Origin of the sequence: Aequorivita sinensis (assembly GCF_006346335.1) — a bacterium.
Classification (GTDB): Bacteria; Bacteroidota; Bacteroidia; order Flavobacteriales; family Flavobacteriaceae; genus Aequorivita; species Aequorivita sinensis.
In genome coordinates this window covers 115,343-346,028 of the sequence record NZ_VDMC01000001.1, presented here as the reverse complement: position 1 = coordinate 346,028, position 230,686 = coordinate 115,343, and the positions used below count along the sequence as shown (strand labels likewise).

The window sequence follows — 230,686 nt, the reverse complement described above, 5'->3', positions numbered from 1 at the left end:
GGGTGGGTGGCATAAACCAATTCAAAAATTTCGTCTTGCTTCTTTACTTTAACCAAAAACTCACCTTTTTTATCGTAAGTTTCAAGTTCTTCGGGCTTTCTAATGTCACGTTCACAATATGGTGAATGCTCCAATAATTGACCGAACCAGTTTCTATATCGTTTTGGAGTGTAAATAGGGTGTTTAGACTCTACAATAAACAAACGATTATCTTCAGTATCAAATTCAATTTGATAAATTATACCACGAGGTACTAATAGATAATCTCCATACTTAAAATCAAGATTTCCTAAAAAAGTACGCAATTTACCTGAGCCTCTGTGAATAAAAATTAATTCATCAGAATCTGTGTTTTTATAGAAATAATCTTTCAGAGATTTTTTTGTAGCGGCAAGAACAATACTGCAGTCGCTATTGGTGAGTACAGTTTTTCTACTCTCTAAATAATCATTTTCTGGTTCAACATTAAACCCTTTTAATCGAAGTGACTCTATATTATTAGCTCTTGCAATTTTAGGTGAAACATTGTATTGTTTTTTTATCTCTTTTACTTGCGTAGGCCTGTGCTCGTGGTAGATATTACTATACATTCCATCGAAACCAATTGTGCCAAAAAGTTCTTCGTAGTAAAGACTTCCGTCTGGCTTTCTAAATTGGGTATGTCGTTTAGGCGGTATTTTGCCAAGTTTATGGTAGAAAGGCATATATGATGTTAAATATTAAATCAATAAATTTTGAGGTTAAAAATTTCAACGTCAACATTTTAATGTTTCAAATTGAAAAGCTTAACCTCACAAATATCGTAAAAATATACTAGTTACTGAACTAAGGAAACATTAAAACCTATAGCCCAATGCCACATACCATATCCCTTCATCGTGTTCCGGTGAGAAAGAATATTTTATTTCCATAGGTCCTAAAACTGTTTCTAAGCCGTAACCTAAAGAAAACCCTGAGTAGTCGATGCCATCAGCCCATTCTCCATTTTCTAAAAGATCATTACCTACGTTAGCAATGTTTGCTGAAACATTTATGTGGTTTTTTTTGAAAATTTCATAGTCAATAGAAAGGACGCTTTTAAGATATGTATTTCCTCGAAGTGAAATAGCACTATAGCCTAAAAACGGTATAATGTTGTTCATCTCTTTAAATCCGTATCCACCAAGTGCGAAGTCTAATGTCGTGGTTTCAGGGCCTCCTAATTTAAAACCACCTTCAGCGGTTATGTGAGCCGAAAATTTATCAGAAATTTTATGAGCGTAACCCATTTTTGCTTTTGCAAGTGAGAAAGGTCTAAAGTTTTTGTTTCGACCGTGAGCAAATAAATACCAGTGAAAATCTCCAGAAAAATAGGCTCCACTTTTCGGAAAGAAGCTGTTGTCGTAAGTATCGTACTTTAAAAGCCCAAAAGCACTATAGTAATTGGTACTTTCAAAAACAGTACGAGGAATATTGTTATTATCTGTACCAATGGTTTCCGATAGGTATCTAAGGTATTTATGCTCTGCGCCTATACTAAATACAAAAGATCTTTTAAAAAGTGTTTCGAAGTAAATTTGATTTGTAAAATCACTATAGTTAATGGAAAGTTTATTAATTGGAAGAGAGAGTTCATTATTTATATCTGGATCTATAAATGATATGGGTACTTCTGTGTCAAAAAAGTGATATTTTGAATTAATACCTACACTCCAATAAAACCCTTTGTCGATATAATACTGAAAATTATACCGAAGATTATCTCCTGCAATTAAATCTAATGAAGCGATATCATTATTGGTTAAAAGTCTCTTTTTAGTGATGTTTACTAATGCTGCAGTGTGGAATAAATCGTCGTAATGTGCTGAAAAACGAAGTAACATTGACGATTTGCTCTCCCGTAATTGCAATAACAAAGTGTTTTCTTGGTTGTCGTCTTCTATGAACCTATAGTTAATATCTTGAAAATTACCTGTAGCTGATAGGTTGTTGATTCCTTCATTAAAAGCTTTGAAGGTTACTTTATCTGGAGTTCGGAGTTTTAATTTTCCTAATACATAGCTTCGAGTATAATTGTCAAGACCTTCAATTTTCACTTCTTTTATATAGATAGAGTCTCGGTTCACAATATTTACTTTCTCTTTTTCCGAAGGTTTTTGTTTTGAAGCTACCTCAAGTAGTTCTTCTCGAAATTTATTTGCTTCATCAATACCAGATTGTACTATTTTTTTTCCTTCGTCGAATGAAACAACCGAGAAATCTTGAATATTTGGATGTATATAAATATCGGTTTTTCCACGTTTTTCAATCATATCATTAATGGTGCGATAGTTATTTATTTGTACTAAAACATCAATAGCAGATTTAAGTCTAGTTCTGTCTTTTAGACTGTCCTGAACATCAATCCCAATTATTAAGTCCATCCCCTTAGCTTTAACTTCATTAATAGGATAGTTATTAACCACACCCCCGTCAATAAGAACGCGATCGTTAATTATTACAGGGCTAAAAAGCGAAGGTAAGGCTCCACTTGCAGTAATAGCTCTAGGGAGGTAGCCGCGCTCTAGTATAACTTCTTTTCCCGTTTCAACATCGGTAGCAATACAGAAAAATGGAATTGGTAGTTTACTAAAATCGGAAGTGGTGCTAACGTGACTGGTTAATTTTGAAATTAAGTTATATACATTCTGACCTTTAGAAATTCCTGAAGGAAACCCAATTTTAAAATTATCGAAAGGTAGTATCAAGGAGTATTTTTCCGATTCTTCTTTCTCGTAAAATGTCTTCGCACTTCTCGGGATATTGTCGCGAATTAAAGTATTAAAGTCTGTTTTTTGAAAAATACTGTCAAGCTGGTTTGCCGAATATCCCGCTGCGTATAGAGCTCCAATAATTGCCCCCATACTTGTACCGCCAATATAATCTATACGAACCCCAGACTCTTCAATAACTTTAAGAGCTCCAATATGCGCAAGTCCTTTTGCACCTCCACCACTTAAAACAACGCCTACTTTTAAATCTTCCTTATCTTTTGTTTGTGACAATGAAAGCGTAGAAACTAGTATAAATAATATAAAAAGTGCTTTTTTCATTTATTAAATTTCGATTTTATTAATTAAATATATTAATCCGACTTAGTCTTTTGAAAATGGGTAACTATTTTCTTAGCTCTACTAGCCCCTACTACTTTTGAAAGCTCTTCGAAATTAGCTGAAGCAACACGTTTAGTGCTTTTGAAATGCTTCAATAATTCAACAATTGTTTTTTCTCCAATTCCCGGAATAGTTTCCAATTCTGTATTTAGCGCTTGCTTACTGCGTTTGCTTCGGTGGAAGGTGATTCCAAATCGGTGAGCTTCATTTCGTAATTGTTGTATAATTTTTAAGGTCTCACTTTTTTTATCTAAATATAAAGGAATAGGATCGTCTGGATAAAAAAGTTCTTCTAAACGCTTGGCGATTCCTATTATTGCTATTTTTCCACGTAAACCTAATCTGTCTAAGCTTTTTAACGATGATGAAAGTTGTCCTTTTCCTCCATCTATAATGATAAGTTGAGGTAAAGGTTGTTCTTCCTCCAACAATCTTTTATACCTGCGGTAAACAACTTCTTCCATTGAGGCGAAATCATCTGGTCCTACTACCGTTTTTATATTGAATTTTCGATAATCCTTTTTGCTTGGTTTTCCATTTTTAAAAACCACACAAGCAGCTACAGGATTGGTGCCTTGTATGTTACTATTGTCGAAACATTCAATATGGCGTGGTTCTACCGAAAGACGAAGGTCTTTTTTCATCTGCGCCATAATTCGCTTTTCGTGACGATCTGGGTCTACAATTTTAGCTTGTTTAAACTTCTCCATTCGAAAGTACTTTGCATTCCTTTCCGATAAGTCTAATATCGCTTTTTTGTCGCCTAATTTGGGTACGTGAACCTTTACCTCTTCTCCCAATTCCAATGCAAAAGGTACATAAATTTCTCTTGAAAGTGAATTGAATCGTTGGCGGAGTTCTATAATAGCTAGTTGAAGTAACTCCTCGTCGGTTTCATCCAACTTCTTCTTTATTTCTAGTGTATGCGACCGTATAATTGCTCCATGTGAAAGCTGTAAAAAATTAACGTAAGCATAGCCTTCATCAGAAATAATACTGAAAACATCAACATTGTTTATTTTAGGATTTACAACAGTAGATTTAGATTGATAGTTTTCTAAAATATCTATCTTCTCCTTTATGCGTTGAGCTTCTTCAAATCGTAATTCATCTGCATATTGCTTCATTAGCTTTTTGAACTTGTGCAAGGATTCTTTAAAATTTCCTTTTACAATATCTCTAATAGCTTCAATATTTTCGTGATATTCTTTTTCAGAATACAATCCTTCACAAGGCCCTAAGCAATTTCCGAGATGGTATTCTAGACAAACTTTGTATTTTCCGTCTTTAATTTTTTCTTCAGATAAATCGTAATTACAAGTACGTAGTGGATATAACCCTTTAATTAAATCTAGGAGGGTGTGTACGGTTTTCATACTTGTGTAAGGTCCGAAATACTCCGACCCATCTTTAATCATTCGTCTCGTTGGGAAAACTCTTGGGAAACGTTCGTTCTTTATACAAATCCACGGATAGCTTTTGTCGTCTTTCAGCAACACATTGTATCGTGGCTGATATTTCTTAATTAAGTTGTTTTCTAACAAAAGAGCATCCGTCTCTGTTTGAACAACAATATGTTTAATGTTGGCAATCTTTTTTACAAGAATTCGTGTTTTGCCGTTATCTTGTTGTTTGTTGAAATAAGAAGAAACTCTTTTTTTTAAATTTTTTGCCTTCCCAACGTAAAGTAACTTCCCGTCCCTATCGTAGTATTGATATACTCCAGGCGAATCGGGGAGTGTTGAAATTTGTAGTGTTAACGAAGCATTAGACATAACTCCAAAGATAATAGTTTGTAAATTTTAAATGATGCGTTTTCAGCTTCTAAATGTTAATAATAAATTATTTTTTTGGACCATTAAATCTCGTTACCTTTTTGGTTAAATTGCACCGCTAACTGTTATCTATGAATATCGCCATTTTATCGCGTGGAGAGACGCTTTATTCTACTAAAAGTCTACTGCATGCTGCTTCAGCCAGAAATCATAATGTAGAAGTTTTGGACCCTACTTATTGCAATCTCGAAATAGAAAACGGCAAGGCAGTGCTCTATTACGAAGGTGATCTTATTGATGACCTCGATGCAATTATTCCAAGAATTGGAGCTTCAAATACTTTTTATGGTACTAGTGTTGTCCGTCATTTTGAAGCCATGGGAGTTTTTACAGTGGTTTCTTCTTTGGGTATCACAAACAGCCGTGATAAATGGACGTGTTTTCAAGTATTAGCAAAACATCAAATTCCCATGCCGAGGACTATATTTGCGTCTTTCTATGATTTTGAAGAACAGTTAAAAACATTTAGGGGAAAACCAATCATCATAAAACTTTTAGAAGGCACTCACGGGGAAGGGGTTATTCTTACTGAAAGTCCACAAAATGCATTGGCAACTGTAGAAACTTTAAATGCCGCTGGAGTTAAGTTTTTATTGCAAGAATATATCGAAGAGGTAAAAGGCTCTGATGTACGTGCAATAGTGGTTGATGGAGTAGTGGTTGCTGCTATGAAACGAAAAAGTAAAGCCGGCGATTTCAGAAGTAATTTGCATCGCGGAGGTTCTTCAGAAATCATTGAGCTTTCTACAGCCGAAGAAAAACTAGCTATTAAAGCAGCAAAAGCAATGGGTCTTGGTTTTTGTGGGGTTGATATCTTACAATCCAAAAACGGACCGTTAGTTTTAGAAATAAATAGCACCCCAGGTTTAGAAGGTATTGAAAATACTTCTGGAAAAAATGTTTCTAAAAGTGTAATTGGTTATATTGAACGCAATATTAAATAGTTAATACCTTGAGGCGAATAGAAACTCGTCTCATATAATCAAAAAACATAAAACAATTAAAATATATCATCTGCTGTTGAGGTTTGGTTTCGATTTTAATTTCAAATTCGTTTTCATACCTTGCATTTGTAAAAACCTAAAATACATTGAAAAGAAACATTGGTAGAATAGACAAAGCTGATTTTCCTTTACTCAATCTGTTTGATGTTGAAGTGAAAATTGACACAGGTGCATACACTTCATCCATTCATTGCAAAAATGTAAAGGTTGAAGATAATTACCTAAAATGCTTGTTTTTAGACGAAGAACATCCAAGCTATCACGAAAAGGAAATTATCTTTGACGAGTACGACGTAAAAGTTGTAAAAAGTAGTAACGGACAATCTGAAGCCAGATATAGAATAAAAACGGAAATCCTTCTTTTCGGAAAAACTCAAGAAATTTATTTAACTCTAAGTGATCGTGAGGAAATGCGTTTTCCTGTGCTTTTAGGCAGAAGTTTTTTGAGCAATAAATATGTTGTAGACATCAACAAAACCAATCTTTCGTATAAATTAAAAACTAAAAAATGAAAATCAGAATACTATCCGCAAATGCAAACCTATATTCTACTAGGCGACTTGTGGAAGCCGCTAAAGCTAGAAATCACGAGGTTGAGGTTATCAATCATGCAAAGTGCGATATAGTTATTGAAAAGAAAAACCCTGTAATAATGTACAAGGGTCAAAAGCTGGATCATACCGATGCCATTATTCCTCGTATTGGTGCTTCAGTTACATTTTACGGAACTGCGGTGGTTCGTCAATTTGAAATGCAACGCGTTTTCACAACTACCGAGTCGCAAGCATTAGTGCGTTCGCGTGATAAATTAAGAAGTTTACAAATTTTATCTCGTGCAGGATTAGGACTTCCAAAAACCGTTTTTACAAACTATTCAAAAAACGTAAAGGAAATTGTTGATCAGGCAGGAGGTGCTCCCGTAATTATTAAGTTATTAGAGGGTACTCAAGGAATTGGCGTTATTCTAGTTGAAACTAGAAAAGCTGCTGAATCTGTAATTGAAGCCTTCAATAATTTACAAGCTCGTGTAATTGTGCAAGAATTTATTAAAGAAGCTGGAGGAGCCGATATTCGTGCATTTATTGTAGATGGTCAGATTGTCGGTGCGATGAAAAGACAAGGGAAAGAAGGTGAGTTTAGAAGTAATTTACACCGAGGTGGTTCGGCATCGGTTATAAAACTAACAGATGAAGAAGAAACTGCAGCTTTAAAAGCAGCAAAGGCTATGGGACTTGGTATTGCTGGAGTTGATATGCTTCAATCTGCACGCGGGCCACTTATTTTGGAAGTTAACTCCTCTCCTGGTTTAGAAGGAATTGAAACGGCTACTGGAAAAGATATTGCTAACTCAATTATAAAGTATATAGAGCGTAACGTGTAATTATGGCCAAAAAAGAAGAACGCGATATAGTTATTTTAAACGAACGCATTGCCCTAGGTGAAAGCCGTACAGTAGATTTTAGTATTGCAAAGCTTTACACATCTACGAAAGTAGAAATTCCAATAATCGTTGAACGATCGAAAATCCCAGGGCCAACGGTATTAATAACAGCAGCTCTTCACGGCGATGAAATTAACGGTGTAGAAATAGTAAGGCAGGTTATTGCTAAAAAGATAAACAAGCCAAAACGAGGTACAATAATTTGTATTCCAATTCTAAATGTTTTTGGATTCCTTAATGGCGATCGAAATTTTCCTGATGGACGTGACTTAAATCGTGTGTTTCCAGGAACTAAAACAGGTTCGTTAGCAAGTAGGGTAGCCTATCACTTTACTAAGAAGGTTTTGCCACACGCAGATTACTGTTTAGATTTTCATACAGGAGGGGCTAGTAGGTTTAATGCTCCACAAATACGCATAAAACCAGATGACGAAAAGTTATTAGAACTAGCCAAAGTTTTTAATGCGCCATTCACAGTTTATTCCAATACATTAGAGAAATCATATAGAAAAACTTGCCACAAAATGGGAATACCTTCATTGCTTTTTGAAGGTGGTAAAAGTTTGGATAGCAATAAAGATATAGCAAGAGAAGGTGTTGAAGGTATTATGCGGTTTTTAAAACATTTAGATATGTTAGGGCCTAGACATAGTGTTGCAGGTGCTGAATCTGAAACGGTAATTGTCGAAAAAAGTAAGTGGATTCGTGCCGTTAGAAGTGGCCTTTTACACGTAAAAATTGACTGTAATAAACACGTAAAAAAAGGAGAGTTTTTAGCTACCATTACAGATCCATATGGTAAAATGCGTTTCAAAGTTTTGTCTCCTAACGAAGGGTATATTATAAATGTTAATCAATCGCCCATTGTAAATCAAGGGGATGCAATATTTCATATCTCTACAGCAATTACGCCAAGTACTTTAGAATCTGAAGAAGAAAATCTCGAAATAATTTAATAACAAGCAAATTTTTTATACTCAAATGGTTTCGTAATAAGCTATGATCCAGTCTTATGAATCATAAAATACTACTAAAATTAAGTTAATAAAGTGATTTTTATTGGCAGAATTTAATGATGCAGTTAGCTTTGAAGTTTTCGGAATTGACAATTGACATTGATTTCTCATTTAGACCTATCTTATTATTGAGTCAATTCTTCTAATCATTTTATCTTTAAATAACAATTATGTTAAAATCAGTAAAACTTAAAAGTGTATTTTTATTTGTAACAATGTTGGGGACTTTTGGTCTTTTTGCCCAAGATAACCAAGTTAGTGAGGCAGAGTTAACAAAATTTGCCAATGCTTACATCGAATTACAAGTTCAAAATCAAACGGCACAACAAAAGATGGTTCAAATTATTGAAGCAGAAGGAATAGATGTACAACGCTTTAGTGCAATTCAGCAAGCTAGTATGAATCCAGAGCTAAAGGTTGAAGCCACAGACGAAGAAATAAAAATGCATCAAAGTGCAATTGAAAAAATACAAAAATTGCAACCAGAATTAGAAAAGGAGGCAAGTCAGAGAATTATTGCTACTGGCTTAACGATGGAACGTTTTGAAGCACTTGCGGGATTAATTCAAAATGATAAAAGCTTGCAGCAACGTGTGGAAGCTATTTTAATGAAAAGTCAGGAATAATATAATATTCTATATTTATATAATGAGAGAGGTTTTAACCTCTCTTTTTTTATTCCCTAATTTCTATCTAAATATGAATAGAATAGAGAGACTCCAATCCTTATATTTGTGTAATGATGAATAATTACAGTAAATCTTAGAAATATGATTTCTAACTGAAGTTACTTTTATTATACAGCCTGAATTATGCTCGATAAACCCACATTGCGAAAAAAATACAAAGAATTACGACAAAGCCTTTCTGATGAAGCTATTGATGAAATGAGCTTGCAGATAGCAAACCAAGCCTTAAAACTGCCAATTTGGGATAAAACCAACTATCATATTTTTCTTACTATCACAGGGAAACAAGAGGTTAATACGGAGTACCTTTTGCATATATTACAAGGAAAGGATAAAAGCATTATCGTTCCCAAAGCTGAGTTTTCTTCAGGTGAAATGAAAAATATATTGTTACAGGAAAATACTGCTTTAAAAACTTCAGAATATGGGATTCCGGAACCTGTTTCAGGAATAGAAGTGCCGGCAGAATTAATAGATGTGGTATTTGTTCCTTTATTAGCTTACGATAAAAAAGGAAATAGGATAGGTTACGGAAAAGGTTTTTACGATAAGTTTTTGAATAAATGTAAGTCTACATCAGTATTTATTGGACTTTCATTTTTTGATGCTGAATCTGAAATTCCTTACGAAAACACAGATATTCCACTAGATTATTGTGTAACTCCTAAGGGTACTCAATCATTTATATAAATGTTACTTATAGTCGCTTGCGTAATGTAATAAGATGTATTATTATTCAGTAATCTGCTACTTTTTCGGAAACGCGGTTTTATTAAAAAGAAGTAATAAAATAACCCCAACGCTAATAGCAGAATCAGCAATATTGAATACAGGGTCGAAGAATGTAAAATACGTTCCTCCGAAAAAAGGAATCCACTCTGGTAGTGTTCCTCCGTATAATGGGAAATATAGCATATCCACTACTTTTCCGTGAAAAAGTGTTCCATATCCACCCTCTTCCGGGAATAAAGTTGCTACTTGTCCATAGCTGTCGTTAAAAATAATACCGTAAAATACCGAGTCTATTATATTACCTAATGCTCCAGCAAAAACCAAGGAGATGCATAAAATTAAAATCTTAGGAGCGTTTTTTCTAACAGAGTCCCACAGCCAATACCCAATTCCGCCAATAGCTACAATCCTAAATAGCGTTAAAAAAAGTTTGCCGTATTCTCCAGGAATTTTAGCGCCCCAAGCCATACCTTCATTTTCTACAAAAAGTATTCGGAACCAATCGAAAACACGAATTTCTTCGCCTAACATAAAGTTAGTCTTGATGTAATATTTTGAAATTTGATCTATTAATAAGATCAAAATAATAATGAGAGAGGCTTTTTTAATACTCATAATTTTTTCGGCAATTGCTTTTCAGCTATACAGTTTTAGAGAACCATTGTTTCAAAATTTTTACTTTAAAAAACAGGGTTTTCCAATAGCATTTCTTTTGAGAATGACGGCAAAAATAGTAATATTTATCTATACTTAGTACTGAAACACTTTGGTTATTTCTTTCAGTTTCAATAGGAAGTGATTTAAATGAACAATTGGCAATTATACTTTCTTCAATTGTTGATTTCTGAAACTGTATTCCATAAAAAAGCCCCGAATTTCTCGGGGCAATTGATGATTTTAAAATAAGTCAGCGGTCTAAATTACTTTTGTAAGTTTTTAGCCTCAATACTCAATGTAGCGTGTGGAACAAGTTTTAAACGCTCTTTATTTATCAACTTACCTGTAACACGGCAAATTCCATAAGTTTTGTTTTCAATACGCACTAATGCATTTTTAAGGTCACGGATAAACTTTTCTTGGCGAATAGCCAACTGTGAAGAAGTTTCCTTGCTCATAACCTCACTTCCTTCATCAAAAGCTTTGAATGTAGGTGAAGTATCGTCTGTACCGTTATTGCTATCGTTTTTATAAGCACTTTGGATAAGTTCTAGTTGTTCAGTTGCATTGGCAATTTTTTCATTTAAAAGTGCTCTAAACTCTTCTAGCTCAGCATCTGAATATCTGGTTTTTTCTGTGTCAGTCATAATCTAATGTTTTATAATACTAATAAGTGTTTCAATTTCATCAAATGCAATTTCCGTTCCGTCCTGTAAATTTGGTTGAAACTGCATAACCTCTGTTAGTGTTTCTTCTTTAATATACTGCATGTATTGTGTCACAGCAGTTTCTAATATTTCGTTGTTTTGAAGTGTAACTTTTATTTTGTCTGTAACTTCAAACCCGCTATCTTTTCTTAGATTTTGAATTCTGTTTACGAGCTCACGAGCTATACCTTCATTTTTTAAATCTGGTGTTATTGTAACGTCTAATGCTACTGTGATACCATTAGCATTTGCTACTAACCAGCCTTCTATATCTTGAGAGCTAATAATTACATCTTCAAGTGCCAATTTAGTATTTATTTCATTAATAAGTACAGTTATTTCCCCCTCTTTTTCAATTTCTGCAATCTGTTGTTGGTCAAATTTTGAAATTGCTGCTGCTACAGCTTTCATATCTTTCCCAAAACGTGGTCCTAGCACCTTAAAATCTGGTTTTATTTGTTTTACTAATATACCAGATCCTTCGTCAATAAGCTCTATCTCTTTTACATTTACTTCACTCTTTATTAAATCGGAAACAGCTAGTATTTCTTCTTTATCAGAATCATCCAATACAGGAATCATTATCTTCTGAAGTGGTTGACGTACCTTAATCTTCTCTCTTTGGCGCAACGATAATACCAATGATGATATTGTTTGCGCTTTTTGCATTTTGTGTTCTAGTTTCTTGTCAACGAACGCAGCATCGGCCTTTGGAAAATCGGTCAAATGTACTGAGGCTTTTATATCTTTAGATGTCCCCTCTGTTAAGTCTTTGTAAAGCCTATCCATAAAAAACGGAGCTACAGGCGCACCTAATTTAGCAACGGTTTCAAGACAAGTGTAAAGCGTTTGGTAAGCCGAAAGTTTATCGATGTTACTAGTGCTTCCTCCATTTTGATTTGGTCGAGCTGTTTTCCAATATCTTCTTCTACTTAATCGCACAAACCAGTTGCTCAAGTTCTCTTGTACAAACTCTGAAATTGCACGTGTAGCCTTTGTAGGCTCATAATCTGAATAATATTCATCCACTTTTTGAATAAGTGTATGTAATTCAGAAAGTATCCAACGGTCAATTTCAGGTCTTTCCTCTAAGGCAACGTCTTCTTCAAGATACTTAAAATTATCGAGATTAGCATATAAACTAAAAAAACTGTACGTATTGTATAGTGTTCCGAAGAATTTATTTCGTATTTCTGAAATGCCGTCTTGGTCAAATTTTAAATTATCCCAAGGGTTGGCATTGCTTATCATATACCAGCGTGTAGCGTCTGGACCGTAAGTATCTAAAGTCTCGAATGGGTCTACAGCATTTCCTAAACGCTTACTCATTTTCTGACCGTTTTTATCCAATACAAGTCCGTTTGAAACTACGTTTTTATATGCTACATCATCAAAAATCATTGTAGCAATTGCGTGAAGTGTGTAGAACCAACCACGAGTTTGGTCAACTCCTTCCGCAATAAAATCTGCTTGGCGCCAAGTTTTTTCAACTTTTTCTTTGTTTTCGAAAGGATAGTGCCACTGTGAGTAAGGCATACTTCCACTATCAAACCAAACATCAATTAAATCTGATTCGCGCTTCATTGGCTTTCCACTTGGAGATATAAGTGTAATTCCATCAACTATGTTTTTATGAAGGTCAACCTTATCATAGTTTTCTTTTGAGAAATCTCCAACTTTGAAATTTTCAAAAATGTCCTTCTCCATCAATCCTGCAGAAACCGCTTTTTGCATTTCGGCCTTCAGTTCTTCAATTGACCCAATTATGATTTCCTCTTTTCCGTCTTCGGTTCTCCAAATTGGCAAAGGAATTCCCCAATAGCGTGATCGTGAAAGGTTCCAATCGTTAGCATTTGCAAGCCAATTACCAAAACGGCCTTCACCTGTGGCTTTTGGTTTCCAATTTATTTCTTTGTTTAATTCGTGCATTCTATCGCGGAACTCGGTTACTTTAATAAACCAAGAATCTAATGGATAGTATAAAATAGGTTTGTCTGTTCTCCAGCAGTTAGGATAGCTGTGAAGGTATTTCTCTACTTTAAATGCCTTGTTTTCAATTTTTAATTTAATGGCGATTTCAACGTCAACAGACTTTTCTGGCACATCAGCATCGTCATAATATTCATTTTTTACATATTTACCAGCAAACTCTTTCATTTCTGGACGGAATTTTCCTTGAAGGTCAACTAGTGGTACAAGGTTTCCGTTTTCGTCTTGCACCAGCATTGGTGGTACTTCGGGAACTGCTTCTTTTGCAACTTTCGCATCATCCGCACCAAAAGTTGGAGCTGTATGTACTATCCCTGTCCCGTCTTCTGTGGTAACGAAATCTCCTGAAATTATTCTAAAAGCATTTTCGGGATTGTCGTGAGGTTGAGCATAATCTAATAACTGCTCATATTTAATACCCACTAATTCCGATCCTTTAAATTCCTTTACAACAAAATATGGAATGTTTTTATCTTCTTTATTGTATGCGTCTAACGCTTCTGCATTTGTTACTTTCTCGTATTTATTAGAGAATTGGTTAGCAACTAGATTTTTAGCCAAGATTACGTTTATAGGCTCAAACGTGTATTGGTTAAATGTTTTTACTAATACATAATCAATTTTTGGACCTACAGTTAGCGCTGTGTTACTTGGCAGTGTCCAAGGAGTTGTAGTCCAAGCTATAAACCAAATATCTTTTGACTCTTCCGATAGAAAGCTTGGTAGGGTTTCAGAGATTGCTTTAAACTGAGCAACAACGGTTGTATCTGTAACGTCTTGGTAAGTTCCAGGTTGGTTAAGCTCGTGTGAACTTAATCCTGTTCCCGCTTTCGGTGAATACGGCTGAATTGTATAGCCTTTATAAATTAAGTTTTTGTTGTAGATTTCCTTTAAAAGCCACCAAACAGTTTCCATGTATTTTGGTTCATAGGTAATGTATGGATCTTCCATATCTACCCAATAACCTGCGCGTTCGGTAAGGTTGTTCCAAACATCTGTATATCGCATCACGGCTTTTTTACAAGCAGCGTTGTATTCTTCAACAGAAATCTTTTTGCCGATATCTTCTTTGGTAATTCCTAATTCTTTTTCTACTCCCAACTCAATAGGTAAACCATGAGTATCCCACCCAGCTTTTCTATCTACTTTATATCCTTTTTGGGTTTTATAACGACAGAAGATGTCTTTTATAGCTCGCGCCATAACGTGGTGTATTCCTGGAAGACCATTGGCAGATGGTGGTCCTTCAAAAAATACAAATGGTTTTGCTCCTTCACGAATGGAAATACTCTGTTCAAAAATGTTATCATCTTTCCAGAAATCGAGTACTTCTTCCGCCAGTTTAGGGAGGTCTAGCCCTTTGTATTCTTTAAATTTTGTGCTCATAAGTTGGGTGTTGTAATAGTTTTTATGCCCTTTTTGTAGACAGGGTGCAAAAATAAGCAATTTTACAGAATTGAGTAGCAGAGACTAAAGGCAAAATTTGAAGTAGAAGCGTTACTAATTCAATTAGTGTTTGTAAAGAGGTGTCTTTAAAAATTATTCAATAAAAAAAGTCGTCTAAAACTTAATTTTAGACGACTTTTTAATAAGGTCAATCAATTCTTAGATGCGCTCATAGTTTACTTTGAAAGTACCTACAGTAGGAACATCATTAATTGTTTCGTTAATTTCTCTTTTTAAGTTCAATTTTGTTTCATTGAAAAGAGAAGCATCAAAAGTTTCAGCATCCCCATCAATTGTAATAGTCAATCTCTTTTTATCTGGACTAATAGAATACGTACCTTCATCTTCCACAACGATAATTTCAGAATCGGTAGTAGTATTCCCAGCTGTTGTGACTGTGGTTTCAATACGGTATTGCCCTGAAGCGCTATAAGAACCATTAGCTCCAAATACTGTAGTCATTTGAAAATTATCACCAACAATTTTAGTAACAGATTTTACTTCTGTTCCATTTACAGTGTAAGTCTGCTCAATATCGCCTGTTAATAATGTTGTTTTGTAGTTACCTGAAAGGTTATCATTGTTTAATGTATAGGGAGTAAGCATATTATCTGTGACTACAAGCATAAAATCTGACTTATTTGGTGATGTTTTTTGTTCGATCCAATGATTATCAATAATAGGATTCATGTTAAATGCTGTTGTTAAATCACCATTAAAATCTTTTAATAGTATTATTGAATCCAATCCAGTGGAAGGTTTGGGTGGGTCAATAAAACTTACACCTCCAATAGATCCAATTTTTTTTAATTCTGATATAGGGATTTCTATACTCTCCTCAGATAAATATATTAGATTATAAGAGGTCTGATTCAGTATAAAATAATTTGAATAAGCACCTGATTTGGTTGATTCGTCGTCATTTTTATTACAACTTAAAGCAGATAGTATTAATGCGAGAAGGATTAAGAATTTAGAAGATTTCATAAATAAATATACACTTAATTTTAAAAGAGGTTTAATGTCGTTTTAAACTTTCTTATATTTAAGAGAATATTTAAAACGAATATAGAATATGAAATTCAAATATAAAAAAAGTTGCCTTAAACACTTAAGGCAACTTTAAAAGGTTGTATGCAAAATATTTATTGTTTAGAAAACTTAAGTTCTTCTGTATAAACAGAGTTGTTTCCATTTGGTTCAGTGGTTGTTTCAGCCAAATTAAGGGTAAACCCATTAATATTGAAATTGCTCACCTTATATGTATCTCCATCTATTGTTAATTCACTAGTAGTTTCATTTACTGAATAACCACTTGATTCGTTGTTAAGAACAACTATATAAGTTTCGGTATTTGTTTGCTCACCTTGCTTTACAGTCTTATTAATTCTATAAGTTCCGTCAAGAGTAACAATGTTATTTTGATCAAAAACAACATTTACTCCAAATGTATCACCTACTAAAGTAGTTGTTGTAACAACATTAAAGCCATTTAAATTTTCAGTTTTAACATCTTTACTTTTAAAAGAAGTAAGACTATATGTGCCTGTAAGATTTTCTTTTTTATATTTATATGAAGGCCCATCATCATCACTACTACAGCTAATTGTTGCAAGAGCAAGTGTAAAAAGAAAAATTAATTTTTTAAAATTCATAATCGTGGTTTTAAATTAAATTGTTTTATAAATAAAGTTGAGATATAATACTTTCATCAAAACTTAGATTTATATATTTTATTGTAAAGGCCGCGAAAGTAATGCGTATAATCCAAATAGTAAAGTGATTAACAGATTTTTTGCAGATCTAGTATTTATGAAATTTGACCCTGAACAAAATCAAAATCCTCATTTCAAATTTGAGATTAAATATTGTTCAGTTAATGTGCTAATGTTAATACTGTAGAATATTTAAATTTTAGTAATTGAAAACGGAAGTTATCAATATATTTGTGGATTACCTTTTTAGGGTTTAAAATTTTATTGACTTGTAAAAAAACTCCCCAATAAAAATACGTAGTTCATTGGCTATCGGTTTTTTGGGAAAAATTCAAAAATTTAAAATGAACAAATTTTTTCTCTACCTCCTCTTAACTATTGTTTCGCTTTCTACAGTTCAATCTCAAATATTAGACCCAATAAAATGGTCTACTAGCGTAAAAAAAATATCAGAAACTGAATACGATTTAATTTCAAAAGCTACTATTGACGGTGGTTGGCATCTTTATTCACAAGTAGTTCCAGAGGGAGGTCCGCTACCAACTGTTTTTACTTTTGAAGAAAATAATGCTTACAAAACTATAGGAAAAGTAAAAGAAGGGAAGGGAGTTACAGAACTTGACCCTGTGTTTGATATGATAATTACTTTCTTCTCAAACACTGCTACATTTACCCAACGCGTACAGTTAACAGGGGATAAAGGAACGACTGTAAAAGGTGAAGTTGAATTTATGGTGTGTGATGATACTCGTTGTTTGCCACCAAACTATGTAGATCTTATTTTTAAAATTCCAGACCCTAAAAAAGATTCAGATTCAGTAATAACAGCTGTGGATACAGATGATTCTAAATCTGATGACGTAAAAGAGGAAGAAAAAAATGTTGAAGAAATTGTTCCTTCCACTACAGACTTTCTAGAAAATGTAACTACTACAGATACAATTCAAGGAGCGGCAAAAACATCAGACTCGTCTAAGGCTGCGGTTGAGCAAACTAAAAAACAAGAGAGTAAAGGACTTTGGACAATATTTGTTGTTGCTTTCCTTTTTGGGTTTACTGCATTGCTTACACCTTGTGTATTCCCAATGATCCCGATGACTGTTAGCTTTTTTACAAAACAAAGTAAATCTAGAGCAGCGGGAATTAAGAATGCTATTATTTACGGTATTGCAATTATTGTAATATATGTATTCTTAGGTGCAATTGTTACTTGGTTTTTTGGCGCTGATGCGCTTAATGCTTTGTCAACAAACGTATGGTTTAACTTCTTTTTCTTCATATTACTAGTAATATTCGCACTTTCATTTTTAGGTGCTTTTGAAATAATGCTTCCTAACTCTTGGGCAAATAAAGTAGACAGACAAGCAGATAGAGGAGGTATAATCGGGATTTTCTTTATGGCACTGGCATTAGCCATTGTTTCTTTTTCATGTACAGGTCCTATTATTGGAACATTGCTAGTAGAAGCTGCCTCTAAAGGTGGAATTGCTCCTTTTGTTGGGATGTTCGGATTCTCATTAGCGTTAGCCATGCCATTTGCATTGTTCGCAGCTTTCCCAGGGTGGATGAATTCACTTCCAAAATCTGGTGGATGGTTAAACACAGTAAAAGTGTTTTTAGGATTCTTAGAATTGGCATTAGCATTTAAATTCCTTTCAAACGCAGACTTAGTTCTTCAACTACATTGGTTAGAAAGAGAGGTATTCTTAGCAATTTGGATTGCTGTTTTTGGAGCTTTAACGCTTTACTTATTCGGAAAATTCCAATTACCACACGATTCGCCTATCGACAAATTATCCGTAGGGCGTCTAAGCATAGGATTAATTGTCGCAGCATTTACTATTTATCTAATACCAGGATTGTGGGGTGCTCCTCTAAAATTAATTAGTGGTTTCCCACCTCCAATGCAGTACAGCGAATCTCCTTATGGTGTAGGTTACACAAAATTAGGTAGCGGTGGAAGCGCTACTACAGCTGAATTCCCTGAAGGAGCTCACCTTGGACCACACGATATTTTGGCATTCCACGATTATGAAACTGGATTGGCATATGCCAAAAAAGTTGGAAAACCTGTATTGGTAGATTTCACGGGGCACGCTTGTGTAAACTGTCGTAAAATGGAAGAACGCGTTTGGAGTGAACCCAAAATATTAAAGTTATTGAATAATGACGTAGTTCTTATTTCGCTATATGTTGATGATAAAAGACCATTGCCGGAAGGCGAAAAGTACATTTCGGAAATATCTGGAAAGGAGTTGAAGTATATCGGTCAAAAATGGAGTGAATTCCAAATTTTAAGATATAAAGCAAATGCTCAGCCATTCTATGTTTTAATGGATCACAACGAAGAAAATTTGATAGATCCAGTAGGTTATACTCCAGATATTGAGGAGTATTACGATTGGCTTCAAAATGGTGTAGGTGCCTTCGATAAATAATAACATTTAAATTTTAGACAGTGATAACTTCTGAAAAAAATATAGAGGCTAGCGCGCTTGAAAAGTATTTTGAGACTTTCAGAAATTATATTGTTGGTATCAATCAAAGCTTTACTTCGCCATTCGGAAGCAAAAAGATAATTTATACCGACTGGACGGCAAGTGGTCGTTTGTACGGGCCCATTGAAGAAAAACTTCTAAACGACTTTGGACCTTTTGTGGCTAATACGCATACCGAAACATCCGTAACGGGAACGGCGATGACTAGAGCTTACCACGAGGCTAGAAACATTATTAAAAGGCACGTTAATGCCAACCAAAATGATGTGTTAATTACCTCTGGTAGCGGAATGACGGGAGCTGTAAATAAGTTTCAACGTATTCTTGGACTGAAAATTCCTGAGAATATTAAAAAGTACACTAAGATTCCTGATGAAATAAGACCTGTGGTTTTTGTCACCCATATGGAGCACCACAGCAATCAGACTTCATGGTTAGAAACTATAGCAGATGTTGTTGTAATTCCACCAAATGATGATGTTTTAGTTTGTCTAGAAACTTTTGAAGAAATTCTAAAAAAACACGCAGATCGACCTATAAAGATTGCTGCAGTTACCGCTTGCTCTAATGTAACAGGAATTCAGACGCCATACCACGAAATTGCAAAATTGATGCACGCGCAAGGAGGCCTTTGTTTTGTAGATTTTGCTTGTTCTGCGCCGTATATTTCAATTGATATGCACCCAGAAGAAGAAGGTGCTCACCTGGATGCGATATTCTTTTCGCCGCATAAATTTTTGGGAGGTCCTGGAAGTAGTGGTGTGCTAATTTTTAATAATAATCTTTATAAAAATACTATTCCTGATAACCCAGGAGGAGGAACTGTATCGTGGACAAACCCTTGGGGGAATCATAAATATATTGACGATATCGAAACTCGTGAAGATGGCGGTACCCCAGGATTTTTACAAACTATTCGCACGGCGCTTTCAATTCGTTTGAAAGAAAAAATGGGAGTTGAAAATATTCTAAAACGCGAACACGAAATTTTAGATTTAGTTTTTGAAAAACTCAATAAAATTCCAAACCTAAACATACTCGCGCCAAATATTCAAGATAGATTGGCGGTAATCAGCTTTTATATAGATGATTTACACTTCAATCTTGGTGTGAAAATTTTAAATGATTATTTCGGAATTCAAACTCGTGGAGGTTGTTCTTGCGCAGGCACTTATGGTCATTATTTGCTTCACGTAGATCAAGAAACTTCAAATAGTATTACTTGCGAAATAGACTCTGGCGATTTATCGCATAAACCAGGGTGGATAAGGATGTCTTTTAGTCCTACAACAACTAATGCTGAAGTTTTATACGTTTGTGAGGCATTAAAACAATTAGCAGAAAACTTTCCAACTTGGAGTAAAGACTATAAGTATAATTCAAATAGCAACGAATATATTCATATCAATGAAGTTGTAGACAATAAAATGGAGGACTGGTTTACGTTCTAGTAAAAATTTATTTTATCTTTAAAACGATAAACTTGCTTACCATTTTATTCTACATATATTGAAAAAACTATTACTTCTCGTTTTTCTGTTTCCGCTTTCAATTTCTGCACAAGAATATGTGGATCTATTCCGAATAGGATATGGGCAAACTTTAAATAATAATTTTAAAGATTCCGACAGTGATACAAATGTTGAATTTTTTGATGTTGGCTTCACATTTCCTTTAGTTTTAAACGAAAACCACGCATTAATTACAGGAGCAGATTTCAGCTTTAATAAGGTTCAATTATTTCCCAAATCAGAATTTTCAAATCTTTACAGTACGAATTTGAAATTAGGAATGGCCTCTACATGGTCGGAAAAATGGAGTACAACAATAGTTTTGTTGCCTAAAATTGCTTCAGATTACCATGATATTTCTAGTGATGACTTTTTTCTTGGAGCCTTTGCTTTGTTAAAATTAAAAAAGAACGAAAACTTTACTTATCGCTTCGGGTTTTATGGATCTCAAGAAGCTTTTGGGTTGTTCACTACTCCTATATTAGGATGGTATTATCTAAGCCCAAACACACGATTTGAAATGGATATGAGTCTGCCAATTGCAGCCGATGTTAGTTACAAGCTAGGTGCCACAACCGTTGGAATTGATTACTTTGGAATTGGACGCAGTTATAATGTTCATTATGAAAACATCAAAACACTTTACGCCGATTTAAGTTCATTAGAATTTGCGAGTTATTTACAATTTAATGCTTTACAAGAAAGTGTTTTGCTACGTGCCAAGATTGGATATTCTACCAATAAATATGAAATGTATGCAGATGGCGAAAAGATTGATTTAGGTCTTTCTGCCTTTAGTTTTGGCGATAATAGAACACAATTAAACCCTACTTTAAGTGGCGGAGTATTTTTGAAATTGGAAGCTATTTATAGGTTTCATATTAAGTGATGATTAATCACAATTAAAACCTATAGATTGAGAAATAAATTTTTAAAATAACTGACTTTCAGATTTTTAAATTGGAAATTGATCCTTGAATTTTTTATATTTAGACTATGGAGCGAAAATGTCCAGAATGCGGGGGTAAAATTATAGGACGCGCAGATAAGAAATTCTGCAGCGACGCTTGTCGTAATTCCTATAATAACTCTCTTAATAAGGACAGTAAAAACTTAGTTAGAAATATAAATAACCGACTCCGTAAAAACTATCGTATTCTCGAAGAATTAAATAAGGAAGATAAAACCAAAACCACAAAAAGTACACTTCAAAGAAATGGGTTTAGTTTTGAATACTTCACAAGCACCTATACCACAAAATCAGGTTCTACCTATTATTATTTATACGACCAAGGATATCTTCCATTAGACAATGACTTTTATCTTTTAGTAAAAAAAGATCTCAAATAATTATTGCTGCCCCTTCCTTTTTAATAGCCTATTGGCATATAATTATATTTAATCTAACACTCTTTTAACCTATCCTTTTTTGTGAAAGAAGTAATTTTAGACTTAAATAATAAAAATTAAGATTATGAAAACTAAAAACATATTAATGGTAATGATGCTATTTTTTAGTGTATCATTATTTGCGCAAGCCGTCGATGATAAAAGGGTGGTTGCAGATGCTGAAAATGCGAAAGCTGCTTTTCTAGAAGTCAACCCAAAACTTCAACGCTATTTTGATGATGCAAAAGCCTATGTGATTTTTCCAAATGTAGGTAAAGGAGCTGTGATTATTGGCGCCGCATCTGGTAATGGAGCAGTTTATGAACAAGGTCAACTTGTAGGTATGGCCAGTATGAAACAACTTGATGTGGGAGCACAAATTGGAGGAAAAGCCTTTAGCGAAATTATTTTCTTAAAAACAGACAAAGCTGTTGAAGACTTCATGAGTAATAAATTTCGTTTTGGATCAAATTTATCGGCCATTGCTGTAAACCAAAGTCCACCTTCATTTGATGTAACATATACTGATGGTGTAGCCGTATTTACACTTCCGAAAGAAGGATTAATGGCAGAGGTTTCCGTTGGAGGACAAAAATTTGAATTTAGACCTTTCGATTAATCTATTTTCATAATAGATATAAAGCTTAAGGCATTTTATAAAAACTGTTTAAGACGTATTTGAGGTCTTAAACAGTTTTTTTATTCGGTTTTTTCAAGTGAAACTACTACTAAAACCCTACGAAGCTTTTATTTTGATACCTTTGAAAAAGATCTATTATCTTTTATGACACCAGAAGAAAATCTTACCGAGCGTCTCAAAGAACTCACCTGTTTGTATGAGGTTTCATCTATAATTGTAAACAACGATTATAACGAATTAGATAAAACTCTATACTCGATTGTATTGAGTCTTAGGAAGTCTTTTCAATTTAATAAGCACACTACTGTTGAAATAAACTCGCATCCATTTCATCTTATTTCAAATGCGCTGCCTAAAACCAGTGTTACAATTGAAAGCAATATTAAAGTTTTTAACGAGCCGAATGGGTATATTAAAGTGCACTATCCGTCGAATAAATATTCTAAAGAAGATTTTTTAAAAGAAGAAAAACAGTTGTTGGATACTGTGGCAATTCATGTTGGTGATTTGTTAGAGCGCGTATCAATTCGAGAAAATGAAACGGTTCTAAAGCGAAAAATGGAACACGCAGACCGATTGAGTATTTTGGGTGAAATTACTGCGGGAATTGCTCACGAACTCAATACCCCTCTTGCTAATATTCTTGGTTTTGCAGAATTACTAAAAAGTAAAGAGACTGAAAACACTCAAACGAGCAAAGACCTCGATAAAATAATTAATAGCGCAATTTTCTCAAGAGAAGTGGTTAAAAAACTAATGTTTTTTGCTTGTGAAATGCCACAAAATCTGGATCAAACAGATATTGTTCCTGTAATTAGAGATGCCGTAAACTTACTTGATCCTACTTTTAAAAAGAACGAAGTTAGGTGTAAGGTGATACTTCCTGATGAGGCAGTTATGCTTAAAGCCGATACTATTCAGTTTACTCAAGTAATTTTTAATTTAACTTTAAATGCCATTTACTTTTCTCCTCAAGATGGGTTGATTACAATTTCATTGGAACAGGAAAATAAAAGTATAATCTTAAAAATTTCTGATGAAGGACCTGGTGTTCCAGATGAGAATGTCGATAAAATTTTTCAACCATTTTACACGACAAAATCTGTTGGAGATGGTTCAGGACTTGGGTTGAGTGTTGTACACGGGATTATAAGAAGTCATCGTGCTACCATAGACTATCAGGATAATAATCCTAGAGGTGCTATTTTTGTAATTACATTTCAAAAACATTAAAAAAACAGATGCTGCAAAAGGAAAACATATTGATAGTTGATGATGATATAAATATCCTTGAGCTTATTCAGCGGCATCTACATTCGTTAGGATATCATACGTATAAAGCAGTTTCGGTAAAAGAAGCAGTAGCTATCTTGCGCGACACGGAAATAGACTTACTTATTACCGATTTAAAAATGCCTGAAGTTGATGGATTCCAACTTATTCAATTTGTTTCAGAACACTATCCTAATATGCCCAAATTGGTGGTTACAGGCTACCCTTCCATTCAAGATGCCCTTTCAGCTATTAAGTCTGGTGCGGTGGATTATTTGGTAAAACCTTTTACCAAAGAAGAATTAAAACAAGGGGTTCTAAAATCCCTTTCAACCAAGTCTAAACGAAAGAAAACTCCAGAATCAGTTGACACAAAAAGGTATAATGAAATTATCGGGGAGAGTCAGTTAATAAAGAACGTACTTCAGATAATTGATAGGGTAAAAGACAACAAGGCCACAATATTTATAAGTGGTGAAAGTGGAACAGGAAAGGAGTTGGTAGCTCGTTCTATTCACTATAATGGTAAATTTTCTCGTGCGCCGTTTATTGCCGTGAACTGTGGAGGAATCCCTGAAAACCTGTTAGAATCAGAACTTTTTGGATATGTAAAAGGAGCCTTTACAGGAGCTAATGAAGACCGCGATGGTTTTTTTCAAGCTGCAGAAGGTGGTACTATTTTTTTAGATGAAATTGGAAATGCGCCGTTATCTGTTCAAACCCGACTTTTAAGAGTTTTACAAGAGAAGGAGGTGATGAAAGTAGGTGAAAGAAAATCAGAAAAAATTGATGTACGTGTAATTGCAGCAACAAATAGCGATTTAAAAGAAATGATTGGGAAGGAGACTTTTAGAGAAGATCTTTTTTATCGATTAACAGTTGTAGAAATAAATGTACCACCACTTCGCGAGCGAAAAGAGGACATTCCATTATTAGCAGATAAGTTTTTGTTTAAATATGGAAATGAATACAAAGATCGTTACGTTACACTAGATTCTGATGCGCAAGCCTTATTGCAACGGTATGATTGGCCAGGAAATATTCGTGAATTGGAAAATGTAATCCAGCGTGCGGTAATTATGTGCGATCGAACAATTGGCGTAAAAGACTTACCTGAAACACTTAAATATCAGATAGACTTTCCAGACAGCGATTTACTTTCTTTAAAAGAAATGGAGAAGATTTATATCCAAAAAGTGCTAGAGGCCACAAATAATAATCAAACCAAAGCTGCCGAAATTCTCAATATCGACCGAAAGACACTTCGTGGTAAAATTAAAGAATAGTAGTTAGAGTCTTTTAAAAAACTTCAGACCTTTCTTATTCATCCTTTATTTTAGGATGGGGAATTTCTCCCCACCTGAGAAAATTTTCCCCAGAGTATAGCCTAACTTTTTTAATGTAAAAAATCGTCTAAAGGCCTGTTGTTTCAAATGTTTGTGTAAATTTATGACTATAAAATAATAGATGGCACGCGCCTTGCCGATAAAATGTTTAAGTAATATATAAGCAGGAGAAAGCATAAAAAATTTGTGTTATCAAACGTTCATACGTTACTTGTTTTGTGTTTACGCATAATCCAAGCTTGGTGTTTATCTGTGGCGATTTTGAGAAATTTCAGCAAAACGCACCGAAGCCTTTATTAAAAAGGAAGCCAGAAATGGCAGCTAATTAAAATTATTTAAAATGATAAACGAACAAACAGTGGAAAAACCAAAGCCATTAAAAAGAGGGATGTTGGACAATGTGTTGGAGCAATTCAACCACGCAGCAGATATAATAAATCTGAATCCAAATGTTCGCAAAATCCTCAGTATTACTAACACCGAAATTATTATAAATTTTCCAGTTCGTATGGATAATGGCGACGTGGAAATATTTACAGGGTATCGAGTTCAGCATAATAATGCACTTGGGCCATACAAAGGAGGTCTTCGTTACCATCCTACTGTAGATATTGATGCTGCACGTGCATTAGCGATGTGGATGACTTGGAAAACTTCGTTGGCAGGTTTGCCTTATGGAGGTGCAAAAGGAGGGATTCAAATAGATCCTTCAAAGTATTCTAAGAATGAATTAGAGCGTATTACCCGTAGATTTACTTATGCTTTAGGTGAAAACATAGGACCTGAGCACGATATTCCTGCTCCAGATGTAAATACTAACGCTCAAACAATGGCGTGGATTGCCGATACTTATATGAGTACTAAAAGTACTAGTGAGCGTTCAAAAAACCAGCACGTTGTTACAGGAAAGCCAACAGGAAGTGGTGGTTTAGAAGGTCGTGACCGAGCTACAGGTTATGGTGTTTTCTTAACTATTAAATTCTGGGCAGAAAAGAATAATATTAGTTTAGCAGGTAAAAAGTACATCGTTCAAGGCTTCGGTAATGTGGGCTATTGGGCTTCACATTTCCTAGAAATAGAAGGCGCCAAATTGGTAGGTGTACAAGATGCTTTTGGAAGTGTTCAAAATCAAGAAGGTATTTCTACAGAAGATCTTTTTAACTATAGTATTTCAAACAATGGAAGCATTTTAGGTTTCCCAGAGGCCAAACCGTTTGAAAGTAAAGATTTTTTCAGTATAGATTGCGATATCTGTATTCCGGCGGCATTAGGAAATCAAATTACTAAGCATAACGCACATACCGTAAAAGCAACTTTAATTGCTGAAGGAGCAAATGGTCCTACAGATGTTGAAGGAGAAAAAATATTAATGGAACGTGGAATAACTATTATTCCAGACATTCTATGTAATTCAGGAGGTGTAATAGGAAGTTATTTTGAATGGCTTCAAAACCGTAACGGAGAGCTTTGGCAAATGGATGAGATTCTAGAAAAGCTTGAGAAGAAACTTCGTACTTCATTTGAAAAAGTCGTTAAATACACAGAAGAAAATAAAACAGATATGAGAACAGCAGCTTTTAGTATAGCCATTGAGCGTATTGAAAAAGCTTATATACTTAGAGGTATATTTCCATAATCTTTTACCAACTTGTAAAAGATAGTTCATCCTCCTCACATATTGTTTTTTATAAAGCACTGTGATGAACTATCTTTTTTTAAAACAGACAAAGGAACCATGAAATATGGAAATTTGATATTAGAAAAAAAGGAATACGTCTTTTTAAAGCGTCTATTAAATGTTTCCGGCTATTATAAAGACGAAAACACAAAAGAATCGTTGAAAAAATTGAGCACAGAAATGACTGTTGCTCGTATTTGCGATAACGATGAAATGCCTGATGATGTAATTCGCTTTAACAGTGTAGTTACGGTTAAATCTGGTACTTGGGAAAATCAATTTCAGTTGGTAATTCCTACCGAACGTGATATAGCAGCAAATAAAATTTCGATTTTGGCTCCAATGGGTGCAGCTGTAATGGGCTATGCGCAAGGCGATTCTGTAATTTGGAAATTTCCTAATGGTTCAAAAGAATTGCTAATTACAAGTGTTAAACAAGCAGAAAAACCAATAGATATAGACGTATTGTTATAATAAAAGGCAAGACCTTTAAATAATTTAAGAGTGGTTAGTTGCAAATGAGTTTTTGTAATTAAGTGCTTTAATAAACTTAAAAAAAGAGTATCATGCAGATTTACAATCACGATTCCCCTGAATCAATAGCTTATAAAAACAATTATGTTGAGCTTGAAAACTGGTTAGATCATTTAAATTACATTGGGAAAGAAATTACTAATCTAGTAGATCTAGGTAAAGCGCAACTTACAACCAAAGAAGAATCACAAGCTGTGCTAGAGAAATTCTTAAAGGAAAAAGAAGTAAACAATTTAAAAATAATAGAGTTTCAAAAGTACCAAGATGGTTTACCTAGAGCTGCTGAGTGTGAAGATGTTGAATGTGATATGTTTTTTGTGTCTGAACACGAAAAATTTAGAAAAAACTATATGCAACATTTAGAAAACTATAGAAAAGTAAAAGAAGAGTATTTTAGCGTTTTATTAAAGTAATTTTTTTAAAACCGAAAACTCAATTCACATATGAGCGAAAACACTCAAGCCAAAACTATAGGTATTTTAAAAACCCCTAATGATATTCGGGTTTGTTTATTGCCTAAAGAAGTAAAACGCCTAACGGCAGAGTTAAAATATAATATTCTTTTTGAGTCAGGACTTGGCGACTCGCTTCAGATTAAAGATGAAGAATACGAACAAGCTGGAGCAACTTGTGCGAAGCGAGAAAGTATTTTCGAAAAGTCGGATACCATTGTATCTATCAACCATACTTTTAGTGAAGTTGAAATAAAGGAAAATACTTGTTTTATCGGTATTTTTAATCCATTATTTTACGATACTAAATTTGAAAATTATAAAAATAACCAAGCAACCGTCTATAGTTTGGATTTATTGCCTCGTACCACTTTGGCGCAATCTATGGACGTTCTTTCGTCTATGGCTTCATTGGCCGGCTACAGAGCGGTTATAAAATCATCTGAAATTTACAATGGAGTTTTTCCAATGTTTACTACAGCAGCGGGAACACTTACTCCTGCTAAAGTATTAATTTTGGGTGCTGGAGTTGCAGGACTACAGGCTATTGCAACAGCGCGTCGTTTAGGTGCGGTAGTAGAAGCTTTTGATGTCCGCAAATCTGCAGGAGAAGAAGTGCGAAGTCTTGGTGCAACTTTTATAGAAGTTGAAGGTTATACTGAATCCTCTAGTGCTGGTGGTTATGCTGTAGAACAGAGTGAAGAATATCAGAAAAAGCAAAAAGAGCTTATCCACAATCATATTCGTACTGCAAATATTGTAATTAGTACTGCAAATATTCCTGGGAGAAAAGCACCTTTACTAATTGAAACTCGTTCAGTAGATGCAATGATGCCTGGAAGTGTAATAGTAGATCTTGCAGCAGAGCAAGGAGGTAACTGCGAACTTTCTAGGAACAAGGAAACAATTCAGCATAACGGTGTTACAATTATAGGGAATTCAAATCTATCTGCCGATATACCTGCAGCAGCGTCTAGGTTACTATCCAACAACTTTTTCTCTTTCTTAAAATATAAACAAAAAGCTGAAAATTCAGTAGATGATCCATTGTTATCAGGTTCTAAGATATTGGACAATGGAGAATGGACACACCCACATTTCATCAATAAATTCCAACCAGCCTAAATTATGGATTTCATCAACCAACACATTCAAGAAATTTATTTTGTTATTTTTTGTGTCTTTATTGGCATTGAAGTAATTTCAAACGTTCCTGCTATTTTACACACCCCACTTATGTCTGGTGCAAATGCTATTAGTGGGGTTATTTTAGTAGGAGCTATTATAGTAATGCTAAACGTGCCAGAAGACGATTACCTCAATCTCACTTTAGGAGGTATTGCAGTCTTTCTTGGAACACTAAATATTTCTGGGGGCTTCTTTGTAACCGGACGTATGCTTAAAATGTTTAGTCCTAAAAAAGAAAATAATAAATAGAAGGATTACTCTTAATCCTTAAATCCGATTTCTTTCCAACTAATTTCCAAATCTTAATAAAACCAATGCAAGCAATCATTGAAATAGGTTATTTATTAGCAACTCTTTCCTTCTTAGGTGGATTAAAATTTATGAGTTCTCCTAAAAATGCAAAAACCGGTAACCTTATAGCTGCCTCGGGGATGACCCTAGCCGTGGTAATAACATTTATTTCGGCTGTTACAGAAACTGTTCCATATACTAACCTAATAATATTGTTTTTAGCTATTGCTGTCGGAACTGTAGTAGGTAAAAGACTTTCAGATAAAGTTGAAATGACAGGTATGCCGCAATTAGTATCGCTGTTTAATGCTACTGGGGGTGGGTGTGCTATGTTACTAGGTTTAGTGGAAGCCAACCAAATGGATGCTGCAACAGCTATATTAGGAAATAAAATCCTTCTTATTTCAGGGTTAATTACAGGGGCTGTGGCTCTTACTGGTAGTATTATTGCCGAGCGTAAACTGGCAGGTAAAGTAAAAGACAGACGTACTAAGTTGGTAATATTTTCAGCAAGATTTCTTTTACTATTAATGTTCTTGCTTCCAGTGCTTTATTTTATCGGATTTATCCCTGTTGAATTTACTGTGTTTATGTACATCTTAGCTGTTATTGCAATGGTTTATGGTGTGCTTTTCGTTTTGCCAATTGGCGGTGCAGATATGCCGGTAGTTATATCACTTTTAAATAGTATTACGGGTATTGCAACAGCTTTCGCCGGATTTGTTTACGGCAATAAAGTGATGATTGCAGGTGGTATTTTTGTTGGAGCTGCAGGGATTTTACTTACATTGTTAATGTGTAAGGCGATGAACCGCTCTTTAATGAAAGTGCTTGCTGGGACTTTTAAAAAGAGCAAAGGAGGAGCTGCAGAAGAAGAGCAGGAATTTAAAGATATAAGTGTTTCAGAAACGGCATTGGCACTTTCGTTTGCTCAAAGAGTAGCAATCGTTCCGGGTTATGGTTTGGCTGTTGCTCAAGCTCAACACACCTGCGGGCAACTGCAACAGATGTTAGAAAAAAGAAATTGTGAAGTAGATTATATTATTCACCCAGTAGCAGGTAGAATGCCAGGGCATATGAATGTTTTACTAGCAGAAGCAAATGTTGAGTATTCTCGTTTAAAAGAAATGGATGAGGGTAACGAAAATATGTCGCAATACGATATGGTTTTAGTTATTGGAGCTAACGATGTTGTAAACCCAGCTGCCGAAAATAATCCAGATAGCCCCGTTTACGGAATGCCAATTATACGAGCTCATGAAAGTAAGCAAGTTGTGGTTATGAAACGAAGCATGGGGAAAGGTTATGCAGGAGTTCAAAACGATTTATTTGGACTTGACAATTGTAGTATTCTCTTTGGCGATGCGAAGGTTTCTTTACAAGAGATAATAAATCAGCTTAAGTTAATTTAATACTACATATTAATTAAACATAATTCTCTGCGTCTTTGCGATTTAATTAATTGCAAAGGCGCAGAGTCTATTTATAAAACTTTTTGATGTTGAGGTTACAAACTAAGGATTGCTAATAAAGCACTAACCGAAATAAAAACCCATAAGGTAAAGCCTAGTATCATGGGCTTCCATCCAGCAGACTTGATTTTATCTATAGAAAGTCCAGCCCCAATTAAGAACAAGGTAAGTACTAATAGTGATTTAGAAATACTTGTGATGCTAGTAGTAATTGTTTCCGGTATTGGTAAATAACTATTCAAGATAATAGCCAAGACGAATAAGAAGATAAAATAAGGAATTTTTACGCTCTTCCCTTTTCCTTTGAACAAATAAACCGATAGTAATGCCAGCGGAATAATCCAAAGGGCTCTAGCAAGTTTTACTGTTGTAGCCACTTTTAAGGCTTCATCCCCAAAAGCATAAGCAGCTCCTACAACAGAGCTTGTATCGTGTATAGCAATAGCGCACCAAAGTCCGAATTGATGCTGGCTAAGGCCAAGCAAATGTCCTAAAGGAGGAAAAACGATTAAAGCAATAGAGTTTAATAAGAAAATCACTCCCAATGAAATAGAGATGTCTTTTTCTGAAGCATTTATTACAGGTGAAACCGCAGCAATTGCACTTCCACCACATATTGCCGTACCTGAACTAATTAAGTGACTAGTTTTACGATTCATTTTTAAGAGTTTCCCCACTAAATAGCCTGCAAATAAAGTGGCGATGATAGAGAAAACAGTCAATAAAAAACCGTCCTTTCCGGCAGCTAAAGTTTCCTTAAGATTCATTCCAAACCCTAATCCGACTACGGCAATTTTTAAAAGCCAGTTAACTGCTTTGCTGTTTAATGTTAAAAATGGATGGCCTAAAAAGTAAGAGAATAGAAATCCTCCAACCAAAGCTAATGGACTGCTTACATATCCTGAAATACACAGCACCATGATAATTATAAAAGCAACTTTTACAATAGTCTTTGATTCGTTATTATCTTTTTCCATTACAGGTAAAATGAAATTTACATTTAAGTTTCTGAAGTATGAAAATTGAAGTATTAGCTCTCCGGTTTTTTGTTTTTAAACAATTCTTCATCTTTAAAAACAACGGTGGTATGTGGATAGGCTAGGTCTATCCCTTCAACATCGAAACGTTTTTTTACTTGTTCTAGAATGTCACATCTTAAATTAAAGGAGTCACTATAATTTCTAGCCCAGCACCAAGCTCGAACAGACAAGGTAGAAGCGTTAATAGAAACTAATGCAGTACGTACAATAGGTTTTCCGTCCAAAACATCTATTTCCGACCTGTTGTCTAGAATTAATGGATGTGATTCACATACCTCTTGCATAATCTTCTTAGCTAAATCTAGGTCGCTTTCATAGGATATTTCAAACTCTATACGTTCACAGATTTTAAGATCGCCGATATCATAATTGATAATTTTTTCTTTATTTATGATTGCATTCGGAATAACAATCATTTTGTTTTCGAAGTTTCGAAGTACAGTGTGCCTTAATGTAATATCGGTAACGGTACCAACCATAGAATCGGTGATTTTTATTATATCGCCAATTCTAAACGGTTTAAACGAAATAATAAAAACTCCACCTACAAGGTTTGCCAAAGCTTCTTGCGAGGCTACACCTGCAATTAAAGCAATAACACCAGCACCACCCAGAGCAGTTTGTGCAACACCTTTTAAGGAAGGAAACGCTAATAAAGCAATTAATAAACCAAGTATATAAACGGAAAAAACTACCACATAACGTAGGAACTTGAATGCCGTCGGGTCTTCATTTTCGATAGTTTTTCGTTCTATAGCTCGTCTAAACCATAGGTTTACAGATGAGGCAGCAACAATGGTAATAACGGCTACAATTCCTATGTAAATAACTATTCTAAAATCGTCTTGAAGTTTTTTGTAAGCTTCCCCAAAAAACAAGAAAATTAAAGCCATAAAACCCAATACCAACCAAAGTGAATTTAAAATCCTTTTAATTAGATTTATAGCATTAGACTTCATTCCTGGAAATCTTTTCTGCTCGGCGATGATTACTCGTTTATGAAGAATTCCTGTTAAGAAACGCAATATAAAAACACCGATAATAACTATAACCGCGTAGATAAGTTGGATTTTATTGGCTTCAAAAAATTCAGTCATAACAATTCTATATTTTCAATTTATTACAAATACGTTGTGTGAAATATGCAGATAACAAATTTATGCCTTTTATTGTTAGGGTTTGAATTCAATAAGACAATAAGTAACTACTTAATTTAAATATAACTGCATAACAATGTTGAATAGTAACATAACAATTGCCTTTCACAAAGTATATTTATTATTTTTACGAGATACCTTAGGAGCGAATAATGCTGATTTAGAAAATTAGAGATTGCTTTTAGGAAAACAAAACCAACACCCTATGGATGCTATTCTCAACGAGCTTACTGAACATTTTCAGCTGCCTCTTCACAATCCGGTATTGATATTTTCATTGGTGCTTTTTATTATTTTATTAGCACCTGTTGTATTAAACAGAATTAGAATCCCTGGAATTATCGGCTTGATTGTATCTGGGATTATTATTGGCCCTGAAGGTCTAAATCTATTAGAAGATAGTCTGTTTGTAGATGTATTTTCAACTATTGGGCTTTTATATATTATGTTTATTGCTGGATTGGAATTGGATTTAAACGAGTTTAAAGCCACCAAGAATAAAAGTATAATTTTTGGGTTCCTCACCTTTTCAATTCCACTTGCGCTTGGCTTTCCAGTATGTCATTACCTTTTAGGTTTCGATGTAAATGCTAGTCTGCTTACGGCAAGTATGTTTGCTACTCATACTTTAGTGACTTATCCAATTGTTAGTAAACTTGGAGTTTCTAAAAATATCGCAGTTGCCATTACCGTAGGCGGAACAATTTTAACAGATACTGCTGTGCTTATTTTACTAGCGGTAATTTTAGGTTCGCACACAGGCGGACTTACTCAAGAGTTCTGGATTAGATTGGGAGTCTCTCTTATTTTGTTTTCAGCTTTTATGTTTCTTGTTATTCCAAGGATTGCAAAATGGTTTTTTAAAACCTTAGAAAGCGAAAAGCATTCGCATTATATCTTCGTGCTTTCAGTTGTTTTCTTTTCTGCCTTCTTAGCAGAACTTGCAGGGCTCGAATCTATTATTGGTGCCTTCGTAGCGGGATTAGCTCTTAACAAACTTATTCCGAATTCCTCCGCTTTGATGAACCGCATTGAGTTTATTGGTAACTCTCTTTTTATCCCTTTTTTCCTAATTAGCGTGGGAATGGTAGTAGATGTTAGTGTGATTTTAAGCGGACCTATGGCGCTTATTATTGCTGCAACCTTAACTGTAGTTGCTATTACTGGAAAGTGGATTGCAGCTTTTTTCACACAGCTTATTTTTAAATTTTCAAAAGGACAACGAAAACTGATTTTCGGATTAAGTAGTGCTCATGCTGCCGCTACTCTAGCTGTGATTTTAGTTGGGTATAATGCCGGAATTCTTGATTCAAATATTCTTAACGGCACCGTACTCCTAATATTAATAACATGTATAGTTGCTTCCTTCGCAACTGAAAGCGCTGCAAAAATGATTATTCGCGATGGAGATGATGAAGTCTCTGCTATTTCTGCAACAAATAGTGAACAGATTCTAATACCTATCGCCAATATGACTAATATTGATAAGATTTTAGAGTTTGCTGTTTTAATAAAGGATAAAAAATCTACGCATCCACTCTCATTGTTAACTGTAGTTCCAAATACTACAGAAGCCGAAATTAAAATAGTAAAAGCTAAACAAGGACTTGAAAAGTTTATCGCAGAAACTACCGCTTCAGAAACAAATGTTACAATTAATGCTACTATCGATCACAATGCTGCTAGTGGAATATCGAGAACCGCTAAAGAAATTACCGCCGATCTTATTTTATTAGGTTGGCCTCAGAAAACAGGGTTTTTAGATATTTTGATTGGAGATAAAGTTGAAAGTATATTAGAAAACACTGAAAAGACGCTATTTATATGTCAGTTTGCTGTGCCTATGGTGGATCACAAAAGATTATTTGTGGTAGTGCCTCCAAATGCTGAATTTGAAGAAGGTTTTGAATCTTGGGTTAACAAATTAATTAAACTTTCGGTTGAACTCTCTATTCCAATTAATCTAAATTGTACTGAAGATACACATCAAGAGATTTTAAACTTCGCAAAACGCAATAAGATTAACTTAGCTTTAAATTTTCATCCATTTAGTAAATGGGAAGATTTCCGTAAGTTGTTAGAACAGGTTAATTCTACAGATTTTATAATCTTAGTCTCTGCTAGAAGAGGATACGTTTCACACTTTGGGCAATTAGATAGATTACCTGCTAAGTTAGAAAGACATTTCCCAGATTTAAGTAAAGTAGTAATTTATCCACGATAGAAAGCCAATTTTCAGTTGTTGCTTAGTGATTTATATCATTTCAAAGCAAAGTGATAAGTGGTAACTTTGAGTTTGTTGAATATTTAATTTTAGATATATGGAAGCTATAAATAAGAAAAAAACAATAGTAATTACTGGTGGTGCAGGAGGGATTGGAACTGCTTGTGCGAAAGTATTGAAAGACCATAAATTAGTAATTACCGATTATTCCAATGATGCTGTTGATGAAGCAGTAAAGAGCCTCACAAAAGAAGGTTATGATGCGGTGGGGATAGCTTGTGATATTACTAAAAAAGATGATGTTGTAAAGTTGATGAAGTTCTCTCTTAATCAGGGAGATTTTGGTGGAATAATCCATACAGCAGGAGTTAGCGGTAGCGGACAAAAGCCTAAAAATGTATTCAATATAGATTTAGTGGGAACAGATATTGTTATAGACGAATTCTATAAAATAGCGACTAAAAATTCAGTGTTAGTATTGTTTTCATCTATTATGGGGCATACTATTCCGCCAAATGAGGAGTATGATGCTGCTTTATTAAACCCTCAAAAGGAAGATTCATTTTCTACAATAGCAAAATTCGTAAATGACGATGCCGATATGATGTATAATTTCGCCAAGCGAGGGGTATTGCTACTTCTTAAAGAGAATGCTTTTAGAATAGGTCAAAAAGGTGCGCGAATTGTCTCAGTATCGCCAGGAGTGATTATGACTCCTATGGGACTTAAAGCAGCGGAAGAACATGCAGACAGAATTAATAAAATGATAGAGCTAACACCACTTGGAAAAACAGGAACTCCAAAGGATATTGCTGAGGTTGTAAAATTCCTTATCAGTGACAAAGCAAACTTTATAACTGGTAGCGATATTTTAATAGATGGTGGAATTCTAACTTCTTTATTGAAGGAAGGGAAGGAATAACCTTCAGTATTCAAAATATCTGTCTAGTCCTAAATAACTGATACAGATTATTAAAGGATTAAATTTATTAATTAAAGCTGAACAATGACGTCATTGTTCAGCTTTTTTGATTTGTACCGTTTTCTTTTCAATTCATTTTGTCCGTGCATTTGTATAGGGGTTCCCCATTTATTATTTCCTTCTAAATTGAATATTTCTTTTGGGTTCATATGTTTTACTCTATCTCAATTTTATATCTCCACCATCTGCCATCAAAGTTTGGCCGGTCATATATTGACTATCTTCACTCAATAAAAATGCAATAATTGGAGCTACATCTTTTTGGGGATCTCCAAAACGATGCATTGGGTTTTTACTGATAATCTCTTCGTATTGATCTGGGAATGCTTCTTTCCACTGTTTAACTCCATCTGTAAACGCAAGCGGGCAAACTACATTTACTCTAATCCCATCTTCTGCCCATTCATTAGCAGCAACTCGAGATAAGCCTCTAATAGCTTCCTTTGCAGCAGCATAACTTCCTTGATTTTTTTGCCCTAACAATCCTGCGCCAGAACCAAAGTTTACAATAGAACCTTTGTGTTTTTTAAGTTCAGGGTATGCGGCTTTCATAAAGTTTAAAGTGCCTTTTAAACCTGTATTCATAGATAAAGCCCAATCCTCTTCGGTAAGTTCTAAAAGTGGTTTTTGGCGAGAGGCATGAGCGTTATTTACCAAACTCGTAAGTTTTCCAAATTTAGAAACAGCTAATTCAACAGCTTCCTTTGCAATAGACTCTTTAGAGATATCTCCTTTTAAAAAGGCTATTTTCTCAGGGTTAGATGCTACTTTTTCTCTTCCTGCCTCTTCATTTAAATCTACAGCAACTACACTGGCACCTCTTTCTGTTAGTTCTGTGGTCATGGCACCACCAATTCCTGCTGCGCCACCTGTTATAATTATTACTTTTCCTTCTAAATTTTTCATATTTTATAATTATGGTTTTGAGAATTCGAGTTTTTCTAATTCACTCAAATATAACGAATAGAAGGTCGAAAATTTCTCTAACCGGAGAAACTTAAATATTATTTAACAGAGTGTTTTCTTTATTCAAATGAGTTAAAAGCATTTCAGAAATAAAAATTTTTATAGTAGAAAACACCTCATTTATAATTAATGAATTTTGAGAAAGGGTGGGAATTTCTTGGGTAGACTTCTCTTTATCATTAAATTGCAAAATTCAACAATTTAAATCCAAAAAAGCCCAAAAATTGATGATTAGAGCACTGTGTATTCTATTTCTTTCATTTATTCTAATGTCGAGCAGTTATGCCCAAAGTCAAATTGATGCCAATGGTGATTTGGAAATCAGTCTTGACCTAAACAACCCTTCCTCCGAAATAAATAACGGAACCGCTCAAATAAAAGTTAAAGGTGGTACACCTCCTTATCAGTATAAATGGAGTAATAAAAACACTTCATTAATCTCGAAACGATCAAAAGGTTTAATTGAAGGAATGGATCATTCGGTAACGGTAACCGACTCTGAGGGAAATACAGCTTCGAAATCCTTTAAAATTCCAGCAGAATCAATCACCGAAATCTTTAACAGTAAAGTTCAGCCCGCAGTTGATTTTCTAGGGGCTATCCTATTTTGGGATCCATTTGCGACCTTAGGCGTATATGACCCTACAGTTTATATTTCTCACGAAAATATATCGCCACCAGATACAGATATTGAGCAAAATAACTATTTAGTAAAAAAATGGTTGGTTGAAGATGGTGATGAAGTAAAGAAAAAACAACAGCTTGCTATACTTGATATTGATGGTGAGGAAACTATATTACAAGCAAATTATAACGGAACCCTACATCAAATAATAAAGGAAGGTACACTTATAACGCCGACTTCTTTAGCCTCTTCTGCGGAGGAGCTTACCGTGGGTAGAATAGATTTTAAAAGTGAACAACATCTATTACATCCTAATGGCGACATAGTGACCAACACTATCCCATTTATTGTAATTTGGTTAATCTTTGGAAGTATCTTTTTTACACTTCGTTTAAAGTTTATAAACATCCGAGGGTTTAAACATTCTATTGATTTAGCACGAGGAAAGTATAACGATCCTAGTGCTCCAGGAAGTATTACGCATTTTCAGGCTATGGCTACTGCGGTTTCTGCAACTGTTGGTTTAGGGAATATCGCAGGAGTTGCTGTTGCTATTTCATTGGGAGGAGCTGGTGCTACCTTTTGGATGTTTATGGCTGGGTTCTTCGGGATGTCTATGAAGTTTGCCGAATGTGCTATGGGGGTGAAATATCGTGTTATCGACTCTGATGGACGTGTTTTTGGTGGGCCGATGAATTATTTGCGATATGGTCTTGAAAAGCGCAACCTTAAAGGTTTAGGGAAATTTCTAGCTGCGTTTTTTGCAATTTTGGGAGTGGGAGCTTCTTTTGGTGGTGGAAATATGCTACAATCAAACCAAGCTTTTAAAATTGTTTCGGAGCAGATTCCAATATTACAAGGTCAAGGTTTTTGGTTTGGCGTTGGATTCGCAATTCTTGTTGGAATTGTAATTATTGGAGGAATAAAAAGTATAGCCAAGGTTACAGAAAAAGTAGTGCCATTTATGGCTCTGCTTTATATAGTGGGTTGTTTAGTAGTAATTGGATCTAATATTGAAGGTCTAGGAGGAGCGTTTTTAGCGATTTTCGACGGTGCTTTTTCAGCCGATGCACTTAAAGGTGGATTTATAGGTGTGCTTATAGTAGGATTACAGCGTGCAGCATTTTCTAGTGAGGCAGGAGTTGGTTCTGCTGCCATTGCTCATAGCCCTGCAAAGACGAATCACCCTATCGCTGATGGTTTTACTTCTATTGTTGAACCATTTATCGACACTATGGTAGTTTGTACAATGACCGCCTTAGTATTAATCTTTACAGGGAAACACGAAGGAAATAGTGGAATGGGAGGTGTTGAACTTACAGCCGATGCTTTTGGAAGTGTGGTGTCTTGGTTCCCAGTTGTATTAGCAATTGCAGTTTTTCTATTTGCTTTCTCTACCATGGTTTCGTGGTCTTATTACGGAATGCGTTCTTGGACTTACTTATTCGGAAGAAGTAAAAAGGGAGAGTTGCTTTACAAGTTTATGTATCTAGGTTTTGTTGTTCTTGGAGCTTCGGTAAGTCTTGGAGCGGTATTAAGTTTTGCCGATATGATGATTTTAGCAATGTCATTTCCAAACATAGCAGGTTTGTATATTCTAGCTCCAGAGATCTATGCGGATATGAATAATTACCTAGACAAGTTGAAAAAAGGGAAATTGTACCTCAATCCTAAGTTTGTTAAAAGTTCTTCTTAGGCTTAAGAGAGCAGTTTTAAGTTAGGAGTGAGCAGGTTTTCAAAGAAAATTGAAAACATCAAGATTGTTTTTTATTCAAAAAGTAAAGAGAATTAGTATTTTATTGGGCAATGCTAAACTGTATGAAGGTTTTTATACCTTTTGAGCTTTGCCTGCTTGTAGTCCCGCAATTAGCTTGTAAATAGCGACTAATACTAATAGTCCTAAAGAGTACATCCATTCCTTTGTAAAATCTTGAATTACTCCAATAAGAAAAGGTCCTATGGCAGCTAGAAAATACCCTATAGATTGCACAAGCCCAGAAAGTTCTGCCGCTGTTTCGGAGTCTGGAGCGCGTAGAACAATTAGAAGAAGTGCCAGACTGAAAGCACCCCCAAGAACAAACCCAAGGATAGAAACCCAAATGTAAATTGGGATAAAAGCAGGTAACATTAATCCTATGAAGCTTATAATTTCGAATAAAATTAAAAATGCAACTACTGCACGTTGATCTTTTCGTGAGGCTGCCCATATTGGAATGATAAGTGCTCCGAGAATTCCAGTAGCTTGAGATAAGGAAAGCATCCAACCCCCAAATTCTGCATTGTAGCCGTAATCTATTAAAATACTAGGTAGCCAAGCTAACATCACGTAGAATGCAAAAGACTGTAATCCCATATAAATTGCAATCTGCCATACTAGTCTAGAACTGCTGAGTTTTTTCATAGCCTCTTTAAGACCTCTAGTCGGGGTGGTATTCTTTATTTTTTTAATCTGAGGAATCCATATAAAAAATGCCATAACAGCAAGTGCTGCCCATACCGAAAGTGAGCCCCGCCATCCAAGATTTAAATTTTTTGCTAGTGGGACACTCAATCCTGCAGCCAATCCTGCGCCTAAAGACATTGAAGCTGAATGTAAACTTGTTACTAATCCTGCCTTATTCGGGAAATTGCTTTTTGTTATCGCTGGAATTAAAACGTTACCAAAGGCAATAGCAATTCCTAAAAGCATAGTTCCAAAATACAACGCAAAAACACCACCACTTGAGCGGATGAGTATCCCTAGTGTAAGAAGGACCATGGATGCTAGTAAGGTTCTTCCTAGACCGAATTTTTTAGTAAAAAAAGGCGTAATTGTAGATATAAAACCAAAAGCCAAAAGTGGCAAAGTAGTTAATAAGCCTAATAAACTTTCTGATAGGTTTAAGTCGCGGCCAATATCATCTATTAAGGGTCCAATACTAGAAAGTGCTGGACGAAGGTTAATTGCTAGGAAAAGTATTCCGAACAATAACCAAATACGGGCGGTTTTAGACAATATGGCTTTAGTGTTATTAGACATTGAAAAATGTGCAAAATTAGGCTATTCCTATGAATATAAACGTCGAAAAATGGCCTAAAATAATTTCAGAAATACATCTAAAACCTCCCGAGAAGTTCTTGATATTAACTATCCCATTCTTTGCGAATATCTTCCATTAGGATTGCATAACGATTTTTTAAATCGTCGGAAATTTCCTTAGTTGCCTTATGTATCTTTCTTAATTGGAGTGCTAATAGAATGCTGAAAATTCCAGCAAATAGAAAACTTAAAGCAACTAATACAACTACGCTTAATCCTGCAACAAGTGGATTCCAAATTAATAAGAAGGAAACAATTGCTCCTAAAATTCCAAAAACAAGTAATCCTCCCCAATTTTTACTGCCATATTTTTTGAGGTCTAAAGCAAAACTTATAGATGAAATAGAGCGGAAAAGAAGTAAAAAACCAATGTAAAATGCCAGTACTGTTATTGAAAGTGCTGGATGACTTAATAATGAAATTCCCACAATAAATGTGATAATTCCAAAAGCTAAGGACCATCCCCAGTTGTCTAATCGGTCTCTATTGGCAATAGAGAAAATAATTTCGGACAGACCACTAAATAAAAATGATAGCGCAAAAAATATCGACAGTGTTAACATTGATCCTAAAGGAGATGAAAACACTACTATACTTAGTATTACAAACAATACCCCAACAAATAATGGGATGTACCAATGCTTAATAGTATCCTTAATAGATTGTAAAAATGAAGTTTGCATGATTTTAAATTTTGGTTAATTATTGATATTTTGATACATTTTTCTTGAGTGATAAGATGCATCCATCTAACGACAAAACAAAATTACGATTAGTTCGGTGTTTTGCGAACTAAAATAAATTAATCTATTGTTAAATATTCATTGACAACCTTTTCTACAAAAAAACTACCCATTAAAATGCTTTAATGGGTAGTTCTGTTTATGAAATAAGAAAACTTTAAATGTTTTCTGGAATTGCCTCTTCCTCTTCAGGTTCGAATAAATAGCGTTCCTTACTGTCGTCAAGTTCATCCATCCAGTCAGTATGATGTTCTGCAGCCATTGTTCCAGTAACCACACTTTTATATGTTTTATCACGATAGGTTAAGATGTTTTCTTCTTTGTCTTTCAACCAAGATTTAAACATTTCACCTACAGTATCTACATTAAAATCTGGATAGTCCGAAAGGGCTAATAAGTCTTTTATATAATCAGATTGGAAATCTACGTGATCGAAAGATGTTTCTAATTTGTCATTTCTTTCCAACCATTTATCCATATCTAATCTTCTTTCATTTTCCTCAGGAAGCTTATAAGTCCCCATCATAAAGTCGCGTGCAACCCATGCTTGAGCATCAAACATATTGAAAGTATAATACTGATCTTGCATACCCAAGTAAATTAATTGAGGAAGCTTGTTAAAGAAAATTCCCTTGTAGAGGTGATCAGGATAAAGATTGTTTTTTGTTTTTAATCTAAGTTCATCTGGTAAAAAAGGGAATTTGTGTTGGTATCCAGTACACATAATTACAGCGTCAAACTTTTCGGTAGTCCCATCTTTAAAGTAAGCAGTATCATCTTCGAAGTGCGTTACGAGTGGAAGTTCTTTTATCCCTTCTGGCCATGCAACCCCAATAGGGTTACTTCTATAGCTAAGTGTAACCGATTTTGCCCCGTGTTTATGGCATTGTACTCCAATATCTTCAGCGGAATAACTACTTCCTATCAATAGTAAGTTTTGATCCTTAAACTGATCTGCACCTCTAAAATCGTGAGCGTGTATTACTGTTCCAGGGAAGTTTTCTATTCCTTTAAAGTAAGGCATATTAGGAGTAGAGAAATGCCCAGATGCAACAATTAGATAATCAAATTCTTCTGAATAAGTTTTATCAATTTTTAAGTCGTCGAGAACAAGGGTAAACTTTTTTGTTTTTTCGTCATAACTTACCCAACGCGCTGTAGTGTCAAATCGAATGTATTCGCGGGCTTTACTTTTTTTAATTCTTCCTTGAATATAATCGAATAAAACGGGTCTTGGTGGATATGATGAAATAGGCTTTTTGAAATGCTCATCAAACGAATAATCAGAAAACTCTAAGCATTCTTTAGGTCCATTAGACCATAAGTATTTATACATACTACCGTGAATCGGCTCCCCGTATTTACCAACACCAGTTCTCCATGTGTAATTCCACATTCCTCCCCAGTTGCTCTGCTTTTCAAAACATACTATCTCTGGAACTTCTTCGCCTTTGTTTTGCAATGCTTCAAAAGCTCTAAGTTGCGCTAAACCACTAGGTCCAGCACCAATAATACCAACTCTTTTCTTGTTCGTGCGTTTCTTATTCATAAAATAATATAATTATTCAAGCACATTACTTTAAGTAACTGCTTAATGTTAATAATCGATTGTGAAAACGTTGCGATGGGCAACTAGAAAGTCTAATTACTAGACTTAAAATAAGTGGTGGTTAGCTAAAGAATATGCTAAAAATAACCTCTTAATATGATAATTTTAAAACACAATGGCGCGAATATACCATTTTATTGTGTAATTAGCAATTCTTGGTATGTAGGGTATTGGTTTTAAGAGAGTTGTGGTTGTAAAATACTACTCCCTAATTTAACAGAGATATTCTAACCGATTTATCCGAATTCAATTCAAATTGACAATCTTCAAAAGTAGGAGCAGAAAACTTCGGTCTTATGTTGTTAGAGAAGGCATAAGGTTCTTTAGGAATACCAAAAAAGTTTTGGTTACAAATTTTATCATCATTAAGATCTTGAAACAGTGAAATTGCATATGTCCCTTTTGGAATATTTTCTATAGTAATAGTTTCCGAGCTATTATTTACAGCAATTGAAATACTTTTATAAGCTTGACCTTTTTCTAGGAATCGATCGCCATTGTTAAAAAGGCCTATTTCAATAGTACCATTTACTTCTTTAATATTATCAACGGTTAAAGTAAGCGTAAAAGTATCGGTTTGTGGTTGAGAAATGAAAAAGTAAAAAAATAGAAGTAAGTAATTCATATTGGTGTTTTAATTGAAATCACACACTAAGTTGTTGATTATCAAATTCAAATACTAAATATAATAAATAGTATGAAATAGAAGAAATTAAAAATATTGATGGAAAACCACAATTTTAAAAATCGTTAGTTTTCCATCATTTTGATTTATTTTCTGTAATGATTATATTAAAAAAGCGTCAATTAAAATCACTTTTGTAATTCGGCATAACGGGCAGACGATAAAAATTAGTTGAAATAAACAGCCTCAAAAACGGCTAGAGGAGCTCTTCTTCCAACATTTAATGTAAGCGTATCTCCATCGATTGTGTAATTATCTGCTATTTGAAAGATTTTCAGAAAATCAGCCTCATTAAAATCAACATCTGGACACGCCATCATTGTAGATCCCATATTTGAAAAACGAATTCTATTTCCTTCTTCTAGCTTGTAAGACCCTAAGATTGTGTTACAACCTGCAAAACCAGTTACTCGGTTGTCATCAGTTTTTAACATAAAGTATATTTCTTTTTCTTGATTTTTAACCATCTTGATATCCTTACCATCAAGCTTTTTCAGTTTCCAATATTTCTCTACAATAGGTTCTGCAGAAGTTTTAGCTTTTTTAAATACAGCTAAAGGTGCTCTTTTACCTACATTTAATTCCAATTTATCTCCATTAATTGTATAATTATCGGCTAGGTTAAAAATCTCTAAAAAATCATTTTCATTAATAGCGCCTTCAGGACAAGCCATTCTTGTTGCACCTAAAGCCGAAAATCTAATTCTATTTCCTTCTTCTAGATTATAAATCCCAAAAAAGCTGTTACAACCTGAGAAACCATTAATGCGGTTTTCTTCAGTGTCTAATGTAAAACTTATCTCTTTTCCGTTTTGAAAAGCATCAACCTTTTGTCCTTCCAGTGTTTCAAGAACCCATTTGGTATTTGTGATTTCTACTTGGTCGCTATTAGCTGACATACTTTTGTTTTGATTTACACCACAACTGAATAATGTTAGTGCGGCAAATGCAATGGTAAATAATTGAAATTTCATAATTTATAAATTTTTTGGAAAACTACCTTTTAAATTGCACATTGGTACTTATTAAAATCCTAAACTAATGTGAAGATTATGGTAATCTGTGGACGTGCATTTCATAAAGCGAGCCATAAATTTGAAATGCCGCAAAAACTGAAGATTTTATGATAAGTTTCACTTTTTACAGTTAACATGAAATATTGCTATAAAAAGAGGTATTTAGTTATTCCACTCTCTTTTATTATAAACTAATTGAATAATTTTCTTAAAACTATCTTCGTGAATTTTGTAATCGTGAGGGTTTAAAAGTTCTTTCATTTCCTTGTTTAATTTCACTACGAGTTCATCAAATTTAATTTTTCTTTCAGAATCGGTATAATTGTATTTGGATGAGCCAAGGCTAGACATTTTGTATGTATAGTAGTTTAGCAATGAAAGATAACCGTCTCGTTCATCTTCAGTTAGGTCCATTTGCAAAATTTGCTCGTAATGCCAATACTGCAAATAATCCTTATCTTTTGATGAAAAAATTTCTTCATTTTTATCGTTTTCATTCGCAACTTCAGCATTTTGAGCCAAACTTGTGAAATTGATTAATAATGAAATGCCAATTATTAGAAGTGATTTCATATTTTAAATTTTGGTTAGAGTTTTAAATATATTCACCTTAAAAATAATGTTTTAATAGATATAGATGCGCTATAAGTCTTTAATTATCAAATATTATTCTTAAAATATTTTTGATTTCGTTTTTAATTTTTAGAAACCCATATGCAATTTTAATACTCTTACGTAGCAATTTACTAGGGTTCGACTTAGAAAATGGCGGAGAAATTAAGGAAAGATTACCTACTTTTAAGCTTTAATTTCAAAATATCATTTTATATGAATCCAATTGCCATTAAGACTTCTCTTCTTTTTATTTTCTTATTGTCTTTTAATCTTTCTGTAACCTCACAGGAATTGAGTAGTTCCCAAATTGATAGTTTGGTAAATAAAACCATGAAAACTTTTGACGTTCCAGGTATGGCTGTAGCGGTATTAAAAGATGGAAAAATCTATCATAAAAACACTTATGGGGTTCGTTCACTAAAAACCAACGAAAAGGTTAATGAAAACACACTTTTTGGAGTTGCTTCAAATACTAAAGCATTTACAACTGCTGCGCTTGCTCAATTAATAGATCAAGGGAAATTGGAGTGGGATACAAAAGTAACTGATATTATTCCAGAGTTTAAATTACACGACTCTTACGTAACGGCTGAATTTACTGTACGCGATTTGGTGACGCACAGAAGTGGTCTGGGTTTAGGCGCGGGTGATTTAATGGTTTTTCCAGCAAAAAACACCACCACTATGGAAGAAATGATTCATAACCTGAGGTATTTAAAACCAGTATCTTCTTTCCGTTCAAAATATGATTATGACAACCTTCTATACATTGTGGCGGGGGAGATTGTAGCACGTGTTTCTAACAAAGATTTCGACACTTATATAGAAGATAACTTCTTTAAGCCATTGGAGATGAATCGCTCCTTACTTTCAATTCCTGAAATTGATGCCGATAATAACCGTATAGATGGACATGCTCCAGTAGATGGAAAATTAGAAATAACAGGTTATACATTTACACAAATAGCTACGCCTGCAGCAGGAATCTACGCTTCTATTAACGATATGAGCAAATGGGTTCAAGCGCAAATAAACGAAGGGAAATACGGCGAAAAACTTCAAGACAGCCTATTTAGCAAAAAGATGCATCGTGAAATGTGGACGCCACAAACTTTAGTTAGAAGAGGGAGAGGACATTATAATACTCATTTTTCAGCTTATGGTTTAGGTTGGTTTTTAAGTGATGTAAATGGCTATTTTCAAGCTACACACACAGGTGGTTTATTAGGAATCGTTAGTCAAGTTACCATAATTCCAGAATTAGAATTAGGGATTATTGTACTTACCAATCAACAAAGTGGCGCTGCTTTTTCAGCAATTACTAATTCTATTAAAGACGGATATTTTGGAATAAAAGGCGAAGACAGAATTAAGGACTACAACGAACGCCGATTAAAAGGAGAGCGAGCTGAGGATAGCATTAATGCTCAAATAGCATCAGATTTAAAAATTCAATTAAAAAGTAAAGCACCAAAACCAGACCCTTCTAATATATTAGGGACATATAAAGACCCGTGGTTTGGGAAAGTGGAAATCAGCAATCAAAACGGAAAAATTCGATTTAAAGCTGAAAAGGCAATAGACCTAGTTGGTTCTTTGACTTTTTATAAGGGAACTACTTATATAGTACGTTGGGATGACACCTCACTTAAAGCAGATGCCTTTGTGAATTTTAACCTTGATACCGAAGGAAATGCCAATGGTTTTAAAATGAGTCCAATTTCACCATTAACCGATTTTAGCTATAACTATCAAGATTTGGATTTTCACAGAGTAAAAAAATAAAACTGCTGTAACCTGTAAAAAAGAACCAATATTTTTGAAGGTTTTTTTTAAATTGCTTAATTTCATAGTGTTGTAAACTAGGTAATTATGAAATTAACCAAAAGATTGGATGATGCTTTAGATAAGCTATATACTGCTTTTCATAATGGCACTTTAAACGCTGAGTGTTGCAAGAGTTGTGCTGTTGGCACTATTTGTAACAATACTGATAGTTGGAAGCATTTAAGCGATTATCACGGTTCGTTGCAATTAAACTATGTAGGCTTGGTGAATCAAAGGCTAGGAAGAAGATTCTTTGGATATACGCCATTAGAGCTTTTAAAAATAGAGACAGAATTTCTTAAAGGCTGTGGTTATGTATTACCATTGCATCACAAAAACGCTAAACCTGAATTTGCTACTTCTAAAGAAACACTTTTTAAAGGACTATGTGCTGCGGTAAATTTTTTATGCCGTCTTGATAATGTAGAAAACGTTATGGAATTCTATCCAGTTTTTGAGAATGTAATGGAATGTCAAAAGCTTGAAGTTGTAAAATAAACTCCCTCTGTTTTTGAGAATTCTGAAATAGAGCGGATATTATTACTTAAAAATCATACCATCAGATTTCCCTAAGTGAGAAAAATAATTTTATTACTGCCGTTTGCATATATAAGAGAAATAAATTTTCCATGTCTGTTACAGAACAATTGAGTGTATTATGTCGATATCAAAAGAGTATTCGATAGATTTTTCCTTGTTTATAACAGGATGCTATCGGTTTCATTTTATTGCTTCTTACTGCCTCTAACAAATCAACACTTAACTCGTTACAATCTTCGCCAATTGCACGGTCTAAATTTGATATACTGGGAAAAATATATAAATCTTATTTTAGTGTTTTTGCTAAAGTAAACCATATCTATGGCTTATCTCCTCATAATGCTAAAGATTAAGATTTATTGTTTATTAAAAATGTGAGCTTTTATGAAATCTTATAACAGCGTTAGCTTTATTTATTCTTTAATTTCATTACTGCTTTATGATTTACGAATTCCATCATTCCGAAGCCTCCGTGTTCACGGCCATAACCAGAGTTTTTTACACCGCCAAATGGCATATTGGGCTGTGCAAGTCCGAATCCGTTAATGAAAACCATGCCGGTATCGAAATGTTTTCTCGCAAGTTCAATAGCGTTCTTTTCGTTTTTAGAAAAAATTCCACCACCAAGACCGAATTCACTATCATTGGCTATTCGCATAGCGTCATCTTGATCTTTTGCTCGTATTAGAGAAGCAACCGGGCCAAATAACTCATCATCATAAGCAGGTTGTCCAGGTTTTACATTATCAAGCACTGTAGCTGGATAGTAAAAACCTTCACCTTCAGGTATTTCACCACCACACAATAGTTTCGCTCCGTTCTTAACACTTTCTTCAACTTGTTCGTGTAGCGTTTTGCGTAGGTCTTCCCTTGCCATTGGTCCAATTTTAGAATCTTTGTCTGTTGGATCCCCGTGTTTTATTCTCTTCATTTGCTCAACAAATGCATCACGAAATTCATCATAAAGCTTATCTACTACAATAAAGCGTTTGGCGGCTACGCAAGTTTCTCCATTATTGTAAATACGGCCTTGAACACAAGTTTTAACTGCCAGTTCTAGATCTGAATCTTCCAAAACAATGTAAGCATCATTACTTCCTAATTCCATAACCGTTTTCTTTAATGCTGCTCCAGCTTTTTTAGCAATTACTCTTCCTGCAGCAGGACTACCAGTAAGTGTTACTCCTCTAATAAGCTCGTGCTCTATAATACTATCGCTTTGGTCGTGAGAAATTTTTAGTACAGTAAATAGATTTTTTGGCAACCCTGCATCTTCATAAATTTTCTGAAGCATTATTCCTGTACCAGTAACATTTTCGGCGTGTTTTAGTAATATCGCATTTCCTGCCATTAGATTGGCAATAGAATATCGTATCACTTGATAAACTGGAAAATTCCACGGTTGAATTCCGTAAATTATCCCTAGAGGTGAATGAGTAATTATTCCCTTTCCGCCATTTGGTAATTCTCGTTCTTCATCTTTAAATTTGTCGGGACCATTGGTAGCTGTCCAATCGCATATGCTCGCACAAAGTTCTATTTCTTGTTTGCTTTGTTTTAGCAACTTCCCCATTTCCTGGGTCATCAATTTAGATAACTCTTCTGAATTTTCTTTTAAACCCTCACCGATAGCACTTATTATTTTTCCTCTCTCTAAATGTGAAACTAGACGCCAATCTAGAAATGCTTCTTGACATTTAGTAAGTGCATTTTCAACTTCTCCATCACTCATTAAAGGGTATCTCTTAATTTCTTTACCTGTGGTCGGGTTTATTGTAACTAATTCCTTCTTATCTTCTTTTTTCATAACTTATGTTTTCGTTGAATATATTATTTTAAGTAGGAATTCTATCTTAAGAAATTGTTATTCTTTTGAGAACCGTAAAGAGTTTGACTTACTTTGACGGTTGAAAATTTGTTTTTGATATGAAAAATGTGGAAACTTTAAATATTCGAACAGCCAAACCTCAAGATTGTAACGACGTTGTACCCTTAATGGTTCAAGCAATGGAAGAATTAGCTTGTGCGTTCGCTAATACTAATAAGGTTGAAGATACTTACGAATTGTTTGCACATTTCTTTCAGAAAAAAGAAAATCAATACAGTTTCGATCATACTCTTGTTTATGAAGAAGACGGTGTGGTAATGGGTTCTATTACCACTTATGCCGGGAATTTACTGCCAATATATAGAAAACCATTTATGGAATATATTGCAGAAAAGTATGGAGTGAATGACTTAGTGATAGAGGATGAAACTGCCCCTGGGGAAATATATATCGATACAGTAAGTGTTTCTCCAAATTACCAAGGAAAAGGAATTGGTAAAAAACTAATTGCTGCTGCAATGAATAAAGCAAGAGTAGAAGGTCATGAAAAAATAGGACTTCTAGTAGATTTCAATAATCCAAATGCAAAGAAGCTGTATTTAAAATTAGGCTTTCAAAGTGTTGGAAGAAAACAACTTGGCGATGGCGATTACGAACATCTTCAGCTTAAACTATAAGCAATAACAAGCTTTAATTAAATAACTGGTTTAATATAGCCAGGGATTTTGGTTTGTGATAACCTTGCACGTGGAAGCTATAGTAAGTTAAGATTAATTCTAACACTAGTTTTCTATCGTCTTTGGTGAGTTTAATGTCATTTAAATTTTTAGCATTTACACTGAAAAACTTTTTAAAGTCTTCAACTTGTGGCCCCTCAAAACAAATGTTTTCAAAATCTGTTGATTGGAAAACGCCTGCTTCAATGTTGAAATATTTTCCTTCAATGCTAGAGGTGTCAGGATAAAAACCTAAATACATACTTAATTTTAGTAGGAAGTAAATATGAAAGTTGGCAACATCATCATTCTGATCGAGCCATATAAACGAGTTTTCTAGAAAAGAATAAAGTTCCTCGTTTACTTCCTCTTCGTGAATACAGTTTTTAAGCATTTCAGATAAAAACATCACAAGACTAGACTTCACTATATCTGTGTGTAATGTTTGATATGGATAAAATACTTTGGCATCCTTGATATATTCTAAGGTGCCTTTATTTTTGTGGTCGGCTATTATTTCCAATTGAGTAAGAGGCTGAAAGAATGAAGTTCTTAAATTCCCTTTTTTCGACTTAAGAATGTTGCGTAACAGATAGGTTTTAATGCCTGCTGCTTCAGTATAACAAACAGCAATTAAATCGGCTTCAGAATATTTTATAGCTGAAAATACAATGGCTTTTGTTGCAACAACCATTATCGAATTATCATTATTTTAGAAACTTTAGTTTCGGCATAATCGTCTGTGGTCACAAGCACAAAGTAAACTCCAGACCTCACCTTATATTTTCCGAATGCAGTAGTGTCCCAAAGAATGCTTCCCCCTTCAGAAGTTTGTTCGAATACAAGGCTTCCGTTAATATCTGTGATTTTAACATTAGCTCCAGCAGTAAGTCCATCTATAGTAACATTTCCATTGAACCCTGGGCGTACTGGATTAGGAAAGGCCCGCAGCTTATCTAAGTTTTCACTTGGCGCAGTTGCACTTCCTTTGTAGGCTAATAAGCCTTGAGAAGTTGCGAAGTAAACAACTCCGCTATTTGGATCGATGGCTATATCTTGAACGTTATTTGTTGGTAATGGTGAATTATCCTTGTTAAATCGCAACAAGGTTTCTTGTCCATTTGGAGAAAGATAAAACACTCCTGAAGTGGCAGTTGAAATCCATTTATTATTTGATCCATCAACTTCAATATCTGTTATGGATTGTTCGTAAAGCAATTCTTGTGGAACTCCGTTTTCTAAAATAATTATAGCTTGAGACTGTGGAATTGATCCTTCATCAAAAAAACTTCCTGGACTGTATAGCACTCTAAGTCCTTTTAATGTGCCAATCCATAGTCTGTTTTGGCTATCTAAAGCTAATGCTCTAACGCTTAAGTTGGGTAAGTTTCCAGAGCCTGTACCCTCGCCAATTTTGTTGAATTTATTTGTTGATGGATTGTAACCTACCATCCCACTGCTATAAGTTCCGAAGAAAATGTTGTTAGCTCGATCAACAACTAATTTTGTCATTGCAAAATCAGATACAGGATCAATAATACTTGAAATATCTATTTTTTGAAATTGTCCTCCAGAAGATAGCTTTACAAGCGCATCATCTGTTCTACTTTGCACAAACCAAAGATTACCTTGACGATCATAATCTGACCCATATATTCTAATCCCTGCGTCACTTCCATTTAGTATGGCTTTGTCTAGAGGGCTGTTGTTTTCGTTGTATAATATTGAGGGTGCGCCTTCAATCATTTTAAGCAAACCGAATTGAAAACTACTCATAAATACCTCGTTGGGGTCTTGTGGATTTATAGTTACGTTTATTAAATCTGTAGGTTCGCCATTTACAGCAGTGCTTAATTCTTCATAAGAAGTATTAATCCAAACGGAATCTTTAAGTTGACTAACACCATATCTAGATAATGGGTATGGGTTAAAGTGTACCGTAACATCTCCAAAAGTAACCCAAAGTTGATTTTCACTTGCATCTAATGCAAAAGGCCTATTTCTTATAGGGCCATTTGGTAATACTTGAGTAGCTTGATTACTTCCTATTGGCACTATAAGTAAGCCGTCTTCTGTGGTTCCTAAGTAAACGTTGTTTCCAAAAACGAGACCGGATTGAAGTTTTAAATCAAAATCAATAACGTTGTTTACCATTGCTTCTTCAATAAAACCATCGGAGAACGCTTGAACAGAATTACTTGTTGTTATGGTAAGCAAGTTATCTGCTTTTCGAAAACTTTGAATAGAAGTACTGAAATTACGTACTGTCGTAGTCCCGCCTTGAGGAGTAACCTTTAAAACAGCATTTGAAGCGTTGGCGGCATAAATGCTTGAACCTAAAGTTTCTATTGCTTTAAATCCACCGCCAACAATAGTAGTCCACTGTCTGTAATCTATTAAATCGTCGTTATCAACTAATGCTCTTTTTATACCATCGGTAGATGAAGCAGCATAAATATAAGGCTCTTGAATAGTGGTTTGTACAATATCAATTTGGGTGCCCAAATCTCCAATAAAATAAGTATCTCCAAATTCTAAACGCGAAAGGTCATACACTGAAACTCCATATTGAGTAGATAAATAGAGCTGACCATTGTGTTCTCGAATGTTATTAATTCGTTTTTTATTAGGAGGAATGGATTGTTTTTCAACTATATCTACCACTTTTAATACATTCTGATCATCTTTTTTTACGATTTCAATAAGTCCATTTTCGTATCCAATAACCAACAAGTCGAAATCATCGCTGTAGTGAATTGTTGATATAGAGTTTCCTGAAAGACCATTTATTGAAGAAATAGTTTTTAATTCTTGTGTATTAAGATTGTAGGTAAATACAGCATTTTCAGCACCGACAAAAATAGTATTATCGCCTTGGGAAATATCTTTTACTGAAACATAAGAAAAATGACCAGTCCATTGATCTTCATAGTTCTGAGCAGTTGCCAGAATAGGAATTAACAATAGGAAAGCAATAGCCCACCACTTCATAAAATAGGTTTTGTATATTAACTTGCTAAAATACCATTTATTGCAGTATCAAAATAAATACATGTATAAAGTTTTCTCAAACTTTTAAAATTCGGCATTCAGAAAATATAGACAAATTGGCCATTCTTTAAATTTTGTAACAATCAAAAAACACAGCTAAAAAACTTTATTTTTATTCATTTAAATAAAAACATATCACTTGAATAATTATTAATTAACTAATTAGTAGAATAAAATTCAGACCTTTAACAAGTTTTTATATATTTGTTATAGTACAATTTAATCCCATATACATAATGCATATAAGAACTTGGCTTTTGGTAATTTCCTTTTTGGGGCTATTCCAACAAGCAGTATATGGTCAATTTGGCTTTTCTAATGAAGTAGGAATTATTGCTGGTCCGGTAGCGTTTTACTCAGATTTCGGTCAACGTCACGATTTTGAAACAAACTCAGGTAATATTGGTTTTGGAGTAGGTATCGTTCATTATCTAAATTTCGCCTATAGGGGTGATTTTAATATCTACACAAGATATACTTATTTTAACGATCACTTCAAAGTAAGGTCTGAGCTTGATTACCACGTAACAAAACTCGAACATTATGGCGAGTGGGTAGCTCCAGATAAAACATCATTATTTGCTGATCAGCTCCGCGCTATGTCTGGTGAAGTTACAGTTATAGATATTGGGTCTCGATTAGAATATTACCCATTAAGCATTAGGGCTTTTCAGGCAAAAGGTTATAAACTTATGCCGTATATAGGATTAGGAATTCACTGGGTGCATTACAAACCAGAAGTTCGATCTTCATTGGGAGATTTAAATAGCCCGATAACAACTCCTGTTAAATACTTTAATGCATTTCAGCAGCAAGCTGGTTCAACTTTTTCGGTAGTTGGAAGTGTGGGTGTTAGATATAAAATTGGTCAATTTAGCGACATTATGTTGGATAGCCGTTGGCAACAATACTTTACAGATTGGGCGGATGGATTAAATCCTTCTTTAGAAAATAATGGAGAACGGCCAGTTCCGGAAAACAAATCGAATGATTGGATTTATTGGTTAAATGTGGGATACATTTATTATATAAATTAATTGACATCACATTTCAAAACCTTAACCAATAGCTTGTTTTAAATCTGCAATTAAATCTTCTACATCTTCAATTCCCACAGAAAGACGTATTAACGAATCCACAACACCTAATTTTTCTCGCTCCTCTTTTGGAATACTAGCGTGTGTCATGCTTGCAGGATGTCCCGCCAGACTTTCTACACCACCCAAACTTTCAGCTAATGTGAAAATTTTTAGGTTTTCAACAATTCTAATTGCCTCATTATAATTGTTGCCCTTGGTTACAAATGAAATCATTCCTCCAAAATCTTTCATTTGCCCTTTTGCTATTGCATGATTTGGGTGCGTTTCAAATCCTGGCCAATAAACTTTTTCAATTTTTGGGTGTTGCGCTAGAAATTCAGCGATAGCTTTTCCATTTTCACAATGGCGTTGCATACGAACATGGAGTGTTTTTAAACCACGTAAAACCAAAAAGCTATCTTGTGGGCCACATATTGCACCACTAGCGTTTTGTATAAAATACAATTTGTCTGCTAATTTCTTGTCTTTTACAATTAAACCACCCATTACCACATCGCTATGACCTCCTAAGTATTTAGTAGCGCTGTGCATAACGATATCTGCTCCTAATTCTAATGGTTGCTGAAGATAAGGTGATGCAAAAGTATTATCAACGGCTAAAAGCAATTTGTATTTTTTAGCAATTGATGCAACTTTTTTAATATCTACAATATTTAAAAGTGGGTTTGTTGGGGTTTCTACCCAAATAAGTTTGGTTTTATTGTTTATGAATTTTTCAATAGTGTCTGCATTGTTCATTCCAACAAAATGAAAGGTAATACCAAATCCTTCAAAAATCTTTGTAAATAGTCGATAAGTGCCACCGTAAAGATCGTTTGTTGTGATTACTTCATCTCCAGGTTTAAAAAGCTTCATCACGGCATCTATTGCAGCAAGTCCACTTCCAAAGGCTAGACCAAATTTTCCATTTTCAATACTCGCAAATGCAGCTTCCAAAGCAGCGCGCGTAGGATTTGCACTACGCGAATACTCGAAACCTTTATGTCCACCAGGTGTAGTTTGCGAATATGTTGAGGTTTGATAAATTGGAGGCATTACAGACCCGTAAGCTGGGTCGATATTTTCTTGTCCGCCGTGAATGGTTTTTGTGTTAAATTTCATAGTATATTTTAAAACTTGAAAACGTAATTTAATATTCTGAAATAATTATATATCATTTAATAAAAATTTCACAATAGCTGATTTTAAAGTTATTACTTTTGAAAGAATAAATCTACCCCATTGGGGAAACAAATTAACCAATTCTTAATATAGTATGTATAAAAAATACGCGGTAGTAATTTTAGTTTTAATTGCTCTAACAAGTTGTACCCAAGATAGAAGTATAGAGTTCTCGTCTCAAAGTTTAACCGAAAAAGAACTATCGTATTGTAAGGACAAAGACTGTCCTGAAGTTACAATAAACTATGTTGAGGTTTTTGGAAATGAAAGTATTGCAGGAAAGATTAACAACAAAATAAAATCATTCATCTATCAGTCGCTTTTATTAGGTGAAGATACAACTCCAACAGCCAAAACCATTGAGGAGGCAGCAACTGGATTTATAGAGGTGTACTATGCCGACAAAGAACAATTTCCTGATATGGCTGGTGAATATTTTGCTGAGATTTCGGTAAATGAAATATACAACACTGAAAACCATATTTGTTTTGAACTGCGCCAATATCTTTATACTGGTGGTGCTCACGGATATGGAACTACAACATTCTTAAATATCGACCCAAGAACTGGAGAAGAGCTTTCTGCAAATGAGCTTTTTAAAAACAAGAATGAATTTGTCGATTTCGCGGAAGAAAAGTTTCGTGCACAGCAAGAAATTGATAAAAATGAATCAATAAATGCTACGGGATTTACCTTTGAAAATGATAAGTTTAGTCTTCCTGAAAGTTTTGGTTTTATACAAGACAGTTTAATTTTTGTTTACAATCAGTACGAAATTGCAAGTTACGCCGATGGTCCAATCGAGCTAAAAATTGCTTTAAAGGAAGCAAAACCATTTTTAAAGATTGATTAAATTTGAATTATGCAGAAAGTATATTATTTATCCACTTGTGACACGTGTAAGCGTGTAATGAATGAAATTGAAATTCCTTCGTCGTTTATAAAGCAAGACATAAAAGTTCAGGGGATTTCAGAAGAAGAATTAACAGAGCTTTTTAACCTTACCAACAGCTACGAAGATCTTTTTAGTAGAAGAGCAAAACTCTATCAAGAGCGTAACTTGAAAAACGAAGAACTTCTAGAGGAGGATTTTAAAAACTTAATTCTAGAGCATTATACGTTTTTAAAGCGACCTGTAATTGTTAATAACGACAAGATATTTATTGGCAGTAGTAAAAAAACTGTTGCAGCAGCTAAAGAGTCTATTCACTCTAATAAATAAACACTTTACATTATACCCTAATATAATAGGTGCATTTACTTTTTTAAATATTGTAGATATTATAATATAATTTATTTAATCAGATAAATGCACCTATGTTTATATAGCTTAATGAATACTTTTTTAAAAGTAATTCAACAAGTAAAATCAAAGGGGTTTAATTTTAAGCTTGTAATTCTAAGTCTCTTGGACGTATGTTGTTTTTACGTGTATCTTCTTTAGTAATTACTTCGAAGTCATCTGTTTTTTCAAAAGCGTTGAATTTCTCCAAAATTTCTTCTGGAAGTCCTGTGAGTTTACGAGCATTTAGGTCTATCCAACCGCCCATCATTTCACAGCTTGCAAAGTTTTTACCGTTTTCATCATAAAAGTTGTGAAGGAATTTAAAATACATTCCATCTTCTGAAAGTCCTTTTAGTTGAAGAGAAACCGAAACAGGTTTCCCAGGAAAAACTTCTCTGAAATAATACATATGTTCATAAAATGCCACTGGACCTAGATTGTACTTCACTAAATGCTTTTGGTCTAAGCCGTTTTCAATCATAAAAGCCATTCGAGTGTGGCTCATGTAATCTATATAAGCACTGTTACGTAAGTGACGATTAGCGTCCACATCACTCCAACGTATTTCAAATTGTTTTATATACATCTGTAATTTTTTCTGCAAATTTAAAGTACTTTTACTATGCAAGCATAATAAATTTGTTTAGATTGTGTTAAATCTTCATTAGCAAATGCCTATTCTAAAAAGTTCATATAACCCTAAATTTCCTTTTAAAAACGGACATTTTTCGACTATTTACTCTTCGAAGTTTCGCCCCATACCTCAATTGTTGCAGCATCGTGAAAGGTTAGTGTTACCCGATGCCGATTTTTTAGATATTGATTGGTCTTATTCAAAAGGTAATTCTAGTAAAGTAGCAATTCTACTACACGGATTAGAGGGAAACGCACAACGCACTTACATAGTAGCACAAGCAAAACACTTAGTTGATGATGGGTGGGATGTGGCGGCTGTAAATTTTCGAGGTTGTAGCGGGGAGCCAAACCTTTCATTTCAATCTTATAACGCTGGAAAAACAGACGACTTGGAAGCTGTTTTAGAATTAGTTTTAGACAAGAATAAATACAATGAAATAGCCTTAATCGGATTTAGTCTTGGAGGTAATTTACTTTTGAAATATTTAGGGGAGCGCGATACTTTTCCGAAAGAAATTAAAAAAGCAGTTTCAATTTCAACTCCTATTAGTTTAAGAGGATCATTAGAGTCGTTAAATAAGCTTTCCAACTGGATGTATAGAAAATCTTTCTTGATAAAACTTCGAGAAAAGTATAAAGTGAAAATGAATGATTTCCCTGAAAAAATGAGTTATTTAGAATACAAGAAAATCACAACTTTATTAGAGTTCGACAATGTTTATACCGCTCCAGCACATGGGTTTAAGGATGCTTACGACTATTATGAAAAAAACAGTAGTCTTCAATTTCTGCCGAATATTACTATTCCAGTATTTCTTTTAAACGCCCAAAATGATAGTTTTCTCTCTTCAGAATGTTACCCGATTCAGTTAGCAACAGAAATGAAAAACCTTTATTTAGAAATTCCCAAATATGGGGGTCACGTGGGTTTTCATCAATCTAATTTACGCTATTACAGTGAAGAGAGATCTTTAAAATTTTTAAATGAAGATTTTTAAAAACAGCTGCACTTTAACGACTATCCGCTAAAGACTATTTTATTACCTTTGCCGTCAATAAATTAAGTATATGATTCAATCAATGACGGGCTATGGCAAGGAAGTTGTCCAATTGCCTTCAAAAACTATTACTATAGAAATCAAGTCGCTTAACAGCAAAGGTCTAGATCTTAACACACGTGTGCCTTCAGCATACCGCGAAAAAGAATTAGAAATACGCGATATTCTTGCAAAATCTTTACAAAGAGGAAAAGTAGATTTTTCTCTTTACATTGAAGTTACTGGACAAGAAGTTGCTACTCAAATTAATGAGGATGCTGTAAAACAATACATCAAGCAATTAGCAAACGTAGTAAATGGCGATCCAGTTGAGCTATTAAAAATGGCAGTTCGCATGCCAGATGCTTTAAAAACTGAACGTGAAGAGATTGACGAGAAGGAATATGAAGAAATTTTAATAGGTATTAATAAATCTTTAGAAGCAATCAATAAATATAGATCGGATGAAGGGTTAGTACTTGAAAACGATTTTATTGAGCGTTCAAAAAATATATCGAAGTTACTCGATGACGTTGTGGCAATAGACCCAGAACGAATAGATGGAGTTAAAGAAAGATTGCGAAAAGCAGTAGCAGATATCAAAGAGAAAGTGGATGAAAATCGTTTTGAACAAGAACTTATCTACTATTTAGAAAAATACGATATCACTGAAGAAAAGGTTCGACTTAAAAACCACTTAGATTATTTCAATGAAACTCTAAAATCAAGCGATTCTAATGGTAAAAAACTTGGCTTTATTACTCAGGAGCTAGGTAGAGAGATTAATACTATTGGAAGTAAGGCAAACTACGCACCTATGCAGCAGATTGTTGTACAGATGAAAGATGAGTTAGAGAAAATTAAAGAACAAGCATTAAACGTACTTTAATACTTAGAGTTTAAAAAATAACTACAAAGCGTTCTACGCAAATAAGTTTTAAGTCAATACAGTTTTATGAATTCAGAAAAAGGGGGTAAATTAATAGTGTTTTCGGCACCTTCAGGAAGTGGAAAAACCACTATAGTTCAACATTTGTTAAAGCAAGAAGATCTCAACTTAAAATTTTCGGTTTCTTGTACTTCACGAGATCCAAGAGGTGATGAAAAGCACGGTGAAAACTACTATTTCATTTCGTTGAAAGAATTCAAACAACACATAAAAAACGATGATTTTCTTGAATGGGAGGAAGTTTACCGAGATAACTTTTACGGAACTTTAAAATCTGAAGTAGAACGTATTTGGGGAGAAGGAAAAAATGTGATTTTCGATATTGATGTTGCAGGAGGGCTTCGTATTAAAAAGAAATTTCCAGACCGTACCCTTGCTGTTTTTGTAAAACCACCAAGTATAGACGAATTAAAAATTCGTTTAAAAAAGCGAAAAACTGAGAGCGATGACCGTATCAATATGCGAATTGCAAAAGCCTCTGTAGAGCTTGCAACGGCCCCTCAGTTTGATAAAATTATAAAAAATCACGATTTGGAAACTGCTTTAAATGAAGCTCACGATTTAGTAAAAAACTTTATCGTTTCCAACAAATAACATACGTAAGAGCATTGCCTAGCAAGGTCTCAGCAATATGAAAAAACAAAAAAAAATAGGACTCTACTTCGGAACTTTCAACCCCATACATATGGGTCATCTGATTATTGCCAACCACATGGTAGAGTTTAGTGATTTAGATGAAGTTTGGTTTGTAATTACACCTCATAATCCGCACAAAAAGAAGAAGAATCTTTTGGAAGATTACCACCGTATGGCAATGGTGGAATTAGCGATTGATAATTATGATAAATTGCAAGCTAGTAATATTGAGTTTGGTTTACCGCAACCCAATTATACCGTTAATACATTAGCTCATTTAGAAGAAAAATATCCTTCAAGAGATTTTTGTTTGATAATGGGAGAAGACAACTTAAAGAGTCTTCATAAATGGAAAAACTATGAAGTAATATTAGAACGTTATTCTATCTATGTTTACCCACGTATTTCTGAAGGAGTAGTAGAAACACAATTTAACAATCACGAAAAAATTATTAAAGTTGATGCACCTATCATCGAATTATCTTCAACATTCATTAGAAAAGGTGTAAAAGACAATAAAAATATTCGTCCAATGCTTTCACCAGAAGTTTGGAAATATTTAGACGAGATGAATTTTTATAGATAAAAAAAACCGCCCCATTTAATTAAGATGGGACGGTTCTCAACTAAATAACCAACCAATAATTTTTCAAACTATCTCCATTATTTGGAGCTCTCATTTTAAAAATCACAACTATAACGCAGGACCTTCATTAAAGATTGCAATGGCTTTATTAAGGTAGTGTTAAAAGTTTCGATTGTAATTATGTACTTTTGACTTAAGAGTATCGATAGAAGATAAAATCTCTTAAGGTTGTAAAACCAAATCAATTTCTAAAACAAGAAAATGTCAGATAAACCAAAATTTGCAGTCTTTGGTGGCGGAAGTTGGGCCACAGCAATTGTAAAAATGCTAAGCGAAAACCTTGATGAAATCGGTTGGTATATGCGAAGCGAACAGGCTATCGAACACATAAAAGAACACGGTCATAACCCAAACTACTTGAGTTCAGTTGAGTTCCGTTTGGAGCAACTTAAACTCACCAATGACATAAACCAGGCTGTTGAAGATGCAGACTACTTAGTTTTTGTAATACCCTCTGCTTTTCTTCAACAGGAATTACAGAAACTAACGGCTTCATTAGAAGATAAAGTAGTGTTTTCAGCAATTAAAGGTATTGTTCCTGAAACAAGCTTGATTGTTGGCGATCATTTTAATACACATTATAAAGTTCCTTTTAATAATATAGGTGTTATTTCCGGTCCATGTCACGCTGAAGAAGTTGCTTTAGAAAGATTGAGTTACCTAACCATAGCTAGTGCAGACGACGAAAAAGCACAGATTGTTGCCAATATGTTGAGCAGTGATTACATAAAATGCACAACTAGTGATGATGTTTTAGGAACAGAATATGCCGCTGTTTTAAAGAATATTTATGCTGTAGCAGCGGGAATAGCACACGGATTAGGTTATGGAGATAACTTCCAAAGTGTTTTGATGAGTAACGCTATTCGCGAAATGAAAAAGTATGTAAAGAAGGTTCATAAAATGAAACGTGATATAAATGATTCGGCATATCTAGGAGATCTTCTAGTTACTGGTTACTCTATTTTTAGTCGAAATCGTTTGTTTGGCACAATGATAGGGAAAGGATACACTGTAAAAAGTGCTCAATTAGAAATGAGCATGATTGCCGAAGGATATTATGCCTCAAAAAGCGCATATCTGCTTAACCAGCAAAGAGGTAAAAAAAAAGCTAAAACCCCCATTATTGATGCTGTTTATGGAATTCTTTACGAGAATAAAGATCCTAAGAAAACGTTTAAAAAACTTACAGATAAGTTAGATTAAAAAAAAAGCCTCGCAATTTGCGAGGCTTTTCTTAGTTGTATGGTTTCGATTTAATTATTTCGATAGGCTTTTATAACCCATGTTGTATAAGGTAAATCCAAAGATATCGGCGTATTGCTCGATGGTTTTACTTACAGGAGTTCCTGCACCGTGACCGGCGTCCGTTTCAATTCTAATTAATACTGGATTATTGCCAGTTTGCTTAGCTTGAAGTTCCGCAGCAAATTTAAAACTATGTGCTGGAACAACTCTATCGTCGTGATCACCAGTTGTGATTAAAGTAGCAGGATATTCTACTCCTTCTTTAACATTGTGTAATGGTGAATAACCTTTTAAGTATTCAAACATTTCTTTGCTATCCTCAGCAGTACCATAGTCGTATGCCCAACCTGCACCAGCAGTAAAGGTGTGGTAACGTAACATATCTAGAACACCTACAGCAGGAAGTGCTACTTTCATTAAGTCTGGTCTTTGAGTCATTGTAGCTCCAACAAGTAATCCTCCGTTAGAACCTCCGCGAATTGCTAGGTAGTCACTAGAAGTGTAGTTGTTTGCAATTAAATACTCAGCAGCAGTGATAAAATCGTCGAATACGTTTTGTTTCTTCATCTGAGTTCCCGCATCATGCCATTTCTTACCATATTCACCACCACCTCTTAGGTTTGGTACAGCATAAACTCCGCCTTGCTCCATCCAGACTGCATTTGCAATGCTAAAGCTAGGAGTAAGACTAATGTTGAATCCACCGTAACCATAAAGGATTGTTGGATTTTTGCCGTCTAATTTTAATCCTTTTTTATGCGTAATAATCATCGGGATTTTTGTTCCGTCCTTGGAGGTATAGAAAACTTGGTTGCTTTCAAAATTGTCAGGATTAAAATCAATTTCTGGTTTAATAAATGATTCTGATTCTCCAGTTTCAATATTAAACTTGTAAATGCTTCCTGGAGTAACATAGTTTGTGAAAGAATAGTAAAGTTCTTTTTCTTCTTTTTTTGTTCCAAAACCACCTGCAGTACCTACGCCTGGAAGTTCAATTTCACGGATTAATTTTCCGTCATAGTCATATTGTTTCACCTTTGAAACAGCATCAATCATATAGTTAGCAAAAATGCTTCCCCCACCTGTGCTTGGAGTAAGAACATTTTCTGTTTCAGGAATTAAATCTTTCCAATTTTCTGGAGCTGGATTGGCTGCATCAACAGTTACAATTTTCTTATTTGGTGCGTTTTTATTTGTTACTATGTAAAGCTTAGAGCCTACGTTTTCTAGTACATAAGAATCTGAATCCGTATCGTTCAAAATTGTAACAAATTTTGCATTTGGATTTTTAAGGTCCTTTATAAATAGTTTATTTCCTGAAGTTGATGTGCTAGCGCTAATTAATAGATAGTTATTGTCTTCAGTAACTGATGCACCAATGTATCGATGCTTTTCTTCTGGAGTTGCACCAAAAATTACTTTGTCATCACTTTGTGGAGTTCCCAATTTGTGATAGTAAACTTTATGCTGGTCTGTTTTAGCAGATAATTCACTTCCTTTTGGCTTATCGTAGCTAGAATAGTAGAAACCATCTTCACCTTTCCAAGATAGTCCACTAAACTTTACATCCTTAAGAGTATCGCCTACTATTTCTTTAGTTTCAGTATTCATTACGATTACTTTTCTCCAATCGCTTCCACCTTCAGAAATAGCGTAAGCTAGCTTACTACCATCTTTTGAAAAGCTCGCTTGCCCTAATGAAATAGTACCATCTTCTTTAAACGTGTTTGGGTCTAAGAAAACTTCAGCTGTGCTTGGGTCTTCTCCAGTTTTATATCTGTAAATTACATATTGATTTTGTAATCCATCGTTTTTATAGAAATAAGTGTAGTTTCCTTCTTTAAAAGGTGCTCCTACTTTTTCATAGTTCCAAATATCAGAAAGGCGTTTTTTTAACTCCTCTCTAAATGGAATTTTATTTAAATAATCGAAAGTTACTTCGTTCACAACTTTAACCCATTCTGCGGTTTCAGCGCTGCGGTCATCTTCTAACCAGCGATATGGATCTTTTACCTCAACACCAAAATAAGTGTCTACTGTATCTACTGTTTTAATCTGTGGATATGTCACTGTTGTTACTTCTTTTTTAGGCTCTTCTTTACAGCCAACCAGAGCGAGTAATAAAACTGCTGGAACGATTGATAACTTCATATTTGTTGATTTTTTATAAGAAGTGTAAATGTACAATTTTTTAAGATTGCAGGAAACTATATAAAAAGTGAAAAGCTTCCATAATTGAAAGCTTTTCATTTTAAAATTTTTAAAGGTGATTAAGTAAATAGCGGCCTATATACACTCCAATATTTGTAAATTAAAACTACATTCAGAAGGATGACAATAATTGCAATTAAAAGTCCGGGAGTGTCTAAGAATAAATGAAATAAAAGGATATTAACGGAAATTGGAGCTAACAATAATAGCGCAAATGGAACCCATTTTCCTATTACAAGCATAAGTCCAATAGCAACTTCGAACACTCCAACTACATACATAATATAGCCAGAGTCGCTGAGTGAGTCTATGAAACGTGCGGCGTCATCAGTATAAATGTGAGTGGGTAAAAAACTAAAGTGGAATAATTTGCTCAGTCCAAAAAAGAGCAAACCTAAACCCAAAATGGTGCGGATTATTTTTGTAAACGAGGAATTCATAACTTATTGGTTTTAAGGTTGGTTCCTTAAAGATAATAAAAATAATCTCGTTAATTGATATTGATATGTTTAAAAATTAATAGAGATATTATAAATTTAATATTTAAGGCTTAAAGCTTTGAAAGTAACTTTTGAGCTTTTTGATATTCGGGGTCACTTGAAGTAATAGAATTAGCGACTTTCTTAGCCTCCTTATAGCGTTTTTGCTTAAGATAACTTAACGCCTTAATCCATTTGGCTTTTGATGCGTAAACAGAATTACTTTCAGATATTTTTTTCAATAAACTATCTGCTTCATCATACTCACTCAATTCAACTAAGGCAACCGACTTATAATACTGAAGTTGTAAATTATTGGGTTCTACTTTTAAAAGTTCGTTAAAGTATATTAGTGCTTTTGAGTAGTCTGCTGAATTAAATGCTACTTCAGCATTTTTTGTAGTTTCATCTACATCGCTTCTTACAGTTAATGAAATGGTTTCCCGGGCTGCGAAGTCAGAATATGTAGGTTTACTGAAATTATTAAAAATGAAAATTCCGATTGCCAGTAATATAGATGCGGCAATTCCGTATTTCCAAGGCTTAAATTTAATTACTTTTTTCTCTGTTGTAACCTTTGATGGCTTGTAATTAAAATTTGAATTAGCCTGTTTGATGGTTTCTAAAACCGTAGCTCGCTCCGGCGATAGTCTATTTTCTAAAATGATATAAATATTTTTAAACTCTAAAAATTCTGCTTCAAACTTCGAATCTTCATTCAATTTTCTTTCAAAGGTTTCGCGTTCGGAACTTGATAGTTCTTTTTCTAGATATGCAACAAATAATTCATGGGCTTCACTTTCCATATCACTAATAGTCATTTTGAAGCTTTCTATACAGAGAGCTTTCTTTAATTAATTGGGTTAATTTGCTAATGCAAAGTGACTTTTTTTTGCGGGCGTAAGCATAAGTTACTCCTAATTGCTCTGCCACTTCTTGCATAGACATTGCTGAAAAACCTAAGGTAATTATTCGTTTACAGGTTTCTCCCATTTTTGAAAGCACAGACATATATAAATTCTGTTGCTCTTCAAATTGCTGAGTTTTTTCTGCATTTTCATCAGCATCGTCTTTAATAGATAAACGTTCCTCCTCAATTGTTACCTCTTTACTACCACTTTTTTTAAGTGTATTAAGCCATTTCCGTTTACAGATCAGAAAAAAATAGGCGTCAAAAGGGCAAGTAAGCTTTAATCCTTTTGTTTTTGCCTGATCATAAATTGTAATTAAAGTTTCTTGAATTATATCTCTTGCCGCTGTTTCATCTCCACTGTTTTTACAAACATAAGCAATCACTTTGGGCGCAAATTTTTCATAGATCTCATTTATAAGAGTACTGTCGTTAGCAAGAAGCGCTTCAACATATCGCTGGTCTGAATGTATCTTTTTTGTTTCCAAAGTTTGGTTTTAAAAACTTAAAAATAATGAAAACTAACAACTGAGGGGTAACAATATTTAAAACTATTGATATAAGGGTATAATCTTAAAAAATTAGAACTCATGAAAAATGTAATGAACAAACAAATGAAAACACCCTTTTCAAAACTTTTACTAGTTGGCTTACTAGCTTTATTAGCTATAGGGTGTAGTAAAGAGGAAGAGGTAGATACAATAACAGATGTAGCATTCGTGCCTCCTTCTTCAGCTCAGTTTCAAGGTTTAAGAGAAATTGCTCTAACCGATCACACAGAAACTGTAAGTTTTAATGCTGAAAATGGCCTTTCTTTTACTTCAAATGATGGAACTGTTTTAAATATTCCTGCAAACTGTTTAACGCTAAATGGCAATTTAGTAACTGGTGAAGTAGAGCTAAGTTTTGTCGATATTTTTGAAAGTGGAGATATGTTATCTACCAATAAGCCAACTATGGGACTAAATTCAAATGGAGATAAAGCAATGCTAATTACCGGTGGAGAGTTTTATATAGAAGTGACAAAAGATGGCGTTCCTCTAGATTCTGGATGCGTGTTGCAGCTTTTAGTACCTGGAGAAAATACGGGAGGGGCAGATCCAGAAATGATTTTGTGGAAAGGAATTATTGATGAGAAAGGAGATCTTACTTGGGATGAAGTTGAGCCAGGTACACACAATGAGCTATTTACTGAAGGTGAAACTTATATTGTGTTTTTAGACGAATTTGGATGGACAAATATTGATAAGTTTTACAGTGATCCTAGACCTAAAACTACATTAAAAGTAAAAGCTCCTGAAGGTTTTGATTATGAAAATAGCGCGGTATATCTGTCTTATGATGGAGAACCTAATGCCTTGGCTCAACTAGATACCTTTGATGAGCAGGCAGGATTGTTTTCTGAACATTATGGACAAATTCCTATAGGGTTGAAAGTGCATATAATTTTTGCAACCGCAGAAGGAGACAATTGGAGATACGCCATTCAAGGAGTTACAATTGCTGAAAATGATATTTATGTGTTTGACCTTGAAGATACCCAAGTGAATACGCACGAGAATATGGTGGCGGCTATTAATAATTTACCATAGTAAGTTGGTGTGTTGATTAGTTGTTTAATTTAATAGCCAGAGAAGGTCACTATAAAAGTGACCTTCTTTTTTTATAAAATATCACTTTCAATTAAGTCTCACAGAGGTTTAGACGCTCTTCCTTTTTATTTTTTTTCTCAAAACAGGGGTAACATTTTTAAAAGCTATTGATATAAGTATGAAGCAGCAAAAGGTTGCTGAATTATAAATATTAATTAAAGACATTTATTATGAAGACAAAATTATTTTCACTCGCATTAATCGGATTATTTTGCTTGAAAATACAAGCGCAGCCTTTTCAAAGAGAGGTACAGCATAATTCAGATATCTATCACGATCTTAACATCGAGGTTATCGATGACGGCAGCACAGACTTTATAGTTGCCAGCAATATATTTGATTCTACAATGACTAGTTCTGTGGTTAGTCTAAAAAGAATGGATGAAAACGGAATGATTATTTGGGCAAAAGAATATTCAGACAGCTCTTTACAAAACGCAAGAGTTTTTGATGTTGCAAATATATTAGGTGTTGTAGCCATTACAGGTTCTATAGATGTAGGTAGTACAAAGCGAACTTTTATCGCAAAAATTGATGCTGCTTCAGGAAATGTGATAAATGTAAACTACTACGATATTGTTGGGTCTAGCTTCAATTCAACTGGGCTTAATATTGCATATACAGATACAGATGCCGATAACGACGGAACTACAGATCCAGGTTTTGTAGTTGGAGGATTTGTTAGTAGTTGCTATAATTTAGACAACCAGTGTTCATTTAATATGGGGTATGTACTTAGAGTTGATGAATTCTTAAATGTAATTTGGACTACAGAGGTAGATAGTTTAGGAACATCTGGAGCAAATAACGACTACGATTTTATCAATAATATCACCGAAACTAACAATGGGTTTTTCCTAACTGGAAGTGCTACAGGTATTACTCAACAAGGTTTTGAAAGACAAGGTGTATTGGCCTTGCTTATAGACCATCAAGGTAATTCACTTTGGGATAAAAGTTATATATACGGAAACTTTAGAGATGTAAGTGTTGATGCATATTACGAAGCTAGTACTGGAAATATTTACATGCTATCTAATTACTCGTCAATGCATAATTTCGGAATTACCGTTTTTGATACTTCTGGAAATATAATAAACAGCCTTTCTTGGGTAATTAACTCAGGATATTTAGATCGATACGGATTTACCTTAAAAGAATCTGTTCTTAGCCCAGATAACTTAGTGGTCTTTGGATATAATCGAGAAGAGTATTGGACAAATGGAGCTGGAGATGTAAAATATGGACAAAGCAATGTGTTTACCTACGAATTTGAAAAAGCAACTGGTAATCAGGTTTCTATTGCTTACCAATTTTTGAATACTCATGTTGAAGCACCTGGAGATGAATATAATTTTTGGAACGGGCAAATGCCTTTAATTTACTATCCAGATATGGCCACAGTGCTGAATTTAAATTCTGGATCTCAAGACGACTATATCACTGCAGGATATCAAACCCCAGACGGAATGCCATATACTTTTGCCGAAATCACTAGAACTTCAGATAAAAGAAATATGTGTGATAATATGAACCTTACTTTATCACATACATCCATTAGTGTTTATGAAATCCCAGTTAGTTCTGGCCTTGTAACTACTACTGAAGGCCCGATGAATTTTAATGATACTGCATATTCATATACACTTACTAACTGTGATGGTACAATGGGAGTAGAGAATAACTCTATCAACACAGGTGGTTTGTTTCCTAATCCTACAAACGGAGAGCTTACAGTTTTCCTAAATAATAACACCATAAAATCTCTAGCTATTTATTCAGTTTTAGGACAAAAAATGAAAGAGATTAATCTTAACGGAACAGGAAGTACTACAACTTTAAATGTTTCAGACTTACAGAAAGGAGTTTATTTTATTAATATAGAAGACAACTTGTCTAAAAACCAAGTGCTTAAATTTATTAAAAACTAACAAAAACCTTCAATTCAATTAAGCTCCCATTTCAGTTAACTCTAAAGTGGGAAGCTTTTTTATAAAAGTTGTATCTTGTGTACTGTAATAGCTTAAATATGAAGAAATTATTTAATTGTATTTGTTTAGGTGTTTTCTTAATCATGTCTGGCTGCAGTTCCGATTCTGAAGACTGTGAAGTTGGAGCTGTTGAAAACCCAAATCAACAAGGACCAATTGATGGGGCAATCTATAAACAAAGCGCATTAGACTGCCGAGTTCCAAAGCTACAAGTTTTTCAGTTCAACAATTATACAAGCACTGAGATTAAGGCTAACCAAAATACAATTTTATATATTTCTGAGGGGACCTTTCAAAAATTAGATGGGACCATAATAGATGGTGAAATAACATTTTCCATACTTGAAATGTATAACGCTGGGGAAATTATTGCTTGTCAACTTTCTACAAATGGCATTAATAGTAACCAAACAGTAGAGCCTTTACTAAGCGAAAGTATATTCTACATAAATGCTGAACACAATGGAAACCCAGTATTGATGAATGGGGAAATACAAGTGTTTATCCCTTCTGATAATGAAAGCTTAGATTTATCTTTATATGTATCACCTTCTTGTAATGAAATTGAATGCTCAGTGCTATGGGAGGTCGTGCCTCAATACAGTGTTTTTGAAGAACCTTATCAAGATGCATCAGGGAATATAATTTCAGGATATCGCGCTGTAATAGGTGAGTTAGGCTGGTATAGTTTTGCACGATACAACCCTAGTACTGAAGAAAGGGGTGTTTTATATAACAAAGCCCACTCGCCATATTCACTTGCAAATAGCAATGTTTTTCTTAAGTACGATTCCAATAGCATCGGAGTTGGTATGTTTTCAGAATATGATACAGAAAACGAGGTTTTTAGTGAAAAGTTTAGCCAGATCCCAAAAAACATAACTGCGAATGTGATATTTGTAAGTAAACCTGAATCAGAGTTTTTATTCGATTCTTCTCCAGTAGTTACTAAAGATGGTAAAATAACAGTCACTCGAAACACCAAAAACGGTTCGGAGAGAAATCTAGTTGACTACATTAACAATTTATAAACTATGGTGAACCTTTTACGCACTTTTTTGTCTGCACTAGCTGTTTTTTTACTTTCAATAAGTATGGTAGGGCAAAGTCCAGTTCAAGATACACTTACGCGAACTGCTCCAATTTTTTATGATGTAATGGGAAACAAAGTTGACTTTTCTCCAGAAATGCCTCCGTTAAATCAAATAGCAGGTGCGCCGAAAGCTTTTTATACTTACCACTGGGAGTTTGGTGATGGGAACTATAGCAATAAAAAAAATCCGAAACACACTTACAAAAATAAGGGTGAATATACTGCTAGGCTTTGGAGTACTAATAATTACGACAATGGGAAACCGCCAAAAAGCCGACCTGAAAAAATTAGAATTACCTCAACAGATATAGGTGGTGCAAGTGCTTCTCTAGATTCTTCAGAAGCTATTCCCTCAATCTTTCCTGAAGATGAACACTTAATTATACGCTCCAATCGCGATCCACTTCCCGACGAAGAAATGGTGCTAATTACTAGTTACAAAAACACAAAAGATTATGTAACAAGTGGAAGTTTATATCTTTTTTATAACGACAAAAAGTTTAAAGACGACAATTTTATTCTTGAAGATACTCGTTTACATCACGGTGAAAAAATAGCTCCAATAGATCCGATGTTTGCTGCTCAATTTGAAGCTGATGAATCCGATTATTATATGGCTGGAACAGAAGTTATTCCTCGTATTCGTACAAAAATAGTTCAGGATTCTACTAAGAGATTGGTGCTGCCAGTAACGCTGGAAGAATCAAGAAAACTATACAGGAATCACCAACTAATAGAATTCGAAAACATGCAGCCAGGGGAGGAACGCCACATTTTTAGAACCTTAAAAACCACCCCTGAAATGCTAAAAGATACTAGCGCTTTAGTAACGCTTAGAACTATTTATGTGCCTGATAATAACTACGGAAACCATACCGTAAAAGATACCGAATTGGAGATTGTAACATCGCACGACCCTAATAAAATGTCGACTAACGGTTTCTTATTAAACTATCGCTTGGTTCGATATAAAAAAGTTAAGTTTAAAGTAAAATTTCAAAATGACGGTGAAGGCCCAGCAAACACAATCCGTTTAGAAGTTGACACTCCAGAGATGTTTGATAAAAGTACGTTAGAAGTAATCGATATGTATCCCGAATGTCCCATTTGTCCTAAAGAAAAAGAGGTTAATTATTCATGTTTAGACACTATAGCAGGAAAGGATAAACTTATATTCACTTTCAAAAACATTTATCTTCCTGGTACAGCACAAAAAAATGTTATGGAACGCGATTCTACTAAGGGTTTTGTGAAATATGCTATGAAATTTGGCGATGACTTTCACAAAAAGAAGACTAAGAGTCGAACCGCAATATATTTTGATAAAAATGAACCTATAATCACAAATTATAGTACAACCCGATTTATGCCTGGAATTTCTATAGGTGCAAAAGCTGGATATATTTATACGCCTTCGGTAGATAAAAGTCGGGAGGTATTTGCCGGAGTAACAGTTTCTCCTTTTAAATCGTATCGCGGGTATTGGCAAAGTGAATTTTTTGTTTCTGCAGCATCCTTCGAGGAGTTAAAGAGGTTTGAGTCCTCCGACCTCAATGATGTGGGGATTGAAAGTCTTCAACGCTTTTCAGAAAAAAATAAAGAAAATAATATTACAGCCTATCTCGTGCCTATTTCCTATCGCTATAACTTAAATAACTTCTTGGCGGTTGGTGCTGGAGTTCAACTTAAGCTCGATTTTCAAAGTAAAATTTCTACCCAAACAACTGGTGAGGCTTATTTGAATATTCCAGATGAAGGAATAATTAGGGATGAAACGAATGATACATTTCAAAAAACCGAATGTACCGAAAGTTTTACCAATTTTAATAGTGGGGTTTTTATAGGTGTGAATGCAGGTGGTGTTAGAATCGGTCCGAGTTTGGGAGTTCGATATGTGTTTAACTTTAACCAACCCACTTCTCAACTTCAAGCCTATGCAATTTGGAAATTTTAAAAAAGCACATAATTAGAACTTTGTTTTTCCTGATTTGTATTGGAAGTTCCGTTGCGCAAACACAGGATGTTGATGCTATTTATTCACGCTTAGATTCCTATATAGAACAACCAAACTCCGAGAACCAATTCGAACTCTTGAATGTAGTGGATGCTACGCTCTCAAGAGATAAAGAAGTGCTGTTGGCGAAAACCATTGCTTATTGCAATATTGGTTATATAGAAACTCAAAACAAAGCACTTCAAAAAGCTATCGAAGTTTACGAAAAAGCAAAGCAATTATACTTTTCTGAAAGCCTTAGTAACTACGATATTATAGAATATTGTCTAAAGCCTCTAGGTAATCTTTATATAAAAACCCAAGCCTTATCAGAAGCAGAAAATACTATAAAACATTACATAATTTATGCTAGGGAAACTGGGCAAGCTAATCAACATGTTAGTGGTATCTTAAATCTTTCTGTATTATATCACAATCGAGGAGAATTTCATAAAGCGAAAAATATCTTGCTACAAGCCCTAAAAGATTCGCCCACCAATCATGATTTAAAAATTAATTTAGCAAGTGCATATTTTGCTCTACATCAGATAAAAGAAACTAAAAATCTTTTAAATGAAGTTTTAAAATCAAATTCTAATGACCCAAAAGCCTATCAACTTTTAGCGCAAGTTGAGCTTTCAAAAAAAGAAAATGATAAAGCAATTCTCAATTTAAAAAAGGCTATTAAAATCCTTCATAACGCCTCTAACATAAATTTTCGAGAAGCCGCGAAAATGCAATTATCATTGGCAGAAACTTATTTTGTTTCAGGACAGATGGAAAATTCTCTATCTCAAATTCAGCAAATTTATAAGTTGTTAATTCCTTCGTATAATATAGAACAGTCTATACCTAGAAATGATCAAGTATATGCGGAAACGATTTTAATGGATGCCTTGGACTTACAAGGAAATGTACTCAACAATCAAAGTAATTTAAATGAAGCGTTAGAAGCTTTTAATCTCGCTTCTGAAGTTAGTGATTATCTTTTTGCAGAACTGTATGTTCAAGGTAGCAAATTGTTAGCCCAACAAGACGTAAAACGTAGAAGTGAGATGATGATGGAAGTGTTTTATAAGCAATATCAGTCAACTAAAAACAAAGAATGGATTGCTAAAGCCGTACAACTCGATAACAAGGTGAAAGGGAGAATTGTAAGTGAGGCGGTGTTTTTAAAAGCCAAACTGAACTCGTCAGAAAATAAAAAGTTTTCAGAATTTCAAAAGCTTCAAAAGGAGTTCGCTGTAATAAGTGATCAAATTCAAAAACAGGTTTTAAATAATAACCTTGATTATGATAAGTTGGTACATCTTCAAAAAGAATACAGTGCACTACTTACCAAGCAAAGAATACAATATACTAATATTCAATCTGAAATAGCGAATTCACTAATGTCAAATTCCTTTGTTGACCTAGATGAAGTTATACATAAAGCTACAATTTCAAATCAGACTTTGGTGAGTTATTTTGTTGGTTCCGAGGTTGTTTATCAGTTTGGTATTTCAAAAGAAAAACTAATATTTAAGAAAATTGTTGGTTCAAAGACAGAGCATCATCAATTTATAGAAACAATTCGTTCTTATAATCGTTTTTTTGATAACCCAGCAACTATTAACAATGATATACCGCTCTTTACTGATTCTTCTTTAAAGCTTTTCAGAAAACTGCAGTTACCAAGAGCAGAAAACTTGATTATTATTCCCGATGGAATTTTATCATTTATTCCTTTTCAAACATTATTAACTTCAGAATCATCGATTTTTAAATACGCTGAAATGCCTTTTTTAATTTTTGAAAGTACAGTTTCCTACACAGTTTCATTTACTGAATACTTAAGAAATACTACCCCTTTAGATGAAAGGCAATCCGTTTTAGGGGTGTTTCCTGTGTTTAAAAATTCAGCTCAGGAATTAGAATATTCGGTTAATGAAGCAAAAGCAATAGCCGAAGTATTTAAGTCTGATATGTTAATGGAGACTAAGGCCACAGTTAAAAACTTTGTTGCAAGTGCCGATTCTCATACAATTTTACATCTGTCTACTCACGCAACTGGAGGTAGTTTTAGCAGCGGACCATCAATAAGTTTTTTTGATCGAACATTTTCGGTAGAAGAACTTTATGGGCTTGAATTTTCTAATCAATTAGTGATTTTAAGTGCTTGTGACACCGGAGTTGGAAAAGTAGTTAAAGGTGAAGGTGCTTTGAGTTTAGCGCGTGGGTTTCAGTATGCGGGTGCTTCTAATGTGTTGTTTTCTTTGTGGCAGGTAAATGATAAAAGTACAGCCGAATTAATGGAGTATTATTATCAAAACCTAAGTAAAACCCATTCTCGAAATCTTTCACTTCATGGAGCTAGTTTAGATTATCTCCAAAACAAAACTATAGACAACACCCGTAAATCACCTTATTATTGGGGTGCATTTGTTTATTATGGTACCACAGATGCTCCTCAAGAAAAAAGGAATATAAGTTCAGTTTACTTTTTACTTCTTTTAATTCCTTTAATAGGAATAGGAATTTGGTATTATAAAAAGAGAAAGAAAACCTCAGTAAATTCAAAAGAATTATATTAAAGAATTAGCAACCAAGTATTCCGCAATTTGAATTGTATTTGTAGCTGCGCCTTTTCGTAGGTTGTCACTCACAATCCACATATTTACTGTGTTTTCCTGTGTTTCATCTCTACGAATTCTCCCAACAAAAACCTCGTCTTTATCGTGTGCGTAAATTGGCATCGGATAAATGTTTGTGTCTATATTATCTTGCAACGTAACGCCAGGAGTTTCGTGAAGCATTTTGCGAATATCCCCTAATTCAAATTCGTTTTCAAATTCAACGTTAACCGATTCACTATGTCCACCAGAGGTTGGAATGCGTACTGCTGTGGCTGTAATTGAAAAAGTGCGATCGTCTAATATTTTTTGAGGTTCTCGAGCAAGCTTCATTTCTTCTTTGGTATAACCATTTTCTTCAAACACATCACAGTGTGGAAGTGCATTTTTATGAATAGGGTAAGGGTAAGCCATTTCACCTTTTATTCCGGCCATTTCATTTTCCATTTGTTGCACCGCCTTCAATCCAGTTCCAGAAACCGATTGGTAGGTAGAAACAACAACGCGTTTCATTTTGTACTTTTTATGAAGTGGTGCTAATGCCATCACCAATTGAATGGTTGAGCAGTTTGGATTAGCTATTATTTTATCCTCTTTAGTTAAAATATGAGCATTAATTTCAGGAACAATTAACTTCTTGTCGCGATCCATTCGCCAAGCAGAAGAATTGTCGATAACCGTTGTTCCAACTTCAGCAAACTTTGGAGCCCATTCTAATGATGTACTTCCGCCTGCAGAAAATAAAGCAATATCCGGTTTGGCTGCAACAGCTTCTTCTAGACCTATTACTTTATAGGTTTTGCCTTTAAAAGTCATCTCTTTTCCAATAGATCTTTCTGAAGCTACTAAAAGCAGTTCATCTATAGGGAAGTTGCGTTCTGCTAACACTTTAAGCATTACTTCACCAACCATACCAGTTGCGCCAACTACAGCTAATTTCATATTCTGAAAATTATTATTCGTTATTTTAATTCTGTAAATACACTAATCTAGCGTGCTCGAATTATTAATTACTTATCTACAAAGGTCGGAAAGATTTTTACAAAGCAAGCAATGAGTTTGAAGTTAAATTTCACTTAAGAGGAAAGCCTTAACACAAAGGAGAATTAACCAAATATAGACGCTACTTTGTGCTATTTTAATGATTTGAAATTTTATTTCGTCTATTAACAGTTTTGTCAATTTAAAACAAAGAAAAACCCTCTATCTTTTTATTGATAGAGGGTTAAGGTTAGAATATATAGTGTAGCGGTACTTCGATAAATTTTCAATAAAATCCTTAGATAATTTATCAGAACTACTCAGTAACCTTTATTGATAAAGTCACTTAAGTAAGAAAATTATTTTTTTCTAAGCTCGTCACGAATTTCTAATAAAATATCCTTTTCAGATGGTCCTGGGTCTGGAGCAGGAGCTTCTTCTTTTTTCTTACGTACGTTTCCGTAAGCTTTTACTATCATAAATAAAACAAATCCTACAATTATCAGGTTAATAATGGAATTTACCCATTTACCCCACATAACTGCGTTTTCTGGTTCTACAATTTCGCCATCAGGACCAATTACAGCTGGATCTAATACATACTTAAGGTCGGCAAAATCCATTCCGCCTGCAAAATGCCCAACGATTGGCATAATCATGTCGTTAGTAAATCCTGTAACAACAAGGCCAACGGCACCTGCTAAAATTACAGCAACGGCAAGATCTACGACATTGCCCGTCATAATAAAATCTCTAAATTCTTTTAACATGTTGATTAGTTTAATGTGTTAGTATTTCCAAATTTAGCGAAATATTTATACAATATATCACAATAAATTCAGCATTTGTTTATTTACGGCAAATCACTCTTATAATACGTTGTGAAATTGCAGTTAGTAATTCATAAGGAATAGAGTTTATAGCTGCAGATAAATCTTCCGCAGTATTTGTGGAACCAAAAACAATAGCTTCATCGCCTTCCTCACACTCAATATCTGTTACATCAACCATAATCATGTCCATACACACATTTCCGTGGATAGGAGCTTTTTTACCATTAATAACTACCCAACCTTTGCCTTTGCCATAAGAGCGTGGAATTCCATCGGCATGACCCAGCGGTAAAGTGGCAGATTGAGTGGTCTTCTCAACAATTATACCTCTGTTATATCCAATACTTTCACCTTTATTAACTGTGTGAATTTGTGAAATAACCGTTTTTAAAGTTGCTATTGGTTTAAAGTTTTTATTTTCTTCTTTATCGTTACCAAAGCCATAAAGTCCTATGCCCGAACGGACCATATCAAAATGTGCTTCAGGGTAATTAATAATCCCAGATGTGTTTGCACAGTGCAGTAATGGCTTATATCCAAGTTCCGCAGTTAATTTTTCTGAAATGCTTTTAAAAGTATTAATCTGCTTAAGTGAAAACTCTTTTTCTGATAAATCTTCAGAAGCTCCTAAATGTGAAAAGGCCGATTTTACTTTTACACTTTTTGTAGCTGCTAATTTTTTAGAAATTAATGAAATTTCGTCTTCTGTAAATCCTAGCCGGTTTAATCCAGTGTTGAATTTTAAGTGAATTGGATAGTTATTTTGATTAGTTTTTTCGGCGTATGCTATGAATTCATCTAATATTTTAAAAGAATAAATACTAGGCTCTAAACATCGATTTACTATAACATCAAAGTTTACAGGAAGTGGGTGTAATACTAAAATTGGTGTTTGTATTGCTGCATCTCTAAGAGTAACTCCTTCAATTGGATAGGCTACAGCAAAATAATCTGCACCTAAATCCACAAGTTCTTTGGCAATAGCAACTGAGTCGCTTCCGTAAGCATAGGCTTTTACAACAGCCATAAACTTGGTGTTGTTTTTTAATTTTGAAGTAAGGTATTTGTAATTATTGCTTAAGGCGTTTAAGTCTATTTCTAATATTGTTTCTGTTGCTTTGGGCATAGTTATGCTTTTTTTCCTGTATTTTCAGGAGGAATTTTATCGTTTAATTCTTCAACATCTTTCACTTCTAGTTTTACGACTTTGTCACGTAACTGTGCTTTATAAAATGCAGCTCGACTTAAGGGTTCATATTCTTCTGTTTCTCCTAGTAAAACTAGTGATTCACTTTTAGCTTTACGATAGCTATAGTGCGCAAGATTTCCTGTTCGGGTACAAACAGCGTGTACTTTAGTTACATATTCAGCAGTTGCCATTAATGCAGGCATCGGCCCAAAGGGATTTCCTTTGTAGTCCATATCCAGTCCTGCAACAATCACTCTTACACCTCTATTGGCTAGGTCGTTACATATTTTTACAATTTCATCGTCAAAAAATTGAGCTTCATCAATCCCAACTACATCGCAATTATCTGCCAAAATTGGAATATTTGCAGCGGCAGGCACTGGTGTAGATCTAATTTGGTTGCTATCGTGACTGGTTACTGCATCTTCAGCATAACGAGTATCTATGGAAGGTGTAAAAATCTCTACTTTCTGACGTGCAAACTGAGCTCGTTTAAGCCTTCGGATAAGTTCTTCGGTTTTTCCTGAAAACATGGAACCGCAGATTACTTCAATCCAGCCAAATTGTTCTTTCTGATTTACGGTATTTTCAAGAAACATAGTTTAAATTTACACGCAACATTCAACTTTAATAATTTTACCAAAAGGATATTCAACTTGCGGTTTGGTTGAAGCCTTTGGAAATCAACGTATTTACATAAGTATATAAAAATAGTTGATGATTACACAAAGGATGCGTAAATTTATAAAAACAAAATAGAAATACGGTTTAATTTAATAAGATATGAAGAAGAAACTGCGAGAGCAATTATCGACAGTCGCAAAGAAAATAATAGCTAATGAAAGTACTTTTGAAACCACATCTGTTAAAGGGTTAGTCAGAGAGCTTTACGATAAATTGATAGTGCTTGAGTATCTAGAAAACCAACTTGAAGGTGATTACGAAACAGAGCCAGAAAAAGAGATGGAACAAGAAGAATCGTTAGACTCTAAAAGTTTTCGTGAAGAAAATTGGTTTACTGAGCCTGAGCCTGTGCCGCAACCAGAACACAAGGAAGATCTTATTGAACCTTTAATGGAGAAAATTAAGGATATAGTAGCTCAAATGCCTGAAGAAAGCGATAAGATAGATGAAATGCTAGACGAATTGCTTCCTAAAGTTGAGGAACCAAAAATTCCTGAGGAATCGAAAACACCTGAGGAACCTGCTCCAGATACAGCGCCTTCAAATCATATAAAAAATGAATTGGAAGAATTTGCTTCTACCTATCAAAGAATGCCTGAATTTGAAAGAAAGCAAACAAATTTGTTTTCAAACCCAGTTGAAGTTTCAGAACCAGTAGAAGTGAAAGATGTTGAAGAAAAGAGAAAACCTGCGTCTGAAACAAAAGTGAAATCTTTAAACGATGTTGTAAATAAAGGATTGAATGTAGGTTTGAATGATAGATTGGCATTTATAAAGCATTTATTTGATGGGCAAATTGAAGATTACACTCGTGTGTTATCACAAATAAATACTTTAGAAAGTTATGAGGAGGCACAATCCTTTTTAAACGCTCAAGTAAAACCAGACTATAATCATTGGGAAAATAAAGAAGTTTATGCCGAAAGGTTTATGAATATAATTGAAAAGCGATTTAACTAACACTTAATTTATGAGAGCCCAAAAATCAGTTTATTGGATTGCAACTGGGCTACTAAGCGCTTTATTTTTGTATTCTGCATTTATGTACCTAACTGATACAGCGGTTATTGAAGGTGATTATCAAGATTATCAATACCCTACTTATTTAGTTATACCTATGGCAATTGCTAAAATAATTGCCATATTTTTTATTTTATACCGAAAACCAAAATGGGTGATGGAATGGGCTTATGCAGGTCTGTTTTTTGATATGGCATTGGCTTCTTTTGCTCATTATTCTATTAATGATCCGGGAATAACACTTCCACTTATTGGAATTGTATTATTACTAATTTCTTATTTCTTCGGAAAAACTGTACGCCCATAAACTATGAAGGGAAAACTCTACCTAGTGCCTACACCAATAGGTAATTTAAAAGACATGACTTATCGCGCTGTTGAGGTGCTTAAAGATGTAGATTTAATATATGCAGAAGACACGCGAACTAGTGGAAAATTACTGAAGCATTTTGAAATAAATACTCAAATGTATTCTCACCATATGCACAATGAGCACAAAACTGTGGATGGAATTGTAAAGCGTATTGAAAACGGTGAGAACATAGCGTTAATTAGTGATGCAGGAACACCAGCTATAAGCGATCCAGGGTTTTTACTAACGCGCGCTTGTGTTGAAGCCGGTATAGAAGTGGATTGTTTGCCTGGAGCTACAGCCTTTGTTCCTGCTTTGGTAAACAGTGGGTTTCCAAATGACAAATTTGTATTTGAAGGCTTCCTTCCTGTTAAAAAGGGAAGACAAACTCGTCTTCAATTTCTAGCTGAAGAAACTCGAACTATCATATTTTATGAATCACCTCATAAATTGCTGAAAACACTTGCACAATTTATTGAATATTTTGGCGCTGATAGACAAATATCGGTTTCACGCGAACTCACAAAACTACACGAAGAAACCGTCCGCGGTACCGCTGAAGAAGTTTTAAAACACTTCGAAAACAAACCACCAAAAGGAGAAATTGTAGTTGTTGTTTCGGGCAAGAAATAACGAAAATCTAAAATTATAGATCGTCAATTTTACATTAGATGTGTTTCCCTTTATTCCATCCGTGTTTGCCGAGATATTGCTCACCGCTTTCAATGGCTCCTTCTTCAATAGTAGTACTCATTGAGTCATTCCAACGATTTAAATATCCAAAAAGAGAAATAACACCTAGCATTTCCACTATTTCACCTTCATTCCAATATTTGTAGAGTTGTTGTTTTATTTCATCATTCACTGCATTCGGCACCTGACTTGCCGCTAATGAAAAGTCTAATGCGGCTCGCTCAGCCTCTGAAAAAGAAGGGTGAGTTCTGTATTCCCATATGTTATCGAGTTGCTCCTGCTCGGCTCCATAGCGTTCTGCAGCTCGAATGGCATGGGCTTGACAATAGCGACAGCCTGTGGCATTGCTACTTACCCAAGCAATCATTCTTTTTAAAGCGGATGTAACCCGTCCTTCATTCGCCATTACGGCTTTGTTCAGGTTTATAAACGCTTTGCTAATCGCAGGGCGGTGTTGCATAGTGAGCACACTATTTGGACAAAAGCCTAATGTTTCATTAAAAAATTCGGCCAATTGTTTTGTTTCGGTATCGTGGTTTGGGGAAAGGGGTGTAACTAATGGCATAGCTTAAATTCGTTTGAAATCCGAAAATACAAAATGCATTCGCAAATTCTAAATCACAAGCTCCAAAAACTGAATAAATTTTAAAAAACTAATTCTTCAATAACCGATAACCGCTGTTTGAAGTTTTTAGGAAATAAACACCGCTTTGAGCAGAGGAAAGATCCAGCTGTGTCTGCTTCTCATTTAACTGGCCGGTTGCAATTATTTTTCCTGTAATGTCTGTTATTTGGAAAGGTGTTTTTTCAGAAAGCAGTCCGCGATCAATTGTGAAAATCCCATTTGATGGGTTTGGATATATGGCTATTGTATTGGTGTCAAACTCCGGTATAGACAACGGATTGTTCATATGGCGCTCCATAACAATATCTTCTTGCCCATTATACCATATTGTACTAGCTAAACAAGTGATTTTGCCATCTTGTTGAATTACCATATCTGCAACAGCATTGTCAGAAGAATATGTAACGAAGTTAAAGCTCGAATCTGCAGTTCCATCAATATGATAACGCCTCATATAAAACTTGCCCCCGCCTTCAACAGGATTATTCAGTCCTCCAAAAATTAATAATCGTTGATTTTGTTGAACTTCAATTTTATTAATTCCTAATTGGGGATTGTTCGGGTTTATAAAACCACCGCTACCAAATGAGGTGTCAGTACCCCCGTCTGCTAAGTATCTAGATATTAGATTATGCTGTATTTCATTTTGCCAATTAAAATAAGAACTTTGTACTACAATTTTCCCATCTTCGTATACAGCAATGTTTTTTGAAGAATATTCAGAGTCAATTGTAATAATCAATACACCATTGTCTCCAAAAGAACTATCTAATGAGCCATTAGGCAAATAACGTAATAACACATCCAAGGACTCTCCATCGTGATTACAATTTGCAAGCACAATTATTTTATAATCAGGAGTTAGTACTAATTTTTTAGCGATATTTGATTGATTTCCAACCGCTGTTATTGCCACCCCATTATTACCAAATGAAGTGTCTAAAGTTCCGTTTGGCAAATATTTTTTTAAACCTATTTTAGAAATTCCATTTTCAAATAAACTACCTGCTGCCAAAATAGAATTATCATTTAATAGTGCAAAATCGCCGTAACCAGTGTTTTCAGAAAAAATTATTAATTCGCCATTGTTCCCGAAGTCTATATCAAACGAACCATCGGCTAAAAACTTATTGACTACTAATTGATCGCTAGAAGTCAAACTAAAAATACCACCTGCAACAATTTTACCGTCACTTTGGCTTAATACCTTATTGTAGTATTCATCTTCATAATTTTGGCGATTAAATAATACCACTCCATTACTGCCAAAAGAATTGTCTAAATAACCATCTAAGTTAAATCTAGCGATGGAAGGAAAGACTTCACCTTGTATTTTAAACTGTCCTGCTACTAATATCTTTTCATCTGCTTGTTGTGTAATTGATATGGCAAAATCTGAGTCGCCATTAATATCTGTTTGAATGGTTCCATCGTCACCAAAAGAAGTGTCTAAAGCTCCATCTTGAGCTCCCATAAGTGCATACGTTAATAGCACTAAAAAAAGTAGAATTTTTTTCATAATCTAGGGTTTTATGTTGGGAGGAGAGCAATACCTTTAAAGATACGAAATAATGAAAAAACAAAAATCTCGTTATCCTCTTTCAAATTTTGTAATTTTGCAAGTCCCTCTTTTTAATTTCACCCTACTTAAAGTTTATACTTTTCATAGCATATGCGCTGGACATTAAAACCTATACCTGATTCTCAAAAAGTTAATGCACTTTCAAAAGATTTGAATGTAGAACCATTAGTTGCCTATCTTCTGGTACAACGCGGAATAGAAACCTTTGAAGAAGCTAAAAGTTTTTTCCGACCAAGTTTAGAGGAACTTCACGATCCGTTTTTAATGAAAGATATGGACAAAGCTGTTGAAAGAATTCAAAAAGCTATTGAAAATGGAGAAAATATTCTGGTTTATGGCGATTATGATGTTGATGGTACTACTAGTGTTGCTTTAATGTCTTCCTATTTAAAAACTTACTACCCAAATGTTTCCACTTATATTCCAGATAGATATGATGAAGGGTATGGCGTGTCTTACAAAGGGATAGATTTTGCATTCGACAATGATTTCACTTTAATAATTGCATTGGATTGCGGCATTAAGGCAATCGATAAAGTAGCATATGCTTCTGAAAAAGGTATAGATTTTATTATTTGTGACCACCACAGGCCAGGTGATGAAATTCCAAAGGCCGTTGCTGTTCTCGATCCAAAAAGAGAAGATTGTGAATATCCGTTTAAAGAACTTTGTGGTTGTGGAGTTGGGTTTAAATTAATTCAGGCACTTTCAGAAAAAAGAGGGCTAGGCCTAGATAATATTCTACTTTATTTAGATTTGGTTGCTACTGCAATTGGAGCCGATATTGTACCTGTTACTGGTGAAAACAGAATCCTAGCCTATTATGGATTAAAGGTAATAAACAGCAATCCCCGTACTGGATTTAAAGCAATTCTTAAAGAGGTAAAAAAGGAAACACTTACCATTACCGATGTAGTTTTCATAATCGCACCGCGAATCAATGCAGCAGGTAGAATGAAGCACGGTAATCATGCTGTAACCTTACTCACTGAAGAAAATCAAGAGGATGCCGAGAAATATGCTGCAGAAATTGAAGCGTTTAATAGTGATAGGAGGGAAGCCGATAAAAAAATTACAGAAGAAGCACTTCAACAAATAATTGAAAATGATGAGGAAGATCGAAATACAACTGTAGTTTATCACGAAAGCTGGCATAAAGGTGTTATCGGGATTGTTGCCTCTCGATTAACCGAAACATATTATCGCCCAACCTTAGTGTTTACAAAAAGTGGCGAAAAGTTAGCTGCCTCAGCTCGTTCTGTAAAAGGTTTTGATGTTTACAATGCTTTAGAAAGTTGTGCAGAGCATATTGAACAATTCGGAGGACATAAATACGCTGCGGGTCTTACGTTACTGGAGGAAGATTTCGAAAACTTTAAAAATGAATTTGAAAAGGTTGTTTCTAAAACCATTACACCACAGCAATTAATCCCTGAGATTAGTGTAGATGCTATGATAGACTTAAACGAAATAACTCCGAAGTTTTATAGAATCTTAAAGCAATTTGCTCCTTTTGGTCCGGGGAATATGACTCCTGTATTTATGACTGAAAATTTAACCGATGTAGGTGTGGGTAAATGTGTTGGTAAGGATAAATCTCACTTACGACTTGTGGTAAAACAGGAAAAATCCAATCAATTTACTGGAATAGGTTTTGGTTTGGCCGATAAGGAAGATATTGCTTGTAATGGCAAGCCTTTTAAAGCAGTGTATTGTATCGATGAAAACGAGTGGCAGGGGAACGTTAGCTTACAACTCCGTCTTAAAGATATAAGAGAATAGTTTATCAGATAAAGCGCTTTAGATATCCCTAAGGCAAGATTTATTTTTTGGAAGTATTAAAATTCTGCAACTCGAACTTTTCTCCGTCAAAAACACCGTAAGAGTAATAATTTATCCAATCACCTAGGTTAAAGTAAGTTGAGTTTTCTCCAATATTAATTTCCATAGGCAAATGACGGTGCCCAAAAATGAAGTAGTCGTAATGTTTACTTTCTAGTTTTCGCTTAGAATATTGGGCTAGCCATTCCTTGTCTTCTCCAAGAAATTCTTTATCCTCATCCCCAGATATCAATTTATTTTTAACAGAAAGATGTTGTGCTAAGCGCACTCCTAAATCGGGATGTAACCATCGAAAAAGCCATTTAGAGAACGGATTTGTAAATACTTTTTTCATGCGTTTATACCCTTTATCTCCTGGGCCAAGTCCATCACCGTGACCTATTAAAAAATGTTTGTTGTTAAACACAAACTCCTTAGGTTTATGGTAAACAGGAATATTTAATTCCTTTTCAAAATAATCGTGCATCCACAAATCGTGATTCCCCACAAAAAAGTGAATTTGAATACCGCTATCGCGAAGTTCGGCCAATTTTCCGAGGGTTCGTACAAATCCTTTAGGTACTACAGTTTTATATTCAAACCAAAAATCGAAAAGGTCACCTAGTAAAAATATTACTTCAGCATCGTGCTTAATACTGTCTAGCCATTTCACAAAAATCTTTTCACGCGGCAAGCTTTCTGCATGAGTGGGCGCGCCAAGGTGATTGTCGCTAGAAAAATATATTTTTTTGCCTTGTGGAATTTGCATATTCAAAGATATAGAAAAGACATTTTGACTAAACTCGGGTTACATTCAAAATTTAATTATCTGTTGCAAACCATTCAGCATAGCTGCTATCAGTTTCTTGAAGCCTTAATGAATGAAGCTTGATGTTATCAGGCAGACGATTCTTAATCTTGTTTGAAAAGTCGATTACCATCATTTCACTTGTAGGCTGATAGTCTACTAAAAGTACACTGTGCCCACGATCACTCAATTCTTTCGCTAATTCGACGTGAGGTGTGTTCTTATTGAATACCGTAGCGTGATCAAAAACATCGACAATTTCTTCTTTTACAATTTTCTTGAGATCGCTAAAATCTATTACCATTCCAAATTTCACGTTACTGTTGTCCTGGATTGGACTACCAATAACAGTAACAGAAAGTTTGTAGCTATGCCCGTGAACATTACGGCATTTACCGTCGTAGCCGTATAAAGCATGGCCAGTTTCAAAGGAAAATATCTTAGTGATTCTAATTGTCTGCATTGTCTTAATTTAAGGAATCAAAGATACAGTTTTTGAAAGGAAAAATATTTTTGAAAATCATAATCATTTGTAACCTATATTTGCCAACTTTTTTTAAATTACATAAATGACCGAAGAAATATTTGAACAACTGGAATTCGTTGAAAACCCATTGTTTGAAACCATTATTTCTGACTTAATAAATCAGAAATACAGTGTTGTAAACGACTTTTTTTCTTCAGAAGAAGTTGTGTTACTCCGAGAATCATTGCTTGCAAAATATGAAGCAGATAAGTTTAAAAAATCTGCCATAGGGAACCGTGTTAATGAAGAAATTGATAAAACAGTTCGTGGTGATTTTATTCTTTGGATGGATGAAAAAAACGCCAATGAAACAGAAAATATATTTTTTAATAAGATAAACGAACTTGTTGGTTACTTAAACAAAACGTGTTTCTTAGGAATTTTATATAAAGAGTTTCATTACGCTGTTTATCCTAAAGGGACATTCTACAAGAGGCATTTAGACACCTTTCAAAACGACGACCGTCGTAAACTTTCAATTGTTTGTTATCTGAATGAAGATAATTGGTTAGTTGAAAATGGAGGTGAACTTACTATTTACACCGAAAACAACGAACTAGATATTTTACCACTTCCAGGTAGAGTAGTGATTTTTGAAAGTCAGATTCTAGAGCACGAGGTAAAGGTGGTAAAAGAATCAGAGCGCTTGAGTATTACGGGTTGGCTTAAAACTCGTTAATTACTTATTTTTTATTTTGTTGTAAATAACAACAGCAACCACCAAGAGTGCTAATATTAAAAATAGGCCTGGGCCACCTAAAAACTTTAAAATATCCATAGTTTAGAATTTTGTTGGTAGTAAATGTATTAATTTCCTATCAATGGAATGTATTTTCTTCGGAATTTGATAAGTAATGCCACTCCTCTATATGCTACCCATACATTCATCGCAATCCAGATTCCTAATAACCCCCAACCCATATATTTCGAAAAGTACAATACGGGAATAAACCCTAAAAATGTGGCACCTAATAGTACATTTCGCAAATACTTCATTTCTCCTAATCCTTTGAAAATAGAATCCAAAGTAAATGCAAGCGCATTCAAAGGAAGGCTTATTAAGACCATAAAGAACATCCCGTATAATATCGTTAATACCGTTTCATCTTTATTAAAAATAAGCCCTAGAGGTTCATAAAGCAATATTCCGATAATCACTAGAAACGTCGAGACTAATAAGTTGTAGAAACTCACTCTTTTAGTCAATTTCCATAAAGATTTGTAGTTGCGTTCTCCCAAAAGTTTTCCAGATAAAATATTGCCTGCCGCGCCATAACCATCCAAGAAGAATGCAGTAAAAATCCATATATTAAAAGCAATTGTATGTGCTGCAACATATTCTTTTCCTAAATCGGCAGCTTCTCGAGTTGCTAGAATTAGTGCTACATTTAGCGATACAGAGCGCAGAAATAAATTCAGGCTCATAGATACTAATCGGTTAATTTCGTGGTGAAGAGGCATTTTTAGCTTAAGAGAAACATTGGTTTTTTTCATCAGAAAGGCAAAAGCTAAGATTGCCATTATTATTTGTGAGATTAAACTAGCCCAGGCTGCTCCTTTAATTCCCATCGGCTGTATTAAGCCTTCAATCCCGTAAACTAGGGCAAAGTCTAAACCTATGTTTAATCCAGCTCCAAGTGAAGCAATTATCATTGGCCAAAAAGTGTTTTGTAGGCCACGAAAGATTCCAAAAACTGCAAATGTGAATAGCGTTAGTGGAAAGCCCCAAACCCGAATATTGTAGTAGTCGATACTGAAATCGAGAACAATGCCTTCTGCATTCATCATCGAGAATATTTCCTCAACGAAGAAATAAGTAGAAAAAAGTACAATTATACTTAAGCCAATATTAAAATATATGGCCTGTGCTGGAAAATTTTCTAATTCGCTAATTTTTCCTGCCCCTAGATTTTGTGCTACTATAGTTGAAATTGCACTTCGTGTTTGTCCTAAAATCCAAATAAGGGCCGATAGGAAGGAACCTACAATTCCGACAGCTGCGAGAGATTCTATGCCAAACTCTTTAATATTTCCAACCACTGCTGCATCTGTAGCAGAAAGTACAGGTTCGGCAATTCCAGAAATTATAGCTGGAATTGCTAGTTGTTGAATACGTTTAAAAGAAATATCTGTTGTACGCATATAACGTGCAAAGCTACAAAATAGGATTTGTTAAGCTCCGTTATTTCTTCAAAGGAAGTTCATAACAGTAAAATGGAAACTCACTTTGGTTTGGGAAATAAATGTTTTCTAACTGTTTATATCCACGCGCCTTATAGAATTTTTGATTTCGAATGTTTTTGCTGAAAGTGTCTAGTCTTACTGAAACGATGTTTTTCTGAACGGCTAATTCTTCAGCAAAATCCATCAAATTTCTTGCAATTCCCTTTCCTTGATGCTTCGGATGAACTGCTAACCGATGTATGTAGTAGTTATTTATATTCGGTGTGAGCCATTTCACACTTTTATACTCTTCATCCATTACCGTTGAAATAACGATACATCCTAAAACAATATTTTCAGATATATAAACATACAATTCACCTCTTTCGATATCTTTTTGAAAAGCTTCAACATTCGGATAGATTTCATTCCATTGAAATATACCATCAGCTTTCATCTTTTCACCACACGCTTTGGTAATTGCGAGAACTTGGTCTATTTCAGAAATATTTGCTTTTCGAATCATTAAATTTTATTACCGTTTTACAAAACTTATTTAGATTATAAAATTATTGAAAGTTTTCAGTGTTGTGCTCACAGTCTTTATAAAAAAATAGATGTATATTAAAAAAAGTAGTACTTTCGCAATCTAATTAATCCTATGGGGGATTAGCTCAGCTGGCTAGAGCGCTTGCCTGGCAGGCAAGAGGTCACCGGTTCGACTCCGGTATTCTCCACGAAAAACCACTGCTTTTCAGTGGTTTTTTTATTTAAGAAACTCGGTAGTAATTGCTATTGTTTGTGCTAAAGCTTCAGGCAATCTATTTTCATCCCAAGGATGTTTTGCATCAAAAACGTGATCAGCTCCTTCTATAATACACAGTTTGCTATTTTGATTCCAAGAATGAATTGCTTCACCCTCTTTTAATGAAACTGTAGGGTCTTCACTACCGTGTATTATAAGAAGTGGTTTTTTTAATTCTCGTACTGCTCGATGGATTGTAAACCTTTCTTCGTTTTCTTTAAAATTCTCGTAAAACTGAAAGTTATGAGGTAGTTGTTGTTTGGTGCGGCTATTTTCGACGTGTATAACGCCTGTTTCTTGCCATTTGTAAAATTCTGGACTTCCTACTTGAAATCTTGCTTTAAAATCGCTAACACTAGCCCAAGTAACAACTTTATCAATTCTCGAGTCTTCCTCAGCTTTTATTAAAACAATGCCACCTCCACGACTGTGTCCGATTAAGGAAATCTTAGAAATATGCTTTGGAAGATTTTCGTTCCCATTTTCAATCTCGTTTAGAACTCTATCTAAATCATTCATTTCTTTACTGAAGTTATTTTCAGCGAAAGCATCCAAATCTGGAAAATCGATAGGTTGATTTACCGTTCCACCATTATGAGAAAAATTGAATTTTAAGAAACAAAATCCTGCATCGGCAAATTTTTCAGCGACTAAATGCCAAGCTCCCCAATCTTTAAAACCTTTATACCCATGGCAGAATATCACGATAGGTTGAGGTTTTTCTGTTTGCTTGTAATAAACGTCGTAAAGGATTGGTTTCTTGCCTTCTGAAGTAAGTATTTGATTTTTTCTAACTATCATTATTCTATCTCTTTTTCTGTAAATGGAATGTTTGGATCACAAATCTCTAAAATTAGCTTCTTTAATTCAATTGTAAAATTATCTAAGGTTTCTTCGGTGATTAATTGTGTTTTATTTCGGCTTCTAGGTTTGTCTTTTTTCCCAAACTTAAGAAATCCACTACCTAGATTTTTAAAAGAAATTATCCCAGCCTCTGCATTGTTTACAGGTATTCCTTTATTCATCATTAGAGCATAAGTAAGTACCTGAAATGCCTTGCTGTATTTGTAATCTTCATTAATATCTTCCCATTCGGTAATCTCAACATCGCCTTGACTTACTTGTCCTGATTTATAGTCAATGATTCTTAAATGTCCGTTGTACTCATCAACACGATCAACTTTTCCGTGAATATTTACCGGAAACTCAAGTTCAGGTATTGGCACTTCTAATGTTAAATCTGTTTCAATTTTTAAAATTTTAATAGTGTTTCCAGCTTCAACATCGGCTATTTCTTTGTCTAAGAAGTTTGATATATATCTTTTAGCCACTTCAAAAATAATGAGGTTTTTTCCTTTTGAGAATGTACCCCCTTTAAAGGTTCTTTTGAATTGAGAAGTAACTTCTTCATCAATTTTCGACTTCATTTCAATAATATGTTGGGAAGTTAGAACTTCTTCTTCTAGAGGTTTATAGAATTTTTCTAAGGTGTCGTGTACAATAGTTCCTAAGGTATTAGCAGCAACGGTTTCTTCAACTTCTTCAAACTCGTTTAACCTTAAAATTCTCTGAAAATAAAAGTCTAACGGATTTCTAATATACGCTGTTAAAGCCGAGGGAGAGAAGCCTTTTGAAGCAATTTCTTTAAGTCGCGTCATTACTGCTGCGGTCTTTGCAATTTCTTTCAGGGAATGTGGCTTAATCTGTATTTTTGGAGACAGTATTTTTTTTTCAATACTGTGGTTTTCACATTTATCTATCGTTAATTGTCGTATAAAACGACTTTTCTCACCTGTATTAAGCCCTTCTGAATTATTGTTGTAGAGTAACGTTACATTGCTTGCGCGTTGTAATAATCTATAAAAGTGATAGGTGTATATCGCATCCTTTTCGGAATAGCGAGGAAGATTAAATTGCTCTTTTAAATCGTACGTAATAAAAGAGGCATTTGATTTTCCTGAAGGAAAAACGCCTTCGTTCACTGATGTGATTATTACATTCTCAAAATCCAAAACACGGGTTTCTAACACTCCCATTAGTTGAAGTCCGTCATATGCATCACCTTTAAAATCTAGTGAAGCTGTGCTTGTCAATTCTGCAAATAGAGTTTGAACGCTTTTAATAGTGTTTAAATAAGGATATTTTTCGTTTAAAGTTGCAATTTTATTAAATACCAATTTCAACTCTTGAAGAACAAGGTGTTCAACACTATTGACCTTGTTTTTATCCTGAATTGTTTTAATAATTGTTAAAGCTGAATTAACAGCTGTTGAAACGTCGTTACTCCAATTTTCGAATAAAAGTTTTAATAGGTCTTTGCCTTCATTTTCTGTTAAACCTAATATTGTTTCACTTGAAAGATGTGTAATATTTTCTTTTACTAGTTTTTCAGAAATACTTTGTGCATTAGGTAAAAACTTAGATGCTAATGGATGATTTAATATTGAAAGAATGTCTTTGTAATACAGATTATCTGTATCTCGAAGATGAATTGAAAACAGCAATTCAAAGAATACTACTGCAGGAAAATTTTTCAATGCAACCCCCATAGTCACATTAATGTTTTTTACATTTTCCGGTAGGGAGTATAGAAGGGGGACGAGTAAGTTTTCATCGCCTAAAACAATTGCGGTTTTTTTAATTTCTTCATCTGATAGTTCGGAAAGTAATTCTCCCACATATTTAGCTTGCCCAATATTTTTTTGTACTTCTACTAATTGAATGTGTTTGGGTTGTTTAAAATTATCAGAATGTATACTTGGCGGATTGTTCTGGAAATATTTCCATTCCTTAGTGTATTTTCTGATAAAATATGAGGCGCTGTGTTTTGGATCTTCGTAAAATGATAGATCTGTATCCCAATAAACTTTAGTGTTACCGGTTTCTAGTAGTTCTTGAAAAATATATTGTTCAGCGGTATTTAACGCATTAAACCCTACAAATAGATGTGTTATATTTCCATGGCTATTTATATAATGCTCAATATTTGCAGCAGCTTCCCTATATACCATTCCTTGGTAGCCGATGTTTTCTTTTAATAGCAATTCTTGGATATTATTATACAACAACGGCAGGTTTTCCCAAAACTTAAGGTAGTTTTCGATTAATTCAGTTTTTTCATCTGAAACTCCCCAGCGTTCTAAAGTTTTAATACTTGCCAAATACCCGAAAAAAGGAGCTGTTTCAACTAAATAACGATCAATCTCATTGAAGTCGTTTAGCAGTGTAGTCGCCCAGGTAGCGTAAGTTTCAAAATCATCTTTTTGTTTTATCGCAGCTGTATTTTGGTATGCCTGATAACTTTTAAAAAGTAATTCTGTATTATCTATTATAGAAAGGTTGGATAGTTGTTCTATAAACTCTTCTATACTTAATATTTTGGGAGCGAATTGTGTGTGTGAAGCTTGTTTCTTTAATTCGTTCATAAGAAAGCCACCAGCTCTCTTACTTGGTAGGATAATGGTTACTTCGGATATATCCGAGTAAGTATTTTTTATCTCTGCTAGGGTTTCTTGAATGAATGTTACCATAGCCTAAAAATAAGAAACGCCCCCGAAATTCGGAGGCGTTTCAAAAATATTTATTTAAAACTTATCGGCTGTTAATTATTTCTTTAAAGAAATTTCAACACGACGGTTTTGCTGTCTTCCAGCTTTAGTTTTATTAGTAGCGATTGGTCTAGATGGACCGTATCCTTCAGAAGTTAATCTGCTAGCGTCCATACCAATTGTAGTTAAGTAATCTTTAACTGAAGCAGCTCTTTCTTTAGAAAGTCTTTCGTTCAATTTTAAACTACCAGTACTATCAGTGTGACCTTCAATCTCGAACTTCGCGTTTGGATATTCTTTCATGATATCAGCGATGTTCTGAAGAACAGCGTAAGATTCTTTACGGATAGATGCTTTTCCAAGATCGAATAAGATAGTTTTAGAGTAATCGTTCAATTGCTTGATGATTTCTACAGAAACTTCTGGACAACCTTTGTTAGCTACAGTACCAGCAACATCTGGACACTGATCGTCTTTGTCAAGAACACCGTCACCATCTCTATCTGGCCAAGGGCATCCGTTGTTTTCTTTAGGACCAGCTTCGTTTGGACAAGCGTCGTCTTTATCAGCGATACCATCACCGTCAGCGTCTGGACAACCGTTAAGTTCCTTAAGACCAGCTACAGTTGGGCACTCATCTTTATGATCTGGCACACCGTCACCGTCAGTATCAGGACAACCGTTGAATTCAGCTAAACCTGGAGTTTCTGGGCACTCATCAAGTCTATCTTCAATACCGTCACCGTCAGTATCAGGACATCCGTTAAACTCAGCTAAACCTGGAGTTTCTGGACACTCATCATCTTTATCGTAGATTCCGTCACCGTCTGTATCTTTTCCACCAAATTGGAAAACAATACCAGCAGAGTGCTGGAAGTGAGAGATACCGTAAGCTTCTTCGAAAGCATGCTTATAAGTAGACTGTAGGTTAAGACCTAAGTTTTCAGTAAACCATACTTTAATACCAGCAGTTGCGTTAGCAGTTCCAAAACCGATATCGTCAACCCAAGTATAACCACCACCAATACCAAGAGATGGGTCAAACCAACCACCTGGAGCGATAGCGTTTCTGAAGCTGTACTTAATAGCACCATCAGCACCGTAGTAGCTAAGGTCATTTGCAGCAACGTCACCTAGTCTGTCAATTCTGTTGATAGAACCAGCAGCAGTAAATACAAATCCACTACCTACATATCTACTGATAGCAAGTCTTGAAACAGATGGTAAAATGTTCCAGTGGTCGTTTGCATTAAAATACTCGTCAAAGATCTCCCCTCTCATTCCAGGAGCTTGTAAACGTAATTGATCCTCATTTTGACCGGCAGGGTAAACGTCAACAGCGTTTACACCAACTTCAACAGCCCAAGGATTGTTCTCGTCTTGTGCATTTGCTACTCCAATTCCTAAGAAAAGAATAGCAGCAACTAAAAATCTGTTAAGATGTTTCATATTCGATTGTTTAATTTTTAAGTGTTAATTAAGAGCAAAAGTAAGTTGTTAAATATTATAAACAAAAGCAAATCTAATAAAATTTTCCTAAAATGCTTGCTATTAAAGAAGAAAGCGGGCTTTTAGGACGGGATTACCTCTAATTCTTTTCCAATCTTAATAAAGGCATTTATTGCTTTATCTAAATGCTCCTTTGTGTGTGCTGCTGATAGTTGCACGCGTATACGAGCCTTACCTTTAGGTACAACAGGGAAAAAGAATCCAATTACATAAATACCCTCTTCTAAGAGTCTGTCTGCCATTTTTTGCGATAATTTCGCGTCGTACAACATAACAGGTACAATTGCAGAGTCTCCATCGATTATATCAAAACCTGCTTCTTTCATTCCTTTTTTGAAATATAAAGTATTTTCAGCAAGCTTATCACGTAAAGACGTATCTCTAGAAAGCATTTCAAATACTTTAAGCGATGCACCTACAATAGCAGGAGCCAAAGAGTTGGAGAATAAATATGGACGAGAACGTTGTCTCAACATATCTATAATTTCTTTTTTACCAGTAGTGTAACCACCCATAGCACCACCTAAAGCTTTTCCTAATGTACCGGTAATAATATCTATCCGGCCCATTGCTCCTTTTTCTTCTAAAGTACCTATTCCTTGTTCTCCAATGAAACCTGTTGCGTGGCATTCATCGATCATAACCAAAGCATCATATTTATCGGCTAAATCACAAATTTTATCAAGTGGCGCTAATAAACCATCCATTGAAAATACTCCATCGGTTACAATTAATTTAAACCTTGCTCCTTTTTCATTTGCGGCAATCAATTGCTTTTCAAGATCCTCCATATCATTGTTTTGATATCTGTATCGAGCAGCTTTACAAAGTCGAACACCATCTATAATAGAAGCGTGGTTTAGTGAGTCTGAAATAATAGCATCCTCTTCACCTAATAAAGGTTCAAAAACTCCTCCATTTGCATCGAAACATGCAGCGTATAATATAGTGTCTTCAGTTCCGTAGAAATCGGCAATTGTTTGCTCTAGTTGTTTGTGTATGTCTTGAGTACCACATATAAAACGAACTGATGACATTCCAAATCCGTGTGTATCCATTGTGTCTTTAGCAGCTTGAATTACCTCTTTATTAGCAGAAAGACCTAAATAGTTGTTTGCACAAAAATTTAAAACTGTTTCTCCAGTAGAAACAGTGATTTCGGCATCTTGAGGAGAAGTGATAATTCTTTCCCTTTTATATAAACCGTTTTCTTTGATTTCTTCTAATTCTTTCTGTAAGTGTTCTTTTATTTTTCCGTACATATTTTAGTTTTTAAGACGTTTGTGCATTCTGATATTTAACCCTAAAAAGTTTAAAGGGTCTATTAAAGCAAGGTCAAAATGCTTAACCAGCTTTTAGAACTTTCAAAATTAAACTTTATTTATAACTATTTCACCTTCGTTGCTATAGATAAGTATTTTTTGTAATACCTCAATATCCATTTGCTGTAACGCATTAGCATATTCTGTTAACTGATCGGCATGCCAAATATTTTGAGAACCTGTTTTGTAATCTATTATTACAGCAGTGTTATCTGAGCTGATATTGATTCTATCCGGACGCAATACTAATCCCGTTCTTGTAATTACACTGCGCTCATTGTAAACTTTGTCATCGCCTTCGAATAAATTTTTTAAGTCCGAATGATTAATAATTTGATTTACAATATTACTTAATACTTCAAATTCTTCTTTCGGAATAATTGCACGTTCTTTTAAGTTGGCTAGCACTGTTTCGGCATCTTGTTTCGTATAAATCCTTGCCATTGTTTCGTGTAAAAGATTCCCGGCAGTAATTGCAGCTTGTATTTCTTCATCCTGAATTAAATTTTCTGATGAAACTATATTTAATCCGTGTTTTTTAGGACTACTAGATAAATATATAGGTAACTGCTGCGAAACTATTTCTTTATCTTTTGAAAGTTTAGGTAAGTTTTTTCCAAATTCATAAATCATTTGATCGGAATTCCACATTCCTTTATTCTTTAAGAACTCCATAAAAAGTTGGTTGTAACTATTAGGTGTTCCATCTTTAGTCTCAGTTGGCGTTTCAGCAAAAACATATAGTTTCTCTACTGCACGAGTTAAAGTTACATAAAGTAAGTTCAGGTTGTCTAATTCTAATTGACTTCTATGTTCATTGTACATTTCTTTTCCGATTTCTCCATAATTTTCAATTTCCGACTTAAAATTAATTTGTGCTTGATTAAAACTGAATTCATCATTTAAGGGGTACCAAAGTTTATCGTATTTGGCATCGTAAAATTGAATGTCTGCAAATGGAAAAATTACCACTGGAAACTCTAAACCTTTAGATTTATGAATGGTCATTAATTGTACTGCATTTGCTCCTTCGCTAGAAGGGATTGAAGCATTGTCTTTCTTGGTTTCCCAATAGTCTAAAAATGAAATTTTATCGGCTTGAGGTTGTTGTTCAAACTCATAAACTAAATCCATAAACCCGAATAAATAAGCATCGGCAACTTGTTGCATTTTGAATTTATCGATACAGTACTCGAATGCCTCGTATAAAGAAACAGATCGCATTTCTTTAAATTTAAAGTCTATACCGTATTCCGATAGGTTTTCCGAGAATTTTGCTTCTGAAATATTTAGGAATTTCGTAAAAAAACTGTGCTTCTCCTCTTTAAGGTTTAAATGGTCGTGTAATAAGTCTAACAGATTAACTTTTGCTTCGTCATTCTTAGGATACAAACAAAGTTGTAATGTGAAAACTAAAGTTTGCACTAATGAAGAAGACTGAAGTAATAGTGTTTCAGATGATATAACAGACACTTCTTTTTCCATTAAAAAAGTACTTAAAGCAATTCCATCTGCTTTTCTGCGAGTTAGTATGCATATATCACTTTCTGAAAAGCCCTTTTCTTTTAAATCAAGTATAGTATTATATACAAGCTCACCGTAATCTTCTTGTTTCTCTTCCTTTTTCTGTTTCTCAATAAATTCAAATTTTATATAACCTTCTTTCTTGTTGTTTAACTTTTGCTTGTTGCCTAATTCATAAAGTTTTGCGTGAGTTTTGTTAGAAAAATATGAAGCGGCAAAAGTAAAAAACTGATTGTTAAAGTCTATAATTTCGGCACAACTTCTATAATTTGTGCCGAGTGAAAGCACTTCTTTTTCACGTTGAAAAGGATTGTTGTTGCCATACAGGCCCATAAATTGCTCGGGAAGTCCACCACGCCAGCGATAGATAGATTGTTTAGCATCACCTACCAATAAAAGGCTTCCCGAATTCGGGTCTATCTCTTGCGAAAGCGCATTGTCTATTAAAGGAATTAAATTATCCCACTGCAGTTTTGAGGTGTCCTGAAACTCATCAATAAAAAAGTGTCGATACTTTTCGCCCATACGTTCATATATGAAAGGAGCGGGTTGATTTTTAATTTCTTTATTTATAATCGAGTTAAATTCTGAAATAGGAAGTATAGTTTTTTCTTCCTTAATCTTTTCAATTTCTTGGTTGACAAGATTTATTACAGAAAGAGGAGTGATATTTTTTAAAATTGAATCGTATAAATTAAACTTATTTACCATTTCCTTTATTTTCAAGTAATTTGAAAGAAAGGTTGGAGTTAAACTATCAATAATAGAGGTTATCGAAGGATCTTCTTTTGCTTTATAAAGACTTTTTCCTGTTTCTAAATTTTCCTGAAGTTTGTTGGCGTACACATTATATTCTCCAGATTTCAGTTTTAAAAAATGATTTGGTAATGTAGTTCTGGTGAAATCGGAGTGTTCTAAACCACTTTCATCTATAAGTTGAAGCGTCTCGCTGGCAATTTTTTCAATTTCTTCGGAAAGGTGTTTTCTTTTTAGAATTAGTTGCTTCTTAAATTCAAGAAAATCTTCAAGTGATTTTTGTTTTAACACCGAAACCTGATCGGCATCATTTTCATTAAAAAGTAATTTTGCAGCATTCGCTATATCACGTGATATATCCCAAGATTTATCGTCGTCGGTTTTTTCTAGTGCGAATTCGAGTAAAACTTTAGTGATTTCCTTGTTTTCTCCTGCTTTGCTTAACAACAAATCTACAGCTTCAGCTAAAAGCTCGGGAGTATCTAGAGAAACTTCAAAATTATTGGCAAGCTTTAAATCTCTTGCAAAAGTTCGAATAAGTCTGTGGTTAAAACTATCAATTGTTTCAACACTAAATGCGGCATAATTATGAAGTAAATTTTTTAGAATTCGTTTCGAGCGTTTTTGTATTTCTTCAATAGACATTCCAGTTTCCTCTGCAATAATAACTTGCATAGGTAAGGGGCTTGAAAGGCATTTTTCATCACTGAAAGCAACAAGAGTCTCTACAATGCGTTGTTTCATTTCGGCCACCGCTTTGTTTGTGAAAGTTATTGCTAGCAGATGTTTGAAGTAGTCATCTTTTGCTGCAGAAAGAATTTGCTTTAAGTACTCTTTTACAAGCGTAAAAGTTTTTCCGCTTCCTGCAGCGGCGTCATATATAGAAAAGGAGGTTTGTTTTGTCAAGATTTTCACATTTTGCACTAAATTACTGTTTTTATCTCTTCTGAATCAAATTAATCTATAGCAGTATAGAAATCTTATAAAACCTATAACACTTTTTGATAGAGATAATGATTAAATTTGAGTCAATTTAGTAATAACCAATAAAAAAACGATATAATTATGTCTTTTGAATTACCAAAATTACCGTATGCACACGATGCATTAGAGCCTAATATTGACGCTCAAACTATGGAAATACACCACGGAAAACACCATCAAGGTTACACCAACAATCTAAATGCTGCGATTGAAGGTACAGATATGGAAGGAAAGTCTATTGAAGATATCTTAAAGAATTTAGATATGAACAACAAAGCTGTTCGTAACAACGGCGGTGGGTTTTACAACCATAGTCTTTTCTGGAAAGTAATGTCTCCAAATGGAGGTGGTAAGCCTTCAGGTGACTTGGCTAAAGCTATTGATGATGCTTTTGGAAGTTTTGATGCTTTTAAAGAGAAGTTTTCTGATGCAGCTAAAACTCAATTCGGTTCTGGATGGGCTTGGCTATGTGTACATAAAGGTGGAAAAGTAGAAGTTTGCTCAACTCCAAACCAAGATAACCCATTAATGCCAAATACTGGATGTGGTGGAACTCCAATCTTAGGACTAGATGTTTGGGAGCACGCTTATTATTTAAAGTACCAAAACAAGCGTCCTGATTATGTAGGAGCATTTTGGAACGTAGTAAACTGGGACGAAGTTTCAGCTAATTACTCAAAAAACAAATAATAGCAAGTTTTTAAATAACAGCTATAAATAAGAAATCCGCAATCAATTTGATTGCGGATTTTTTTTATGGTGCTAAGTTTAATTAACTTAAATAGTTTTTAGCATTAATAGGCGCGACCTAAATTACCTTCATAGAAGTTTATGTAAGCGCGATTTACCACTCTATTTCCTCCTGCAGTAGGATAATCGCCAGTAAAATACCAATCTCCTAAGTTTTTAGGACAAGCTTTGTGCAAGTTGTCTACAGTTTGGAAGATTAATTTTACCGGAGATTTAATAGTTTCTGAACTAATTATTTCAGCAATTTTATCTGAAATCTCCTCATCGGTAAATGGTTCGTATAGTTTCTTTACTTGGTTTACTACCTCTGCATCTTTCAGCGTTGACTGTTCAATACACTTGTTGTAAATTTCTTCGACTACCGAATAGGTGCCGCGATCTTTGTGTAATTCTAAAGCTGCTTGGAATGCCACTAAGTCTTCAAGTCTCGCCATGTCTATTCCATAACAGTCTGGGTAGCGTATTTGTGGAGCAGATGAAACGACTACAATTTGTTTTGGATGCAACCTATCGAGCATTGTTAAAATACTTTTTTTCAGAGTTGTACCACGTACGATACTATCGTCGATAATCACTAAGCTATCTTCAGGTTTTACAACTCCATAAGTTACATCGTAAACGTGAGCAACTAAATCATCTCGACTGCTATCGTCGGTAATGAAAGTTCGAAGCTTAACATCTTTAATTGCGATTTTTTCAGTTCTTACTTTATGTGCTTGTATCTGCTGAAGTCTTTCTGCGGTAAGATTGTCTTTTTCACGAAGAATTACTTCGTTCTTTTGTTTGTTTAATTCGTCTTGTGCAGCATCCAACATTCCGTAGAATGAAGTTTCGGCAGTGTTTGGAATAAATGAAAATACTGAATTTTCTGTATCGTAGTTGATGGCTTCTAAGACCTTAGGCATAACTAGTTTTCCTAGCATTTTACGCTCTTGGTAAATTTCCGCGTCACTTCCTCGTGAAAAGTATATGCGTTCAAATGAACAAGATTTTCTTTCTAATGGAGCAAGAATTTCGGGTGTACTTAACTTCCCGTTTTTCTTGATAATTAAGGCGTGACCTGGTTCAAGCTCTTTAACCGATTCAAAAGGAACGTTGAAAGTAGTTTGAATAGCTGGTCTTTCTGAAGCTACTACAATAACCTCATCATCTTGATAATAATACGCTGGCCTTATCCCTGCTGGATCTCTTAATACAAAGGCATCTCCATGGCCTAATAATCCTGCCATTGCGTAACCACCATCCCAATTGGATGCAGATTTACGAAGGATTTTAGCAACTTTTAAATTTTCTGCGATATAAGGAGAAGCTTGTTGCTTGTTAAGACCTTGTGTTTTTGCTTTTTTATAAAGCTTGCTTACTTCACTGTCAAGAAAATGTCCGATACGTTCCATAACAGTAACAGTATCAGCTTTTTCTTTTGGATGCATTCCTAACTTAATAAGATTGTCAAAAAGATCGTTTGTATTGGTCATATTGAAATTCCCCGCAATAATAAGGTTGCGATGCATCCAATTATTCTGACGAAGAAAAGGATGAACATTTTCAATACTATTTAAACCGAAAGTTCCATAACGAACGTGTCCTAAAAACAATTCGCCTATATAAGGAATGTGTTTCTTTTGTTCTTCAACACTGTCCTTTAATTTAGGGTTGTTTTTAAATTCTAGGTTTATTCTTTCGTTAATTTGCGAAAATATATCCTGAATAGGTTGTGCTTGATTAGAACGCACTCTACTGATATAGCGTTCTCCTGGCGATACATCCAACTTAATACTTGCAAATCCAGCACCATCTTGACCTCGATTGTGCTGTTTTTCCATCATAAGGTACATTTTGTTTACCCCGTAAAAGGCAGTGCCGTATTTTTCCTTGTAATATTCTAAAGGTTTTAGCAATCTAACCATTGCTATTCCGCATTCGTGTTTTAAGGCGTCGCTCATTTTTTGAAGATACTCGTTAAAGGTTAAGAGTTATTAAGTTGTGTTATTTTAAATATTTAAAGTATAAAAAACGCCCTGAAATTTCAGGGCGCGTATTTATGTTAGTTTTATATCAAACTGCGTTAGGCTTTTAAATTGTTGGATTCGTTCGTACACTTCTTTATTGGATAAATTCAATAATCTTTCTGGTCCAAACTTTTCTACACAAAATGAAGCTAATGCCGAGCCGTTAATAACAGCGTTTTTCATATTTGAATAGCTATAATCTCCTGTTTTTGCTAAATATCCTGTAAACCCTCCTGCAAATGTATCACCAGCTCCGGTTGGATCAAATACTTCTCGCAATGGCATAGCGGGTGCAAAGAAAACATCGTCATCGCCAAATAATAATGCGCCGTGTTCTCCTTTTTTAATTACTACGTAATCAGGCCCCATTTCCATTATCTTATGAGCTGCCTTTACTAGCGAATATTCTCCTGAAAGTTGTCTTGCCTCTTCATCATTAATTGTAATTACATCAACCTTCGCAATTACTTTCATTAAATCCTCTAGTGCACTGTCCATCCAGAAGTTCATTGTGTCTAACACTATCAATTTAGGGTCGTTCATTTGTTCAATAACACCTAATTGGACGAGAGGATGAAGATTTCCTAACATAACTACTTCAGCATCTCTATAATCTTGCGGAACTTTAGGTTCAAAATCAGCTAAAACATTAAGATCTGTAATCAATGTATCGCGAGTGTTCATATCGTTGTGATATTTTCCACTCCAAAAGAACGTTTTTCCTTCCTTTACAATTTCAAGCCCAGAAAGGTTCATTCCTTTTTCTTTCAGCATCTCTAAGTTTTCTTCAGGAAAATCACCTCCCACTATAGAAACGATTGCACCATCAGTTTTAAACTGCGAAGCTGCTAATCCGATATAAGTGGCAGCGCCTCCGAGAATTTTTCCGGTTTTCCCAAAGGGAGTTTCAATGGCGTCAAAGGCTACAGTACCTACAATTACAAGTTTACTCATAGTTTTATGCTGAACAGTTTAAGTTTATTTAATCATTTCTTAACCTGAAAACCATAACTTGAAGGCTTCAAATTAAGAAGGTGCAAATTTAGTAATAAAATGCTGTATTATACACGTTTTTCAAATCAAACATATTCACAAGATAACTTCAGGTTTTAATATCTTTGAGATAACCCATAATAAAGCTTTGCTATTTTTAAATTTCCTAGTTGACTGATAACGAGATTGAACAATGATTAACAAACGACTTCTTATTAAAAACTTACTCGCACATAACGATGAGAGTAGCTTCTATGATAAGAAACGAAAAATTGATCTTAGCAGTAAAGAAGGTAAAGCAAAATTCTTGAAACACATCTGTGCTTTAAGCAATAGTAATCCTGCAAATAATTCATTTATCGTTATAGGTGTAGAGGATGAAACCAACGAAATAAGAGGTGTCGACTTTTTTGATGATAGTAAAATTCAAAATCTTGTAAATGCGTATCTCACCAACCCGCCTTTAATTATTTACGAAAACGTGGCTTTTCCAAATTTAACCGACAAAGTTGTTGGGTTGGTTACCATTAGACCTCACGGAAAAATCACTTCGCTGCGAAAAAATATTTGGAAGTATTGGGGCGGAAGCATTTTTATGCGTGATGGCAGTATTTCAATGCCAAAAGATTTCGATATTGAGATTAAAGATGTGAACTCTGAAATCGTGAGATCTATAGAAAACGCAGCTAAAAACAATATTAAATTAACGCTTGACGGTGTTATCGATTTTATTAATAATCGACACAAAGACTTAGAAAGTCACTACAAAGTTTTTAAAGAACAATTTGTAGTTTGCTGGGCAGGAACACCAAAGAAACTAAAAGATAAAACCTACTATTCTAGAGTTGATATTGAATTAATCAACGAGCAAGTACGACTTTTTTATTCTGCCTTAGATGAAATAAGCATCGGCTTTACTGAGGATTATTTCAAGATTGTAGAATATGTACATTTAGGGTTGAATGAACAGTTCAAATATTATCCATTGGAAGAAGTTACCATTCATTTTTACGAAAATGGATCGTATAATATTGATACAGAGTTGATTTTCGAGCCGCCTCAATTTAATAAGAAAACACTTTATCATATTTTTAATGCAAACAATGCGGTTTTGGCAAAAATAAAACACAACATTCCGCTAAACGATTCAGAGAAAAAAGACTTGCCTCTTCTTCCTTCAACATATCTCATTTGTTATTTAAACAATTTTGAAGATGCCAAACAAAAATTACAAGAAGCCAAGGAGGTTTTAAGAGATTATAATGTAAAAGCTTATCAGCTTTCTAAAGAATCGTTGCGAATTTTAAGGAAGGTGAGTTATAATTAAAAACACTTTTCGCCTAATTTTTATATCTTTAAACCACACTAATAAATTTTAATCCTATGGGCATATTCGATACTATCAAAGAAAAATTAAGCAATGAATTTATTGACATCATTGAGTGGTTGGATTATACAGATGATACTATATGTCATAGGTTTGAACGCTACCAAAATGAAATAAAAAACAACGCTAAACTCATCGTTCGAGAAGGGCAGACAGCTGTTTTTATCAATGAAGGCCAACTTGCAGATGTTTTTGAACCTGGTACATATACTTTAAACACTCAAAACCTACCAATTTTAACTACTTTAAAAGGATGGAAATACGGTTTCGACAGTCCGTTTAAGGCTGAAGTTTACTTCGTAAATACGCATCTTTTTACCGATGAAAAATGGGGAACCAAAAACCCGATTACACTAAGTGATGAGCGTTTTGGTTTGGTTGAAATTCGTGCCTTCGGAACTTATGCATTCAAGATTAACGATCCTGGGAAATTTATAATTGATATTGTTGGAACAGATAATAATTTTACCAATTTTGAAATTAACGAACACCTTAAAAGCTTAATCGCTACAAGATTTACAGATACTGTTGGGAAGGCTAATCTTCCTATTGAACTTTACGCAGCAAATACTACCGAACTTTCTGAAACTTGTAAAGAGGTTATGCAGCCTGAATTTAATAGTGTAGGTATTGCTTTAGAAAAATTCTACATCGAGAATGTTTCTATGCCGGAAGACCTGAAAAAGGAAATTTTTGAATACAGCCGAATCGATAAATTAGATCTTGATAAATTAACAAAATTCAAAACTGCAAAAGCTATTGAAGCAGCTGCTGCAAATGAAGGTGGAACAGCTGGTGCTGGTATGGGAATGGGAATGGGCTTTGTACTTGCGCAACAAATGGGCGGAATGATGAACCCACAAATGGGACAACAGCAAGTTCAACAACAGCAAGGTGGAGTAATGCCACCGCCAATGCCTACAGCAGTTCAATATTTCTATGCTTTAAATGGCGCACAAGCTGGCCCCGTGAGTATAGAGCAGCTAAAAGGCTTGTTTGCTAATAGAACAATAAATAAAGACACTTTAATTTGGAAAGCAGGTTTGTCTGAATGGACAAAACTTCAAGAAGTGGAAGAGCTGAAATCCTTCTTAGGTGGAAATACACCTCCGCCTTTACCACCACAATAGGTTTCGATAATATTTTAAAAATGTTGCTTTATAACTTTTTTAAAATGGTTCCGAACCACAGCGTAATTTATGGAAGAAATTTCACCTAAAAAATCTGAACTTAAAAAGTCCTGTGTCAATTGTGGTGCAGAACTTATTTATGCCCCTGGTACAACAGAACTTAAATGTGATTACTGCGGTTATACAGAAGAGATTAGACCTTCACAAAGTGAAATCGAAGAGTTAGAGCTTAAATCTTATTTAGAAAAGATGGGCTCTTTAAGTCACAGTGAAGAAATTTCTATGCTTCATTGTAAGAACTGTGGGGCAAATCAACACATTGAAGAAAATTACAAATCTCTTGCCTGTGTATATTGTGGTTCACCCTTAATTATAGAAGATGCTTATACTGAAGAATGGATATTGCCGGGAGCAGTTCTGCCATTTCAAATAAACCAACAAAAGGCGCATCAAATTTTTAAAAACTGGGTAAACTCTCTCTGGTTTGCGCCGAATAATCTTAAAAAAGCAGCAATAGACCCGCAAAATACTAAAGGTTTATATGCTCCATTTTGGACATTCGATGCACAACTTTATGCAAATTATTCAGGGCAAAGAGGCGAATATTATTACGTGAGTAAAACTGTAGGAAGCGGTAAAAACAAACGTACAGTTCAAGAAAGAAGAACGCGATGGTATCCTGCTTCTGGAAGCGTTTCAGGCTTTGTAGATGACACATTAATAAAAGCTTCAAATCAAAAGAATGGAGTGATCCCAGCTAAAATAGCACGATGGAATTTACAGCTTTTAAAACCTTTTGACAGTAGTTACTTATCAGGATTTATAACTGAAAAATATACTATTCCTTTGTTAGAGGGACATAAAGCGAGTAATGAAGTTGCTGAAAGTATAGCTCTAACATGGGCGAAAAGAGATATAGGAGGGGATACTCAGCGAGTTTCATCAATTGATGTAAAGCTAAGTGATGAAACCTTTAAACATATTTTATTGCCAGTTTATATCAGCACTTATAGATTCAAAGGGAAGCGATATAATTTTTATGTAAACGGACAAAGTGGAATTATATCTGGAGATCGCCCATATTCATTCTGGAAAATATTCTTCTTGGTATTATTTTTAATTTTTGCAATAGCAATTATTATTTTAATTTCATCCTAATGAGAACAGTTGTAATAGGAGATATTCACGGAGGTTTAAAAGCTTTAAAACAATTGATTGAAAAAGCAAACCTCCCAAAAGACACACAATATATATTTCTGGGTGATTATGTAGATGGTTGGAGTGAATCGGCAGAAGCTATTGCGTACTTAATAAATTTTTCTCAAGAAAATAAATGTATCCTTTTAAGAGGAAACCACGATGAACTGCTATATAACTACTTGAAAACAGGTGAAAAAAATTCAATGTGGCTAAATCAGGGTGGTGAAAGTACTGTAAAAAGCTATTCAGGTTTATCAAAAACTGAAAAAGGAATTCACATTCGTTTTCTTGAAAACCTCACTAATTATCATATCGATTCAGAAAACCGCCTTTTTCTCCATGCAGGATTTATGAATTTACACGGTCCTCAACACGAATATCATCCACATTTGGTGTATTGGGATAGAACTTTATGGGAAATGGCTTGTTCGTTAGATACTAGAATTTCAATGGACGACGATAGATATCCTAAGCGTTTAAAACTCTTTAAGGAAATATATATAGGCCATACACCTGTAACTCGAGTGGGTTTTGATGTCCCAGCTAATTTCGCAAATGTTTGGAATATCGATACTGGAGCTGCTTTTAAAGGAAAGTTGTCTATGCTTGATATAGATTCTAAGGAAATTTGGCAAAGCCAAGCTGTTCATTCTCTGTATCCTAAAGAATCAGGAAGGAATTAGCACTTCTTTATTACAAAATACATTTTACAGTTCTTATATTTGTATAAGTAGTTTCCCCAAAATAAATATCATGGCACTCAAAAATATACGTCTCGAAGTAATGCAAACCATAGAAAAAGAAGTTGATAATTATATCGATCAATTTCTTATTCCTGTTGAAAAAATTTGGCAACCAACCGATCTTTTGCCAGATTTCCAGAAAGAGGATTATATGGATGAAGTAACTCAGATTCGTGAAGAAGCAAAAGAACTCGGATACGATTTTTGGATCGTATTAGTAGGTGATATGGTAACAGAAGAAGCATTGCCAACTTATGAAAGTTGGTTAATGGATATGGAGGGAGTTGATCAGCACGGACGTAATGGATGGAGTAAATGGATTCGTCACTGGACCGGTGAAGAAAATCGACACGGAGATACATTAAATAAGTATTTGTATTTATCTGGAAGGGTAAATATGAGAGAAGTGGAGATAACAACACAGCATTTAATTAATGATGGTTTTGAAGTTGGTACTGGTCGAGATCCTTACAGAAACTTTATTTATACGAGCTTTCAGGAGTTAGCAACCAATATTTCGCACAGCCGAGTGGGAAAAATCGCTAAGAAAAAAGGAAACAAATCACTAGCAAAAATGTGTACTCTCATTGCCGGAGATGAAATGCGTCATCATTTAGCGTATCGTCAATTCGTAAAAACTATTTTTGAATACGATGCTAGTGAAATGATGTTGGCATTTGCAGACATGATGCAGAAAAAAATTATAATGCCAGCCCAAAACCTCCGACAAAGTGGTGGAAAAATGGCTTCAGCTTTTGATGATTTTAGTAATGCTGCACAGCGATTAGGTGTTTATACAACTTATGATTATATCGATATTCTTGAAAGATTAAATTCTCACTGGGAAATTTCTAAAATTTCAGGACTTACAGATGAAGCTGAAAAAGCTCGTGATTACCTTCTAAAATTACCTTCAAGAATGCTTCGAATTGCAGATCGAATTAAAATACCAGAAGACGCAAACCGTTTCAAATGGGTTGAGCCTAACGGAATTATATAATTATTAGAGATTTTAGAACATTAAAAAACCCCAAAGATTAATTAATCTTTGGGGTTTCTTTAATTTAATAAAACAAATGAATCTTCAGTTTGTCAAATTTTAAATATTACAAATCAAATTTAATACCCTGAGCTAATGGAAGCTCAGTTGTATAGTTGATTGTATTTGTTTGTCTACGCATGTAGATTTTCCAAGCGTCACTTCCACTTTCGCGTCCGCCACCTGTTTCTTTTTCACCACCAAATGCACCACCAATCTCAGCACCTGACGTACCAATATTTACGTTTGCAATTCCACAGTCTGATCCTTGAACAGATAAGAAGCGTTCAGCTTCACGTAAGTTATTAGTCATTATAGCAGATGAAAGTCCTTGCACAACTCCATTTTGAAGTTCGATAGCATTTTCAACATCACCACTATACTTCATCATATATAATACAGGTCCGAATGTTTCGTGTTGAACGATTTCGAAGTCGTTTTCTGCTTCAGCAATAGCTGGTTTTACATAGCATCCACTTTCGTATCCTTCACCTTCTAGAACGCCACCTTCAACGATAATTTTTCCGCCTTCTTCTACAACTTTTTCTAAAGCGTGTTGGTAATTCTTAACAGCATCTTTGTCGATAAGCGGTCCAACGTGATTTTTTTCATCTAGTGGGTTACCAATACGAAGTTGCTTATAAGCAGCAACAACAGCATCTTTTACTTTATCGTAAATACTTTCGTGAATAATTAATCTTCTTGTTGAAGTACAACGTTGTCCAGCAGTTCCAACAGCACCAAATACAGCACCAATTACAGTCATTTTAATATCTGCGTCTGGAGTAACAATAATTGCGTTGTTTCCACCAAGTTCAAGAAGTGATTTTCCTAAACGTGCGGCAACAGCTTGAGCAACTATTTTACCCATTCTAATAGAACCTGTAGCAGAAATTAAAGGAATACGCTTATCGTTAGTCATTAATTCACCAACTTTATAATCACCGTTGATTAAACAAGAAATACCTTCTGGCAAATTGTTATCTGCAAATACCTTAGCAGCAATTTTTTGACAAGCAACACCAGTTAAAGGTGTTTTTTCTGATGGTTTCCAAACACAAACATCCCCACAAACCCAAGCTAATGCTGTATTCCAAGCCCAAACTGCCACTGGGAAATTAAATGCAGAAATAATTCCTACAACTCCAAGTGGGTGGTATTGTTCGTACATTCTGTGTCCTGGACGTTCACTGTGCATTGTTAATCCGTGAAGTTGACGAGATAAACCAACTGCGAAATCACAGATATCAATCATTTCTTGTACCTCACCTAAACCTTCTTGGTAACTTTTTCCCATTTCATAAGAAACTAGCTTCCCTAGAGGTTCTTTCAATCTTCTTAATTCTTCACCAAATTGACGTACAATTTCTCCTCTTTGTGGTGCTGGCTTTACTCTCCATTCTTTAAAAGCTGAGGCAGCAGTTTCTATTACCTTTTCATAGTCTCCTTTTGAAGATGTGGATACTTTTGCAATTACCTTTCCATCAACTGGTGAGTATGAGGTGATTTCTTCACCTTCAGAAAACCATTTACTACCTGTAGAGGTACCAAGGTTTGTGTCTTTAATTCCTAATTGTTCCAATGCTTCTTCAATTCCGAAGCTAGTGGTTGTTGCTTGCATATATTTTTTATTTTTAATCTAAAATTTTACGAAGTGCAAAGGTACACAATGCACCGTAGAATGTAAAACGAAAGTGTATGTGGTTGATAAATAAGATGTTAATCTTGTGTGAAACGAGAATCGGCTTCCATTACAGTACCGCATTTATCGCAAGTGCGTAAATCTTCGTCGTTGTAGAAGTGGTTAAAATGTTTTAAAAAATCAGTTTCGATATTATTCAATGGAAAATAAACTTCGTGTAACTTATTGTTACAGTTATCACAGAACCACAGCAAACCATCCTTTCCTTTAAGATCGACGCGTTTTCTTTCAATAACTAGTCCAATTGACCCTTCGCTTCTACTGGGAGAGTGAGGCACTTTTGCAGGATGAAGATACATGTCTCCTGGCCCTAGGTCCATTATTTTTTTCTCTCCATCTTCCTGAATTGCAACCTGAATATTTCCTTCTAACTGATAAAATAGTTCTTCGGTTTCATTGTAATGATAATCCTTACGAGCATTAGGTCCAGCAACAATCATTACGATATAGTCATCAGACTCTACGTATAAATTTTTATTGCCAACAGGAGGTTTTAGCAACTCTCGATTTTCTTCTACCCACTTATTTAAATTAAACGGTTTCTTGATTGCCATAACCTAACTTTTTGTGTTAAATAGTAAAAGTACGGCAATTTGAGGGAATAGAAAAGGGATGTAGAATTACTTTTTATAAAAGATTTGTGTAAAGTAATTACGATCATTCTCACTTTTTAATACTCCAAATCCAGTATGAGTAAAATCACCTTCAATTATTACTTTATGACTTGTACTATTTAACCAAGCATTTACAACTTCTTCTGCAGTATCATAGCCATATCCAACTATTTCATTAACGGTTTGAGCCTTTTGATAAAATTTTATAGCTTCTGAACGATATCCAAAATTATCGTGATTTAATTCGTTTATATCAATCATGTACAACGAGTGGTCTACAGCTAGGGCAGATGAGTATTGATTGTCTAGTTGCAGTGTGTTTAATCCTAAAGAGTCTCGATAAATGTTAATAATCTCTAAGATGCGAGAGGACAACTCACTGTTATTCTTTTTAACAAGTTCTAAGTCTATTTCGTATTTTACTTGTTGATGATTTATTGAATTGTCTTTTGAGCAGGAAATTAAAACAAGGCATAGAAATGCCATGAGGAGGCTTTGTTTTATTCTAATCATTATTGTGGGGATATAAGATTTTGTTCAAAAGTAAAAATATATTTGAATCTGCAAGAGTGTTTTTGAAAAATAATTTGCAAAATGATAATTTTGATGAGAATACTGTCGTTAAATTAAGGATAAATTAGTATTATTATCGTAAATATTGTCTGAAATAATAAACTCCATATCATGAATAAAGTTTTATTACCTCTCCTGTGTTTTTTATTATTATTATTAAGCTGTAAAAACCCTAATAAACACAATGCTGAAGATTTTAAAGTTGATGAAATTGCAGGTAGTAAAGAGGATGTTTTTGGGATTGTAATTCATGGTGGCGCTGGAACTATTCTTAAAGAGAATATGAGTGATTCGTTAGAAGCGGCTTATAAAGAGAAGCTAAAGGAAGCAATTTCTATCGGACATGAAATCCTTAAAAATGGGGGTACTTCTTTGGAGGCTGTTACAAAAACTATTAACGTATTGGAAGACTCCCCACTTTTCAATGCAGGAAAAGGATCTGTTTTTACTCATGATGCAACAAACGAGCTCGACGCTTCTATAATGGACGGTGCAACTCTAAACGCAGGTGCGGTAGCGGGAGTAAAACACATAAAGAATCCAATAGATTTAGCGAAAGATGTAATGCAAAAAAGCGAACACGTTATGCTATATGGCGCAGGTGCTGAAGAATTTGCTCAATCTTTAGGTTATAAAATGATGGATACAACTTATTTCTATACAAAAAGTAGATACGAATCGTTACAAAGGATTTTAGAAAAAGAAAAAACTATAAACACTGAAAAAATTTCCTTTCAAGATCCTTACATAAAGAATTCAAAATTCGGTACTGTTGGTTGTGCAGCACTAGACAAACACGGAAATCTCGCTTCGGGGACATCTACGGGAGGAATGACAAACAAGCGCTGGAATCGAATTGGTGACGCCCCAATAATTGGAGCGGGAACGTATGCCAATAATGCAACATGTGCTGTTTCTTCAACTGGATGGGGTGAATTCTTTATTCGGTCGGTAGTTGCTTATGATATTTCTGCTTTGATGGAATATAAAGGAATGAGTTTACAAGATGCTGCAAAAGAGGTTATTCATAAAAAAGTGCCTGCACTTGGAGGAGATGGTGGCATTGTTGCAATTGATAAAGACGGAAATGTAGCAATGGAGTTCAACACCGCAGGAATGTACTGGGCATCAATGAATGCTGAAGGAGAATTGGAAATTGGGATTTATAATGAGGAATAAATGGAGCCCTATTACATAATAATATTTACATCAATCCAAACTGAAAACACCAAAAGTTACTCTGAAATGGCCGAATTAATGGATATATTGGCAAAACAATAACCAGGATTTTTGGGCATGGAAAGCAAACATAGATCCTTTGGTTGCGCAGAAAAAAGGAAAGGAAAAATGGTTTACATATTGTAAAGTTAGGATTTGTAAAGTTGAGAGGGAGTATGAGTTTTTAAAAAATAAAATGTAGATGCCTAACAATTAACGCAACCTTTTTTTATTTTCCCTATCTATATAGTATTACTAATAAATTTCCTAAAAAAGCGAACCATAGATAAAAACTACATCTAATCCTTAAATAATAAATAGATGTGGGTAAAAAACTTACTTCCAGTAACCTTTCTTAGTGCAATACTTTTTTCAATTTTATTCTACAACCAAGATTTAGGTCTAAACCTAATAATCTTTGAAACCTCGTTTATTATCTTTTGGATCTTCACTAAACAGTTTAACTTTTCAAATCAAGTTCAAGTTATTACTACCGTAGGATTCTTATTAACATCTGTATTTACAGTGCTTACGCATTCAGTTTTATCATATGTAATCCATTTTATAGCTGCATTTATTTTCGTGGGAGTTCTAAATTATCCGTCTGCAAAATCAATTATAACTGTTGCCTTAATTTCTATAAAATCAATATTTCAGGCTCAAAATGAATTTTTAAACAGTGTAACAAAATCAAAAGTAAAAGGGAAGAGTATTGGAAAAATAATATGGAAGTTTAGAATTTTCATAATACCTGCAGCGGTTATTTTTGTTTTTGTGTCAATTTACAAAGCTTCAAATCCAATTTTTGATGAGTTGACAATTAATCTGGGTGTAAAATTTCAAAGTGTATTTAACTTTATTTTTAAGGATATTGAATTTCTATTTATAATAACACTTTTGCTAGGCTTGTTAATTAGCAATATTCTTTATTTCAGAACGAAAAACTTTTCAATAAAAAAGGCAGACACTAACGCTAGCGATATTTTAATTAGAAAGAAACAAAAAGGACAAAGAAACTTTAAAACATTAAGTTTGAAAAATGAATTAAAGGCGGCTTTGTTCCTGCTTTTCATCCTCAACTTGATTTTATTAATATTGAATATTGCTGATGTCTATTTGGTTTGGTTCAATTTTGAGTGGGATGGACAAACCTTAAAACAATTTGTACACGAGGGAACTTATCTTTTAATTTTCTCTATTTTAATATCAATTGCGATAATACTTTACTTTTTTAGAGGAAACATGAATTTTTATGCCAAGAATAGAGTCTTAAAAAATCTAAGCTATTTATGGTTGTTCCAAAATGTCATTTTAGCAATCTCAGTAGGTGTTCACAACTATTGGTACATAGAACATTTCTCATTAGCCTATAAAAGAATAGGTGTAGCAATATTCTTGATTTTAACTTTGTACGGATTATATTCAGTTTTTATTAAAATAAGAAATGTAAAATCTGGGTTTTATCTTTTTCGTACAAATGCCATGGCATTGTATATTCTTTTGGTGGTAAGTAGTATGGTTAATTGGGATGGTTTAATTGCCAAATATAATTTTGCTCACGCCGATACAGCTTTTCTACATTTTGATTATTTGGTAGATTTATCTGATAAATCCTTACCCTATTTAGACAAACCTATTTCAGAATTAACTAAAATTGAAAACATTCAAACTAAAATATTTCCTTACGATGCAGATTTTATGAATGCCGAAGAATATCATAAACAAATCAAATCAAGAAAAAGAATATTTAAACAAGATTGGGAATCTAAAAGCTTTTTATCCTGGAATTTCCCTGAATATGTAGCCTACAACAGATTGTTTAAAAAATAAATGGGAAAAATTACTTACGAATTCTTGTTAATTCCCTCCCAAATGTTAAACTTCTAATTACAATTTCAACTCATTTTTACTTTTCAAATTCAACCTCCCACCCAAAAAACATATTTCATATTTTTTTTCGAATCAAAACAAATTGGTTTTGCTTTGTAAGCCAATCAATTTGACTTATTTTTAAATATTTATAGCCGTCGCGTATGAAAATTTCACTCAAGGTTTTTTCCATCGTTTTGATTCTTCTCGTTTTTTCCTGTAAAGACAAGAACAAACACGCCGAAACAGACAACCTCTTCAAATTCAAGGATTATATTTCCTATAACACTTACGGAAATCAATCTGTTACAACTGATATTCGCGTTGAGCTTACGAAATCGTTGGAGCAGTTTGAGATGACAGAGCAACTTTCTGCTGATGATTACTTAAGTATTTCTCCAAAAACAAAAGGGAAATTGGTAGTTGAAAACGGCAAAACCCTAATATTTCAACCTTCAGAATACTTAAAACCAGACACCGAATACACTGTAACGGTAAAGCTGAATAAGTTATACGAAGACATTGCTAAAGACTTCAAAACATATACCTTCAGTTTTCATACAATCACGCCAAATTTTAAAGTTGACATCGGCAACCTTCAAAGTTATGACAAACAATGGCAATACGTTGAAGCATCTGTGGAAGCCTCAGATGTAATTTCTTTAGAAAAAGCCAAGCAATTGGTTTCAGCTTCACAGGAAGGCAAAAAGCTAAATTTGAAATGGCCGGCAGAAACAACAGAAGCTCGTTATTTCAGTTTTACAATCGATAGTATTAGCCGTGAAATGAACGATTCTGAAATCCTAATAAAATGGGACGGCAAGCATATCGGCGCAGAAAACAAAGGCGAAAACAAGTTTAAAATTCCGGGGCAAAATAGCTTTACAATAGTTGATATAAGTAGCACTGTGGGCTCTTCGGCACTATTGAGCATCAACTTTTCAGATCCCTTAATGGAAAATCAGGATTTCGCTGGGCTGGTTACTATCGAAAACACCGCAGATCTGCGTTACGAAGTAAACGGAAATGTGTTGAACGTTTACCCGCCAAACCGCGTTGTGGGCAACGTAAAAGTTACCGTTTTCACGGGAATTAAAAACACGGAAGGCTTCGGTTTAAAGAAAGAATTTTCAGAATTGGTTTCTTTTGAACAGTTAAAACCTGCAGTGCGAATGATTTCAAAAGGGGTTATTCTTCCGAATTCTGCTTCTACGCCCGTTTATTTTGAAGCAGTAAATCTTTCAAAAGTAGATGTTCGAGTTATTAAAATTTACGAAAACAACGTGCTGCAATTTCTTCAAAGTTATAATTTGAACGACATTAATACGTACGATATTCGACGAGTTGGTAGGCGAATTGCCAAAAAGACTATCGATTTAAAAAATGATGACTTGTCAAGTAATGGAAGCTGGAAAGCTTACGCAATTAATCTTTCGGAATATTTTAAAGCAGATCCCGGTGCCATTTATCAACTGGAAATCAGTTTCAAAAAAGATTATATCATTTATGATTGCGCCGAGACTACAGCAAGTGAAGAAGATAGTAACGAAAACTACGAAGAAGATCCATATTATACATTCGACCCCTCTGAAGATGAAGATATTCGCGAAGAGCGATATTGGGATAACCAAATTTACCGCTGGCGAAATTTTACCTATAATTGGCAACAGCAGGACAATCCGTGTCATGCCGCTTATTACAACGAAGATCGCGTAGTGACGGCAAATATTTTGGGTTCAGATTTAGGCTTAATTGTGAAAAAAAGCAACAATCGCTCCTATCATTTTATTACCACAAACCTAATTTCTGCAAAGCCCGAAGGTGGTGTAAAAATTAAACTTTTCAACTATCAGCAGCAACTCATTGAAACGCTTACTACCGAAGCCGACGGAATAACGCTTTACGACGGCACTAAAAATGCAGCTTTCGCAGTGGCACAAAAAGGAAACAAATTTGCCTACGTAAAACTCGAAGATGGAAATGCCCTTTCCATGAGCAATTTTGATATTTCGGGAAAAGAACTTCAAAAAGGTTTAAAAGGTTACACGTTTACCGAACGTGGCGTGTACCGCCCCGGTGACAGTATTCACTTAACTTTTGTGCTGAACGACAACGCAAATCCACTTCCAAAAAACCATCCCGTAACGCTTTCTGTGACCGATGCTCGCGGTAAATTAGTGCAACGAACTGTTCTTAATAGTGATGTAACTGGTTCCTCCTCTTTTTCAATAGGAGGTGCCGAAGGCGGAGGTGTATCGGGGGCTAGGGGGCTTGGGTCTTTTTATTATTTCCCAATCGCCACAGATCCTTCGGCACCAACTGGAAACTGGAACGCAACTATAACCGTTGGCGGCGCACAGTTTAGTAACACGTTAAAAGTTGCAACCATAAAACCAAACCGTTTAAAAATCAAACTCGATTTTGACGATGAAATTCTCGACGCAACAAAACCCGTAAAAGGTATGGCAAGCGCAATGTGGCTTCACGGCTCGCCTGCGCGAAATTTAAAAATTGATATGACGGCCACGCTTCGTTCAAGCAACACGGCTTTTCCGAAATTCCCAAAATATAATTTCACGGACCCAATCCGCAGTTTTGATGAGGTTGAAATCCCAGTTTTGGATGGGCAACTTTCTTCGGAAGGTGCTATTTCTTTTAGCCAAAAGATGGAAGTTGGAAAAAACGCACCGGGAATGTTGAAAGCTACATTTTTAACGAAAGTCTATGAAGGCGGTGGTGATTTTTCAATGGATATTTTTTCGAAAGATTTGGCTCCGTTCTCTCATTTTGTAGGTTTGAAATCTCCCGAAGCCGGTCGCTACGGCTCTTATTTTACAGATGAAAACACAACTTTTGATGTGGTTTCCGTAGATACTAAAGGACAAGCTACGGCTAATCGGGAGTTGCAAGTAAAAGTTTTTCAAATTGAATGGCGTTGGTGGTGGAACCGTGGAAGAGACAATCTTTCAACATATGAAAATTCAACTGTTCACAGCCCCGTAAAAGATTTCACCCTAAAAACTGATGGCAGCGGCAAGGGAAAATTCACTGTAAATATTCCCGAAGAGGAAAGCGGACGTTATTTAATTCGGGTAATCGATAAACAATCTGGCCACGCAACGGGACGCATCACTTATTTCTACAGAAATTGGTCACAACGCCCAAGTGATGGCGATGCGGAAAGTGCGAAAATGTTAGTCTTTTCAGCAGATAAAGATAAGTATAATGTAGGTGAAGAAGCTTTTATAACTTTCCCTTCCGGTAGCGACGGTCGCGCCTTAATTAGTGTGGAAAATGGCACCGAAGTTTTGGCAACGCATTGGATTGAAACCAAAAAGGGCGAAACCAAAGCCGCGATAAAAATCACGAAGGAAATGGCGCCGAATATTTATGTGAATATTTCGCTGCTGCAGCCACACAATCAAACTAAGAATGATTTGCCGATGAGACTTTACGGTGTTATTCCGCTATTGGTGGAAGACCCTTCAACCGTTTTACAACCAAAAATCACGATGCCGAATGTGCTGAAACCTGAAGAAAATTTCACCGTAGAAGTTTCAGAAGAAAAAGGCAAACCTATGACTTATACTTTGGCTGTTGTTGACGAAGGTTTGCTGGATTTAACACGATTTGCAACCCCCAATATTCACGAAAGTTTTTACAGTCGCGAAGCTTTGGGTGTGAAAACTTTTGATATGTTCGATTACGTAATTGGCGCCTATTCGGGCAGTGTGGATAATATTTACGCAATCGGGGGTGGCGATGCGGCTTTGGGTGCAAAAAACCGAAAAGCCGACAGATTTAAACCCGTTGTAAAATACCTCGGCCCGTTTGAACTTGCGGCTGGCAAAACTGCATCGCACAATATAATGATGCCAAATTATGTAGGTTCTGTTCGCACAATGGTAATTGCGGGCGATAAAACTAAAAGCGCTTACGGCAGTGCTGAAAAAACCACACCCGTCCGTACGCCTTTAATGGTGTTGGCCTCGCTTCCGCGGAAATTATCCCCGGGCGAAACGGTTGTGCTGCCAGTTACCGTTTTCGCAATGGAAAATAAAGTGAAAACCGCCACGATTACAGTAAAAACCGGTGATGCTTTGAAACCGAAAAATGGAGCTTCAAAAACTGTTACTTTCAACGGGCCGGGAGAACAAATTGTGAATTTTGAATTCGATGTTTCGGCTGCGCTCAACGTGACAGATGCGGTTCAAACTATAGAAGTAACCGCTTCGGGCAACGGTGAAAAAGCGAGCTACAAAGTTGAAATTGATGTGGAGAACCCAAACCCGATTTCGCAAAAATCTACGCAATTCACTATTGCTGAAAATGGCTCACAAACTATAAATTTTGAAACTTTCGGCGTGCCCGGAAGCAATGCCGCGACGCTTGAATTTTCAACATTGCCACCGATGGATTTCGGCAAACGTCTGGAGTTTTTAATCAACTATCCCTACGGATGTTTGGAACAGAGTACTTCTTCTGCATTTCCGCAGCTGTATTTAGCAGATGTTTTCGATATTACTTTCGACAAAAAGCAAGTAATTGAAAAAAATGTAAAAGCAACTATTGCGCGTTTGGGTAGATTTCAACTTTCTAACGGCGGACTTTCATATTGGCCCGGCGAGCGCGAAGCAGATGAGTGGAGCACAACTTATGCGGGGCATTTTATGCTTGAAGCGAAGCAAAAAGGCTACGCTTTGCCCATAAGCTTTATGAGCAATTGGTTGCTGTACCAACAAAACATGGCGCGCCAATGGCGAAATAGTTATGCGGTGTACAATTCAAGTTTAACACAGGCTTACAGACTTTACACCTTAGCATTGGCCGGAAAACCAGAATTGGCAGCAATGAATAGACTTCGCGAAAGCAAAGAATTGAGCAATGATGCAAAATGGCGACTGGCTGCAGCTTATGCTTTGGCTGGAAAGAAAAACGTTGCCGAGCAAATTGCAAAAACGGCAAATATTAATTTTGTCCCTCAAAAATCTGACAATTATACCTACGGATCTCCGTTTAGAAATCGCGTAATGGCTTTGGAAACTATGGTTTTATTAGGCGATCCGAAACAACGTGAATTGGCAATTTCAGTAGCGAAAGATCTCTCATCCAGAAATTGGTACAGCACACAGGAAACTTCGTATGCCTTAATGACGATGGCGAAAATGGTTGAAAAGAATGGCGGTAAAGCGATGGAACTCACATTTACAAATGGCGGAAAATCGGTTGAATTAGAAACTGATCGAGCCATTGCGCAGCGAGATCTGTCGTTTGTGATGGGAAGTAATTCAGTTTCAGTAACCAATAAAAAAGGGAATATTGTTTACGTTACGCTTTCGCAACGAGGAAAACTTCCACTAGGAAAAGAACTTGCCGAAAGACGTAATCTCTCCATAAAATCTGAATATTTGGGAGGTGATGGAAAAGCAATCGACGTAACGAAATTGCGACAAGGAACCGAAATAATCGCCAAAGTAAGTGTTACCAATACTTCGGGAGATTGGATAAACAATGTGGCTTTGGCGAAAATCTTCCCAAGCGGTTGGGAAGTTGTAAACACTAGTTTTTCAGAATTGGGCGGTGGCGCAACTGGAAACGCACGATACACAGACATTCGCGACGACCGCGTGAATTTTTTCTTTGATTTAAAAAGCAATCAAACGAAGACGTTCACCGTGAAGCTAAATGCGTCCTATTTAGGAACGTATTATTTGCCGGGAACACAGGTTGAAGCTATGTATGACAATTCTTATTATGCGAGGAACAAAGGGATGTGGGTGACTATTGAATTGTGATTTTTTCTAAATGCCAATGAAAAATAACCGTGTCATGCTGAGCCTGTCGAAGCGTTTTATGATTAATTAAAATATATGAAATTCTATTTCACATATATCCTTCAATGCTCTGATAATTCCTATTACACAGGAATGACAAATGATTTAGAACGCAGACTTGTGCAGCATAATGAAGGAATAAAAAAAGATTGCTATACTTTTAAAAGGAGACCAGTAGTGCTAAAATGGCACTTACAATGTACAAATCCAACGGAAGCAATAAAGGTTGAAAAACAGATAAAAGGCTGGTCACGAAGAAAGAAAACTGCATTGATTGAAGAGAATTGGCAAGATTTAATAGAATTTTCAAAAAATTATACTGAATATGGGCATCCTGATAAGAGAAACCCGTCTTCGACAGGCTCAGACTGACACTCGAAAACCTCATGATAAATTGAAATATAAATGTCACGCTGAGCTTGTCGAAGCGCAACACACGGGTCTTCGACAAGCTCAGACTGACATTAGTCTACATAATTGACTTTAGGAATTAAATTGAAAAGAACAACTTTAAAAAAGCATTTTAAAACTCACAAAATAAAACTCAGTATCGCGCTAGTTTTATTGGTGGTTTGGCTCTTCTGCCTTCCCTCGCCATTATTTGAGGTTCCCACCGCAACCGTAGCCGAAAGCAGCAGCGGGCAAATGCTGGGCGCACGAATTGCAGACGATGGCCAATGGCGATTTCCACAAATGGATTCGGTGCCGGAACGGTTTGAAAAATGTATTCTTTATTTTGAAGACGAATATTTCTATTGGCATCCCGGCTTCAATCCAATTTCTATTTCAAAAGCACTTTGGAATAATCTTACTACCGATTCCCGTCGCGGCGGGAGTACAATTACCCAACAAGTTATCCGTCTTTCCCGACAAAATAAAGAAAGAACTTATTTTGAAAAATTAATTGAAATTTTTCAAGCCACGCGTTTGGAAGCAGGTTTTAAGAAAAAATCAATTTTGAATTTATACGCTTCGTACGCGCCTTTTGGCGGAAATGTGGTTGGATTGGAAACTGCGTCCTGGCGCTATTTCGGGATTCCTGCGAGCGAATTGAGTTGGGGGCAATCTGCTGCTTTAGCGGTACTTCCAAATGCGCCCTCACTTATTTTTCCCGGGAAAAACGAAGAAATTTTAAAGAAGAAAAGAGATGCTTTATTATTGAAACTTTTCAAAAATGGAGTGATTGATGAAACCACGTATCAATTGGCTTTGGATGAAAACCTACCCGGAAAACCGTTGTCTTTGCCGGAATTTGCACCTCATTTAACTGAAAAAATTCGAAAGGAGCATCCAGGAAAACGAATTGAAACAACCATTGATTTTTCACTTCAACAAAAGCTAAATAATATTGTAAAAGAGCATAATTTTTTGTTGAGTCAGAATCAAATTCACAATGTTGCGGTGTTGGTGATGGATGTAAATACACGCGAAGTTTTGGGGTATGTGGGGAATTCACCTACAACAAAAGAACACAACAACTATGTAGATGTTATTGAAAAACCGCGAAGCACGGGGAGTATTCTAAAGCCTTTTCTTTTTGCTTCAATGCTAGATGCTGGGGAGATTCTTCCGAATACTTTGGTGGCTGATGTTCCTACTTCAGTGAATGGATATACACCTGAAAATTTCGACAAGCAATTTAACGGCGCCGTGCCCGCTAGCGTTGCTCTTTCTCGTTCGCTAAATATTCCAGCGGTGCGGATGTTACGCGATTTCGGTTTACAGCGGTTCTATAATATTCTTGGAAAAATGAATCAAAAGTCAGTCGATAAACCTGCAGATTATTATGGTTTGTCTATGATTTTGGGCGGCGCGGAAAGCAGCTTATGGGATATTACAAAAGCGTATGCGGGGATGGCTTCAACTTTAAATTTCTTCAACACTTCTTCCAGCGAATACCGAAAAAATGAATTTGTGGAACCAGTTTATGTGAAAGATCACGAGGAAATTGACTTCGGAAAAATTCAGCAAAATCCTTGGGTTTGGAATGCGGGAGCAATTTATGAAACTTTCGATGCAATGCAAAAAGTGAACCGTCCGAGTGGTGAAGAAAATTGGGAGTTTTTTACAAGCAGTCAACCACTCGCTTGGAAAACAGGAACGAGTTACGGTTTTAAAGACGCGTGGGCCGTTGGGGTTACGCCAAATTACGCAATAGGCGTTTGGGTGGGAAATGCCGATGGCGAAGGACGACCGGGTTTAACTGGAATTCAAGCTGCAGCTCCCATTTTGTTTGATGTTTTGAATGTTTTGCCACAAAGCGGGTGGTTTAATATTCCGTATGACGAACTGGTTGAAGTTGAAGTTTGTGCAAAAAGCGGTCATCTCGCTGGACTTTTTTGCGACGAAATAAAGAAGGAATGGATTTCGAAAAACGGTGCAAGAACCGAAGCTTGTCCGTATCATCAAACCGTATTTTTAAATGCTTCGGAAAATTATCGGGTTAATTCTTCGTGTTATTCCCTTTCAGAAATGGTTCAAAAGAATTGGTTTGTGCTACCGCCGGTTATGGAATATTTTTACGCGTCTCTTCATCCAGAATATCATCCTTTGCCGCCTTTTGCGCCTAATTGTAGACAGGATGGTGAAAAGTTGATGGCTTTTATATATCCAAAGAAAAATGAAACAGTGTTGCTTCCGAAGAATTTTGATGAAAATGTGAACGAAGTAATTTTTAAGCTTGCGCACCGATCATCAGAAAATATAGTTTATTGGTATTTAGATTCAGAATATATCGGGAAAACGGAAACGTTTCACGAGTTGGCTATTTCCCCAAAACCAGGAAATTATATTCTAACAGTTGTGGATAGTGAAGGAAATGAGTTGAAAGAGGGGATCCAAATTAAAACACTTCAATGAATAAAAAAAGGACTTAAGACAATAGGACTTAAGACGTAGGACAAAATGGATTTACATTAATAAAACCTTTTTGAAATCTACGCTGTCTTATGTCCTACGTTTTTTAGTCCTAGGTCCTTTTTAAATATTATTGCTTAACAAATCGAACAACGCTTGAGTTGTTGTCAGAAGTTAGTTTCACTAAACATGCTCCAGAAGCAAAATCTGAAACATTAATGTTGGCTGTATTTTGGATTTCTGAAGCGTAAACTTTTTTACCTGAAACGTCGTAGATTTCCAGTTTGTAGCTTGTAGAAGCATCGCTTAACTGAACAGTAATTTGGCTGTTTGCTGGGTTAGGAAATAAGTTGAATTTAACATTTTGAAAATCTTCAGTACCTAAAACTACGTTGTCGTAACGTACAACGATTAATTCAGAACCTCCTGTTGGAGCGTAAGAGTAACCAGCAAGAATAATTTTATTGTCTGGCTGAAGTGTGATTGCTGTACCGTAATCTTCACGCTGATTGAAATCTGTACTTACCATACCATCAACTCCGAAAGTACTGTCTAAGTTTCCATTAGTGTCAAAACGTGCCATTGCAAGATTATATTCAGTTTCACGAACAGAATATCCAGCAATGATTACTTTTCCGTCGTCTTGTAAAACAATATCGTCTGAATAATTTGGACCATCTTCTAAACGAGCCGTAGTTACACCGTTATCTCCATAAGTATTGTCAAAGGTTCCGTCTTCATTTAGACGAACAACTGCTAAATCGTGTTTAAGTCCTATATTACTGATCCACTTATGTCCTCTTAAAAGAATTTTTCCATCGTCTTGTATAGCAAGCGCTTCACTAAAATCGTTTCCATTCCCAATATTGAACGAAACCATTCCATCGGTTTTAAACCTATTATCAATCCTACCATCACTGTTTATCTAGCAGGTGCCATTTCAAAAGTGTTTTGATTGTTTATCAAAAAACCACCAAGTACAATTTTTCCATCGGCTTGAACTTTTACATCTTTCACATAACTTGGGGCATTAGGAAAAGTTGTAGTGGACCATCCATTAGAGCCGAATGTGGAATCTAAGGTACCATCAGTATTAAATCGGGCAACTGTGAAATTGTCATTAGAATATACACCTACCAATATTTTACCATCATCTTGTATAGTTACAGCCTTTGATACATCAGATCCATTATCAACAAGTGCAACTCAATTTGATCCAAAAGAGTTGTCGAAAGTTCCATCGGTGTTTAGGCGAAGTGAAAAAATATCACCTGTAACATTATCCCAAGTGTATCCGCTCATAACGATTTTTCCATCTGCTTGAAGGGCTACATCTGTAGCGAATGATTTCATACTACATATAGGCATAAGTACATTTCCATCCTCTCCAAAAGTAGTGTCGATTGATCCGTCTGTATTAAAACGCGTAGCCACCGCAATGTAAGTTGATTGTTCCCCAGCTTGTCCAACCACAATAATTTTCCCATCTAGTTGAACCACGGTAGCTTGTGTAACATTAAATGTGCCATTTATTACTGCTAAAAAGTAGTTAATTCACTCAAAATAACTTTAACAAAAATTTAAACTCTGTTTGGTTCGGTATTTTACGAACCAAACATATCTTTGCAGCCTTATTAAAAAATATTTTGAATAAAAAAGATAAGTTGATAGAAAGAATGGGTGTGCACTTGGAGCATAAGGAGCAATTAGCTCCTTTAGCGGCTCGAATACTTGCTAGCCTAATTTTGAAAGGTAAAAAAGGTGAAACTTTTGAAAACTTAGTATGTGAACTTAAAGCGAGTAAAAGCACAATTTTTACTCATCTCACTAATTTGCAAGCTTCTCATCGAATTACATATTACACCAAAACTGGTGATCGCAAAAAGTACTTTATTCTAAGTCCAAACGCTTGGGTGCAGTCTATGGATGAGATGATAAGTAGTTGGAATGAGGAACGTGATATTCATTTAGAGATCATTGACTACAAATCGGATATGAATAAAAGTTTTCCAGAAGATTCAGAAGAGAAGTTTGACCTTAACTTTCACTATGAATATTTAAACTATTTAAATCAGGCTTCTAGCATGATGATAAACTTACGTACAAAACTAATTGAAAACCATAAAAACGACTAATTATACAAAAATGAAAAAAATACAATTTACTTATGTGCTTCCTGGTTTAGTAGGGCTTTGCTTGTTTTTTGCCAGTTGTGGTAATGATCAAAGTCAGAACCAAAGAGCTCCACAAGCACTACCATTTCCTGTAGTAACAGTTCCTTCACAAACCGTTACAGCTTACGCTACGTATCCTACAAGTTTAGAAGGTATAATTAATAGTGAAGTGCGTGCTAAAACTTCTGGTTATATAACTCATGTTTTGGTAGATGAAGGACAAAAAGTAAGAAAAGGGCAAACACTTTTTAGATTGGAAACACAATCTTTAAGCCAAGATGCGGCTGCAGCAAGAGCCAATGTCAACGCGGCTCAAGTTGAAGTAAATAAGCTAAAGCCACTAGTTGAGAAGAACATTATAAGCGGTGTTCAACTTGAAACAGCCAAAGCTAAATTAGCGCAAGCACAAAGTGCTTATAACTCTATCTCAGCAAATATTGGTTATGCTACTATTAAAAGCCCAGTAGATGGTTATGTAGGTTCTATTCCTTTTAGAGAAGGTGCTTTAATAAGCCCATCTTCTCAAGTGCCATTAACAACTGTGGCGGATATAGACAAGATATATGCATTCTTTTCATTAAATGAAAAAGCTTATTTAGATTTTATCGAAAAGAACGAAGGAAAAACGCTTGAAGATAAAATAAAGAATCTGCCTAAAGTTCGTTTGATTTTAGCTAACGGTACTTTATATGATCAAGAAGGAACTGTAGAAACCATTAATTCTCAAGTAAACCCTTCTACGGGTACAGTTTCATTTAGAGCTGTTTTTGACAATCCAAATAGATTGCTTTCTAGCGGTTACAGTGGAAGAATTCAACTTCCAAATACATATGAAAATGCAACAGTTGTTCCTGCATCTGCTACATATGAAAGGCAAGGGATTACATACGTTTATAAAGTACAAGGAGATACTTTAGCTACTACAAGTGCTATTAATATTTTAGATCGTGTAGACAACTTAGTGATTGTAAAAGACGGTATAAATCCAGGTGATAAGGTAGTTGCAAAAGGAGTTGGAAAGCTTAGAGACCAAACGCCAATTATAGCACAGCCAGCAGATTTTGACAGTATTGCAAAAGGATTAGAAAAAGTATTCAAATAAGAAGAAACTATGATCAAGAAATTTATTGAACGACCTGTTCTATCTAGTGTCGTTTCCATTATCATATTAATATTGGGGGTTTTAGGTATTACAACGCTACCTACCACCCAGTATCCAGAAATTGCTCCACCTACGGTACAGGTTTCTGCCAACTATCCTGGTGCGAACGCTGCGACAGTACTTGAGAGTGTAATTGTTCCGATTGAGGAACAGATTAACGGGGTAGAAGGGATGACTTACATCACTTCAACAGCAAGTAACAACGGTAGTGCAAGTATAAACGTGTTTTTTGACCAAGACGTAGATCCAGACATTGCTGCGGTAAACGTACAAAACCGTGTGGCACGTGCTACTTCATTATTACCATCAGAGGTAACTCAATCTGGGGTAATTACGCAGAAACAACAAACTAGTGCCTTAATGTTCATTACAGTTTATTCTGAAAATGAAGATTATGATGGTACTTATATTCAAAACTATTTAAATATTAATGTACTCCCAGAATTGAAAAGGATTAATGGAGTTGGGGGTGTAAACGTATTTGGTGGTAAAGATTACGCAATGCGTATTTGGTTAAAACCAGAAAAATTAGCTGCTTATAATCTAGAACCAGCAGATATTACTGCTGCTATTAGAGAGCAAAGTAGAGAAGCTGCAGCAGGATCTTTAGGGCAAAACAATGCAGAATCTTTTGAATATGTTTTAACCTATAGCGGTAGATATAAAGAAGCTTCACAATATGAAGAAATTGTAATTAAGTCGTTAGGAAATGGAAAGTTCCTTACTCTTAAAGATGTTGCGGAAGTTGAATTAGATGCTCAAAACTACGGATCTATATCATTCACCAATGGTAATCCAGGGGTGAGTATGGCTATCTATCAAACAGCTGGATCTAATGCTCAGGAGATTATCCGTACTGTGCACGAGAAGTTTGAGGTTATGGAGAAAGACTTCCCAAAAGGAGTTAAGCATATAGTTAACTTCGACTCTAACGAGTTTTTGGAAGCTTCGATTAGTAAAGTAATAACAACACTTATAGAAGCATTCTTATTGGTGTTCTTGGTAGTGTTTATTTTCTTACAGGATTTCCGTTCAACTTTAATTCCTGCTATTGCGGTACCGGTTTCTATTGTAGGTACCTTCTTTTTCCTAAATATGTTTGGGTATTCAATTAACCTATTAACATTATTTGCACTCGTACTAGCAATTGGAATTGTAGTGGATGATGCTATTGTAGTTGTGGAAGCGGTGCATGCTAAACTTGAAGAAGGAGCAGAAACAGCATTAAAAGCAACTCACTCAGCAATGGATGAAATTACGGGGGCTATTATCTCAATCACCTTAGTAATGGCAGCAGTATTTATTCCAGTAACTTTTATTACAGGACCTACTGGGGTATTCTATGAACAGTTTGGTGTTACGCTTATTGTGGCCATTGTAATTTCGGCAGTAAATGCATTGACATTAAGTCCTGCATTATGTGCTATATTCCTTAAAACTCACGATGAAGAAGTTAAAAAGAAAAACCTATTAGGGCGTTTCTTTAGCAAGTTCAACACTGCATTTGCTGTTACAACTGATAGATATATGAGATCTTTAGGATTTTTGTATAGGCACAAATGGATTAGTGTTGTCTTCTTAATTATTTGTGTAGTAGGTATTGTTTGGGCTTCTAATACTACTCCAACAGGTTTCGTTCCTGACGAGGATAGAGGACTTATTTTCGCAAACGTGGAACTTCCAGCTGGGGCTTCATTAGATAGAACGGTTGGAGTTAATAAAGAATTACGAGAAAAAATTAAAGATATTCCTGGAATTAGAGATATCTCATTAGTAAATGGATTTAGTATTATCAGTGGTTCAGGTAGTAACTACGGGATTGGATTCATTAAATTAGATAATTGGTCTGAAAGAGAAGATGATGATAGATCGGTAGAAGCAATTACTGGTAAACTTTTCGGAGTTGCTGCAACTATTCCAGATGCGAACATTCTTTTTTTCCAACCTCCAAGTGTACCAGGTTTCGGTATCTCTTCAGGTTTTGAAATGAAAGTTTTGGATAGAACTGGTGGTAGTTTTAACGACCTAAGTATTGCTACCCAAAACTATCTGCAAGAACTAATGCAGAGACCAGAAATTATGTATGCGCAGTCATCATTTAATACAGATTATCCGCAATATGAAATAGATGTTGATATTGCTAAAACGAAGGAAGCTGGGATTAGTGTGAGTTCAATTCTTACAACCCTACAAGGATATATAGGAAGTATCTACGCAGCCGATTTCTCTAGATACGGAAAGCAGTATCGTGTGTTTGTTCAAGCATTACCAGAAGATAGAACGTCTGTTGAAAGTTTGAATCAGATATTCGTACGTAACTCACAAGGTGAAATGGCTCCAATTACAGAGTTCATTACGTTAGAAAGAGTATATGGACCTCAATCGGTAACTAGATTTAACCTGTTTAACTCTGCAAGTGTGAACGGTGCAGCGGCGCCTGGATACTCTTCAGGAGATGCTATTAAAGCAGTTCAAGAAGTAAGTCAAAACTTGCCTCAGGAATATACTGTAGCTTTCTCTGGACTTACTCGTGAGGAGATTTCAGCAGGTAGTCAAACTACATTTATTTTTATTCTTGTTTTACTATTTGTGTATTTCATTCTAGCAGCACAATACGAAAGCTTCTTAATTCCATTCTCAGTGATATTCTCTGTGCCAGTGGGTGTTTTTGGAGCCTATATAGTTACAAAGTTTTCAGGATTGGAGAACAACGTTTACTTCCAAATTGCACTTATAATGCTTATTGGATTATTAGCGAAAAACGCGATTCTGATTGTTGAGTTCGCGCTTCAAAGACGTAGAACAGGACTTTCGCGTATGACTGCTGCATTTGAAGGTGCAAAGTCTAGACTTAGACCTATTTTGATGACATCGTTTGCCTTTATCGTTGGTCTTTTACCGTTAGTTTTTGCTACAGGTATTGGAGCACGTGGTAACAATGCAATTGGAACAGGAGCAGTAGGTGGATTATTAATTGGAACTATTTTCGGAGTATTTGTAATTCCTATTCTATATATCTTTTTCCAATGGATACAAGATAAAATGAATAAAACCCCAGATACATTTGAAGTTGAAGTTCAAGATGAAAAATAAAAGAAATCGTACTATGAAATTTTTAAAAGGAATTGCAATTGCAATGGCTTTCTTAACGCTTCAATCTTGTTTTGTAGCGAAAGAATACAGCAGACCTGAAACAGTGGTGGAATCTGATAATTTCCGTACTGAAAACTTGCCTCAGGATAGTTTATCTATGGCAACAGTGTCTTGGAAAGAGATTTTTACAGATCCGATACTTCAAGGTTATATAGAAGAAGGGCTTAATAATAATATGGATATCCGTATTGCATTACAGCAAATTGCAATAGCAGAGGCTTATGTAAAACAAGGTAAAGCAGGATATTTCCCAACATTGAATGGTACTGCTAGAGTTGTGCATCAGGAACTTTCAGAATCAAGTAGAATTCCTGGTCAAAACTCTTCGGTAGATCAGTTTGAGGTATCTGGCGGACTTTCATGGGAAGCAGATATTTGGGGGAAAATTAGAAGTACTAAGCGTGCTTCTGATGCTACTTATTTGCAAACCGTAGCGGCTCACCAAGCAGTAAAAAGTAGATTGGTGGCAAATATTGCAGCTACATATTATCAGCTTTTAGCTATTGACGAACAGATTAGAGTAACCGAAGAAACAATTAGTGCTCGAACTGAAGGAGTTGAAACCACTATTGCTCTTAAGGATGCAGGTATTGGTAATGAAGCTGGAGTGAAACAAACTGAGGCTCAGTTGTATACGGCTCAAGCTATACTGGTAGACCTGAAAAATCAAAGTAGGTTAGTAGAAAATACCTTATCTATTTTATTAGGAAGTTCTCCTCAACAAATCACTAGAGGTACCTTAGATAATCAAAGTATTGAAATTCCATTAGAAACAGGAGTTCCTTCACAATTGTTAAGTAATAGACCAGATGTGATAGCAGCTGAATATGGTTTGGTAAATGCTTTTGAACTTACAAATGTTGCAAGAAGTAGTTTTTATCCTTCACTTACTTTAAGTGCTAACGGTGGTTTCCAAAGTTTGGATCTCGATAAACTTTTTAATGTGAATTCATTGTTTGCTAGTGTTGTAGGTGGGTTGACGCAGCCAATTTTTAACGGGCGTAAGATTAAGACGCAATACGAAGTTTCACAAGCAAGACAAGAACAAGCGTTGTTGAACTTTAAATATGCACTTCTTATAGCTGGAAAGGAAGTCTCTGATGCAATGTATTCTATCGAAGCTGCAACAGAAAAGATTTCAATTAAAGAACGTGAAAACGAAGCCTATAATTTAGCTACTGAGTACTCAGAGGAATTATTAGATAATGGAATGGGCACTTACTTAGAGGTTTTAACCGCTCAAGAACGTGCACTAGGTTCGAGCTTAGATTTGGTAGCAGCAAAAAATAATCGTTTACAAGCAATTGTTGATTTATACGAAGCCCTTGGTGGTGGATGGAGATAAAAGTTTTTTTTTGATTTGGTTGGTTAGTTGATTAACTGTCCTAGTATTTATTGCTAGGGCAGTTTTTTTATTTCCAGTTTTTAAAAGGATTTAAACTAAGTTGTGAGTTGTAATATCGAATATCGCCTGTAACTTCTTTTCCTAACCATTCAGGTTTAGTAAAAACTTCATCTTCTGAATTAAGTTCAACTTCAGCCATAATTAACCCTTCATTTTCTCCCGTAAACTCATCGATTTCAAAAATGTGATCCCCTACTGAAACTTCGTAACGAGTTTTTTCAATTATACCTTTCTCACAAAGTAGAAGTAATTCTTTAGCTTCATTTAAAGAAATTTGCTTTTCCCATTCAAAGCGAGACAATCCTGATTTATTTGACTTACCTTTTATAGTAATATACCCGTTATCTCCCATTAATCGGATGCGTACAGTACGTTCAGGATGTGTGTTTAAAAAACCTTGTGCAATTCGTGTGCGCTTATGAGCTTCTTTTTTAAAAGCTTCGGAAGTAATTAGGAATTTACGTTCTATTTCTTTCATGTTTATTTCTATATTACGTTATCAGGTTGAGCACAGATGACACCTCTTAATAATCCTCAACTCTGCTCGAACAGACATTTTAGCCTACAATTTCTTTAATTTTTTCGGAAGTAATTATTTTTTCAGAATAACCATCTTTCGATAAAACACGCATGGCTTCAGCAATTGTTTCGGCTTCTATCATTTTGTATTTCGCAGGAATTAAAAACCCAAAAACCTTCATAAAAGCCTCTGCTAGATTTTCTCCAAATCGAGATTCATTTCTATTTCCAACAATCAAAGAAGGTTGTAAAATGTATGTGTTTTCAATTTTCTGAAGTAAAACATCACGTTGCATTTCTCCTTTAGTCTTATTGTAAAAAACACTACTATTTTCTGAGGCACCTAATGCTGAAATAACGATAAATGTTTTAATATCGTTTTGTTTTGCAAGCTTTGCAGCAGCCACTGGAATCCCATAGTCTATCTTTTTATAAGTATCTTTATTGGGTGTTTTAGATTTTGTGGTTCCAATACAACAGAAAACAACATCGGCTTTAAAGGTTTCAGAATTATTTTTTAACTGAAACATATCTATAATATACTCTTCGATTTTAGGTGAATTTATTCCCACGGAACTACGAGAGAATAATTTAATTTTATCATAAGTATCATCCTTCAGAAGTTTTTCTAGTAAAATATTTCCAGTGAGTCCTGTTGCTCCTAAAATAATAGCAGTTTTTTTCATTCTATAAATATACCTACAAGTTTTGAATACCTTGTTAGATGGTATTAAATTTACATTATGCAAAAGTCTTTAATTGTTCGTAAAATAATTCACATCGATATGGATGCATTTTACGCATCTGTAGAGCAGTTGGATAATCCAGAGCTGCGAGGCAAGGCAATTGCTGTTGGAGGAAGTTCGGAACGAGGAGTGGTAAGTGCAGCAAGTTATGAAGCTCGAAAGTTTGGAGTTAGGAGTGCCATGAGTAGTGTAGCGGCAAAAAAATTATGTCCGGAACTCATTTTTGTAAACACTAATTTCGACCGCTATAAAGAAGTTTCAAAACAAATTAGAAAAATATTTTTTGAGTATACTAATTTGGTAGAACCGCTTTCCTTAGACGAAGCGTATCTTGATGTTACTGAAAACAAAAAAGGAAACCCGAGCGCTACAATGATAGCGACTGAAATTCGTCAAAAAATTAAGGATAAGACTGGTTTAAATGCCTCTGCAGGGATTTCAGTTAATAAGTTTGTAGCTAAAATAGCAAGTGATATCAACAAGCCTAACGGGCAAAAAACAATAAGTCCAGAAGAGGTTATTCCATTTTTAGAAACCCTAGATGTAAAGAAGTTTTATGGTGTTGGGAAGGTTACAAAAGAGAAAATGTATCGTTTAGGAATTTTCACCGGAATGGATTTAAAAAATCAATCTTTGGAGTATTTAAATGAACACTTCGGAAAAAGTGGACAACATTATTACAACGTTGTTCGAGGTATACACAACAGCATAGTGAAGCCAACCCGAAAGCAAAAATCATTAGCGGCCGAGCATACTTTTTCTGAAAATATATCATCAGAAATTTTTATGATGGAACGCCTAGAAGAAATTGCAACTGAGGTGGAAGGACGAATGTTAAAACGCAAACTTGCTGGGAAGACAATTACCCTTAAAATTAAGTATAGCGATTTCACTTTACAAACTCGCAGTAAAACAGTACCGTTGTTTATATCGTCTAAAGAATTAATTTTAGAAGTAGTTAAAGAATTGTTATTCCAAGAAAAAATGAAAGAGTCGGTACGATTGTTGGGAATTTCAATTTCGAACCTAAACAATGAGGTTTCAATTAAAAAATCGGTCCCAAGCGCATCGATTGATGTACAATTAAAACTAGAATTTTAAGTATGTAAAAAAGCTACTTACCTTTATACTAATTAAAAACTCCAAATTATGAAGACTGTAGCTATCTCTATTTTTTCCTTTTTAGGTTTCGCATTGTTATTTTCTTGTAAAAGTGATGTAAAAAACAACGAAGAAACTCAAACTGTCGTAACCGATTCTATTCCGATAGAAACCAATCCGGATTATATGTATGTTACTGCTGTAAGTGGGTTGACTTTACGTGAATTTCCAAATTTGCAAAGTTCAAAATTGGCTGTTATGCCTTTGGGTACAAAAGTGAAAATTGTAAAAGCCGAAGGAAAAACAACCATGAATGTTGGTGGGATAGATGGAGCAATGGATGAGGTTGAATTTAACAACAAAAAAGGGTATGCTTTTAATGGCTTTATGTCTAAGTTTTATCCTCCTGGAGAAAGTGCAGTTGCAAAAAATTATGCCGAAGAACTCAAAAAAGATTTCCCAAAAGTAATTTATTCTGAAGCTTCTGGCGGAACGGCAAGCAAGCCCACAAATACAGAGACCATAATTTTACCTACAGATAAGTGGCACGAGGGGTTTTTTAATGCACAGCAACTTTTCAATATCCCAAGGGCATTTGCCTTTCCAAATCCTAAAGGTGCAAATAGTGAAACGCAACATAACAACAATAAAAAGAAAACCGATTTTATAAGCGAATTAGTGATTTCGCGTGAAGAAAATGAGCTTAAAAAAATAGTGTATAACTACAAAACTTCTGGTTTTGGGTATTCGGTAACTATTACTAAAGAAGCAAATGGAATGAAAATCGAAAAGGTTGAATTTGCCGATTAATAAATGAATAGATAAACAAAAAATGGTCCGTGAAGACCATTTTTTGTTTGTTATAATAAATCTTATACCTGCGAAACTCGCAATGTATTCACCATTCCTTTATCCACAATGGGCATCGCCGCAAGGTTGATTAGATAGTCTCCTTTGGTTACAAATCCTTTTTCCGAAGCAATTCTGTTTACATCTTCTACGGTTTCATCTGTACTCACATATTTATCGTAATAGAACGCTTTTACGCCCCATAAAAGATTTAGTCGAGCAAGAATACGTTTATTGCTAGTAAAGGCTAAGATAAACGCTGAGGGACGCCAAGCTGAAATTTGAAAAGCAGTGTACCCACTATTTGTTAGTGTACAAATTGCTTTAGCTTCAATTTCGTTTGCCATCAATGCTGCGTGGTAACAGATGGATTTGGTAATGTAGCGATTAGTTTTTACTTGTGGCGGATTTTGTGGTACGCGTATTAAATCGGAATTTTCTACGCTTTTTAGAATTTTAGCCATTGTTTTAATAACTGCAACAGGATAATTACCTACCGAAGTCTCCCCAGAAAGCATCATCGCATCTGCACCGTCCATTACAGAGTTGGCAACATCGTTTACTTCTGCACGTGTAGGTGTTAATGATGTTATCATTGTTTCCATCATTTGAGTTGCGATAATAACAGGAATTCGTGCGCGCTTGGCAGTTAAAACCAATTCTTTTTGAATTAGTGGTACTTCTTCAGCTGGAACTTCTACTCCTAAATCACCTCGAGCAACCATCAAGCCATCGCAATAAGCTACAATTCGGTCAATATTTTTTACAGCTTCAGGCTTTTCAATTTTTGCGATGATTGGAATTTTATAATCACAATGTGCTTCAATAAGAGCTTGTAGCTCCTTTAAATCATCTGAATTTCGTACGAATGAAAGTGCAATCCAATCTACTTGTTGCTCTATTGCAAATACAGCATCAGCTTTGTCTTTTGGTGTAAGTGCTGGAAGGGAAAGCTTGGTATTTGGTAGGTTTACACCCTTTTTAGAGCGTAAAGGTCCACCTTGAATAACCTTAACTTTTACTTCATTTTTCTTATTAGTTTTTAAAACTTCAAAAATAAGTTTACCGTCGTCAAGTAGTACTCGTTCTCCAACTTGAACATCTTTAGGAAAATTGTCGTAATTCATATAGACTTTCTCCTTAGTGCCTTCAAATTCTTCACCAGTACAAAAACTAAGTTCATCTCCTGGTTGTAGGACAACCTCTTCTTTCATTACACCTACACGAAGTTTAGGTCCTTGAAGGTCACCTAAAATGGCAACATGAAGACTTAATTCGTCCGAAAGTTTACGAATTGTTGCAATATTCGATTTAACGGTATCGTAATCTGCATGCGAGAAGTTTATTCTAAAAACATCCACACCCTCCAATATCATACTTTTTATGGTCTCTTCACTATTTGTTGCAGGACCAAGTGTTGCAACTATTTTAGTTCTCTTTTGGTTTGACATTTAATCAAAAATTAAATTGTTCTTAGATTTTATTTTTTCGGTTTCTACAAAATAAGCCGAAATAATTTGTTTTATTTTATTGATTTCTGAAATTAAAGACTCAATAGGAAAACTTCCATAATCCGTTTGAATCTTTAAAAAGTAATCTACATTTTTCATTTCTGGCAATAAGTAATGAGTTGTTGCTTTTTCTGAAACTGACTCAGAAAATAAGCCTCCCGAACTTTGTAAACTCGCCTCCATCATTTTGCACTTATTTGCTACTAAATAAAAGCTATTATAATCTTTTAAATCTTCATAAGCATAAAGTGGAAATAAGATTATTTTTCCATCAGATGAAAAGTCTAAGTCTTTCTTACTTCTTTTAAACTTAGTGTTTAAAAATTGGTTTAGCAAATAGGCTAGCTTATAATCCTCTTCACTACAATGTATGGCCACTAATGAGAAAGGATCTTCCATTTCATCATCATATAAAAGTTTGTGGGTAGCCATTTTTTTGAATTTTTAGTTTAGCGGTGGGTATTGCTAAAGAAATAGATTATTAAAGTACAAAAATAAGCAAGTTACAGCTTGTTTTATTTAAATTCAATGTTATTATTTATACAGCGAGGTATTAAATTATGTATTAGTTTTTAATGTATATAAACCAATTATAGATAAATACGAAAAGTGTAGAAATAGTAAGATTAGAATAAGTAGTAGAAAGTATTTTAAACAGGAAATTGTCGACAAGTTTAATGCTTTTCGCTGTCAACTTTTATCTTAAGCTTATAGAAGGCTCTTTTGGCTGCGCGTTCTTCTGCTTTTTTCTTGGAAGTGGCCCTGGCTTTTGTAATCACTTCATTATCAAGTTTTAATCGAACGGCAAAATGTTTTAATTGATCTTTGCCATTGTCTTCATAAGTCTCAAAATAGAACTGCTTTTTATTTTTCTGACACCATTCAATAAAAAGACTTTTGTAGCTAATTACCTTTCCTTCTAGTTTTTTAATATCTACGTAAGGTTTAATAACTCTTTTTTGAATAAATTTCTCACAATACTTAAATCCTCTATCCAGGTAAATTGCACCAACTAATGCTTCAAATACATTACCGTAGATATTTCCGCTAAACTGTTGAGATGGAATTGTAGTTTTTAAGAATTTTATAAGTTGTAAATCGCGGCCTAGTTCGTTTAAATGTTCGCGACTCACCACTTTACTTCTCATTTTTGTAAGATACCCCTCATTGCCATCTGGAACTTTTTTAAAAAGGTGTGCTGCTATAACTGAACCTAGCATAGCGTCCCCTAAAAATTCAAGACGTTCATAATTTTGTGGTTGCCCGTCATCGTTTTTTTCATTTGTAGATCGATGCGTAAAGGCAGTTTCATAAATAGAAATATCTTTTGGCTTAAAGCCAAGTATTTTTTTTAGAGAATTAGAAAATTCCCCATTCTTTTCAGAGCGGGAAGAAAATATATTTTTAAAAGAAGCCATTTAGGCATCGATTTTTTTAAAGAGCACACAAGCGTTGTGCCCGCCAAAACCAAAAGTATTACTCATAGCTACGTTAATCTCGCGCTTTTGAGCTTTATTTAAAGTTAAGTTTAATGAAGGGTCTATGTTTTCATCTACTGTAGTGTGATTTATAGTAGGTGGAACAATCCCATTTTTCATAGCCAAAATAGAGGCAATGGCCTCAATAGCTCCGGCAGCACCTAATAGGTGTCCGGTCATAGACTTGGTTGAATTAATATTAATGTCTTTTGCGTGTTCACCAAAAACATTTACAATTGCTTTCAACTCAGCTACGTCTCCTAGTGGAGTAGATGTACCGTGAGTGTTTATTGTATCTACGTCATTCGGACTCAAATTAGCGTCGCGTAATGTATTTAACATCACTCGTTCTACCCCGATACCATCTGGATGTGGAGCGGTCATATGATAAGCGTCGCTACTCATACCACCTCCTACAACTTCAGCATAAATTTTTGCGCCACGCTTTTTAGCGTGTTCATACTCTTCTAAGATAAGTGCACCCGCACCTTCTCCTAAAACAAATCCGTCACGTGTAGCATCGAAAGGGCGTGAAGCCGTTTCTGGACTTTCATTACGGGTTGATAATGCATGCATTGCGTTAAATCCACCCATTCCTGCCATTGTTACTGCTGCTTCACTTCCACCGGTTACAATAACATCACAATGTCCTAATCGAATATAGTTTAGGGCATCAATTAATGCGTTTGCAGATGATGCACAGGCCGAAACAGTTGTATAGTTTGGTCCCATAAAACCGTGTTTTATAGAAATGTTTCCTGGCGCAATATCCGCAATCATTTTTGGGATAAAGAAGGGGTTGAAACGCGGCGTTCCATCCCCTTCTGCAAAGTTTATCACTTCATTTTGAAAAGTTTCTAACCCGCCAATTCCTGCTCCCCAAATAACACCAACACGGAATTTATCAACCTCATCGAGATTTAATCCAGCGTCAAGTATAGCTTCATCAGAAGATACAAGTGCATATTGGGCAAAACGATCGAGTTTTCGGGCTTCTTTCCTATCAAAATGATCTAATGCGTTGAAATTCTTCAGTTCGCAAGCGAATTTTGTTTTGAACTTTTCGGGATCAAAATACGTAATAGGGGCGCAGCCGCTTTTACCACCCGCAAGGGCGTCCCAATACTCTTCAATATTGTTGCCAATAGGGGTAAGTGCACCCAATCCTGTTACTACAACTCGCTTTAACTCCATTGAAGAATCTTATTTTGCTGCTTCTATATAGGAAATTGCTTGACCTACTGTGGCGATGTTTTCTGCTTGGTCGTCTGGAATCTGGATATCAAATTCTTTTTCAAATTCCATTATAAGCTCAACCGTATCTAGTGAGTCTGCTCCTAAGTCGTTTGTGAAGCTAGCTTCGTTAACAACTTCATTTTCGTCTACACCTAATTTGTCTACGATAATAGCTTTTACTCTTGATGCAATGTCTGACATAATTCTTGATTTTAAATTTTAATTATAAGTGGCAAAAATAAAATATTTTAATTGAAAACACCATTTAATGTTGAAAATGTGAATTTAGTAATTTTTATTCATTTCACACGAGTTCAAAATTTGGAAACCAATTTAAACATTTTTAGGCGAAGTGAAACCCTATTGCCGTACTTTTGTTATTAATTTGTAAATAATACTTCTGAAAAACTTAGGAAACTGAAATGAAGAAACGAATTGTAATTTTTGCGTCGGGTAATGGTACCAATGCCGAGAACATAATTAAATACTTTCAACGATCTCAATCTGCCGAGGTCGTTCTGGTGCTTTCAAACAAGAAGGATGCCAAAGTGTTAGATAAAGCTAAAAGCTTGAATGTACAAGCAATGAGCTTTAGTAAAAGTGAGTTATTTTCTGAAGATGGAGTATTAAATATATTAAAAGAAATCAATCCTAACTTAATAGTGTTGGCAGGTTTTCTTTTAAAGTTTCCTAAAATTATTCTAAAAGACTTTCCCGAAAAAGTAATAAATATTCACCCTGCATTACTTCCGAAATATGGAGGAAAAGGTATGTATGGCAGTTTTGTACACCAAGCAGTAATGGATAATAATGAAAAAGAAACAGGGATAACTATTCATTATGTTAACGAAAATTACGACGAAGGAGCGATAATTTCACAGCACAGTGTCACCCTTTCTGAGAATGAAACAGTAGATGCAATTGCAGAAAAAGTTCATAATTTGGAATATAAATGGTTCCCTAAAGTAATAGAAGACATCTTACTTAATGGCTAAGAAAAAGAAATATTATGTAGTTTGGTTTGGAAATCCCACTGGTATTTTTGACAGTTGGGCAAAATGCAAACGCGCAATTGATGGTATTGCAGGAGCTCAATATAAAAGTTTTGAGTCCTTTGAAGAGGCCCAGAAAGCATATAATAAAGAGTATGCAGATTATAAAGGAAAAACAACCAAGAAAACGCTTTCAAAAGAGCAGCTAAAAAAAATAGGTGAGCCTAATCTATATTCTATAGCAGTAGATGCTGCATCTAGTGGTAATCCTGGAATTATGGAATACCGTGGAGTAGATACACAAACCAAAAAACAATTATTTCATCAAGGGCCTTTTAAACAGGGGACAAATAATATTGGAGAGTTTTTAGCACTCGTACATGGTCTAGCTTTTTTAAAGAAAAACAATAGCGATCGTATTATATATAGTGACTCGCGAATTGCTATGGGTTGGGTGAAAAAGAAAAAATGTAACACTAAACTTAAGCAAACGACTAAGAATAAGGAGCTTTTCGAGCTTGTTGCTCGAGCAGAAAATTGGCTAAAAACCAATACTTACACTACTACGATAGTAAAATGGGAAACCAAAGCATGGGGTGAAATTCCAGCGGATTTTGGCCGAAAATAAGGTTATAGGTTAATTTTCAGTATCCAAATTTTATTAAAGTACTCTAAATCCTTTGTTTTTTGCCATTTGTCATACATTGGTAGTATAGACTTATTGTTAGCGATATATATATAGTACCAATTATTTGCTGGATTAATATAGGTTTTAGGTGTGTATCCTTTTTCTGCTAAATATTTTGACCAGCTTTTAGCATTGTCTAATTCTGCAAATACATTCGTAATAAGATAATAGCCAGAAACTAAACCAGGGATATTAACAGATTCGATGTTTAAAGTTCTTAATAGTAGTTCTTCTTCAGAAAGTTCTAAGGGTTCACTCTCTACTTCTTTTTCAGCCTTATTATTTAATGATGTTGCTTCTGAGTTAGCGCTGACTGTTTTAGGTGTAAAGGCTATTGTAGAATTATCATCTTGAGCTTCTCTTGTTTTTTCTTCTAAATACTCCTTGTTTATTTCAGTCTCAAAAGCTGCAAAAAACATGTAGTAGCGGTCTTTTTTTGTTTCAAACTGAAGCTTTACCTCTGTAGTGGAATTGTTTAGTAAGTTATTTTTTGGATTGGGTATTTCCATTTTTAATAAATCAAATCCTAAGGTATTTGTGCTAGCAGGATTTCTTTTTGAAGAGTTTTCGCTGCCTAAAGTAATAGAGCTGTTAAAGAAATTCTTTTTATCTCTCATCGGCGTACTTAGTGCTTCAAATCTTCTTTTCTTCTTATTGAATATTGAAACTTGATCAGACTTTATATTTCTGTCGCCTTCCATAGCAGCTAACGCTATTGTAGTTTTAAAGTCGCCTTCTTCCTTACTTTTAAAATTCTTGAAATTTATTGTTACTGCATTGTTGCTTACTTCAGAGAGTCCATTATATGTAGTAAAATATTTAGGGCTTTCATTTTCATCTTCATAAACAATATACAATAGCCATCCAGCAGATCCACCTCCTAAAATCTTGCCTTCAGTTGCTTTAATGTTTGCTGCAGTATAGGTGCCATTGCGTGAAGTTAAGTTTTGTATCGTTTGGGTAATATCGGCATAACATACATAAGGTGAGTTTTCAATAAATAGATTTGATGAATAACTATCAAAAACTACCTCTCCAACTACATCTTCATAAGTACCATTTGGAGTTTTAAACTTAATTGAATTTACAATAGTGTCTCTTTGGCCTTTTCCTACGTGAACTAATTTGTTTCGTGATTCACGTAAAGCACTCGTTTTGTATGGATATAGCCCATACCAATAAAGCTCAGCATGTGCAATTCTAGCCCCATTTTTTAGATTTGATATGTCTGCCTGACTTGAGCTAAATGTAGAAGGATCGCCGTCAACATCAATATATTTCATATTTACCTCATCGTTAGAAATTTTAATATTCATTAATGGGTTGGAGGGATGGTGTCCTAAAATATTATTTCCGATGAGAACAGAGTTTCCGTGCAGAAATATTTTCTTGTTTTCTTTAAATCGAGCACCTTCTTGTGCTGAAGTTGTAACAAATATAAAAAAGCAAATAATTGAAATAAATGAGGAGATTTTCATGCTTAGGGATTAGAGAATTTGCGTCACTTTAATAATCCTCTAAAGTATAGAATTGTTAAATAACATCCAATTTCTTAAACACAGAGTTTTGTATCTTTTTCAAGAATTAAAAATCCTTCCCCTACAGGCATGAGTTAGTCCAAAATATTTTGGCTTAATTTTTATTAATTATGGTAGATGAAGCTTGGTCTAAGCACATAACTGTTAAATCTGCAATATTAACGTGAGGTGGGCGTGTTACAGCGAACCATATAACTTCTGCAATATCCTTTGGTTTTAAAGGGGTGTATCTTCGGTAAACTTGATCAGCTTTTTCAGTATCGCCTTTAAATCGGACCTTGCTGAATTCGGTTTCTACTAATCCTGGATTTATAGCACCAACCTTAATTCCTTTTCCGTTTAAATCGATTCGCATTCCTTGGTTTATAGCGTCTACAGCGTGTTTGCTTGCGCAATAAACGTTTCCTTTAGGATAGACTTCTTTCCCTGCTGTGCTGCCAATGTTGATAATATGACCGCTTTTACGCTCAATCATATTTGGAAGAATTGATTTTGAAACGTACAATAATCCCTTCACATTAATATCTAACATTGCATCCCAATCGTCAATACTTCCTTCGTCTATAGTTTCTAATCCGTGAGCATTTCCAGCATTATTGATTAATATATCAATGTTCGAAAAGTTCTTCGGAAGTGACTTTATTTCTGAAATAACTTCTTCTTTATTGCGAACATCAAAACTCAATGAGTGAACTTCTGTCAATAAGGAAAGCTCCTTCACTAAAGATTCTAATCTGTCTTTTCTCCTTCCGCAGATAATTAATTTAAGGCCGTTTTTGGCAAATAGTTTAGCTGTTGCCATCCCAATTCCAGAAGTTGCTCCGGTTATAAAAGCTATTTTATTTTGCATTTTTCAGAATTTCTAATGTTATTATTAAGAGTTTATAGGAAGGCTAAAGTTGGTTGAAAGCAAGGTTAAAAATTCCTAAAGAGATAAAATTTTCATATTCATGTCAATATGTTTGTAAAACTAATTCTAAAAAAATAAATATGAAATCCCTTTTTAAATTAAGCTTAATAGCAATGTTATTTGCAGGGTTAGCATCTTGCAGCAACGATGATGATTCTAATCCAAATATTAATGAAGGCAATGCAAAATTGGCCTTAAGATTAACCGATGCGCCGGGTGATTACGAAGCTGTATTTGTAGATGTTGAAGAAGTGGTTATTAAATATAACGGTGCACAAGAAGATGTTGCGTTAGGCATTAATGCTGGTATTTACGACTTGTTGGAGTTAACTGCTGGTGTAAATGTGTTGTTGTATGATGATGAAGTTCCTGCTGGGAAAATTAGTCAAATTAGAATGATTTTAGGCGACGAGAATTCTATAGTGGTAAATGGAGAAGTTCATCCATTGGCAACTCCAAGCGCACAACAATCTGGATTAAAAATTCAAGTAAACGAAACTTTCGAACCAGGTGTCTTGTATGAATTTATGCTCGATTTTGATGTAGACAAGTCTATTGTATCCCAAGGAAATGGTGGCTACAGTCTAAAACCTGTAATTAGAGCATCATCGGTTGCTGAAAGTGGAGCAATTTCTGGAAAGATCTTTCCTGCAGGTAATTTAACAATGATTACTGCTGTAAACGGACCCATTGAAATTTCGACTTATGCGAATGCTCAAGGTGATTTTCTGTTAAGTGCTGTTCCTGATGGAGTTTATACTGTAACTATTCAAGCGGATTTAGCTTTAGGTCTTCCAGCTGTTGTTGTTGAAAATGTTATTGTTGAGCAAGGAGAAGTAACCAATATGGGGGTAATTAATTTATAATTCTAAATTACAGATATTTAGTATTAACAAAAAGGGGGAACTTTAAGTTTTCCTCTTTTTTAATTTAACCAATTGTTAACAGCGTTTTTAGCAATTATTGCACAATTTGCAGCAACTTTTTAAAAAGCATTCTACATTGAATCTAAATACAATATGGAAAACACAAATTCGACCTTTGACATAGGAGCGTTAAATGAAAAAATTGAGAGAGAAAGTGCCTTTGTGGACATTCTCACCATGGAAATGAACAAGGTTATCGTGGGCCAAAAGCATATGGTGGAACGCCTTATGATTGGTTTGCTAGGGCAAGGACACATCCTGCTTGAGGGGGTTCCTGGTCTTGCAAAAACACTTGCAATTAATACACTCGCAAAAGCTGTTCACGGCAGTTTTAGCCGAATTCAGTTTACGCCAGATTTGCTTCCTGCAGATGTTGTGGGAACGATGATTTACAATATGAAAGTCAACGACTTTAGTATTAAAAAAGGACCGATTTTTGCCAATTTTGTTCTTGCAGATGAAATTAACCGTGCCCCAGCTAAAGTGCAATCTGCGCTTTTGGAGGCGATGCAGGAAAAACAAGTTACAATTGGGGAGACTACTTTTAAGCTAGAAAAGCCATTTCTTGTAATGGCTACCCAAAACCCAGTTGAGCAAGAAGGTACTTATCCTTTACCTGAAGCACAAGTGGACCGTTTTATGCTGAAAACAGTTATAAAATATCCGCAAATCGCTGAAGAACAACTAATCATTCGTCAAAACTTAAAAGGTGGATTCGAGCAAGTAAATCCTGTTGCTTCTGTAGAACAAATTTTAAGAGCTCAAGCTTCTGTTCGTGAAGTTTATATGGATGAAAAGATTGAAAAATATATTCTAGACATCATATTTGCCACAAGAACTCCAGAAAATTATGGTTTATCAGATTTGAAGCCACTTATTAATTTTGGAGCATCTCCGCGTGGAAGTATCAACCTTGCTATAGCTGCCAAATGTTACGCATTTATCCGTCGTCGTGGTTATGTGATTCCAGAGGATGTGCGTGCTGTTGTACACGATGTACTTCGCCATAGAATTGGTATTACCTACGAAGCAGAGGCAGAAAACATCACTTCAGAAGACATCATCAACAAGATTGTTAATGTAATTGAGGTACCGTAAGATTTGCGAATTTAGAATGCCGATTTACGATTTTAATGCTGTATAGCAGTCGTAAATCTAAAATCGTATATCGTAAATAAAAGCAATGGATACAAAAGAACTTCTCAAAAAAGTACGAAAAATCGAGATTAAAACACGTCGCTTAAGCGATCATGTGTTTGGTGGCGAGTACCACAGTACTTTTAAAGGTCGTGGTATGACGTTTAGCGAAGTTAGAAAATACCAATTTGGAGATGATGTTCGTAATATAGATTGGAATGTTACAGCTCGTTACAATGAGCCTTTTGTAAAAGTTTTTGAAGAAGAACGAGAGCTTACCCTTATGCTAATGGTAGACATTAGCGGTTCTGAGTTTTTTGGAACTCAAGAGCAATTTAAAAATGAAATAGTGACTGAAATTGCCGCAACGCTGGCATTTTCAGCAATGCAGAATAATGATAAAATTGGGCTAATTCTTTTTTCGGATGACATTGAATTATTTATCCCACCCAAAAAAGGAAAGTCGCACGTACTAAGAATTATCCGAGAACTAATTGAATTCAAACCTAAGAGTAACAAAACTGATATTTCTAACGCATTAAAATTTTTAAGTAGCGTAATGAAAAAGAAAGCTATTGTTTTTGTGCTTTCCGATTTTATTGCAGACAATTATCGAGACACCTTGAAAATTGCAGCAAAAAAACACGATGTGACTGGAATTAGAATTTACGATAAAGCCGAAGAAAACATTCCAAATTTAGGGATGGTTCAAATGGAAGATAAAGAAACAGGAGAATTAATTTTAGTAAACACAGCCTCAAAAAGTGTCCGTAATCAATATTACAGTTATCATCGTGAGCGCGTAAATTACTTTACCGAATCTTTTACAAAAAGTGGGGCAGGAGCTTTGAGTTCTAGGGTTGATGAAAGTTATGTAAAGAAATTATTAGGCTATTTTAAAAGACGTTAGATTTTAAACTTGAGATGTTAGATTTTAGACAAAATAATAACCAGAACTACAGAAAGTTGAGCTTTCAGAGCAACCGCTATTTTCTTTTTTCGCTATTCTTTGTATTATTTTCTTTCCTCTCAAATGCTCAAGTAAGTTTTTCTGTAGATTCTACGAAAATCAAAATTGGAGAAGAAATTCTTTATACTATTAAAGTAGAAGCCGATTCTTCTGATATTGTTAGGTTTCAGGAAGAGCAAACTTTTATGCCTTTGGAGATGATAGAATCTTATAAGGCAGATACTACTTTTGAAGGAGCTAAATATCAGCTCATTAAAAAATACGGCTTAACGCAGTTTGATAGTGGTAAATACACTATTCCTCCTCAGATTGTCTTTATTAACGAAAAACCGTTTTTTACTGATTCGGTTAAAGTAGAAGTAAACGACGTAATTATTGATACTACTAAGCAGAAAATGTTCGACATTAAACCTGCAGTAGAAGTAAAAGATCCACCCTTTGATTGGCTTCAATTTTTGTACTGGTTAATTCCAATACTTCTTATTGTGGGTCTTGCAATTTATCTTTTCAGAAGAAAAAAAAGAAAAGATGCTGAACAAAAGCAATTACCTCCTTATGAAGAAGCAATTGTAGCGCTTAAACAACTTGATAATTCTCAGTTGCTCAAAGAAAATAAAAGTAAAGAATACTATAGTAATCTTACTGAAATTGTAAAACGTTATCTCGATCGTGAGGTTGATGAAGCTGCACTAGAAAGCACGAGTGATGAGCTTATCACCCGATTGATGATGCATAGAGATGCTGGTAATTTCGACTTCGATTTGGAAACTATTCGCAAGCTTGATGCAATTTTTAAACGTGCCGATTTGGTGAAATTCGCTAAAATGAACCAAGAAACCGGTCAAGCGATTGTAGATAGAAAAACAATAGAAGAGATTATTAATGAAACTCATGAGGCTGTTCCGGAGCCAACAGAAGAAGAGTTGTTAGAAACTCAAGAATATCTTGAAAAACTGGAGAAGAAACGCAAGCGCAGAAAGTTAATACTTGGAATTTCAGGAGTACTTGTAGCCCTCATTTTAGCAGGTGTTGTTTATGGAAGTATAACAGGTTTTGACAATCTAAAAGATAAAGTTTTTGGTAACGAACTAAGGGAGCTCTCTGAAAATAGATGGATAAAAAGTGAATACGGATTTCCAGCTGTAATTATTGAAACGCCTGAAGTGCTTGTGCGTGTAGAAGCACAAGATGCAAATGCTGAAAATAGTATGATAAGTGGAAAAGATTATTTCATTTACGGTGAAATGAAATCTCCATTACATATTATGGTTTCAACAACACGTTTTAGTCAGAAACAAGATATTGCTTTAGAAAATGCTTTGGAAGCTGTTCTTCAAGACTTAGAGCAACGAGGTGCTAAAAACTTAATCGTAAAACGAGACGACTTTGAAACTGATAAAGGAATAAAAGGGGTAAGAGCCTATGGTGAATTCAATGTTCAAGTTTCAGATTCGAAAGTGTTAAAAGAGAAAAGCACATACGAATTATTGCTTTTTGCTCAGCAAAATGGCCTGCAAGAAGTGTTGTTAGTATATCAAGACGATGGCAAATATGCCGAAGAAATTAAAGAAAGAATTATAGCTTCAATTGAGCTAGAAATTTCAGAGAAAGATGGGCAGTAATTTCGAATTTGTAAATCCGCAGTTTTTCTGGTTGTTTTTAATACTTCCAGTGCTTGTGCTATGGTATTTATGGAAGCGAAAACAACAAACAGCCTCTCTAAAAATATCATCTGTACAAGGTTTTAAAACAGGAAGAAACTGGTTGGCAAAATTAAAACCTTTGCTATTTGTATTACGTCTTTTAGCGCTTTCAGCAATAATTGTTGCTTTAGCACGCCCAAGAACAGTAGATGAAACCACAAAAACCAAAACAACACGTGGGATTGATATTGTAATGGCAATAGACGTTTCGGCAAGTATGTTGGCAAGAGATTTAAAGCCCAATAGATTGGAAGCGTTAAAAACTGTTGCCGCTAGATTTATTAATGGTCGTCCAAATGATAGAATTGGTTTGGTGGAATATGCGGGAGAGAGCTTTACAAGAACCCCAATTACAAGTGATAAAACTATTGTTCTATCTTCTTTAAAAAATGTAACCTATAACACGACTATTGAAGGAGGAACTGCAATTGGGTCGGGATTGGCAACAGCGGTAAATAGACTAAAGGATAGTCGTGCCAAGAGTAAAGTAATTATTTTGCTTACAGATGGTGTAAACAACTCAGGGTTTATCGATCCAAAAATTGCAAGTGAATTGGCAGTTGAATTTGGGATAAAAGTTTATACCATTGGATTGGGAAGTAATGGTATGGCGATGTCTCCTATTGCAATTCGTCCAGACGGTGGGTTTCAATACGGGAACGTTAAGGTGGAAATCGATGAAGCTTTAATGAAGGATATAGCCAATAAAACAGGCGGACAATATTTCCGTGCGACAAATAACACCAAGTTAGAGCAGATTTACGAAGAGATTAATAAACTAGAAAAAACCGATATTGAAGAATTCAAATTCACAAACTACGACGAAATGTTCCGTCCATTTGTGATTTTCGCATTAATTCTATTAGGGCTTGAGTTTTTGTTGCGAACAACAATATTTAAAGGATTTTTATAAAATGGATCAGTTAGTATTAGAAAAACCAATTTACTTCTACGTCCTCATCGCCATTCCGGTGATAGTGGTGGGTTTTCTATTGCTTTTAGTTTGGAAAAAATCGATACAAAAAAAGTTTATCGATAAAGAACTATTAAAGAAATTAAGTCCAAATCGTTCTATTTTTAAATCGACATTAAAAATATTCGTACTGTGTTTGGCGATTGCTTTATTGAGTGTGGCATTGGTAAATCCTAAAATTGGAACTAAATTAGAAACAATGAAACGCGAAGGTGTTGATATTGTTTTCGCTTTAGATGTTTCCAAAAGTATGCTTGTTGAAGATATTGCGCCCAATCGATTGGACAAATCTAAGCAACTCATTACTCAGATAATAAATGGTCTTGCTGGTGATAGAGTAGGGATTATTGGTTATGCAGGTAGCGCATTTCCGCAGGTTCCAATTACAACCGATTTTGGTTCAGCAAAACTATTCCTTAACGGAATGAATACCGATATGGTTTCCTCTCAAGGTACAGCCATTACGCAGGCAATTGAAATGGCACAAACGTTCTACGACGATGAGAGCCAAACCAACCGAGTGATGTTTTTAGTTTCAGATGGAGAAGATCACGAGGGTAATATTGCTAAAATCGCCGAAGAGGCTGCAGAAAAAGGAATAAGAATTTTCCCTATTGGTGTAGGTACTATTGAAGGTGGACCAATTCCAATTAAAAAGAATGGAGTGCTACAATATTATCTTCGCGATAGAAATAATGAACAAGTCATAAGTCGATTAGGTCAAGAAACTCTTAAAAAGATAGCTCAAACTACCAATGGTGAGTATATTGATGGAGCCAATACAAAAGCTGTAGTAGATAGCGTAAAATCTATTTTAGGTGGAATGGATAAAAAGGAATTTGAAGCTAAACAATTCACAGATTTTAAAGATCAGTTTCAATGGTTTTTAGCTGGGGCATTATTTTTGCTGGTTTTAGATGTATTCTTTTTAGAAAGACAAACGGCTTGGCTTAAAAAATTGAATTTGTTTAATGAAAAGGAAAAACAATAAGATGATGTTTGTAGAAAGAACGTTTTTTCAGAATAATAAGATATTTAGAATTGTAATGATTCTATGTATATTTATTATTTCATTGAATTCATTTGCACAGCAGTCAAAAGAGCAAACAAAGGAACTTAAGGCTGCTCAGAATTATTTAAGTGAAGCGCAACAAATGCTTCAGAAAGAAAAATTTCCAGATGCAGAAGCAAATTATAGGCAAGCAATTTCATTAAACCCAAAAGATGAAACTGCCAAATACAATTTAGGTGCTGCTTACTACGGAAAAGAAAAAAATGCAGAGGCAATGCTTCGTTTTAAACAAGCAGCAGTTACAGCTACAACCAAAGCTGATAAGCATAGAGCTTTTCATAATTTAGGGAATACGTATATGAATGAAAAAAAATATACTGAAGCCGTAGAAAGTTATAAGAATGCACTTCGAAACAACCCTAACGACGATGAAACTCGTTATAATTTGGCATTGGCAAAAGATTTATTAGATAAAAATCCGCCACCACCAGAAGATCAAAACGATAAAAACGACGACAAGAACGACGACAATAAAGATCAGGATAACCAAGATAAACAAGACCAAGACGACAAAAATAAAGACGGCGATAAAGGCGACGAGGGCGACCAAAAAGACGATAAGGATAAAGGTGATCAGAAAGATAAAAAGGATGAAGGCGACAAAGATAAAGATGAAGGAAAGTCTGATAAACCCAAAGATTCAGAAGGAGATAAGCCACAACAGCAACAACCTGTTCCTGGTCAACTTTCTCCTCAGCAGGTAAAAAGTTTGTTGGAAGCAATGAATAACGAAGAGAAAAAGACGCAAGAAAAGATTAATGCTGAAAAGCAAAAAGGCGCCAAAGTGAAATCAGATAAAGACTGGTAGATTATGAAGACGAAGAGTTTGTTATTTCTTATAGGATTTGTGTTGTGTAGTATTGCTGCATCTGCACAAGTTCAATTTGATGCCAAGGTTAGTAAAAAAAGACTCGGAATTAATGAACGTTTACGAGTAGATTTTGAGATGAATCAAGATGGCGATAATTTTAGACCGCCTAATTTTGAAAACTTTAGAGTTGTTGGTGGTCCAAACCAATCTATTAGTAACTCTTGGATTAATGGAAAAAGGAGTTTTTCAAAAACATATTCATATTTCTTATCTCCTCAAACACGTGGTAATGTAACCATTGGGCAAGCAACGATTGAAATTGACGGAGAAACTTATAAAACCCTTCCGATAGAAGTTGAGGTTACTGCGGCTGTGGAAACTCCAAAAGATGGAAACAATGCCGATTATGTTGCGAGTGAGAATGTTCATTTAGTAGCCGAAGTTTCTAATGCTACACCATATTTAAATGAGGCCATTACGGTTACATACAAACTTTATGTATCACATGATGTAAGTATCACTAGCCAATGGCGTGAAATCGATACCCCAAAATATGCCGATTTCTGGAGTCAGAATATCGATAACCAAAATAACTTTAAGGTTATGGAGGGGAAATATAACGGTCAAGATTATCGATATGTAATATTGCGAACTACTGTTTTATATCCTCAAAAAACTGGAAAATTAGACATAGAACCGCTTACGTTAGACGTGCCAGTAGATGTTCAAGGAAACAGACGCGATATTTTTGGGCGTAGAATAATGCAGCGAGTTAACAAAACAATTTCTGCAGGCAAAAGAACGATTGATGTTAAGCCGCTTCCTTTAGAAGGAAAACCAGATGGATTTAATGGGGCTGTTGGTGATTTTTCTTTTGAGGTGAACACAAATAAAACTACTCTCAACGCAAACGAATCACTTGAGTTAGATTTAAAAGTTTCTGGAAATGGGAATTTAAAATTATTTACAATTCCATCAGTAAAGCTGCCAAACACCTTAGAAGTTTATGAGCCTGAACACAGTGAAAATGTAAGAACTACAGTAGGAGGAATGCAAGGGTCTATTTCAAATGTCTATACTATCGTTCCTCAGTTTAAAGGAAGTTATCCTATAAATCCAATAAGTTTTTCATTTTTTGATCCTAAGACTGAAAAATATAAAACTATCACATCCAAAGGATTTACTATTGAAGTAGAAAACGGCCCAGTTTCGGCTACAGCGCCTGTTGCTAGCGGTGGGGACACAAACAAACAAGTTGTTCTTTCAAAAGATAATTTTAAATACATCAAATTAGATGCTAATTTAAAGTCAAAATCGGAGAAGCCTTTCTTTAAATCAGCATTGTTTTGGTCGTTGTTAGGGGGTCCATTTTTATTGATTCCACTATTTATTTTAGCGGGTAAAAAACGTAAAGAACGTTTAAGCGATATTGAAGGTAATAAGTTGCGTCGTGCAAATAAACTTGCTAAAAAATACCTTTCGGAAGCAAAACGAAACACCTCAAATCCAACTGCATTTTACGAAGCTTTGGAACGTGCTTTACACAATTATCTTAAAGCTCAGTTGAACATCGAGACTTCCGAAATGGAAAAAAGTCTAATATCTAATATGATGTTAGAACGAAAGGTAGAAACTCCAACAGTGGAAAACTTTATTGGACTACTGAAAAGTTGTGAATTTGCCCGTTACGCCTCTTCGTCTGAGGCTTCAGTACAACAAGATTACGCAAAGGCGGTAGAAGTGATTTCGAATATCGACAAACAAATTGTTTAATTAGGAAGGCTGAATTCAGAATTATGAAAACCAATATTTTAAATACAAATAGTTTATTTCAGAAGAAACTCTTCATTTTAACAATGATGTTCTTTCTTTCGTTTTCTGCATTTGCTCAAAACACAGCGCTGTTTGACCAAGGAAAAGAACTTTATAAAAATGGAAAGTATCAGCAGGCAATAAATGCTTGGATGCAAATTTTAGAGAGTGGACATCACTCTGCAGAGTTGTATTTCAATTTAGGAAATGCACAATATAAATTAAACCACATCGGGCCGAGTGTGTATTATTATGAAAAAGCTTTACAGCTTGCACCAAACGATGCGGACATAAAAAACAATCTCGCTTTTGCTGAAAATGCACGAATTGATGCTATTGAACCACTACCGGAAACATTTTTTTCAAAATGGTATTCGAGTATAGCAGGAATTTTCACGTTTAATGGGTGGGCGATTCTTGCAGTGGTGTCTTCCTTATCATTTGTAGCATTGTTTCTATTATACTACTTTGCTTTTGTCGAAAAGAAAAAACGCCTGCTTTTTGCAAGTTCAATGTTTGCAGGATTGTTTTTATTAGTCTCCTTAACAATGGCTTTTTTAACTTATGACGATTTCACAAAAAAGCAACCTGCAATTATTTTTGCAAGTGAAATTGAGGTAAAAACAGAACCAACAATGGGTAGCAATGTTGCTTTCGTTCTACACGAAGGCACAAAGGTTCAAATTTCTGCTAAGGATGGTAATTGGTATCGAATCACTTTAGCCGATGGAAAGGATGGTTGGATTCCTGCTTCAGACTTGAAACAATTATAAATTTTAGAGTTACTTCTTATTGAATGCTATCTTCTTTTTCTTCAAATGGGGAATTGATCTCTGGCATATCAACATCTAATTCATCCACTTCTTTCAAGATAGCAGGAAGAATAGCCGGAGCTATTGATGCAACAGGTTCGTATAGGACCGAGGCTTCTCTTTGTTCTGGAGAAAGTATGGTATAATTTTCAGAAGCGTTTACAAACATAAAGATTACACTTATTAAGAAGGCAAATTTTAAAGCATTGAAAACCCCGCCAAAAAGCTTGTTAAAAATTCCCATCATTGCAAAATTGGCGACCTTTGTCAACACTCTTCCAAGTATGCTAAATACTAGCATTATCACTATAAAAGTGATTAAAAATGAAGCTAGACTAGTTAAGTCATCACTCCAATCGAACCATCGCTCAACATATACCCTAGCGTAATCTGAAAAATACATAGCGCCATAAACACTTGCTACCAAACCAATTAACGATGCCAATGTTTTTAAAATTCCCTTTCTGAAACCCATAAAAAAGGCGATGATTAAAATAATTCCAACAACAATATCTATAGTATTCATATTTAAAAATTTTGATAAATATACAGTTTTCCAAATTCTGAATTCTGTATTCATATTTCAGAATAGTAAAATGTATCTTTGCAGCTTAAATTATATATAATAAATGGCACGCGACGAACAATTAAAGGAAAGATGGGAGGCTGTAGTGAGTATGTTGAGCAACCGCTTTGCAGATGGCGAAGTATTAGATCTTGATGCCATAATATACCTTGTTGGATTACAAGAGTTAGGTCAAATTCATAGAAGATTTAAAAAGGACGAAAAGTTAGACTTGATGCATATTGCAATTTGTCGACTTTTAGAGCCTTATGGATATTACGAATTTGATTATTTTGATGACCAAGGTTGGCCTCACTACCGCGTTTTAGAACAACTTCCACCACTAAAAGCTGGTGAGCAAAGCGTTTTGATGAAAGAAGCTATTGTGCAATACTTTCTGGAAAAAGAAGTAATTGCATAATTCGTTTTTAACAAAGATTATCACTAAAAGCACAAATTTAAAGATAAATTCTAGCAGTAATTAAATTATCTGAAAATGATAGATACAGTAAAAAAACACATTGCCGAAGTACAAGCATTTTCTTCAACTAACAAAGAAGAAATAGAGAGCTTTCGTATAAAGTATTTAGGAAAAAAAGGACTTTTAAATGAGTTCTTCGCTGAGTTTAAAAATGTTCCAAACGAACAAAAAAAGGAGTTTGGCCAAATAATAAACACACTTAAAAATACAGCTCAAGAAAAAATAGATTCACTTAAGCAAGCCCTTGAAAACAGTATAGAAGCTAAAGGTATTTATGGCGATCTTTCTCGACCAGGGGAGGCAATTCTATTAGGATCACGTCATCCTATTTCTATCGTTAAAAATAAGATTATTGATATTTTCTTGCGCATTGGTTTCAACGTATCTGAAGGACCAGAAATTGAAGACGATTGGCATAACTTTACTGCTTTAAATCTACCAGAATATCACCCTGCACGCGATATGCAGGATACTTTCTTTATTCAAACCAATCCAGATGTTTTGTTGCGCACGCACACTTCCTCTGTTCAGGTTAGGTATATGGAAGATAATAAACCGCCAATTCGCACTATTTCTCCGGGTCGTGTTTATAGAAATGAAGCAATTTCATCTCGCTCACATTGTTTCTTTCACCAGGTTGAAGGATTGTATGTGGATAAAAGCGTAAGTTTTGCAGATTTGAAACAAACTCTTCAATATTTCACAACAGAAATGTTCGGGAAGTCGAAAATTCGTCTTCGCCCATCATACTTCCCATTTACAGAGCCAAGTGCTGAGGTTGACGTATATTGGGGACTAAAAACTGAAGCCGATCACAGAATTACAAAAGGTACAGGTTGGCTAGAAATTGGTGGCTGTGGGATGGTAGATCCAAACGTACTTAAAAATTGTGGTGTAGATCCCGAAGAGTATTCCGGATTTGCTTTTGGAGTAGGTGTAGATCGTATTGCAATGCTATTACACCAAATTCCAGATATTAGAATGTTTAGCGAAAATGACGTTCGCTTTTTAGAGCAGTTTAAAAGTGTTCTTTAAAAATATTAAGACCACTGTGCTTTGAGACATATGATTTTTAATACATAATTCCTACAAGGCGTCTTTTAGTATATTAACGATAAAGAAGTTACCTTGTAAGTCTTATAAGAGTACCTTAAAATTTTAAAACCTTGTGTTATGAAGAAATATCTTGTCATTGCCTTATTGGTCATTATTGCAATCGCTATTGCGTATCTAACTTTTGTAATTGCCTATATTAAAATAGTTGTTGGAGCCATTTTATTAGGTATATCTGCCATATCACTTTTGGCCGTGTGGATAATGTGGAAAATTGAAGATTAATTATGCGAAAAGATATTGAAATACCTCAAGCAAAAAACATTAATATCGTTGCTGTAAAAGAATGGGACGAAGAATTAGCTGCAGACTTGTGGACGATTTATTTTGTAAATAACAAAGAAGAAGAAATCGATACTGTTTTAGTTATGTCACGTGGTAACACCGAAGACAAAACAACAACAACTTTACGTCGAAATTTGGGGAATGTTGCACCAAAATCATTCGCTAAAGTAGAATTCATTTCTGATGAGGTTTTAGGGTTTACTAATGAATATCTAGTTACATTTTTTGCTGAGAATAAACTCTTTGAGCAAAACTTTGTTTTTGCCCCAAATAGTATGTCTGATGAAAAATTAGAAGCTATTCCTGTTTTCGAAAGTAAAGGGATTTTAGCTAATTAATTTCGGGATGCTTAGCGTTAAAATTGATTCATTTTCCTACACAGATAAAACCATTTTAAAGGATATCTATTTTACTTTAAAACCTGGAGAACATCTAAGTTTTATTGGGGAAAGTGGATGTGGTAAATCTACACTTTTACATCTTGTCTATGGTTTACTTCATTTAGATAAAGGAAGCATTTATTACAACGACAAAAAACTTCTAGGACCTACCAAAACTCTTATTCCTGGTGAGCCATTTATGAAATTAGTAGCACAAGAATTCAATATTATGCCGTTTACAACTGTTTCGGAAAACTTGGGTTCACACCTTTCTGGCCTAAATGAAGAAAAGGATGCTGAAAGAATCGACGAGCTTCTTAAAGTGGTGGAAATGGAGGTGTTTAAAGACACTTTAGTGAAAAACCTGAGTGGAGGGCAAAAGCAGCGAGTAGCCTTGGCAAAAGCATTGGCAAACAAGCCAGAGATACTTCTACTCGATGAGCCCTTTAGCAATATTGATACTTTCAGAAAAAATAAATTGCAGCGAAAGATTTTTGGCTATCTAAAACAAAATAACATCAGCTGTATTACAGCCACCCATGATAGCGAAGAAGCACTGGCATTTTCCACTGAAATTTTAATGCTTAACAATGGGCAAGTTGAAATGAAAGGCACTCCAGAGTTCATTTACAAAAACGTTGCAACAGAGTATCAAGCAGGTTTTTTTGGAGAAGCAAATTTACTTCCGAAAAATTTATTCAACGAAAGTGCATCCTTCGAAAAATTTGTGGTTTTTCCGCATCAACTGCGATTATCTTCACAGAATACAAGTTTTAAAATAAGTGTTCAAAAAAGCTATTTTAAAGGCGATCATTATCTTATAGAAGGTGTTTGGGAAAACCAAATTGTTTATTTTAAACACAATCATTCTATTTCAGTAGATACAGTTGTAAACCTTTCCTATTACCGTTAAGGAAATATTCTTCACAAGAGAACCCATTTTAGAACATAAATTAGGATAAAAGCTTTATTTTTAAGAAATGCTCCCTCAATTCTATAACAAATGAACTGGATTTTAATTGCCGAAATAGTTTATATAATTATAGTTCTCTTGGTATGTGTTCGGGTGGTTTACGACACACAAAACACAACAAAAACTCTCGCTTACCTGCTCGCTGTTATTTTATTACCTATAGTTGGTATTATCATTTACTTCACCGTTGGTATTAATTATCGAAAACGGAAAATGTATAGCAAGAAAATTTTCAATAACCCTGAATTGGAAATGACAATGCGAGAAAGGATTCTAAAAACTTCACAAATCATTTTTAAAACGAGAAAAGAATCTGTAAAAAACTTTGAAAAGCTCGCTACTCTTATTCTCAATAAAGGTTCAAGTCCAATTTTTCAAGGTAATGATGTAACCTTATTGCTTAATGGGGAACATAAATTTCCGCGTGTTTTTGAGGCTCTTAAAAACGCTAAAAACCATATTCATATTGAGTATTACATTTTTGAAGATGATGATATAAGTTGTCGCATTATCGATCTTTTAATTGAAAAAGCAAAAGAAGGTGTGGCTGTAAGATTTATTTACGATGACTTTGGAAGTAGGCCAATTCGGAAAAAACAAGTTCCAAGAATGCAGGCAGCTGGAATCCGTGTTTTTCCATTTTATAAAATAAAGCTTATCGGTTTTGCGAACAGAATAAATTACCGAAACCATCGAAAAATTATTGTTGTAGATGGAGTAGTAGGCTTTGTTGGAGGAATAAATGTTAGTGATAAATACGTTAATAATTCCAAAGACAAAAACAAGTTGTATTGGCGGGATACACATTTACAAATTGAAGGCCCTATTGTAAAAAGCTTACAATATATTTTTATGGGTGATTGGAATTATTGCTCTGGCGAAGCATTAAAACCAACTAAAGTCTTTTTTCCTGATGATAGTACAATTCCTTCAAAAACAGATAAGGTTGTTCAAATAGCTTACAGTGGGCCAGATTCAGATTCCCCATTAATTCAACAAAGCTTGTTGCAAGCAATCAGCTTAGCCAAAGAGGAGATACTAATTACCACACCTTATTTTATACCAGGCGATACTATTTTAGAAAGTTTAGTAATAGCAGCAGCAAGTGGTACAAAAGTAAATTTGTTAGTGCCAGGTATTTCAGATTCTAAATTTGTTAACTATGCAGCCCGATCGTATTACGGACGTTTGATAAATGCAGGTGCAAATATTTATCGATACCAAAAAGGATTCGTACATGCTAAAACCATGGTTGTTGATAAACAACTTTCAATAGTTGGAACGGCAAATATGGACATCCGTAGTTTTGACCTTAATTTTGAAGTCAATGCAATTGTTTACGATAAAGAAATTGCAGAAGAACTTCACACTGCTTTCTATAATGATTTAAAAGATGCTATCGTAATTGATGCTAAAAAATGGAAAGAACGATCAAACCTTACCCAAATTCTTGAAAAATTAGCGGGATTATTTTCACCATTGATGTAGGAATGAGATTAAACTGCCACAATCATTTTTCCTTTGTTTTTACCATCAAATAGGTCAATAAATGCCTTTGGAATATTGTCGAAACCTTCAACTATGGTTTCTAAATATTTTATTTTATCCTCTTCCATCCATTTAGCCAATTGTTTTTGAGCTGGCCCAAAATCTTTTACAAAATCTCTCACAGTAAACCCCTGCATTAAAAGACTATTCTTGATAAGTTTGGTTTCAACTCTTGGCCCTTTTGGAGTTTTAGTTTCATTGTATAGTGAAATTGCACCACAGCATACCACGCGACCGTATTTATTCATATTTGCTAAAGCAGCATCCAAAATTTCCCCACCAACATTATCGAAATAAACATCTACTCCATTCGGGCAAGCATCGGCAATAGCTTTATACATATTGTCTGTGGTTTTATAATTGATAGCCTTATCAAAGCCAAATTCTTCTTGTATTCGGTTTGTTTTTTCTTCACTACCCGCAATTCCAACAACCTTACAGCCTTTTATTTTTCCAATTTGGCCAACAACACTACCTACGGCTCCAGCAGCTCCAGATACTAAAAGAGTTTCTCCTTTTTTAAGGTTTCCTATTTTTTCGAGCCCTAAATAAGCAGTTATTCCTGTAAGACCTAAAACACCTAAATACGCTTTTAAAGGCGCTTTATTTCGATCTACTTTATTTAAACCATTCCCGTTTGAAGTTTGAAATTGCTTCCATTTAAGCATTCCATTTACATACTCACCTTTTTTAAAATTTTTATTTTTAGACTCAACAACTTCAGCAATAATACCAGACTCTAATGGTTCATTGACTTTAAAAGGTTCAATATACGATTTCTCATCTCGCATTCTTCCACGTAAATAAGGATCTACGGATACGTATTTAATTTTTAATAATACTTCACCATCTTGAGCTTCAGGCATTGTTTCTTCTGTAAACCCAAAGTCATCTTGTGTAGGTTTACCAACTGGTCGTGACTTTAGAATTATAACTTTATTTTTCATTTTTCATAATTTTATAGATAATAGCTTAAAGTTAAGGTATTAACACGCATTTTCACTGTGAATAAGTTTTTTTAATAAAAGAATAACAAAGTTTCTTTTCAGAAAAGAACAAACTTACGCGGCGTAGTCAATATCTTTGCAACCTGTGAATTTTAACTAATTGAAAACATCTCAAAACATAGTAAGGGAAACTCTTAAAGAACTTTCGGAATACTTTAAAAGTACCGATTTTTCTAAGGCTATACTATTGGGAATTGCTTTAACGGTTCCAATTATAGTAGGGTTAAAGCTCGACATGCTAGAAATTGGGATAACTATTACAGTAGGGGCGATGCTTGCTTCCCCAAGTGATGTAAGCGGTGGTATTCGACATAAGATAACAGGGATTCTTCTTGCTACTCTGTTATCGATGATAATTAGTTTTATAGGCGGCTACCTTCATCTTTCATTGTGGTTGTTATTTCCTGCTTTAGGAATTCTAATGTTTAGTATTTCCTACTTAGCTATTTATGGTTTTAGAGCATCGTTAATCAGTTTTTCTGGCTTGTTTGCTTTAGTACTTAGTTTTTCAAATATTTCTAACGATTTGCAACCTTATGAAAGAATGTTGCTTATCGGGGTTGGTGGCCTTTGGTATGCTTCGCTTTCATTATTGCGACATTATATCTTTCCGAAAGCACCTACGGAATATTATCTTTCAAAAACAATTAAGCTAACGGCAGATTATTTACGTACCCGTGGCCACTTGGTTAAGGAAAAGAATGACAGAACTGAGCTTTTAAAAAAACTCCTTCACCTTCAAACAGAACTTACCACAACGCACGAAACACTGCGAGAAATACTAATTTCTTCTAGAAAAGGTTCAGGGAAGTCTGATTATGAGGGGAAGCGAATGTTAATTTTTGCTCAGTTAATCGATATGCTCGAATTGGCGATGACCAATCCTGTGAATTACTCGAAAACAGACGAGTTGTTTAAAAAAAACCCAAAGCAATTAGATGACTTTCAAGCTTTGTTGTTTGCAATGAGTGATAGGTTAATGACTATCTCAGATTACCTTTCAAGACCTAAAAGACTCCCAAAAAGCACAGCGATTGAATCCTATTTAGAATGTGTAAAAAAAGATGTATTTTCTTCAGAAGTGGTTTATGATGAAGATTCTTTAATGCTTAGAAACTTATATAAGTATCAAAAAGAACAGGTTAAAAAAATAGAAAAAATAGAGTGGCTGCTCAGTAATCCCGACCGTCGACAAATTCCATTTATCAAGCATGTATATGCCAAGCGATTTTTAACGAAAGAGAATTATGATTTTGAAGTTTTAGTAGAAAATTTCAATTTAAAATCTCCAATATTTAAACACTCTTTACGCATTGCAACGATAACGATGATAGGTTATGGCGTAGGGATTATATTTAAAATTCAAAACCCATATTGGATTTTACTTACATTAATAGTAATAATGCGTCCAACTTTTGGGCTTACCAAAACTCGTTCAATTGAACGTACAGTTGGTACTCTTATAGGTGGAGTTTTAGCTGTTGCCATTGTTTTAATTACACAAAACACCACTGTTTATGGTGTTTTAGCAATTACATCATTGATAATTGCTTTTTCGATGATTCAGCGCAATTACCGAGCGTCTGCCACTTTTATTACCTTAAGTGTTGTTTTTATTTATGCGTTACTACAACCAGATACGTTTAGCGTTATTCAGTTTAGAGTTATAGACACTGCAATAGGTGCAGGGTTGGCTACATTGGGGAATTTACTCCTTTGGCCTGCTTGGGAAATAGAGAGTATGCAAAAAACTTTGGTGAAATCTTTACATGCGAATCGAGTTTATTTAGAAGAAATAATTAATTATTACAATAGAAAAGGAGAGGTTTCTGATAAGTATAAAGTAGCTCGAAAAAAGGCGTTTTTAGAAATGTCCGATTTGAGTTCAGCTTTTCAACGAATGACACAAGAGCCAAAATCTAAACAAAAGAACCTGGATAAGGTCTATGAAATAGCAATGCTTAACCATACATTTTTATCGTCTTTAGCATCGTTGAGCACTTATATTTTAAATAATCCAACTACTCCTGCAACAGATAATTTTAATAAGGTTTCTAATCGAATTGTTGAAAATTTAAAATTTGCAGAGGCTATACTTACTTCAGAAAAACATTCTGAAATAAATCGGGAGCTTGTGGAACCTGAAGATATTTTTGAAGTTACTTATGGTAAAAGCATAAATCTTTCTGAGGTTAGTGGTTCAGAAAAAGACAAAAAACTGGTTTCAGTACTCGAGGAAGAACATTTAATTCGGGAACAGCTTAAATGGTTGTTAGAAATGAGTAAAAAGATTCCTAAAGTGTTAATGGAAACTCAATTCTAGAAGAATTATAGCACTTGTTTAATTTTATAATTAGTCCCATTTAGAGTAAAAGTTTCTCCTTTTCGTTTTCCCGATAAAAGTTGTCCTACCGGTGAATTTAATGCAACACATAAATATTCTGTAGTGTCTATGGTAACAGCGCCAATAGAGATACTAATGAAGTAATTGAACTTATCTGTGTTAATTAAACTACCCAAACGAGCATAATCTGAAGTTGCTTTTATATTAATCTTTTTTAGAAGCTGATTAATCTTTTCAATTTCATGTAGTTGTCTTCCAGCATTTTCACGATCAATCTGAAGCATTGCTCTAGCGGTTTCGTGTTTATCTCCGGCGCTACTTTTAGACTCATCAAACAATGATTCTTCAATATCGGCAATAGTTTGCTTTATTTTTAAAAACCTGGCTCCAACTTGATTTTGACAGTGGTGAAGCAACTCAGATTTAATTTCAAATGTTGTCATTTTTTCTTCTTTTCTTTAACTTGTTTTTCTAAAGTAAACGGACCAAAATAGCGCATTTGTTTCATAATCCATTGTGTTCTTCTGCCTACGTACGATCCCGGAGGATTTGCGCTATAACGTTGCGGACTAGGTAAAATTGCGGCAATCCTTGCAGCCTGTTCTGTCGAGAGTTTTTTTGCTGACTTTTTAAACCAATAGTGCGAAGCAGCCTCGGCTCCATATACTCCAGGTCCCATTTCAATACTATTTAAGTAAACTTCTAATATTCGTTCTTTATCCCAAATAGCCTCGATAAGGATAGTAAAATATGCTTCTAATCCTTTTCTAAACCAAGTTCGTCCTGGCCATAAAAATGCATTTTTAGCCGTTTGTTGAGAGATTGTACTTCCTCCGCGAAGTTTCTTTCCTTTTTCATTACTTTCCAATGCCTTTTTAATCGCTTCTTGGTCAAAGCCATTATGACTTAAAAATGTTTGGTCCTCAGCACAAATTACCGCCAATTGTAAATAAGGAGATATATCTTCTATAGGAACCCAATCGTGGCGCGTTTTGAAGTTTTCATCTCCTTCAATAGAGCGAATAGCCATTAAAGGTGTATAGGGCACAGGAACATATTTATAAAGTACTACCCAGAGAATCGAAAGTCCGAGAAAGCATAAGAGGATTTTAAATAAGAATTTGAGTAGTTTTTTAATCATAAATTTCCTGTGTGTTTCTGATTGTTTTTTCAGTTTACATTATTTTTCGCGAAGGTAGTTAGTACTAAGCAACATTTAATCTACGATATCCGAAAGTTGTTTCCCGATTGAGCTTCCTATAGCAACTCCCATTCCGCCAAGCCTAACACCACAAAAAACATTATTTGATAGTGCTTTTACAATAGGTTTTTTCTGCTTTCCTATTCCCATAATACCACTCCATCGCTTATCAATATCAAATTTATTATTTGGAAGAATTACTGTTTTAAGTAAATCCTCTAACTGCTTCTGAACAAGTTCCGTCAACTCCATTTCGGTGGTTTCTTCAGTTTTAAAATCAAGATTACGCCCCCCACCAAATAGGACTCTATTTCCAATATTTCTGAAGTAATAGTATCCTTTATCTAGGTGAAAAGTTCCTTTAATTTGAAGGTTTTCTATGGGTTTAGTAACAAGTACCTGAGCTCTTGCAGGCATGACATCCTCATCCAAAAATTGTTTAGCAAAACCATTGGTTGCAATAATTGCTTTCTTGGTCGATATTTCAAGGGATGAATTTATTTGAAGGGACACGCTATTTCCGTTATCTGAAATTGCTGTGATTTCGCAGGCATTGAGGATTAGAATATTTTCTTCTGAAGATTTTTTCAGAAGACCATGCATCATTTTGCCTGTATCAATCTGGCCTTCAAATTTGCTAAATAGAAGTTTTTCCTGAATATTTTTAAATCCGAATTTATTTTCTTTTTCAGAAAAGACATCGGAATTAAATATTGAAAAAAGTAACTTGTTGATGTAATTAATCTTGAATTTACAAGCTTCGTAAAGCTCCAAGTCTTCATTTGTAAATAGCTCGTAGCTGCCATATTCTTTGTAATCAAGTTGTTTATCACCTAATGTATTCCGAAGTAATTGTAGTCCTTCAACTCTGTGTTTTACTAATTGAATAACTTCCTCTTCGGAGTGGTTGTTTAAATCGTCTAATATTTCTGATATACTTCCGTAACAAGCAAATCCTGCGTTTTTTGTACTTGCGCCGCTAGGAAGAACACCTCTCTCAAATACTACTATCTTACTTTTAGGATATTTTTTCCGAAGCGATAAAGCGCAATTTAATCCTACAATTCCACTTCCGATGATTGCAAAATCTATGTCGGAAAGCCAAGTTTTGTATTCCCAGAAAGAGAGATTCATAGTACTAAGTTTATTAAATTAAAAAAGCATCAAATACCAAAGATAAGTTTTTGGAATTTGATGCTTCTTAAAAAGTTTGAGTACTAAGTAAAACGCTATTTACTTATTACTTAAATTAATCTTCAACTTGTTCATCCATTTTGAATGTATCCATAAAAGCAGTAGTGTAATTTCCTGCGATATAGTCTGGGTGATCCATTAATTGACGGTGGAACGGAATTGTAGTTTTTATTCCTTCAATTACGAATTCATCTAAGGCACGCTTCATTTTGCTAATTGCTTCCTCTCTTGTTTGAGCGGTTGTAATAAGCTTAGCGATCATAGAATCGTAATTTGGTACAATTGTGTATCCTGCGTAAACGTGTGTATCTAAGCGAACCCCGTGACCCCCTGGCGCATGTAAAACATTGATTTTACCTGGTGAAGGACGGAAATCGTTATATGGATCTTCCGCATTAATTCTACATTCAATCGAATGAAGTTTTGGAGTGTAGTTTTTACCAGAAATTGGAATTCCAGCAGCAACTAATATTTGCTCTCTTATTAAGTCGTAATCAATTACTTGTTCTGTAATTGGGTGCTCAACCTGAATACGAGTATTCATTTCCATAAAGTAGAAGTTTCTGTGCTTATCTACTAGGAATTCGATAGTTCCAGCACCTTCGTATTTTATGAATTCTGCCGCTTTTACAGCTGCGTTACCCATATCGGTACGCAGTTTATCGGTCATAAAAGGGCTTGGAGTTTCTTCGGTAAGCTTTTGGTGACGACGCTGAATAGAGCAATCACGCTCACTTAAATGACAAGCTTTACCGTTGCTATCTCCAACAATTTGTATTTCGATATGGCGTGGCTCTTCAATAAGCTTTTCCATATACATCCCGTCGTTTCCGAAGGCTGCTGCAGCTTCTTGGCGTGCACTATCCCAAGCTTTTTTAAGATTTTCTTTCTTCCAAACAGCTCTCATACCTTTACCACCACCACCGGCAGTAGCTTTCAACATTACTGGGTACCCAATTTCTTCGGCTACTTTTTCACATTCTTCGAAAGATTCTAAAATCCCTTCACTTCCAGGAACTGTAGGAACTCCAGCGGCTTTCATAGTAGCTTTTGCTGAAGCTTTATCACCCATACGGTCAATCATTTCAGGTGATGCTCCGATAAATTTAATACCGTGTTCTTGGCAAATTTTAGAAAACTTAGCGTTTTCTGAAAGGAATCCATAACCAGGGTGGATTGCATCTGCATTTGTAATTTCCGCAGCAGCTATAATATTAGACATTTTCAAGTAACTTAAGTGACTTGGTGCTGGTCCAATACATACAGCTTCGTCTGCAAAGCGTACGTGCAAACTCTCTTCGTCGGCTGTAGAGTAAACTGCTACAGACTTAATTCCCATCTCGCGACAGGTACGAATTATGCGCAGTGCTATTTCGCCCCTATTTGCAATTAATATCTTTTTAAACATAACTTTTCCTTAAATAACAAATTCCGAACCTCAAATTCCAAAAATATTGGGATTTGGATTTGGGATTTGGAGTTTATATTTATGATGGATCTACTAAAAATAAAGGTTGGTCGAACTCAACTGGTGAAGAGTCGTCTACAAGAACCTTTACTATTTTACCAGAAACTTCACTTTCAATTTCGTTGAAAAGTTTCATAGCTTCAATCACACAAAGTACATCTCCTGTATTGATATTGCTTCCAACTTCAACAAATGGTGCTTTGTCTGGAGATGGTTTTCTATAAAAAGTTCCGATAATTGGAGACTTTATAGTAATAAGTTTAGAATCTGCCTCTTCTTTCTTTGCTTCAGTTGCATCGGCAGCAGGAGCCTGTTGAATTTGCGGTTGCTGCATTTGAGGTTGCGCTTGCATAGTAGGGATTTGCTGAATGTAAGTAGTTTCACCCTTACTATCATCAGAACCAGTTTTAATGGTGATTTTGATATCCTCCATTTCTAGTTTCACTTCGCTGGCACCACTTTTTGCCACAAACTTGATTAAGTTTTGTATATCCTTTAATTCCATATTAGAAAATTTAGTCTTTAGGTGGTTAAAATTATTTTGAATTGTAAGCCCATTTAAGGTAAACGGCGCCCCAAGTAAAGCCTCCTCCAAAGGAAGCAAAAATTAAATTATCTCCTTTTTTAAGTTGTTTCTCATAATCGGATAAACACAAAGGTAATGTAGCTGATGTAGTATTTCCGTATTTATGAATATTCATCATGACCTTTTCAGGAGGTAGGTTCATTCTTGTAGAAGTAGCATCTATAATTCGTTTGTTTGCTTGATGAGGAACTAGCCAATCTACATCTTCTCCAGTCAGGTTGTTTTTCTTCATCACTTTTTCACAAACATCTGCCATGTTAGAAACAGCAAACTTAAATACCGTTTTTCCTTCTTGATGCACGAAGTGTTGTTTGTTGTTTACAGTTTCTATTGAGGCTGGGAGTAAAGATCCACCCGCATCAATTTTAAGAAATGGTCTTCCTATTCCATCGGTACGTAAGTGTTCATCTTGAACGCCAAGACCTTCAGTATTAGGTTCGAATAAAACTGCTCCTCCGCCATCTCCAAATATTATACATGTAGTTCTATCGGTATAATCAATAATAGACGACATTTTATCTGCGCCTATTAAGAGTACTTTTTTGTATTTTCCAGATTCTATGTAGCGTGCTGCTGTAGACATTCCAAAGAGAAAGCTTGAGCAAGCCGCAACTAAATCGTAAGCAAAAGCATTTACGGCACCAATTTGTGTGGCTACGTAAACACCTGTTGTAGCAACTGGCATATCTGGCGTTGCGGTTGCCATAATAACCATGTCAATTTCTGCTGGGTCTGTATTGCTTTTTTCTAGCAGGTTTTTTGCTGCCTGTATAGCTAAATAGGAAGTACCCTTATCCTTGTCCTTTAATATTCTTCTTTCTTTTATTCCCGTTCTAGATGTAATCCATTCGTCGTTGGTATCGACCATTGTTTCTAGAACTTTGTTAGAGAGAACGTAATCTGGCACGTAACTTCCTACAGCGGTAATGGCTGCCGTTATATTGTTCATAAAGCGGAATTAAAATTCACATAAAAGAGTAAAAACCCTTTAAAAGGTGTGAAAATTACTAAATTTTACTTGAATTTCGGCACTAGTATGTCGTTTTTTGACTTTTTGCAAAGTTAAAAAATAAAAAAACCCTCACGTTCCCGTGAGAGTTCCTAGTAATTGTAAATAAGTTTAAGCTTCTACCTGCTCAGTTGCATCGATAACAACTTGTCCGCGGTAGTACATTTTTCCTTCGTGCCAATGAGCTCTATGGAAAAGATGTGACTCACCTGTTGTAGGGTCAGTTGCAAGAGTAGGTGCAGTAGCTTTATAATGCGTTCTTCTTTTATCTCTTCTTGTTTTCGAGATTTTTCTCTTTGGATGTGCCATTGCTATTTATTATTTATCCGTTAATAGTTTTTTTAATGAATCCCAACGGGGATCGGTATTCTCGTCTTCCACAACCGATTCTTCATCAATTGCTTTCGGACTAAGTTCTTCAAGTTTATCTAGTATGTCGCTCTTTAATGTGCCGTCTTCTACTCCAGGGTGAATTTTTCGTGATGGCATTGCCAAAACAATCGATTCATAAATGAATTGCTGAATGTTTACTTCATAACTTCCGTGAGGAATAATTAGTAAATCTTCATTCTCATCATTGTATTCTTCTCCAAATTTCACTACAAATTTGTATGATCCTGAAATTTCCTGATCATATAATTCGTTTGTAATATCACAAGCAACGTTTACTCTTCCGTCAAAAGTTAATGTAAACTCTAATAACGTGCTTGTTTTATCCAGCAATACGTTGAGATTAATAGCTGCGTTATTAAATTCGTCATACTCAAAATGCTCAAAGAACGCTTTATTTAATTCAAAGTTAAACTGGTGTTTTCCTAACTTCAACCCTACAAAAGGGATGGTAAATTCTTTCAATTCCTTCATTATCACACCTAAATTTAAGACCTTAACCTTACGGATAAGGCGGGTGCAAAGATAAAAAATTATTTCAAATGCAAATTAGTTTTTCTATTTCTTTTTCGAGTAGCTTCTTTTGCGTGAAGTTTGTAAGGGATTTTTGGAAATTTCCTTGTACTCTTCGCGTGTGTGATAGATTGAAATAGCGCTAAATACAGCTTCTCGAAACGATTCAAAATTAGCTTCGTTTTTACCCGCCAAATCAAAGGCTGTCCCGTGATCTGGGGATGTTCGGATTCTATTTAAACCTGCTGTAAAGTTTACGCCTTTTCCAAAAGCTAATGTCTTAAAAGGAATTAATCCTTGATCGTGATATGAAGCGATTATGGCGTCAAAATTTTTATAATTTCCTGATCCAAAAAAACTATCGGCAGCATAGGGGCCAAATACCATTTTGCCATTTTTACGAATATTGTCTAGTGCTGGACGTAATAACGTATCATCTTCGTCGCCAATTACACCATTGTCGCCAGTGTGTGGATTTATCCCTAAAACGGCGATTTTTGGTTTTTCGATGGCAAAGTCTTCAATTAGTGTTTGATGGATGGTATTAATTTTATTGTCAATTCGCTCACGAGTAATGTTTTTTACTACATCCTTAACTGCAACGTGATCGGTTAAAAGGCCTACTCTCAAGCTCTCCGAGATAAGAAGCATTAAGCTATCTCCTTGTAATTCCTGTGCTAAATAATCTGTATGCCCTGGAAAATTAAATCCTTCAGATTGAATATTACTTTTATTTATTGGAGCTGTTACTAATGCGTCAATTTTACTTTCTTTTAGAGCTGCAACCGCTGCTTTTAAGGATTTTATTGCGTATTCGCCACCTTTTTCATTTTCTTCTCCGAAGGAAACGTTTACGTGTTCTTTCCAAACATTCAATACGTTTATTTTCTTCGGAATTAAATCTTCTATTTTGTCTATTCCGTGGAAGTTGACATCCGTTTCAAAATGTTTTTTGAAAAAAGACATCAATTTAACTGAAGCAAATATCACAGGGGTGCAAAACTCTAGCATCCTAGAATCTTCGAAGGTTTTTAAAATAATTTCACTACCAATTCCATTAATGTCGCCAATTGAAATTCCAACAACTATTTTATCTTCTGTACCCATTTTTTAATTGTTATTTTTGCACTACAAATGTAACTAACACATTGTGCATTTTGATTATAATATTTTAAATAAAACGAAATCAATTTTCTTTTCTTCTATTATTAATGAATAGAAAGAAGATTTATAAAGTTCATTTATACTTGAATGCGTGCTTTAAGATATAATGTTAAACATATTTTCAAAATCCACAACTAACTTTAGAAAAAAAATTATCAATGTTCACAGGTATTATAGAAACGCTAGGTGAAGTAGCTAAACTTACAAAAGACGGTGAAAACCTTCATATTGAAATAAAATCTCCTTTGGCAAGTGAGTTAAAAATAGACCAAAGTGTTTCGCATAACGGGGTGTGTTTAACTGTTGTTGAAATAAAAGACGACGCCTATGTGGTTACAGCAATTCAGGAAACCTTAGAGAAATCGAATTTAAATTCCCTAAAAAACAACGCTCTTGTAAATTTAGAAAGAGCAATGAAATTAGGAGATAGGTTGGATGGGCATATTGTGCAAGGTCATGTTGATGGTGTAGCCGAATGTATTAATATTAAAGAAGCTGATGGGAGTTGGGTTTACACTTTTCAATATTCTAATCCTGAATTTAGCACAGTTGAAAAAGGTTCTATAACGGTTAATGGTGTAAGCTTAACTGTTGTTGATTCAAAAAAATCACAGTTTAGTGTGGCTATAATTCCATATACTTATGAACATACAAACTTTAAAGAAATTAAAGTTGGTGATAAAGTAAATTTAGAATTTGATATAATTGGGAAGTACGTTAAGAACCTGATGCAGCCCTATTCATAGCTTGATTTCTTTTGTAAAGAATATAAATTCCAAACATCAATCCTGCCACAAGTAATATCCATAAGTTGTCATCAATTGGTAGCTGAGGGCCTTCTGGATCGCCATCACGAGCGGGTGGCGGAGGACCTTGGGTTTCCGTAACCGACTGTAATGCAAGAAAAACTACCGTATACAAAAATGATATCATGAATGTTATATAATGGTGGGGACGGTAAACACGTGCCTAAAGTAACAATTTTTTTACTACTCTACTAAATTATTTTAAGAACATTCTGAGATAAATTTATCTTTTTAAGAATAACCCGAGTAAAACAGTAAGAATTTCTATAAAAAAAACAAAGTCTTGCAACGCAAGACTTTGTTTTGTGGTGGTCCCACCTGGGCTCGAACCAGGGACCACTTGATTATGAGTCAAGTGCTCTAACCAACTGAGCTATAGGACCGGTTAAGAGGATGCAATATTACTACTAATTTTAAAACTCTACAAGAAATTTATTCCTTAATTTCTTGACAAAGTTCAACCAAAACTCCATTGGCAGACTTGGGATGAAGGAAGGCAACTAACTTATTATCAGCGCCTTTTTTAGGGGTTTCGTTTAACAATATAAATCCTTCTTTTTTCAATCTTTCCATCTCAGACTTAATATCATCGACTGCAAAAGCTATGTGGTGAATTCCTTCGCCACGTTTTTCAATGAATTTTGCGATAGGGCTTTCTGGATTGGTAGCTTCTAAAAGTTCAATTTTGCTTTCTCCACTTCTAAAGAAAGAAGTTTCTACGCCTTCGCTTTCCACCTTTTCACTTTTATATGGTGCGTTGCCTAGCAAGGCTTCGTAAACCTTATTAGCTTCTGAAATGTTTTTTACCGCAATGCCAATATGTTCTATTTTCTCCATTTTATTACTTGTATCTGCAAAAATACAAACTTATTTCTATTATAATTCTACAAGCTTACCGGTATAAATGCACTCGATACAGTTTTATGTTCTATTTTTGCAGTATGGAAGAAAGTAATAGACAAAAAAAGATAGCCAGTGTTTTGCAGAACGACTTGGCAAATGTACTACAAGGAATGCTACGTGAGGCGGGGCAAACAGGTATAATTATATCGGTAAGTAAAGTAACAGTAACCACAGACCTTTCTATATCAAAGGTATATGTAAGTGTGTTTCCAGCAGATAAGGCTGAGGCAATTGTTGTTGAATTAAATAAAAATAAACCTCATATTAAACATCAAATAGCCCAGCTTACAAAGCATCAGCTTCGAAAAATGCCAGACCTTACATTTTACAATGACGACTCTTTAGAATATATAGAAAAGATAGATCGTGCAGTAAAAGGTGAAGATAATCCGCTGAAAAACCCTGATTTACTTCCGAAAAGAAAAAAGTCATAGCTTGAATTTTTCCCTCTACATCGCAAAGCGTTATTTGTTTTCAAAAAGTAGCAACAATGCCATTAATATTATTACTGGTATTGCAGCGATTGGAGTGGTAGTTGGTGCAATGGCTTTGTTTATTGTGCTTTCAGGATTTTCTGGCTTAAAAGAATTCAGTCTTCAGTTTACAAACGAATTTGATAGCGATTTAAAAATCCTTCCTGAAAGTGGAAAAACCATTTCTTTTTCAGAAGCACAAAAGCAACAATTAGCGAAAATTGAGGGAATCGAAGTCTTTTCAGAAATTATTGAAGAACGTGTTTTTCTACACTACAAAGGAAAAAACCATATCGCCTATATAAAAGGTGTGGATACGGTTTATGGAAGTGTAAATTCTATAGATAGCATTATGATTGCTGGATTGTGGTTTGAACCTTCCCTTAGCGAAGTAGTTATTGGTTTAGGAACCTCAAGTAAGCTCTCATTATATCTAAATGATTATAGTAATCCATTAGAAATATATGTTCCTAAGCCGGGTACAGGGCAGTTAAATGCTCTAGATCCCACAAATGCATTCACGAAAAAACGGACTGTAGTTTCAGGAGTTTACAGTGTTAATGAGGATTTAGATTCTAAATATGTATTTACCGATATGGATTTTGCCAGAGATTTACTATCGCTTGATGAATCCAAAATTTCTGCAATTGAAATAAAGATGTTTTCAAATGCTTCAGAAGAATCTGTTAGGGCAAATATTGAAAAAGTTTTCCCTGAAGGTGTTGTTATTAAAAACAGAATTCAGCAAAATGACGCGCTTTATAAAATGCTGAACACCGAAAACATTGCTGTATACCTAATTTTTACATTAGTAATGATTATTGCACTTTTCAATGTAGTGGGATCTATAATAATGATGATTCTAGACAAGCGAAAAAACATAAAAACACTCTATAATATGGGAGCCTCGCTTAGAGAAATACGCCGTATCTTCTTTTTGCAAGGAACATTAATGACTGTGTTAGGTGGTATAGTAGGGATTTCTCTTGGGGTGCTTGCTGTTTTGGCGCAATTAAAGTTTGGATTCGTAGCAATAACTAGTACTCTGCCTTATCCCGTAAAGCTAAACCTGGTAAACATTATAGTAGTGTTTGTAACCATAAGCGTTTTAGGTATTCTGGCATCCAAAATAGCCTCGAGTAGGGTACGAGAGAAGTTGTTGGTTTAGAAGTATTCAATTTTAATTGCACTACAAATATTTAGTGTTCAAATTAACACTAAGATTAAAAAACTCAGTTTAGTCGATGATAACTGGGGTATAAACAACACCTATTGGGTGACATCTTTTTGTTAAGCTTCACAACGAAATTTAATGATTAAGAAATTTTCTTAATCACCAACATATAAATAGGCAAGCCTTATGTATTAAGTCTTTCAGTCCCGATAGCTATCGGGATGGTCTTACATCTTAGATTAAACAACCAAATATTCGGGGTCTGCACCTAGACTTACCAATGCTTCACAAATTTCTTCTGTAAAATCTTGTGGGCCACACACGTAAAAACGAGAATCAAAATTCCCAATAGTTTCAATAAGGTATTTGCGGTCTATTCGGCGTTCGCGAAAACCAATTACTCCTTCTTTAGTAAACACATTTTTATAGGCGGGGCCTAGCATTTTTGTCAATTCATCGTGAAGTATAATATCGTCTTTTGTTCTGTTGGAATACAACAAGGCTACTTTGCGTAGATTTCCACTTTCAAAAAGCGCTCTAAAAATTGCGATAAATGGAGTTATCCCAGTTCCGCCAGCAATAAAAATACCTGGCCCTTTATATTTTATAGTCCCAAAAACCTCGTGAAGTAGAAGCTCTGCTCCCGTGTTGAGTTTTCCCATTTGAGCGCTAACGCCTTCGTGCTCTTCGTAAATTTTTACGATGATCTCTAAATAATCCCAATGTTGTAATGAAGTAAAGGTGTAGGGGCGTAGCTGATTTTCCCAGCCCGGAATATTTATAGAAATAACTGCCGATTGGCCGGGGGCGTAGGTGAAATCTTTCGGTTTTTCTAGTACAAAACGTTTTACGTTATGGGTTATATATTGATTGCTTATTATTTTGAGGGTTTGCATTAGGCCAATTTAAACGTCAAAGATAGAAAGGATTTTTATGAAAAGCACCTTATTTTTCTAAACAAACTTATAATCTCCAATGCTAATATTTGTTCGGCAACATTTAAACAAACTCATAATCCCCAAACGCTTCCAAAACCTCATCAAAAGCTTCAAAAACGGAAGCAGAATCATCGCTAGTTACCATTTTCATTCGGTATTCCTTAAAGTTTGGAATTCCTTTAAAATAGTTGGTATAATGGCGGCGGGTTTCAAAAACGCCAAGTTTTTCACCTTTCCAATCAATTGCCATTTGTAAGTGGCGTTTGGCGGCTTCTACACGCTCAAGCATCGATGGGGGTGGTAAGTGTTCGCCAGTTTTAAAATAGTGTTTTACTTCTTTAAAAAACCAAGGATATCCAATACTAGCACGGCCTATCATTGCACCGTCCAATCCATATTTATCGCGCATTTCCATTGCTTTTTCGGGCGTATCAACATCTCCATTTCCAAACACAGGAATATGCATTCTTGGATTGTTTTTTACTTCGGCAATAGGTTTCCAGTCGGCATTACCTTTATACATTTGGGCGCGAGTACGGCCGTGAATAGAAATTGCTTGACAGCCTACATCCTGTAAACGTTCGGCAACTTCCATAATTTTTATACTATCGTGATCCCAGCCTAATCGTGTTTTTACGGTTACAGGCAGTTTTGTGTGCTTTACCATCGCTTCGGTAAGGCTTACCATTAAATCTACGTCCTTTAAAATCCCTGCACCTGCGCCTTTACTTACTACTTTTTTTACGGGACAACCAAAGTTAATGTCGATAATGTCTGGACCGCTGGCTTCTACAATTTCTACACTGCGCAACATAGATTCTAGAACAGCTCCAAAAATCTGAATTCCTACAGGGCGTTCCTTTTCATAAATATCAAGCTTCATCACACTTTTTGCAGCATCCCGAATAAGTCCTTCCGAAGAGATAAATTCAGTAAAAACCACATCGGCGCCTTGTTCCTTACAAAGTGCACGGAAGGGCGGATCGCTTACGTCTTCCATTGGGGCTAGTAATAATGGAAAATCAGGCAGTTGTATGTTTCCTATTTTTGGCAATTTCTTTTTATTTGAGAATGCAAAAGTAGTAAATATCAGTATAATAAATCACTATTGCCTTACTAAGACTTAAGACCGCTTCGCTAAAGGACGTAAGACATAGGATTTGACGTGTAAAATATTGATGTATAGTATTTTGTCGTTATTTATTTTTAAAATGCGCTAATTTTATGTAATATTTTTTAGGTCTTATGTCTTACGTCCAAAAGTCTTATATCGTTTATTAAAATAAATTCTATTGAATGAAATTATTATTAACTACTTCATCATAACTAAAATAATCACTCTTTTAATCTATATTTGCAATTCGTAGCACGAAGAAGGATTAATTTATGAAGAACATTAGAAACTTTTGTATTATAGCGCATATTGACCACGGGAAAAGTACTTTGGCCGACCGACTATTGGATGCCACAGGTTCCGTTACTAGTCGTGAAAAACAAGCGCAACTATTAGATAGTATGGACTTGGAGCGCGAGCGTGGTATTACTATTAAAAGTCACGCGATACAGATGGACTATATGTACAAGGGTGAGCAATACGTATTAAACTTAATTGACACTCCTGGGCACGTTGATTTCTCGTACGAAGTTTCTCGTTCTATCGCTGCCTGCGAAGGCGCCTTACTAATTGTAGATGCTGCACAAAGTATTCAAGCGCAAACGATTTCTAATTTATACTTAGCGCTGGAAAATGATTTGGAGATTATTCCAGTATTAAACAAAGTAGATCTTCCTTCGGCTAATGTTGAGGAGGTTACCGATGACATTGTAGACCTTCTAGGGTGTAAGCCAGAAGAGGTGATTCCAGCTAGTGCAAAAACAGGGCTTGGTATTGAAGAAATACTGAGCGCCATTATCGAGCGAATTCCACCACCAACGGGTGTTTTGGATGAGCCGTTACAAGCCCTGATTTTCGATTCTGTTTACAATCCATTCCGTGGGGTTGAAACGTACTTTAGAGTTTTAAATGGTGAAATAAAAAAAGGGCAGCACATAAAATTTATGGCTACCGGAAAAAGTTATTACGCCGATGAAGTTGGAACTTTAAAATTAAAACAACTTCCAAAAGATTCGATTAAAGCTGGAGATGTTGGATATTTAATTACAGGAATTAAAGAGGCTAAAGAAGTAAAAGTAGGTGATACCATTACCGATTCAAAAAATCCGACAGTCAATATGATTGAAGGGTTTGAAGATGTAAAACCTATGGTTTTTGCTGGAATTTATCCTGTAGATACTGAGGATTATGAGGAGTTGAGAAACTCAATGGAAAAACTTCAGTTGAATGATGCTTCTTTAATATTTATTCCTGAAAGTTCTGCAGCCCTTGGATTTGGTTTCCGTTGTGGTTTCTTGGGAATGCTGCACTTAGAGATTATTCAAGAAAGATTGGAAAGAGAGTTTGACATGACGGTAATTACTACCGTGCCAAACGTATCATACCATGCATTTACTAATAAAGAGCCGGATACACCGATTTTGGTGAATAACCCTTCCGACTTACCGGAACCTTCAACTTTAAATAGAGTAGAGGAACCTTATATTAAGGCGACAATTATTACAAAATCAGATTTTGTTGGTTCTGTAATGTCTCTTTGTATTGAAAAGAGAGGTGAAATTACAAATCAGACATATTTAACCACCGAACGTGTAGAGCTAACTTTTGATATGCCTTTGGCAGAGATTGTTTTCGACTTTTACGATCGATTAAAAACAGTTTCTAAAGGGTATGCTTCTTTCGATTATTCTCCAATAGGGATGCGTCAATCTCACTTAGTTAAGGTAGATGTGTTATTAAATGGAAACGTTGTAGATGCACTTTCTGCTTTGCTTCACCGAGATAATGCTTATGATATTGGAAAGAAAATTTGCGAAAAACTTCGCGAACTAATCCCAAGACAACAATTTGATATTCCTATTCAAGCTGCTATTGGAGCAAAAATTATTGCTCGTGAAACGGTTAAAGCACTTAGAAAGGATGTTACCGCAAAATGTTATGGGGGTGATATTTCTAGAAAGCGTAAACTTCTTGAAAAGCAGAAGAAAGGTAAAAAGCGTATGCGTCAAGTAGGGAATGTTGAAATTCCACAAGAGGCGTTTATGGCTGTACTTAAGCTAAATGACTAATTTCCGCAGCTAGCACCAGTTTCTTCTAAACCAGAAATATAAGTTCCGTAAGGAGTCCCTGTATCTTGTCCGTTTACAGAAGCATTGCCATTGCTTTCTTCACACACTTCAAAATCTAATGTTGAAGGTGAAGAGCAAGTAGTGCAAGATCTTCCGTCGTCTTTTTTACAAGATGAAACGAAAAGGATGCAAATGATTCCTGTAATATAATAGACTTTCTTCATTTTTTCTTTTTATCTAAAAACAAAAATTTCAACGGTTTATTTCTCAGATTTACCTTCGTTCTCTGAACGCGTAGCATTTACTACATCTTCAAAATCCATAGGTTTTCCTAAGTAAACTAAATTACTTCCTTCTTCAGTTTCTAATTCAGTAGGGGAAGTAATCAGGTCTAAAAATCCGTCTGGGTGTTTTAAAAATAGCGGGATTGCATTTTTATCTTCACCAACAATATTGAGAACTCTTAAAAACTGATTGTGATTTTCAACAGGAATTTCTTGTATAGACGGGAATTCTTGGGCAACTTGTGCAAACCTAGAGTAATCGTGAGTATAAGAGAACAATTCTTTAATCGATAAGTTTTTGTTCTTTTTCATTTCGTCTGAGGTAATTAACCTAAATGTTCCATTTTCCCCAAAATATTTTTCAAATCGGTTAATTGCTTGCTTGTTAATTTCGTCACTCCCCGTCATGGCTAGTATATATCCCACATCATTTAGCTCTATATTGTCTGTTAAATCATCGGTATAGATATTCGCAGTAAAGGCTTCTAATCCTAATTCTTTAGCTCTATTAATATTTAGCTGGTTAGAATCTACTAGCACTACGTGGCGTTCGTTTTTATGTAAATAAGTGGCAATTAGTCTAGATGCTTTTGAAGCTCCTACAATTAAAATTCCTTCAGACTTTTTAAGGTAAACTCCCATCCATCCAGCAACTAATCTGGCAGTAGTTGCGTTTAAAATTACTGTAATTAAAACCACAGCAAAAACTAATGGTGTAATGTATTCGGCACCCACAACACCTTTTGTAACAAGTTTAGTTCCAAATAAAGATGAAATACCAGCGGCAACTATCCCACGAGGTCCTACCCAGCTAATAAAAAGTTTTTCATTTACTTTAAGAGACGATCCGGTTGTACTGGCAAAGACAGTTAATGGCCGCAAAATAAAAATAATAATAGCTAATAATATTGCCGTTTTCCAGTTGTAAACTAATAGCAAATCTTCAATGCTAATATTTGCGGCAAGTAGAATAAATAGAATTGACACTAGTAAAACACTCAGTGATTCTTTAAAGTAAAGGAGTTCCTTAAGACTGGGAAGATCGCTGTTTCCTAAAAACATTCCCATTACTACCACGGCTAATAAACCAGATTCGTGAGCAAACAAGTCGCTGATTACGAATACCGCCATTACCATTGAAAGTGCAACAACATTAGATAGATAATGAGGTACAAGTTTCTTTTTAATGGCAAAATAAAGCGCATATCCCGCGGTAATACCAAAGGACATACCTATTAATACAATTTTTCCGAAGTCTAGTAATGCTTGCTTAGTATAGCCCGAATCGCCTTCAACACTTATAAACTCATAGACAAGTACAGCTACAAGTGCGCCAATAGGGTCAATTAATATACCTTCCCATCGCAACACTGCAGCAACGTCTTTTTTCAGTGGAATATTCCTCAAAATAGGAGAAATCACCGTCGGACCTGTTACTATAATCAAGGCTGAAAATAGAAACGAAATTCTCCAGTCTAATCCAAAAATATAGTGTGCAGCCGCACCAGCTCCAATAAATGTAATCGCGGCACCTATACTTATAAGTTTACCGATTGCCGGCCCTACTTTAGAAATCTCATCGCGTTTGAGCGTTAGTCCTCCTTCAAAAAGTATAATTCCTACCGCTAGTGATACAAAATAGAAGAGATTCTCCCCGGGGAAGAGCCCTTTTTCTCCATTCCAAATGGGCTGAAGCCATTGAGTTCCATCAGCAGAAATAAGTGTAGAGATTGGTCCTACCAAGAGGCCAATCATAATTAAAGGTAAAATGGCAGGTATTTTAAATTTCCAAGCTACCCACTGAGCCAATATTCCTAAAATTATAATTCCTGCAAGTTCTACCATAAAAAACGGGGTTTTGGCAAATTAAAAAATTTTCTCTTCCACTGAAAAAGAATAATTTGTTAAAAATAGTATAATTATTTTTACTTGGGCCTTAGGAGTGTAACGCTTTTGTTATTTTGCAACTCATTTCTTCAAATTATGCAACTATTTCCAATTGAAGCCGGTAATTTTAAATTAGATGGCGGTGCAATGTTCGGCGTTGTGCCAAAAACCTTATGGACGAGGACGAATCCTGCGGACCAAAATAATATGATTGATATCGCTGCGCGTTGTCTTCTTATTGAAAATGGCGATCGATTAACACTTATTGACACCGGAATGGGTGATAAACAAAGTGAGAAGTTCTTCGGTTACTATTTTAGATGGGGCGACCACAACCTTGACAGCTCTTTAAAGAAACATGGATTTCATCGTGACGATATTACCGATGTTTTTATGACACACTTACACTTCGATCATTGTGGTGGTAGTGTTCAGTGGAATAAGGAACGAACAGGCTATGAAACTGCTTTTAAAAACGCGACATACTGGAGCAATAAAGACCATTGGAAGTGGGCTACAGAGCCTAATAGACGTGAGCAAGCTTCTTTTCTAAAAGAAAATATTTTACCAATGCAAGAAAGCGGGCAGCTTAAATTTGTAGAGCAGCCAACGTCAGACTTTTCGGAGGCTAAGGAGCTGGACTTTGGAATTCTTTATGTCGATGGACATACCGATAAACAAATGATTCCGCATATAAACTATAAAGGAAAAACGTTGGTTTTTATGGCAGATTTGCTTCCTACGGCTGGTCATTTACCACTTCCGTTTGTAATGGGGTATGATACAAGACCACTATTAACCCTTCCCGAAAAAGAAAAATTTCTGAACAAGGCTGCAGAGAACAATTTCTATCTTTTTCTAGAGCACGATGCTCACAACCCAATTATTACAGTAAAAAATACCGAAAAAGGGGTTCGACTTAACGAAACTTTTTCCCTAACAGAATTCTTTAACTAACACTTTAATTACTATAAAATGAATATTTTTAAGATCTCTTTACTTGCAGTTGGTTTTTCAACTGTCTTGGCTAGCTGCGGTGGTGCCTCAGCAATTATTGCTACTCCAATCGAAAACATAGATGCAAACCCCTTAAAAACAGCTCCACTAACCGATGCTGAATTAAAGAACTGGCCAATGATGGATCTTGTGGCCGATACAGTTCCTGGAATGAGTGTGGATAAAGCGTACAATGAATTAATTGGAAAAAGAAAAGGAAAAACTGTTATTGTAGGTGTTATTGACAGTGGTGTAGATATTGACCACGAAGACCTTAAGAATGTACTATGGACGAATCCTGGTGAAATACCTGGAAATGGAATTGACGATGACAATAATGGATTTATAGATGATGTTTACGGATGGAACTTCCTAGGTGATATCACTGGTGAGAATATGGAGTTTGTTCGTATTATCAGAAAACTTAAACCAAAATATGAAGGTAAAACCGAGTCTTCAATTAGTGCAGCGGATAGAGCAGAATTTGCTATCTATCAAAAGGCGTTAGCTGAGTATGAAAAAGAAAAGGCTGAGGTTGATATGAATATAGCTCGTTACGGGCAAATGCTTTCTCAAATAAAACCAGTGCATCAAGCAATGGCGAAAAAGCTAGGTAAAGAAGATTACACTAAAGAAGATTTAGCTGCTATTAAAAACCCTACTGCTGAAGAGCAGCAACAAATAGGAATGCTTAACCAAATGTTGAGTTTTGGAGACTCTATACCTGAACTTATCGAAAATATTGAAGGAGGATTAAAGTACTTCAATTCTAGAGAGCAGAATCATTTTAATATGACAAAAGATTTCCGTGCAGTATTAGGAGACGATCCTTACGATATCACTGATAATATTTACGGTGATGGCAATGTTGCTGGGCCGGATGAATTAAGAGAAGAAGCTAAACACGGAACACACGTAGCAGGAATTATCGCAGCACAACGCGACAATGGAATTGGAATGAATGGTGTAGCTAATAACGTTCAAATCATGTCTGTTCGTGCAGTACCAGATGGTGATGAGTACGATAAAGATATTGCTTTAGCTATTCGTTACGCAGTAGATAATGGAGCTAAAATCTTAAATACTAGCTTCGGAAAATACTACTCTCCAAATTCAGAGTGGGTTTACGATGCAATTAAGTATGCTGCTTCAAAAGATGTATTAATTGTAAATGCAGCTGGAAACGATGGGTTAGATTTAGATACTGTAAACGTTTATCCAAACGATCAAGTAGACAATGGTCCAGAAATGGCAGATACCTTCTTAACCGTTGGTGCGCTTAACTATAAATACGGAAGTGAACTAATAGCAAACTTCTCTAACTACGGAAAAAACAATGTGGATGTTTTTGCACCGGGTGTAAAAATTTATTCAACAACACCATTAAGTACTTACGAATATTTACAAGGAACATCTATGGCAGCACCTGAAGTTGCTGGTGTGGCAGCTGTAATTCGTTCATACTACCCAGAGCTATCTGCAGTTCAAGTAAAGCAGATTTTAATGGATAGTGGATTAACTTCAACTGCAAATGTTATTTTAGGAGGTGAGCAATCGAACACTAAACCATTCTCAGAAATTTCAAAGTCTGGGAAAATGGTGAATTTGTATAACGCCTTAATTATGGCAGATAAAATGAGTAAATAATGAAAAATATTTTTAGCGTATTATTTATAACCGCTTTAATTTCTGGTCTTTCGGCAACCCTTTATTCGGCCACTGCACAAAACAATAAGTGTTATTGGCAACAAAGAGTTGATTATAAAATGAACATCGATGTAGATGTCGAAAAATATCAATATAAAGGGACTCAGGAGTTGAAATACACAAACAACTCTCCTGATACATTAAACAAAGTTTTTTATCACTTATATTTTAACGCATTTCAACCTGGAAGTGAAATGGATGTGCGCTCTCGTACCATTGCCGATCCAGATAGAAGGGTAGGTGATAGAATTTCAAAATTAACATCGGAAGAGATTGGGTATATTAAACCAACCTTTTTCACTCAAGATGGTGAAGCCGTTAAATACACTATTAAAGGAACTGTGATGGAAGTGATTTTGAATAAGCCTATTCTTCCAAATGAAACCACAGTATTTAATATGAAGTGGGACGCGCAAGTACCTTTACAAGTACGTCGTTCAGGTAGAACAAGTGCTGAAGGTGTAGCATTAACAATGACACAATGGTACCCAAAGATAGCTGAATACGATTTTGAAGGTTGGCATGCACATCCATATATTGGACGTGAATTTTACAGTGTTTGGGGAGATTATGACGTAACTATTACAATTGATGAAAATTATACAATTGGAGGTACTGGATATTTACAAAATCCAGCCGAGGTTGATCATGGTTACACACTACCAGGTCAAAAACCAATGCATCCTAAAAACGGAAAGTACACATGGCACTTTTTAGCGCCAGACGTTCACGATTTTGCTTGGGCGGCAGACGATAACTACATCCACGATACTTATGAAGGTCCAAATGGGGTTACACTTCACTTTCTTTATAAGGACAATCCTGAAATTGCAGAAAACTGGAAAAATCTTCAGAAAAAGACTGCAGAGTTAATGGAATTTTTCAATGAACATGTAGGTCCCTACCCTTATGAGCAATATTCAGTAATTCAAGGTGGAGATGGCGGAATGGAATATGCTATGAGTACAATGATTACTGGCGAACGTGATTTTGGAAGTCTAGTAGGTGTTACGGCTCACGAACTTGCACATATTTGGTTTCAATTTGTGTTAGCAACAAACGAAAGTAAGCACGAGTGGATGGATGAAGGGTTTACAGTTTACATTGCAGATGAAGCAATGAATTATGTAATGGAAGAAAACAAAGCTAATCCACATGCAGGTTCATATAGAAGTTACTTTTTTAACGCAACTAGTGGTCAAGAACAACCACAAACCACTCACGCAGATAGATATGCTACAAACCGAGCTTATAGTATAAATGCATATAGCAAAGGTTCTGTTTTCTTAGCACAACTAGGCTATGTAATTGGTCCTGATAACCTTTCAAAAACGTTGAAGCGTTATTACACCGATTTCAAATTTAAGCATCCAACTCCAAACGATTTTATTCGTACTGCTGAAAAAGTTTCAGGATTTGAATTGGATTGGTATTTGACAGACTGGACCCAAACTACTAATACGATAGATTATGGAGTTAAAGCGGTTGAAACTGAAGATAAAAACACTAAGGTTACTTTAGAAAGAATTGGTTTAATGCCAATGCCTATAGATCTATATGTAACTTATGAAGATGGATCGCAAGAGTTATTTTACATTCCACTAAGAATGATGTGGGGAGAAAAGCCAAACCCTTTTGCTGAGTTAAAGCGAACCGTTTTAGACGACTGGGCTTGGGCATATCCTACCTATACATTCGAAATTAAGAATGGAAAAAAAGTTAAGAATATGATGATAGATGCTACACAAAGAATGGCAGATATCAACCCAGAAAATAACTTTTGGGAGAAAACAAAAAACAAGAGTTTAATAGAAGTAAATAAGAAAAATCCTTAAAACTCATTAAGGATTTTTGCGGCCTCTGCCAAAGTATCATCGGTTTTTGCAAAGCAGATTCGGATTTGTTTAAAATCTTTTTCAGCCTTGTTAAAAACCGATGTTGGTATGGTCGCAATTCTATGTTCTTTAGTAAGTCTTTCTGCAAAGACAATATCACTCTCATTTGAAATTTCAGAAAAATCTAACATCTGAAAATAAGTTCCCTTGGAAGGGATAATTTTAAAACTAGATTCTTTCATTAAGTTGAGAAAGAAATCACGCTTTTGCTGGTAGAAATCCGAAAGCTTTAAATATTTGCTATCATCTTTTAAGTAAGTTGCAAATGCTTTTTGAAAAGGGTGATTAACGCTAAACACTATAAATTGATGCAATTTTTGAAATTCTTTCATTAAAGGTGCAGGTGCTACACAATATCCAATCTTCCATCCTGTATTGTGAAATGTTTTCCCAAATGAAGCTGTAACAAAACTGCGGTTTGCTAAATTTTCAAATTTTGAAGCACTTTGATGTATGTTTCCATCAAAAATAATGTGTTCGTATACCTCATCACTTAAAACGAATAAATCATTTACTTCAGCTAAATGCTGTAACTGAAGCATATCGTCTTCAGAAAAAAGCATTCCACTTGGGTTATGCGGACTGTTGATGATAATCATTTTAGTAGATGAAGTAATTTTATCTGCAACTTCTTGCCAATCTACTTTATAGTAAGGTGGTTTTAATTGAATTGGAACAACTTTTCCACCAAACAAAGCTACTGTAGGCGCATAACAATCATAAGCAGGGGTAAATATAATTACTTCATCTCCTTTTGAAATTGTTGCTGAAATTATTGTAAATATTGCTTGAGTTGCTCCAGTAGTTACTGTGATTTCTGTTTCTGGATTATAAAAATGATTGTGAAGTTTTTCAATCTTTTTTGAAATCTCCATTCTAAGTTCAAAATCTCCAGCCATTGGTGCGTATTGATTGAAACCCTCTTCCATAGCCTGATCTACAAGTGCACTTAAAGCAGGATCGGTTGGAAAGTTTGGAAATCCCTGCGAAAGATTAATGGCGTCGTAATCTGCCGCCATTTTACTCATGACTGAGAAGATGGAGATCGGGATATTTGGGAGTTTTGAGTTTTTAATCATATTGATTGAATTTTTAGACATGAATGTGCTTGTCTAAGTTACTATTTATTTCAACCAATAAAAAAACCCTCGCTCCCAATAATTATCAGGACTGCAAGGGTTCTAATGTTAATATTGTAAATCTAAAATCTACAATCGTAAATCAATTAATATCTGTAGTACTCAGGTTTGTAAGGTCCTTCAACAGTTACACCGATGTATTCGGCTTGATCCTGGCGAAGCTCTGTAAGTTCAACTCCAATCTTTTCTAAGTGAAGTTTAGCAACCTTCTCATCTAAATGCTTTGGAAGCATATAAACCTCGTTCTCATAGTTTTCACCATTTTTCCAAAGTTCGATTTGAGCTAATGTTTGGTTTGTAAAGCTGTTACTCATTACAAAACTTGGGTGACCAGTAGCACAACCTAAGTTTACTAAACGACCTTCAGCTAAAAGAATAACATCTTTTCCATTGATAGTATATTTATCAACTTGTGGCTTAATTTCAACGTGAGTGTCTCCATGGTTTTCCTTTAACCAAGCAACAGCAATCTCGTTGTCGAAGTGACCGATATTACACACAATGGTTTTATCCTTCATCGCTTTAAAATGCTCACCGCGAACGATATCTTTATTTCCTGTGGTTGTAATTACAATGTCTGCATTGCCAACAACAGTTTCTAATCTTTTCACTTCAAAACCGTCCATTGCAGCTTGTAAAGCACAAATAGGATCAATTTCAGTTACAGTAACGATACTCCCCGCACCTTTAAACGAAGCAGCAGTTCCTTTTCCAACATCACCATATCCACAAACCACTACACGCTTTCCAGCAAGCATAACATCAGTTGCACGGCGAATTGCATCTACGGCACTTTCACGGCATCCGTATTTGTTATCAAACTTACTTTTTGTAACACTATCGTTAATATTAATAGCTGGCATTGGTAAAGTTCCTTTTTTCACACGCTCGTAAAGACGGTGAACACCAGTTGTAGTTTCTTCAGAAATTCCTTTTACAGCATCAGCAAGTTCTGGATACGTATCCAAAACCATATTGGTAAGGTCACCTCCATCATCAAGAATCATATTTAAAGGCTTGCGTTCTTCCCCGAAGAAAAGCGTTTGCTCGATACACCAATTAAATTCTTCCTCTGTCATTCCTTTCCATGCGTAAACTGGAATTCCAGCAGCAGCAATTGCAGCGGCAGCGTGATCTTGAGTAGAGAAAATATTACAAGAGCTCCAAGTAACTTCGGCTCCTAGAGCAACTAATGTTTCAATAAGTACAGCAGTTTGGATGGTCATATGTAAACATCCAGCAATGCGAGCACCTTTTAGCGGCTGTTCCTTCCCGTATTCTTCACGAAGAGACATAAGGCCCGGCATCTCAGCTTCTGCAAGCTCAATTTCTTTTCTTCCCCAGTCTGCCAGAGAAATATCTTTTACTTTATAGGCCGTATAAGGCACAGTTTTAGTTGACATATTTATTATATTTATACCCTATAATGCGGATATCTGTTAATATTTAATTTTGATTTTCAGACCGCAAAAATACATAATATCCCTCAAAAGTCTATGCCACTTTACAAAACTATAACAGTTAATTCCAGCACTAAAGTCTTCATTTGGAAGATTGAAGAGTCTCTTGAGGCTCTTTCCGATGGAATTGAATTGACAGAGAATTGCGCCAATCGTGTAAACAATATGAAAAGCGAGTTGCACCGCCGTGGCTTTATGAGTATTAGACACTTAATGGCCATGGAAGGTTATACCGATTTTGATTTGTATTACGACGAAAATGGAAAACCCCATTTAAAAGATGATAAACACATATCAATTACACATTCGTTCAATTTCGCTGCAATAATTATCAGTGATAAAGAAGTGGGAATAGACATTGAAAAACAACGAAACAAAATTCTGAGAATTGCTCATAAATTTACACCAATTGAAGAGTATAGAACTATTGCAAATGAAGATGCAATGATGCGGAAGCTTACAATTGTTTGGTGTGCTAAAGAATCGCTTTATAAAAGTTACGCAGAAAAAGGAGTAAGCTTTTTGGAAAATATTTATGTAGATGAATTTACTTTAGATGAAAATAAAACAACTGCAAATGTAAATTACGAGGGCAAAGAGCAGAAATATACTGTAGATTTCTTCGAGTTCGAAGGTTTTACTTGTGCTTATGCTCTTCAAGCTGAAGCGTAATACATGGGTGATTCTTTCTACAAATACTTTCAGAAAAACATTGCTGCAGGTAAAAATCAACTTGCAATTTTAATCGATCCAGACAAGTTTGACATTTCTGAAACTGAATTATTTCTTCATAAAATCCCTAACGGTACTACACATCTTTTTGTTGGGGGTAGTACAGTTGAAAATGGGCAAACTGAAATAACAGTAAAAGCTATAAAAACTAAAACTGAACTTCCTATTTTTCTATTTCCAGGTGATTTTTCACAAATAACTAACGAGGCCGATGTACTTTTATTTTTAAGTCTTCTTTCAGGAAGAAACGCAGAATATTTAATTGGGCAACAAGTAAAATCCATTTCAAAATTGAAAAATTCTAACTTGGAGATTATTCCTACAGGGTATATTCTAATCGATGGAGGCAATAATTCAGCAGTATCAAGGGTAACAAACACTCAACCGTTGTCTCAGAATAACATTGAAACGATTGTTGATACTGCAATTGCAGGACAGTATATGGGCGCTAAACTCATCTACTTGGAAGCAGGTAGTGGAGCTAAGAATGTTGTAAATTCAAAAATTATTTCAGAAGTAAAAAAAAATATAAGTATCCCGTTAATTGTGGGGGGTGGTATAAGAAGCGAAGAGCAAAAAAAGGAAGCTTATAACGCCGGAGCCGATATGGTTGTTATGGGAACAGCGTTTGAAGAAATTCCCAAATTCAAACACTAAATTTCAAACAAGTAAAAAATTAAATTCTCTGTTTCTCTGTGATATAGTGACAACAATAAGGATGAAACTCTAAATTGCCACTGCCTGTATGCCTAGGTAGGAAATACTATTTATAATTGTAACTTTGAAAAAAAATAATAATGAAAATCTCAGTTGAACTAACCTTAAGCCCGCTGCAAGACGATTACGAACCAGCGATAATTGATTTCATTAAAAGTCTACGAAACTCTGGACTTACAGTTCTCGAAAACCCATTAAGCACCCAAGTTTATGGAGAGTATGATGAGGTGATGAGCTTACTTCAAAAAGAGATGAAAATTGCTTTGGAGGCCGTTGAGAGAGGCTTGCTTTACATAAAAATTGTAAAATCTGATCGCAGCGAGTATGAGCCCCATTTTTGATTGGTTTTTTGCCCAATACCAAGAAGTTCCTACGCATTTAGTAGTACTAGAGGTTATTGCCGTTATTTTTGGTTTTCTAAGTGTTTGGTATGCAAAACAGGATAACATTTTGGTGTACCCTACAGGAATAATCAGTACTGCCATTTTTGTTTATATACTTGCGGTTTACTCACTTTTAGGCGATATGATGATAAACGCCTATTACTTTGCTATGAGTATTTACGGTTGGTATATATGGACAAGAAAAGTGGATGATACTCACTATACACCAATTACAAAAACCACCAAAAAAGAACATAAAACGTCATTATTTATATTTATTGCAACCATAATTTTCGTGTTTGCCGTTTATCAATTTTCGGATAATTGGAATAGTTGGACAGCATATGTTGACATAGTTACCACAGCAATTTTCTTTGTTGGAATGTGGCTAATGGCAAAAAAGAAACTTGAAAATTGGATTTATTGGATTGTCGGAGACTTAATTTCTGTTCCGCTATACCTTTATAAAGGGTTGGTATTTAGCTCGTTTCAATACCTTTTGTTTACTGTAGTAGCTATTTATGGATACCGCGCTTGGCAGAAAAGCTTAAACAAACCTGAAAAAAGTCTTCTCAATTGATAAAAGTAGTTTTATTTGGTCCCGAATCTACGGGTAAAACCACCTTGGCAAAACAATTGGCAACGCATTATAAAACGCATTGGGTGCCTGAATATATGCGGGAATATCTTGAGGAAAAATGGGAAAATAAAGGTGAACTAGTTACAAAAGAGGATTTAATTCCTATAGCCAAAGGGCAATTAAATCTAGAAAAGGAAATTGCCAAAAAATCTGACAACTTGCTTTTTTTGGATACGAATTTGTTAGAGTTAAAAGTGTATTCAGAATATTATTATGATGGTTATTGTCCAGAAGAAATAAAATATGAAGCAACCAAAAATAATTATAGTATCTACCTACTAACTTATATAGACATTCCTTGGGAAGCAGATGTTTTAAGAGACAGACCCTATAATCGCGAGGAAATGTTCAGTATTTTCGAAGCTGAATTAAAAACGCAAGGTTTCCCTTATAAAGTATTAAAGGGGAATGAAATAGAACGATTTAATAAAGCAGTTGAAATAATTGACAAATTATTGATGAAATAGATACTCTTTGTAAATTTTTGCCTCTGCGGTAAATGATATTACACAGCAAAGACGCAAAGTAGGAAGAGGAAAAATCAAATTTGAATGCAAACCATGTTTACAGAAAAAAATATACAACAAATAAAAGCTCACGGCCTCTCAGAAAGTAGTGTAAAAGAGCAACTTCAAATATTTAAAAATGGAATTCCGTTTGCCAATGTAGTAGAACCTGCTTCAGCAAATAAGGGGATTAAAGTTTTTTCGGATGAAGAGCAGCAACAATTTGTAAATCTATTTGAAGCCAACAAGGCTAAGCTCGAATTATTAAAATTTGTTCCCGCCTCTGGAGCAGCAACGAGAATGTTTAAATTTCTGCATCAGTTTTTGGAAAACTTCAATCCAGATGAGGATGATATCGAAACATTTATTCAAAAAGAAGAAAATAAAGACCTAAAGACATTTTTTTCTTCTACTGATAAATTCGCTTTTTCACACCTTGTAAAAGCTAAGTTAAACGAAAAACATCCTGATTTTAAAGACTTTAGTTTAGGGAAAAGATATTATTTATTTGTTCAAGAAGTGCTAGGTGAATCTGGATTAAACTTCAGTAATACACCTAAAGGACTCGTTCCTTTTCATAAAGACGGGGAAGATTTTATAACTGCCTTTGGCGAACAATTGTATGAGGCTGCTTACTATGCAACTTCTAATAATGTTGCGAATTTGCACTTTACGGTTTCAGAAGAGCACCAAGAAAAGTTTAAATCTCGCTATAATGAAATTCAAGATGCAATAGAAGCTAAGACTGGAGTAAAATTTAATATATCGTATTCTTTTCAAAAGAACGAAACCGATACAGTTGCTGTAACTCCCGAGAACGAATTGTTTTTAGATGAAAATGGAAATATTGTTTTTCGTCCTTCAGGGCACGGAGCGCTTCTAGAAAACTTAAACGACATTGATGCCGATATAATTTTCATCAAGAATATCGACAATGTAGTTTCTGAAAATTATGTTGAAACGATTGCTTTTCAAAAGAAAGTTCTAGCCGGAAAATTAATTTCACTTCAGCATAAAATTTATAGTTATGTTGAAAAACTTCAATCTGAAACAATTTTAGATGAAACACTTCAGGAAATTTCACAATTTATTTCTGAAGAGCTAAAGGTTCCAATTATTTCGGTTAATAAAGAAACACTTTTAAATATTCTCGAACGTCCACTTCGTGTTTGTGGTGTGGTTGAAAATACCGGTGCTCCAGGTGGGGGTCCATTTCTTATAAAAGATAGACATGGAAATCAGTCATATCAAATTGTAGAAATGTCTCAGATTGATATTAATAATCCACAGCAAAAAGCTTTGGTGGATAAAGCAACACATTTTAATCCAGTCGATTTAGTTTGTGGGGTTCGAGACTACAAAGGCAAGAAGTACGATTTGTTAAAATATTCCGATCCTGACACCTGCTTTATTTCATCTAAATCCCATCAAGGGAAACCTATAAAAGCCTTGGAGCTTCCAGGTTTATGGAATGGGGCAATGGCAAATTGGAATACCGTTTTTGTTGAGGTGCCACTTATTACTTTTAACCCTGTGAAAACAGTAAACGATCTTTTAAACGAAGCCCACCAACCAAAATGATTGTAGAAACGCTAATATCGGAACTTGCCTTTAAAGCCATTCGCAGTAGTGGTCCGGGAGGACAACACGTGAATAAAACAGCTTCAAAAGTTGAGCTTACTTTCGATTTAGAAAACTCTCAAGCGCTTTCGGCAACTGAAAAAGAACGACTTCGATTAAAACTCTCTTCAAAAATTACTACTGAAGGTTTAATCATATTACAATGTGGTGAAACCCGGAGCCAACATAAAAATAAAGCTATTGTAATAGAGAGATTGATAGATTTACTCAAAACAAACTTGAAAGTTGCAAAAAAACGTAAAAAAACTAAACCTTCTAAAAGTGCCATTGAACGTCGTTTAAAAAGTAAAAAAGTAACCGCATTTAAAAAGCAAAATCGAAAACCTCCCCAGATTGATTAGAGATTATACATTAAGTGTATAATTTTTACACGGCTGTATCGCCTATTACACAATTATCTTTTATCTGAATATTTCCTAATCACTTGTTTTGTTGGTGTTTGTGGGCTTTGTCTAGAGTGTCCTTTCTGTGGCACTAATTTTTCTATATACAAGTCAACAAACAAACTTAGTAAACGATATATATAATATTTAAAAAACAAAAACTATGAAAAGATTAATTTTAAGTACAGCGATAGTATTAGGAGGTTTAACTGCAGTAACTGCGCAATCTGATAAAGAGGTAACTGCTATGAATGAGCAAAAGTCTACTGCTTTAACTCAGGTTGAAGAAAAAGTTGAAGCTGCTCAAGATTTAAAACTTTCTGCGAACGCTGTTCAAGATTTTAAAGAAGTAAAAGCTTCTGAACTACCTGAAGCCGTACAAAATGCCGTAGCTAATGATTTTGACGGCGCAACTATATCTAAGGCTTATGTGAATGCCAAGGGAGATTATAAAATCGAACTTACTACTGCAGATGCAAAAAAGGCAACTGTATATGCAAACGCTAAAGGTGAGTGGATTAAAAATGAATTAAAGAAGCAGTAAGCTGCAGGTATTTTAGATTCAATACTTCTTTAAAAAGACGCTCTTAAATGTGCGTCTTTTTTTATGATAATTTTAGAGATTACCCTCCTATATAGTCGCTATTTTTACCCTTTGAGATAATACGATGGCGCAGAAAATACACATAGTAGAAGACGATTTAGCATTTGGAAAAATGCTTGGGTCCTTTTTGGAGCGTAAAGGCTTTCAAATTTCAATTTCGTCAACAGGAGAAAGTGCTCGGAAAGCAATAACGGAGGGCGATTTTAACCTGCTGATTACAGATTTAAAACTTCCGGATGATTCTGGTTTAGACCTACTAGAATTTGCTCAAAAAACTTCTCCAAACACCAAAGTAATTTTAATGACCGGTTATGCTGAAGTTGACACGGCAGTAAAGGCAATTAAAAAAGGTGCAATAGATTACATTTCAAAGCCATTCCGCCCCGAAGAATTATTAATGATAATTCAAGAAGATTCTTTACAATCAAAGTCGGAATATACAGACGAGCGTGACAATAAAAACGAATTTAAAAAAGTAGAAGCTCCTCAAATAAAACCAAATTTTGTTGTTGGGATAAGTGAATCATCCAAAAAGTTTAACGAGTACATAAAACTCGTTGGCCCCACGGATATGTGTGTGTTGATACAAGGAGAAAGTGGAACAGGAAAAGAAGTTGCAGCAAAAGCTATTCACGATTTTAGTTCAAGAAATAATAAAACTTTTGTAGCAGTAGATTGTGGCGCAATTCCTAATGAAATTGCAGCAAGTGAGTTTTTTGGTCACATAAAAGGAAGTTTTACTGGCGCTGTTAACGATAAAAAAGGTCATTTTGAAGCTGCAGATGGCGGAACACTTTTCTTAGATGAAGTGGGAAATCTTTCTTATGAAAACCAGATTCAGTTATTGCGTGCTTTACAAGAGAGACGAATAAAACCAGTTGGTAGTAACACAGAAATAGAGGTAGATGTTCGAATTCTTTCAGCTACTAATGAAGATTTATTAAAAGCTGTTCAAGAAGGGAAATTTAGAGAAGATTTATATCATAGATTAAACGAATTCTCAATTCATATTCCGTCATTACACGAACGTAAAGAAGATCTATTTTTGTTTATTGAATACTTCCTAGCCGAAGCAAACGCATCTTTAGGGAAAGAAGTGCTCGGGCTGTCGAAAGAAGTAGAAGAGGCCTTCAAAGCCTATTCTTGGCCAGGTAATTTAAGAGAGTTGAAAAATGTAATTAAGCGCTCGGTATTGTTAACCAATTCAAGTTTAATTCCGTTGGAGGTAATACCACGCGAAGTAATTTTTTCTGTGAATAAAAAGAATGAAATAGTTGATTTTTCAAAAGAAACCAACGAAAAGCAATTAATTCTTAATGCGTTAAAAGAAGCTGATTTCAATAAAACTAAGGCTGCCAAATTGCTTAATATTACTCGAAAAACACTTTACAATAAATTAGAATTGTATAATATAGAACTTTAATCTTATCGATTATTAAGTGCTTGTTGCAACACATCAAATTTTTCTACTAGCTTATTAAAATCGCTTCTCATTTCTAACTGTAGCTCATTTGATATTTTGGTAGTTACTTCTGGGTATTCTTCCATTTTTTCTAAAATAGCAACCACATCTTTAGCTTGAAGTTGTCTCGTCATCGTAAGCATTCTATGTGTGATTTCTTTAACTTTATCGACATCGTTATCTTCAATTGCTTTATCAATAAGCTGCAAATCGGTTTTAGTTTGCTGATTGAAAATATTTAAAACTTCTTCTAAGGCTTCAGGTGTACTCAAAAATGAATTTAACAGCGATAAATTAAAAATATCACTACTCTTTGAACTTTCTTTTGTGGTGTTACTTTCATTAGACCCTTCTGATGCTTCCCATTGCTTAGGGAATAAATGTTTTAGAATATTAATTAAGTCTTCTTTTGAAAAGGGTTTCGCAAGCATTTCAGCAAAACCTTCTTTTAAATAATATTCACGATTGCGCTCTCTACTACCTGTCATTGCTATGATTGGCTGATTTTTGTAAGCTTTGACTTCCCCTTTCTTTAAGTTTTTTAATAGCGTAAAACCGTCGGTATTTGGCATTTGAATATCGGTTAAAACAAAATTGGCGTTTGTATCCACACGAGATTCAGAATCGGCGTTTTTGAGTTGTTCATAGCTACTGAATGTTTCTGATTCTATCTTCAATTGCTCCAAAATCTCTTTCAAAAGTGCTCGCATTGTTTGGTCATCATCAATAATAATGGCTTTTAAACTATTAAAACTGCTTACAACGTTTTTGGTTTTTGTAGGTAAAATTCTATTGCTATGCTGCAATGGAAGCGTTAAAGTGAATGTACTTCCCTCGCCTAAAACACTTTTTACTTTTAAAGTCCCACCTAAAAGTTCAGTCAGCTTTTTAGATATTGCTAATCCCAATCCATTTCCACCAAATTTATGGGCTATTTCAGTTTCAGCTTGGGTGAATTCATTAAATATGAGTTCTTGCTTTTCTTTCGAAATACCAATTCCCGTATCAATAACTGAAATTTGAATATTAGAAATTTCGTTCTTCTTACTAACTCCTGTTTTCGCGTTTGACAATTCTTCAACTCGAATTTCAACACTTCCTTTTTCAGTAAACTTAAAAGCGTTTCCTAATAGATTATTTACAACCTGCCTAATGCGAAGTGGATCACTCTTATAAAACTTGTTCTTGATAGATTCTGAAATTGAAATCTTAAGTGCTACCGGTTTTTCAATGTACTGTTGATGTACAGCATTTGCAGCATTTTCTATTATGTTTTCTAATGAAAAAGCCACATTCTCAAGAGGTAGTTTTCCTGCTTCCAACTTAGAGAAATCCAATAAATCATCAACTAATTGAGAGATAAATTGTGAGCTCGATGTAATTTGAGATAGGTAGTATTTTTGTTTTTCAGAAAGTGAAGAGTTTTCAATTAATTCTGAATAACCACTGATAGTATTTAATGGTGTCTTTAAATCGTGGCTTACAGTAGAAATAAGTTGTTCACGACTTTTTAGTAAAGTTTCAGCATAGTTTTTAGAAGCTTCTAAATTCTTTTTATATCGATCGGCTCTAAAAAAGTCTGAAAGAATAAAATAAGAAAAGAGCAGTACTACGATACCACCTAGTAATCCAGCAAATTTCAATATGTCGCCAGTTCGTTTTATCGAAGCTTCTCGTTTCTGTTTTTCAATGAGGTTGTTTTTAGAAATTTCACGATCGAAACTTGCTATAATCTCCCTAAGTTGTTCAGAAATATTAAGGTCATTCCTGATAAGTTCATTTTCTTGTTGATTTAAAGATTTTCGAATTCGAGAATTTAATTTTTTAGCTTCAGCCACTATATAGCGAGAAGCTATAAGCATAGAATCTACGGTTTTAGACCTTACTTTGGCGGTGTCTCGAGTGGAATCTCTATTGAGGTAATCGGCATAATTCTGCCAAATGCGACGTTCATTTCTACTTAGTTGCGAAGGATCCTTAATTAATGATTCAACCGAATTTAATCCAACAGAAGCTTCGAGCTTTCTTACTTCACGCATAATATCATCTAGCGAAGTATCCTTTTGATTTGTAAGCCTAAGGATTCGAAGTTGTTCTATATTTCTATTTTTCTCTTCAATTAGAGATTTTACACTGTCTAACTGTTTAATCTGAAAATCATTAACAGTAAGGGATTTTATTTCTTTAATCTTTTTGAATAGTGAGTCTGTTTTAACTACGTATTTTTCATAGTCTTCTTCACTTTCAGAAAGAAGCGCAAGTCTCGAAAACCCATCTGTTTCGTAAACTAGATTGATTAATGTTCCTGTTTCAATAAATTTTTTCTCACCTGTTATTTCAATATTTTCGGCAGTGTAATTTTGAAATTCAGAATATAAAAAGAATCCAACAAGCACTGCTAAAGCAATCAAAACCAAGTAACTTAGTATGATTTTAAGGGTGAATTTATTTCTTGAATTAGCCATCGTGTAAATGTAATTACAATGCGATTGTATAAGTATTAAGGAATTGATAAAATCAGCTGTAATAACTTATCCAAAAATAAGGATGGAACTGCTATTTAAAATCAATATGATGCTATTAAAATATCACAAAAGACATTCCAAATAAGTAAATGGACAGCTTTTAATTATGGTTGAGGAAGTCTATTTTAAAGGTTTTGAAATATTATGTTTATGTCTAAAAGTAATGTACTTTTGCCGAACATCTCAAAGGGGTGCAGATTTTAGTTAAGAGTTATTAGAATTGAGTGGTAGGTTGAAAAACTTTAAACTCAAAACTTTGAACTCTATACTTGAAGAAGCTGAGATTATACCCAAAGAACCTGAGCAGGTAATGCTGCTAAGGGAAAATTATTAGGACCCCTGTGATATTGCGCGACGCAATATTTTCAGGGATTTTTTATTTAAAACCATTTAATAAACCAAGAATAACGCCCCTTTTATTCGTAAACTTTAAACTATTACGAATGAAAAAGTTATTGATTTTTTCAGTATTTGCCTTTTTTAGCTTCATCACATTTGCCCAGGAACATATTGTTTCTGGAACTGTAACTAATTCTGATGGGGAGCCTTTAGCTGGAGCTAATGTTGTTTTAAAAAGTAACAGCGGAACAATTACCGATTTTGATGGAAACTATAGTGTGACCGTAAATCATGGAGTTCAATCAATTGTTTTTAGTCACTTAGGATATAATGCCGAAACTAGATCTATTGTTGTAAATGGTGATATGGAGTTTAATATTACTCTTGTAAAAACCACAGAAACGTTGGATGAGGTTTTGGTTCAAGCTATTCGCGTAGATGCCGATTCACCAATTACCCACTCAAATATTGGGAAAGAAGAACTGGAAAAAAGAAATCTAGGGCAAGACATCCCTTATATGTTAAGTTATATGCCGTCTGTAGTTACTACTAGTGATGCTGGAGCAGGAGTAGGATATACTTACATCCGTGTTCGTGGTAGTGATGCTTCTCGTGTAAATGTTACGCTGAACGGAATACCTTATAACGATTCTGAAAGCCAAGGTACTTTCTGGGTTAATTTACCAGATTTCACATCTTCAGTACAAAGCTTACAGCTTCAAAGAGGTGTTGGAACTTCTACAAATGGTTCTGGAGCTTTTGGTGCAAGTTTAAACTTGTTAAGCGATGCAGTATCAAATGATGCATATGGCGAAATCTCTAATTCTTTTGGAAGTTACAATACACATAAACACAACGTTAAATTTAGTACCGGCTTACTTTCTAACCATTTTGAAGTATCGGGTAGATTGTCAACAATTAAATCTGATGGCTATATCGATAGAGCGAGCTCAGACTTAAAATCGTACTTTCTTCAGGCTGCATTTGTGGATGACAACACTTTAATTAAGGCCTTAACTTTTGGAGGGAAAAATATTACTTATCAGTCTTGGAATGGTCTAGAAGATCCTGAGAAACTTGAAAATGATAGAACCTTCAACTCTGCAGGTATGTATACCGATGAAAATGAAAACATACAGTTTTATGATAACGAAATAGACGATTACGCTCAAGATCATTATCAGTTACTATGGAATCAGCGCTATGATAGTAATTGGAGTACAAACTTATCTTTTAACTACACTAGAGGAAAAGGATATTTTGAACAATATAAAGAAGATCAAAAGTTTAAAACTTATGGGTTTGAGCCTCTATATATAGGTGGTGACACAATTAATAGAACCGATGTAATCCGTCGTCGTTGGCTAGATAATCATTTTTATGCGGGTAATGCCACTGTTAATTACAAAAACAATACTATAGATTTTACGGGAGGTGCATTTTACAGCTATTATACTGGAGATCATTACGGAGAAGTAATTTGGGCGAGATATGCTAGTGCTTCAGAAATTAGAGACCGTTATTACGATAGTAATGGGGAAAAGAGTGAGTTTACTATTTTCTCAAAAGCTACTTACAGATTAAACGATAGGTTAAGTGTATTTGGAGATTTACAAGGAAGATTTTTAAACTATAACACTACTGGTATTACTTCTGATTTGGTTTTAATGGAGATTGATGAAGATTACGCTTTTTTTAATCCAAAAGCTGGTTTGACTTATAAATTGAATCCATCAAATCAATTTTACTTCTCTTATGGTAAAGCACATCGTGAACCTTCAAGAAATGATTACGAACAAGGAATTACTACTCCAGAAAAATTAGATGATTTTGAGTTAGGGTGGAGATTTGGTTCTGCGAAAACAAAAGTTAATACAAACATTTACTATATGCACTATAAGGACCAATTGGTGCTTTCTGGTGAATTGAATGATGTAGGAGCTGCTTTAAGAACAAGTAGTGGGAAAAGCTACCGTTTAGGCCTTGAAGTTGATGCAGAAATTCACCTTTTGAAAAACCTAAGAACTCTTCCTAATATTGCTTTAAGTACAAACAAAAACATAGATTTTGTTACATCTCGTGATGGGGAGCTTGTTAATCTTGGAAAAACAAATATTTCATTTTCTCCATCTGTAGTTGCTGGAAATATGCTTGAATATTCACCAACAAAAAACTTTCAAATAGGCTTGCTTTCAAAATTTGTAGGGGAGCAGTACATGGGAAATATTGATAGTGAAGCTTCAAAGTTGGATAGCTTCTTTATTAACGACCTTAATATTGTTTATACTTTAGATAACTTACCTTGGGTTAAAGAAATTGTTTTCTCTGGATTAGTGAATAATATTTTCAATGTAAAATATGTGTCTAACGGATACTTCTACACTTGGGACGATGATTTTAGTAATCCTGGAACGGTTACTACAATTGAAGGTGCGGGTTATTATCCGCAGGCAACAACAAACTTTCTTTTAGGAGCTACAATAAAGTTCTAAATAAACACAAAGACTCCGATAAAATTAGCGGAGTCTTTGTTTTGTAAAATATCGTAAGAGAGTATTGAGTTAACTTAAAGTGTTAGTTATTTATAATAACATTGTTTCCACTTCTTTCAGCTCTATATTGTTGCATAGGATATTTTAAATCAGGTTCTGAAATATGCCTCCCTGATGTAATATAATATGAGTTTTCATCGTTAGGACAAGGACAAGATGCTGTAATACCATCTATATCCATACGCGAACAGTTGCTAGGAGCGTGGTTTGGATCGGTAAGGTCGAAAGCCAAATACATTTGTTCGCTAACACAATACACAACGATTCCCTTTATTCCTTGGTTAACAATTACATAATTGCCAGGAAAACGCAACGGGTTGTATTCTGGGAGGTTTAAGTTTAGATTTAAGCTTACTAAGGGATCGGTTAAGTAAGGATTGCGTTCACGTTTATCGTCGCTTTTTGAACAAGAAGCAATTACTATCGTGATTATCAGTAAATAAAGTGTTTTTTTCATTAAAATGAATTAAATTTAAAGTTCGAAATTACAACAATTTACATAAGATGTAAATTTTTAGTATATTTGTTTGATATAATCCCATCATCGCATGGGATTTTTTCAGTTTATTAAAGTTAGTCCCGCACGTGTCGGGATTTTATTATATATATAGAATATGTATGTTTTACATACACAAACGATGAAGTTATGAGTAAAGTATCTTATTACACAGCCGAAGGGTTAAAAAAATTAAGAGATGAAATAGATCACTTACGTGATGTAGAGCGTCCAAGAGCTTCTAATGCTATTGCTGAAGCCCGTGATAAAGGTGATTTAAGTGAGAATGCCGAATATGATGCTGCCAAAGAGGCACAAGCTATGTTGGAGATGAAAATCTCTAAACTTGAAGCTGTACTTGCTAATGCCCGTTTGATAGATGAATCTCAATTAGATACTAGTAAAATACTAGTGCACTCTACTGTTAAGTTAAAAAACCAAACTAATGGTATGGAAATGACCTATAAATTGGTAGCTCAGAGCGAAGCAGATTTAAAAGCTGGAAAAATTTCAGTAGATTCACCTATCGGAAAAGGTCTTTTAGGTAAGAAGCAAGGCGAAGTAGCTGAAATTCAAGTTCCTAATGGAATTCTTAAATTTGATATATTAGAAATCTCAAGAGATTAAATATGGCGTCAATTTTCACAAAAATCATTGAAGGAGAAATCCCAGCTTATAAAGTAGCAGAGGACGATAAGTTTATTGCTTTTTTGGATATAAACCCCAACTCTAAAGGACATACCCTTTGTGTGCCAAAAGAAGAAATTGACAAGATATTCGATATGGGAGAACATATGTATCTACAATTGATGCAATTTTCCCGTAAAGTTGCTCATGCTATAGAAAAATCTGTTCCTTGTAAACGCGTGGGCATGGCAGTTGTTGGCCTTGAAGTACCACATGTTCACGTGCATCTTATCCCTTTAAATGAAATGGATGACATGCGTTTTACCAAAAAAATAGATATGAAGGATGAGGAGTTTAAAGCATTAGCAACTAAAATCGCTGAAAATTTAAATTCATAAAGCGTTCATCAAAAAGTAAATACTCAAGGCAATTAATATAATTGCTGCAATTAGTACAATATAGAATAGCGGTTTTACCTGTAAATTATGTTTATTGGTTTCCGCTATTTTTTTATTGTATTCATAAACCCGCTCAATGTCTTCAGTCCAATTTACTGGATAAATTATGGTAGTACAAGTATGGCAATAGAGCTTTTCCTCCATTTGTTTTACAGGCTTTTTATAAAACAGCGTTTCTATTTCATCTTGAAAAAATGTAAATTCAAGCCCGTCTGTCCCAAAACAGTTTGGGCAATTATTTTTAGAACGTGCAGTATGCAACGTATGAGTTTTTGTCGACATTTTTAAACGTTAGTTTTAAGAGCAATTTCCATAGTAGTTCCTTCGTTAGGAACACTTTTCAACACACGAATTTTTCCCTTGTGATATTCCTCAATTATACGTTTTGCAAGTGATAATCCCAAACCCCAACCGCGTTTTTTTGTGGTATGTCCAGGTGTGAATATTCTTCTAAACTCACTTTTGGTAAGTCCTTTTCCTGTATCAGAAATATGTACATAAGCAAATCTTGAGTTTTGCGCTATAGAAATACTTATCTTCCCTTTTCCACGCATTGCATCAATCCCATTTTTAACTAAATTTTCAATTGTCCAACTGTATAGCTGTGGATTCATTTGAACGTATATTGGATTTTCAGGAATATCCAGTTGAAATTCTATGAGCTTTGAAGAGCGCTTTTGTAAATATTCAAATGTTGTTTTTGTTTCTTCAACTAAATCGTGTTTTTCCAACTTTGGAACAGAACCAATTTTTGAAAATCTATCTGTAATCTTTTCAAGCCTTGAAACATCTTTTTCCATTTCAGTAATATACTCAGGATTTACATTTTCAGTTTTTAGAATTTCAGTCCAACCTACCAAAGATGAAAGCGGAGTACCTATTTGATGCGCTGTTTCCTTTGCCATTCCGGCCCAAAGTCTATTTTGTTCAGCAGATTTAGATGTTTTATAGAATAGATAAATAGCTAAAATGAAAAGAAAAATAATTAAAATTAAAAATGCCGGATAATATTTCAACTTGTTAATAACTGGTGAGTTACCATAATAAATTGTGGCAAGTAGATTGTTTTCATTTCGAATTTCTATTGGAGTGTATTCCGAAGAAAATTGCTTGATTAACTTCTCCTTTTTCTCTCGCGTATTTATATCGTTTGGATCAATATTTCTATCGGTATATATATCTTCTTTATGAGTATATAATATCATTGGAGTAGTAACATTTCCTTGAATAACCGTAAGAATTACATCTCCAACAGGAGTATCGAGACTGTTATTTTGCAGAAAATCATTATATGCAGCAGCCCATATTTCCATTTTAGCTCGCTCGTTTTCTTTAAGTTGATTAAAGAAAATATAGGTGTTCCATAAAATAAGCCCCACTATAAAAACTGAAGCGATAATAAAAGCCCAACGTGAAAACGTTTTTTTCTGAAGCATAAAGAAAATTTTACCTGAATAAATATAAAGCAAATATGTTGATATTATTGTACAATCAAATTTTTACAAGCTATAATCTTTGATACCTTTGCATTCTATGATTTCTATAGAACCACACGAATTATCAACAGCAAAATTACACGGTTACCTTTTAGGGGCTGTGTCTCCAAGGCCTATATGCTTTGCGAGTACAATCGATAGCGAAGGAAATGTAAATCTTTCGCCATTTAGTTTTTTTAATGTTTTTAGTGCCAAACCCCCTATCTTAGTGTTTTCACCGGCAAGAAGAGGGCGTGATAACACTACTAAACACACTTATGAAAATGTTTTAGAAGTACCAGAAGTGGTTATAAACATTGTAAGTTATGATATGGTGCAACAAGTGTCACTTTCTTCTACGGAGTACGACAAAGGTGTTAACGAATTTATCAAAGCCGGATTTACCGAAGAGGCTTCCGATTTAATTACACCTCCTCGTGTTGCTGAAGCACCAGTGCAATTAGAGTGTAAAGTAAACGACGTAATTTCACTCGGAAAAGAAGGTGGAGCTGGTAACTTGGTTATATGTGAAGTTGTAAAACTTCATATTAAAGAAAACATTCTTGACGACGACGGTGCTATCGATCCATTTAAGATTGATACAGTTTCTCGACTTGGAGGAAATTGGTATAGTCGCGCTAAAAACGGACTCTTTGAAGTGCCAAAACCATTGAGAACCCTAGGAATAGGGGTGGATAAGCTTCCTGAAGCTGTCAGAAACAGCAAAGTATTGACTGGTAATGACTTAGGGGTGCTGGGTAACGTTGAAAGTTTTCCAAATACAGAAGAAATTCGTACTTTTATAGATTCTTCAACAGAACTAAAAGATTTAATATCTTCAAACAATATTGAGGCAATTCATAAAAAAGCTCACGAGTTTCTAAGTGAAGGGAAGATTAGCGAAGCTTGGAAAATTTTGCTAGGTAATCAGGCATAAAAATTGCCTTTTTGTAAAGGAGAATAGCATTAAAAATAAAAAATACCAATAACACAGTAACATAATTACGGATGGAATTACAAGGAAAGATAAAATTAATAGACGAAACAAAAACCTTTGGAAACAATGGGTTTAGAAAGCGCGAAATGGTGATTACTACTGAGGAGCAGTATCCACAGACTATAATGATAGAGTTTGTTCAAGACAAAACTGATTTGCTAAATGCATACAAAGTTGGACAAGATGTTAAAGTTAGTATCAATATACGTGGTCGTGAATGGGTAAACCCTCAAGGGGAAACTAAGTATTTTAATAGTATTCAAGGTTGGAGAATTGAGAGTTTATCGCAAGATTCACCTGATGCTTCAGGAATGCCTCCAATGCCACCTGCAGATGCTTTTGAGCCTGCAAACGACTTTAAAGAAGAAGATCACGACGATCTTCCTTTTTAAAAATACTTTTTTAAAAATAGTATAAAACATATAAACCTCGATGCGTATTAAACGTTTCGAGGTTTTTTATGAAACATTTTTAGCAATTTCGAACAATGCATTTCTTAACTGAAAAACTTTGGTTTCCAAATATAGAAGAAGCAACGTTAGATGGGCTTCTCGCTATTGGTGGTGATCTTTCTATCGAACGATTATTACTAGCATATAATTCTGGTATTTTTCCTTGGTATGAAGATGGACAACCAGTGCTTTGGTGGAGTCCAAATCCAAGAATGATTCTAAAGCCAAATAAGTTTAAAGTTTCTAAAAGCCTGAGAAAAAACATTAGAGACAAAAAATTTACAATTACTTTCAATAAAGATTTTAAATCTGTTATCTCATACTGCGCCTCTGTTCCACGAAAGGGTCAAAATGGTACTTGGATAACTAAAGAGATGCAACAAGCATATATAGCGTTGCACAATGCGGGTCACGCTGTTTCTGTTGAGGTTTGGGAGGACAATAGGCTAGTGGGTGGCCTATACGGAATAGACCTTCAAAATAAGAAAGTATTTTGTGGTGAAAGTATGTTTAGCCTAGTAGGTGATGCTTCTAAAGTTGCTTTTTATCACCTTTCTGAGTTTGTAAAAGCAAAAGATTATAAATTAATCGACTGTCAGATATATAATGAACACTTAGAAAGTTTAGGCGCAGAAGAGATAGAAAGAGACGATTTTCTAAAAATACTAAAATCTAAATAGAGTTATTTGTGTTAAATTGAATAAAATTGTCGTTTAATCGCTTTATTTTCAGTTTTTTTGTGGAAGGATGATCCATACTATTAACTATTGACGTATAGTATAAAGATTGTTTGAAAGTAATGTTATCTCTCACATCTCCAATGACTTTAAAACAAACATTTTTTACTGTTTTTTTGATTGCCTGTGTCTCATCCATTTCTTATTCTCAAACTAACAATAAAGTTATGGATGTAAATAAGGATATTGATGTAGTACGAGTTTATGAGCAAGTAGTGCGCGAAGGGTACGGAACACCGTTTATATATAAGCATTTAGCAATAGCTTATTATTATAATAGCGAATATTCCAAAGCAATTACTTGGTTTCGAAAATTTTTTTCTGTTGAGAAAAACACAGATCCTGAATTAGATTCACATTATCGTCAAGCTCTGAAAGCAGTTGCTGCTGCAAATTTATTGAAGTCTAAGAAGAATATTTATTAGAAAAATTAAACTTGTTGATAACGGAAACAATCAGTTATATGATCGTTTACCATCCCTACCGCTTGCATATATGCATAAACAACAGTACTCCCCATAAATTTAAAACCTCTTTTTTTTAAATCTTTACTTATAGCATCACTTATTGAAGTGGTTGCAGGAACATCTTTGTGGTTTTTCCAACTGTTTTTAATCGGTGTATTGTCAATAAACCTCCAAATATAATTGCTGAAGCTTCCAAATTCATTTTGAATTTCCATAAAAGCCTTGGCGTTGGATACAGCAGAATTCACTTTCAATTTATTTCGGATAATCCCACTGTTTTGAAGTAATTCATCAATTTTATTCTGATTGTATTTCGCTATTTTCTTGTAATCGAAATTATCAAATGCCATCCTGAAGTTTTCTCTTTTTCGAAGAATAGTAATCCAACTTAATCCCGCCTGAAAGCTCTCGAGAATAAGAAATTCAAACAGTATTTTGTCATCCTTAACTGGCACTCCCCATTCTTCGTCGTGATATTTTATATACAACGGATCGGTGCCGCACCAAGCACAGCGTATTTTATTATTATCCATAAGTTGATTCTTTAGATGGAAACTACCCACTACAACTTCGTTAAGTGGACAAATTATTGTTGCCCTGGGAAATTGAAAGTTATTGTACCCAATTGTTTTTCTTTTGAAGCGTCGGTTGTAAAACGAGCTTGCTTTGAATAATCAAGAGCGGCATCTATCAAACATTGATTGGAAGTTGTTGATGCTGTTTTGTTGTAGGAGTTTTTTACAACTTTCCCGAGATTATTTACCTCAATATTTATCACCACCTTTCCATAGCCATAACAAGTATAAACAGGATTAGGTAAATCTATATCCTGGCGGTTTACTAATCGATAACTAATGGTTGTGTTTCTATTTCCACCTTTTACAACAGCCTCACCTTTATCATTACTGTCGGTATTTGAAAAATTTGTTTTTTTCTCTTTTTCAGGTTTAGAGACTTTAGTTGAGATGTTCCCGTTCAAGCTGTTTTTAGAATTCTCCAAGGCTTCTTGCATTTCCTGAAGCTTGCCTTCGGTTGTTTCAGTTAATTCTCGATCTTCACTTTCAAAAGGAGATTTATATTTTTCTGCCTCATTAAAAGCTTTGTTTGTTTCAATTCTACTAACTTCTGGAGTTAACTGCGCGATTTCCTCTTCTTTTTCTTCAGGCAATACCTCATCTGCCATTTCAACCTCATAGGTATCATAGTTGAGTTCTTCCTTCTGCTTTGAAAGTTTTATGCTAAATAGAAATAGCACTAGACTTCCTGTAAGAAGTGAAGTTATTAAAAAAGCTTTATATGAATAATTAAAATTCATTTATGCAAGTACTGAAATTTTATACAAAATTCCACAAAACACTTGAAAATTAGGGCTCTATTAGAGATATTTTAACTAGGGAGCGAAGATTCGAAGTCTGAGATGCTTATAGCATTCGCCACAGAAAAATCACCAATCTTTGTTCTGCGCAATGCAGATAGATGAGCACCATTGTTAAGAGCCTTGCCAAAATCGTTAGCTAGAGACCGGATGTAAGTGCCTTTACTGCAAACCACTCTAAAGTCTACATTTGGAAGGTCTATTCTTGTTATTTCAAACTCTGAAATAGTTATTTTTCTAAAAGGAATTTCAACTTCTTCGCCATTTCTAGCAAATTCATAAAGGCGTTTCCCGTCTTTTTTCAACGCTGAAAATACTGGGGGTTGCTGCTGAATTTCACCTATAAATTGCTTAGTTGCCTCGTGTATTTGTTCTGAAGTGATTTCGGAAATATCGAAATTCTGATCTATTTCAGTTTCTAGGTCGTAGCTGGGCGTAGTAGCTCCAAGAGTGAAAGTCCCTGTGTACTCTTTTTCCTGAGCTTGAAAAGTGTCAATTTTCTTTGTAAACTTTCCTGAACAAATTATTAAAAGGCCAGTTGCGAGTGGGTCTAAAGTGCCGGCGTGACCGACTTTAATTTTCTTAAATCCGAAAGATTTTTTAATTAACCAACGCACTTTGTTTACCGCTTGAAAAGATGTCCATTCCAATGGTTTGTCGATTAATATTACTTGGCCTTCTTTGTAGTCTTCTCCTGTCATTTATATGTATAAGCTGGTTACTATTGCAATAATACCAACTATCACACAGTAGATTGAAAAATAACGTAGTTTACTCTTCTTAACTAAGGAAATCATCCAAGTACAAGCTATAAGTCCGCAAATAAACGCTGCAATAAATCCGACGCTTAAAGTTCCAAAATTAGTGCTGTGCGTTGTAATATCACCGCTAAGTAGATCCTTTGCAATTTTTCCAAAAATTAATGGGACGACCATTAAAAATGAAAATCTAGCAGCTTTAGACTTGTCGTTTCCTAATAAAACTGAAGTAGAAATTGTAGCCCCACTACGAGATATACCGGGTAGCATAGCAATTGCTTGAGCAACCCCAATAATAATTGAGTCTTTGAATGTTACAGGTTTTCCAGTGTTTTTTGCAAGATCGGCAAACCATAAAAGTACTGCTGTAACAATTAGCATAGCCCCTACAAAAGCAATACTTCCGCCAAAAAATGACTCTAATTCTTTTTCAAAAAGCAAGCCAATTACAACAGCTGGAATCATTGAGAGAACAATTTTTGTTATGAATTGAGTTTCTTCGTTCCATTGAAATTTAAAGAGCCCTGAAACAATTTCAATGATATCTTTTCTAAACACTACAATGGTGCTTAAAGCCGTAGCGAAGTGAAGAATTACAGTAAAAAGTAAACTTTCTTCTGGGACTGATGTATCTCCTAATATTGCTTTTCCTAATTCAAGATGGCCACTTGAAGAAACAGGTAAAAATTCAGTAAATCCTTGGATAGCTCCAAGAATAATTGCGTCTAGATAATCCACTAATTCTGTTCTTTGTTATCAGGTTTTAATAAAATGGCGTAAACTTCAATTGCAAATCCTATTAGGACTAAGGCTGGAGCTAAACGGATTCTTCTCCAATTATAAATTTCGGGATTAAAAACATTTGGGTCATCACTTCCACCGCCAGTCATTAAAATAAATCCCAATGCGATAAATGCAATGCCAATAAGCATAAACTTGTAGTTTTTACGTTCAAACACAAAGTCTGGCTTAAACCCTTCTTTATTTTTTTTCTCTCCCATTTTTAATATTTTTTATTTTCCACTCACCACTAATAATACAAATCGTCAGTTCTTAGGTTTAAGAATCGTTGCGTAGCAATAAAAGTACTTATCCAGGTAATTAAAACCCCCATCAAAAAGATGAAGATAAATAAACCTGCAAGCATAATTTTATCGCCTAACAATTGAAGTTGTGGGAAGCTTTCGTTTAAGTAATACAGCACCAATCCCATTCCAATCATAGCTACAATAGCACCAATAACTCCTAGACGTACACTTTTCCATACAAATGGCTTGCGAATAAACTTTTTGGTAGCACCTACCATCTGCATTGTTTTAATTGTAAACCTCTTTGCGTAAATACTAAGACGAATGCTGCTATTTATTAGTAAAACAGCTATAAATGTAAAAATACCGCTAATCACTAAAATCCAAAAGCTGATGCGTTTAACGTTGTCGGTAAGTTGTGCAATTAAAGGTTTGTCGTATATAACATCATCTACAAAACCTTTTTCTTTCAGCTCTGTAGTGATTTCTTCCATTTTTTGTGGCGTAACGTAATCGGCTAAAATGTATACGTCAATACTATTTTGAAGCGGGTTTTCGCCCAAATATTCTATAAAATTCTCTCCTAAAGTCTCTTGGTGTTCCTTGGCAGCGTCTTCTTTTGAAACAAATTCAGCGCTTTTGGTGTACTCTGCTAAAGCCAAACTTTGTTTGAGTTGCGTGATTTCAACTTCTTTGGCGCTGTCTTTAAGGAAAACAGTAATTGCAATTTGTTCTTTAAAGTAGTCTGCTACTTTTTTAGAATTTAAAACTAACAATCCCAGTAATCCCAATAGAAATAGCACTAGTGATATACTGATGACTACTGAAAAGTAGGAAGAAATCAATCTGCGTTTTTGATATTTTTCAAAAGAAGCACTCATAGGGTTTGTAGAATTTTGCCGTAAAAATACAAGTAATTTTGCATCTTGCACTAAACAACGTTTAAAGTTTTGACTTTCGTACAATAGCAGTAAATTTGTGCCCAATCTCCTGAACATAAACAAGGGGCTGTTTTTTTACTTGAAACTAATAGAATGAGCAAATATCACTTCAACGAAATAGAAGCAAAATGGCAAGAATATTGGGCCAAAAACCAAACTTTTAAAGCTGAAAATACCAGTGGAAAGCCAAAATACTACGTTTTGGATATGTTTCCTTATCCTTCTGGAGCAGGACTTCACGTAGGACATCCACTTGGTTATATTGCTAGTGATGTTTACTCAAGATTTAAGCGTCATCAAGGTTTTAATGTTTTGCACCCGATGGGTTATGATTCTTTCGGACTTCCGGCAGAACAGTATGCAATTCAAACAGGACAACATCCAGCGGAAACCACAAAAGTGAATATTGAAGGTGGAGTTGATAAAAATGGAAATGAAATTGAGGGCTATCGCAAACAATTAGATAGAATTGGGTTTTCATTCGATTGGAGTCGTGAAGTTCGTACTTCAAACCCCGAATATTACAAATGGACCCAATGGATTTTCTTACAACTTTTTGAAAGTTGGTATGATAAAGATGTGGACAAAGCAAGTTCTATTGAAGAATTGCAAGATGTTTTTTCTACTGAAGGAAACAAGAGTGTAAATGCAGTTTGTGATGAAGATGTAGAGGTTTTCACTTCAGAACAATGGAAAGAGTTTTCTGAAACTAAGAAACAAGAAATCCTTTTAAAATACAGGCTTACATATTTAGCTGAAACAGAAGTAAATTGGTGTCCTGAGCTAGGGACTGTTTTGGCGAATGACGAAATTGTAAATGGTGTTTCTGAACGCGGAGGTTATCCTGTAGTCCGAAAAAAGATGAAGCAGTGGAGTATGCGAATTACTGCATATGCACAACGCCTATTAGACGGTCTTAAGGATATCGATTGGCCACAGCCTTTAAAAGATTCTCAAACCAATTGGATTGGAAGAAGCAAAGGAGCTTCTGTTAAGTTCAGAGTTATGAGTTCAGGGTCAGGAGAAAACTCACCATTTGAAATCCCAGTGTTCACAACCCGTCCAGACACAATTTACGGCGTGAGCTTTATGGTATTGGCACCTGAACACGAATTAGTTGCAGAAATTACGACTGATGAACAAAAAGAAGCAGTTGAAAATTACATAGCTGTTACAGCAAAACGCAGTGAGCGCGAGCGTATGGCAGATGTTAAAACCATCACAGGAGTTTTTACAGGAGCTTATGCAGAACATCCATTCTCAGGGGAGGCAATTCCTATTTGGATTGGGGATTATGTATTGGCTGGATATGGTACTGGTGCTGTAATGAGTGTTCCTTGTGGAGACCAACGTGATTATGATTTCGCAAAACACTTCAACTTACCAATTCCAAATATTTTTAAAGGAGTAGATATTTCAGAGGAAGCGTATTCCGATAAAGAAAATACAGTTATCACAAATAGTGATTTCTTAAACAACTTAAATCATAAACAGGCAACAGAAAAAATCATCGCTGCTTTAGAAGAAAAAGGAGTAGGTGAAGGTAAAATAAACTACCGTTTACGCGATGCAGTTTTTAGCCGACAAAGATATTGGGGAGAGCCATTTCCAATTTTCTACAAAGATGGAATGCCACAAGCAGTACCAACTGAATGTTTACCACTGCACCTTCCTGAAGTTGAAAAATACTTGCCAACCGAAGAAGGCGAGCCACCATTAGGCCGTGCAGAGAATTGGGCTTGGGATACAGAAAACGCTACTGTGGTTAGTAATAAACTTGTAGATAATAAAACTATTTTCCCTCTTGAGTTGAACACTATGCCTGGTTGGGCCGGGAGTAGCTGGTACTTCTTCCGTTATATGGAAGATGCCAAACGCAACGAAGTTTTCGCTTCTAAAGAAGCTATGGACTACTGGCAAAATGTAGACTTGTATATAGGTGGTAGCGAACACGCAACAGGACATTTATTATACAGCCGTTTTTGGGTGAAGTTTATGAGTGATCGCGGATTGGTGCCTGTAGAAGAACCATTTAAAAAGCTTATTAACCAAGGAATGATTTTGGGTGAAAGTGCGTTTGTTCATAGAATTGAAGGGGAAAACAAATTTGTAACTTCTTCCTTGGCAAAGGATTATGTAACACAGCCAATTCACGCAGATGTTTCACTAGTAAACATTCAAAACGAACTGAATATCTCTGCTTTTAAAAATTGGCGTGAAGAGTTCAAAAACGCAGAATTTATTACCGAAGAAGACGGAACTTTCAAAGTTTCTCGCGAGGTAGAGAAAATGTCTAAGTCTAAATACAATGTAGTTAATCCCGATGATATTTGCGAGCAGTACGGAGCTGATACATTAAGGATGTACGAAATGTTTCTTGGACCTCTAGAACAAGCAAAACCTTGGAATACTGCAGGAATTACAGGAGTACACGGTTTCCTTAAAAAATTGTGGAAGTTGTATCACTCTGGTGCAGATGAAAGCTTTAATGTTTCAGAAGATGCGGCGTCAAAAGACAGTATGAAAACGCTGCATAAAACAATAAAGAAAGTAGAAGAAGACATTGAAAACTTTAGTTTTAATACTTCTGTTTCATCTTTTATGATTGCAGTGAATGAGCTTTCAGCACAAAAATGTAATTCAAGAGAAGTATTAGAGCCTTTAGCTATTCTAATTTCACCTTATGCACCTCATATAGCAGAGGAGCTTTGGAATAAATTAGGTCATTCTGAAAGTATTGCTACAGTATCTTTCCCGAAGTTTGATGAAAAACATTTGGTTGAAAGCAGTAAAGAGTATCCTATATCATTCAATGGGAAAATGCGCTTTACCTTAGAGCTTTCTTTAGATTTAACGAAAGACGAAATAGAATCTGCCGTAATGTCACACGAGAAAACAGCTCAATATTTAGAGGGTCGTACGCCTAAAAAGGTGATAATTGTGCCTGGAAAGATTGTAAATATTGTAGGATAAATTTTTGCACGTTTTTTGATATATTGTTTTTGAAAACTTTGTGTCTTGTAGAATTACGAAGTAGATTTACAAAGCACAAGTTATAAAAGTTATAGAAAAAGAAACAAACAAACCTAAAACATTAAAATTATGATGGGATATTATGTAATTGCTGGGATTATCTTTTTGGTAAGCTGGTATGTTAGCAATAAGCTAAAAAGTAAGTTTAAAAAATACAGCAAGATCCATCTTCAAAATGGAATGAGCGGTAAAGAAATCGCTGAAAAAATGCTTGCCGATAATGGAATTACAGATGTAAGAGTTATCTCGGTTGCGGGACAATTAACAGATCACTACAATCCGGCAGATAAAACAATTAATCTAAGTGAGCCAGTTTATATGCAACGAAATGCTGCGGCTGCGGCTGTAGCTGCACACGAATGCGGTCACGCGGTACAGCATGCTACTGCTTATAGTTGGTTGCAACTTCGTTCTAAAATTGTTCCTGCAGTAAGTGTATCTAGTAAATTATCCAATTTTGTGATTATGGCTGGACTTATTTTATTTGCTACTGGTTCTGCTTTTGGAACTTGGGTATTTGGAATTGGTATAGCCTTATTTGCAGTGACTACTGCCTTTGCTTTTATTACACTTCCAGTGGAATTTGACGCTAGTAAAAGAGCGTTAGTTTGGTTGGAGACAAATAATATGGTGACACCACAAGAACACGAAGGTGCAAAAGATGCTTTAAAATGGGCGGCTAGAACTTATGTAGTAGCTGCAATTGGGTCTTTAGCAACCTTACTATATTTTATCTCAATATTCCTTAATAGAGATTAATATCAAACTATAAATAAACAATAAAAGCCTGCAAAAATGCAGGCTTTTATTGTTTATAGCTTTAGATAAAGTGATTATCCTAAGTGAAGGTTTTCTGGGTTGTAGCCTAAATACTTCACTTCTTCCTCTTTAAAAATTACACCGTGATCCTCAAGTTCTTTTAAGATTGGTTCGTAAACTTCTTTAGCAATAGGGCGCTGAACTCCAGGTGTAGTAATTTCACCGTTAAGAATTTTTATGGCGGCGATAGCAACAGGTAATCCTACTGTCTTTGCCATGGCGGTATGAGTTTGATCTTCACCAATTAAAGTCATATGACTGTCAATTTGATGCTTTTCCCCATTTAGTTCATAACCAAATTTGTGGTACATTACAATCATATCTTTATCTTCTTCAGATAAAGTCCATTTTTCCTCCAATATTTTTTGAAGAGCCATGGCAGGCGTAGCATTCTTAATACCAATAGTTTTCTTATCGTTGAAAATGTCTAATTCCTCAAGTTTTTCCCACATTAAATCGTCTTGATCGATTTTTAATGCATAGCGAAGCTTAAGTTCAACTGAATCTGTTGGAGAATAAGCTAAGAATAAATTCACGAAATCACGATAAGTTAAGTTTTCAGAGTCTGGGATGGTGTAAGTGTCATCCGTCATTCCAAGTTGAACAAACATATTCCAAGCTTTGCTAAAACCAACCCTTCTTATGGTTCCGCGATATAAAGTAAGAATGTCTTCAAGTCCATAAACAGATTGATATTGCAGTGAGTTTCTGTTTGCCAACACCTCAAATTTTCCATAGCCTTCAATATTGATAAATTCGGTTCTACGGAAAAGTCTGTGATAAGGGATGTATTTGTACTTACCTTCCTGAATAAATTCAGCCGCGCCACCTTGACCAGCTAAAACTACATTTCTCGGATTCCAAGTAAATTTATAATTCCACAGGTTATCATCACTTTCTGGAGCAATTAATCCACCGCAAAACGATTCAAAAAGAAGCATTTTACCACCTTTTGCTCTAATTCTGTCTATTATTTGCATGGCACTCATATGGTCAACACCAGGGTCAAGACCTATTTCATTCATAAAAATTAGTCCTTTTGCCTCAGCTTTAGGGTTAAGAGCTTGCATTTCTTTGCTCACATATGAAGCCGTAACCATGTTTTTTCCAAGCGCTAGGCAGTCTTTAGCTACTTCAATATGATAGCGAGCTGGTAACATTGAGATTACTAAATCACTGTTTTTAACAGCTTCTTTTCGTTGTGCGTCATTAAAAACATCTAGTAATATCCCTTTTGCATTTGGGTGATTTTGAATTAACTTCTTTGCAGATTGTACTGAAATGTCACCAATGGTTATAAAAAGATTTTCTTCTTCACTTTTGTCTAGCAAATACCGAATTAAACTTGTTGCTGATCTTCCTGCACCTATTATTAATATGTTTCTCATTGGGAGAGTTTTTTTGTTAACTTTGAAGTTTATTTAAGAAGGACGAAATTACTAATTCCAAATTTTAAAAATGACAGTTTTTGATAAAAATGTAGCTGCAACAGCCTCGATCATTTTAGCAATTACCATTGGTATTGGAGCATTCGGAGCGCATAGTTTAAAGGAAGTGTTAAATTCATCATCTCTCATAACTTTTGAAGTTGGAGTGCGTTATCAAATGTATCATGGCCTTGCAATTTTATTTTTAGGACTAGTTCCTTTAATACCGCAGCAGCTAAAAAAGAAAATATTTTGGTTATTTATTACGGGCATTATATTTTTCTCAGGGTCTATATATTTATTGTCTATGAATGAAATTCTATCATTTGATACATCGGTTATAGGTTTTATTACACCTATTGGTGGTTTATTGTTTATGGTAGGCTGGATTTTGTTAGCATTTGGAATTTTAACGTTAAAGAAGCGATAAATTTATTTTAAATTCAGAAGTCTGTATAAGAATTGTTATTTTTGTACACTTCAAAAAACTAAAACAAGTTATGGTGGGTAATAACCAAACTAAAAAAACGATTTCCATAGATGAATATGGAATCAAAAACGCAAAAGTTAAGTATCAACTTTCATCTCAAGAACTTCACGAGGAAACTTTACAAAAGGGCCAGGGGAAGGAATCTAGCACGGGTGCCCTAGCTGTTAATACTGGGGAATTCACAGGGAGATCTCCAAAAGACAGGTTTATTGTAAAAGACGATGTAACTCGTGATAAAGTATGGTGGGGAAATATAAATATTCCATTTCCACCAAGTATGTTTGACGCGCTTTACGACAAGGTTGTAGATTACCTTTCTGGTAAAGATGTATATGTTCGCGATAGCTATGCTTGTGCAGAAGAAGATTACAAACTTAACATCCGTGTAATTACTGAGACTCCATGGTCTAATATGTTTGCTCACAATATGTTTCTTCGTCCTACAGATGAAGAGCTTGCAAGCTTTGATCCAGAGTGGTTAATTGTAAATGCGCCAGGATTTATGGCAGACCCTGAAGTTGATGGAACACGTCAGCACAATTTTGCTATCTTAAACTTTACAAAAAAGATTGCACTTATTGGTGGTACTGGGTACACAGGTGAAATTAAGAAGGGGATTTTCTCTGCTCTTAACTTTATACTTCCTGTTTACAAAAATACCATGCCAATGCACTGTTCTGCCAATGTAGGAGAAGATGGTGAAACAGCTATTTTCTTTGGTCTTTCAGGAACAGGAAAAACTACACTTTCTGCAGATCCAGAGCGCAGATTGATTGGTGATGATGAGCACGGTTGGACAGCAGATAACAAGATCTTCAACTTTGAAGGTGGATGTTACGCAAAGGTTATTAACCTTTCTCAAGAAAACGAACCAGATATTTACAACGCAATTAAGCCTGGGGCTATTCTAGAAAACGTTGTGATGAATGATAAAGGCGAAGTAGATTTTGCCGATACAACTATCACACAAAACACGCGTGTAAGTTATCCTATTTACCATATTAATAATATTCAGAAGCCGTCTATGGGTGAAAACCCGAAGAATATTTTCTTCTTAACGGCTGATGCTTTTGGTGTGTTACCTCCAATTTCAAAATTAACTCCAGGACAAGCTGCTTACCACTTTATTAGTGGATACACTGCAAAGGTTGCTGGTACTGAAGAAGGGATTAACGAGCCAACACCGAGCTTCTCAGCTTGTTTTGGTGCGCCTTTTATGCCACTTCACCCTACAGAATATGCAGAAATGTTAAGTAAGAAGATGAAGGATTCTGGTGTGAATGTTTGGTTGATAAACACTGGATGGACTGGTGGTCCTTACGGAGTTGGAAACAGAATGAAATTAAAGTACACTCGTGCAATGATTGCTGCAGCACTAGAAGGTGAATTAAAAGGTGTTGAGTTTGAAAAACATCCAATCTTCAACTTAATGATGCCTAAATCTTGCCCTAATGTGCCTTCTGAAATCTTAAATCCGAAAGATACTTGGAAGAACAAAAAGGCTTATGATATTCAAGCTAAAGAACTTTCAAATTCATTTAAAGAGAACTTCTCAAAGTTCGAAGCCTATGCTAATGATGAGATTTTATCAGGTGCTCCAGCTTCAGAATAACTATTGAAATATACAGATACAAAAAAGGCTTACCATTTGGTAAGCCTTTTTTTTGCAATTAATCGAAGTAATATTATTTCTTATTATTAACTTCTTTTATATATTTCTCCAAGGCCATAGTCATAGATGGTGTTTCAGGTGTTGGAGCTTGTATGTCTACGCGTAAGCCTAACTCAGTAGCCGCTTTTACTGTAGTATTCCCGAAAACAGCAATACGAGTGTTGTTTTGCTTAAAATCTGGAAAGTTTTCGAATAATGATTCTATTCCGCTAGGGCTAAAGAATACCAAGATATCGTAATAAACATCGCGAAGATTAGATAAATCGCTAATTACTGTTTTGTAAAAAGTGGCTTCTTTCCAATCTACTTTAAGTTCATTTAGAACCGCTGGCACTTCAGGTTTTAATTTGTCTGATGTAGGTAATAAGAATTTTTCATTCTTATACTTCTTAATAAGAGGAGCTAGTTCTTGAAAAGTTCTTTGACCAACATATATTTTTCTCTTTCTATAAACCACATATTTTTGTAGGTAGTAGGCTACCGCCTCACTCTGACAAAAATATTTCATAGAATCTGGAACTTTGAATCTAAGCTCTTCTGCAATACGAAAAAAATGATCTACAGAATTTCGACTTGTAAGAATTAAAGCCGTGTATTTTGTAAGATCAACCTTTTGAGTGCGGACTTCTTTACTAGAAACGCCTTCAACGTGAATGAAAGGAACGAAATCTATCTTTACCTTTTGCCTCTCAATAAGGTCAAAATAAGGCGAGTTTTCAATTTTAGGCTCAGGCTGGGAAACCAAAATAGTTTTCACTTTCATAAGGAATTACGATTTTTTAATGAGACAAAATCCGATCTAAATAAACAATTTATAAAGGATTATATATGGTGCTATTTCAAGTGCGCAAAGATACAAAATAAAATATAAGAAATTACCTAATATTAAATCTCCATTTTTTTTATAACTGTATAACAGTACAATAGCGTTTAACACTAGTAGAATAAAGGTAAAGATGAATATTGAAGTAGCTGTTGGTGGGTAAATATAAAGGAAGAATAAATTGCCAATAAAGAATAAAATACCCAGATAGTTGCGATAACTAAGTTTTTGATACAAATAATTGTTGATAATCACGTCTAATGAAAAGATGTTCGCTATAATTTTTTCTAATGAAAATTTAATTAAAACAAACAAACTATAAGCAGTGCAAATTTGCACAAAAAGCCACTTATTGTTCTGAGCCTCAGAAGGATTGAATACGGTGTACAATATGTAAGCGAAAATTGAAACACTTATTATTTGCGTTACAAATAACAGCATGTTGAAAGGATGTTTTAACTCATCACTTTTTCCGTGTACAAAGAAATATTGATTGGTAATCGGGAGTAAAGAGAACTCTTGAAATCTTCGTGGATAAAAATATTTTGCAACGGCAAATAGAGCGAAGCAGCCAACAAGCAAAAATGTAGCCCAATCTGAAGAGATTATTATTCTTTCGCTAAATTCCACGCAATAAATTTTTAGCAAAGGTACGGTAAATTATAGTTTCAGATTAAAGCGTCAAATAGAATTATCTTCACAATTATTTGATCAAAAAAGGGTACATTTGCGCTAAAATTGCAGTATGTCTAAGGCGTTAGTAGTGGTGCCAACCTACAATGAAATTGAAAATATAGAGCGACTTTTGCGCACTATATTTTCATTACAGCGCGAATTTCACGTTTTGGTTGTGGATGACAACTCCCCTGACGGTACAGCACAGGTGGTAGAAGCAAATTTTGATACTTACCCCGAAAAACTTTTTATTTTAAAACGTACAAAGAAAACAGGTTTAGGTTCGGCATATATTGCAGGGTTTAAATGGGGATTAGCTAATAATTACGATTATATCTTTGAGATGGATGCCGATTTTTCGCATAATCCAAACGATTTAATTCGCTTGTACAATGCTTGCCATAAAGACGGTAACGATATGGCTATCGGTTCGAGGTATGTTACTGGTGTAAACGTGGTAAATTGGCCAATGAGCAGAGTTTTGCTTTCTTGGTTAGCTTCAAAATATGTACGTCTTATCATGGGAGTAGATATTTATGATACTACGGCTGGTTTTATTTGTTATAAAAGAGAAGTACTGCAAAAAATAAATCTGAACAACATACGTTTTGTGGGATACGCATTTCAAATTGAAATGAAGTTTAAGGCCCACCTAAGTAATTTTAAAATAACAGAAGTACCGGTAATTTTTACCGATAGAACAAAAGGCGAATCAAAAATGAGTTCAGGAATAATTTCTGAAGCTATTTTTGGTGTAATTGCAATGAAACTCAAAAGTGTATTTAATAGAAAAAAATTCAATGAAAGCAGTTTTAATTAAGAATGCGAATATTGTAAATGAAGGGAAAATCTTTAAAGGCGATGTGCTTGTAAATGATGGACGAATTACGGAGGTGTCGGAAACAATCAGTATGAAAACTGCCGACACTAAAATCATTGATGCTGACGGGAGCTATTTATTGCCAGGGATGATTGATGACCAAGTACATTTTAGAGAACCAGGGTTAACACATAAAGCAAATATTGAAACTGAGTCTAAAGCCGCAGTTGCTGGAGGTATTACTTCATTTATCGAAATGCCAAACACAGTTCCTCAAGCTACAACGATCGATTTGCTGGAAGAAAAGTTTGAGATAGCTTCTAAAACTTCTTGGGCTAACTATTCGTTTATGTTTGGTGGAACAAACAATAACTTGGAAGAAATTCTAAAAGTAGACCCTAAAAAAGTTGCAGGGTTAAAACTGTTTCTTGGTTCTTCAACAGGAAATATGTTGGTAGACGATCCAAAAATATTAGAAGAAATTTTCAGCAAAACCAATTTGCTAATTTCTGCACATTGTGAGGATGAAGAAACTATCAAACAAAATTTAGAAAAATATAAAGCCGAATACGGTGAGGATATTCCAATTGAAATGCATCCAAAAATTAGAAGTGAGGAGGCTTGTTATATTTCATCGTCTAGAGCAATAAAACTCGCCCAAAAAACTGGAGCAAGACTTCATGTATTTCACGTTTCAACAGAAAAAGAAACCCATCTCTTTAGCAATAAAAAGCCATTGGCAGAAAAGAAAATTACAGCCGAAGTTTGTGTGCATCACTTATGGTTTACAGATGAGGATTATAAAAGCAAAGGCACAAAAATTAAATGGAATCCTGCTGTAAAAACTCAAAAGGATAAGGATGGATTGCTAAAAGCACTTTTGGATGATCGCATAGATGTAATCGCAACAGACCATGCGCCACATACCTTAGAAGAGAAAAACAATAACTATTTAAACGCGCCTTCAGGTGGACCTTTGGTGCAGCACGCCTTAGTAGCGTTGTTGGAGCTATATCACCAAGGAAGAATATCTCTTGAGAAAATTGTTGAGAAGACAGCTCATAATCCGGCGATATTGTTTCAAATAAAAGAACGTGGTTTTATTCGCGAAGGTTACAAAGCCGATTTAGTTCTTGTTGATTTGAATTCACCTTGGAATGTAAAAAAAGAAAATATTCTTTATAAATGTGGTTGGTCACCTTTTGATGGGAAAATCTTTAAATCACGAGTTACTCATACCTTAGTGAATGGTATTGTAGTTTACGAAAACTCAAAATTTCCAAACAAAAGCAACCCAGAAAGACTTACTTTTAATAGATAATGAAACAATCACTCATTTTAATATTTGTCGTTATAAGTGCTTTGGGCTGTCAGGATGTTAATATACCTGAAAAGCCTGAAAACCTCATTGCTAAAGATAAAATGATTGATATTCTTAAGGAAACTTATCTAATTAATGCGGCTAGAAGTGTAAATAACAAGGCGATTATTTCAAAAGGTATAAAAATAGATTCTATGATTTATGCTAAGTATCAAATTGATAGTTTACAGTTTGCAAAAAGTAATGCGTATTATGCTTCCGATATAAATAGTTATATGATAATGATTCAAAAAGTAGAAAGTGAATTATTATCTATGCGGGAAGAAATGGATAGCATTATTAAGTTAGATAGGGCGAGAAGAGATAGTATTAGTGAAAGATTAAATTCGGCTAATAAAGTCGACAGTTTAAATTGATGCTTGTTTAATTTCAGTTACAATTCTTTTTAGTGTTTCATCGGTTGGTGTGTACTTAAAATCGAATTGATCTCTTAGTTTATCTGTATTGTAGGTAGTATTGGTAAACATAGACAAGACATTAGCTTTTACAACTTTTCTCTTGGTGTTAAAAAGCTTATTCAGTAGCCAGTCTATTCCGCTAATAAATAACATAATTCCTTTAGAAAGTTTCTTTGTTGGTGGTTTTTTTTCAAATAGTACAGCTAGTTTAGATAACAATTCTTTAAAGGTAATGTTTTTACCTACTAAAATATACTGTTCATTCTTAACCTCAGAATTCATCAAGAAGATCATTGCGCGCACTACGTCTTTTATGTCTACAATTCCCATCGATCCACTAGGGTAAAAAGGAATTCCTTTTGCGCCTAAACCTACTATAACTCCGCTACCATCATTATTTGGGGAAGTACCGAGGATTACTCCGGGATTAACTATTACGGCATCCAAGCCTTCCTGAGTACCACGCCATACTTCCATTTCGGCACCGTATTTCGTAATAGCGTAAACGCTGTTTTTCTCATCAGAATTCCATGGAGTTTCTTCAGAGATAAAACTATCAATTATATTGCTACCTAAGGTAGAAACTGAACTCACATAACATAACTTCTTTACATCGTTTGCAAGAGAAAGATTTACAATATTGGCTGTGCCTTCAATATTTACTTTTTTGAGAAGTTTGTATTCTGAAGAGTCGAAGCTGATTATTGCGGCACAATGATAAACACGTTTGATATTTTTAAAAGCTTCTGTTAGTGCAGGAATATCGTTTACACTTGCTTCTACCCATTCAATTTTATTGTAAAGTGAATCAGCTTCAGATGTGTATAAGGAAAAGATTTTTTTTACAGAGTTTAAATCGCTTTTCGCTCTGTGAATTGCTCGCACTTTTTCATTTTCCTGTAAAAGAAAATATAAAAGATGTGAGCCTACTAAACCTGTACCACCAGTAACTAAAATCATAAAGCTAAAATAGTCAAAAGGAATTCGAATTCGAAATTCAATTTCATTTATGTTTATAGTACAATTGAAACAACTTTTTAAAAGGAAAATAGCTTCTTGTGTAATAAATATTTGCTGTTAGTTTCCGAAGTGAATAGCTTTCTACATGCTTATTATAACATAACTAATTCAAATTATAAATCTTGAACATTGAATCTTTAAACGATAAACGTATCTTTGCACCCTTAAATTCCGCAACAAAGCACTGTACAAAAAAAATACAAAATGAAGCTAAAAAATTTCGTTGAAGAACTACAATGGCGAGGCATGATACACGATGTAATGCCAGAAACTGAAGAGCACCTTATGGAAACCATGCGTTCTGCGTATGTTGGATTTGACCCAACTGCAGATTCGTTACACATTGGGAATCTTGTTCCTATTATGCTTTTGTCGTTTTATCAACGTTGCGGACATAGACCTGTTGCTCTAGTTGGTGGGGCTACAGGAATGATTGGGGATCCTTCAATGAAGAGTAGCGAACGAAATTTGCTAGATGAAGAAACCTTAAAAAGGAATCAAGAAGGTGTTAGAAATCAACTATCACAATTCCTAGATTTTACTTCTGGAGCTGAAAATCAAGCTGTGCTTGTTAACAATTACGATTGGATAAAAGAATTTTCTTTCCTTGATTTTATTCGTAACGTAGGTAAGCATATCACCGTAAATTATATGATGGCTAAAGATTCTGTAAAAACTAGATTGAGCGGTGAGAGTGCCGATGGTCTATCGTTTACAGAATTTACTTACCAATTGATTCAGGGATATGATTTTGTTCATTTGAACAGAAATTTAGACTGTACCTTACAAATGGGAGGTAGCGATCAATGGGGAAATATTACAACTGGTACCGAGCTTTTAAGAAGAATGGACAGTACAAAAGGCTACGCTCTTACGTGTCCGTTGATAACAAAGAGCGATGGAACTAAATTTGGAAAAAGTGAAGGCGGCAATGTTTGGCTTGACGCTAATAAAACGTCACCTTACAAATTTTATCAATATTGGTTAAATACTAGTGATGAAGATGCTGAAAAATACATTAAGGTTTTCACGTTCTTAGATAAAGAGACTATTGAGACTATAATTGCTGAACATAGAGAAGCACCACATATGCGTTTGCTTCAGAAAAGATTGGCTCAAGAAGTTACAACTACAGTGCACAGTGAAGAAGAGTTTGAAAATGCAGTAAAAGCTTCAGAAATTTTGTTTGGTAAATCTACTTCAGAAGATCTAAAACAATTAAATGAGCAAACATTTCTTGATGTTTTCGACGGAGTGCCTCAAGCTGAAATATCTAAGGAAGACATTAAAAATGGAGTAGACATTATCGGCGCATTAGCTGAAAAAACAGGGTTTTTAAAATCCAATGGTGAAGCTCGTCGCGCTTTAAAAGAAAATTCAATTTCAGTTAACAAAGAAAAAGTTTCAGACAACTTTACTGTTACTGAAAACGATTTGATTAACAATCAATTTGTTCTTTTACAAAGAGGTAAGAAAAATTACTTTATTATAAAAGTGGTATAAACTCTAAGCGGTTTGAGTTAATTCTACAAAATTAAAAATCCCCTGCATTGAATGCACGGGGATTTTCAGATTAACTAACCAACCAAATTATGAAAAATCATCACTTTTTCATAGAGGATATGTCGTAACGTTTTAGAGTTACTTACGTTTGCATATAATAAAATAATGTTAAAAAATAATTAAAAAACCATCAGGTTACAACCACGCACATCGCTGTTGTCGAAACGTCCTATAACTTCGAAGGTATCGTCACGAAAAGTCTTCCCTAAGTCTTGTGTGGCAATAAAGGAACAGGAGTAAAGATTGGCAAGATCGATTACATTTATACCTCCGGTTTTTTCAATGGTATAGGTAAGCGCATCTTCAGTGTCGCGAGTTAAAATTTTCATCCAAGGCGGACAAGAAAAAACACCATCCCCAACAGAATAGGCCTGTGAAAGTAATTCAGTCATCCCGTATTCACTGTGAATTTTTTCTACTTCAAAGCCATTTTTTAAGATTTGGTGTAACTCCTCTTTTATCATTTCTTTCCTTCTGCCTTTCATGCCTCCTGTTTCCATAACAATAGTATTCTTTAATTGAAATTTTCTTTTTTCAATTAAATCCAACAAAGCGTAAGACACACCTATAAGAATTGTTTTTTGCTCTCTTTGTTCTAGAAACTCAAGCTTCTCAATTAGTTTATCAGTTTCATAAAGGTAGAAACCGCTATTAGGATTGTTACTCTTATTAATTAAATCTTCTACCATATAAATAAGGGAAGATCCTTCTCGCTCCAAATATGAGGGAAGAAGGGCCAATATGGTATAATCTTCTGGATTTCCGTATTGATTTTTAAAAGCCTTTAAGAAACTTGTTTCGTACAATTTTAAACTTCCAACATAATGCTTACTCGTGATGCTTCCAGTAGTTCCACTACTTGTAAATACTGTTTCTTCAATTGAGTTTGTAGCAATTATCTTGTGGCTTTTGAAAAACTGAATAGGAAGAAACGGAATTTCTTTTAAAGATTCTACTTCTGAAGAGTTTACATTTAGGTGCTTACAAAACTTTTGATATACCTCTATATTTTCATATTGAAAGCGGAAGACATCCAATGCAATTTTCTCAAATTCTTCGGGAGAAGTGATATTGAAAATTTCCTTTTCGAGCATATTATTAAGAGAGTAAATTTTTTCAAAAATAGATAAATAAAAAAGCCCTTGCCATAACAAGAGCTTTAAAAGTTCAATTCCCGTAGCTTTATCTAACGATAAGCTTTTTAGTAGTGGAGTCCTTTCCTTGTTCAATATTCAAAATATAAACACCGCTGTTTAAATTAGATATATCAAGCCTATCGCCTTTTATTGTTGTTGATAGTATTTCTTTACCTAATATATCATAGATGGTGATTTTTTTATTTTCATACAGATTCGATGTTATGTAGATATATCCTTTCTCTGCAGGATTCGGGTAAATGTTGGCTTTATACTTTGAAAAATCTTTTACACCTATCGCGCCATCAAAAACAATATTATCAAACCAAAACGATTCTGAAGTAGCATTATTTCTTCCTTCAATAACCAATTGTACAATAGTATCTGGAGATAGTTGCGCTTCTACGGTTTGCCATTGAAGTAAATATTCGCCAATGGAAGAGTCGAAGGGAACGAAGTCGTCAAGATTGCTTCCTGTTGAATTAAATAAATCAATTTCAGCTTGATTGGTTAAATCCTTCACAAAGATTCTAAGTCTATCGTGACCAGATTCGTTAATAGTTCCGTCACCTTCATAATTCCCTTTGGTAGGATTACTATTAATAGATAAAAGAAAATCAACAAAAACCACAGGTGCAGATACACCCGATAAATCAACTTCGTCAAACTTTAAAATAAAGTTCCCATCGGTATCACTCATTCTATACCCGTTAGCACCATCTGTAAAAGTTACGGTTGATGAAGGTTTAGTTTTGGTTACACCAACGTAATCTCCATCGGTAGAACCAACTCCTGGAGTGTCGTATGGAATATATGAGGCTTTAAAACCAAGCTCAATCCCGGTACTTGTAAAGTTGACAAGAGGTTCATTGGCATTGTTAATCAAGTCGTGTGCAACATTGGGGTCGCCTGTATCTGTGTATTTCCCAGCAAATACCTCTGGCTCTTCAAAGCTAGTACTTGCTATTTGAGAAAAAGTTACAACACTAACGAGGAGTGCGGCAAATAAAGTAATTTTTTTCATGGCAAGAGATTTTATATTGATTAGTAAATATACAAAATAATTTAATTAAATATCTGAAAATCAGTAAGTTGAGGTTATTTTTAAAATTATTTTGATTTATGTCGCTACTTAAGCAATATGTTATCTTAAGGTTATCTTATAGTTAACAATAAACGTGCTAAAGTTATCCTGCGATTAATAATAGTATCTTTACAGCATCAAAAAACAACTGGTTTTAAGTATGAAAAAAAAGGATATAACAATTTTATTAGTAGATGACGAACCAGATATTCTTGAAATAGTGCGATACAATTTAGCCCTAGAAGGATATAAAATTGAAACAGCAGAAAATGGTGTTGAGGCAATCGATAAGGCTAAAAAAGTAAAGCCTCAGCTTATCATTATGGATGTTATGATGCCTAAAATGGATGGCATTGAGGCGTGCGAAAAAATAAGATCTATTCCAGATTTATCAGAAACAGTGATTACGTTTTTAAGCGCTCGCGGTGAAGATTTTTCTCAAGTTGCTGGTTTAGACGCTGGAGCAGACGATTATATTACAAAACCTATAAAGCCAAAGGTTCTTGTAAGTAAAGTAAAAGCTTTGCTACGCAGGTTTAAGGATGAGGAAGAAAGCGATAAAATGAAATTAGGTGACCTTGTTATCAATCGCGAAGAGTATAAGATCTTGCTAGGAAAAGAAGAGATAATGCTACCGAAGAAAGAATTTGAACTCCTGGCACTACTTGCATCAAAACCAGGTAAAGTGTTTAAGCGTGAGAATATTTTAGATAGTATTTGGGGAAATGACGTTATAGTAGGAGGTCGAACTATTGATGTACACATTCGAAAACTTCGCGAGAAAATAGGCGACGAAAGGTTTAAAACAGTTAAAGGTGTTGGTTATAAATTCGTTATTTAAAACACCTATTGTTATCTTCTTTTCTTTAATTTAATAGTTTGAAAAGATAACCGAACTCCTATAGATGAAAATTTCAAAAAAATATAGATTTGCTGCGTCCACAGCATTTTTGATAGCGCTATTCTCAGTTTTGGGATTGGTTGCGTTTCAATATGTTTTAAAGGAAAGCATTTCGGGTTGGTTACTGCTTTATTTTGTAATTCTATTTTTCATTTCGTATATAATTCTTCAGTATCGTGTTGAAAAATTTATTTATCTGCGAATAAAGAAAATTTACAAGGATGTAAGTGTTTTATACGAAAAGGACTTTCCACAACCTTCTGTGACTACAGATTTGGAAGGCTTAACTAAGGAAGTTGAACGCTATGTAAACGATAAAAAAACCGAAATAGAATCCTTAAATATTCGTGAGAATTACCGAAAAGAATTTATGGGTAATGTTTCTCACGAGCTAAAAACCCCATTGTTTACAGTTCAAAGTTATATTCTAACGTTGTTAGACGGAGCGTTAGACGATAAAAAAGTACGTAAAGAGTATCTTAAAAGGGCTAGTAAAGGAGTAGAAAGACTTGCTTATATCGTAAATGAACTCGATATGATTGCAAAGTTGGAAATAGGGGGGCTTGTTCTTAAAAAAGAGGATTTCAATATAATAGAGTTAGTTCAAAGTATATTCGACTTATTAGAAATGAAAGCCGCGAAGAAGAATATTTCTCTGGTTTTTGATAAGGAATACAAAGAACCCATTATTGTAAATGCCGATAAGGAAAGGATTGAACAAGTGCTAACAAACTTAATTGTCAATTCAATTAAATATGGTAGGAAGGAAGGTACTACCGAAGTAGGCTTTGATAATATCGGTAAAAATAAAATTCTATTAAGGATTACCGATAATGGAGAAGGGATTTTACAAGAAAACCTAAAGCGAATTTTTGAACGTTTTTACAGAGTAGATAAAAGTGGTTCTAGAAAAGAGGGTGGAAGTGGACTAGGACTTTCTATTGTAAAACACATTGTTGAGGCTCATAAAGAAAAGATTTATGTAGAAAGCCAATACGGAATAGGATCGGAGTTTTCATTTACGCTCGAAAAGGGAAAATAATTCTGAATAATTAATAGGCTGTTGGACTATTTGCTCCAAGCCTTTATAGTTTTCTACTGCATCAAGTTTATCCAAAGAAAAATTTTTCTGCTTACAAGAAGGGGCGATTCCAAGATTCTTTAACCGATTCGCCAAATATTTCTGTTCGTATTGTCCAGGTGTCGGAATAAAATATGCTTTTTTTTCTAATACCGTTAAGTCCATTAATGTAGTGTAGCCAGATCGCGAGATAACTAATTTGCTTGAATTAATAGCATCTTCAAGTTCATTACTCATCATAAAATTTACTGTTTTTATATTTTCGAAATCTTGCCATACTTGTTCATTTTCTATAACACCTCGCACCATTAAAACATTCTTATCAGTTTTTTTAAATGTCTGTTTTAATTTCTCTTCAAAAATTGAGCGTTGAGGTTCCGGACCAGAAATAAGGACCAAAACATCGGTGGTTTTAGGTAGCTCGTTTTTCATCATTCTGCTAGAGATACCAATGTATTTTATTGGAAAAGGATGGCGTTTTAAATGTCCTAATTTCCCGCTGAGGTTCATGATTAAATCATCTACATCTGGTACCCAGCAAACATCAAATTTCTTGATAATCTTTTGGTGGATTTTACTGCTTAAATAAGAAGTGCCTCCCGACAATACGTTTAATTGGTGTGTTATAAATACGGAAGGAACCCCTGCGTTTCTTACACCGAACCTATTGTCGCTTATAATTCCATTTATTTTTCCAGAATCTACTAAATTTTTTACAATTCGCTTTTCCGCTGCAATTGCTTTTTGAATTCGAGGAAGTTTTAGAAACATCTTCCACTTAAAATGACTACCTTTTTTGGGGTAGGTGATGTTGTATGAAGGTAGGTTTAACGATTCAAGAAGTGGAAATTCTTTTTGGAGAATTTTCAGAGCTTCTCCATCCGAAGCAATTAACACATTGTAATTGTATTCTAGCAGTGCGCGGATAATGAGGATACACCGTGTAGCGTGCCCAAGTCCCCAATTTAATGGAGCCACTAATATTGTGTTGTTTTTCCGCATAAAACAAAGGTAGCAATAATTGCCGCGAAGTTATATTTCATTAATTTTGTCAACCTGCAAGGGAACAGCTTATGGTTTACACGTTTGTGTTTATCAAAGTTACAGTTCGGGCAGGAAATAATCGGGTAAATCCAATAAAGGCTAGAAACCCAATATTCAATAACTCATAACTTTATAAACATTGGGAAGTAAAAATAAACTGAAGCGCTTTAGAGAAAATGAAACTTTTGATAATGTGGTGCAACCCTCACGAGAAGAGGTAATAGGCGATTTACTTAAGCTTAAAGGTAACTGGTGTAAAAATTTCTTTAAAAACGATAACCCTTTGGTGTTAGAACTCGGTTGTGGGAAAGGAGAGTATTCGGTAAGTCTTGCAAAACTAAATCCTAAAACTAACTTCTTAGGAATAGATATTAAAGGAGCCCGTTTTTGGCGCGGTGCAAAAAGTGCCTTGGAAGAAAACCTAGACAACGTTGGTTTCCTACGCACCCAAATTGAACTTGTTGATCATATTTTTGAGGAAAATGAAGTAGATGAAATTTGGATTACGTTTCCAGATCCGCAAATAAAATACAAGCGTACTAAGCACAGATTAACCAACGAAGATTTTTTAAATAAATATAAAAAGATATTAAAGCCAGGGGGAGTAGTACACTTAAAAACCGACAGTGAATTTATGCACGGTTACACTCTTGGTTTGCTTCACGGGCTACGTGAAACTATTGAATATGCACATCACGATGTATATGGAAGTGATGGAGCGCCAGAAGCAGTTACTAATATTCAAACTTTTTACGAAAATCAATATTTAGAGAAAGGAAAGAAGATAACCTACATTAGATTCAAATTTCGTTAGAAATAAAATTAGTATATTCACAAAAAGAACACCCCTGAATGACATTAGTTTACAATTTTTTAATAGGATTTCTAGGGTCGTTTTTAGGTGTTTTGCCTCCTGGGTTAATAAATATGTATGCTGCTAAAATTAGCATGAAGGAAGGCAGAAAACGAGCTTTTCTTTTTTCTTTAGGTGTGTGTATTACTGTAATGACTCAAACGTATATAGCGCTTATCTTAGCGCGCTATATAGAGCAACACCCCGAAGTGGTAAGCATGCTTCAGAAAGTGGCTTTAGGTATATTTATTAGCCTTACCATTTACTTCTTTTTTATTGCGAAAGATACTCGCCGGGAGATTCGCGACCGCGAGCACAATTCTAAAAGGAATAGATTTTTCTTAGGAATTTTTATTGCAATGCTAAATTTACTGCCGCTACCATATTGGATGTATCTAAGTATAACTTTTTCTGCTTTCGAGTTATTCTCCTTTTCACAACTCGAAATTTGGATGGCAGTTATTGGTTCGGGAATAGGAACTTATTCTAGTCTTGCCTTATACGTTCAGTTTTTTAGACCTAAGGAACATTCTAAAAAATTGAGTTTGAATATGAATTATGTAATCGGATTGGTAACTGCAGCCATTTCTATTATTACCTTATTTAAAATTTTAAGAGAAATCTAGAATGTCTGATACAGGCTTTTTTGAAAAAGTTTATCAAGTTACGGCACTTATCCCATACGGACGGGTAACTTCATACGGAGCTATTGCAAATTACTTAGGAGCATCAAGAAGCGCGCGGATGGTAGGATGGGCATTAAACAATAGCAACAAAGCTGAAGTGCCCGCACATAGAGTTGTAAACAGAAAAGGACTGTTAACAGGGAAACACCACTTTAAAGGCACTAACTTAATGCAACAACTTCTGGAAAGTGAAGGCGTTGTAGTGGTTGATAATCAAATTCAAGATTTTGATGAAATTTTCTGGGATCCAGGGAAGGAGTTGTAGGTTTTTGATAACGATTAGTAGCAATTGTTTCTAAATCTATATCTTTTTCATAAGTTGCTTTATAAACAACTCGACACCTGCAACCTTTTTGCAACCCTTTTTAATCTATTAGAAACTATTTTATAGAGTATTCTATTTTATTTATTCTCATTTTGTATCTTGTTAAAGTGATATTAAACTTTTAAAAGATTAAGTTATGAGCGATTCTTTTTTTCCTTTATAATGGATTTAGGCCTTATGTTCCAGAGGATAATTTAAAAGAATATGACAAGGCATATTTTAGTAAAAAGCGTCATTCAGTCAAATTTATGACTGAATTGATAATCCAAAATGTGGACCTTAAACATTATCATAAAAACCCTCTTAAACCCGAAGATGGTTATCTGTTTAATTTCTTTTTATTTGAATATTCTCAGAAAAATACTGAACTAGTGAAAGCTTTAAAGGAGTTCAGAAATACCCCCACCACTATAGAGCGTAAATTTCTATTTAAACGCACAGCTTATTAAAAGTGTTGCACACCAATATGCCTCTGTTCCCGCGCGATTACATCGCGTGGCTCCCTGTAGCCTTCAGATTTTATCCCGGAGTTTCGTGTTGTTCCTTTTGGGAAAGGAAAAACCATAGAGAATTAATAGCTTTTCGGTAATTTGGTGGAGGAGTTGAGCTTTTATTGAACTGCAGTAAACCACACGAGAGGACTCGTGCGGTAGCGGGGGGAGTTGTAATAATTGATTTAGATTTTTCTAATAAAACTTAAAAAATGTCTAGTTAGGTTAAATAGTATGGTCAATAACTAATGTTGTCCTGTTTTATTTTATTTAAATAAGATGTTTTAGTTGTCTTTTGTGTTATAAAGTTGTTAAATTTATACTCTCCCCTAACAACTTAAAATTATCCATTAAAACATTGGTAAAGATTATTAATGAAAGAAACATTTAAAGAAATTAATTTTCCACCAACTTATAAATATTCCTCGGATTCTGAATTTATACCTTTAGAATTCTACGAAAATACATTCCCAATTGCTAAAAGTATAGATCTACTTTTAGGATATTTTAGTTCCAATGCTATCAAAGTACTATCGAAAAGCCTTGCTGAATTTATATTTAATGGAGGTAGAATGAGGATTATTACTAATCATGTTTATAGTTTGTTGGACTATGAAAATTTAATACTAGACCCGAAGCTTGAAGATGAAGATAAAATGATTAATATATTTCAGGATTTATCTGAAATAGAAAAAAATTTAAGTCCAGAAGGCTTACATTTTTTTGATTGCTTAAAATATCTTTTAAAGTTAGAAAAGCTTCAAATACTTCCAGTAAAATTTAATGATGTTGACTTAGCGCATTGTAAGACAATGATATTATACGATGGAAATGATTATATAGCGACAGAGGGGAGTATTAATTTTACCTTATCAGCCTTACTTAAAAATTCTGAAAGTTTTCAAGTTGATACACCATGGAATGGTGAAGTTAGCGTCAGGAGAATTGAAGAGGCAAAAGCTAATTTTGAAAGAATTTTTAGTAAATCTCACCCAGAATATAATTATATAGATAAAAATAAAATTGAGGTAGTAATAAATTCTATAGGGAGAGATAAAGATATTCAAGATTTACTAGATGATTCATTAAAGTTAGAAAACACAGGATATAGTGAAAAGATAAAACGGTTATTAAAAAGAAAAGAAAATAGATTTCATGAAAAAATTCAAGCATTCTTAAATACTCCTAGGTTTCCATTTCCCCAAGGGCCTAGAAAATACCAAAAAGACGCCTATAATGAGTGGGTAAAAAAAGATTACTCAGGAGTATTTGCTATGGCGACAGGAACCGGGAAGACAATCACTTCCC

210 protein-coding genes and 2 tRNA genes (2 of these 212 cut by a window edge) are annotated in these 230,686 nt (G+C 34.9%); 117 read left to right on the top strand and 95 right to left on the bottom strand.

The window, feature by feature from the left end; genetic code table 11:
* The 3 genes from FHP04_RS01590 to uvrC all read right to left on the bottom strand — a co-directional run.
* On the bottom strand, positions 1-704 hold the 5' portion of the coding sequence (locus FHP04_RS01590; protein ID WP_139854082.1) for a homogentisate 1,2-dioxygenase. The gene continues 454 nt to the left of window position 1, outside the view; 704 of the gene's 1,158 nt are visible here — the first part of the coding sequence; the start codon lies at positions 702-704; its stop codon lies off the left edge, out of view.
* A 132-nt stretch (positions 705-836) separates the two neighbouring features.
* The gene (locus FHP04_RS01585; RefSeq protein WP_139854081.1) at positions 837-3,071 is read right to left on the bottom strand and encodes a patatin-like phospholipase family protein; all 2,235 of its coding nucleotides are present in this window, start codon (positions 3,069-3,071) and stop codon (positions 837-839) included.
* A 32-nt stretch (positions 3,072-3,103) separates the two neighbouring features.
* Positions 3,104-4,906: an excinuclease ABC subunit UvrC gene (gene uvrC / locus FHP04_RS01580; protein WP_139854080.1), complete on the bottom strand. Its 1,803-nt coding sequence runs from the start codon at positions 4,904-4,906 to the stop codon at positions 3,104-3,106.
* Positions 4,907-5,037: 131 nt separating this feature from the next.
* Between uvrC and FHP04_RS01575 the strand changes: the two genes are divergently transcribed.
* The 6 genes from FHP04_RS01575 (at position 5,038) to FHP04_RS01550 (ending at position 9,806) form a co-directional block, all read left to right on the top strand.
* Positions 5,038-5,910: an ATP-grasp domain-containing protein gene (locus FHP04_RS01575; protein ID WP_139854079.1), complete on the top strand. Its 873-nt coding sequence runs from the start codon at positions 5,038-5,040 to the stop codon at positions 5,908-5,910.
* A 146-nt stretch (positions 5,911-6,056) separates the two neighbouring features.
* Positions 6,057-6,482: an ATP-dependent zinc protease family protein gene (locus tag FHP04_RS01570; protein WP_139854078.1), complete on the top strand. Its 426-nt coding sequence runs from the start codon at positions 6,057-6,059 to the stop codon at positions 6,480-6,482.
* Positions 6,479-7,351, top strand: coding sequence for a 30S ribosomal protein S6--L-glutamate ligase (gene rimK, locus FHP04_RS01565; RefSeq protein ID WP_139854077.1), 873 nt, complete (start codon positions 6,479-6,481; stop codon positions 7,349-7,351). Before FHP04_RS01570 ends, rimK begins: the two co-directional genes overlap by 4 nt.
* 2 nt (positions 7,352-7,353) lie before the next feature.
* On the top strand, positions 7,354-8,367 hold the full coding sequence (locus FHP04_RS01560) for a succinylglutamate desuccinylase/aspartoacylase family protein (RefSeq protein WP_139854076.1): 1,014 nt from the start codon (positions 7,354-7,356) through the stop codon (positions 8,365-8,367).
* Positions 8,368-8,597: 230 nt separating this feature from the next.
* Positions 8,598-9,053, top strand: coding sequence for a DUF4168 domain-containing protein (locus tag FHP04_RS01555; protein ID WP_139854075.1), 456 nt, complete (start codon positions 8,598-8,600; stop codon positions 9,051-9,053).
* A 186-nt stretch (positions 9,054-9,239) separates the two neighbouring features.
* Positions 9,240-9,806 (top strand): 5-formyltetrahydrofolate cyclo-ligase, encoded by a 567-nt coding sequence (locus FHP04_RS01550; protein WP_139854074.1) that lies wholly within the window; start codon positions 9,240-9,242, stop codon positions 9,804-9,806.
* A gap of 57 nt (positions 9,807-9,863) precedes the next feature.
* Here FHP04_RS01550 and FHP04_RS01545 read toward each other — a convergent pair whose 3' ends face one another.
* The 5 genes from FHP04_RS01545 to FHP04_RS01525 form a co-directional block, all read right to left on the bottom strand.
* Positions 9,864-10,463 carry a lipoprotein signal peptidase gene (locus tag FHP04_RS01545; protein ID WP_139854073.1) on the bottom strand — a complete coding sequence of 200 codons (600 nt, stop codon included), beginning with the start codon at positions 10,461-10,463 and terminating at the stop codon, positions 9,864-9,866.
* 305 nt (positions 10,464-10,768) lie between these two features.
* Positions 10,769-11,152 carry a TraR/DksA family transcriptional regulator gene (locus tag FHP04_RS01540; RefSeq protein WP_139854072.1) on the bottom strand — a complete coding sequence of 128 codons (384 nt, stop codon included), beginning with the start codon at positions 11,150-11,152 and terminating at the stop codon, positions 10,769-10,771.
* 3 nt (positions 11,153-11,155) lie between these two features.
* Positions 11,156-14,587, bottom strand: coding sequence for an isoleucine--tRNA ligase (gene ileS / locus FHP04_RS01535; RefSeq protein WP_139854071.1), 3,432 nt, complete (start codon positions 14,585-14,587; stop codon positions 11,156-11,158).
* Between the two features lie 219 nt (positions 14,588-14,806).
* Entirely contained in the window at positions 14,807-15,394 is a 588-nt protein-coding gene (locus tag FHP04_RS01530; protein ID WP_139854070.1) for a hypothetical protein, read from the bottom strand.
* A gap of 398 nt (positions 15,395-15,792) precedes the next feature.
* Entirely contained in the window at positions 15,793-16,302 is a 510-nt protein-coding gene (locus FHP04_RS01525) for a hypothetical protein (protein ID WP_139854069.1), read from the bottom strand.
* 404 nt (positions 16,303-16,706) lie between these two features.
* Between FHP04_RS01525 and FHP04_RS01520 the strand changes: the two genes are divergently transcribed.
* From FHP04_RS01520 to FHP04_RS01460, 13 genes are all read left to right on the top strand, one after another.
* On the top strand, positions 16,707-18,800 hold the full coding sequence (locus FHP04_RS01520; RefSeq protein WP_139854068.1) for a protein-disulfide reductase DsbD family protein: 2,094 nt from the start codon (positions 16,707-16,709) through the stop codon (positions 18,798-18,800).
* A 20-nt stretch (positions 18,801-18,820) separates the two neighbouring features.
* Entirely contained in the window at positions 18,821-20,311 is a 1,491-nt protein-coding gene (locus tag FHP04_RS01515; protein WP_139854067.1) for an aminotransferase class V-fold PLP-dependent enzyme, read from the top strand.
* Positions 20,312-20,369: 58 nt separating this feature from the next.
* Positions 20,370-21,260, top strand: coding sequence for a DUF6268 family outer membrane beta-barrel protein (locus FHP04_RS01510; RefSeq protein ID WP_139854066.1), 891 nt, complete (start codon positions 20,370-20,372; stop codon positions 21,258-21,260).
* A 107-nt stretch (positions 21,261-21,367) separates the two neighbouring features.
* Entirely contained in the window at positions 21,368-21,721 is a 354-nt protein-coding gene (locus FHP04_RS01505) for a hypothetical protein (RefSeq protein WP_139854065.1), read from the top strand.
* Positions 21,722-21,845: 124 nt separating this feature from the next.
* Entirely contained in the window at positions 21,846-22,379 is a 534-nt protein-coding gene (locus tag FHP04_RS01500; RefSeq protein ID WP_139854064.1) for a lipid-binding SYLF domain-containing protein, read from the top strand.
* Positions 22,380-22,544: 165 nt separating this feature from the next.
* A complete protein-coding gene (locus FHP04_RS01495; protein WP_139854063.1) occupies positions 22,545-23,633 on the top strand; it encodes a sensor histidine kinase in 1,089 nt (362 codons plus the stop codon).
* Positions 23,634-23,641: 8 nt separating this feature from the next.
* Positions 23,642-24,958 carry a sigma-54-dependent transcriptional regulator gene (locus FHP04_RS01490; protein ID WP_139854062.1) on the top strand — a complete coding sequence of 439 codons (1,317 nt, stop codon included), beginning with the start codon at positions 23,642-23,644 and terminating at the stop codon, positions 24,956-24,958.
* 400 nt (positions 24,959-25,358) lie between these two features.
* Positions 25,359-26,654 (top strand): Glu/Leu/Phe/Val family dehydrogenase, encoded by a 1,296-nt coding sequence (locus FHP04_RS01485; RefSeq protein ID WP_139854061.1) that lies wholly within the window; start codon positions 25,359-25,361, stop codon positions 26,652-26,654.
* A 114-nt stretch (positions 26,655-26,768) separates the two neighbouring features.
* Entirely contained in the window at positions 26,769-27,170 is a 402-nt protein-coding gene (locus FHP04_RS01480) for a GreA/GreB family elongation factor (protein WP_306785647.1), read from the top strand.
* A 92-nt stretch (positions 27,171-27,262) separates the two neighbouring features.
* A complete protein-coding gene (locus tag FHP04_RS01475) occupies positions 27,263-27,643 on the top strand; it encodes a hypothetical protein (protein WP_139854059.1) in 381 nt (126 codons plus the stop codon).
* Between the two features lie 30 nt (positions 27,644-27,673).
* The gene (locus FHP04_RS01470; RefSeq protein WP_139854058.1) at positions 27,674-28,807 is read left to right on the top strand and encodes an NAD(P) transhydrogenase subunit alpha; all 1,134 of its coding nucleotides are present in this window, start codon (positions 27,674-27,676) and stop codon (positions 28,805-28,807) included.
* A 3-nt stretch (positions 28,808-28,810) separates the two neighbouring features.
* Positions 28,811-29,119, top strand: a complete 309-nt coding sequence (locus FHP04_RS01465; RefSeq protein ID WP_139854057.1) for an NAD(P) transhydrogenase subunit alpha — start codon at positions 28,811-28,813, stop codon at positions 29,117-29,119.
* A gap of 65 nt (positions 29,120-29,184) precedes the next feature.
* Positions 29,185-30,573 carry an NAD(P)(+) transhydrogenase (Re/Si-specific) subunit beta gene (locus FHP04_RS01460; RefSeq protein ID WP_139854056.1) on the top strand — a complete coding sequence of 463 codons (1,389 nt, stop codon included), beginning with the start codon at positions 29,185-29,187 and terminating at the stop codon, positions 30,571-30,573.
* Between the two features lie 95 nt (positions 30,574-30,668).
* Here FHP04_RS01460 and FHP04_RS01455 read toward each other — a convergent pair whose 3' ends face one another.
* Positions 30,669-31,610, bottom strand: coding sequence for a YeiH family protein (locus FHP04_RS01455; RefSeq protein ID WP_139854055.1), 942 nt, complete (start codon positions 31,608-31,610; stop codon positions 30,669-30,671).
* A 53-nt stretch (positions 31,611-31,663) separates the two neighbouring features.
* The gene (locus tag FHP04_RS01450; protein ID WP_139854054.1) at positions 31,664-32,770 is read right to left on the bottom strand and encodes a mechanosensitive ion channel family protein; all 1,107 of its coding nucleotides are present in this window, start codon (positions 32,768-32,770) and stop codon (positions 31,664-31,666) included.
* Between the two features lie 265 nt (positions 32,771-33,035).
* Here FHP04_RS01450 and FHP04_RS01445 point away from each other — a divergent pair, with 265 nt between their 5' ends.
* Together FHP04_RS01445 and FHP04_RS01440 are read left to right on the top strand one after the other, a co-directional pair.
* On the top strand, positions 33,036-35,054 hold the full coding sequence (locus FHP04_RS01445; protein WP_139854053.1) for a cation:proton antiporter: 2,019 nt from the start codon (positions 33,036-33,038) through the stop codon (positions 35,052-35,054).
* Between the two features lie 97 nt (positions 35,055-35,151).
* Positions 35,152-35,976 (top strand): SDR family oxidoreductase, encoded by an 825-nt coding sequence (locus tag FHP04_RS01440; protein WP_139854052.1) that lies wholly within the window; start codon positions 35,152-35,154, stop codon positions 35,974-35,976.
* 219 nt (positions 35,977-36,195) lie between these two features.
* Here FHP04_RS01440 and FHP04_RS01435 read toward each other — a convergent pair whose 3' ends face one another.
* The gene (locus tag FHP04_RS01435; RefSeq protein ID WP_139854051.1) at positions 36,196-36,942 is read right to left on the bottom strand and encodes an SDR family NAD(P)-dependent oxidoreductase; all 747 of its coding nucleotides are present in this window, start codon (positions 36,940-36,942) and stop codon (positions 36,196-36,198) included.
* Between the two features lie 287 nt (positions 36,943-37,229).
* On the opposite strand from FHP04_RS01435, the gene FHP04_RS01430 reads away from it, so the two are divergent.
* On the top strand, positions 37,230-39,323 hold the full coding sequence (locus tag FHP04_RS01430) for an amino acid carrier protein (protein ID WP_139854050.1): 2,094 nt from the start codon (positions 37,230-37,232) through the stop codon (positions 39,321-39,323).
* A 132-nt stretch (positions 39,324-39,455) separates the two neighbouring features.
* On the opposite strand, the gene FHP04_RS01425 is transcribed toward FHP04_RS01430, so the two are convergent.
* From FHP04_RS01425 to FHP04_RS01400, 6 genes are all read right to left on the bottom strand, one after another.
* The gene (locus FHP04_RS01425) at positions 39,456-40,646 is read right to left on the bottom strand and encodes a CynX/NimT family MFS transporter (protein WP_139854049.1); all 1,191 of its coding nucleotides are present in this window, start codon (positions 40,644-40,646) and stop codon (positions 39,456-39,458) included.
* A gap of 104 nt (positions 40,647-40,750) precedes the next feature.
* On the bottom strand, positions 40,751-41,389 hold the full coding sequence (locus tag FHP04_RS01420) for an HdeD family acid-resistance protein (RefSeq protein ID WP_139854048.1): 639 nt from the start codon (positions 41,387-41,389) through the stop codon (positions 40,751-40,753).
* Positions 41,390-41,606: 217 nt separating this feature from the next.
* Entirely contained in the window at positions 41,607-42,998 is a 1,392-nt protein-coding gene (locus tag FHP04_RS01415) for an NAD(P)-binding domain-containing protein (protein ID WP_139854047.1), read from the bottom strand.
* 268 nt (positions 42,999-43,266) lie between these two features.
* A complete protein-coding gene (locus FHP04_RS01410) occupies positions 43,267-43,683 on the bottom strand; it encodes a DUF2141 domain-containing protein (RefSeq protein WP_139854046.1) in 417 nt (138 codons plus the stop codon).
* A gap of 227 nt (positions 43,684-43,910) precedes the next feature.
* Positions 43,911-44,717: an META domain-containing protein gene (locus FHP04_RS01405; RefSeq protein WP_139854045.1), complete on the bottom strand. Its 807-nt coding sequence runs from the start codon at positions 44,715-44,717 to the stop codon at positions 43,911-43,913.
* 204 nt (positions 44,718-44,921) lie between these two features.
* The gene (locus FHP04_RS01400) at positions 44,922-45,332 is read right to left on the bottom strand and encodes a hypothetical protein (protein ID WP_139854044.1); all 411 of its coding nucleotides are present in this window, start codon (positions 45,330-45,332) and stop codon (positions 44,922-44,924) included.
* A 255-nt stretch (positions 45,333-45,587) separates the two neighbouring features.
* Between FHP04_RS01400 and FHP04_RS01395 the strand changes: the two genes are divergently transcribed.
* On the top strand, positions 45,588-47,159 hold the full coding sequence (locus FHP04_RS01395) for a serine hydrolase (protein WP_139854414.1): 1,572 nt from the start codon (positions 45,588-45,590) through the stop codon (positions 47,157-47,159).
* 87 nt (positions 47,160-47,246) lie between these two features.
* Complete coding sequence (locus tag FHP04_RS01390; RefSeq protein WP_139854043.1) at positions 47,247-47,699, top strand: Na(+)-translocating NADH-quinone reductase subunit F; 453 nt, start codon at positions 47,247-47,249, stop codon at positions 47,697-47,699.
* A gap of 451 nt (positions 47,700-48,150) precedes the next feature.
* Here the strand turns inward: FHP04_RS01390 and FHP04_RS01385 are convergent, their stop codons facing one another.
* Complete coding sequence (locus FHP04_RS01385; RefSeq protein WP_139854042.1) at positions 48,151-49,548, bottom strand: NAD-dependent succinate-semialdehyde dehydrogenase; 1,398 nt, start codon at positions 49,546-49,548, stop codon at positions 48,151-48,153.
* 119 nt (positions 49,549-49,667) lie between these two features.
* Here FHP04_RS01385 and FHP04_RS01380 point away from each other — a divergent pair, with 119 nt between their 5' ends.
* Positions 49,668-50,246 (top strand): GNAT family N-acetyltransferase, encoded by a 579-nt coding sequence (locus FHP04_RS01380; RefSeq protein ID WP_139854041.1) that lies wholly within the window; start codon positions 49,668-49,670, stop codon positions 50,244-50,246.
* Positions 50,247-50,259: 13 nt separating this feature from the next.
* Here the strand turns inward: FHP04_RS01380 and recO are convergent, their stop codons facing one another.
* Positions 50,260-50,979: a DNA repair protein RecO gene (gene recO, locus FHP04_RS01375; protein ID WP_139854040.1), complete on the bottom strand. Its 720-nt coding sequence runs from the start codon at positions 50,977-50,979 to the stop codon at positions 50,260-50,262.
* Positions 50,979-53,276: a type IX secretion system anionic LPS delivery protein PorZ gene (gene porZ, locus FHP04_RS01370; RefSeq protein WP_139854039.1), complete on the bottom strand. Its 2,298-nt coding sequence runs from the start codon at positions 53,274-53,276 to the stop codon at positions 50,979-50,981. The genes recO and porZ overlap by 1 nt, the downstream gene beginning before the upstream one ends.
* Before the next feature lie 296 nt (positions 53,277-53,572).
* Between porZ and FHP04_RS01365 the strand changes: the two genes are divergently transcribed.
* Positions 53,573-54,373: a THC0290_0291 family protein gene (locus FHP04_RS01365; RefSeq protein WP_139854038.1), complete on the top strand. Its 801-nt coding sequence runs from the start codon at positions 53,573-53,575 to the stop codon at positions 54,371-54,373.
* A gap of 21 nt (positions 54,374-54,394) precedes the next feature.
* Here FHP04_RS01365 and FHP04_RS01360 read toward each other — a convergent pair whose 3' ends face one another.
* Complete coding sequence (locus tag FHP04_RS01360) at positions 54,395-55,537, bottom strand: cystathionine gamma-synthase (RefSeq protein WP_139854037.1); 1,143 nt, start codon at positions 55,535-55,537, stop codon at positions 54,395-54,397.
* 154 nt (positions 55,538-55,691) lie between these two features.
* Between FHP04_RS01360 and FHP04_RS01355 the strand changes: the two genes are divergently transcribed.
* Complete coding sequence (locus tag FHP04_RS01355) at positions 55,692-56,450, top strand: DUF3298 and DUF4163 domain-containing protein (RefSeq protein ID WP_139854036.1); 759 nt, start codon at positions 55,692-55,694, stop codon at positions 56,448-56,450.
* Between the two features lie 9 nt (positions 56,451-56,459).
* On the top strand, positions 56,460-56,819 hold the full coding sequence (locus FHP04_RS01350) for an arsenate reductase family protein (RefSeq protein WP_139854035.1): 360 nt from the start codon (positions 56,460-56,462) through the stop codon (positions 56,817-56,819).
* A gap of 163 nt (positions 56,820-56,982) precedes the next feature.
* Here FHP04_RS01350 and FHP04_RS01345 read toward each other — a convergent pair whose 3' ends face one another.
* Positions 56,983-57,468, bottom strand: coding sequence for an acyl-CoA thioesterase (locus FHP04_RS01345; protein ID WP_246051385.1), 486 nt, complete (start codon positions 57,466-57,468; stop codon positions 56,983-56,985).
* Positions 57,469-57,553: 85 nt separating this feature from the next.
* Here FHP04_RS01345 and FHP04_RS01340 point away from each other — a divergent pair, with 85 nt between their 5' ends.
* The 5 genes from FHP04_RS01340 to FHP04_RS01320 all read left to right on the top strand — a co-directional run bounded on the left by FHP04_RS01340 (position 57,554) and on the right by FHP04_RS01320 (position 61,992).
* A complete protein-coding gene (locus tag FHP04_RS01340; protein ID WP_139854033.1) occupies positions 57,554-58,516 on the top strand; it encodes a YheT family hydrolase in 963 nt (320 codons plus the stop codon).
* Between the two features lie 70 nt (positions 58,517-58,586).
* Positions 58,587-59,444 carry a YicC/YloC family endoribonuclease gene (locus FHP04_RS01335; protein ID WP_139854032.1) on the top strand — a complete coding sequence of 286 codons (858 nt, stop codon included), beginning with the start codon at positions 58,587-58,589 and terminating at the stop codon, positions 59,442-59,444.
* Positions 59,445-59,510: 66 nt separating this feature from the next.
* Positions 59,511-60,098, top strand: a complete 588-nt coding sequence (gene gmk / locus FHP04_RS01330; RefSeq protein WP_139854031.1) for a guanylate kinase — start codon at positions 59,511-59,513, stop codon at positions 60,096-60,098.
* A gap of 37 nt (positions 60,099-60,135) precedes the next feature.
* Positions 60,136-60,726: a nicotinate (nicotinamide) nucleotide adenylyltransferase gene (nadD, locus tag FHP04_RS01325; RefSeq protein WP_139854030.1), complete on the top strand. Its 591-nt coding sequence runs from the start codon at positions 60,136-60,138 to the stop codon at positions 60,724-60,726.
* Positions 60,727-60,987: 261 nt separating this feature from the next.
* A complete protein-coding gene (locus tag FHP04_RS01320) occupies positions 60,988-61,992 on the top strand; it encodes an NAD(P)H-dependent glycerol-3-phosphate dehydrogenase (protein WP_139854029.1) in 1,005 nt (334 codons plus the stop codon).
* Positions 61,993-62,046: 54 nt separating this feature from the next.
* On the opposite strand, the gene FHP04_RS01315 is transcribed toward FHP04_RS01320, so the two are convergent.
* The 4 genes from FHP04_RS01315 to FHP04_RS01300 form a co-directional block, all read right to left on the bottom strand.
* Positions 62,047-64,185, bottom strand: a complete 2,139-nt coding sequence (locus FHP04_RS01315; RefSeq protein WP_139854028.1) for a prolyl oligopeptidase family serine peptidase — start codon at positions 64,183-64,185, stop codon at positions 62,047-62,049.
* Between the two features lie 119 nt (positions 64,186-64,304).
* Positions 64,305-64,685 carry a DoxX family membrane protein gene (locus FHP04_RS01310; protein WP_139854027.1) on the bottom strand — a complete coding sequence of 127 codons (381 nt, stop codon included), beginning with the start codon at positions 64,683-64,685 and terminating at the stop codon, positions 64,305-64,307.
* A 110-nt stretch (positions 64,686-64,795) separates the two neighbouring features.
* A complete protein-coding gene (locus FHP04_RS01305; protein WP_139854026.1) occupies positions 64,796-65,545 on the bottom strand; it encodes a tetratricopeptide repeat protein in 750 nt (249 codons plus the stop codon).
* Positions 65,535-66,122 (bottom strand): RNA polymerase sigma factor, encoded by a 588-nt coding sequence (locus tag FHP04_RS01300; RefSeq protein WP_139854025.1) that lies wholly within the window; start codon positions 66,120-66,122, stop codon positions 65,535-65,537. Before FHP04_RS01300 ends, FHP04_RS01305 begins: the two co-directional genes overlap by 11 nt.
* 102 nt (positions 66,123-66,224) lie before the next feature.
* Between FHP04_RS01300 and FHP04_RS01295 the strand changes: the two genes are divergently transcribed.
* From FHP04_RS01295 to FHP04_RS01275, 5 genes are all read left to right on the top strand, one after another.
* Positions 66,225-67,226 carry a hypothetical protein gene (locus tag FHP04_RS01295; RefSeq protein ID WP_139854024.1) on the top strand — a complete coding sequence of 334 codons (1,002 nt, stop codon included), beginning with the start codon at positions 66,225-66,227 and terminating at the stop codon, positions 67,224-67,226.
* A gap of 230 nt (positions 67,227-67,456) precedes the next feature.
* A complete protein-coding gene (locus FHP04_RS01290; protein WP_139854023.1) occupies positions 67,457-69,217 on the top strand; it encodes a T9SS type A sorting domain-containing protein in 1,761 nt (586 codons plus the stop codon).
* A gap of 98 nt (positions 69,218-69,315) precedes the next feature.
* Complete coding sequence (locus FHP04_RS01285) at positions 69,316-70,308, top strand: hypothetical protein (protein WP_139854022.1); 993 nt, start codon at positions 69,316-69,318, stop codon at positions 70,306-70,308.
* 3 nt (positions 70,309-70,311) lie between these two features.
* Positions 70,312-72,324: a DUF7849 domain-containing protein gene (locus FHP04_RS01280; RefSeq protein ID WP_139854021.1), complete on the top strand. Its 2,013-nt coding sequence runs from the start codon at positions 70,312-70,314 to the stop codon at positions 72,322-72,324.
* Positions 72,325-72,344: 20 nt separating this feature from the next.
* Complete coding sequence (locus FHP04_RS01275) at positions 72,345-74,936, top strand: CHAT domain-containing protein (RefSeq protein ID WP_158319102.1); 2,592 nt, start codon at positions 72,345-72,347, stop codon at positions 74,934-74,936.
* On the opposite strand, the gene FHP04_RS01270 is transcribed toward FHP04_RS01275, so the two are convergent.
* The 4 genes from FHP04_RS01270 to FHP04_RS01255 form a co-directional block, all read right to left on the bottom strand.
* The gene (locus FHP04_RS01270) at positions 74,928-75,917 is read right to left on the bottom strand and encodes an aspartate-semialdehyde dehydrogenase (protein ID WP_139854019.1); all 990 of its coding nucleotides are present in this window, start codon (positions 75,915-75,917) and stop codon (positions 74,928-74,930) included. The genes FHP04_RS01275 and FHP04_RS01270 overlap by 9 nt on opposite strands.
* 398 nt (positions 75,918-76,315) lie before the next feature.
* Positions 76,316-76,726: a large conductance mechanosensitive channel protein MscL gene (mscL, locus tag FHP04_RS01265; RefSeq protein WP_139854018.1), complete on the bottom strand. Its 411-nt coding sequence runs from the start codon at positions 76,724-76,726 to the stop codon at positions 76,316-76,318.
* Between the two features lie 79 nt (positions 76,727-76,805).
* Entirely contained in the window at positions 76,806-77,915 is a 1,110-nt protein-coding gene (alr, locus tag FHP04_RS01260; RefSeq protein ID WP_139854017.1) for an alanine racemase, read from the bottom strand.
* 2 nt (positions 77,916-77,917) lie between these two features.
* Positions 77,918-78,577: a thymidine kinase gene (locus tag FHP04_RS01255; protein ID WP_139854016.1), complete on the bottom strand. Its 660-nt coding sequence runs from the start codon at positions 78,575-78,577 to the stop codon at positions 77,918-77,920.
* A gap of 184 nt (positions 78,578-78,761) precedes the next feature.
* On the opposite strand from FHP04_RS01255, the gene FHP04_RS01250 reads away from it, so the two are divergent.
* Genes FHP04_RS01250 through rsmI form a run of 3 tightly spaced genes read left to right on the top strand, consistent with a single transcriptional unit; the run spans position 78,762 to position 80,667 of the window.
* Positions 78,762-79,622 (top strand): hypothetical protein, encoded by an 861-nt coding sequence (locus tag FHP04_RS01250; protein ID WP_139854015.1) that lies wholly within the window; start codon positions 78,762-78,764, stop codon positions 79,620-79,622.
* A gap of 10 nt (positions 79,623-79,632) precedes the next feature.
* Positions 79,633-79,989 (top strand): DoxX family protein, encoded by a 357-nt coding sequence (locus FHP04_RS01245; RefSeq protein ID WP_139854014.1) that lies wholly within the window; start codon positions 79,633-79,635, stop codon positions 79,987-79,989.
* Between the two features lie 3 nt (positions 79,990-79,992).
* Positions 79,993-80,667 (top strand): 16S rRNA (cytidine(1402)-2'-O)-methyltransferase, encoded by a 675-nt coding sequence (rsmI, locus tag FHP04_RS01240; protein ID WP_139854013.1) that lies wholly within the window; start codon positions 79,993-79,995, stop codon positions 80,665-80,667.
* Positions 80,668-80,701: 34 nt separating this feature from the next.
* Here rsmI and FHP04_RS01235 read toward each other — a convergent pair whose 3' ends face one another.
* Both FHP04_RS01235 and FHP04_RS01230 read right to left on the bottom strand, forming a co-directional pair.
* Positions 80,702-81,292, bottom strand: a complete 591-nt coding sequence (locus FHP04_RS01235) for a carboxymuconolactone decarboxylase family protein (protein ID WP_139854012.1) — start codon at positions 81,290-81,292, stop codon at positions 80,702-80,704.
* An 88-nt stretch (positions 81,293-81,380) separates the two neighbouring features.
* Positions 81,381-82,871 (bottom strand): T9SS type A sorting domain-containing protein, encoded by a 1,491-nt coding sequence (locus FHP04_RS01230; RefSeq protein WP_139854011.1) that lies wholly within the window; start codon positions 82,869-82,871, stop codon positions 81,381-81,383.
* A 153-nt stretch (positions 82,872-83,024) separates the two neighbouring features.
* Between FHP04_RS01230 and recJ the strand changes: the two genes are divergently transcribed.
* Positions 83,025-84,716 (top strand): single-stranded-DNA-specific exonuclease RecJ, encoded by a 1,692-nt coding sequence (recJ, locus tag FHP04_RS01225; RefSeq protein WP_139854010.1) that lies wholly within the window; start codon positions 83,025-83,027, stop codon positions 84,714-84,716.
* A 40-nt stretch (positions 84,717-84,756) separates the two neighbouring features.
* Here the strand turns inward: recJ and FHP04_RS01220 are convergent, their stop codons facing one another.
* Together FHP04_RS01220 and FHP04_RS01215 are read right to left on the bottom strand one after the other, a co-directional pair.
* Entirely contained in the window at positions 84,757-85,524 is a 768-nt protein-coding gene (locus FHP04_RS01220) for a UDP-2,3-diacylglucosamine diphosphatase (RefSeq protein WP_139854009.1), read from the bottom strand.
* Between the two features lie 52 nt (positions 85,525-85,576).
* On the bottom strand, positions 85,577-86,026 hold the full coding sequence (locus FHP04_RS01215; protein ID WP_139854008.1) for a 6-pyruvoyl trahydropterin synthase family protein: 450 nt from the start codon (positions 86,024-86,026) through the stop codon (positions 85,577-85,579).
* 106 nt (positions 86,027-86,132) lie between these two features.
* Between FHP04_RS01215 and FHP04_RS01210 the strand changes: the two genes are divergently transcribed.
* On the top strand, positions 86,133-86,768 hold the full coding sequence (locus FHP04_RS01210; protein WP_139854007.1) for a 2OG-Fe(II) oxygenase: 636 nt from the start codon (positions 86,133-86,135) through the stop codon (positions 86,766-86,768).
* A gap of 128 nt (positions 86,769-86,896) precedes the next feature.
* Here FHP04_RS01210 and FHP04_RS01205 read toward each other — a convergent pair whose 3' ends face one another.
* Together FHP04_RS01205 and FHP04_RS01200 are read right to left on the bottom strand one after the other, a co-directional pair.
* Positions 86,897-88,231: an MATE family efflux transporter gene (locus FHP04_RS01205; protein ID WP_139854006.1), complete on the bottom strand. Its 1,335-nt coding sequence runs from the start codon at positions 88,229-88,231 to the stop codon at positions 86,897-86,899.
* 40 nt (positions 88,232-88,271) lie between these two features.
* A complete protein-coding gene (locus tag FHP04_RS01200; protein ID WP_139854005.1) occupies positions 88,272-88,778 on the bottom strand; it encodes a GNAT family N-acetyltransferase in 507 nt (168 codons plus the stop codon).
* A gap of 137 nt (positions 88,779-88,915) precedes the next feature.
* Here FHP04_RS01200 and FHP04_RS01195 point away from each other — a divergent pair.
* A tRNA-Ala gene (locus FHP04_RS01195) sits at positions 88,916-88,989 on the top strand.
* Positions 88,990-89,018: 29 nt separating this feature from the next.
* Here the strand turns inward: FHP04_RS01195 and FHP04_RS01190 are convergent.
* The 5 genes from FHP04_RS01190 to FHP04_RS01170 form a co-directional block, all read right to left on the bottom strand.
* Positions 89,019-89,858, bottom strand: a complete 840-nt coding sequence (locus FHP04_RS01190; protein ID WP_139854004.1) for an alpha/beta hydrolase family protein — start codon at positions 89,856-89,858, stop codon at positions 89,019-89,021.
* Positions 89,858-92,587, bottom strand: a complete 2,730-nt coding sequence (locus FHP04_RS01185; protein WP_139854003.1) for a PD-(D/E)XK nuclease family protein — start codon at positions 92,585-92,587, stop codon at positions 89,858-89,860. Before FHP04_RS01185 ends, FHP04_RS01190 begins: the two co-directional genes overlap by 1 nt.
* A gap of 75 nt (positions 92,588-92,662) precedes the next feature.
* Positions 92,663-94,054: an OmpA family protein gene (locus FHP04_RS01180; RefSeq protein WP_139854002.1), complete on the bottom strand. Its 1,392-nt coding sequence runs from the start codon at positions 94,052-94,054 to the stop codon at positions 92,663-92,665.
* Between the two features lie 122 nt (positions 94,055-94,176).
* Positions 94,177-95,376, bottom strand: coding sequence for a glycine C-acetyltransferase (gene kbl / locus FHP04_RS01175; protein ID WP_139854001.1), 1,200 nt, complete (start codon positions 95,374-95,376; stop codon positions 94,177-94,179).
* A 108-nt stretch (positions 95,377-95,484) separates the two neighbouring features.
* Positions 95,485-98,631, bottom strand: a complete 3,147-nt coding sequence (locus tag FHP04_RS01170) for a UvrD-helicase domain-containing protein (protein ID WP_158319101.1) — start codon at positions 98,629-98,631, stop codon at positions 95,485-95,487.
* A 150-nt stretch (positions 98,632-98,781) separates the two neighbouring features.
* Here FHP04_RS01170 and FHP04_RS01165 point away from each other — a divergent pair, with 150 nt between their 5' ends.
* Positions 98,782-99,390, top strand: coding sequence for a superoxide dismutase (locus FHP04_RS01165; RefSeq protein WP_206735935.1), 609 nt, complete (start codon positions 98,782-98,784; stop codon positions 99,388-99,390).
* A 104-nt stretch (positions 99,391-99,494) separates the two neighbouring features.
* Here the strand turns inward: FHP04_RS01165 and FHP04_RS01160 are convergent, their stop codons facing one another.
* Together FHP04_RS01160 and FHP04_RS01155 are read right to left on the bottom strand one after the other, a co-directional pair.
* Positions 99,495-101,393 (bottom strand): amidophosphoribosyltransferase, encoded by a 1,899-nt coding sequence (locus tag FHP04_RS01160; RefSeq protein ID WP_139853998.1) that lies wholly within the window; start codon positions 101,391-101,393, stop codon positions 99,495-99,497.
* Between the two features lie 96 nt (positions 101,394-101,489).
* Positions 101,490-102,413 (bottom strand): PfkB family carbohydrate kinase, encoded by a 924-nt coding sequence (locus FHP04_RS01155; RefSeq protein WP_139853997.1) that lies wholly within the window; start codon positions 102,411-102,413, stop codon positions 101,490-101,492.
* Positions 102,414-102,645: 232 nt separating this feature from the next.
* On the opposite strand from FHP04_RS01155, the gene FHP04_RS01150 reads away from it, so the two are divergent.
* From FHP04_RS01150 to FHP04_RS01130, 5 genes are all read left to right on the top strand, one after another.
* Entirely contained in the window at positions 102,646-103,779 is a 1,134-nt protein-coding gene (locus tag FHP04_RS01150; protein WP_139853996.1) for an ATP-binding protein, read from the top strand.
* A 56-nt stretch (positions 103,780-103,835) separates the two neighbouring features.
* Positions 103,836-104,969: an SPFH domain-containing protein gene (locus FHP04_RS01145; protein ID WP_139853995.1), complete on the top strand. Its 1,134-nt coding sequence runs from the start codon at positions 103,836-103,838 to the stop codon at positions 104,967-104,969.
* Between the two features lie 69 nt (positions 104,970-105,038).
* Positions 105,039-106,127 carry a DNA helicase PriA gene (locus tag FHP04_RS01140; RefSeq protein ID WP_139853994.1) on the top strand — a complete coding sequence of 363 codons (1,089 nt, stop codon included), beginning with the start codon at positions 105,039-105,041 and terminating at the stop codon, positions 106,125-106,127.
* Entirely contained in the window at positions 106,127-106,852 is a 726-nt protein-coding gene (locus FHP04_RS01135) for a metallophosphoesterase family protein (RefSeq protein WP_139853993.1), read from the top strand. The genes FHP04_RS01140 and FHP04_RS01135 overlap by 1 nt, the downstream gene beginning before the upstream one ends.
* 70 nt (positions 106,853-106,922) lie before the next feature.
* Positions 106,923-107,912 carry an acyl-ACP desaturase gene (locus tag FHP04_RS01130; protein ID WP_139853992.1) on the top strand — a complete coding sequence of 330 codons (990 nt, stop codon included), beginning with the start codon at positions 106,923-106,925 and terminating at the stop codon, positions 107,910-107,912.
* Positions 107,913-108,018: 106 nt separating this feature from the next.
* Here the strand turns inward: FHP04_RS01130 and amaB are convergent, their stop codons facing one another.
* The 3 genes from amaB to FHP04_RS01115 all read right to left on the bottom strand — a co-directional run bounded on the left by amaB (position 108,019) and on the right by FHP04_RS01115 (position 110,753).
* The gene (gene amaB, locus FHP04_RS01125; protein ID WP_139853991.1) at positions 108,019-109,572 is read right to left on the bottom strand and encodes an L-piperidine-6-carboxylate dehydrogenase; all 1,554 of its coding nucleotides are present in this window, start codon (positions 109,570-109,572) and stop codon (positions 108,019-108,021) included.
* Positions 109,573-109,670: 98 nt separating this feature from the next.
* The gene (locus FHP04_RS01120) at positions 109,671-110,207 is read right to left on the bottom strand and encodes a 3-hydroxyanthranilate 3,4-dioxygenase (RefSeq protein ID WP_139853990.1); all 537 of its coding nucleotides are present in this window, start codon (positions 110,205-110,207) and stop codon (positions 109,671-109,673) included.
* 66 nt (positions 110,208-110,273) lie between these two features.
* The gene (locus tag FHP04_RS01115) at positions 110,274-110,753 is read right to left on the bottom strand and encodes a CAP domain-containing protein (RefSeq protein WP_158319100.1); all 480 of its coding nucleotides are present in this window, start codon (positions 110,751-110,753) and stop codon (positions 110,274-110,276) included.
* A gap of 198 nt (positions 110,754-110,951) precedes the next feature.
* On the opposite strand from FHP04_RS01115, the gene FHP04_RS01110 reads away from it, so the two are divergent.
* From FHP04_RS01110 to pbpC, 5 genes are all read left to right on the top strand, one after another.
* Positions 110,952-112,019 carry an isoaspartyl peptidase/L-asparaginase family protein gene (locus FHP04_RS01110; protein WP_139853988.1) on the top strand — a complete coding sequence of 356 codons (1,068 nt, stop codon included), beginning with the start codon at positions 110,952-110,954 and terminating at the stop codon, positions 112,017-112,019.
* Between the two features lie 360 nt (positions 112,020-112,379).
* The gene (locus FHP04_RS01100) at positions 112,380-113,888 is read left to right on the top strand and encodes a DUF4153 domain-containing protein (protein ID WP_139853987.1); all 1,509 of its coding nucleotides are present in this window, start codon (positions 112,380-112,382) and stop codon (positions 113,886-113,888) included.
* A gap of 203 nt (positions 113,889-114,091) precedes the next feature.
* On the top strand, positions 114,092-119,722 hold the full coding sequence (locus FHP04_RS01095) for an alpha-2-macroglobulin family protein (protein ID WP_139853986.1): 5,631 nt from the start codon (positions 114,092-114,094) through the stop codon (positions 119,720-119,722).
* Positions 119,723-119,797: 75 nt separating this feature from the next.
* Positions 119,798-120,133 carry a GIY-YIG nuclease family protein gene (locus FHP04_RS01090; RefSeq protein WP_139853985.1) on the top strand — a complete coding sequence of 112 codons (336 nt, stop codon included), beginning with the start codon at positions 119,798-119,800 and terminating at the stop codon, positions 120,131-120,133.
* Positions 120,134-120,256: 123 nt separating this feature from the next.
* Entirely contained in the window at positions 120,257-122,620 is a 2,364-nt protein-coding gene (gene pbpC, locus FHP04_RS01085; RefSeq protein WP_139853984.1) for a penicillin-binding protein 1C, read from the top strand.
* A 127-nt stretch (positions 122,621-122,747) separates the two neighbouring features.
* Here the strand turns inward: pbpC and FHP04_RS01080 are convergent, their stop codons facing one another.
* From FHP04_RS01080 to FHP04_RS01070, 3 genes are read right to left on the bottom strand one after another with little or no spacing between them, the layout of a single operon-like run.
* The gene (locus tag FHP04_RS01080) at positions 122,748-123,497 is read right to left on the bottom strand and encodes a T9SS type A sorting domain-containing protein (RefSeq protein ID WP_139853983.1); all 750 of its coding nucleotides are present in this window, start codon (positions 123,495-123,497) and stop codon (positions 122,748-122,750) included.
* A 41-nt stretch (positions 123,498-123,538) separates the two neighbouring features.
* Complete coding sequence (locus FHP04_RS01075) at positions 123,539-123,778, bottom strand: delta-60 repeat domain-containing protein (RefSeq protein WP_139853982.1); 240 nt, start codon at positions 123,776-123,778, stop codon at positions 123,539-123,541.
* A 45-nt stretch (positions 123,779-123,823) separates the two neighbouring features.
* Positions 123,824-124,117 (bottom strand): delta-60 repeat domain-containing protein, encoded by a 294-nt coding sequence (locus tag FHP04_RS01070; protein WP_139853981.1) that lies wholly within the window; start codon positions 124,115-124,117, stop codon positions 123,824-123,826.
* 146 nt (positions 124,118-124,263) lie between these two features.
* Here FHP04_RS01070 and FHP04_RS01065 point away from each other — a divergent pair, with 146 nt between their 5' ends.
* The 4 genes from FHP04_RS01065 to FHP04_RS01050 are packed head-to-tail and all read left to right on the top strand — an operon-like array spanning position 124,264 to position 130,451.
* A complete protein-coding gene (locus FHP04_RS01065) occupies positions 124,264-124,752 on the top strand; it encodes a GbsR/MarR family transcriptional regulator (protein WP_246051377.1) in 489 nt (162 codons plus the stop codon).
* Positions 124,753-124,762: 10 nt separating this feature from the next.
* Positions 124,763-125,893: an efflux RND transporter periplasmic adaptor subunit gene (locus tag FHP04_RS01060; RefSeq protein ID WP_139853980.1), complete on the top strand. Its 1,131-nt coding sequence runs from the start codon at positions 124,763-124,765 to the stop codon at positions 125,891-125,893.
* A 9-nt stretch (positions 125,894-125,902) separates the two neighbouring features.
* Complete coding sequence (locus tag FHP04_RS01055) at positions 125,903-129,046, top strand: efflux RND transporter permease subunit (protein ID WP_139853979.1); 3,144 nt, start codon at positions 125,903-125,905, stop codon at positions 129,044-129,046.
* Between the two features lie 13 nt (positions 129,047-129,059).
* Positions 129,060-130,451, top strand: a complete 1,392-nt coding sequence (locus tag FHP04_RS01050; protein WP_139853978.1) for an efflux transporter outer membrane subunit — start codon at positions 129,060-129,062, stop codon at positions 130,449-130,451.
* A 67-nt stretch (positions 130,452-130,518) separates the two neighbouring features.
* Here the strand turns inward: FHP04_RS01050 and FHP04_RS01045 are convergent, their stop codons facing one another.
* Positions 130,519-130,989, bottom strand: a complete 471-nt coding sequence (locus FHP04_RS01045) for a CYTH domain-containing protein (RefSeq protein ID WP_139853977.1) — start codon at positions 130,987-130,989, stop codon at positions 130,519-130,521.
* 79 nt (positions 130,990-131,068) lie between these two features.
* Positions 131,069-131,716, bottom strand: a complete 648-nt coding sequence (locus tag FHP04_RS01040) for an NAD(P)H-binding protein (protein ID WP_139853976.1) — start codon at positions 131,714-131,716, stop codon at positions 131,069-131,071.
* Positions 131,717-131,773: 57 nt separating this feature from the next.
* On the opposite strand from FHP04_RS01040, the gene dinB reads away from it, so the two are divergent.
* A complete protein-coding gene (gene dinB / locus FHP04_RS01035) occupies positions 131,774-132,877 on the top strand; it encodes a DNA polymerase IV (RefSeq protein WP_139853975.1) in 1,104 nt (367 codons plus the stop codon).
* A 48-nt stretch (positions 132,878-132,925) separates the two neighbouring features.
* Positions 132,926-133,687: an SH3 domain-containing protein gene (locus FHP04_RS01030; protein ID WP_139853974.1), complete on the top strand. Its 762-nt coding sequence runs from the start codon at positions 132,926-132,928 to the stop codon at positions 133,685-133,687.
* Positions 133,688-133,749: 62 nt separating this feature from the next.
* On the opposite strand, the gene pyk is transcribed toward FHP04_RS01030, so the two are convergent.
* The 5 genes from pyk to FHP04_RS01005 all read right to left on the bottom strand — a co-directional run bounded on the left by pyk (position 133,750) and on the right by FHP04_RS01005 (position 138,152).
* On the bottom strand, positions 133,750-135,177 hold the full coding sequence (gene pyk / locus FHP04_RS01025; protein WP_139853973.1) for a pyruvate kinase: 1,428 nt from the start codon (positions 135,175-135,177) through the stop codon (positions 133,750-133,752).
* The gene (locus tag FHP04_RS01020) at positions 135,178-135,669 is read right to left on the bottom strand and encodes an IPExxxVDY family protein (RefSeq protein ID WP_139853972.1); all 492 of its coding nucleotides are present in this window, start codon (positions 135,667-135,669) and stop codon (positions 135,178-135,180) included.
* A 242-nt stretch (positions 135,670-135,911) separates the two neighbouring features.
* Positions 135,912-136,655 carry a ribonuclease III gene (rnc, locus tag FHP04_RS01015; protein WP_139853971.1) on the bottom strand — a complete coding sequence of 248 codons (744 nt, stop codon included), beginning with the start codon at positions 136,653-136,655 and terminating at the stop codon, positions 135,912-135,914.
* Entirely contained in the window at positions 136,656-137,909 is a 1,254-nt protein-coding gene (gene fabF, locus FHP04_RS01010) for a beta-ketoacyl-ACP synthase II (RefSeq protein WP_139853970.1), read from the bottom strand.
* Between the two features lie 9 nt (positions 137,910-137,918).
* Entirely contained in the window at positions 137,919-138,152 is a 234-nt protein-coding gene (locus FHP04_RS01005) for an acyl carrier protein (RefSeq protein WP_014781833.1), read from the bottom strand.
* A gap of 221 nt (positions 138,153-138,373) precedes the next feature.
* Here FHP04_RS01005 and purN point away from each other — a divergent pair, with 221 nt between their 5' ends.
* Both purN and FHP04_RS00995 read left to right on the top strand, forming a co-directional pair.
* Positions 138,374-138,946, top strand: a complete 573-nt coding sequence (purN, locus tag FHP04_RS01000; protein ID WP_139853969.1) for a phosphoribosylglycinamide formyltransferase — start codon at positions 138,374-138,376, stop codon at positions 138,944-138,946.
* Entirely contained in the window at positions 138,939-139,571 is a 633-nt protein-coding gene (locus FHP04_RS00995) for a ribonuclease H1 domain-containing protein (protein WP_139853968.1), read from the top strand. Before purN ends, FHP04_RS00995 begins: the two co-directional genes overlap by 8 nt.
* A 2-nt stretch (positions 139,572-139,573) precedes the next feature.
* Here FHP04_RS00995 and FHP04_RS00990 read toward each other — a convergent pair whose 3' ends face one another.
* Positions 139,574-141,109, bottom strand: coding sequence for a hypothetical protein (locus tag FHP04_RS00990; RefSeq protein ID WP_139853967.1), 1,536 nt, complete (start codon positions 141,107-141,109; stop codon positions 139,574-139,576).
* 154 nt (positions 141,110-141,263) lie between these two features.
* Positions 141,264-142,019, bottom strand: a complete 756-nt coding sequence (locus tag FHP04_RS00985) for an SDR family NAD(P)-dependent oxidoreductase (protein ID WP_139853966.1) — start codon at positions 142,017-142,019, stop codon at positions 141,264-141,266.
* A gap of 140 nt (positions 142,020-142,159) precedes the next feature.
* On the opposite strand from FHP04_RS00985, the gene FHP04_RS00980 reads away from it, so the two are divergent.
* The 9 genes from FHP04_RS00980 to FHP04_RS00940 all read left to right on the top strand — a co-directional run bounded on the left by FHP04_RS00980 (position 142,160) and on the right by FHP04_RS00940 (position 152,256).
* On the top strand, positions 142,160-142,945 hold the full coding sequence (locus FHP04_RS00980; RefSeq protein WP_139853965.1) for a DUF4382 domain-containing protein: 786 nt from the start codon (positions 142,160-142,162) through the stop codon (positions 142,943-142,945).
* 153 nt (positions 142,946-143,098) lie between these two features.
* Positions 143,099-144,103, top strand: coding sequence for an AAA family ATPase (locus FHP04_RS00975; protein ID WP_139853964.1), 1,005 nt, complete (start codon positions 143,099-143,101; stop codon positions 144,101-144,103).
* A gap of 85 nt (positions 144,104-144,188) precedes the next feature.
* A complete protein-coding gene (locus FHP04_RS00970) occupies positions 144,189-145,052 on the top strand; it encodes a DUF58 domain-containing protein (RefSeq protein ID WP_139853963.1) in 864 nt (287 codons plus the stop codon).
* 14 nt (positions 145,053-145,066) lie between these two features.
* The gene (locus FHP04_RS00965) at positions 145,067-146,734 is read left to right on the top strand and encodes a DUF4381 domain-containing protein (protein WP_139853962.1); all 1,668 of its coding nucleotides are present in this window, start codon (positions 145,067-145,069) and stop codon (positions 146,732-146,734) included.
* On the top strand, positions 146,724-147,728 hold the full coding sequence (locus tag FHP04_RS00960; protein ID WP_139853961.1) for a vWA domain-containing protein: 1,005 nt from the start codon (positions 146,724-146,726) through the stop codon (positions 147,726-147,728). Before FHP04_RS00965 ends, FHP04_RS00960 begins: the two co-directional genes overlap by 11 nt.
* A gap of 1 nt (position 147,729) precedes the next feature.
* On the top strand, positions 147,730-148,779 hold the full coding sequence (locus FHP04_RS00955) for a vWA domain-containing protein (RefSeq protein ID WP_139853960.1): 1,050 nt from the start codon (positions 147,730-147,732) through the stop codon (positions 148,777-148,779).
* A complete protein-coding gene (locus FHP04_RS00950) occupies positions 148,760-149,668 on the top strand; it encodes a tetratricopeptide repeat protein (protein WP_139853959.1) in 909 nt (302 codons plus the stop codon). The genes FHP04_RS00955 and FHP04_RS00950 overlap by 20 nt, the downstream gene beginning before the upstream one ends.
* Positions 149,669-149,671: 3 nt before the next feature.
* The gene (locus FHP04_RS00945; RefSeq protein WP_139853958.1) at positions 149,672-151,444 is read left to right on the top strand and encodes a BatD family protein; all 1,773 of its coding nucleotides are present in this window, start codon (positions 149,672-149,674) and stop codon (positions 151,442-151,444) included.
* Between the two features lie 23 nt (positions 151,445-151,467).
* A complete protein-coding gene (locus tag FHP04_RS00940; RefSeq protein ID WP_139853957.1) occupies positions 151,468-152,256 on the top strand; it encodes an SH3 domain-containing protein in 789 nt (262 codons plus the stop codon).
* 16 nt (positions 152,257-152,272) lie between these two features.
* Here the strand turns inward: FHP04_RS00940 and FHP04_RS00935 are convergent, their stop codons facing one another.
* Entirely contained in the window at positions 152,273-152,821 is a 549-nt protein-coding gene (locus FHP04_RS00935; protein ID WP_158319098.1) for a CvpA family protein, read from the bottom strand.
* A gap of 103 nt (positions 152,822-152,924) precedes the next feature.
* On the opposite strand from FHP04_RS00935, the gene FHP04_RS00930 reads away from it, so the two are divergent.
* The 6 genes from FHP04_RS00930 to cls all read left to right on the top strand — a co-directional run bounded on the left by FHP04_RS00930 (position 152,925) and on the right by cls (position 157,580).
* The gene (locus tag FHP04_RS00930; protein WP_139853955.1) at positions 152,925-153,281 is read left to right on the top strand and encodes a hypothetical protein; all 357 of its coding nucleotides are present in this window, start codon (positions 152,925-152,927) and stop codon (positions 153,279-153,281) included.
* A 75-nt stretch (positions 153,282-153,356) separates the two neighbouring features.
* Entirely contained in the window at positions 153,357-154,376 is a 1,020-nt protein-coding gene (pheS, locus tag FHP04_RS00925) for a phenylalanine--tRNA ligase subunit alpha (protein WP_139853954.1), read from the top strand.
* 138 nt (positions 154,377-154,514) lie between these two features.
* Positions 154,515-154,679: a hypothetical protein gene (locus FHP04_RS14610; protein ID WP_165144810.1), complete on the top strand. Its 165-nt coding sequence runs from the start codon at positions 154,515-154,517 to the stop codon at positions 154,677-154,679.
* Positions 154,680-154,681: 2 nt separating this feature from the next.
* Entirely contained in the window at positions 154,682-155,077 is a 396-nt protein-coding gene (locus FHP04_RS00920) for a hypothetical protein (RefSeq protein ID WP_139853953.1), read from the top strand.
* Positions 155,078-155,084: 7 nt separating this feature from the next.
* Positions 155,085-156,032 (top strand): ABC transporter ATP-binding protein, encoded by a 948-nt coding sequence (locus FHP04_RS00915; RefSeq protein ID WP_139853952.1) that lies wholly within the window; start codon positions 155,085-155,087, stop codon positions 156,030-156,032.
* Positions 156,033-156,122: 90 nt separating this feature from the next.
* Entirely contained in the window at positions 156,123-157,580 is a 1,458-nt protein-coding gene (gene cls, locus FHP04_RS00910; RefSeq protein ID WP_139853951.1) for a cardiolipin synthase, read from the top strand.
* A gap of 8 nt (positions 157,581-157,588) precedes the next feature.
* On the opposite strand, the gene FHP04_RS00905 is transcribed toward cls, so the two are convergent.
* Positions 157,589-158,587, bottom strand: coding sequence for an NADP-dependent oxidoreductase (locus FHP04_RS00905; protein ID WP_139853950.1), 999 nt, complete (start codon positions 158,585-158,587; stop codon positions 157,589-157,591).
* 160 nt (positions 158,588-158,747) lie between these two features.
* Between FHP04_RS00905 and FHP04_RS00900 the strand changes: the two genes are divergently transcribed.
* On the top strand, positions 158,748-160,970 hold the full coding sequence (locus tag FHP04_RS00900; protein WP_139853949.1) for an FUSC family protein: 2,223 nt from the start codon (positions 158,748-158,750) through the stop codon (positions 160,968-160,970).
* Positions 160,971-160,975: 5 nt separating this feature from the next.
* On the opposite strand, the gene FHP04_RS00895 is transcribed toward FHP04_RS00900, so the two are convergent.
* The 9 genes from FHP04_RS00895 to pdxA all read right to left on the bottom strand — a co-directional run bounded on the left by FHP04_RS00895 (position 160,976) and on the right by pdxA (position 168,459).
* The gene (locus FHP04_RS00895; protein WP_139853948.1) at positions 160,976-161,434 is read right to left on the bottom strand and encodes a 3-oxoacyl-ACP synthase; all 459 of its coding nucleotides are present in this window, start codon (positions 161,432-161,434) and stop codon (positions 160,976-160,978) included.
* Entirely contained in the window at positions 161,431-162,132 is a 702-nt protein-coding gene (mtgA, locus tag FHP04_RS00890; RefSeq protein ID WP_139853947.1) for a monofunctional biosynthetic peptidoglycan transglycosylase, read from the bottom strand. Before mtgA ends, FHP04_RS00895 begins: the two co-directional genes overlap by 4 nt.
* A 75-nt stretch (positions 162,133-162,207) precedes the next feature.
* Positions 162,208-163,326: an NAD(P)/FAD-dependent oxidoreductase gene (locus FHP04_RS00885; RefSeq protein ID WP_139853946.1), complete on the bottom strand. Its 1,119-nt coding sequence runs from the start codon at positions 163,324-163,326 to the stop codon at positions 162,208-162,210.
* A 115-nt stretch (positions 163,327-163,441) separates the two neighbouring features.
* Positions 163,442-164,794, bottom strand: a complete 1,353-nt coding sequence (gene accC / locus FHP04_RS00880) for an acetyl-CoA carboxylase biotin carboxylase subunit (protein WP_139853945.1) — start codon at positions 164,792-164,794, stop codon at positions 163,442-163,444.
* A 79-nt stretch (positions 164,795-164,873) separates the two neighbouring features.
* Positions 164,874-165,359, bottom strand: a complete 486-nt coding sequence (accB, locus tag FHP04_RS00875) for an acetyl-CoA carboxylase biotin carboxyl carrier protein (RefSeq protein ID WP_139853944.1) — start codon at positions 165,357-165,359, stop codon at positions 164,874-164,876.
* 31 nt (positions 165,360-165,390) lie between these two features.
* Positions 165,391-166,389 (bottom strand): beta-ketoacyl-ACP synthase III, encoded by a 999-nt coding sequence (locus FHP04_RS00870; RefSeq protein ID WP_139853943.1) that lies wholly within the window; start codon positions 166,387-166,389, stop codon positions 165,391-165,393.
* Positions 166,390-166,560: 171 nt separating this feature from the next.
* Positions 166,561-166,758 carry a 50S ribosomal protein L32 gene (rpmF, locus tag FHP04_RS00865; RefSeq protein ID WP_062620449.1) on the bottom strand — a complete coding sequence of 66 codons (198 nt, stop codon included), beginning with the start codon at positions 166,756-166,758 and terminating at the stop codon, positions 166,561-166,563.
* Positions 166,759-166,767: 9 nt separating this feature from the next.
* On the bottom strand, positions 166,768-167,313 hold the full coding sequence (locus FHP04_RS00860) for a YceD family protein (protein WP_139853942.1): 546 nt from the start codon (positions 167,311-167,313) through the stop codon (positions 166,768-166,770).
* Positions 167,314-167,397: 84 nt separating this feature from the next.
* Positions 167,398-168,459: a 4-hydroxythreonine-4-phosphate dehydrogenase PdxA gene (pdxA, locus tag FHP04_RS00855; protein ID WP_139853941.1), complete on the bottom strand. Its 1,062-nt coding sequence runs from the start codon at positions 168,457-168,459 to the stop codon at positions 167,398-167,400.
* Positions 168,460-168,674: 215 nt separating this feature from the next.
* On the opposite strand from pdxA, the gene FHP04_RS00850 reads away from it, so the two are divergent.
* On the top strand, positions 168,675-169,262 hold the full coding sequence (locus FHP04_RS00850; protein WP_139853940.1) for a riboflavin synthase: 588 nt from the start codon (positions 168,675-168,677) through the stop codon (positions 169,260-169,262).
* Here the strand turns inward: FHP04_RS00850 and FHP04_RS00845 are convergent.
* The 3 genes from FHP04_RS00845 to mce form a co-directional block, all read right to left on the bottom strand.
* Positions 169,234-169,449, bottom strand: coding sequence for a hypothetical protein (locus FHP04_RS00845; protein WP_139853939.1), 216 nt, complete (start codon positions 169,447-169,449; stop codon positions 169,234-169,236). The two genes, FHP04_RS00850 and FHP04_RS00845, sit on opposite strands and share 29 nt — an antisense overlap.
* Before the next feature lie 179 nt (positions 169,450-169,628).
* A tRNA-Ile gene (locus FHP04_RS00840) sits at positions 169,629-169,705 on the bottom strand.
* 49 nt (positions 169,706-169,754) lie between these two features.
* Positions 169,755-170,159, bottom strand: a complete 405-nt coding sequence (gene mce, locus FHP04_RS00835; protein WP_139853938.1) for a methylmalonyl-CoA epimerase — start codon at positions 170,157-170,159, stop codon at positions 169,755-169,757.
* A gap of 104 nt (positions 170,160-170,263) precedes the next feature.
* On the opposite strand from mce, the gene rbfA reads away from it, so the two are divergent.
* On the top strand, positions 170,264-170,659 hold the full coding sequence (gene rbfA / locus FHP04_RS00830; protein WP_165144759.1) for a 30S ribosome-binding factor RbfA: 396 nt from the start codon (positions 170,264-170,266) through the stop codon (positions 170,657-170,659).
* A 1-nt stretch (position 170,660) separates the two neighbouring features.
* Positions 170,661-171,866: an ABC transporter permease gene (locus FHP04_RS00825; RefSeq protein WP_139853936.1), complete on the top strand. Its 1,206-nt coding sequence runs from the start codon at positions 170,661-170,663 to the stop codon at positions 171,864-171,866.
* A gap of 245 nt (positions 171,867-172,111) precedes the next feature.
* Here the strand turns inward: FHP04_RS00825 and FHP04_RS00820 are convergent, their stop codons facing one another.
* Entirely contained in the window at positions 172,112-172,768 is a 657-nt protein-coding gene (locus FHP04_RS00820; protein WP_139853935.1) for an FAD-binding oxidoreductase, read from the bottom strand.
* Between the two features lie 103 nt (positions 172,769-172,871).
* On the bottom strand, positions 172,872-173,864 hold the full coding sequence (dusB, locus tag FHP04_RS00815; RefSeq protein WP_139853934.1) for a tRNA dihydrouridine synthase DusB: 993 nt from the start codon (positions 173,862-173,864) through the stop codon (positions 172,872-172,874).
* Positions 173,865-174,196: 332 nt separating this feature from the next.
* On the opposite strand from dusB, the gene lepA reads away from it, so the two are divergent.
* On the top strand, positions 174,197-175,993 hold the full coding sequence (gene lepA / locus FHP04_RS00810; RefSeq protein ID WP_139853933.1) for a translation elongation factor 4: 1,797 nt from the start codon (positions 174,197-174,199) through the stop codon (positions 175,991-175,993).
* Here lepA and FHP04_RS00805 read toward each other — a convergent pair.
* Positions 175,990-176,217, bottom strand: coding sequence for a hypothetical protein (locus FHP04_RS00805; RefSeq protein ID WP_139853932.1), 228 nt, complete (start codon positions 176,215-176,217; stop codon positions 175,990-175,992). The genes lepA and FHP04_RS00805 overlap by 4 nt on opposite strands.
* A gap of 36 nt (positions 176,218-176,253) precedes the next feature.
* Positions 176,254-178,122, bottom strand: coding sequence for a cation:proton antiporter (locus FHP04_RS00800; protein WP_139853931.1), 1,869 nt, complete (start codon positions 178,120-178,122; stop codon positions 176,254-176,256).
* 138 nt (positions 178,123-178,260) lie between these two features.
* Between FHP04_RS00800 and FHP04_RS00795 the strand changes: the two genes are divergently transcribed.
* The 3 genes from FHP04_RS00795 to FHP04_RS00785 are packed head-to-tail and all read left to right on the top strand — an operon-like array spanning position 178,261 to position 182,702.
* Entirely contained in the window at positions 178,261-179,121 is an 861-nt protein-coding gene (locus tag FHP04_RS00795; protein WP_139853930.1) for an MBL fold metallo-hydrolase, read from the top strand.
* An 18-nt stretch (positions 179,122-179,139) separates the two neighbouring features.
* The gene (locus FHP04_RS00790) at positions 179,140-180,807 is read left to right on the top strand and encodes a S8 family peptidase (RefSeq protein ID WP_139853929.1); all 1,668 of its coding nucleotides are present in this window, start codon (positions 179,140-179,142) and stop codon (positions 180,805-180,807) included.
* Complete coding sequence (locus FHP04_RS00785) at positions 180,807-182,702, top strand: M1 family metallopeptidase (RefSeq protein ID WP_139853928.1); 1,896 nt, start codon at positions 180,807-180,809, stop codon at positions 182,700-182,702. Before FHP04_RS00790 ends, FHP04_RS00785 begins: the two co-directional genes overlap by 1 nt.
* Here FHP04_RS00785 and FHP04_RS00780 read toward each other — a convergent pair.
* Positions 182,699-183,841, bottom strand: coding sequence for a methionine aminotransferase (locus tag FHP04_RS00780; protein ID WP_139853927.1), 1,143 nt, complete (start codon positions 183,839-183,841; stop codon positions 182,699-182,701). The two genes, FHP04_RS00785 and FHP04_RS00780, sit on opposite strands and share 4 nt — an antisense overlap.
* Positions 183,842-183,987: 146 nt before the next feature.
* A complete protein-coding gene (ahcY, locus tag FHP04_RS00775; RefSeq protein ID WP_139853926.1) occupies positions 183,988-185,304 on the bottom strand; it encodes an adenosylhomocysteinase in 1,317 nt (438 codons plus the stop codon).
* 93 nt (positions 185,305-185,397) lie between these two features.
* Between ahcY and FHP04_RS00770 the strand changes: the two genes are divergently transcribed.
* The 9 genes from FHP04_RS00770 to FHP04_RS00730 all read left to right on the top strand — a co-directional run bounded on the left by FHP04_RS00770 (position 185,398) and on the right by FHP04_RS00730 (position 192,390).
* Positions 185,398-186,033 (top strand): 4'-phosphopantetheinyl transferase family protein, encoded by a 636-nt coding sequence (locus tag FHP04_RS00770; protein ID WP_139853925.1) that lies wholly within the window; start codon positions 185,398-185,400, stop codon positions 186,031-186,033.
* 3 nt (positions 186,034-186,036) lie between these two features.
* Positions 186,037-186,750 carry a geranylgeranylglyceryl/heptaprenylglyceryl phosphate synthase gene (locus tag FHP04_RS00765; protein ID WP_139853924.1) on the top strand — a complete coding sequence of 238 codons (714 nt, stop codon included), beginning with the start codon at positions 186,037-186,039 and terminating at the stop codon, positions 186,748-186,750.
* A gap of 140 nt (positions 186,751-186,890) precedes the next feature.
* Positions 186,891-187,151 (top strand): thiamine-binding protein, encoded by a 261-nt coding sequence (locus FHP04_RS00760; protein ID WP_139853923.1) that lies wholly within the window; start codon positions 186,891-186,893, stop codon positions 187,149-187,151.
* The gene (gene pnuC, locus FHP04_RS00755) at positions 187,135-187,773 is read left to right on the top strand and encodes a nicotinamide riboside transporter PnuC (protein WP_139853922.1); all 639 of its coding nucleotides are present in this window, start codon (positions 187,135-187,137) and stop codon (positions 187,771-187,773) included. The genes FHP04_RS00760 and pnuC overlap by 17 nt, the downstream gene beginning before the upstream one ends.
* Complete coding sequence (locus FHP04_RS00750) at positions 187,770-188,300, top strand: AAA family ATPase (RefSeq protein ID WP_139853921.1); 531 nt, start codon at positions 187,770-187,772, stop codon at positions 188,298-188,300. Before pnuC ends, FHP04_RS00750 begins: the two co-directional genes overlap by 4 nt.
* Before the next feature lie 84 nt (positions 188,301-188,384).
* Positions 188,385-189,920 carry a DUF4301 family protein gene (locus FHP04_RS00745; RefSeq protein WP_317129545.1) on the top strand — a complete coding sequence of 512 codons (1,536 nt, stop codon included), beginning with the start codon at positions 188,385-188,387 and terminating at the stop codon, positions 189,918-189,920.
* A complete protein-coding gene (gene arfB, locus FHP04_RS00740; RefSeq protein ID WP_139853920.1) occupies positions 189,917-190,321 on the top strand; it encodes an alternative ribosome rescue aminoacyl-tRNA hydrolase ArfB in 405 nt (134 codons plus the stop codon). Before FHP04_RS00745 ends, arfB begins: the two co-directional genes overlap by 4 nt.
* Positions 190,322-190,526: 205 nt before the next feature.
* Positions 190,527-190,907 carry a hypothetical protein gene (locus tag FHP04_RS00735; protein WP_139853919.1) on the top strand — a complete coding sequence of 127 codons (381 nt, stop codon included), beginning with the start codon at positions 190,527-190,529 and terminating at the stop codon, positions 190,905-190,907.
* Positions 190,908-191,031: 124 nt separating this feature from the next.
* Positions 191,032-192,390, top strand: coding sequence for a sigma-54-dependent transcriptional regulator (locus FHP04_RS00730; protein ID WP_139853918.1), 1,359 nt, complete (start codon positions 191,032-191,034; stop codon positions 192,388-192,390).
* 2 nt (positions 192,391-192,392) lie between these two features.
* Here FHP04_RS00730 and FHP04_RS00725 read toward each other — a convergent pair whose 3' ends face one another.
* Positions 192,393-194,894 (bottom strand): hybrid sensor histidine kinase/response regulator, encoded by a 2,502-nt coding sequence (locus FHP04_RS00725; protein WP_139853917.1) that lies wholly within the window; start codon positions 194,892-194,894, stop codon positions 192,393-192,395.
* A gap of 503 nt (positions 194,895-195,397) precedes the next feature.
* Between FHP04_RS00725 and FHP04_RS00720 the strand changes: the two genes are divergently transcribed.
* Complete coding sequence (locus FHP04_RS00720; RefSeq protein ID WP_139853916.1) at positions 195,398-197,785, top strand: TonB-dependent receptor; 2,388 nt, start codon at positions 195,398-195,400, stop codon at positions 197,783-197,785.
* Positions 197,786-197,867: 82 nt separating this feature from the next.
* Here FHP04_RS00720 and FHP04_RS00715 read toward each other — a convergent pair whose 3' ends face one another.
* A complete protein-coding gene (locus FHP04_RS00715; RefSeq protein ID WP_139853915.1) occupies positions 197,868-198,302 on the bottom strand; it encodes a hypothetical protein in 435 nt (144 codons plus the stop codon).
* A 189-nt stretch (positions 198,303-198,491) separates the two neighbouring features.
* On the opposite strand from FHP04_RS00715, the gene greA reads away from it, so the two are divergent.
* Positions 198,492-198,968, top strand: a complete 477-nt coding sequence (gene greA / locus FHP04_RS00710; RefSeq protein WP_139853914.1) for a transcription elongation factor GreA — start codon at positions 198,492-198,494, stop codon at positions 198,966-198,968.
* A gap of 2 nt (positions 198,969-198,970) precedes the next feature.
* Positions 198,971-199,366 (top strand): HIT family protein, encoded by a 396-nt coding sequence (locus FHP04_RS00705; RefSeq protein WP_139853913.1) that lies wholly within the window; start codon positions 198,971-198,973, stop codon positions 199,364-199,366.
* Here the strand turns inward: FHP04_RS00705 and FHP04_RS00700 are convergent.
* Together FHP04_RS00700 and FHP04_RS00695 are read right to left on the bottom strand one after the other, a co-directional pair.
* On the bottom strand, positions 199,361-199,708 hold the full coding sequence (locus FHP04_RS00700) for a hypothetical protein (RefSeq protein ID WP_139853912.1): 348 nt from the start codon (positions 199,706-199,708) through the stop codon (positions 199,361-199,363). The two genes, FHP04_RS00705 and FHP04_RS00700, sit on opposite strands and share 6 nt — an antisense overlap.
* A 2-nt stretch (positions 199,709-199,710) precedes the next feature.
* A complete protein-coding gene (locus tag FHP04_RS00695; RefSeq protein WP_139853911.1) occupies positions 199,711-200,862 on the bottom strand; it encodes a sensor histidine kinase in 1,152 nt (383 codons plus the stop codon).
* Between the two features lie 97 nt (positions 200,863-200,959).
* Here FHP04_RS00695 and FHP04_RS00690 point away from each other — a divergent pair, with 97 nt between their 5' ends.
* The 4 genes from FHP04_RS00690 (at position 200,960) to FHP04_RS00675 (ending at position 203,512) form a co-directional block, all read left to right on the top strand.
* Positions 200,960-201,838 (top strand): flavin reductase family protein, encoded by an 879-nt coding sequence (locus FHP04_RS00690; protein ID WP_139853910.1) that lies wholly within the window; start codon positions 200,960-200,962, stop codon positions 201,836-201,838.
* 71 nt (positions 201,839-201,909) lie between these two features.
* On the top strand, positions 201,910-202,290 hold the full coding sequence (locus tag FHP04_RS00685) for a DUF3127 domain-containing protein (protein WP_139853909.1): 381 nt from the start codon (positions 201,910-201,912) through the stop codon (positions 202,288-202,290).
* A 95-nt stretch (positions 202,291-202,385) separates the two neighbouring features.
* On the top strand, positions 202,386-203,030 hold the full coding sequence (aat, locus tag FHP04_RS00680; protein ID WP_139853908.1) for a leucyl/phenylalanyl-tRNA--protein transferase: 645 nt from the start codon (positions 202,386-202,388) through the stop codon (positions 203,028-203,030).
* A gap of 224 nt (positions 203,031-203,254) precedes the next feature.
* Positions 203,255-203,512 carry a hypothetical protein gene (locus FHP04_RS00675; RefSeq protein ID WP_139853907.1) on the top strand — a complete coding sequence of 86 codons (258 nt, stop codon included), beginning with the start codon at positions 203,255-203,257 and terminating at the stop codon, positions 203,510-203,512.
* Between the two features lie 5 nt (positions 203,513-203,517).
* Here the strand turns inward: FHP04_RS00675 and FHP04_RS00670 are convergent, their stop codons facing one another.
* The 6 genes from FHP04_RS00670 to FHP04_RS00645 form a co-directional block, all read right to left on the bottom strand.
* Positions 203,518-204,087, bottom strand: a complete 570-nt coding sequence (locus FHP04_RS00670) for a DNA-3-methyladenine glycosylase I (protein ID WP_139853906.1) — start codon at positions 204,085-204,087, stop codon at positions 203,518-203,520.
* A 53-nt stretch (positions 204,088-204,140) separates the two neighbouring features.
* Positions 204,141-204,869, bottom strand: coding sequence for a hypothetical protein (locus FHP04_RS00665; RefSeq protein ID WP_139853905.1), 729 nt, complete (start codon positions 204,867-204,869; stop codon positions 204,141-204,143).
* Positions 204,870-204,940: 71 nt separating this feature from the next.
* Positions 204,941-205,630: a tRNA pseudouridine(55) synthase TruB gene (gene truB / locus FHP04_RS00660; protein WP_139853904.1), complete on the bottom strand. Its 690-nt coding sequence runs from the start codon at positions 205,628-205,630 to the stop codon at positions 204,941-204,943.
* Positions 205,631-206,425, bottom strand: a complete 795-nt coding sequence (locus tag FHP04_RS00655; RefSeq protein ID WP_139853903.1) for an undecaprenyl-diphosphate phosphatase — start codon at positions 206,423-206,425, stop codon at positions 205,631-205,633.
* Positions 206,425-206,688 carry a DUF3098 domain-containing protein gene (locus FHP04_RS00650; protein ID WP_139853902.1) on the bottom strand — a complete coding sequence of 88 codons (264 nt, stop codon included), beginning with the start codon at positions 206,686-206,688 and terminating at the stop codon, positions 206,425-206,427. The genes FHP04_RS00655 and FHP04_RS00650 overlap by 1 nt, the downstream gene beginning before the upstream one ends.
* 29 nt (positions 206,689-206,717) lie before the next feature.
* Positions 206,718-207,596, bottom strand: a complete 879-nt coding sequence (locus tag FHP04_RS00645; protein WP_139854408.1) for a cell division protein FtsX — start codon at positions 207,594-207,596, stop codon at positions 206,718-206,720.
* A gap of 153 nt (positions 207,597-207,749) precedes the next feature.
* Between FHP04_RS00645 and leuS the strand changes: the two genes are divergently transcribed.
* The gene (gene leuS, locus FHP04_RS00640; protein ID WP_139853901.1) at positions 207,750-210,629 is read left to right on the top strand and encodes a leucine--tRNA ligase; all 2,880 of its coding nucleotides are present in this window, start codon (positions 207,750-207,752) and stop codon (positions 210,627-210,629) included.
* Between the two features lie 129 nt (positions 210,630-210,758).
* A complete protein-coding gene (locus FHP04_RS00635; protein WP_139853900.1) occupies positions 210,759-211,448 on the top strand; it encodes a zinc metallopeptidase in 690 nt (229 codons plus the stop codon).
* 74 nt (positions 211,449-211,522) lie between these two features.
* Here FHP04_RS00635 and FHP04_RS00630 read toward each other — a convergent pair whose 3' ends face one another.
* Positions 211,523-212,896 (bottom strand): saccharopine dehydrogenase family protein, encoded by a 1,374-nt coding sequence (locus FHP04_RS00630; RefSeq protein WP_139853899.1) that lies wholly within the window; start codon positions 212,894-212,896, stop codon positions 211,523-211,525.
* Positions 212,897-212,966: 70 nt separating this feature from the next.
* On the opposite strand from FHP04_RS00630, the gene FHP04_RS00625 reads away from it, so the two are divergent.
* Together FHP04_RS00625 and pckA are read left to right on the top strand one after the other, a co-directional pair.
* Positions 212,967-213,365, top strand: a complete 399-nt coding sequence (locus FHP04_RS00625; protein WP_139853898.1) for a DUF423 domain-containing protein — start codon at positions 212,967-212,969, stop codon at positions 213,363-213,365.
* Between the two features lie 70 nt (positions 213,366-213,435).
* On the top strand, positions 213,436-215,037 hold the full coding sequence (gene pckA, locus FHP04_RS00620) for a phosphoenolpyruvate carboxykinase (ATP) (protein WP_139853897.1): 1,602 nt from the start codon (positions 213,436-213,438) through the stop codon (positions 215,035-215,037).
* Positions 215,038-215,110: 73 nt separating this feature from the next.
* Here pckA and FHP04_RS00615 read toward each other — a convergent pair whose 3' ends face one another.
* Positions 215,111-215,860, bottom strand: a complete 750-nt coding sequence (locus tag FHP04_RS00615) for a uroporphyrinogen-III synthase (RefSeq protein WP_139853896.1) — start codon at positions 215,858-215,860, stop codon at positions 215,111-215,113.
* A gap of 36 nt (positions 215,861-215,896) precedes the next feature.
* The gene (locus FHP04_RS14820) at positions 215,897-216,550 is read right to left on the bottom strand and encodes a DUF4271 domain-containing protein (protein ID WP_158319097.1); all 654 of its coding nucleotides are present in this window, start codon (positions 216,548-216,550) and stop codon (positions 215,897-215,899) included.
* A 115-nt stretch (positions 216,551-216,665) separates the two neighbouring features.
* Between FHP04_RS14820 and FHP04_RS00605 the strand changes: the two genes are divergently transcribed.
* From FHP04_RS00605 to FHP04_RS00595, 3 genes are read left to right on the top strand one after another with little or no spacing between them, the layout of a single operon-like run.
* On the top strand, positions 216,666-217,415 hold the full coding sequence (locus FHP04_RS00605) for a polyprenol monophosphomannose synthase (RefSeq protein ID WP_139853894.1): 750 nt from the start codon (positions 216,666-216,668) through the stop codon (positions 217,413-217,415).
* A complete protein-coding gene (locus FHP04_RS00600) occupies positions 217,396-218,736 on the top strand; it encodes a dihydroorotase (RefSeq protein WP_139853893.1) in 1,341 nt (446 codons plus the stop codon). The genes FHP04_RS00605 and FHP04_RS00600 overlap by 20 nt, the downstream gene beginning before the upstream one ends.
* Positions 218,736-219,152, top strand: a complete 417-nt coding sequence (locus tag FHP04_RS00595; RefSeq protein WP_139853892.1) for a DUF4296 domain-containing protein — start codon at positions 218,736-218,738, stop codon at positions 219,150-219,152. Before FHP04_RS00600 ends, FHP04_RS00595 begins: the two co-directional genes overlap by 1 nt.
* Here FHP04_RS00595 and FHP04_RS00590 read toward each other — a convergent pair.
* Positions 219,144-220,154 (bottom strand): NAD-dependent epimerase/dehydratase family protein, encoded by a 1,011-nt coding sequence (locus FHP04_RS00590; RefSeq protein ID WP_139853891.1) that lies wholly within the window; start codon positions 220,152-220,154, stop codon positions 219,144-219,146. The genes FHP04_RS00595 and FHP04_RS00590 overlap by 9 nt on opposite strands.
* A 264-nt stretch (positions 220,155-220,418) precedes the next feature.
* Here FHP04_RS00590 and tyrS point away from each other — a divergent pair, with 264 nt between their 5' ends.
* Positions 220,419-221,717, top strand: a complete 1,299-nt coding sequence (gene tyrS / locus FHP04_RS00585) for a tyrosine--tRNA ligase (RefSeq protein ID WP_139853890.1) — start codon at positions 220,419-220,421, stop codon at positions 221,715-221,717.
* 179 nt (positions 221,718-221,896) lie between these two features.
* On the opposite strand, the gene FHP04_RS00580 is transcribed toward tyrS, so the two are convergent.
* Both FHP04_RS00580 and FHP04_RS00575 read right to left on the bottom strand, forming a co-directional pair.
* Positions 221,897-222,871, bottom strand: a complete 975-nt coding sequence (locus FHP04_RS00580) for a LuxE/PaaK family acyltransferase (protein WP_139853889.1) — start codon at positions 222,869-222,871, stop codon at positions 221,897-221,899.
* Between the two features lie 88 nt (positions 222,872-222,959).
* A complete protein-coding gene (locus FHP04_RS00575) occupies positions 222,960-223,937 on the bottom strand; it encodes a T9SS type A sorting domain-containing protein (RefSeq protein WP_139853888.1) in 978 nt (325 codons plus the stop codon).
* A 220-nt stretch (positions 223,938-224,157) separates the two neighbouring features.
* Here FHP04_RS00575 and FHP04_RS00570 point away from each other — a divergent pair, with 220 nt between their 5' ends.
* Positions 224,158-224,838, top strand: coding sequence for a response regulator transcription factor (locus FHP04_RS00570; RefSeq protein ID WP_139853887.1), 681 nt, complete (start codon positions 224,158-224,160; stop codon positions 224,836-224,838).
* Between the two features lie 64 nt (positions 224,839-224,902).
* The gene (locus FHP04_RS00565) at positions 224,903-225,940 is read left to right on the top strand and encodes a sensor histidine kinase (RefSeq protein WP_139853886.1); all 1,038 of its coding nucleotides are present in this window, start codon (positions 224,903-224,905) and stop codon (positions 225,938-225,940) included.
* Here FHP04_RS00565 and FHP04_RS00560 read toward each other — a convergent pair.
* Positions 225,914-226,981, bottom strand: coding sequence for a glycosyltransferase (locus tag FHP04_RS00560; RefSeq protein ID WP_139853885.1), 1,068 nt, complete (start codon positions 226,979-226,981; stop codon positions 225,914-225,916). The two genes, FHP04_RS00565 and FHP04_RS00560, sit on opposite strands and share 27 nt — an antisense overlap.
* Before the next feature lie 181 nt (positions 226,982-227,162).
* Between FHP04_RS00560 and trmB the strand changes: the two genes are divergently transcribed.
* The 5 genes from trmB to FHP04_RS00535 form a co-directional block, all read left to right on the top strand.
* Positions 227,163-227,837 carry a tRNA (guanosine(46)-N7)-methyltransferase TrmB gene (gene trmB / locus FHP04_RS00555; RefSeq protein ID WP_139853884.1) on the top strand — a complete coding sequence of 225 codons (675 nt, stop codon included), beginning with the start codon at positions 227,163-227,165 and terminating at the stop codon, positions 227,835-227,837.
* Between the two features lie 38 nt (positions 227,838-227,875).
* Complete coding sequence (locus FHP04_RS00550) at positions 227,876-228,502, top strand: LysE family translocator (protein ID WP_139853883.1); 627 nt, start codon at positions 227,876-227,878, stop codon at positions 228,500-228,502.
* Position 228,503: 1 nt separating this feature from the next.
* A complete protein-coding gene (locus tag FHP04_RS00545; RefSeq protein WP_139853882.1) occupies positions 228,504-228,827 on the top strand; it encodes an MGMT family protein in 324 nt (107 codons plus the stop codon).
* A gap of 308 nt (positions 228,828-229,135) precedes the next feature.
* Positions 229,136-229,336, top strand: a complete 201-nt coding sequence (locus FHP04_RS00540) for a hypothetical protein (RefSeq protein ID WP_139853881.1) — start codon at positions 229,136-229,138, stop codon at positions 229,334-229,336.
* 416 nt (positions 229,337-229,752) lie between these two features.
* Positions 229,753-230,686, top strand: the 5' portion of a protein-coding gene (locus FHP04_RS00535) for a DEAD/DEAH box helicase family protein (protein WP_139853880.1). Its footprint extends 1,268 nt past the window's final position; 934 of the gene's 2,202 nt are visible here — the first part of the coding sequence; the start codon lies at positions 229,753-229,755; its stop codon lies off the right edge, out of view.

Bases quoted from the DNA above. Each gene is read 5' to 3' on its own strand.
- FHP04_RS00820 (WP_139853935.1), bottom strand. From the start codon at position 172,768: ATGCAAACCCTCAAAATAATAAGCAATCAATATATAACCCATAACGTA.
- pnuC (WP_139853922.1), top strand. From the start codon at position 187,135: ATGAGCCCCATTTTTGATTGGTTTTTTGCCCAATACCAAGAAGTTCCT.
- FHP04_RS00735 (WP_139853919.1), top strand. From the start codon at position 190,527: ATGAAAAGATTAATTTTAAGTACAGCGATAGTATTAGGAGGTTTAACT.
- FHP04_RS00995 (WP_139853968.1), top strand. From the start codon at position 138,939: ATGGCTAAGAAAAAGAAATATTATGTAGTTTGGTTTGGAAATCCCACT.
- porZ (WP_139854039.1), bottom strand. From the start codon at position 53,276: ATGAAGTGGTGGGCTATTGCTTTCCTATTGTTAATTCCTATTCTGGCA.
- alr (WP_139854017.1), bottom strand. From the start codon at position 77,915: ATGCCCAAAGCAACAGAAACAATATTAGAAATAGACTTAAACGCCTTA.
- FHP04_RS01460 (WP_139854056.1), top strand. From the start codon at position 29,185: ATGCAAGCAATCATTGAAATAGGTTATTTATTAGCAACTCTTTCCTTC.
- FHP04_RS01450 (WP_139854054.1), bottom strand. From the start codon at position 32,770: ATGACTGAATTTTTTGAAGCCAATAAAATCCAACTTATCTACGCGGTT.
- FHP04_RS01355 (WP_139854036.1), top strand. From the start codon at position 55,692: ATGTATAAAAAATACGCGGTAGTAATTTTAGTTTTAATTGCTCTAACA.
- FHP04_RS01310 (WP_139854027.1), bottom strand. From the start codon at position 64,685: ATGAATTCCTCGTTTACAAAAATAATCCGCACCATTTTGGGTTTAGGT.
- FHP04_RS00580 (WP_139853889.1), bottom strand. From the start codon at position 222,871: ATGCTCGAAAAGGAAATTTTCAATATCACTTCTCCCGAAGAATTTGAG.
- FHP04_RS01540 (WP_139854072.1), bottom strand. From the start codon at position 11,152: ATGACTGACACAGAAAAAACCAGATATTCAGATGCTGAGCTAGAAGAG.
- FHP04_RS01190 (WP_139854004.1), bottom strand. From the start codon at position 89,858: ATGATAGTTAGAAAAAATCAAATACTTACTTCAGAAGGCAAGAAACCA.
- FHP04_RS01210 (WP_139854007.1), top strand. From the start codon at position 86,133: ATGACCGAAGAAATATTTGAACAACTGGAATTCGTTGAAAACCCATTG.
- FHP04_RS00730 (WP_139853918.1), top strand. From the start codon at position 191,032: ATGGCGCAGAAAATACACATAGTAGAAGACGATTTAGCATTTGGAAAA.
- FHP04_RS00885 (WP_139853946.1), bottom strand. From the start codon at position 163,326: ATGAATCTCTCTTTCTGGGAATACAAAACTTGGCTTTCCGACATAGAT.
- FHP04_RS00920 (WP_139853953.1), top strand. From the start codon at position 154,682: ATGCGAAAAGATATTGAAATACCTCAAGCAAAAAACATTAATATCGTT.
- FHP04_RS00570 (WP_139853887.1), top strand. From the start codon at position 224,158: ATGAAAAAAAAGGATATAACAATTTTATTAGTAGATGACGAACCAGAT.
- FHP04_RS01155 (WP_139853997.1), bottom strand. From the start codon at position 102,413: ATGAGTAAACTTGTAATTGTAGGTACTGTAGCCTTTGACGCCATTGAA.
- FHP04_RS01525 (WP_139854069.1), bottom strand. From the start codon at position 16,302: ATGAATTTTAAAAAATTAATTTTTCTTTTTACACTTGCTCTTGCAACA.
- FHP04_RS01520 (WP_139854068.1), top strand. From the start codon at position 16,707: ATGAACAAATTTTTTCTCTACCTCCTCTTAACTATTGTTTCGCTTTCT.
- ahcY (WP_139853926.1), bottom strand. From the start codon at position 185,304: ATGTCAACTAAAACTGTGCCTTATACGGCCTATAAAGTAAAAGATATT.
- FHP04_RS01400 (WP_139854044.1), bottom strand. From the start codon at position 45,332: ATGAAATCACTTCTAATAATTGGCATTTCATTATTAATCAATTTCACA.
- rbfA (WP_165144759.1), top strand. From the start codon at position 170,264: ATGGAAGAAAGTAATAGACAAAAAAAGATAGCCAGTGTTTTGCAGAAC.
- FHP04_RS01120 (WP_139853990.1), bottom strand. From the start codon at position 110,207: ATGGCAATCAAGAAACCGTTTAATTTAAATAAGTGGGTAGAAGAAAAT.
- FHP04_RS01320 (WP_139854029.1), top strand. From the start codon at position 60,988: ATGTCAGATAAACCAAAATTTGCAGTCTTTGGTGGCGGAAGTTGGGCC.
- rimK (WP_139854077.1), top strand. From the start codon at position 6,479: ATGAAAATCAGAATACTATCCGCAAATGCAAACCTATATTCTACTAGG.
- FHP04_RS01420 (WP_139854048.1), bottom strand. From the start codon at position 41,389: ATGCAAACTTCATTTTTACAATCTATTAAGGATACTATTAAGCATTGG.
- recO (WP_139854040.1), bottom strand. From the start codon at position 50,979: ATGGTTGTTGCAACAAAAGCCATTGTATTTTCAGCTATAAAATATTCT.
- FHP04_RS00790 (WP_139853929.1), top strand. From the start codon at position 179,140: ATGAATATTTTTAAGATCTCTTTACTTGCAGTTGGTTTTTCAACTGTC.
- nadD (WP_139854030.1), top strand. From the start codon at position 60,136: ATGAAAAAACAAAAAAAAATAGGACTCTACTTCGGAACTTTCAACCCC.
- FHP04_RS01100 (WP_139853987.1), top strand. From the start codon at position 112,380: ATGTGGGTAAAAAACTTACTTCCAGTAACCTTTCTTAGTGCAATACTT.
- tyrS (WP_139853890.1), top strand. From the start codon at position 220,419: ATGAAGCTAAAAAATTTCGTTGAAGAACTACAATGGCGAGGCATGATA.
- FHP04_RS01005 (WP_014781833.1), bottom strand. From the start codon at position 138,152: ATGTCAGACATTGCATCAAGAGTAAAAGCTATTATCGTAGACAAATTA.
- FHP04_RS01455 (WP_139854055.1), bottom strand. From the start codon at position 31,610: ATGGAAAAAGATAATAACGAATCAAAGACTATTGTAAAAGTTGCTTTT.
- FHP04_RS00965 (WP_139853962.1), top strand. From the start codon at position 145,067: ATGTTAGATTTTAGACAAAATAATAACCAGAACTACAGAAAGTTGAGC.
- FHP04_RS00930 (WP_139853955.1), top strand. From the start codon at position 152,925: ATGGCACGCGACGAACAATTAAAGGAAAGATGGGAGGCTGTAGTGAGT.
- FHP04_RS00990 (WP_139853967.1), bottom strand. From the start codon at position 141,109: ATGAAAATCTCCTCATTTATTTCAATTATTTGCTTTTTTATATTTGTT.
- FHP04_RS00670 (WP_139853906.1), bottom strand. From the start codon at position 204,087: ATGGATAATAATAAAATACGCTGTGCTTGGTGCGGCACCGATCCGTTG.
- FHP04_RS00665 (WP_139853905.1), bottom strand. From the start codon at position 204,869: ATGAATTTTAATTATTCATATAAAGCTTTTTTAATAACTTCACTTCTT.
- FHP04_RS00615 (WP_139853896.1), bottom strand. From the start codon at position 215,860: ATGAAAGTGAAAACTATTTTGGTTTCCCAGCCTGAGCCTAAAATTGAA.
- greA (WP_139853914.1), top strand. From the start codon at position 198,492: ATGAGTAAAGTATCTTATTACACAGCCGAAGGGTTAAAAAAATTAAGA.
- FHP04_RS00635 (WP_139853900.1), top strand. From the start codon at position 210,759: ATGATGGGATATTATGTAATTGCTGGGATTATCTTTTTGGTAAGCTGG.
- FHP04_RS01360 (WP_139854037.1), bottom strand. From the start codon at position 55,537: ATGAAATTTAACACAAAAACCATTCACGGCGGACAAGAAAATATCGAC.
- FHP04_RS14610 (WP_165144810.1), top strand. From the start codon at position 154,515: ATGAAGAAATATCTTGTCATTGCCTTATTGGTCATTATTGCAATCGCT.
- pdxA (WP_139853941.1), bottom strand. From the start codon at position 168,459: ATGGGTACAGAAGATAAAATAGTTGTTGGAATTTCAATTGGCGACATT.
- FHP04_RS01135 (WP_139853993.1), top strand. From the start codon at position 106,127: ATGAGAACAGTTGTAATAGGAGATATTCACGGAGGTTTAAAAGCTTTA.
- FHP04_RS01280 (WP_139854021.1), top strand. From the start codon at position 70,312: ATGGTGAACCTTTTACGCACTTTTTTGTCTGCACTAGCTGTTTTTTTA.
- FHP04_RS01335 (WP_139854032.1), top strand. From the start codon at position 58,587: ATGATTCAATCAATGACGGGCTATGGCAAGGAAGTTGTCCAATTGCCT.
- FHP04_RS01270 (WP_139854019.1), bottom strand. From the start codon at position 75,917: ATGAAATTAGCTGTAGTTGGCGCAACTGGTATGGTTGGTGAAGTAATG.
- FHP04_RS01315 (WP_139854028.1), bottom strand. From the start codon at position 64,185: ATGAAGTTATCAATCGTTCCAGCAGTTTTATTACTCGCTCTGGTTGGC.
- FHP04_RS01110 (WP_139853988.1), top strand. From the start codon at position 110,952: ATGAATAAAGTTTTATTACCTCTCCTGTGTTTTTTATTATTATTATTA.
- FHP04_RS00600 (WP_139853893.1), top strand. From the start codon at position 217,396: ATGAAAGCAGTTTTAATTAAGAATGCGAATATTGTAAATGAAGGGAAA.
- FHP04_RS00860 (WP_139853942.1), bottom strand. From the start codon at position 167,313: ATGAAGGAATTGAAAGAATTTACCATCCCTTTTGTAGGGTTGAAGTTA.
- FHP04_RS01505 (WP_139854065.1), top strand. From the start codon at position 21,368: ATGGAGCGAAAATGTCCAGAATGCGGGGGTAAAATTATAGGACGCGCA.
- pyk (WP_139853973.1), bottom strand. From the start codon at position 135,177: ATGTCAAACCAAAAGAGAACTAAAATAGTTGCAACACTTGGTCCTGCA.
- FHP04_RS00765 (WP_139853924.1), top strand. From the start codon at position 186,037: ATGGGTGATTCTTTCTACAAATACTTTCAGAAAAACATTGCTGCAGGT.
- FHP04_RS00690 (WP_139853910.1), top strand. From the start codon at position 200,960: ATGATTTCTATAGAACCACACGAATTATCAACAGCAAAATTACACGGT.
- purN (WP_139853969.1), top strand. From the start codon at position 138,374: ATGAAGAAACGAATTGTAATTTTTGCGTCGGGTAATGGTACCAATGCC.
- rpmF (WP_062620449.1), bottom strand. From the start codon at position 166,758: ATGGCACATCCAAAGAGAAAAATCTCGAAAACAAGAAGAGATAAAAGA.
- aat (WP_139853908.1), top strand. From the start codon at position 202,386: ATGCATTTCTTAACTGAAAAACTTTGGTTTCCAAATATAGAAGAAGCA.
- FHP04_RS01560 (WP_139854076.1), top strand. From the start codon at position 7,354: ATGGCCAAAAAAGAAGAACGCGATATAGTTATTTTAAACGAACGCATT.
- FHP04_RS01445 (WP_139854053.1), top strand. From the start codon at position 33,036: ATGGATGCTATTCTCAACGAGCTTACTGAACATTTTCAGCTGCCTCTT.
- FHP04_RS00940 (WP_139853957.1), top strand. From the start codon at position 151,468: ATGAAAACCAATATTTTAAATACAAATAGTTTATTTCAGAAGAAACTC.
- FHP04_RS00705 (WP_139853913.1), top strand. From the start codon at position 198,971: ATGGCGTCAATTTTCACAAAAATCATTGAAGGAGAAATCCCAGCTTAT.
- FHP04_RS01180 (WP_139854002.1), bottom strand. From the start codon at position 94,054: ATGAAACATCTTAACAGATTTTTAGTTGCTGCTATTCTTTTCTTAGGA.
- FHP04_RS00700 (WP_139853912.1), bottom strand. From the start codon at position 199,708: ATGTCGACAAAAACTCATACGTTGCATACTGCACGTTCTAAAAATAAT.
- FHP04_RS01230 (WP_139854011.1), bottom strand. From the start codon at position 82,871: ATGAAAAAAATTCTACTTTTTTTAGTGCTATTAACGTATGCACTTATG.
- FHP04_RS00630 (WP_139853899.1), bottom strand. From the start codon at position 212,896: ATGAGAAACATATTAATAATAGGTGCAGGAAGATCAGCAACAAGTTTA.
- FHP04_RS00985 (WP_139853966.1), bottom strand. From the start codon at position 142,019: ATGCAAAATAAAATAGCTTTTATAACCGGAGCAACTTCTGGAATTGGG.
- amaB (WP_139853991.1), bottom strand. From the start codon at position 109,572: ATGCAAGCAACAACCACTAGCTTCGGAATTGAAGAAGCATTGGAACAA.
- FHP04_RS01475 (WP_139854059.1), top strand. From the start codon at position 27,263: ATGCAGATTTACAATCACGATTCCCCTGAATCAATAGCTTATAAAAAC.
- rsmI (WP_139854013.1), top strand. From the start codon at position 79,993: ATGAAGGGAAAACTCTACCTAGTGCCTACACCAATAGGTAATTTAAAA.
- FHP04_RS01410 (WP_139854046.1), bottom strand. From the start codon at position 43,683: ATGAATTACTTACTTCTATTTTTTTACTTTTTCATTTCTCAACCACAA.
- FHP04_RS00760 (WP_139853923.1), top strand. From the start codon at position 186,891: ATGAAAATCTCAGTTGAACTAACCTTAAGCCCGCTGCAAGACGATTAC.
- FHP04_RS00955 (WP_139853960.1), top strand. From the start codon at position 147,730: ATGGATCAGTTAGTATTAGAAAAACCAATTTACTTCTACGTCCTCATC.
- FHP04_RS00850 (WP_139853940.1), top strand. From the start codon at position 168,675: ATGTTCACAGGTATTATAGAAACGCTAGGTGAAGTAGCTAAACTTACA.
- FHP04_RS00720 (WP_139853916.1), top strand. From the start codon at position 195,398: ATGAAAAAGTTATTGATTTTTTCAGTATTTGCCTTTTTTAGCTTCATC.
- FHP04_RS01500 (WP_139854064.1), top strand. From the start codon at position 21,846: ATGAAAACTAAAAACATATTAATGGTAATGATGCTATTTTTTAGTGTA.
- FHP04_RS00800 (WP_139853931.1), bottom strand. From the start codon at position 178,122: ATGGTAGAACTTGCAGGAATTATAATTTTAGGAATATTGGCTCAGTGG.
- FHP04_RS01095 (WP_139853986.1), top strand. From the start codon at position 114,092: ATGAAAATTTCACTCAAGGTTTTTTCCATCGTTTTGATTCTTCTCGTT.
- FHP04_RS00975 (WP_139853964.1), top strand. From the start codon at position 143,099: ATGGAAAACACAAATTCGACCTTTGACATAGGAGCGTTAAATGAAAAA.
- FHP04_RS01485 (WP_139854061.1), top strand. From the start codon at position 25,359: ATGATAAACGAACAAACAGTGGAAAAACCAAAGCCATTAAAAAGAGGG.
- FHP04_RS01205 (WP_139854006.1), bottom strand. From the start codon at position 88,231: ATGCGTACAACAGATATTTCTTTTAAACGTATTCAACAACTAGCAATT.
- FHP04_RS01140 (WP_139853994.1), top strand. From the start codon at position 105,039: ATGGAAGAAATTTCACCTAAAAAATCTGAACTTAAAAAGTCCTGTGTC.
- pckA (WP_139853897.1), top strand. From the start codon at position 213,436: ATGGTGGGTAATAACCAAACTAAAAAAACGATTTCCATAGATGAATAT.
- FHP04_RS01160 (WP_139853998.1), bottom strand. From the start codon at position 101,393: ATGAGCGACGCCTTAAAACACGAATGCGGAATAGCAATGGTTAGATTG.
- FHP04_RS01585 (WP_139854081.1), bottom strand. From the start codon at position 3,071: ATGAAAAAAGCACTTTTTATATTATTTATACTAGTTTCTACGCTTTCA.
- FHP04_RS01365 (WP_139854038.1), top strand. From the start codon at position 53,573: ATGCATATAAGAACTTGGCTTTTGGTAATTTCCTTTTTGGGGCTATTC.
- FHP04_RS00745 (WP_317129545.1), top strand. From the start codon at position 188,385: ATGCAAACCATGTTTACAGAAAAAAATATACAACAAATAAAAGCTCAC.
- FHP04_RS00565 (WP_139853886.1), top strand. From the start codon at position 224,903: ATGAAAATTTCAAAAAAATATAGATTTGCTGCGTCCACAGCATTTTTG.
- FHP04_RS01440 (WP_139854052.1), top strand. From the start codon at position 35,152: ATGGAAGCTATAAATAAGAAAAAAACAATAGTAATTACTGGTGGTGCA.
- pheS (WP_139853954.1), top strand. From the start codon at position 153,357: ATGATAGATACAGTAAAAAAACACATTGCCGAAGTACAAGCATTTTCT.
- FHP04_RS00945 (WP_139853958.1), top strand. From the start codon at position 149,672: ATGAAGACGAAGAGTTTGTTATTTCTTATAGGATTTGTGTTGTGTAGT.
- FHP04_RS01550 (WP_139854074.1), top strand. From the start codon at position 9,240: ATGCTCGATAAACCCACATTGCGAAAAAAATACAAAGAATTACGACAA.
- FHP04_RS00980 (WP_139853965.1), top strand. From the start codon at position 142,160: ATGAAATCCCTTTTTAAATTAAGCTTAATAGCAATGTTATTTGCAGGG.
- FHP04_RS01425 (WP_139854049.1), bottom strand. From the start codon at position 40,646: ATGTCTAATAACACTAAAGCCATATTGTCTAAAACCGCCCGTATTTGG.
- cls (WP_139853951.1), top strand. From the start codon at position 156,123: ATGAACTGGATTTTAATTGCCGAAATAGTTTATATAATTATAGTTCTC.
- FHP04_RS01430 (WP_139854050.1), top strand. From the start codon at position 37,230: ATGATTAGAGCACTGTGTATTCTATTTCTTTCATTTATTCTAATGTCG.
- FHP04_RS01220 (WP_139854009.1), bottom strand. From the start codon at position 85,524: ATGCAAATTCCACAAGGCAAAAAAATATATTTTTCTAGCGACAATCAC.
- recJ (WP_139854010.1), top strand. From the start codon at position 83,025: ATGCGCTGGACATTAAAACCTATACCTGATTCTCAAAAAGTTAATGCA.
- FHP04_RS01185 (WP_139854003.1), bottom strand. From the start codon at position 92,587: ATGGTAACATTCATTCAAGAAACCCTAGCAGAGATAAAAAATACTTAC.
- FHP04_RS00950 (WP_139853959.1), top strand. From the start codon at position 148,760: ATGAAAAGGAAAAACAATAAGATGATGTTTGTAGAAAGAACGTTTTTT.
- FHP04_RS01465 (WP_139854057.1), top strand. From the start codon at position 28,811: ATGGATTTCATCAACCAACACATTCAAGAAATTTATTTTGTTATTTTT.
- FHP04_RS00780 (WP_139853927.1), bottom strand. From the start codon at position 183,841: ATGATTAAAAACTCAAAACTCCCAAATATCCCGATCTCCATCTTCTCA.
- FHP04_RS01215 (WP_139854008.1), bottom strand. From the start codon at position 86,026: ATGCAGACAATTAGAATCACTAAGATATTTTCCTTTGAAACTGGCCAT.
- FHP04_RS00960 (WP_139853961.1), top strand. From the start codon at position 146,724: ATGGGCAGTAATTTCGAATTTGTAAATCCGCAGTTTTTCTGGTTGTTT.
- FHP04_RS01395 (WP_139854414.1), top strand. From the start codon at position 45,588: ATGAATCCAATTGCCATTAAGACTTCTCTTCTTTTTATTTTCTTATTG.
- FHP04_RS00845 (WP_139853939.1), bottom strand. From the start codon at position 169,449: ATGATATCATTTTTGTATACGGTAGTTTTTCTTGCATTACAGTCGGTT.
- FHP04_RS01250 (WP_139854015.1), top strand. From the start codon at position 78,762: ATGAAGAAGAAACTGCGAGAGCAATTATCGACAGTCGCAAAGAAAATA.
- FHP04_RS01555 (WP_139854075.1), top strand. From the start codon at position 8,598: ATGTTAAAATCAGTAAAACTTAAAAGTGTATTTTTATTTGTAACAATG.
- kbl (WP_139854001.1), bottom strand. From the start codon at position 95,376: ATGTACGGAAAAATAAAAGAACACTTACAGAAAGAATTAGAAGAAATC.
- FHP04_RS00905 (WP_139853950.1), bottom strand. From the start codon at position 158,587: ATGAAAAATAAAGTTATAATTCTAAAGTCACGACCAGTTGGTAAACCT.
- leuS (WP_139853901.1), top strand. From the start codon at position 207,750: ATGAGCAAATATCACTTCAACGAAATAGAAGCAAAATGGCAAGAATAT.
- fabF (WP_139853970.1), bottom strand. From the start codon at position 137,909: ATGGAGTTAAAGCGAGTTGTAGTAACAGGATTGGGTGCACTTACCCCT.
- FHP04_RS01490 (WP_139854062.1), top strand. From the start codon at position 23,642: ATGCTGCAAAAGGAAAACATATTGATAGTTGATGATGATATAAATATC.
- FHP04_RS01040 (WP_139853976.1), bottom strand. From the start codon at position 131,716: ATGAAAAAAACTGCTATTATTTTAGGAGCAACAGGACTCACTGGAAAT.
- FHP04_RS00970 (WP_139853963.1), top strand. From the start codon at position 144,189: ATGGATACAAAAGAACTTCTCAAAAAAGTACGAAAAATCGAGATTAAA.
- FHP04_RS00625 (WP_139853898.1), top strand. From the start codon at position 212,967: ATGACAGTTTTTGATAAAAATGTAGCTGCAACAGCCTCGATCATTTTA.
- FHP04_RS00685 (WP_139853909.1), top strand. From the start codon at position 201,910: ATGGAATTACAAGGAAAGATAAAATTAATAGACGAAACAAAAACCTTT.
- rnc (WP_139853971.1), bottom strand. From the start codon at position 136,655: ATGGCTTCTTTTAAAAATATATTTTCTTCCCGCTCTGAAAAGAATGGG.
- FHP04_RS01130 (WP_139853992.1), top strand. From the start codon at position 106,923: ATGGCACTCAAAAATATACGTCTCGAAGTAATGCAAACCATAGAAAAA.
- FHP04_RS01080 (WP_139853983.1), bottom strand. From the start codon at position 123,497: ATGGTTTCGTTCAATATTGGGAATGGAAACGATTTTAGTGAAGCGCTT.
- FHP04_RS01255 (WP_139854016.1), bottom strand. From the start codon at position 78,577: ATGTTTCTTGAAAATACCGTAAATCAGAAAGAACAATTTGGCTGGATT.
- FHP04_RS00560 (WP_139853885.1), bottom strand. From the start codon at position 226,981: ATGCGGAAAAACAACACAATATTAGTGGCTCCATTAAATTGGGGACTT.
- mscL (WP_139854018.1), bottom strand. From the start codon at position 76,726: ATGTTAAAAGAATTTAGAGATTTTATTATGACGGGCAATGTCGTAGAT.
- FHP04_RS00675 (WP_139853907.1), top strand. From the start codon at position 203,255: ATGGATGTAAATAAGGATATTGATGTAGTACGAGTTTATGAGCAAGTA.
- FHP04_RS01145 (WP_139853995.1), top strand. From the start codon at position 103,836: ATGGGCATATTCGATACTATCAAAGAAAAATTAAGCAATGAATTTATT.
- gmk (WP_139854031.1), top strand. From the start codon at position 59,511: ATGAATTCAGAAAAAGGGGGTAAATTAATAGTGTTTTCGGCACCTTCA.
- FHP04_RS00645 (WP_139854408.1), bottom strand. From the start codon at position 207,596: ATGAGTGCTTCTTTTGAAAAATATCAAAAACGCAGATTGATTTCTTCC.
- FHP04_RS00545 (WP_139853882.1), top strand. From the start codon at position 228,504: ATGTCTGATACAGGCTTTTTTGAAAAAGTTTATCAAGTTACGGCACTT.
- FHP04_RS01390 (WP_139854043.1), top strand. From the start codon at position 47,247: ATGAAATTAACCAAAAGATTGGATGATGCTTTAGATAAGCTATATACT.
- FHP04_RS01545 (WP_139854073.1), bottom strand. From the start codon at position 10,463: ATGAGTATTAAAAAAGCCTCTCTCATTATTATTTTGATCTTATTAATA.
- FHP04_RS01290 (WP_139854023.1), top strand. From the start codon at position 67,457: ATGAAGACAAAATTATTTTCACTCGCATTAATCGGATTATTTTGCTTG.
- FHP04_RS01090 (WP_139853985.1), top strand. From the start codon at position 119,798: ATGAAATTCTATTTCACATATATCCTTCAATGCTCTGATAATTCCTAT.
- FHP04_RS01385 (WP_139854042.1), bottom strand. From the start codon at position 49,548: ATGAAAAAAGAAGATAAGAAGGAATTAGTTACAATAAACCCGACCACA.
- FHP04_RS01150 (WP_139853996.1), top strand. From the start codon at position 102,646: ATGATTAACAAACGACTTCTTATTAAAAACTTACTCGCACATAACGAT.
- FHP04_RS01050 (WP_139853978.1), top strand. From the start codon at position 129,060: ATGAAATTTTTAAAAGGAATTGCAATTGCAATGGCTTTCTTAACGCTT.
- FHP04_RS01470 (WP_139854058.1), top strand. From the start codon at position 27,674: ATGAGCGAAAACACTCAAGCCAAAACTATAGGTATTTTAAAAACCCCT.
- FHP04_RS01115 (WP_158319100.1), bottom strand. From the start codon at position 110,753: ATGGCATTTCTATGCCTTGTTTTAATTTCCTGCTCAAAAGACAATTCA.
- FHP04_RS00715 (WP_139853915.1), bottom strand. From the start codon at position 198,302: ATGAAAAAAACACTTTATTTACTGATAATCACGATAGTAATTGCTTCT.
- FHP04_RS00695 (WP_139853911.1), bottom strand. From the start codon at position 200,862: ATGCTTCAGAAAAAAACGTTTTCACGTTGGGCTTTTATTATCGCTTCA.
- FHP04_RS01245 (WP_139854014.1), top strand. From the start codon at position 79,633: ATGAGAGCCCAAAAATCAGTTTATTGGATTGCAACTGGGCTACTAAGC.
- FHP04_RS01435 (WP_139854051.1), bottom strand. From the start codon at position 36,942: ATGAAAAATTTAGAAGGAAAAGTAATAATTATAACAGGTGGCGCAGCA.
- FHP04_RS00650 (WP_139853902.1), bottom strand. From the start codon at position 206,688: ATGGGAGAGAAAAAAAATAAAGAAGGGTTTAAGCCAGACTTTGTGTTT.
- ileS (WP_139854071.1), bottom strand. From the start codon at position 14,587: ATGAGCACAAAATTTAAAGAATACAAAGGGCTAGACCTCCCTAAACTG.
- FHP04_RS01345 (WP_246051385.1), bottom strand. From the start codon at position 57,468: ATGTATATAAAACAATTTGAAATACGTTGGAGTGATGTGGACGCTAAT.
- FHP04_RS01165 (WP_206735935.1), top strand. From the start codon at position 98,782: ATGTCTTTTGAATTACCAAAATTACCGTATGCACACGATGCATTAGAG.
- mce (WP_139853938.1), bottom strand. From the start codon at position 170,159: ATGGAGAAAATAGAACATATTGGCATTGCGGTAAAAAACATTTCAGAA.
- mtgA (WP_139853947.1), bottom strand. From the start codon at position 162,132: ATGATTAAAAAACTACTCAAATTCTTATTTAAAATCCTCTTATGCTTT.
- FHP04_RS00575 (WP_139853888.1), bottom strand. From the start codon at position 223,937: ATGAAAAAAATTACTTTATTTGCCGCACTCCTCGTTAGTGTTGTAACT.
- FHP04_RS00540 (WP_139853881.1), top strand. From the start codon at position 229,136: ATGACTGAATTGATAATCCAAAATGTGGACCTTAAACATTATCATAAA.
- FHP04_RS01495 (WP_139854063.1), top strand. From the start codon at position 22,545: ATGACACCAGAAGAAAATCTTACCGAGCGTCTCAAAGAACTCACCTGT.
- FHP04_RS01045 (WP_139853977.1), bottom strand. From the start codon at position 130,989: ATGAAAGAAATAGAACGTAAATTCCTAATTACTTCCGAAGCTTTTAAA.
- FHP04_RS01295 (WP_139854024.1), top strand. From the start codon at position 66,225: ATGAAAAATGTAATGAACAAACAAATGAAAACACCCTTTTCAAAACTT.
- FHP04_RS00795 (WP_139853930.1), top strand. From the start codon at position 178,261: ATGCAACTATTTCCAATTGAAGCCGGTAATTTTAAATTAGATGGCGGT.
- FHP04_RS01030 (WP_139853974.1), top strand. From the start codon at position 132,926: ATGAAGACTGTAGCTATCTCTATTTTTTCCTTTTTAGGTTTCGCATTG.
- FHP04_RS00870 (WP_139853943.1), bottom strand. From the start codon at position 166,389: ATGAACAATATAACGGCAGCCATTACCGCTGTAGGAAGTTACGTGCCA.
- FHP04_RS00915 (WP_139853952.1), top strand. From the start codon at position 155,085: ATGCTTAGCGTTAAAATTGATTCATTTTCCTACACAGATAAAACCATT.
- accC (WP_139853945.1), bottom strand. From the start codon at position 164,794: ATGTTTAAAAAGATATTAATTGCAAATAGGGGCGAAATAGCACTGCGC.
- FHP04_RS01060 (WP_139853980.1), top strand. From the start codon at position 124,763: ATGAAAAAAATACAATTTACTTATGTGCTTCCTGGTTTAGTAGGGCTT.
- lepA (WP_139853933.1), top strand. From the start codon at position 174,197: ATGAAGAACATTAGAAACTTTTGTATTATAGCGCATATTGACCACGGG.
- FHP04_RS01405 (WP_139854045.1), bottom strand. From the start codon at position 44,717: ATGAAATTTCAATTATTTACCATTGCATTTGCCGCACTAACATTATTC.
- FHP04_RS01235 (WP_139854012.1), bottom strand. From the start codon at position 81,292: ATGCCATTAGTTACACCCCTTTCCCCAAACCACGATACCGAAACAAAA.
- arfB (WP_139853920.1), top strand. From the start codon at position 189,917: ATGATTGTAGAAACGCTAATATCGGAACTTGCCTTTAAAGCCATTCGC.
- FHP04_RS01285 (WP_139854022.1), top strand. From the start codon at position 69,316: ATGAAGAAATTATTTAATTGTATTTGTTTAGGTGTTTTCTTAATCATG.
- FHP04_RS00725 (WP_139853917.1), bottom strand. From the start codon at position 194,894: ATGGCTAATTCAAGAAATAAATTCACCCTTAAAATCATACTAAGTTAC.
- FHP04_RS00770 (WP_139853925.1), top strand. From the start codon at position 185,398: ATGCCACTTTACAAAACTATAACAGTTAATTCCAGCACTAAAGTCTTC.
- truB (WP_139853904.1), bottom strand. From the start codon at position 205,630: ATGACAGGAGAAGACTACAAAGAAGGCCAAGTAATATTAATCGACAAA.
- FHP04_RS00805 (WP_139853932.1), bottom strand. From the start codon at position 176,217: ATGAAGAAAGTCTATTATATTACAGGAATCATTTGCATCCTTTTCGTT.
- FHP04_RS00785 (WP_139853928.1), top strand. From the start codon at position 180,807: ATGAAAAATATTTTTAGCGTATTATTTATAACCGCTTTAATTTCTGGT.
- FHP04_RS00550 (WP_139853883.1), top strand. From the start codon at position 227,876: ATGACATTAGTTTACAATTTTTTAATAGGATTTCTAGGGTCGTTTTTA.
- FHP04_RS01575 (WP_139854079.1), top strand. From the start codon at position 5,038: ATGAATATCGCCATTTTATCGCGTGGAGAGACGCTTTATTCTACTAAA.
- uvrC (WP_139854080.1), bottom strand. From the start codon at position 4,906: ATGTCTAATGCTTCGTTAACACTACAAATTTCAACACTCCCCGATTCG.
- FHP04_RS01340 (WP_139854033.1), top strand. From the start codon at position 57,554: ATGCCTATTCTAAAAAGTTCATATAACCCTAAATTTCCTTTTAAAAAC.
- FHP04_RS01350 (WP_139854035.1), top strand. From the start codon at position 56,460: ATGCAGAAAGTATATTATTTATCCACTTGTGACACGTGTAAGCGTGTA.
- FHP04_RS01305 (WP_139854026.1), bottom strand. From the start codon at position 65,545: ATGACTATTAGTGATATGGAAAGTGAAGCCCATGAATTATTTGTTGCA.
- FHP04_RS00595 (WP_139853892.1), top strand. From the start codon at position 218,736: ATGAAACAATCACTCATTTTAATATTTGTCGTTATAAGTGCTTTGGGC.
- FHP04_RS01415 (WP_139854047.1), bottom strand. From the start codon at position 42,998: ATGAATAAGAAACGCACGAACAAGAAAAGAGTTGGTATTATTGGTGCT.
- FHP04_RS01200 (WP_139854005.1), bottom strand. From the start codon at position 88,778: ATGATTCGAAAAGCAAATATTTCTGAAATAGACCAAGTTCTCGCAATT.
- FHP04_RS01020 (WP_139853972.1), bottom strand. From the start codon at position 135,669: ATGGCTACCCACAAACTTTTATATGATGATGAAATGGAAGATCCTTTC.
- FHP04_RS00590 (WP_139853891.1), bottom strand. From the start codon at position 220,154: ATGATTTTAGTTACTGGTGGTACAGGTTTAGTAGGCTCACATCTTTTA.
- FHP04_RS00895 (WP_139853948.1), bottom strand. From the start codon at position 161,434: ATGACAACATTTGAAATTAAATCTGAGTTGCTTCACCACTGTCAAAAT.
- FHP04_RS00935 (WP_158319098.1), bottom strand. From the start codon at position 152,821: ATGAATACTATAGATATTGTTGTTGGAATTATTTTAATCATCGCCTTT.
- accB (WP_139853944.1), bottom strand. From the start codon at position 165,359: ATGGAATTAAAGGATATACAAAACTTAATCAAGTTTGTGGCAAAAAGT.
- FHP04_RS01380 (WP_139854041.1), top strand. From the start codon at position 49,668: ATGAAAAATGTGGAAACTTTAAATATTCGAACAGCCAAACCTCAAGAT.
- dinB (WP_139853975.1), top strand. From the start codon at position 131,774: ATGCAAAAGTCTTTAATTGTTCGTAAAATAATTCACATCGATATGGAT.
- FHP04_RS00605 (WP_139853894.1), top strand. From the start codon at position 216,666: ATGTCTAAGGCGTTAGTAGTGGTGCCAACCTACAATGAAATTGAAAAT.
- FHP04_RS01055 (WP_139853979.1), top strand. From the start codon at position 125,903: ATGATCAAGAAATTTATTGAACGACCTGTTCTATCTAGTGTCGTTTCC.